Annotated in this window: 200 protein-coding genes, 1 tRNA gene and 3 pseudogenes; 118 read left to right on the top strand and 86 right to left on the bottom strand. The window is 61.3% G+C overall.

Annotation, left to right across the window (positions count from 1 at the left end; all coding sequences use genetic code 11):
• Positions 1-281: pseudogene (locus ACIPIJ_RS20190) on the top strand (hypothetical protein); the annotation flags it as partial.
• 90 nt (positions 282-371) lie between these two features.
• Complete coding sequence (locus tag ACIPIJ_RS20195) at positions 372-1,268, top strand: formate/nitrite transporter family protein (RefSeq protein ID WP_401079870.1); 897 nt, start codon at positions 372-374, stop codon at positions 1,266-1,268.
• A gap of 3 nt (positions 1,269-1,271) precedes the next feature.
• Here the strand turns inward: ACIPIJ_RS20195 and ACIPIJ_RS20200 are convergent, their stop codons facing one another.
• A complete protein-coding gene (locus tag ACIPIJ_RS20200) occupies positions 1,272-2,366 on the bottom strand; it encodes an MBL fold metallo-hydrolase (protein ID WP_401079871.1) in 1,095 nt (364 codons plus the stop codon).
• 130 nt (positions 2,367-2,496) lie between these two features.
• Here ACIPIJ_RS20200 and ACIPIJ_RS20205 point away from each other — a divergent pair, with 130 nt between their 5' ends.
• Positions 2,497-3,570 (top strand): diguanylate cyclase, encoded by a 1,074-nt coding sequence (locus ACIPIJ_RS20205; protein ID WP_401080652.1) that lies wholly within the window; start codon positions 2,497-2,499, stop codon positions 3,568-3,570.
• Between the two features lie 56 nt (positions 3,571-3,626).
• Positions 3,627-6,212, top strand: a complete 2,586-nt coding sequence (locus ACIPIJ_RS20210; RefSeq protein ID WP_401079873.1) for an EAL domain-containing protein — start codon at positions 3,627-3,629, stop codon at positions 6,210-6,212.
• A gap of 126 nt (positions 6,213-6,338) precedes the next feature.
• On the opposite strand, the gene ACIPIJ_RS20215 is transcribed toward ACIPIJ_RS20210, so the two are convergent.
• Positions 6,339-6,659, bottom strand: a complete 321-nt coding sequence (locus ACIPIJ_RS20215) for a DUF2025 family protein (RefSeq protein WP_401079875.1) — start codon at positions 6,657-6,659, stop codon at positions 6,339-6,341.
• Between the two features lie 185 nt (positions 6,660-6,844).
• Here ACIPIJ_RS20215 and ACIPIJ_RS20220 point away from each other — a divergent pair, with 185 nt between their 5' ends.
• A complete protein-coding gene (locus ACIPIJ_RS20220) occupies positions 6,845-8,059 on the top strand; it encodes an ATP-binding protein (RefSeq protein ID WP_401079876.1) in 1,215 nt (404 codons plus the stop codon).
• Here ACIPIJ_RS20220 and ACIPIJ_RS20225 read toward each other — a convergent pair.
• Positions 7,998-8,915, bottom strand: coding sequence for a LysR family transcriptional regulator (locus ACIPIJ_RS20225; RefSeq protein ID WP_401079878.1), 918 nt, complete (start codon positions 8,913-8,915; stop codon positions 7,998-8,000). The genes ACIPIJ_RS20220 and ACIPIJ_RS20225 overlap by 62 nt on opposite strands.
• Positions 8,916-9,028: 113 nt before the next feature.
• Here ACIPIJ_RS20225 and ACIPIJ_RS20230 point away from each other — a divergent pair, with 113 nt between their 5' ends.
• Entirely contained in the window at positions 9,029-9,787 is a 759-nt protein-coding gene (locus ACIPIJ_RS20230) for an SDR family NAD(P)-dependent oxidoreductase (RefSeq protein ID WP_401079879.1), read from the top strand.
• Between the two features lie 37 nt (positions 9,788-9,824).
• Here ACIPIJ_RS20230 and ACIPIJ_RS20235 read toward each other — a convergent pair whose 3' ends face one another.
• From ACIPIJ_RS20235 to ACIPIJ_RS20265, 7 genes are all read right to left on the bottom strand, one after another.
• The gene (locus ACIPIJ_RS20235) at positions 9,825-10,694 is read right to left on the bottom strand and encodes an efflux RND transporter periplasmic adaptor subunit (protein WP_401079880.1); all 870 of its coding nucleotides are present in this window, start codon (positions 10,692-10,694) and stop codon (positions 9,825-9,827) included.
• Between the two features lie 11 nt (positions 10,695-10,705).
• Complete coding sequence (locus ACIPIJ_RS20240) at positions 10,706-10,912, bottom strand: DUF1656 domain-containing protein (RefSeq protein WP_401079881.1); 207 nt, start codon at positions 10,910-10,912, stop codon at positions 10,706-10,708.
• On the bottom strand, positions 10,899-12,887 hold the full coding sequence (locus tag ACIPIJ_RS20245) for an FUSC family protein (RefSeq protein ID WP_401079883.1): 1,989 nt from the start codon (positions 12,885-12,887) through the stop codon (positions 10,899-10,901). Before ACIPIJ_RS20245 ends, ACIPIJ_RS20240 begins: the two co-directional genes overlap by 14 nt.
• A gap of 181 nt (positions 12,888-13,068) precedes the next feature.
• Positions 13,069-13,185, bottom strand: a complete 117-nt coding sequence (gene ccoM / locus ACIPIJ_RS20250) for a cytochrome c oxidase subunit CcoM (RefSeq protein WP_003254862.1) — start codon at positions 13,183-13,185, stop codon at positions 13,069-13,071.
• Between the two features lie 133 nt (positions 13,186-13,318).
• Complete coding sequence (locus ACIPIJ_RS20255; protein ID WP_012313081.1) at positions 13,319-13,480, bottom strand: hypothetical protein; 162 nt, start codon at positions 13,478-13,480, stop codon at positions 13,319-13,321.
• A gap of 80 nt (positions 13,481-13,560) precedes the next feature.
• On the bottom strand, positions 13,561-13,893 hold the full coding sequence (locus ACIPIJ_RS20260; protein WP_401079885.1) for an aspartate-semialdehyde dehydrogenase: 333 nt from the start codon (positions 13,891-13,893) through the stop codon (positions 13,561-13,563).
• Between the two features lie 108 nt (positions 13,894-14,001).
• Positions 14,002-14,694, bottom strand: coding sequence for a M949_RS01915 family surface polysaccharide biosynthesis protein (locus ACIPIJ_RS20265; RefSeq protein WP_401079886.1), 693 nt, complete (start codon positions 14,692-14,694; stop codon positions 14,002-14,004).
• A 130-nt stretch (positions 14,695-14,824) separates the two neighbouring features.
• Here ACIPIJ_RS20265 and rapA point away from each other — a divergent pair, with 130 nt between their 5' ends.
• Complete coding sequence (gene rapA / locus ACIPIJ_RS20270) at positions 14,825-17,671, top strand: RNA polymerase-associated protein RapA (RefSeq protein ID WP_401079888.1); 2,847 nt, start codon at positions 14,825-14,827, stop codon at positions 17,669-17,671.
• 200 nt (positions 17,672-17,871) lie between these two features.
• Positions 17,872-20,136, top strand: a complete 2,265-nt coding sequence (locus ACIPIJ_RS20275; protein WP_401079889.1) for a putative bifunctional diguanylate cyclase/phosphodiesterase — start codon at positions 17,872-17,874, stop codon at positions 20,134-20,136.
• Here the strand turns inward: ACIPIJ_RS20275 and ACIPIJ_RS20280 are convergent.
• Together ACIPIJ_RS20280 and ACIPIJ_RS20285 are read right to left on the bottom strand one after the other, a co-directional pair.
• Complete coding sequence (locus tag ACIPIJ_RS20280) at positions 20,036-20,923, bottom strand: NAD(P)-dependent oxidoreductase (RefSeq protein ID WP_401079891.1); 888 nt, start codon at positions 20,921-20,923, stop codon at positions 20,036-20,038. The genes ACIPIJ_RS20275 and ACIPIJ_RS20280 overlap by 101 nt on opposite strands.
• 167 nt (positions 20,924-21,090) lie before the next feature.
• A complete protein-coding gene (locus ACIPIJ_RS20285; RefSeq protein WP_401079893.1) occupies positions 21,091-21,402 on the bottom strand; it encodes a DUF2288 domain-containing protein in 312 nt (103 codons plus the stop codon).
• A gap of 359 nt (positions 21,403-21,761) precedes the next feature.
• On the opposite strand from ACIPIJ_RS20285, the gene ACIPIJ_RS20290 reads away from it, so the two are divergent.
• The 7 genes from ACIPIJ_RS20290 to ACIPIJ_RS20320 all read left to right on the top strand — a co-directional run bounded on the left by ACIPIJ_RS20290 (position 21,762) and on the right by ACIPIJ_RS20320 (position 29,222).
• A complete protein-coding gene (locus ACIPIJ_RS20290) occupies positions 21,762-22,877 on the top strand; it encodes a branched-chain amino acid ABC transporter substrate-binding protein (protein WP_103449448.1) in 1,116 nt (371 codons plus the stop codon).
• A 186-nt stretch (positions 22,878-23,063) separates the two neighbouring features.
• Entirely contained in the window at positions 23,064-23,987 is a 924-nt protein-coding gene (gene livH / locus ACIPIJ_RS20295; protein ID WP_003254876.1) for a high-affinity branched-chain amino acid ABC transporter permease LivH, read from the top strand.
• Positions 23,984-25,240: a high-affinity branched-chain amino acid ABC transporter permease LivM gene (locus ACIPIJ_RS20300; RefSeq protein ID WP_401079894.1), complete on the top strand. Its 1,257-nt coding sequence runs from the start codon at positions 23,984-23,986 to the stop codon at positions 25,238-25,240. The genes livH and ACIPIJ_RS20300 overlap by 4 nt, the downstream gene beginning before the upstream one ends.
• A complete protein-coding gene (gene livG, locus ACIPIJ_RS20305) occupies positions 25,237-26,004 on the top strand; it encodes a high-affinity branched-chain amino acid ABC transporter ATP-binding protein LivG (protein WP_019473322.1) in 768 nt (255 codons plus the stop codon). The genes ACIPIJ_RS20300 and livG overlap by 4 nt, the downstream gene beginning before the upstream one ends.
• On the top strand, positions 26,005-26,706 hold the full coding sequence (locus ACIPIJ_RS20310; protein ID WP_043203913.1) for an ABC transporter ATP-binding protein: 702 nt from the start codon (positions 26,005-26,007) through the stop codon (positions 26,704-26,706).
• Between the two features lie 130 nt (positions 26,707-26,836).
• The gene (locus ACIPIJ_RS20315) at positions 26,837-27,511 is read left to right on the top strand and encodes a COG3650 family protein (protein ID WP_401079897.1); all 675 of its coding nucleotides are present in this window, start codon (positions 26,837-26,839) and stop codon (positions 27,509-27,511) included.
• Positions 27,512-27,614: 103 nt separating this feature from the next.
• Positions 27,615-29,222, top strand: coding sequence for an NAD(P)/FAD-dependent oxidoreductase (locus tag ACIPIJ_RS20320; RefSeq protein ID WP_401079898.1), 1,608 nt, complete (start codon positions 27,615-27,617; stop codon positions 29,220-29,222).
• Positions 29,223-29,291: 69 nt separating this feature from the next.
• On the opposite strand, the gene ACIPIJ_RS20325 is transcribed toward ACIPIJ_RS20320, so the two are convergent.
• From ACIPIJ_RS20325 to dinG, 6 genes are all read right to left on the bottom strand, one after another.
• Positions 29,292-29,756: a glycine zipper 2TM domain-containing protein gene (locus tag ACIPIJ_RS20325; RefSeq protein ID WP_401079900.1), complete on the bottom strand. Its 465-nt coding sequence runs from the start codon at positions 29,754-29,756 to the stop codon at positions 29,292-29,294.
• A gap of 199 nt (positions 29,757-29,955) precedes the next feature.
• Positions 29,956-30,603: a pyridoxamine 5'-phosphate oxidase gene (gene pdxH, locus ACIPIJ_RS20330; protein ID WP_401079902.1), complete on the bottom strand. Its 648-nt coding sequence runs from the start codon at positions 30,601-30,603 to the stop codon at positions 29,956-29,958.
• 19 nt (positions 30,604-30,622) lie between these two features.
• Positions 30,623-31,612 carry an OmpA family protein gene (locus ACIPIJ_RS20335; protein WP_401079904.1) on the bottom strand — a complete coding sequence of 330 codons (990 nt, stop codon included), beginning with the start codon at positions 31,610-31,612 and terminating at the stop codon, positions 30,623-30,625.
• Positions 31,613-31,711: 99 nt separating this feature from the next.
• Positions 31,712-32,857, bottom strand: a complete 1,146-nt coding sequence (locus tag ACIPIJ_RS20340; protein ID WP_401079905.1) for a serine hydrolase domain-containing protein — start codon at positions 32,855-32,857, stop codon at positions 31,712-31,714.
• A 106-nt stretch (positions 32,858-32,963) separates the two neighbouring features.
• Positions 32,964-35,231, bottom strand: coding sequence for a beta-galactosidase (locus ACIPIJ_RS20345; RefSeq protein WP_401079906.1), 2,268 nt, complete (start codon positions 35,229-35,231; stop codon positions 32,964-32,966).
• A gap of 81 nt (positions 35,232-35,312) precedes the next feature.
• Entirely contained in the window at positions 35,313-37,457 is a 2,145-nt protein-coding gene (dinG, locus tag ACIPIJ_RS20350) for an ATP-dependent DNA helicase DinG (protein WP_401079908.1), read from the bottom strand.
• Between the two features lie 98 nt (positions 37,458-37,555).
• Here dinG and ACIPIJ_RS20355 point away from each other — a divergent pair, with 98 nt between their 5' ends.
• Positions 37,556-38,020, top strand: coding sequence for a CopD family protein (locus tag ACIPIJ_RS20355; RefSeq protein WP_401079910.1), 465 nt, complete (start codon positions 37,556-37,558; stop codon positions 38,018-38,020).
• 54 nt (positions 38,021-38,074) lie between these two features.
• Here the strand turns inward: ACIPIJ_RS20355 and ACIPIJ_RS20360 are convergent, their stop codons facing one another.
• From ACIPIJ_RS20360 to ACIPIJ_RS20375, 4 genes are all read right to left on the bottom strand, one after another.
• Positions 38,075-38,833 carry a collagen-like protein gene (locus ACIPIJ_RS20360; protein WP_401079912.1) on the bottom strand — a complete coding sequence of 253 codons (759 nt, stop codon included), beginning with the start codon at positions 38,831-38,833 and terminating at the stop codon, positions 38,075-38,077.
• Entirely contained in the window at positions 38,826-39,101 is a 276-nt protein-coding gene (locus ACIPIJ_RS20365; protein ID WP_401079914.1) for a DUF1145 domain-containing protein, read from the bottom strand. Before ACIPIJ_RS20365 ends, ACIPIJ_RS20360 begins: the two co-directional genes overlap by 8 nt.
• A gap of 99 nt (positions 39,102-39,200) precedes the next feature.
• On the bottom strand, positions 39,201-39,914 hold the full coding sequence (locus tag ACIPIJ_RS20370; RefSeq protein WP_401079916.1) for an OmpA family protein: 714 nt from the start codon (positions 39,912-39,914) through the stop codon (positions 39,201-39,203).
• 87 nt (positions 39,915-40,001) lie between these two features.
• Positions 40,002-40,694: an OmpA family protein gene (locus ACIPIJ_RS20375; RefSeq protein WP_401079918.1), complete on the bottom strand. Its 693-nt coding sequence runs from the start codon at positions 40,692-40,694 to the stop codon at positions 40,002-40,004.
• Between the two features lie 159 nt (positions 40,695-40,853).
• On the opposite strand from ACIPIJ_RS20375, the gene ACIPIJ_RS20380 reads away from it, so the two are divergent.
• The 10 genes from ACIPIJ_RS20380 to pdeM all read left to right on the top strand — a co-directional run bounded on the left by ACIPIJ_RS20380 (position 40,854) and on the right by pdeM (position 52,374).
• Complete coding sequence (locus ACIPIJ_RS20380) at positions 40,854-41,348, top strand: DUF6231 family protein (RefSeq protein ID WP_401079920.1); 495 nt, start codon at positions 40,854-40,856, stop codon at positions 41,346-41,348.
• A gap of 2 nt (positions 41,349-41,350) precedes the next feature.
• Positions 41,351-41,827, top strand: a complete 477-nt coding sequence (locus ACIPIJ_RS20385; protein WP_401079922.1) for a YchJ family protein — start codon at positions 41,351-41,353, stop codon at positions 41,825-41,827.
• Between the two features lie 2 nt (positions 41,828-41,829).
• The gene (locus ACIPIJ_RS20390; RefSeq protein ID WP_401079924.1) at positions 41,830-42,306 is read left to right on the top strand and encodes an LEA type 2 family protein; all 477 of its coding nucleotides are present in this window, start codon (positions 41,830-41,832) and stop codon (positions 42,304-42,306) included.
• A gap of 7 nt (positions 42,307-42,313) precedes the next feature.
• The gene (locus ACIPIJ_RS20395; RefSeq protein WP_033694179.1) at positions 42,314-42,517 is read left to right on the top strand and encodes an SEC-C metal-binding domain-containing protein; all 204 of its coding nucleotides are present in this window, start codon (positions 42,314-42,316) and stop codon (positions 42,515-42,517) included.
• 178 nt (positions 42,518-42,695) lie between these two features.
• The gene (locus tag ACIPIJ_RS20400) at positions 42,696-45,137 is read left to right on the top strand and encodes a penicillin acylase family protein (protein ID WP_401079926.1); all 2,442 of its coding nucleotides are present in this window, start codon (positions 42,696-42,698) and stop codon (positions 45,135-45,137) included.
• 177 nt (positions 45,138-45,314) lie between these two features.
• The gene (locus tag ACIPIJ_RS20405; RefSeq protein ID WP_401079927.1) at positions 45,315-46,331 is read left to right on the top strand and encodes a ligase-associated DNA damage response exonuclease; all 1,017 of its coding nucleotides are present in this window, start codon (positions 45,315-45,317) and stop codon (positions 46,329-46,331) included.
• Positions 46,328-47,986: an ATP-dependent DNA ligase gene (locus tag ACIPIJ_RS20410; protein WP_401079929.1), complete on the top strand. Its 1,659-nt coding sequence runs from the start codon at positions 46,328-46,330 to the stop codon at positions 47,984-47,986. Before ACIPIJ_RS20405 ends, ACIPIJ_RS20410 begins: the two co-directional genes overlap by 4 nt.
• A 94-nt stretch (positions 47,987-48,080) precedes the next feature.
• The gene (locus ACIPIJ_RS20415) at positions 48,081-49,196 is read left to right on the top strand and encodes a succinylglutamate desuccinylase/aspartoacylase family protein (RefSeq protein ID WP_401079931.1); all 1,116 of its coding nucleotides are present in this window, start codon (positions 48,081-48,083) and stop codon (positions 49,194-49,196) included.
• Positions 49,197-49,264: 68 nt separating this feature from the next.
• Positions 49,265-51,718, top strand: a complete 2,454-nt coding sequence (locus tag ACIPIJ_RS20420) for a ligase-associated DNA damage response DEXH box helicase (protein WP_401079933.1) — start codon at positions 49,265-49,267, stop codon at positions 51,716-51,718.
• On the top strand, positions 51,715-52,374 hold the full coding sequence (gene pdeM, locus ACIPIJ_RS20425) for a ligase-associated DNA damage response endonuclease PdeM (protein ID WP_401079935.1): 660 nt from the start codon (positions 51,715-51,717) through the stop codon (positions 52,372-52,374). The genes ACIPIJ_RS20420 and pdeM overlap by 4 nt, the downstream gene beginning before the upstream one ends.
• Here pdeM and ACIPIJ_RS20430 read toward each other — a convergent pair whose 3' ends face one another.
• The gene (locus tag ACIPIJ_RS20430; RefSeq protein ID WP_401079937.1) at positions 52,375-52,602 is read right to left on the bottom strand and encodes a hypothetical protein; all 228 of its coding nucleotides are present in this window, start codon (positions 52,600-52,602) and stop codon (positions 52,375-52,377) included.
• Between the two features lie 98 nt (positions 52,603-52,700).
• Entirely contained in the window at positions 52,701-53,267 is a 567-nt protein-coding gene (gene dcd, locus ACIPIJ_RS20435; RefSeq protein ID WP_401079938.1) for a dCTP deaminase, read from the bottom strand.
• Between the two features lie 330 nt (positions 53,268-53,597).
• Between dcd and ACIPIJ_RS20440 the strand changes: the two genes are divergently transcribed.
• A complete protein-coding gene (locus ACIPIJ_RS20440) occupies positions 53,598-53,807 on the top strand; it encodes a cold-shock protein (protein ID WP_003254922.1) in 210 nt (69 codons plus the stop codon).
• Between the two features lie 119 nt (positions 53,808-53,926).
• On the opposite strand, the gene apbC is transcribed toward ACIPIJ_RS20440, so the two are convergent.
• Entirely contained in the window at positions 53,927-55,021 is a 1,095-nt protein-coding gene (gene apbC, locus ACIPIJ_RS20445) for an iron-sulfur cluster carrier protein ApbC (protein WP_401079940.1), read from the bottom strand.
• Between the two features lie 157 nt (positions 55,022-55,178).
• On the opposite strand from apbC, the gene metG reads away from it, so the two are divergent.
• From metG to ACIPIJ_RS20480, 7 genes are all read left to right on the top strand, one after another.
• The gene (gene metG / locus ACIPIJ_RS20450; protein ID WP_401079942.1) at positions 55,179-57,224 is read left to right on the top strand and encodes a methionine--tRNA ligase; all 2,046 of its coding nucleotides are present in this window, start codon (positions 55,179-55,181) and stop codon (positions 57,222-57,224) included.
• A gap of 88 nt (positions 57,225-57,312) precedes the next feature.
• Complete coding sequence (locus ACIPIJ_RS20455) at positions 57,313-57,861, top strand: Rnf-Nqr domain containing protein (protein WP_401079944.1); 549 nt, start codon at positions 57,313-57,315, stop codon at positions 57,859-57,861.
• A 9-nt stretch (positions 57,862-57,870) separates the two neighbouring features.
• Entirely contained in the window at positions 57,871-58,842 is a 972-nt protein-coding gene (locus tag ACIPIJ_RS20460) for an RnfABCDGE type electron transport complex subunit D (protein WP_401079946.1), read from the top strand.
• Positions 58,839-59,441 carry an RnfABCDGE type electron transport complex subunit G gene (locus ACIPIJ_RS20465; RefSeq protein ID WP_401079948.1) on the top strand — a complete coding sequence of 201 codons (603 nt, stop codon included), beginning with the start codon at positions 58,839-58,841 and terminating at the stop codon, positions 59,439-59,441. Before ACIPIJ_RS20460 ends, ACIPIJ_RS20465 begins: the two co-directional genes overlap by 4 nt.
• Positions 59,434-59,958, top strand: coding sequence for an Rnf-Nqr domain containing protein (locus ACIPIJ_RS20470; protein WP_401079950.1), 525 nt, complete (start codon positions 59,434-59,436; stop codon positions 59,956-59,958). The genes ACIPIJ_RS20465 and ACIPIJ_RS20470 overlap by 8 nt, the downstream gene beginning before the upstream one ends.
• A gap of 4 nt (positions 59,959-59,962) precedes the next feature.
• Positions 59,963-60,601: an endonuclease III gene (gene nth / locus ACIPIJ_RS20475; RefSeq protein WP_401079951.1), complete on the top strand. Its 639-nt coding sequence runs from the start codon at positions 59,963-59,965 to the stop codon at positions 60,599-60,601.
• A gap of 104 nt (positions 60,602-60,705) precedes the next feature.
• Positions 60,706-60,882 carry a PA3496 family putative envelope integrity protein gene (locus tag ACIPIJ_RS20480; RefSeq protein ID WP_401079953.1) on the top strand — a complete coding sequence of 59 codons (177 nt, stop codon included), beginning with the start codon at positions 60,706-60,708 and terminating at the stop codon, positions 60,880-60,882.
• A gap of 45 nt (positions 60,883-60,927) precedes the next feature.
• Here the strand turns inward: ACIPIJ_RS20480 and ACIPIJ_RS20485 are convergent, their stop codons facing one another.
• Positions 60,928-61,554 (bottom strand): response regulator, encoded by a 627-nt coding sequence (locus ACIPIJ_RS20485; protein ID WP_401079955.1) that lies wholly within the window; start codon positions 61,552-61,554, stop codon positions 60,928-60,930.
• A 263-nt stretch (positions 61,555-61,817) separates the two neighbouring features.
• Between ACIPIJ_RS20485 and ACIPIJ_RS20490 the strand changes: the two are divergent.
• Positions 61,818-62,015, top strand: a pseudogene (locus ACIPIJ_RS20490) (hypothetical protein); the annotation flags it as partial.
• A gap of 174 nt (positions 62,016-62,189) precedes the next feature.
• Here the strand turns inward: ACIPIJ_RS20490 and ACIPIJ_RS20495 are convergent.
• Together ACIPIJ_RS20495 and ACIPIJ_RS20500 are read right to left on the bottom strand one after the other, a co-directional pair.
• Positions 62,190-63,407 (bottom strand): argininosuccinate synthase, encoded by a 1,218-nt coding sequence (locus ACIPIJ_RS20495; RefSeq protein WP_401079957.1) that lies wholly within the window; start codon positions 63,405-63,407, stop codon positions 62,190-62,192.
• A 127-nt stretch (positions 63,408-63,534) separates the two neighbouring features.
• Positions 63,535-64,506 (bottom strand): OmpA family protein, encoded by a 972-nt coding sequence (locus ACIPIJ_RS20500; protein WP_401079959.1) that lies wholly within the window; start codon positions 64,504-64,506, stop codon positions 63,535-63,537.
• A 130-nt stretch (positions 64,507-64,636) separates the two neighbouring features.
• On the opposite strand from ACIPIJ_RS20500, the gene pyrC reads away from it, so the two are divergent.
• Both pyrC and rnt read left to right on the top strand, forming a co-directional pair.
• Positions 64,637-65,683 (top strand): dihydroorotase, encoded by a 1,047-nt coding sequence (gene pyrC / locus ACIPIJ_RS20505; RefSeq protein ID WP_401079961.1) that lies wholly within the window; start codon positions 64,637-64,639, stop codon positions 65,681-65,683.
• Between the two features lie 59 nt (positions 65,684-65,742).
• Entirely contained in the window at positions 65,743-66,354 is a 612-nt protein-coding gene (gene rnt / locus ACIPIJ_RS20510; protein WP_401080655.1) for a ribonuclease T, read from the top strand.
• Positions 66,355-66,411: 57 nt separating this feature from the next.
• Here rnt and ACIPIJ_RS20515 read toward each other — a convergent pair whose 3' ends face one another.
• Positions 66,412-67,014: a peroxiredoxin gene (locus tag ACIPIJ_RS20515; protein WP_401079963.1), complete on the bottom strand. Its 603-nt coding sequence runs from the start codon at positions 67,012-67,014 to the stop codon at positions 66,412-66,414.
• Between the two features lie 213 nt (positions 67,015-67,227).
• Here ACIPIJ_RS20515 and ACIPIJ_RS20520 point away from each other — a divergent pair, with 213 nt between their 5' ends.
• Positions 67,228-67,449 carry a bacterioferritin-associated ferredoxin gene (locus tag ACIPIJ_RS20520; protein ID WP_401079964.1) on the top strand — a complete coding sequence of 74 codons (222 nt, stop codon included), beginning with the start codon at positions 67,228-67,230 and terminating at the stop codon, positions 67,447-67,449.
• 201 nt (positions 67,450-67,650) lie between these two features.
• Positions 67,651-68,124 carry a bacterioferritin gene (bfr, locus tag ACIPIJ_RS20525; RefSeq protein ID WP_401079966.1) on the top strand — a complete coding sequence of 158 codons (474 nt, stop codon included), beginning with the start codon at positions 67,651-67,653 and terminating at the stop codon, positions 68,122-68,124.
• A gap of 57 nt (positions 68,125-68,181) precedes the next feature.
• Here bfr and grxD read toward each other — a convergent pair whose 3' ends face one another.
• Together grxD and ACIPIJ_RS20535 are read right to left on the bottom strand one after the other, a co-directional pair.
• Positions 68,182-68,517: a Grx4 family monothiol glutaredoxin gene (gene grxD, locus ACIPIJ_RS20530; RefSeq protein ID WP_401079968.1), complete on the bottom strand. Its 336-nt coding sequence runs from the start codon at positions 68,515-68,517 to the stop codon at positions 68,182-68,184.
• 91 nt (positions 68,518-68,608) lie between these two features.
• The gene (locus ACIPIJ_RS20535; RefSeq protein WP_401079970.1) at positions 68,609-70,717 is read right to left on the bottom strand and encodes a molybdopterin oxidoreductase family protein; all 2,109 of its coding nucleotides are present in this window, start codon (positions 70,715-70,717) and stop codon (positions 68,609-68,611) included.
• 364 nt (positions 70,718-71,081) lie between these two features.
• Here ACIPIJ_RS20535 and argF point away from each other — a divergent pair, with 364 nt between their 5' ends.
• Both argF and ACIPIJ_RS20545 read left to right on the top strand, forming a co-directional pair.
• Positions 71,082-72,002, top strand: a complete 921-nt coding sequence (argF, locus tag ACIPIJ_RS20540) for an ornithine carbamoyltransferase (RefSeq protein WP_401079972.1) — start codon at positions 71,082-71,084, stop codon at positions 72,000-72,002.
• On the top strand, positions 71,999-73,108 hold the full coding sequence (locus tag ACIPIJ_RS20545; RefSeq protein ID WP_401079974.1) for an ABC transporter ATP-binding protein: 1,110 nt from the start codon (positions 71,999-72,001) through the stop codon (positions 73,106-73,108). Before argF ends, ACIPIJ_RS20545 begins: the two co-directional genes overlap by 4 nt.
• Before the next feature lie 37 nt (positions 73,109-73,145).
• Here ACIPIJ_RS20545 and ybaK read toward each other — a convergent pair whose 3' ends face one another.
• Positions 73,146-73,616 (bottom strand): Cys-tRNA(Pro) deacylase, encoded by a 471-nt coding sequence (gene ybaK / locus ACIPIJ_RS20550; RefSeq protein ID WP_401079976.1) that lies wholly within the window; start codon positions 73,614-73,616, stop codon positions 73,146-73,148.
• A gap of 301 nt (positions 73,617-73,917) precedes the next feature.
• Between ybaK and ACIPIJ_RS20555 the strand changes: the two genes are divergently transcribed.
• From ACIPIJ_RS20555 to glpD, 4 genes are all read left to right on the top strand, one after another.
• On the top strand, positions 73,918-74,769 hold the full coding sequence (locus tag ACIPIJ_RS20555; protein WP_401079978.1) for an MIP/aquaporin family protein: 852 nt from the start codon (positions 73,918-73,920) through the stop codon (positions 74,767-74,769).
• A gap of 41 nt (positions 74,770-74,810) precedes the next feature.
• On the top strand, positions 74,811-76,310 hold the full coding sequence (glpK, locus tag ACIPIJ_RS20560; protein WP_401079980.1) for a glycerol kinase GlpK: 1,500 nt from the start codon (positions 74,811-74,813) through the stop codon (positions 76,308-76,310).
• 112 nt (positions 76,311-76,422) lie between these two features.
• Positions 76,423-77,178, top strand: coding sequence for a DNA-binding transcriptional repressor GlpR (gene glpR / locus ACIPIJ_RS20565; RefSeq protein ID WP_401079982.1), 756 nt, complete (start codon positions 76,423-76,425; stop codon positions 77,176-77,178).
• 175 nt (positions 77,179-77,353) lie between these two features.
• On the top strand, positions 77,354-78,892 hold the full coding sequence (gene glpD, locus ACIPIJ_RS20570) for a glycerol-3-phosphate dehydrogenase (protein WP_401079984.1): 1,539 nt from the start codon (positions 77,354-77,356) through the stop codon (positions 78,890-78,892).
• 64 nt (positions 78,893-78,956) lie between these two features.
• Here the strand turns inward: glpD and ACIPIJ_RS20575 are convergent, their stop codons facing one another.
• Positions 78,957-83,306, bottom strand: a complete 4,350-nt coding sequence (locus tag ACIPIJ_RS20575) for an NEL-type E3 ubiquitin ligase domain-containing protein (RefSeq protein WP_401079986.1) — start codon at positions 83,304-83,306, stop codon at positions 78,957-78,959.
• Between the two features lie 327 nt (positions 83,307-83,633).
• On the opposite strand from ACIPIJ_RS20575, the gene ACIPIJ_RS20580 reads away from it, so the two are divergent.
• The 6 genes from ACIPIJ_RS20580 (at position 83,634) to ACIPIJ_RS20605 (ending at position 90,145) form a co-directional block, all read left to right on the top strand.
• A complete protein-coding gene (locus tag ACIPIJ_RS20580) occupies positions 83,634-84,551 on the top strand; it encodes a glutamate/aspartate ABC transporter substrate-binding protein (protein ID WP_401079988.1) in 918 nt (305 codons plus the stop codon).
• 145 nt (positions 84,552-84,696) lie between these two features.
• Positions 84,697-85,443 carry an amino acid ABC transporter permease gene (locus tag ACIPIJ_RS20585; RefSeq protein WP_401079990.1) on the top strand — a complete coding sequence of 249 codons (747 nt, stop codon included), beginning with the start codon at positions 84,697-84,699 and terminating at the stop codon, positions 85,441-85,443.
• Positions 85,444-86,115: an amino acid ABC transporter permease gene (locus ACIPIJ_RS20590; RefSeq protein ID WP_401079992.1), complete on the top strand. Its 672-nt coding sequence runs from the start codon at positions 85,444-85,446 to the stop codon at positions 86,113-86,115.
• Complete coding sequence (locus ACIPIJ_RS20595) at positions 86,112-86,846, top strand: amino acid ABC transporter ATP-binding protein (RefSeq protein ID WP_020190711.1); 735 nt, start codon at positions 86,112-86,114, stop codon at positions 86,844-86,846. Before ACIPIJ_RS20590 ends, ACIPIJ_RS20595 begins: the two co-directional genes overlap by 4 nt.
• Positions 86,847-86,915: 69 nt before the next feature.
• Complete coding sequence (locus tag ACIPIJ_RS20600) at positions 86,916-88,820, top strand: ATP-binding protein (RefSeq protein ID WP_401079994.1); 1,905 nt, start codon at positions 86,916-86,918, stop codon at positions 88,818-88,820.
• The gene (locus ACIPIJ_RS20605) at positions 88,817-90,145 is read left to right on the top strand and encodes a sigma-54-dependent transcriptional regulator (protein ID WP_401079996.1); all 1,329 of its coding nucleotides are present in this window, start codon (positions 88,817-88,819) and stop codon (positions 90,143-90,145) included. The genes ACIPIJ_RS20600 and ACIPIJ_RS20605 overlap by 4 nt, the downstream gene beginning before the upstream one ends.
• Before the next feature lie 55 nt (positions 90,146-90,200).
• On the opposite strand, the gene ACIPIJ_RS20610 is transcribed toward ACIPIJ_RS20605, so the two are convergent.
• Positions 90,201-91,199 (bottom strand): alpha/beta fold hydrolase, encoded by a 999-nt coding sequence (locus tag ACIPIJ_RS20610; protein ID WP_401079998.1) that lies wholly within the window; start codon positions 91,197-91,199, stop codon positions 90,201-90,203.
• Between the two features lie 196 nt (positions 91,200-91,395).
• On the opposite strand from ACIPIJ_RS20610, the gene metR reads away from it, so the two are divergent.
• Complete coding sequence (gene metR / locus ACIPIJ_RS20615) at positions 91,396-92,313, top strand: transcriptional regulator MetR (protein WP_401080000.1); 918 nt, start codon at positions 91,396-91,398, stop codon at positions 92,311-92,313.
• On the opposite strand, the gene ACIPIJ_RS20620 is transcribed toward metR, so the two are convergent.
• Positions 92,297-92,710 carry an NUDIX domain-containing protein gene (locus tag ACIPIJ_RS20620; protein WP_401080002.1) on the bottom strand — a complete coding sequence of 138 codons (414 nt, stop codon included), beginning with the start codon at positions 92,708-92,710 and terminating at the stop codon, positions 92,297-92,299. The two genes, metR and ACIPIJ_RS20620, sit on opposite strands and share 17 nt — an antisense overlap.
• 103 nt (positions 92,711-92,813) lie before the next feature.
• Between ACIPIJ_RS20620 and ACIPIJ_RS20625 the strand changes: the two genes are divergently transcribed.
• Both ACIPIJ_RS20625 and ACIPIJ_RS20630 read left to right on the top strand, forming a co-directional pair.
• The gene (locus ACIPIJ_RS20625) at positions 92,814-97,094 is read left to right on the top strand and encodes a DEAD/DEAH box helicase (RefSeq protein ID WP_401080004.1); all 4,281 of its coding nucleotides are present in this window, start codon (positions 92,814-92,816) and stop codon (positions 97,092-97,094) included.
• 164 nt (positions 97,095-97,258) lie between these two features.
• A complete protein-coding gene (locus tag ACIPIJ_RS20630; RefSeq protein ID WP_401080006.1) occupies positions 97,259-98,878 on the top strand; it encodes an FMN-binding glutamate synthase family protein in 1,620 nt (539 codons plus the stop codon).
• 40 nt (positions 98,879-98,918) lie between these two features.
• Here the strand turns inward: ACIPIJ_RS20630 and ACIPIJ_RS20635 are convergent, their stop codons facing one another.
• On the bottom strand, positions 98,919-100,337 hold the full coding sequence (locus tag ACIPIJ_RS20635) for an amino acid permease (protein WP_401080008.1): 1,419 nt from the start codon (positions 100,335-100,337) through the stop codon (positions 98,919-98,921).
• 392 nt (positions 100,338-100,729) lie between these two features.
• On the opposite strand from ACIPIJ_RS20635, the gene ACIPIJ_RS20640 reads away from it, so the two are divergent.
• The 3 genes from ACIPIJ_RS20640 to ACIPIJ_RS20650 all read left to right on the top strand — a co-directional run bounded on the left by ACIPIJ_RS20640 (position 100,730) and on the right by ACIPIJ_RS20650 (position 105,253).
• Complete coding sequence (locus ACIPIJ_RS20640) at positions 100,730-103,867, top strand: transglycosylase domain-containing protein (protein WP_401080010.1); 3,138 nt, start codon at positions 100,730-100,732, stop codon at positions 103,865-103,867.
• Positions 103,868-103,956: 89 nt separating this feature from the next.
• Positions 103,957-104,502, top strand: coding sequence for a PadR family transcriptional regulator (locus ACIPIJ_RS20645; protein ID WP_401080011.1), 546 nt, complete (start codon positions 103,957-103,959; stop codon positions 104,500-104,502).
• A complete protein-coding gene (locus tag ACIPIJ_RS20650; protein ID WP_401080013.1) occupies positions 104,495-105,253 on the top strand; it encodes a siderophore-interacting protein in 759 nt (252 codons plus the stop codon). The genes ACIPIJ_RS20645 and ACIPIJ_RS20650 overlap by 8 nt, the downstream gene beginning before the upstream one ends.
• Positions 105,254-105,311: 58 nt before the next feature.
• On the opposite strand, the gene ACIPIJ_RS20655 is transcribed toward ACIPIJ_RS20650, so the two are convergent.
• Together ACIPIJ_RS20655 and ACIPIJ_RS20660 are read right to left on the bottom strand one after the other, a co-directional pair.
• Positions 105,312-105,944, bottom strand: a complete 633-nt coding sequence (locus ACIPIJ_RS20655) for a Pr6Pr family membrane protein (protein WP_401080015.1) — start codon at positions 105,942-105,944, stop codon at positions 105,312-105,314.
• A gap of 1 nt (position 105,945) precedes the next feature.
• The gene (locus ACIPIJ_RS20660; RefSeq protein ID WP_095064225.1) at positions 105,946-106,167 is read right to left on the bottom strand and encodes a VF530 family DNA-binding protein; all 222 of its coding nucleotides are present in this window, start codon (positions 106,165-106,167) and stop codon (positions 105,946-105,948) included.
• Between the two features lie 169 nt (positions 106,168-106,336).
• Here ACIPIJ_RS20660 and ACIPIJ_RS20665 point away from each other — a divergent pair, with 169 nt between their 5' ends.
• From ACIPIJ_RS20665 to cmoB, 7 genes are all read left to right on the top strand, one after another.
• Entirely contained in the window at positions 106,337-108,382 is a 2,046-nt protein-coding gene (locus tag ACIPIJ_RS20665) for a TonB-dependent receptor (RefSeq protein WP_401080017.1), read from the top strand.
• 295 nt (positions 108,383-108,677) lie between these two features.
• Positions 108,678-110,015, top strand: coding sequence for a carbohydrate porin (locus tag ACIPIJ_RS20670; protein ID WP_401080019.1), 1,338 nt, complete (start codon positions 108,678-108,680; stop codon positions 110,013-110,015).
• Between the two features lie 28 nt (positions 110,016-110,043).
• On the top strand, positions 110,044-112,455 hold the full coding sequence (locus ACIPIJ_RS20675; RefSeq protein ID WP_401080021.1) for a glucose/quinate/shikimate family membrane-bound PQQ-dependent dehydrogenase: 2,412 nt from the start codon (positions 110,044-110,046) through the stop codon (positions 112,453-112,455).
• A gap of 227 nt (positions 112,456-112,682) precedes the next feature.
• Positions 112,683-115,109 carry an endopeptidase La gene (gene lon / locus ACIPIJ_RS20680; RefSeq protein ID WP_401080023.1) on the top strand — a complete coding sequence of 809 codons (2,427 nt, stop codon included), beginning with the start codon at positions 112,683-112,685 and terminating at the stop codon, positions 115,107-115,109.
• Between the two features lie 109 nt (positions 115,110-115,218).
• Positions 115,219-115,611 (top strand): protease inhibitor I42 family protein, encoded by a 393-nt coding sequence (locus tag ACIPIJ_RS20685; protein ID WP_401080025.1) that lies wholly within the window; start codon positions 115,219-115,221, stop codon positions 115,609-115,611.
• Between the two features lie 89 nt (positions 115,612-115,700).
• Positions 115,701-116,444, top strand: a complete 744-nt coding sequence (gene cmoA, locus ACIPIJ_RS20690) for a carboxy-S-adenosyl-L-methionine synthase CmoA (protein WP_401080027.1) — start codon at positions 115,701-115,703, stop codon at positions 116,442-116,444.
• Positions 116,441-117,397 carry a tRNA 5-methoxyuridine(34)/uridine 5-oxyacetic acid(34) synthase CmoB gene (cmoB, locus tag ACIPIJ_RS20695; RefSeq protein ID WP_401080029.1) on the top strand — a complete coding sequence of 319 codons (957 nt, stop codon included), beginning with the start codon at positions 116,441-116,443 and terminating at the stop codon, positions 117,395-117,397. The genes cmoA and cmoB overlap by 4 nt, the downstream gene beginning before the upstream one ends.
• A 70-nt stretch (positions 117,398-117,467) precedes the next feature.
• Here cmoB and ACIPIJ_RS20700 read toward each other — a convergent pair whose 3' ends face one another.
• Complete coding sequence (locus ACIPIJ_RS20700; RefSeq protein ID WP_401080031.1) at positions 117,468-117,671, bottom strand: hypothetical protein; 204 nt, start codon at positions 117,669-117,671, stop codon at positions 117,468-117,470.
• Positions 117,672-117,932: 261 nt separating this feature from the next.
• Between ACIPIJ_RS20700 and ACIPIJ_RS20705 the strand changes: the two genes are divergently transcribed.
• The gene (locus tag ACIPIJ_RS20705) at positions 117,933-118,607 is read left to right on the top strand and encodes a heavy metal response regulator transcription factor (RefSeq protein ID WP_401080033.1); all 675 of its coding nucleotides are present in this window, start codon (positions 117,933-117,935) and stop codon (positions 118,605-118,607) included.
• Positions 118,604-119,986 carry a heavy metal sensor histidine kinase gene (locus tag ACIPIJ_RS20710; RefSeq protein WP_401080035.1) on the top strand — a complete coding sequence of 461 codons (1,383 nt, stop codon included), beginning with the start codon at positions 118,604-118,606 and terminating at the stop codon, positions 119,984-119,986. The genes ACIPIJ_RS20705 and ACIPIJ_RS20710 overlap by 4 nt, the downstream gene beginning before the upstream one ends.
• Before the next feature lie 65 nt (positions 119,987-120,051).
• Here ACIPIJ_RS20710 and pdxJ read toward each other — a convergent pair whose 3' ends face one another.
• From pdxJ to rpoE, 10 genes are all read right to left on the bottom strand, one after another.
• Complete coding sequence (pdxJ, locus tag ACIPIJ_RS20715; RefSeq protein ID WP_401080658.1) at positions 120,052-120,774, bottom strand: pyridoxine 5'-phosphate synthase; 723 nt, start codon at positions 120,772-120,774, stop codon at positions 120,052-120,054.
• Positions 120,775-120,834: 60 nt separating this feature from the next.
• Positions 120,835-121,518 (bottom strand): DNA repair protein RecO, encoded by a 684-nt coding sequence (recO, locus tag ACIPIJ_RS20720; RefSeq protein ID WP_401080037.1) that lies wholly within the window; start codon positions 121,516-121,518, stop codon positions 120,835-120,837.
• 51 nt (positions 121,519-121,569) lie between these two features.
• Positions 121,570-122,472, bottom strand: a complete 903-nt coding sequence (era, locus tag ACIPIJ_RS20725; RefSeq protein WP_346614471.1) for a GTPase Era — start codon at positions 122,470-122,472, stop codon at positions 121,570-121,572.
• A complete protein-coding gene (rnc, locus tag ACIPIJ_RS20730; protein WP_401080039.1) occupies positions 122,465-123,154 on the bottom strand; it encodes a ribonuclease III in 690 nt (229 codons plus the stop codon). Before rnc ends, era begins: the two co-directional genes overlap by 8 nt.
• Before the next feature lie 161 nt (positions 123,155-123,315).
• Positions 123,316-124,170: a signal peptidase I gene (gene lepB / locus ACIPIJ_RS20735; protein ID WP_401080041.1), complete on the bottom strand. Its 855-nt coding sequence runs from the start codon at positions 124,168-124,170 to the stop codon at positions 123,316-123,318.
• 5 nt (positions 124,171-124,175) lie between these two features.
• Positions 124,176-125,975 (bottom strand): translation elongation factor 4, encoded by a 1,800-nt coding sequence (lepA, locus tag ACIPIJ_RS20740; protein WP_401080042.1) that lies wholly within the window; start codon positions 125,973-125,975, stop codon positions 124,176-124,178.
• 183 nt (positions 125,976-126,158) lie between these two features.
• Positions 126,159-127,565: a DegQ family serine endoprotease gene (locus ACIPIJ_RS20745; protein WP_401080661.1), complete on the bottom strand. Its 1,407-nt coding sequence runs from the start codon at positions 127,563-127,565 to the stop codon at positions 126,159-126,161.
• 209 nt (positions 127,566-127,774) lie between these two features.
• Positions 127,775-128,740, bottom strand: a complete 966-nt coding sequence (locus ACIPIJ_RS20750; RefSeq protein WP_401080044.1) for a MucB/RseB C-terminal domain-containing protein — start codon at positions 128,738-128,740, stop codon at positions 127,775-127,777.
• Between the two features lie 12 nt (positions 128,741-128,752).
• The gene (locus tag ACIPIJ_RS20755; protein ID WP_401080046.1) at positions 128,753-129,343 is read right to left on the bottom strand and encodes a sigma-E factor negative regulatory protein; all 591 of its coding nucleotides are present in this window, start codon (positions 129,341-129,343) and stop codon (positions 128,753-128,755) included.
• Between the two features lie 31 nt (positions 129,344-129,374).
• Complete coding sequence (gene rpoE / locus ACIPIJ_RS20760) at positions 129,375-129,956, bottom strand: RNA polymerase sigma factor RpoE (protein WP_003252049.1); 582 nt, start codon at positions 129,954-129,956, stop codon at positions 129,375-129,377.
• Positions 129,957-130,391: 435 nt separating this feature from the next.
• On the opposite strand from rpoE, the gene nadB reads away from it, so the two are divergent.
• Positions 130,392-131,996 carry an L-aspartate oxidase gene (gene nadB / locus ACIPIJ_RS20765; RefSeq protein ID WP_401080048.1) on the top strand — a complete coding sequence of 535 codons (1,605 nt, stop codon included), beginning with the start codon at positions 130,392-130,394 and terminating at the stop codon, positions 131,994-131,996.
• A gap of 18 nt (positions 131,997-132,014) precedes the next feature.
• Here the strand turns inward: nadB and ACIPIJ_RS20770 are convergent, their stop codons facing one another.
• Entirely contained in the window at positions 132,015-132,473 is a 459-nt protein-coding gene (locus ACIPIJ_RS20770) for a protein YgfX (RefSeq protein WP_401080050.1), read from the bottom strand.
• Complete coding sequence (locus ACIPIJ_RS20775) at positions 132,457-132,711, bottom strand: succinate dehydrogenase assembly factor 2 (RefSeq protein WP_401080052.1); 255 nt, start codon at positions 132,709-132,711, stop codon at positions 132,457-132,459. Before ACIPIJ_RS20775 ends, ACIPIJ_RS20770 begins: the two co-directional genes overlap by 17 nt.
• Positions 132,712-132,844: 133 nt before the next feature.
• Between ACIPIJ_RS20775 and ACIPIJ_RS20780 the strand changes: the two genes are divergently transcribed.
• The gene (locus tag ACIPIJ_RS20780) at positions 132,845-133,786 is read left to right on the top strand and encodes a YgfZ/GcvT domain-containing protein (RefSeq protein WP_401080054.1); all 942 of its coding nucleotides are present in this window, start codon (positions 132,845-132,847) and stop codon (positions 133,784-133,786) included.
• Between the two features lie 31 nt (positions 133,787-133,817).
• Positions 133,818-134,624, top strand: coding sequence for an HDOD domain-containing protein (locus tag ACIPIJ_RS20785; protein WP_401080055.1), 807 nt, complete (start codon positions 133,818-133,820; stop codon positions 134,622-134,624).
• Positions 134,625-134,650: 26 nt separating this feature from the next.
• On the opposite strand, the gene ACIPIJ_RS20790 is transcribed toward ACIPIJ_RS20785, so the two are convergent.
• Both ACIPIJ_RS20790 and ACIPIJ_RS20795 read right to left on the bottom strand, forming a co-directional pair.
• On the bottom strand, positions 134,651-136,030 hold the full coding sequence (locus ACIPIJ_RS20790) for a sensor histidine kinase (protein ID WP_401080057.1): 1,380 nt from the start codon (positions 136,028-136,030) through the stop codon (positions 134,651-134,653).
• A complete protein-coding gene (locus tag ACIPIJ_RS20795; protein WP_401080059.1) occupies positions 136,023-136,694 on the bottom strand; it encodes a response regulator in 672 nt (223 codons plus the stop codon). The genes ACIPIJ_RS20790 and ACIPIJ_RS20795 overlap by 8 nt, the downstream gene beginning before the upstream one ends.
• Before the next feature lie 200 nt (positions 136,695-136,894).
• Here ACIPIJ_RS20795 and ACIPIJ_RS20800 point away from each other — a divergent pair, with 200 nt between their 5' ends.
• From ACIPIJ_RS20800 to ACIPIJ_RS20820, 5 genes are all read left to right on the top strand, one after another.
• Positions 136,895-138,184 (top strand): OprD family porin, encoded by a 1,290-nt coding sequence (locus ACIPIJ_RS20800; protein WP_401080061.1) that lies wholly within the window; start codon positions 136,895-136,897, stop codon positions 138,182-138,184.
• A gap of 32 nt (positions 138,185-138,216) precedes the next feature.
• Positions 138,217-139,197: a Bug family tripartite tricarboxylate transporter substrate binding protein gene (locus ACIPIJ_RS20805; RefSeq protein ID WP_401080063.1), complete on the top strand. Its 981-nt coding sequence runs from the start codon at positions 138,217-138,219 to the stop codon at positions 139,195-139,197.
• 136 nt (positions 139,198-139,333) lie between these two features.
• A complete protein-coding gene (locus tag ACIPIJ_RS20810) occupies positions 139,334-139,792 on the top strand; it encodes a tripartite tricarboxylate transporter TctB family protein (RefSeq protein WP_401080065.1) in 459 nt (152 codons plus the stop codon).
• 3 nt (positions 139,793-139,795) lie between these two features.
• Positions 139,796-141,310: a tripartite tricarboxylate transporter permease gene (locus ACIPIJ_RS20815; protein WP_401080067.1), complete on the top strand. Its 1,515-nt coding sequence runs from the start codon at positions 139,796-139,798 to the stop codon at positions 141,308-141,310.
• Positions 141,303-142,349: an AbrB family transcriptional regulator gene (locus ACIPIJ_RS20820; protein ID WP_401080068.1), complete on the top strand. Its 1,047-nt coding sequence runs from the start codon at positions 141,303-141,305 to the stop codon at positions 142,347-142,349. Before ACIPIJ_RS20815 ends, ACIPIJ_RS20820 begins: the two co-directional genes overlap by 8 nt.
• Before the next feature lie 2 nt (positions 142,350-142,351).
• On the opposite strand, the gene ung is transcribed toward ACIPIJ_RS20820, so the two are convergent.
• A complete protein-coding gene (gene ung, locus ACIPIJ_RS20825) occupies positions 142,352-143,044 on the bottom strand; it encodes a uracil-DNA glycosylase (protein ID WP_401080070.1) in 693 nt (230 codons plus the stop codon).
• Positions 143,045-143,170: 126 nt separating this feature from the next.
• Here ung and ACIPIJ_RS20830 point away from each other — a divergent pair, with 126 nt between their 5' ends.
• Entirely contained in the window at positions 143,171-144,277 is a 1,107-nt protein-coding gene (locus ACIPIJ_RS20830) for an enoyl-CoA hydratase/isomerase family protein (RefSeq protein ID WP_401080071.1), read from the top strand.
• A gap of 27 nt (positions 144,278-144,304) precedes the next feature.
• Here the strand turns inward: ACIPIJ_RS20830 and ACIPIJ_RS20835 are convergent, their stop codons facing one another.
• Positions 144,305-144,745, bottom strand: coding sequence for a hypothetical protein (locus tag ACIPIJ_RS20835; protein WP_401080073.1), 441 nt, complete (start codon positions 144,743-144,745; stop codon positions 144,305-144,307).
• 212 nt (positions 144,746-144,957) lie between these two features.
• Between ACIPIJ_RS20835 and ACIPIJ_RS20840 the strand changes: the two genes are divergently transcribed.
• The 5 genes from ACIPIJ_RS20840 (at position 144,958) to ACIPIJ_RS20860 (ending at position 148,925) form a co-directional block, all read left to right on the top strand.
• On the top strand, positions 144,958-146,448 hold the full coding sequence (locus tag ACIPIJ_RS20840; RefSeq protein ID WP_401080075.1) for a diguanylate cyclase: 1,491 nt from the start codon (positions 144,958-144,960) through the stop codon (positions 146,446-146,448).
• A complete protein-coding gene (locus ACIPIJ_RS20845; protein ID WP_401080077.1) occupies positions 146,441-146,671 on the top strand; it encodes a cysteine-rich CWC family protein in 231 nt (76 codons plus the stop codon). The genes ACIPIJ_RS20840 and ACIPIJ_RS20845 overlap by 8 nt, the downstream gene beginning before the upstream one ends.
• Positions 146,672-146,702: 31 nt before the next feature.
• Positions 146,703-147,395 (top strand): pseudouridine synthase, encoded by a 693-nt coding sequence (locus tag ACIPIJ_RS20850; RefSeq protein ID WP_401080079.1) that lies wholly within the window; start codon positions 146,703-146,705, stop codon positions 147,393-147,395.
• Positions 147,396-147,743: 348 nt separating this feature from the next.
• The gene (locus ACIPIJ_RS20855) at positions 147,744-148,634 is read left to right on the top strand and encodes an alpha/beta fold hydrolase (RefSeq protein WP_401080081.1); all 891 of its coding nucleotides are present in this window, start codon (positions 147,744-147,746) and stop codon (positions 148,632-148,634) included.
• Positions 148,635-148,851: 217 nt separating this feature from the next.
• Positions 148,852-148,925 (top strand) — tRNA-Gly (locus ACIPIJ_RS20860).
• 746 nt (positions 148,926-149,671) lie between these two features.
• Here the strand turns inward: ACIPIJ_RS20860 and ACIPIJ_RS20865 are convergent.
• A complete protein-coding gene (locus ACIPIJ_RS20865) occupies positions 149,672-150,592 on the bottom strand; it encodes a hypothetical protein (RefSeq protein WP_401080083.1) in 921 nt (306 codons plus the stop codon).
• Positions 150,593-150,636: 44 nt separating this feature from the next.
• Complete coding sequence (locus tag ACIPIJ_RS20870; RefSeq protein ID WP_401080085.1) at positions 150,637-151,878, bottom strand: hypothetical protein; 1,242 nt, start codon at positions 151,876-151,878, stop codon at positions 150,637-150,639.
• Between the two features lie 350 nt (positions 151,879-152,228).
• Here ACIPIJ_RS20870 and ACIPIJ_RS20875 point away from each other — a divergent pair, with 350 nt between their 5' ends.
• From ACIPIJ_RS20875 to ACIPIJ_RS20900, 6 genes are all read left to right on the top strand, one after another.
• Positions 152,229-153,689 (top strand): tyrosine-type recombinase/integrase, encoded by a 1,461-nt coding sequence (locus ACIPIJ_RS20875; RefSeq protein WP_401080086.1) that lies wholly within the window; start codon positions 152,229-152,231, stop codon positions 153,687-153,689.
• Positions 153,686-157,105: a site-specific integrase gene (locus ACIPIJ_RS20880; RefSeq protein ID WP_401080088.1), complete on the top strand. Its 3,420-nt coding sequence runs from the start codon at positions 153,686-153,688 to the stop codon at positions 157,103-157,105. The genes ACIPIJ_RS20875 and ACIPIJ_RS20880 overlap by 4 nt, the downstream gene beginning before the upstream one ends.
• Positions 157,098-157,775: a hypothetical protein gene (locus ACIPIJ_RS20885; protein WP_401080090.1), complete on the top strand. Its 678-nt coding sequence runs from the start codon at positions 157,098-157,100 to the stop codon at positions 157,773-157,775. Before ACIPIJ_RS20880 ends, ACIPIJ_RS20885 begins: the two co-directional genes overlap by 8 nt.
• 115 nt (positions 157,776-157,890) lie before the next feature.
• Positions 157,891-158,100, top strand: coding sequence for a hypothetical protein (locus tag ACIPIJ_RS20890; RefSeq protein WP_401080092.1), 210 nt, complete (start codon positions 157,891-157,893; stop codon positions 158,098-158,100).
• Positions 158,097-159,998: a hypothetical protein gene (locus tag ACIPIJ_RS20895; protein ID WP_401080094.1), complete on the top strand. Its 1,902-nt coding sequence runs from the start codon at positions 158,097-158,099 to the stop codon at positions 159,996-159,998. Before ACIPIJ_RS20890 ends, ACIPIJ_RS20895 begins: the two co-directional genes overlap by 4 nt.
• Before the next feature lie 289 nt (positions 159,999-160,287).
• A complete protein-coding gene (locus tag ACIPIJ_RS20900) occupies positions 160,288-160,932 on the top strand; it encodes an HAD family hydrolase (RefSeq protein ID WP_401080096.1) in 645 nt (214 codons plus the stop codon).
• 91 nt (positions 160,933-161,023) lie between these two features.
• On the opposite strand, the gene ACIPIJ_RS20905 is transcribed toward ACIPIJ_RS20900, so the two are convergent.
• Entirely contained in the window at positions 161,024-161,338 is a 315-nt protein-coding gene (locus ACIPIJ_RS20905; RefSeq protein WP_401080098.1) for a hypothetical protein, read from the bottom strand.
• 392 nt (positions 161,339-161,730) lie between these two features.
• Between ACIPIJ_RS20905 and ACIPIJ_RS20910 the strand changes: the two genes are divergently transcribed.
• Both ACIPIJ_RS20910 and ACIPIJ_RS20915 read left to right on the top strand, forming a co-directional pair.
• Positions 161,731-161,922: an AAA family ATPase gene (locus ACIPIJ_RS20910; protein WP_401080100.1), complete on the top strand. Its 192-nt coding sequence runs from the start codon at positions 161,731-161,733 to the stop codon at positions 161,920-161,922.
• Positions 161,897-162,133: a hypothetical protein gene (locus tag ACIPIJ_RS20915; protein ID WP_401080102.1), complete on the top strand. Its 237-nt coding sequence runs from the start codon at positions 161,897-161,899 to the stop codon at positions 162,131-162,133. The genes ACIPIJ_RS20910 and ACIPIJ_RS20915 overlap by 26 nt, the downstream gene beginning before the upstream one ends.
• Positions 162,134-162,496: 363 nt before the next feature.
• On the opposite strand, the gene ACIPIJ_RS20920 is transcribed toward ACIPIJ_RS20915, so the two are convergent.
• The 7 genes and pseudogenes from ACIPIJ_RS20920 to pyk form a co-directional block, all read right to left on the bottom strand.
• Complete coding sequence (locus ACIPIJ_RS20920; RefSeq protein ID WP_401080664.1) at positions 162,497-163,630, bottom strand: methyl-accepting chemotaxis protein; 1,134 nt, start codon at positions 163,628-163,630, stop codon at positions 162,497-162,499.
• Positions 163,607-164,479: pseudogene (locus ACIPIJ_RS20925) on the bottom strand (cache domain-containing protein); the annotation flags it as partial. The pseudogene ACIPIJ_RS20925 and the gene ACIPIJ_RS20920, both read right to left, overlap by 24 nt.
• Before the next feature lie 240 nt (positions 164,480-164,719).
• Positions 164,720-166,243 (bottom strand): 2,3-bisphosphoglycerate-independent phosphoglycerate mutase, encoded by a 1,524-nt coding sequence (gpmI, locus tag ACIPIJ_RS20930; RefSeq protein WP_401080104.1) that lies wholly within the window; start codon positions 166,241-166,243, stop codon positions 164,720-164,722.
• Between the two features lie 13 nt (positions 166,244-166,256).
• Positions 166,257-167,879 (bottom strand): NADP-dependent glyceraldehyde-3-phosphate dehydrogenase, encoded by a 1,623-nt coding sequence (locus ACIPIJ_RS20935; protein ID WP_401080106.1) that lies wholly within the window; start codon positions 167,877-167,879, stop codon positions 166,257-166,259.
• 70 nt (positions 167,880-167,949) lie between these two features.
• The gene (gene tpiA / locus ACIPIJ_RS20940; protein WP_401080108.1) at positions 167,950-168,705 is read right to left on the bottom strand and encodes a triose-phosphate isomerase; all 756 of its coding nucleotides are present in this window, start codon (positions 168,703-168,705) and stop codon (positions 167,950-167,952) included.
• Between the two features lie 14 nt (positions 168,706-168,719).
• On the bottom strand, positions 168,720-170,189 hold the full coding sequence (gene eno, locus ACIPIJ_RS20945; RefSeq protein ID WP_401080110.1) for a phosphopyruvate hydratase: 1,470 nt from the start codon (positions 170,187-170,189) through the stop codon (positions 168,720-168,722).
• A gap of 12 nt (positions 170,190-170,201) precedes the next feature.
• Positions 170,202-171,650: a pyruvate kinase gene (gene pyk, locus ACIPIJ_RS20950; protein ID WP_401080112.1), complete on the bottom strand. Its 1,449-nt coding sequence runs from the start codon at positions 171,648-171,650 to the stop codon at positions 170,202-170,204.
• 612 nt (positions 171,651-172,262) lie between these two features.
• Here pyk and ACIPIJ_RS20955 point away from each other — a divergent pair.
• The 4 genes from ACIPIJ_RS20955 (at position 172,263) to ACIPIJ_RS20970 (ending at position 178,027) form a co-directional block, all read left to right on the top strand.
• Entirely contained in the window at positions 172,263-173,666 is a 1,404-nt protein-coding gene (locus ACIPIJ_RS20955; protein WP_401080114.1) for an NAD(P)/FAD-dependent oxidoreductase, read from the top strand.
• Positions 173,653-174,891 carry an NAD(P)/FAD-dependent oxidoreductase gene (locus ACIPIJ_RS20960; RefSeq protein WP_401080116.1) on the top strand — a complete coding sequence of 413 codons (1,239 nt, stop codon included), beginning with the start codon at positions 173,653-173,655 and terminating at the stop codon, positions 174,889-174,891. Before ACIPIJ_RS20955 ends, ACIPIJ_RS20960 begins: the two co-directional genes overlap by 14 nt.
• Positions 174,892-174,918: 27 nt before the next feature.
• Positions 174,919-176,334 (top strand): FGGY family carbohydrate kinase, encoded by a 1,416-nt coding sequence (locus ACIPIJ_RS20965; RefSeq protein ID WP_401080118.1) that lies wholly within the window; start codon positions 174,919-174,921, stop codon positions 176,332-176,334.
• A gap of 229 nt (positions 176,335-176,563) precedes the next feature.
• Complete coding sequence (locus ACIPIJ_RS20970) at positions 176,564-178,027, top strand: amino acid permease (protein WP_401080120.1); 1,464 nt, start codon at positions 176,564-176,566, stop codon at positions 178,025-178,027.
• Between the two features lie 70 nt (positions 178,028-178,097).
• Here the strand turns inward: ACIPIJ_RS20970 and ACIPIJ_RS20975 are convergent, their stop codons facing one another.
• Both ACIPIJ_RS20975 and ACIPIJ_RS20980 read right to left on the bottom strand, forming a co-directional pair.
• On the bottom strand, positions 178,098-179,402 hold the full coding sequence (locus ACIPIJ_RS20975; RefSeq protein ID WP_401080122.1) for an RES family NAD+ phosphorylase: 1,305 nt from the start codon (positions 179,400-179,402) through the stop codon (positions 178,098-178,100).
• A gap of 6 nt (positions 179,403-179,408) precedes the next feature.
• Positions 179,409-180,185: a DeoR/GlpR family DNA-binding transcription regulator gene (locus tag ACIPIJ_RS20980; protein ID WP_401080124.1), complete on the bottom strand. Its 777-nt coding sequence runs from the start codon at positions 180,183-180,185 to the stop codon at positions 179,409-179,411.
• 431 nt (positions 180,186-180,616) lie between these two features.
• Between ACIPIJ_RS20980 and eutH the strand changes: the two genes are divergently transcribed.
• Both eutH and ACIPIJ_RS20990 read left to right on the top strand, forming a co-directional pair.
• Positions 180,617-181,861: an ethanolamine utilization protein EutH gene (gene eutH / locus ACIPIJ_RS20985; RefSeq protein ID WP_401080126.1), complete on the top strand. Its 1,245-nt coding sequence runs from the start codon at positions 180,617-180,619 to the stop codon at positions 181,859-181,861.
• A 48-nt stretch (positions 181,862-181,909) separates the two neighbouring features.
• The gene (locus ACIPIJ_RS20990) at positions 181,910-182,266 is read left to right on the top strand and encodes a DUF1937 family protein (protein ID WP_401080127.1); all 357 of its coding nucleotides are present in this window, start codon (positions 181,910-181,912) and stop codon (positions 182,264-182,266) included.
• Positions 182,267-182,464: 198 nt separating this feature from the next.
• Here ACIPIJ_RS20990 and ACIPIJ_RS20995 read toward each other — a convergent pair whose 3' ends face one another.
• The 4 genes from ACIPIJ_RS20995 to ACIPIJ_RS21010 all read right to left on the bottom strand — a co-directional run bounded on the left by ACIPIJ_RS20995 (position 182,465) and on the right by ACIPIJ_RS21010 (position 184,384).
• Positions 182,465-182,731, bottom strand: coding sequence for an antitoxin Xre/MbcA/ParS toxin-binding domain-containing protein (locus tag ACIPIJ_RS20995; protein ID WP_401080129.1), 267 nt, complete (start codon positions 182,729-182,731; stop codon positions 182,465-182,467).
• A 23-nt stretch (positions 182,732-182,754) separates the two neighbouring features.
• Positions 182,755-183,144, bottom strand: coding sequence for a DUF6957 family protein (locus tag ACIPIJ_RS21000; RefSeq protein ID WP_401080131.1), 390 nt, complete (start codon positions 183,142-183,144; stop codon positions 182,755-182,757).
• A 170-nt stretch (positions 183,145-183,314) separates the two neighbouring features.
• A complete protein-coding gene (locus ACIPIJ_RS21005) occupies positions 183,315-183,545 on the bottom strand; it encodes a hypothetical protein (RefSeq protein ID WP_401080133.1) in 231 nt (76 codons plus the stop codon).
• Between the two features lie 101 nt (positions 183,546-183,646).
• The gene (locus tag ACIPIJ_RS21010) at positions 183,647-184,384 is read right to left on the bottom strand and encodes a metallophosphoesterase (RefSeq protein ID WP_401080135.1); all 738 of its coding nucleotides are present in this window, start codon (positions 184,382-184,384) and stop codon (positions 183,647-183,649) included.
• 206 nt (positions 184,385-184,590) lie between these two features.
• On the opposite strand from ACIPIJ_RS21010, the gene ACIPIJ_RS21015 reads away from it, so the two are divergent.
• Positions 184,591-185,064 carry a helix-turn-helix domain-containing protein gene (locus tag ACIPIJ_RS21015; RefSeq protein ID WP_401080136.1) on the top strand — a complete coding sequence of 158 codons (474 nt, stop codon included), beginning with the start codon at positions 184,591-184,593 and terminating at the stop codon, positions 185,062-185,064.
• Between the two features lie 125 nt (positions 185,065-185,189).
• Here the strand turns inward: ACIPIJ_RS21015 and ACIPIJ_RS21020 are convergent, their stop codons facing one another.
• Together ACIPIJ_RS21020 and ACIPIJ_RS21025 are read right to left on the bottom strand one after the other, a co-directional pair.
• Entirely contained in the window at positions 185,190-185,882 is a 693-nt protein-coding gene (locus tag ACIPIJ_RS21020; RefSeq protein WP_401080138.1) for a hypothetical protein, read from the bottom strand.
• A 342-nt stretch (positions 185,883-186,224) separates the two neighbouring features.
• Positions 186,225-186,503 carry a DUF3892 domain-containing protein gene (locus tag ACIPIJ_RS21025; protein WP_401080140.1) on the bottom strand — a complete coding sequence of 93 codons (279 nt, stop codon included), beginning with the start codon at positions 186,501-186,503 and terminating at the stop codon, positions 186,225-186,227.
• Positions 186,504-186,868: 365 nt separating this feature from the next.
• Between ACIPIJ_RS21025 and ACIPIJ_RS21030 the strand changes: the two genes are divergently transcribed.
• From ACIPIJ_RS21030 to ACIPIJ_RS21060, 7 genes are all read left to right on the top strand, one after another.
• A complete protein-coding gene (locus tag ACIPIJ_RS21030; protein ID WP_401080142.1) occupies positions 186,869-188,440 on the top strand; it encodes a hypothetical protein in 1,572 nt (523 codons plus the stop codon).
• 192 nt (positions 188,441-188,632) lie between these two features.
• Positions 188,633-189,196 carry an SLATT domain-containing protein gene (locus ACIPIJ_RS21035; protein WP_401080144.1) on the top strand — a complete coding sequence of 188 codons (564 nt, stop codon included), beginning with the start codon at positions 188,633-188,635 and terminating at the stop codon, positions 189,194-189,196.
• Positions 189,193-190,557 carry a reverse transcriptase domain-containing protein gene (locus tag ACIPIJ_RS21040; protein WP_401080146.1) on the top strand — a complete coding sequence of 455 codons (1,365 nt, stop codon included), beginning with the start codon at positions 189,193-189,195 and terminating at the stop codon, positions 190,555-190,557. Before ACIPIJ_RS21035 ends, ACIPIJ_RS21040 begins: the two co-directional genes overlap by 4 nt.
• A 274-nt stretch (positions 190,558-190,831) precedes the next feature.
• On the top strand, positions 190,832-191,746 hold the full coding sequence (locus ACIPIJ_RS21045) for a hypothetical protein (RefSeq protein ID WP_401080148.1): 915 nt from the start codon (positions 190,832-190,834) through the stop codon (positions 191,744-191,746).
• A complete protein-coding gene (locus ACIPIJ_RS21050) occupies positions 191,746-192,189 on the top strand; it encodes a hypothetical protein (RefSeq protein ID WP_401080150.1) in 444 nt (147 codons plus the stop codon). The genes ACIPIJ_RS21045 and ACIPIJ_RS21050 overlap by 1 nt, the downstream gene beginning before the upstream one ends.
• A 2-nt stretch (positions 192,190-192,191) precedes the next feature.
• The gene (locus ACIPIJ_RS21055; protein WP_401080152.1) at positions 192,192-194,330 is read left to right on the top strand and encodes a hypothetical protein; all 2,139 of its coding nucleotides are present in this window, start codon (positions 192,192-192,194) and stop codon (positions 194,328-194,330) included.
• A gap of 67 nt (positions 194,331-194,397) precedes the next feature.
• A complete protein-coding gene (locus ACIPIJ_RS21060; RefSeq protein WP_401080154.1) occupies positions 194,398-194,616 on the top strand; it encodes a hypothetical protein in 219 nt (72 codons plus the stop codon).
• 21 nt (positions 194,617-194,637) lie between these two features.
• Here the strand turns inward: ACIPIJ_RS21060 and ACIPIJ_RS21065 are convergent, their stop codons facing one another.
• The 3 genes from ACIPIJ_RS21065 to ACIPIJ_RS21075 are packed head-to-tail and all read right to left on the bottom strand — an operon-like array spanning position 194,638 to position 196,970.
• Complete coding sequence (locus ACIPIJ_RS21065) at positions 194,638-195,363, bottom strand: hypothetical protein (RefSeq protein WP_401080155.1); 726 nt, start codon at positions 195,361-195,363, stop codon at positions 194,638-194,640.
• A complete protein-coding gene (locus ACIPIJ_RS21070; protein WP_401080157.1) occupies positions 195,356-196,708 on the bottom strand; it encodes an AAA family ATPase in 1,353 nt (450 codons plus the stop codon). Before ACIPIJ_RS21070 ends, ACIPIJ_RS21065 begins: the two co-directional genes overlap by 8 nt.
• Positions 196,709-196,733: 25 nt before the next feature.
• Positions 196,734-196,970: a hypothetical protein gene (locus ACIPIJ_RS21075; RefSeq protein ID WP_401080159.1), complete on the bottom strand. Its 237-nt coding sequence runs from the start codon at positions 196,968-196,970 to the stop codon at positions 196,734-196,736.
• 489 nt (positions 196,971-197,459) lie between these two features.
• Here ACIPIJ_RS21075 and ACIPIJ_RS21080 point away from each other — a divergent pair, with 489 nt between their 5' ends.
• On the top strand, positions 197,460-199,175 hold the full coding sequence (locus ACIPIJ_RS21080; RefSeq protein WP_401080161.1) for a SulP family inorganic anion transporter: 1,716 nt from the start codon (positions 197,460-197,462) through the stop codon (positions 199,173-199,175).
• On the opposite strand, the gene ACIPIJ_RS21085 is transcribed toward ACIPIJ_RS21080, so the two are convergent.
• Complete coding sequence (locus ACIPIJ_RS21085) at positions 199,164-200,231, bottom strand: glycerophosphodiester phosphodiesterase (RefSeq protein ID WP_401080163.1); 1,068 nt, start codon at positions 200,229-200,231, stop codon at positions 199,164-199,166. The two genes, ACIPIJ_RS21080 and ACIPIJ_RS21085, sit on opposite strands and share 12 nt — an antisense overlap.
• Before the next feature lie 114 nt (positions 200,232-200,345).
• On the opposite strand from ACIPIJ_RS21085, the gene ACIPIJ_RS21090 reads away from it, so the two are divergent.
• Entirely contained in the window at positions 200,346-201,356 is a 1,011-nt protein-coding gene (locus tag ACIPIJ_RS21090; RefSeq protein WP_401080165.1) for a DUF4917 family protein, read from the top strand.
• Between the two features lie 463 nt (positions 201,357-201,819).
• On the opposite strand, the gene ACIPIJ_RS21095 is transcribed toward ACIPIJ_RS21090, so the two are convergent.
• Positions 201,820-203,040 carry a class I SAM-dependent methyltransferase gene (locus ACIPIJ_RS21095; protein ID WP_401080167.1) on the bottom strand — a complete coding sequence of 407 codons (1,221 nt, stop codon included), beginning with the start codon at positions 203,038-203,040 and terminating at the stop codon, positions 201,820-201,822.
• A gap of 98 nt (positions 203,041-203,138) precedes the next feature.
• Positions 203,139-203,756, bottom strand: a complete 618-nt coding sequence (locus tag ACIPIJ_RS21100) for a TPM domain-containing protein (RefSeq protein WP_401080169.1) — start codon at positions 203,754-203,756, stop codon at positions 203,139-203,141.
• Positions 203,757-203,943: 187 nt separating this feature from the next.
• On the opposite strand from ACIPIJ_RS21100, the gene bglX reads away from it, so the two are divergent.
• The 6 genes from bglX (at position 203,944) to ACIPIJ_RS21130 (ending at position 212,405) form a co-directional block, all read left to right on the top strand.
• Positions 203,944-206,238, top strand: a complete 2,295-nt coding sequence (bglX, locus tag ACIPIJ_RS21105) for a beta-glucosidase BglX (protein ID WP_401080171.1) — start codon at positions 203,944-203,946, stop codon at positions 206,236-206,238.
• A gap of 72 nt (positions 206,239-206,310) precedes the next feature.
• Complete coding sequence (locus tag ACIPIJ_RS21110) at positions 206,311-208,068, top strand: ATP-binding protein (RefSeq protein WP_401080173.1); 1,758 nt, start codon at positions 206,311-206,313, stop codon at positions 208,066-208,068.
• Positions 208,062-209,390, top strand: coding sequence for a sigma-54-dependent transcriptional regulator (locus tag ACIPIJ_RS21115; protein ID WP_401080175.1), 1,329 nt, complete (start codon positions 208,062-208,064; stop codon positions 209,388-209,390). Before ACIPIJ_RS21110 ends, ACIPIJ_RS21115 begins: the two co-directional genes overlap by 7 nt.
• 222 nt (positions 209,391-209,612) lie before the next feature.
• The gene (locus tag ACIPIJ_RS21120) at positions 209,613-210,932 is read left to right on the top strand and encodes an MFS transporter (RefSeq protein ID WP_401080177.1); all 1,320 of its coding nucleotides are present in this window, start codon (positions 209,613-209,615) and stop codon (positions 210,930-210,932) included.
• Between the two features lie 461 nt (positions 210,933-211,393).
• Positions 211,394-211,681 carry a hypothetical protein gene (locus ACIPIJ_RS21125; RefSeq protein ID WP_401080179.1) on the top strand — a complete coding sequence of 96 codons (288 nt, stop codon included), beginning with the start codon at positions 211,394-211,396 and terminating at the stop codon, positions 211,679-211,681.
• A gap of 118 nt (positions 211,682-211,799) precedes the next feature.
• Positions 211,800-212,405: a flavin reductase family protein gene (locus tag ACIPIJ_RS21130; protein ID WP_401080181.1), complete on the top strand. Its 606-nt coding sequence runs from the start codon at positions 211,800-211,802 to the stop codon at positions 212,403-212,405.
• A 13-nt stretch (positions 212,406-212,418) separates the two neighbouring features.
• Here the strand turns inward: ACIPIJ_RS21130 and ACIPIJ_RS21135 are convergent, their stop codons facing one another.
• Positions 212,419-212,652 carry a hypothetical protein gene (locus ACIPIJ_RS21135; protein ID WP_401080182.1) on the bottom strand — a complete coding sequence of 78 codons (234 nt, stop codon included), beginning with the start codon at positions 212,650-212,652 and terminating at the stop codon, positions 212,419-212,421.
• A 56-nt stretch (positions 212,653-212,708) separates the two neighbouring features.
• The gene (locus ACIPIJ_RS21140; protein ID WP_401080184.1) at positions 212,709-213,002 is read right to left on the bottom strand and encodes a putative quinol monooxygenase; all 294 of its coding nucleotides are present in this window, start codon (positions 213,000-213,002) and stop codon (positions 212,709-212,711) included.
• 202 nt (positions 213,003-213,204) lie between these two features.
• Here ACIPIJ_RS21140 and ACIPIJ_RS21145 point away from each other — a divergent pair, with 202 nt between their 5' ends.
• Complete coding sequence (locus ACIPIJ_RS21145) at positions 213,205-214,125, top strand: AraC family transcriptional regulator N-terminal domain-containing protein (RefSeq protein WP_401080186.1); 921 nt, start codon at positions 213,205-213,207, stop codon at positions 214,123-214,125.
• A 71-nt stretch (positions 214,126-214,196) separates the two neighbouring features.
• On the opposite strand, the gene ACIPIJ_RS21150 is transcribed toward ACIPIJ_RS21145, so the two are convergent.
• A complete protein-coding gene (locus tag ACIPIJ_RS21150) occupies positions 214,197-215,834 on the bottom strand; it encodes a 5-guanidino-2-oxopentanoate decarboxylase (protein ID WP_401080187.1) in 1,638 nt (545 codons plus the stop codon).
• A gap of 114 nt (positions 215,835-215,948) precedes the next feature.
• Between ACIPIJ_RS21150 and ACIPIJ_RS21155 the strand changes: the two genes are divergently transcribed.
• Entirely contained in the window at positions 215,949-216,827 is an 879-nt protein-coding gene (locus ACIPIJ_RS21155; protein WP_401080189.1) for a LysR substrate-binding domain-containing protein, read from the top strand.
• Here the strand turns inward: ACIPIJ_RS21155 and ACIPIJ_RS21160 are convergent.
• On the bottom strand, positions 216,821-217,435 hold the full coding sequence (locus tag ACIPIJ_RS21160; protein WP_401080191.1) for an NAD(P)-dependent oxidoreductase: 615 nt from the start codon (positions 217,433-217,435) through the stop codon (positions 216,821-216,823). The genes ACIPIJ_RS21155 and ACIPIJ_RS21160 overlap by 7 nt on opposite strands.
• A 27-nt stretch (positions 217,436-217,462) precedes the next feature.
• A complete protein-coding gene (locus ACIPIJ_RS21165) occupies positions 217,463-218,338 on the bottom strand; it encodes an MBL fold metallo-hydrolase (RefSeq protein ID WP_401080193.1) in 876 nt (291 codons plus the stop codon).
• A 104-nt stretch (positions 218,339-218,442) separates the two neighbouring features.
• Here ACIPIJ_RS21165 and ACIPIJ_RS21170 point away from each other — a divergent pair, with 104 nt between their 5' ends.
• Both ACIPIJ_RS21170 and ACIPIJ_RS21175 read left to right on the top strand, forming a co-directional pair.
• On the top strand, positions 218,443-219,351 hold the full coding sequence (locus tag ACIPIJ_RS21170; RefSeq protein WP_401080195.1) for a LysR family transcriptional regulator: 909 nt from the start codon (positions 218,443-218,445) through the stop codon (positions 219,349-219,351).
• A 93-nt stretch (positions 219,352-219,444) separates the two neighbouring features.
• Positions 219,445-219,618, top strand: coding sequence for a hypothetical protein (locus ACIPIJ_RS21175; protein WP_401080197.1), 174 nt, complete (start codon positions 219,445-219,447; stop codon positions 219,616-219,618).
• A 20-nt stretch (positions 219,619-219,638) separates the two neighbouring features.
• Here the strand turns inward: ACIPIJ_RS21175 and ACIPIJ_RS21180 are convergent, their stop codons facing one another.
• A complete protein-coding gene (locus ACIPIJ_RS21180; RefSeq protein WP_401080199.1) occupies positions 219,639-220,508 on the bottom strand; it encodes an oxaloacetate decarboxylase in 870 nt (289 codons plus the stop codon).
• A 357-nt stretch (positions 220,509-220,865) separates the two neighbouring features.
• Here ACIPIJ_RS21180 and ACIPIJ_RS21185 point away from each other — a divergent pair, with 357 nt between their 5' ends.
• A complete protein-coding gene (locus tag ACIPIJ_RS21185) occupies positions 220,866-222,317 on the top strand; it encodes an MDR family MFS transporter (RefSeq protein WP_401080201.1) in 1,452 nt (483 codons plus the stop codon).
• A 72-nt stretch (positions 222,318-222,389) separates the two neighbouring features.
• Here ACIPIJ_RS21185 and ttgR read toward each other — a convergent pair whose 3' ends face one another.
• Positions 222,390-223,022 (bottom strand): efflux transport transcriptional regulator TtgR, encoded by a 633-nt coding sequence (ttgR, locus tag ACIPIJ_RS21190; protein WP_401080203.1) that lies wholly within the window; start codon positions 223,020-223,022, stop codon positions 222,390-222,392.
• 257 nt (positions 223,023-223,279) lie between these two features.
• Here ttgR and ttgA point away from each other — a divergent pair, with 257 nt between their 5' ends.
• Genes ttgA through ACIPIJ_RS21205 form a run of 3 tightly spaced genes read left to right on the top strand, consistent with a single transcriptional unit; the run spans position 223,280 to position 229,041 of the window.
• Positions 223,280-224,434 carry a toluene efflux RND transporter periplasmic adaptor subunit TtgA gene (gene ttgA, locus ACIPIJ_RS21195; protein WP_401080205.1) on the top strand — a complete coding sequence of 385 codons (1,155 nt, stop codon included), beginning with the start codon at positions 223,280-223,282 and terminating at the stop codon, positions 224,432-224,434.
• A 3-nt stretch (positions 224,435-224,437) separates the two neighbouring features.
• On the top strand, positions 224,438-227,590 hold the full coding sequence (gene ttgB / locus ACIPIJ_RS21200) for a multidrug efflux RND transporter permease subunit TtgB (protein WP_401080207.1): 3,153 nt from the start codon (positions 224,438-224,440) through the stop codon (positions 227,588-227,590).
• A complete protein-coding gene (locus ACIPIJ_RS21205; RefSeq protein WP_401080209.1) occupies positions 227,587-229,041 on the top strand; it encodes an AdeC/AdeK/OprM family multidrug efflux complex outer membrane factor in 1,455 nt (484 codons plus the stop codon). Before ttgB ends, ACIPIJ_RS21205 begins: the two co-directional genes overlap by 4 nt.
• Positions 229,042-229,186 lie beyond the last annotated feature (145 nt).

Here is a 229,186-nt window from a genome sequence, read left to right on the forward strand (position 1 = left end):
CTGATAATCTTTTTGACTATCAGTCCATACTCACAAGCACCCACACGAATTGCTTGATTCAATTTGTTAAAGAGCGTTTGGTTAAGAGCTTTTCGCCTCAACCGAGGCGCGCATTCTACGCTTTCCTCATTTGCTGTCAAGCGTTTATTTTGAAGTTTTTTGAATCTGCTTTCTTTCAAAAGCCTTTAACCTCAAACACTTACCGCTTGCCTCGTTGCGTTCAACGCTGCGAGGAGGCGAATAATACGCGCTTTGAAATTAGAGTCAACACCTTGTTCTGAAAAAACTTTCAGTCTTCATTTGGCAGCGGCTCGGCAACTAAAAGCATGAATCGCCGCTCTGTAGAGAAACACCCCGTGGAGGCAACGGTCATGAGCGAGGCGCAGAGCGAGAAGACCCCCGGCTTGTCGGCGGATGAAGAGAAGGAAGTCAGCCATAACCAGCCTCCGCGGGCAGCAGTACTCCATGAGATCATTCGCTACCAGGGTGATCAGGAGCTCGAACGCACCCTTGCAGCGCTGTGGTGGTCGGCACTGGCCGCTGGCCTGACAATGGGCCTTTCATTGATGGCGATGGGGCTCTTCTATGCCCGGCTGCCGGAAGGCGACAGCGCTCAAGTGGTCGCCAGCATCGGCTACAGCGCCGGTTTCCTTGCCGTGATCCTGGCGCGCCAGCAGCTCTTTACCGAGAACACGCTGACGGCGGTGCTTCCAATAATGACCACACCGACCCTGGCCAACCTCGGGCGCCTGCTGCGCCTGTGGAGCGTCGTGTTGCTCGGCAATCTGGCAGGCACCTTGCTGGTGGCCTGGGTCATGCTCGAATTGCCGATCTTCGACAGCAAGACCGATGTGGCATTCCTGGAGATCGGCCGCAAGGTCATGAAGAACGACATCAGCCAGATGTTCGCCAAAGGCATCGTCTCGGGTTGGATGATCGCTACCATGGTGTGGATGATCCCGTCCATGGAGCACGCCAAGATCTGGATCATTCTGATGATCACCTACCTGATGGCCCTCGGTGACTTCACCCATATCGTCGTCGGCTCGGTGGAGGTTTCCTATCTGGTCTGGGCCGGCGACGAAACCTGGCGCAGCTTCTGGCTGGAGTTCGCCTTGCCGACCTTGGCTGGCAACATCATCGGCGGCAGCTTCATCTTCGCCTTGATCAGCCATGCCCAGGTACGCAGCGACAGCGGCAAACCGCCTTCGCAGCTATTAAAGGAGGACAAGCGCCCTTCCCAGCGCGAGCGACAGCCTAAAGAGTGACACTCAGCGCCCGGCTACTGCACGTTCGGCCGCCCTGCCCCGCCCGCGCACCGGCCGCGGCTGCCACCAGTTCTGCCCTTCATGAGGCGAGTCGAGGCTCACCCGCTCGCCCATCTGCGGCGTGCTCAGGCGCACTTGCGCCGCTGCCGCCAAGGCGACGATGCGCTCGAACGGTTCCTGCCAGCCATGCATGGACAAGTCGAAGGTGCCGTTATGAATCGGCAGCATCCAGCGCCCCCGCAGGTCGAGGTGCGCCTGCAGGCTCTGCTCTGGCTGCATGTGCACGTTGGGCCAGGCCAGGTTGTAGGCACCGGTTTCGATCAACGTCAGATCGAACGGCCCGAATCGCTCACCGATCTGACGAAAACCATCGAAGTAACCAGTATCACCGCTGAAGAAGACGCGCACCCCCTCATCTATGATCACCCATGAGGCCCACAGGGTGCGGTTGCTGTCGAACAACCCACGCCCGGAAAAATGCTGCGCCGGGGTGGCGACAAAACGCACACCCACCACCTCGCACTCCTGCCACCAGTCCAGTTGGCTGACCTTGGCTGCCGGCACTCCCCATTCGATCAGCCGGTCGCCCACCCCAAGCGGTGCGAGAAAACGCTCGGTTCGCGACGACAAGAAACGGATGGCCTGTTCGTCCAGGTGATCAAAGTGATCGTGGGAAAGAATGACCGCTGCCAGCGGCGGCAACTCATCCAGCGCCAGCGGCGGTGCATGGAAGCGCTGCGGCCCGGCCCATTGCACCGGCGAGGCGCGCTCGGAAAACACCGGGTCGGTAATGAAGAAGCGCCCGCGCAATTTGAGCAATACCGTGGAGTGGCCCAGGCGCCAGAGGCTGTGGTCAGGGGCATCGAGCACCTGCTGGCGGGTCATCGACTGCACATTGATCGCCGCGGTGGGCCGTGTTTCTGGCGGTTTGCGCAGGAGCAGGTACTTCAGGCCGATGCGCAGCTTCTTCAGCACACCATCCTGCGGCAGGCTGGCCTGATTGTGAAAACGCCCATCGTGCTGGGGCGCCGGCTCACCGGCGGGGTTAGCCATGGGCATCATGAGCAGCAGCACTCCAAGCAACAGGAAAGCCTTCATGTTACCCCACAGTGATCGCACCAACCGTGAATTGGCTTGTAAGGTCATTTTTCGTTCATGACAGACTGTTCAACAATATTCATGTGAGTTATGCGATAAACGGCGCAACAGCAGAAGAACGACGACCATGATGGACAACCGCAGCGGCAAGGGACTTTCTTTCGTCAAACGCATCTACCTGCCGCGCATCATCGGCCTGGGGATCGGCCTTCTGAGCGTGGCCGCCGCCGTTGCACCGCTGTCTGCGCCCACCTGGGCATGGGCGCTGCTGCTGTTCAACGGCCTGCTCTGGCCGCATGTGGCCTATCAGTGGGCGCTGCGTTCGGCGGCGCCGTATCGGGCGGAGCAGCGCAATCTACTGCTGGATTCATTGATGGGCGGTTTCTGGACTGCTGCCATGCATTTCAATCCGCTGCCCACCGTCACCGTGCTGTCGATGATGACCATGAACAACGTGGCCGCCGGCGGCAAGCGCATGGTCGTCCAAGGGCTGGTGGCGCAGCTCGCGGGCATGCTGCTGGCCAACCTGTTGTTGGGCACCGGCTTGCAATTGCAGGCCACGCCACTGCAGATCTACGCCTGCCTGCCGATGCTGACGCTGTACCCCCTGGCCCTGGGCTGGGTGTGTTACCGCCTGGCGATCAAGCTTGCCGAGCACAAGCGCCGCCTCAGCGCACTGAGCCGGACCGACAGCCTCACCGGGTTGCTCAACCACGGTGCCTGGAAGGACCTGCTGCTGCTGAAGTTCCAGGCCTGCCAGCAACAACAGGCGCCGGCGGTGATTGCCCTGATCGATATCGACCACTTCAAGACCATCAACGATACCTTTGGCCATGTGGTCGGCGACTGTGTGCTGCGCCAGATGAGCGACGAACTCAAGCGCAACCTGCGCGAAGTCGACCTGGCCGGGCGCTATGGTGGCGACGAGTTCTGCGTCATCTTGCCGGGCACCAGCGAGGACCAGGCCTGCCAGGCCATGGAGCGCCTGCGCGAGCGTGTCTCCAGCTACCGCAATCCGCAACTGCCGCATCTGCGGATCAGCCTGAGTATCGGCTTGTCGGCATTCCAGGCCGACCTTGAATCCCCCGAACACTGGCTGGACCAGGCCGACAAAGCACTGTACAGCGCCAAGCGGCGCGGTCGCGACCAGGTCAATTTCGCCCATGGCGAGGCCACCGCGCTCAAGCTGGCCTATCCTGACTGAATCTCCTCGCTGATTGACCGGCGGGGGGCGGCAGCTCATGAAGGAGTCGCTTGTGTATGGCCAGGAACGCCAACCTAACGCCCGCCAGCCCTAACCCTCGATTACCCGTCCGCCCTTTGATCAGCGGTTTTTGCGCCGTGTTCGGCCTGGCTTGCCTGGTCACCTTGGGCGCACTGTTCAACATCGCCGCTTCGCTGGATCAGCAAGAACAGGAGCGCAGCGCCTTCCATGCCACCCAGGCGCTGGAGCAGCGCCTGCTGGCCTCACGGCAGTTTCTGTCCAGCTACGCGGTGTGGGACGCTGCCTATGAGCACCTGGCTGGCAAGGTCGACTGGCAGTGGGCCTACCAGCAAAAAAATGTCGGCGAGTCGCTGTACAGCGCCAGCGGCTACGAAGGCGTGTTCGTCGTCGAGGACCAGCGCACCACCTATGCCCTGTTCAAGGGCAACCCCACCGAAGCCGCCGCCAGCAGTTTTATCGACGCCCCCTTGCCGGCGATCATCGCCGAGGCCCGCGGCGCCGCCAGCGCGCGCGAGCAGGTCACGCGCTACGTACTGTTCAACGGCTGGCCGGCTGTACTCAGTGCCGCCGCCGTGCGCCCCGACCGGGAGGTGACGGCTGAAGAAGTGAGCCAGGCGCCGGTCATGCTGTTCGTCGATCAGCTCACCGACGACAAGCTCGCCCGCCTGGGCGCAGGGGCTGGCCTTGCGCAGATGCACATCGAAAAGAGCCCGGTTGGTGAGCACGGCCATCAGCAGATCGCCCTGGGCGACACCGGTTACCACCTGGCCTGGGCCAGCCCGTTGCCGGGGCAACAGCTGCTTTGGGCAGTGCTGCCGCCGTTGCTCTGTGCATTACTGGTGCTGGGCCTGGTGATGCTGTACCTGTTTCGCCATGCCCTGCGAAGCTCCCGCGCCATCGACCTCAGCCTGCTGCACCTGCAGCAGAGCAACCACGCCCTGGAGGCCAGCGAGCAACGTTTTCGCGCCGTGGCCGAGGCGGCGTCCGACTGGATCTGGGAAACCGATCGCCAGCAGCGGCTGACCTACCTTTCCCAGCGTTTCGTCCGTGTCACCGGTGACCGGGTCGAGGATTGGCTGGGGCAACCGATCAACCAACTGCTCAGTTGCGATACCACGCCCCTCTCGCCCTGGCTGGATGCCCAGGCCGAAGCCGACACGGAACAGCCGGCCAACCTGCGTTGCGCCTATCGCGACCACAACGGCCAAAATCGCTTTTGCCGGGTTTCGGCCCGGGCGATCGTTTACGACGGCAAGCTCGCCGGTTTTCGCGGCACGGCCAGCGACATCACCGATGAGGTCGCTGCCCATGCCCGTATCCAGCACCTGTCGTTGCACGACCCGCTGACCGGCCTGGCCAACCGCAACAAGCTCGCCCGCCATCTGGAGCAGGCCCTGCTACGCGGCAGCGACTCACCGCCGTTGACCTTGTTGCTGCTGGACCTGGACAACTTCAAGCCGATCAACGACTCCCTTGGCCATGCCGCCGGCGATGCCGTGCTGCAGGAAGTGGCCGCGCGCCTGCGCGACACCACCCGCGACGGCGACCTGGTCGCGCGCCTGGGCGGCGATGAGTTCGTCCTGGTGCTCGAAGGCATGGACAACCGCAGCGAAATCGACCGGCTGAGCAAGCGGCTGATCGAACTGCTGCAGCAGCCCATCCCTTTCGAGGATCAGTCGCTGCATGTGGGCGCCAGCCTTGGTATCGCCCAGACCCGCACCCAGGGCTTCGATGCCGGCGAGCTGATCCGCTGCGCCGATATCGCCTTGTACCAGGCCAAGGCCGACGGTAAGAACACTTGGCGTTACTTTGCCGCCGAGATGAACCAGCAGATCCAGTACCGCCGTCAGCTGGAAAACGACCTGCGCCGAGCACTGAAAAATGAAGAATTCGTGTTGTATTACCAGCCGCGTTATCGCCTGGACGACTTGCGCATCGTCTCGGTCGAGGCCTTGCTGCGCTGGCAGCACCCACAAGAGGGCTTGCTCGGCCCCGACACGTTCATACCACTGGTCGAGCAGAGCGACCTGATCGTCACCCTGGGCCGCTGGGTGTTGCGCGAAGTCTGCCGCGCCGCACTGGGCTGGCCCGAGCATCTGTTGGTCTCGGTGAACCTTTCACCCGCACAGTTCCTGCGCAGCGACGTGGTTGCCGATGTACGCGAGATCCTGCTGGAAAGCAGCTTCCCTGCACAGCGCCTGGAGCTTGAGATCACCGAGAACGTCATGCTCAACGATATCGAAGGCGCCCTGGGCACCATGCAGGCATTGAAGGAACTGGGTGTGCGGCTGAACATGGACGATTTCGGCACCGGCTATTCGTCGCTGGGCTATCTGCGCACCTACCCGTTCGACAGCATCAAGATCGACAAACGCTTCATCGCCGGGCTGGGCAACCCCGGCAGCAGCGACCGCGCGGTGGTGCAGGCGATCATCAACTTGGGCCAGGCCATGGGGCTGACAGTGACGGCGGAAGGGGTCGAAACCGAGCAGCAGCTGAAGACCCTGGAAGTAGACAATTGCCACGAGGTACAGGGCTATTACCTGAGCCGGCCGCTGGACAAGGCAGCGTTCGAGCAGTTGTTGCATTACACGCCGGGGCGGTCTGTCGATGCTTCCTGAGCCTGTGCCGGCCCCTTCGCGGGCCCCACACGGGGTGCACCGCCCCTCAGAGCAGCACTGTACCTGTGGGGCGGCTACACCGGGACGCCGGACCGCCGCAAAGAGGCCGGCACGGGTATGCAGGGTTCAACGTAAAGAACGCTCCGCCACGATTTCCGGCAGATCGCCACGCCGTAGGTAGATGCGCAACGCCTCGGCAATATTCAGCCGATCATCCACATGCTGCTCCAGCAACAGCGCCAGCCGCTCACGGCACAACGCCATGCGCGGACCCTGTTCGGGCCGCCAGACGAACTCGCTGCAGGGGGTAATGCTCTCGTCAGCCACGTCCATGCCGAACGCGTCCTCGGAAAACCGCACGATATGGACCCCGCGCTTGCCATGAAAACCGACAAACCCCTTGAGCTGGTCGGCGGCGCTGCAGATGTCCTGGGATGTGATGGCCATGACGTAACCTCGTAAATGAACGGAAGTGACGCACGCCAGGCGGGCAACGGTCGCCTCTGTCGGGCAACGCGTCGCGCCAGCCTAGCGCAAGTACCAGCCGTTTCGCCAAGGTTTTTCGTCATCGGCCAGCAGCCCCGCTAGACTCTCTCCTCAACCCTTCCTCGTCGCCAGCATTGGGACCGTTCATGACCGACGCCATCAACGCCGATATCGCCACCATCGGCCGCATCAACGCCGTGCCCGCCATCCTCCAGGTCATCTGCGAAACCACCGGCATGCGTTTCGCTGCCGTGGCGCGGGTGACCGAAAGCAACTGGACCGCCTGCGCCGTGCTCGACACCCTGGGTTTTGGCCTGAAGGTGGGCGGTGAGCTCGAAGTGGCGACCACCCTGTGCCACGAGATTCGCAGCACACACCAGACCATCGTGATCGACAGGGCCAGCGAAGATGAGCAGTACTGCCGGCACCACACGCCACAGCTCTACCGCTTCGAAAGCTACATTTCGGTCCCGGTATTCCGTACCGACGGGCGCTTCTTCGGCACCATCTGTGCGCTGGACCCCTCCCCGGCTTCGCTCAGAGGCACCGCGATCCAACCGATGATGGAATCGTTTTCCCGCCTGCTGGCCATCCAGATCGAGAGCGAGGAAGATGCCCAGCGCACTGAGCGGGCCCTGATCGAGGAGCGCGCGATGGCCGAAGTGCGCGAACAGTTCATCGCCGTGCTCGGCCACGACCTGCGCAACCCGCTGTTCGCCATTACGGCAGGCGCCGAGCTGCTGACTCAGCGCCTGGACGACGACAAGCACCGCGCGATCGCCCGCCACATCCTCACCTGCGGCCAACGCGCCTCACAGTTGGTGCGCGATGTGCTGGACTTTGCCCGCGGGCGCCTGGGCAGCGGCATCCCCTTGAACCTGCAGCCCTGCCCGGACCTGGGTGAGGGCCTCAGGCACGTCGCCTCGGAACTGCAACATGCGCACCCGCAGCGCCAGATTGTGCTGGACATCGGCGAGATCGGCGGCCTGCGCTGCGACCGCGAACGGGTGACCCAGCTACTGTCCAACCTGATCGCCAATGCCCTGACGCATGGCGCGCCCGAAGGGCCGGTCACCGTGAAGGCGGCCATCGCTGATGGTGAGTTCGTCCTGGGCGTGCATAACGGCGGGCAACCGATCGCGGCACACACCCTGAGCCAACTGTTCCAGCCCTTTACCCAACCACTGTCCGACGCGCCGCAACAAGGGCTAGGCCTTGGCCTGTATATCGCTAACCAGATCGCCCTGGCCCATGGCGGGCGCATGCAGGTGATCTCCGACGCGCAACGCGGCACCCTGTTCAGCTTTCACTTGCCGGTGGGTCGACCTGCGGCACCAGCACCCCTGCCAGCCAGTTCATGAATGCCTGCACCCGGCGCGGCACATGCCGTTGCCGGGCATACAGCAAGGACACCGGCATGGCCTGGGCCTGCCAGCTTTCCAGTACTGCCACCAACTCGCCCCGCTCCAGGTGCTCGGCCACGCCAACTGCCGGCACCTGAATCAGCCCCAGGCCCGCCAGGCAGGCCGCCGAATAGGCCTCGGCATTATTCACCGTCACCACACCGTCCATGGCCTGGAAGCACACCTGCCCGTCGCGCAGATACTCAAACCCGGCACGGCGTGCGCCCAGGTTGCGCACATAGTGGACCAGCCGGTGCCCGGCCAGGTCCTCAAGCGTGTGCGGCATGCCATGCCGGGCCAGGTAGGCGGGGCTGGCGCAATTGCGCATGCTCAACTGCCCGACCGGCCTCGCCACCACGTCTAGGTCGCTGAGCACGCCGATACGCATAACGCAGTCGAAGCCCTCACGCAGCAAGTCGACCTGGCGGTCAGTGCAACTGATCTCGACCTCAAGCCTTGGGAAGCGCTCAAGAAACTGCGGTAAAGCCGGGATGATCACGCGGCGGGCCATCATCGTCGGCATGTCGACGCGCAGGCACCCGGCCAGCTCGGCATCGTCGGCGCGGAACAAGCTCTCGATTTCGTCCATCCCCGACAGCAAGTCCTTGCTGCGTTCGTACAGTAGCGCCCCGTCCTGGGTTGCCTGGACGCGCCGGGTGGTGCGGTTGAACAGGCGCGTGCCGAGCAATTGCTCCAGCGCCCTGACCTGCTCCGATACGGTCGAGCGCGGCAAGCCGAGGCTGTCGGCCGCCAAGGTAAAGCTGCTCACCTCACTGACGCGAACAAACGTTCGCAACAATTCCAGCTTGTTCATATCCAGCCCCTGACTGTTCGGCTCAAGCGAACAGTATTTCCATATTTGCTGGATTTAACAGCTCTACAACGATCAATAACCTGTCCCCATCAGCCAACCACGAGGGAATCGACATGACCCGCAAGATCGCTCTGATCACCGGCGCCAGCCGCGGCTTGGGCCGCAACGCCGCCGAACACCTGGCCGCCCGCGGCATCGACGTCATCGGCACCTACCACAGCAAGGCTGACGAAGCCCGAGCCGTGGCCCAAAGCCTGGAACGGGCTGGCGTGAAAGCCGCCATGCTGCAGCTCGACGTCAGCGACAGCAGCAGCTTTGCAGGTTTTGCCGAACGCCTCGGCGCCACCCTACAGCAACATTTCGGCCGTGAGCGCTTCGATTTCCTGGTCAACAATGCCGGTATCGGCCTCAACGTACCCTTCAGCGAAACCAGCGAAGCGCAGTTCGACCAGTTGCTGGACATTCAGCTCAAGGGGCCGTTCTTCCTGACCCAGCGCATGTTGCCACTCCTGGTCGACGGTGGGCGTATCGTCAACATCTCTTCGGGGCTCGCGCGCTTTTCGTTGCCCGGTTATGCCGCCTATGCCGCCATGAAAGGCGCGATGGAGGTGCTGACCCGCTATCAGGCCAAGGAACTCGGCGCACGCGGCATCCGGGTGAATATCCTGGCGCCGGGGGCGATCGAAACGGATTTTGGTGGCGGTGTGGTGCGCGACAACCCGCAGGTCAATGACTTCATTGCCGGTAATACGGCGTTGGGGCGGGTGGGTATACCGGATGACATCGGCGCGGCGATTGCCCTGTTGCTCGAAGACGGCAACGGCTGGATTAACGGGCAGCGGCTGGAAGTGTCTGGCGGGATGTTTCTCTGACTTCAAGGTATTGGGGCTGCTTTGCAGCCCCGTGGCATCATTGAGCGGGCGCGTCCTCATGCACTTGCACGCTGGCGGTCATCCCCGCACTCAGGATCATGCCTTCCGGAACCTGGTCCAGGCGGATGCGCACCGGTATCCGCTGCGCCAACCGTACCCAGTTGAACGTGGGTTCGACCACCGGCAACAGCTGGCTGTCCGGGTTGCTGTTACTGTCGGTGATGCCCCGGCTGATGCTTTCCACATGCCCTTGCATCGCCTCCCCCGCCCCCATCAGCCAGACCTTCACCGAGTCGCCAACGCGAATGCGCGGTAGCTTGGTTTCCTCGAAGTAGGCCTGGATATAAAAGGTCGAGTCATCCACCAGGGCCATTACCGACTCCCCGGCATTCACGTAGTTGCCTTGGGCCAGGCGCAAGTTGGTGATGTGCCCGCTGCGCGGCGCGCGCACTTCGCTGCGGGCCAGGTTGATTTTCGCCACCTGTAGCTGGGCCTGCGCCTCCTGCAGTTCACCGCGGGCAACAGCGGCATTGATCTGCGCGTTTTCGCGCAGTTCGGCACTGATCGCCTCGGGCCCCAATGCCGTGCGCCGCGCCGCTTCGCGCTCGCGCAAATGCAGCTGCTGGGCACGCGTTTGCGCTACCGCGCTGGCTTGATCGAACGCGGCCTGGAAGCGTTCGCGGTCGATGCTCATCAGCAAGTCGCCAGCCTTGACCTGCTGGTTGTCCTGCACCTTCAGCTCACGCACCCAGCCGGCCACGTCCGGGGCGATCACCACCACATCGGCACGCACCCGCGCATCGCGCGTCCATGGCGTGAGCATGTAGTACTGCCAGAGTTTGTAGCCGGCCAGAACGGCAACAGCGACCACGCACAGGGTCACCAGGGTACGGACGACAGCACGCATTCAATCACTCCTTACAAATGCCCCAGCAGCCGGACTACCAGGTACAGCACACAAACGAACAACGCCGTGTCGAACAGCGCTTCATGCCAGATCCAGCGCCCCAGCGGCGTAGCTTGCACCAACAGGCGCAACAGGCCGGTGAGCACCAGTGCCATCAGCACGTAAATCAAGAAAGGGCTGAGCAGCACGCCGCCCAATGCCCATTCACGCAACCCCATGGGCTTCCTCCTGCCAGCGGCACCATTTGCCCCAACTCTTCTGCAACTGCAGCACCGCACCTTCGGCCAGGCGCAGCGGGTCGCTGGACGGCTGGCGCTGCAGGGCGTCGATAAATTGCTCGCTGGCGGCGTCCAGGCGTTGCCCACGCCCGGCTGCCGGCCCCTGGGCCAGTACCGTTTCGACTTGCTGCAGGTAATCACGCTCGGCAGCGCCCAACGGCGCCTGGGCCACCGCCAGGCACATGCGCAGGTGTACCAGCTCGTCTCCGATATCCAGGCCGTGCAGGCCATCGTCCCAGCGCTTGCGCTCGGCCTCGGGCAACTCGCTGGCGTGCCGCGCCAGCTGCATCAAGCGGTCGGCCATGCGCCCGCCGAACCAACTGTCGGCGCCGCGCAGGTCCCGTCGGGTCAAGCGCACCAGGTCGCTCTGGGTCGCCGCCCGCAAGCGCCGGCCAAGCCAGGCTGGGTGGCGGAACAGCAGCAAACGGAACGCCATTACCGCGGCGCCGACGCCCACCAGCATGGCCAGGGCACTGTTGAGCATTGTTGCCACGCCGAACTGCATGGCGTTGAGCGGCGACACCAGGACGATGAAATGCAGGCAATAGGACGTGGCCGTGGCCCCGGTACGCGGGTGGGCCATGCCCAGTGCGCCAAACAACAGCGGCACGCCCATGCCCAGGCAGAGCAAGGCGAAACTGCTCCACTGCGGCAGGATGATCTGCCCGACCAGCAAGGCCGCCGGGATCGCCAAGAGGATGCCACGCAAGAAACTGAGGCCGATCTGCGCACCGTTTTCACGGCTGGCGAACAGGCTGCAGACCACACAAGTCAGTACCAGGCCACCGGGTGCGGACGGCCAGGCAGTGGCCAGCCAGAAACCACTCATCACCAGAAAGGCCAAGGCGCTGCGCGAACCGAACAGCAACGCCAGCGACCAGTCGCGGTGGGCAGCCAGGCCCTGCGCCACATCCTTGGGCGCCTTGCCCGCTTCGACAGCGTCCAGCGCCTGGGTGGCGGCCATGGCGTAGTCCAGCAGCAAGGCCATGCGGGCCAGGCAGAAATGCTCGACGGAACTGATCTGCTCGCCATGCGCTGCGTCCCAGATGCGCTGGCGCAACAGCAACAGGCTCGGCTGGTCAGGCTTGGCCAGCAGGCCGCGAACGTCTTCCAGCCAAGGTGCAAGGCGCAAGGCCTGGCGCTCATCGAGCTGGCGCCACTGGCGACGCACCGAGCGCGAGATACGTAACAGCACCATCAGCTTCTGGCTTAGCCCACGAATGGCCCTGGCCCGCTGGCGCCCACGCGGGCCTTCGAACCAGGCATGTTCGCGCTGGGTGTCGATGGCGACGATGCGCCCAAGGATCTCCAGCAGGCCTTTGCGCGCTTCGTCCTCACCACCGAGCATGGCACTGGCGGCCTGCAGGCCGTTCTGCCAGGCCTGGCGCGCCTGCCCGGCAAGTTGCTGCTCGACGCGCATCGGCCAGAGCAAGGCGCTGGCGGCCGTCGCGCAGAAGATCCCCAGGCAGATTTCAGTGCAGCGTGCCACCGCCTGGTCGAACACCTGCAAAGGGTTGGAGATGGCGGGCAAGGCAATGATGGCCGCCGTGTAACCGGCCAGCACGAAGGCGTAGGCCCAGGCGCTGCGCAGTTGCGTGGACGCGGCCGTGCACAGCGCCAGCCATAGCGCCAGGGTGATAAGAAACAGCCAAGGGGTCTGGGCGAACAGCCCAATGAACAGCACTGACATGCACGTGCCGACCAAGGTCCCGGCCAACCGCGCAAGGCCCTTCTGCACCACCATGCCCGACAGCGGCTGGGCGACGATGAACGCGGTCATCAAAGCCCAGGATGGCTGCTCCAGCCCCCAACGCATCGCCAGCCACAACGCCAGGCCGCCACCGAGCAGGGTCTTGATGGCGAATTTCAGGGCGAGGCTGCTGGGTGCAAACAGGGCCTGGAGGGTGATGGGCACGAATCGGACCTTGCGGGGGGATGGTGAGGTAAACGATAGACAATGGAGAGGAGGATAATGCTGAAACGAATAATTAGCTAGCTAATCATCTTTTTATGAATGATGAGCGCTTTTCTTGCAGGCAAAAAAATAGGCGACCGAAGTCGCCCTAAATGCCTTGCGTGCTCGTGTACCTGGAAAGTCAGCGCGGCTTGCGCTTGTTCGAGTCCTTCCAGATGAAAATGCCCAGACCGGCAAAGAATGCGACCATCAACCCGACCGTTACCACACCCGCGATAACCACATTGTCGAAGAACATGTTGGCCTCCGTTTCGCTGCCGTTGTCCGATGGGTGCAAGGTAACGAAAAGGGGGGCGGAGGAAATTGATCGAGGTCAATGGTGCCCGGGGCCGGGCACGCGAGGCGGGTGCAGGGTTGACCTGCGTCAAGTTTCAGCGCTTCTTGGGCTTGCTCTTGGGCTTCTTTTTCTTCGCCTTGCCCAATGGCATGGCTTGCTCGAACGCCTGACGCACTTCGTTCAGGCGCTTTTCCTTGAGGTCGTGGACGCGCTTGGCACGTTCGGCATCGAAGTCGATGAGGTTGTCTTGGCTCATGGGTGGGCTCGGCGGTCAACAGAGACTTGCATGATGCAGCCAGCTGCCGGTTGTGACCAGCCCCTGCCGGTATGCCGCGGCTAGACTTCGATGTCGACCAGCAGGCCTTGGCGCGGGTGTTCGCCCATCAGTGGCGCCACCGGCACGGTGTTGTCGGCGTTCACTTCGTCACCCGGCAAGGCGCTGTAGCGCTCCTCGTCGCCCTTGTTGTTGCGCCGCTGCTGCTGGCGGCGCTGCTCGTCACGCAGTAGCAAAGCCTGCTCCTGCGGGTCGCGCTGGTGCTTGAGGTCGATGGCACTCTCACCTGAGGCAGGCTGTGCTGGGACCACCGGCTTGATGTCCGGCGTCGGTTTGACCGGGTCCTGTTGCGAGGTCACGGGGGCGGCACTGAGCGGAATGATCGGCGGCAGCATGGGGATTCTCCTGTGCCCACTGTATCGGCCGGTTATCAGCCACCTTGAGCGTCGGCGAACTTGCGTATGCAGCCGTTGCCGGCTGCGTCATGCCAGTTTGGACAGCGGCTACTCGGCTTCGTCGTCAGGGTCGTCGTCACTGGGCTGGCTGGCCTCGCTCCAGGGGCGCTTGTAGACCTGCTGCCACACCGCATCCATATGTTCGCGCAGCAGCGGCGGCGCATTCTTCAGCGAGGCGCTGTCTTCACGCTCGCCGCCGATCGGCTCTTCGCCGGCCGGGGTGATCAGCGACTGGCCGGTAATGGTGTAGCTGGCCTGGCCTTCACGCATTTCGATGGCAATGTCATGCGGGTCGATGCCACCGCCACAGAAGGCATGGCTGGCCACCGTCACTTCGGCGATACCGTCCTTGTTCAGGTCGGCGACATCGCTGGCATCAGTATAGAAGTCGACATCCAGGTCCAGCCCAGGGCAAGTGGTTTCCTGTTCGATCTGCCAGCGCGGCTTGAAGCCGTCGCCTTCATTCACGCGCCCGTACAGCGTGGCCTTGAGCACCACCTTGTCGACTTCTTGCTCGGATTCGGCATCGACCGCCTGACCATCGCTGCGGCTGAGCACCAGCAGGCCCTCGCCGTCGCGGTCACGAAAGTGCACGCTCTTGATCGGCGTCTGCACCCCCAGGACCTCGAGTTGCTCGACTGGGATGGCCGGAAGGTTTTCGAAATTGTTCTGTTCGCACGCCGCCAGCAGCAGGCTGCTCACGGCCAGGGAGGCATTCAACCAGCGGTGCTTGAGCGGCATGGCGTCCGTAGCCCTCGTCGGCAAGACGGTAATCTGCGATGAAACAGCTAGACTCTTGGACTTCTACTCTATGGTCTGACCGGCCTATCCGTTAACATAGCCGGCTTTTCATCGCGGGAGTTCAGGCAGTATGGCGCAGCAGTATCAACCGGGGCAACGCTGGATCAGTGACAGCGAAGCGGAGCTCGGCCTGGGGACCATCCTGGCCCAGGATGGCCGCTTGCTGACCGTGCTCTACCCGGCCACTGGCGACACCCGCCAGTATTCCCTGCGCAATGCGCCGCTGACCCGCGTGCGCTTCTCGCCAGGCGACCAGATCACCCATTTCGAGGGGTGGAAGCTGACCGTGCGCGAGGTCGATGACATCGACGGTCTGATGGTCTACCACGGCCTGGATGGCCAGAACCAGCCACGCACCCTGCCGGAAACCCAGCTGTCGAACTTCATCCAGTTCCGCCTGGCCAGCGACCGCCTGTTCGCCGGGCAGATCGACCCGCTGTCCTGGTTCAGCCTGCGCTACAACACCCTGCACCACACCAGCAAGCAGGTCCAGTCGTCGCTGTGGGGCCTGGGGGGTTGCCGCGCGCAACCTATCGCCCACCAGCTGCACATCGCCCGCGAAGTGGCTGACCGCAGCGCGCCGCGGGTACTGCTGGCCGACGAAGTGGGCCTGGGCAAGACCATCGAGGCCGGCCTGGTGATTCACCGCCAGTTGCTGACCGGGCGCGCCAGCCGCGTGCTGATCCTGGTGCCGGAAAACCTCCAGCACCAGTGGCTGGTGGAAATGCGCCGGCGCTTCAATCTGCAGGTGGCGCTGTTCGACGCCGAGCGCTTCATCGAAAGCGATGCCAGCAACCCGTTCGAGGATGCCCAGCTGGCGCTGGTCGCCCTGGAATGGCTGGTCGATGACGAGAAGGCCCAGGACGCGCTGTTCGCCGCGGGTTGGGACCTGATGGTGGTCGACGAAGCCCACCACCTGGTCTGGCACGAAGACCAGGTGAGCGCCGAATACGGCCTGGTCGAGCAACTGGCCCAGGTTATCCCAGGCGTGCTGCTGCTCACCGCCACCCCCGAGCAGCTCGGCCAGGACAGCCACTTCGCCCGCCTGCGCCTGCTCGACCCCAACCGCTTCCACGACCTGGCCGCCTTCCGCGCCGAGAGCGAGAACTATCGCCCGGTGGCCGAAGCGGTGCAGGAACTGCTCGACGAAGGCCGCCTGTCACCCGCAGCCCACGCCACCATTCAGGGTTTCCTGGGTGCCGAAGGCGAAGCGCTGCTGGCAGCGGTCAGCGACGGCGACACCCAGGCCAGCGCGCGCCTGATTCGTGAGCTGCTCGACCGCCATGGCACCGGCCGCGTGCTGTTCCGTAACACCCGCGCGGCGATCCAGGGCTTCCCCGAGCGCCAGCTGCACCCCTACCCGCTGGCCCTGCCAGAGCAGTACCGCAACCTGCCGGCCGGCGAGCACGCCGAGCTGTACCCGGAAGTTGCCTTCCAGGCACAAGGCGAGGTCAGCGACGACGAGCGCTGGTGGCGTTTCGACCCGCGGGTCGACTGGCTGATCGACACCCTGAAGATGCTCAAGCGCACCAAGGTCCTGGTGATCTGCGCCCACGCCGAAACCGCCATGGACCTGGAAGACGCCCTGCGCGTGCGCTCGGGCATCCCGGCCTCGGTATTCCATGAGGGCATGAGCATCCTCGAGCGCGACCGCGCCGCGGCCTACTTCGCCGACGAGGAGTTCGGCGCCCAGGTGCTGATCTGCTCCGAGATCGGCAGCGAAGGCCGCAACTTCCAGTTCGCCCATCACCTGGTGATGTTCGACCTGCCAGCCCACCCCGACCTGCTCGAGCAGCGCATCGGCCGCCTCGACCGGATCGGCCAGAAGCACATCATCCAGCTGCACATCCCGTACTTGCAGGACGGCCCGCAAGAGCGCCTGTTCCAGTGGTACCACGAAGGCCTCAACGCCTTCCTCAATACCTGCCCGACCGGCAACGCCCTGCAGCACCAGTTCGGCCCACGCCTGCTGCCGATGCTCGAAGGCGGTGACAGCAAGGCCTGGGATGCCCTGGTAGACGAAGCCAAAGGCGAGCGCGAGCGCCTCGAAGCCGAGCTGCACAGCGGCCGCGACCGCCTGCTGGAGCTCAACTCCGGCGGTGCCGGCGAGGGTCAGGCGCTGGTCGAGGACATCCTCGAGCAAGACGACCAGTTCGCCCTGCCGATCTACATGGAAACCCTGTTCGACGCCTTTGGCATCGACAGTGAAGACCATTCGGAAAACGCCCTGATCCTCAAGCCGAGCGAGAAGATGCTCGACGCCAGCTTCCCGCTGGGCGATGACGAAGGCGTGACCATCACCTACGACCGTGCCCAGGCGCTGTCGCGCGAGGACATGCAGTTCCTCACCTGGGAACACCCGATGGTACAGGGCGGCATGGACCTGGTGCTGTCCGGTTCGATGGGCAACACCGCCGTCGCGCTGATCAAGAACAAGGCCCTAAAGCCCGGCACTGTGCTGCTCGAACTGCTGTTCGTCAGCGAGGTGGTGGCGCCACGCAGCCTGCAACTGGGCCGCTACCTGCCGCCGGCGGCGCTGCGCTGCCTGCTCGACACCAACGGCAACGACCTGGCCTCGCGGGTGGCCTTCGAAACGCTCAACGACCAGCTCGAAAGCGTGCCACGGGCCAGCGCCAACAAGTTCGTCCAGGCCCAGCGCGACGTGCTGGCCCAGCGCATCAGCGGCGGTGAGGCGAAGATCATGCCTACTCACGTCGAGCGTGTGGCCGAAGCGCAACGCCGCCTGGCCGCCGAGGCCGATGAAGAACTCGCGCGCCTGACCGCCCTCAAGGCCGTCAACCCAAGCGTGCGTGACAGCGAAATCGATGCCCTGCGCAAGCAGCGTGAAGATGGCCTGGCAATGCTGGACAAAGCAGCCCTGCGCCTGGAAGCGATCCGCGTTCTGGTCGCTGGCTAAGCGGCAAAAGCAGCACTCAAGGGAGGCCTCAGGGCCTCCCTTTTCATTTATACCCCGCCGCTATCACCCCGATAACCAAATCGTTGCAATCAAAGCGCCATTAGTCAGGAAGGTTTAAACACCCGTTTCTATACTGCTTTCTGAACAGTCTCCTCGGGGCTAGATCGGAGACGAGTGCGAACTCGACCATGGGGCAAGCAATGGAATGGCTGGGACTGCAACTGTTCTCTGAATTGCCGGCAAACGGGCGGATTGTCATCGACTGCCGTCATGAACCGCTGTTGATCCTGATCGCCTTCGCTGTGGCCAGCGCCGCCTGCTTCGCCACCCTCGACATGGCCGAGCGTCAGTCCCACAGCGAACACCCCGCCGCACAACGGCAATGGCGCATGCTCGGTGCCTGCTGCCTGGCGGGTGGCATCTGGGCCATGCACTTTATCAGCATGCTGGCGTTCCAGGCCCCGGTGGAGATGCACTACGACGTCTCGCTGACCGGCCTGTCGCTGCTGATTGCCCTGGTCGTGGCCTGGATGGCGATGACCAGCCTCGATCGCGAGCGGATGGCCCCGCAGCATTACCTGCAAAGCGCCCTGCTGATCGGTGTGGGCATCGTACTCATGCATTTTGTCGGCATGGCAGCGCTGCAGACCGGTGCTCAGCAGTACTACCAGACCGGCTTGTTGCTGGCCAGCGCAGCCATCGCCCTGCTGACCAGCCTGGCCGCCCTGCTGTTGGCCCGCTACTTCCGCAACGGCAGTGGCACCTTGCATCAAGCCATGAAGTACGGCGCCAGCCTGCTGATGGCCAGCGGAATCGTCGCCACCCACTTCACCGCCATGGCGGCCATGACCCTGGTGATCCCAGCCGACACGGCACTGCGCCTACCGTCGGGCGACAACAGCCTGCAACTGGGCCTGACCGTCGCCTTCATCACGCTGCTGATCAGCGGCAGCAGCATCAGTGCCGCCCTGGCCGACAAGAAACTGCAGAGCAAAGAAGACGACCTGCGCCGCTATGGCGTACTGCTGAGCCAACTCGACCAGGCCCGCGCTTCGCTGCAGCAGGCAGCCCACTACGACGCCCTGACCAACCTGGTCAACCGCCGCGGTTTCAATCAGGTATTCGCCGAACGCCTTGCCGAGCAGGATGCCGGCGAACACCGGCTGGCCGTGATGTTCCTCGACATCGACCACTTCAAGCGCATCAACGACAGCCTGGGCCATGACGCCGGGGACGAACTGCTCAAGGTGATCGCCAGCCATATCAAGGCCGCCACCCGCAGCCAGGACCTGGTGGCGCGCTTTGGCGGCGACGAATTCTGCGTGGTCACCAGCCTCAACGGCCCCGACGAAGCGCGCCACCTGGCCCAGCGCATCATGCAGCGGATGAAAGACCCGATCGACCTGGGCGGCCGGCGCATGGTCATGACCACCAGCATCGGCATCAGCATCTACCCCGACGACGGCCTTACCGCTGAAGAATTACTCAAGCACGCCGACCTGGCCCTGTACCAGTCCAAGGGCAGCGGGCGCAACAGCCTGCATTTTTTCAATAGCAGCCTGAAAAGCCGCGCCACGCTCGAACTGCAACTGGAAGAAGAACTGCGCATCGCCCTGCTGGAGGAGCGCGGGCTGCGTGTGCATTACCAGCCGATCTTCGACCTGCACAGTGGCCAGGTGGCCAAGCTCGAGGCGCTGGTACGCTGGCAGCACCCGCAACATGGCCTGCTGAGCCCCGACCGCTTCATCGGCATCGCCGAAGCCAATGGCCTGATCGTCGACCTCGACCTGTGGGTGCTGCGCCATGCCTGCGAAGACATGGCGCAGTTGCATCGCAACGGCTTTGCCAGCCTTATGCTCACGGTCAATTGCTCAGCGGTGACGCTGGGCCATGAGGAGCTGCCCAACGAGGTGGAAATGGCCTTGCTGCAGGCTGGCCTGGCGCCCCGGCACCTGGAACTGGAAGTCACCGAGAACGCCCTGATGGGTGACATCCAGCGTACCGTCAGCCTGCTCAAGCGCATTCGCAGCCAGGGGGTCAGCCTGTCGATCGACGACTTCGGCACCGGTTATTCGTCGCTGGCCTACCTCAAGCGCCTGCCGCTGGATGTGCTGAAAATCGACCGCAGTTTCCTGCAGGACGTGCCGGCCAGCCTGAAAGACCGCGAAATCGTTCAGGCGATTATCGCCATGGCCCACACCCTGCACCTGCAGGTGGTCAGCGAAGGGGTCGAAACCGTCGAGCAGCACGAGTTCCTGGCCGCCAACGGCTGTGACTACCTGCAGGGCTACCTGCTCAGCCGCCCGGTACCGCTGACGGAACTGCGGCCGATCCTCGACCGTCTCGACCGCCAGGAAGCCGCGTTCAGCGCTTGTTGCGATACAGCTCTACCAGGGTCGCCGGATCTTTTTGCAGATAGCCCTGGCTACCGTGCAGGCGCATCAGTTGCGCGGCGAGGCCACTGAGCGGCGTCGCGGTGCCCTGCTCGCGGGAGAACTTGACCGCCCCGTCGAGGTCCTTGAGCAGCGTGCGAACATGCCATTTGATCGGTTCAAAACGGCTTTCAGCCATCTGTGGAGCGAGGATTTGCAACGGCTTGGAATCGGCAAAGCCGCCAGCCAAGGCTTCGGCAATCAGTGTCGCGTCGACCCCTGACTGCTCGGCCAATGCCACCACTTCGGCAATCACCAGGGCATTGCAGGCGACGATCATCTGGTTGCAGGCCTTGGTCACCTGCCCCGCCCCCACACCGCCCATGTGCGTCACACGCTGGCCCAGGGTGAGCAACACCGGGCGCGCACGCTGCAAGTCGGCAGCCTCACCGCCGACCATGATCGCCAGGGTGCCAGCCTCGGCACCCGGCGTGCCACCGGACACGGGCGCATCCAGCCAGGCCATGCCACACAGGGCAGCCAATTCGGCGGCCATCTCGCGGGTGGCGGGCGGCTCCAGGCTGGAGAAGTCGATCAGCAACTGGCCGCTGCGGCCACCCAAGGCGATGCCTTGCTCACCGAACACGACTTCGCGCACGACCGCCGTATCGGCCAGGCACAGCAACACCAGGTCGCTGTCGCGGCACAACTCGGCCGGGCTTGCCGCCAGCCGCGCCCCGGCGGCGACCAGCTCGGCGCACTTTTCCGGGCTGCGGTTCCACACCGTCAGTGGGTAACCCGCCGCCAGCAGGCGGCGACACATCGGCAGCCCCATCAGGCCGATCCCGGCGAACCCAAGCGAAGGTAGTGCAGTGCTCATCAACGACTCCTGGCTAATTCGATATCTATCCGGGCCCTGCCTCAGGCCCCATTACGCATCCCGTAAATTGTTACCGCCACGCCGAATTGTTACCGACCTCTACCCCACCCTGAGCGCCACCAAGCACCATAATGGGGCAGCTGCGCATTTTTGCGCACCAAAAGCAATCAAGCCGGTTGCTCGCCTTTTACCTGAATGACGATGAACGGCGAAACCACCACTGCCCAGATCTCTGGAGCGCGGGTTTGCATGTCGAGCGCCTGCTCGGCGGAGACCGCGCCAACAGTGCCATCACTACGCCACTTGGCGAAGATCTCGCTGCGATTCTCGGCCATAGCCGCGGCAACCTCGATCAGATCAAGGCCAGGGTCGACCCAAATCAGGTCACCCTTGGCCCAGAAACGCTCCAACGCCTTCCACTCGATAATTGCCGTCTCGCCAAGCAATTTGGCATAGAGGGTGCTTGTTTGATCAGTCATGGGTTTGTACCCGTAAAAATCGGCCAATAAAAAGGCCGGCATTTTTGCAGAAAAACCCGGTTTCAAATACGTAATTTGGTCGATTGGCCCAGAACTTGTGGGGTAGGGCCGAAGGTGCAGGCAATTTGATGGCGCTATTCTGTATCTTTATGTCGATCATGCGACAACCCTCGAAATAGGCGCTTTTAGCCCGCTTTTCAAGCGCTCGGGCAGCGCTCTACACTGTACCGGTACAGTTCCGGGACATGTTCCGGGGGAAGGTGGGCATGCAGTATGGCGTGGCCATACCGCAAATCCCGCCCGGTCTGTAGCCCTGGCCGCCAGGACTATAAGAATTACAACAGAATGAGTGGAGCACTATGATCAAGATTTCCAAGCTGTTCGCCGCAATGGTTCTGGCCGGGGTAGCCAGCCATTCGTTTGCCGCCGATACCATCAAGATCGGCATCGCCGGTCCGAAGACGGGCCCTGTGACCCAGTACGGCGACATGCAGTTCATCGGCGCCAAACAAGCCATCAAGGACATCAACGCCAAGGGCGGCGTCGATGGCAAGATGCTTGAAGCCAAGGAATACGACGACGCGTGCGACCCTAAACAGGCCGTGGCAGTCGCCAACAAAGTGGTCAACGACGGCGTCAAGTTCGTCATCGGCCACCTGTGCTCCAGCTCCACCCAGCCTGCGTCCGACATCTACGAAGACGAAGGCGTGATCATGATCACCCCCGCCGCCACCAGCCCGGAAATCACCGCCCGTGGCTACAAGCTGATCTTCCGCACCATTGGCCTGGACAGCGCCCAGGGCCCGGCGGCCGGCAACTACATCGCCGACCACGTCAAGCCGAAGGTCGTCGCGGTGCTGCACGACAAGCAGCAGTATGGTGAAGGCATCGCCACTGCGGTCAAGCAGACCCTCGAGAAGAAAGGCACCAAGGTCGCCGTCTTCGAAGGCCTGAACGCCGGTGACAAAGACTTCTCCTCGATCATCCAGAAGCTCAAGCAGAACAACGTCGACTTCGTCTATTACGGCGGCTACCACCCAGAGCTGGGCCTGATCCTGCGTCAGGCTCAGGAAAAAGGCCTGAAAGCCAAGTTCATGGGCCCGGAAGGCGTCGGCAACGACTCCATCTCGCAGATCGCCCAGAACGCCTCCGAAGGCCTGCTGGTCACCCTGCCGAAGTCGTTCGACGCCGACCCGGAAAACAAGGCCATCGTCGACGCCATCAAGGCTGACGGCAAAGACCCGAGCGGCCCGTTCGTGTTCCCGGCCTACTCGGCTGTCGAACTGATCGCCAAAGGCATCGAAGCCGCCAAGTCCGAAGACACCGACAAGGTGGCAGCCGCCATCCACGCCGGTTCCTTCAAGACCCCGACCGGCACCCTGTCGTATGACGAAAAAGGCGACCTGAAAGACTTCAAGTTCGTGGTCTACGAATGGCACTTCGGCAAGCCGAAGACCGAAGTCTCCCCTCAGTAACTGCGTGACTAAATAGCTGACCGTAAAAGCCCACTGTGCGAGCAGTGGGCTTTGTTTTACGAGGTTCATGGGCCTGATCCCCGCGATCCGGGGGCCGGTCCACCTGAAAATCTTAAAACCGTCACCCGCGGTTTCCTGGCCTACCCCCGCCAGCGAAATGCAAATCAGGTTTTTAGGAGCGCTGTAATGCCTGAGATCTACCATTTCTTCCAACAACTGGTTAATGGATTGACCATCGGCAGCACCTACGCCTTGATCGCCATCGGCTACACCATGGTGTACGGCATCATTGGCATGATCAACTTCGCCCACGGCGAGGTGTACATGATCGGTTCCTACGTGGCCTTCATCGCCCTCGCGGGCCTGGCCATGATGGGTATTCATTCGCTGCCGATCCTGATGACCGTTGCCTTCGTCGCGACGATCTTCGTCACCAGTGCCTATGGCTACAGCATCGAACGGGTTGCCTACCGCCCCTTGCGCAACAGCAACCGCCTGATCCCGCTGATTTCCGCCATTGGCATGTCGATTTTCCTGCAGAACACTGTGCTGCTGTCGCAGGACTCCAAGGACAAATCCATCCCCAACCTGATCCCCGGGAGCTTCTCCTTCGGGCCAGGCGGTGCCGAGGAGGTACTGATCAGCTACATGCAGGTCCTGGTCTTCGTGGTCACCCTGGTGGCCATGACCCTGCTCACCCTGTTCATCTCCCGTTCCCGTCTGGGGCGCGCCTGCCGCGCCTGCGCCGAGGACATCAAGATGGCCAACCTGCTGGGCATCAACACCAACAACATCATCGCCCTGACCTTCGTCATCGGCGCCGCCTTGGCGGCCGTGGCGGCCGTGCTGCTGAGCATGCAGTACGGCGTGATCAACCCCAACGCCGGTTTCCTGGTGGGCCTGAAGGCCTTCACCGCGGCGGTACTGGGCGGCATCGGCAGCATCCCGGGCGCCATGCTCGGCGGGCTGGTGCTGGGCGTAGCCGAAGCCTTTGGCGCCGACATCTTCGGCGACCAGTACAAGGACGTGGTGGCATTCGGCTTGTTGGTTCTTGTCCTGCTATTCCGGCCGACCGGCATCCTGGGCCGCCCGGAGGTTGAAAAAGTATGAACAAAAATCTCAAACAGGCGTTCTTCAGCGCCTTGCTGGTCTGGGCCGTGGCCTTCCCGGTGCTGGGCCTGAAACTGAGCATCGACGGCATCAGCCTGGCGGTGCACAGCCAGGGTTCGTTCACCCTCAGCATCATCGCCGTGTGCTCGGTACTGATGTTCCTGCGCGTGCTGTTCGACAAGCAGTGGAGTTCGGTGATGGGCCGCCGCTCGGACCGCAAGCTGATCCCGCCGGCGGTCAGCAACTACCTGACCCTGCCCAAGACCCAGCGCTACGTGATCATCGGCCTGATCGTCGCCGCCCTGGTATGGCCGTTCTTCGGTTCACGCGGTGCGGTCGACATCGCCACGCTGATCCTGATCTACGTGCTGCTGGGCCTGGGCCTGAACATCGTGGTGGGCCTGGCGGGCCTGCTCGACCTGGGTTATGTCGGTTTCTACGCCGTCGGCGCCTACAGCTACGCCATGCTCTCGCACTACCTGGGCTGGAGCTTCTGGGTGTGCCTGCCGATTGCCGGCCTGATGGCCGCCACCTTCGGCTTCCTGCTCGGCTTCCCGGTGCTGCGCCTGCGCGGTGACTACCTGGCGATCGTGACCCTCGGTTTCGGCGAGATCATCCGCCTGTTCCTGCGTAACCTCACCGACTGGACCGGCGGCCCCAACGGCATTAGCAACATCCCCAAGCCTGAGTTCTTCGGCCTGACCTTCGAGCGCCGCGCGGCCGAGGGGATGCAGACCTTCCATGAGTTCTTCGGGCTGCAATACAACTCGATCAACAAGGTCATCTTCCTCTACCTGGTAGCCCTGTTGCTGGCCCTGCTGGCGCTGTTCGTCATCAACCGCCTGCTACGCATGCCGATCGGCCGTGCCTGGGAAGCGTTGCGCGAAGACGAGATCGCCTGCCGTGCGCTGGGCTTGAACCCGACCATCATCAAACTCTCGGCCTTCACCCTCGGTGCCTGCTTCGCCGGTTTCGCCGGCAGCTTCTTCGCCGCGCGCCAGGGCCTGGTCACACCGGAGTCGTTCACCTTCATCGAGTCGGCGATCATCCTCGCCATCGTCGTGCTGGGCGGCATGGGCTCACAACTGGGCGTGATTCTCGCGGCCATCGTGATGATCCTGCTGCCCGAGCTGATGCGTGAGTTCAGCGAATACCGGATGCTGATGTTCGGTGCGCTGATGGTGTTGATGATGATCTGGCGTCCGCAAGGCTTGCTGCCTATGCAACGTCCACACATGGAGCTGCATCGATGAGCCGTGAAATTCTGCAAGTCAGCGGCCTGAGCATGCGCTTCGGCGGCTTGTTGGCGGTCAACGGCGTGGCCCTGACCGTCAAGGAAAAACAGGTAGTCGCGCTGATCGGCCCGAACGGCGCCGGCAAGACCACCGTGTTCAATTGCCTGACCGGCTTCTACAAGCCCAGCGGTGGCACCATCCTGCTCGACGGCCAGCCGATCCAGGGCCTGGCCGGCCACCAGATCGCCCGCAAGGGCGTGGTGCGGACCTTCCAGAACGTGCGCCTGTTCAAGGAAATGACCGCGCTGGAAAACCTGCTGATCGCCCAGCACCGCCACCTCAACACCAACTTCTTCGCCGGCCTGTTCAAGACCCCGAGCTTCCGCCGCAGCGAGAAGGAGGCCATGGAGCGTGCCCAGTACTGGCTGGAGAAGGTCAACCTGACCGAGTTCGCCAACCGCACCGCCGGCACCCTCGCCTACGGCCAGCAACGCCGCCTGGAAATCGCCCGCTGCATGATGACCCAGCCACGGATCATCATGCTCGACGAACCGGCCGCGGGCCTGAACCCTAAGGAAACCGAGGACCTCAAGGCACTGATCGCCTACCTGCGCGAGTCGCACAACGTCACCGTGCTGCTGATCGAGCATGACATGAAGCTGGTGATGAGCATTTCCGACCACATCGTCGTCATCAACCAGGGCACGCCCCTGGCCAATGGCACGCCGGAGGAGATCCGCGACAACCCTGATGTGATCAAAGCCTACCTGGGGGAAGCGTAAATGCTGAAGTTCGAAAACGTTTCCACCTTCTACGGCAAGATCCAGGCGCTGCACAGCGTCAACGTCGAGATCAACCAGGGCGAGATCGTCACCCTGATTGGGGCCAACGGTGCTGGCAAGTCGACCTTGCTGATGACCCTGTGCGGCTCGCCGCAGGCGCACAGCGGCAGCATCAAGTACCTGGGTGAAGAACTGGTCGGCCAGCCGTCCTCGCACATCATGCGCAAGAGCATCGCGGTGGTCCCGGAAGGGCGCCGCGTGTTCGCCCGCCTGACCGTGGAGGAAAACCTCGCCATGGGTGGTTTCTTCACCGACAAGGGCGATTACCAGGAGCAGTTGGACAAGGTTCTGCAACTGTTCCCGCGCCTGAAGGAACGCTACATCCAGCGCGGCGGCACCATGTCCGGCGGCGAACAGCAGATGCTGGCCATCGGCCGGGCGCTAATGAGCAAACCCAAGCTGCTGCTGCTCGATGAGCCGTCGCTGGGCTTGGCGCCGATCATCATCCAGCAGATCTTCGACATCATCGAACAGCTGCGCCGCGATGGCGTGACGGTGTTCCTGGTGGAGCAGAACGCCAACCAGGCGCTGAAAGTCGCCGACCGGGCTTACGTGCTGGAAAACGGCCGGGTGGTGATGCAGGGCACCGGTGAAGCACTGCTGACCGATCCGAAAGTGCGTGACGCCTACTTGGGCGGGTGATTGGGAAAGGGCCTTCGGGCCCTTTTTTCTGCCTGTCACAAAGAGGCCGGCATGGGCAATCGAGGGCTTGTGATCCCCACCCAGCCTGAGTACCGTGGCCAGTTCTTTCGCACGTTTCGGAGCCCGCCCCATGCGCCTCACCCCTTCCCTGCTGCTCACCGCCCTGCTGCCCCTGTTCGCCGGTTGCCAGCTCATGGCAGATAAGCCAAGCGACCCGAACATCGGCACCACGCGCATGCAGGGCGAACTGAGCGCGGCCGGCGGCCAATTGTTGTTCAAGCCGTGCAGCGAACCCCGTCGCTTCGTGATCAAGGACGTCGCCGCCACCGGCATCCTGCAGGAAGCCGCCAACCTGGCCGACGACGCCAACGACAAGCTGTTCGCCGACGTGCGCGGCCGCCTCACCGGTAGCAAACAGGCGAACAACGACGGTCAGCTGGATGTGAGCCGCCTGTACCGCCTGGAGCCGTCCACCCGTGCCTGCGAAGATCCCAACTTCAAACAACTGACGTTGCGCGCCGGTGGCCATGAGCCAGAGTGGGACATCAAGGCCAGCGGCAAGGGTATGGTGCTCAACCGTGTTGGCAAGGACCCGCTGCCGCTGCCCTTTCTTGAGGAGGAAGTACCCGGCGGCGGCCTGACCCTCACCAGCGAAGCCAACGGCCAGCACGTGGAGCTGTGGGTCGCCCCGCAACGTTGCATCGACGGCGCCAGCGGCGCCGTGCGCCACCTGCGCGCCGAGCTGCGCATCGATGGCCAGACCCTGCAGGGCTGCGGCTACTACGGCGGTGCACGCGACAACTGATCACCGGGCGCTTTTCTCCTGCCAGTCAGGGCAGCGAACAGCTTATACTTGGCGGTTTGAGTAAAGCCGCCGGCCGCCCAAGGCCGGGATACTGGACCCTGCCATGCTACGAATCACCGAACTGAAGCTGCCCCTGGACCATCCCGACGAAGCGCTGCGCGAGGCCATCGTGCAGCGCTTGGGCATCCGCGACGAGCAACTGCTCAGTTTCAATCTGTTCAAGCGCAGCTACGATGCGCGCAAGAAGAACAGCGAGCTGCTGTTCATCTACACCATCGACCTCGAAGCCAGCAACGAAGCCGAGCTGTTCGACAAATTCGCTGACGATCACAACATCACCGTCGCGCCGGATGTTACCTACAAGTATGTCGGGCAAGCCCCGGCCGACCTGCAGGCGCGCCCGATCGTGGTCGGATTCGGCCCTTGCGGCATTTTTGCCGGCCTGTTGCTGGCACAGATGGGCTTCAAACCGATCATCCTCGAGCGTGGCAAGGAAGTCCGCCAGCGCACCAAGGATACCTGGGGCCTGTGGCGCAAGAGCGTGCTCAACCCCGAGTCCAACGTGCAGTTCGGCGAAGGCGGCGCCGGCACGTTCTCCGATGGCAAGCTGTACAGCCAGATCAAGGACCCTCTTCACCATGGCCGCAAGGTGCTGGAAGAGTTCGTCAAGGCCGGCGCGCCGGACGAAATCCTGTACATCAACAAGCCGCACATCGGTACCTTCCGCCTGACCGGCATGGTCGAGCAGATGCGCCAGGAGATCATCGCCCTGGGTGGCGAAGTGCGCTTCGAGCAGAAGGTCACCGACCTGTTGCTAGACGATGGCCAACTGAGTGGTGTGGTGCTGGAGAGCGGCGAGCAGCTGCAGTCGCGCCACGTGGTACTGGCGCTCGGTCACAGTGCCCGTGACACCTTCCGCATGCTGCACGCCAAGGGCGTGTTCATGGAAGCCAAGCCGTTTTCGGTCGGCTTCCGTATCGAGCACCCGCAAACCTTGATCGACAAGGCGCGCCTGGGCAAGTACGCCGGCCACCCGAAGCTCGGCGCCGCCGACTACAAGCTGGTGTATCACGCCAAAAACGGCCGCTCGGTGTACAGCTTCTGCATGTGCCCGGGCGGCACCGTGGTGGCCGCTACCAGCGAGCCTGGCCGCGTGGTGACCAACGGCATGAGCCAGTATTCGCGTAACGAGCGCAATGCCAACTCCGGCATCGTCGTCGGCATCGACCCTGAGCGCGACTACCCAGGCGGCCCACTGGCGGGCATCGCGCTGCAGGAGCGCCTGGAAGCGCACGCCTATGTGATGGGTGGCAGCAACTACCAGGCACCTGCGCAGCTGGTAGGTGATTTTGTGGCCGGTAAACCCTCTACCGCCTTGGGCAGCGTAGAGCCGTCGTACAAGCCGGGCGTCACCCTGGGTGACCTGGCGCCGAGCCTACCGGACTTCGCCATCGAGGCGATCCGCGAAGCGTTGCCAGCCTTCGATCGGCAGATCAAGGGCTACAACCTGCATGATGCAGTGCTGACCGGAATCGAGACGCGCACCTCTTCGCCGCTGCGCATCACCCGTGGCGCCGATTACCAGAGCCTGAACGTGAAGGGCCTGTTCCCTGCCGGCGAAGGCGCAGGCTATGCCGGTGGCATTCTTTCGGCGGGCGTGGATGGCATTCGCATCGCCGAAGCGGTCGCGCGGGATATGCTCGGGCTGTAAGCCGGCTCAGAATTAACAAAACCCCGAACTGGCGAGGCCGGTTCGGGGTTTTGTTTTATTGCGCCACGATCAGTGTGTGACGCGGCTGGTGCCATCGACGGTCATGATGCGCACGCGCTCACCGACGCGGAAGATTTCGTTCTCTTGCACAGCCTGCACATAGGCGCGCATGCTGCCATCGTCCTCACGCACGGTGATCTCGACACCCTGGGTGCGGGTGATCCCTTCCTCGGCAGCAGAGCCTGCCAGGCCGCCGGCCACAGCGCCGATCACGGCTGCCACGATGCTCCCACGGCCGCCACCAATGGCACTGCCGGCAACACCACCGACAATCGCGCCCGCACCACCGCCGATAGGCGTCTTGGTGCCTTCGATCTTGACCGGGCGCAGGGATTCGATAGTACCCATGCGCACGGTCTGCACGCGACGGGCTTCATCACGGGAGTAGCTGTCGCCGGTCAGGCTTGAAGCACAGCCGCCCAACAACAACGACACGGTGGTAAAGGTCGCCACCAGCAAAGCGGATTTACGCATGGGTAATGTCTCCATAGGTCAGGTGTCCATTAGACGCTGCACCTCGACGGCTGTCACGGTACCGGGCAATAAATAATAGTTACGTTCAGCGACGGTACAGTCTCCGAGCCAGGCTTGGAGACTTAGACAGAGGATAGTCAGGGATTACTGCATTGGCGTGCAGACAGCCGTCATGGGGCTGCGGGGCAGCCCCTGAAGTTCAGGGCGCCAGCCGTTCGCGTGCCCATTGCCCATCGACCAGCCGATAGTTGAGACGGTCATGCAGCCGGCTTGCCCGCCCCTGCCAGAACTCGATGCGTTCAGGCAGCAGGCGGTAACCGCCCCAATGGTCCGGGCAGTGCGGCTGGCTGTCGGAGAAGCGTGCCTCGGTGGCCTTGACCAGGCCTTCCAGCTCTTCGCGGCCGGCAATCACTCGGCTCTGCGGTGACGCCCAGGCGCCCAGGCGACTGCCCAGCGGACGCACCTGGTAGTAGTCATCAGACTCCTTGGCCGTGACCTTTTCCACCCGCCCTTCGATCCGCACCTGGCGCTCCAGCGCCGGCCAGAAGAAGGTCATGGCAGCGTAAGGGTTCAGCTGAAGTTGCTGGCCCTTGGCGCTGTCGTAGTTGGTGAAGAAGGTGAAACCACGGTCGTCGAGCCCCTTGAGCAGCAACACACGGCAATGCGGGCGGCCCTCGCCATCGACCGTGGCGAGAGTCAAGGCGTTGGCCTCCACCGGTGGCTGCTCGGTCTTCACCGCATCGGCGAACCACTGGTGAAACAGGGCGAACGGCTCACCCGGTGCCTGCGCTTCAGCCAGGCCATCACGGGTATAGTCGCGGCGCATATCGGCCAGGGATTGGGTCATGGCTGCGTTTCCTTGACGATCAGTTGGTCTTCGCAGGGCTGTTGGCGGCTACTTTCTTGTCTGCGGTAGCCTTTTTGGCGGCGGGCTTGGCCGGCGCGGCTTTCTTCTTGGCAGCGGTCTTGGCCGGTGCCTTGGCCTTGGCGGCTGGTTTTTTCGCAGCCGGTTTGGCGGCGGCCTTAGCCACTGGCTTGCTTTCGGCAGCCTTGGCGGCAGCGGCCTTGGCGTCCTGCACGGCGACCATCGACGCCGCGGTCGGCGCCGGGGCAGCCTTCTGGTACTTGGCCATCAGCGCCAACATGGTGTTCTGCGGGGTCAGCAGCATTTCCACGCGACGGTTCAGGGAGCGGCCCTCGGCGCTGTCGTTGGCAGCACGCGGCATTTCCGAGCCCATGCCCTTGAGCGACAGGCGGTCACGCTGCAGGCCACTCAGGCGGAAGATCGCCGATACCGAGGCAGCGCGCTCCAGGCTGAGCTTCTGGTTGGCGGCGGCAGCACCGCTGGTGTCGGCATGGCCCAGTACCAGCACGGCAGTCTTGGTGTCGCCCTCGACCGCCTTGGCCACGCGGGTGATCGGGCCGAGCGTCATCGGCAGCAGCATGTTCGGGCGGTCCGGGTTGTAGGAGCTGTCAGCCGGAATGGTCACCACCAGCACGTTGTCACGGCGCTCGAGCTCCAGCTTGCTGTCCTTGATCGCTTCACGCAGCTTCGGCTCGTACTGGTCCAGCCAGGCCTGGGTGGCTTTTTCGTCGATTTTTGGCACCACCGGGCCCTTGGCCTGCTTGTCGTCACCGCCGAATGGCCACCACCAGCGACTGGCGCTTTCGGACTTGGCGTCGGCCTTGGCGACTTTTTCGGTGACGGCCTGCTTCACTTCCTGCTCGGCAACCTTGTCCGAACCAAACGGCCACCAGCTGCTGCTGCCGCCCTTCGCAGCGTCTTGAGAATGGCTGGCGCAACCGGTCACGGCGGTCAGGCACAGGGCCAGAGCTAAGGTTTTATGTGAAGACATCAGCGATACACCATGAAATTGAAAGAAATTTTGCCAACACACGTGAGGCGTTGGCATTGAGGATAGTCAAAGGGGTTGCGCAATACCCGCATTACCCGATCAAAGGCAAGTGCCAAGCACACGCACCAACTGTTGGGCCCTTGGGTCCATGAGCACGTAGGGGCCGAGGGTATTGACCACGAAACCGAAGGCCACGTCGTGCTCAGGGTCGGCAAAACCGACTGAACCGCCCGCCCCGGGGTGGCCGAAGGCCCGTGCGCCGAGGCCAAAGGTGGCGTTGGCCACGCTGGGCTGGTCAAGCATGCAGCCCAGGCCGAAACGGGTTTGGGTCAACAGGGTGCGATCCTGGCCAAGGCTGTGCTCGCGCGTCAATTCGTCGAGCAGTTCGGATTCGAGCAGGCTGCCATCGAGCAGGCCGGCGTAGAACCCCGCCAGGCTGCGGGCATTGCCGTGGCCGTTGGCTGCCGGCTGCTGCATGCGACGCCACTCGGGCTTGTTGGTGCTGGTGAGGATCGCCGGCGGGTTGGTGAATGCACGGGTCGACAATGCCTGCGGTTCACGCAGGGTCACCTGAAGCAGGCGCTGGGCTGCAGCATCGCCGGTGTTGCCTTTGCCGCGGGCAATATGCGCCACGCGATCAAACTCTTCGTCAGCCAGGCCGACATGAAAGTCCAGCCCCAATGGCCGTGCAGTGCGCGCGACGATCGACTCGCCCGGGCCACGGCCATCGACGCGGCGGATCAGTTCGCCAATCAGCCAGCCATAGGTGATGGCGGCATAGCCATGCTCGGCGCCGGGTGTCCACCAGGGCGTCTCGGCGGCCAGGGCATCGACCATGGTTTGCCAGTCATACAGGGCTTCTGCGGGCAGCAGTTCGCGGATGGCAGGCAGCCCGGCACGGTGGCTGAGCAGTTGGCGCAAGGTGATGCTGTCTTTACCCGCCTGGGCAAACTCGGGCCAGTAGCGCGCCACCGGGGCATCCAGTGCCAACTTGCCCTCGCCCACCAGTTGCAGCGCGGTAACCGCAGTGAAGGTCTTGGTGCAGGAAAACAGGTTGGCGATGGTGTCACTGTGCCAGGCCTGCTTGCCGTCCTTGTCGGCACTGCCTGCCCACAGGTCGATCACGGTCTCGCCACCGACCTGGATGCACAGCGCCCCGCCACGCTCCTGGGGATCATCGAACAATGCCGCGAACGCTTCGCGCACCGCCTCGAACTTCAGCTCATAGTGACCCTGGATCTGCACCCGCTGTACTCCGTACGACCTTGTCGAAAAAGGCGTGCATTGTTTCAGTAGTTGGCGGTTTTGCCTACTGGGCAAGGCCGGATGGTCGTAGGGAAACAGTCCTGTTTCACGGTGCTTCTTTCCCTGTGGGGCCCGGTTTAGACAACACCTTCTGCATCGGGGCATTCAACTGACCAACGGCCTGCAGGTTGCTCTTGCGCACTGCGTCGACAAACCCCGGGTACGGCCTATCGGTGATCGCCACCAGGCCCAGGTGCCCGTTCTCGCCATCCAGCAGGCGCCCACTGGCCGGTTGGTCGAGGTACTGGAACCAATGCGCACCCACGATCATCGGTTGCGCCAGGGCGGCCTTGAGGAAGTTGCCGTAGGCAGGCCCGCGTTCTTCTTCACGCGCCACCTCCACAGGCCCTGGCCAGAACGGCCCGCGGTCCCGCGAGCCAAACTGGAATTCGGACACCAGCACCGGTTTGTCCAACTCCGCCAGTCGGGCGAAGTCGTAACCGTCTTCGGGCTTGAGGGTATAGAAGTTGAAGCTCAGCACATCGCAGAACTCGGCGCAGGCCTTGACCGCTTCTGGGGTGCTCACGGCAAAGCGACCGCCCAGCAGCAGATGATTGGGCGCATGCCATTTCAGCGAATCGGCGATGGTCTTGAAGTAGGTTTCGGCGAACACTTGCTGGAAGTACTGGTAATCGCGCTCGATCTCCGGGTGCTCGGGGCTCGGCAACGGCGCCTCGAAGCCTGGGTCTTCCATCAACTCCCAGGCCTGCAGGTCGATACCCCAGGCCTTGGACAGCCCCTCCTGGTTACGGTACTTGTCGCGCAGTTGCTTGAGGAAGGCGCGCTTGGCCGGCACATCGGTGGTCAGGCGCAGGGTGCCGTAGGCCAGCCCGTAACGGGCCTTGGGGTCATTGCCGGGGGCCGCCCAGGCCAGCTCGTTGTCGGCGAAATAGCCGATCAGCCAGGGGTCGTCCCGGTGATCGCGCGCGGCGATGGCCACGGCGCGTTCGGTGGCCATTGCGAAACGGGGGTCGAACGGATCGGGCATACGCCCCCACCAGTCCATGCCGGTGCTGATGCTTGCATAGTCGCCGACGATCGACAGCGGTAGCGTGTACGGCATGCGTTTGGCTTGTGCCAGGTCAGGGTCGCTCCAGTTGCCGAGGGTGTTGAATCCCCAGGCCTGCAGACGGTCGAGTGTATGGGCCTGCCAACGGTCGGCATCCAGCACCTGCGGCGGGCAGCCAGGAGCAGGCTGGCCCTCCACGGTGGCCGGGCACGGCTTGCCGTAAGTGCGCTGGATGTTGGCCGCGTAGAAGTCGAACCAACGTCCTTTCTTGAAGCTTCGCCCTTGCGAGGAAGCATTACCGTCGTCGTTGTTGCCCTCGCCGTAGAAGGCAGTGAGCGCGTCCCCCTCCCCCGGCAGCGCACTGAACATGCCTTCGCGACCGGCGATGTAGGTACGCCCCCCATCGGCAGCCACGGCATTGACGCCCAGGGAATAGAACGGGTGGCCCTCGGGTGTCACCAGATACCAACGGCCATCGCGCTTTTCTGTGCGGAAGAAGCCCTTGGCCTCGAACGCCGGGCCCGCCAGCAGGCCTCCATAGCTGTCCAGCTGCTGCTTCCCGCGCTCCGCGAGCCAAGCCTTGAGTTGTTGCTGTTCGCGGTTGTCGCCAGCCTTGAGCTGTTCATCGTTGACGATCTTTTCTGGCCAGCGGCCACGGCTGGACTGGCCGTAGCCGTCAATCAGCTGGTAATAGGCCGCCTTGTAGGCGAGGTCGTCGTCCTGGATACCGACCTTTTCGATCAGTACGTTCTGCGCCACCTTGGGGCTCGGAATGCTCAGGCTTACCGAAACCACCTGCTTGAGGTCGATCTCACCTGCGCTACTGGTCAACAGCACGCGCTGCCCTTCGTACACCCACGGCATCGGTGGGCCAGCACGCATGCCCTGGCTCAGCGGCGAGCTGGCCTTGAGCGGCACCATGACCGTCTGCGCAGGCCCTGCTGGCAAGTCGATGCGGCTGGTCAGGGTGCGCCCATCACTGCCTTGCACCGTGACATCGACGGTCAATGCCCAGTCCATGGCGCTTTGCAGGCGCAAGGTCAGGAACTGCCCGGCGGACCAGTCCCAGGCGCCAGTTTGCGGGCTCAGGCGCAGGGTCGGCCGCTCGACCGGGTTGAACACCACCCGCCTCAATACCTCGCCTTCGGTGGTCTGTTCGGCGTTGTACTGCGGCATGCCGGTGCCTTCGGTCGCGACATTGACGACCGAGGCGGGGCGCACGAAGCTGAACAGCGTCTGTTGCCCGGCAAGCAACGGCGTGCTGAGCAACAAGGTAAGAACAGTGGGCAAGGTGCGGCGGATCATAGGGCTCAGGCTCTCCTTCCAGGCCCTCATGAGCCCGCGACAGAGTGATGGACAACGGGCCGACGCGTCATGCTCCGGCCGTCAGGAAATCTCCCGCCGGAAGGGCGGCAGCGCATTGAGAATAGCCTTGCCGTAGCGCTGGGTAACCAGGCGCCGGTCAAGCAAGGTGATTACACCGCGGTCCTGCTCGGTCCGCAGCAGCCGACCGCAGGCCTGGATCAGCTTCAGCGAAGCATCGGGCACGGCAATTTCCATGAACGGGTTACCACCCCGGGCTTCGATCCACTCGGCCAGGGCCGCCTCGACCGGGTCGTCCGGCACCGAGAAGGGGATCTTGGCGATCACCACATGCTCACAATAGGCGCCCGGCAAGTCGACACCCTCGGCGAAACTGGCCAGGCCGAACAGCACGCTGTGCTGGCCATCGTCGACCCGCGCCTTGTGCTTGTTCAAGGTCTCCTGCTTGGACAGGTTGCCCTGGATCAGCACCAGCTTGCGCCAGTCACGGTCCAGGCCGTCGAACACTTCCTGCATTTGTTTGCGCGAGGAGAACAGCACCAGCGCACCGCGGGCGTCTTCAACGATGTTCGGCAATTCGCGGATGATCGCCGCGGTATGCGCGGCGGCATCGCGCGGGTCGGCCTTGAGGTCGGGCACCCGAAGCAGGCCAGCATCGCCGTGCACGAACGGGCTGGGCACCACGCAGGTGACCGCATCGCGGGGCAACCCCGAGCGCATGCGGAAGCGGTCGAACTTGCCCAGTGCAGTGAGCGTCGCCGACGTCACCAGGGCGCCATGGGCCACGCTCCACAGGCTGCGGCGCAACATCTCGGCCGCCAGGATCGGGCTGGCGTTGACCTCGATGTCGAACAGCGCGCCGCTTTCAGCGAGGGTCAGCCAGCGGGCCATGGGCGGGCTGTCTTGCGGGTCTTCGGCGGTGAAGGCGGTCCACAGCTCCCAGTTGCCCTGGGCACGGGTCACCAGGCTGCCGAACAAGGGGTACCACTCTTCGGCCTGATGGCTGGCAATACCGATATTGACCTCGCCGTCCATGCCTTCTTTAAGCAGGTCGGCCAGGCGGGTGAACAGGTCATTGAGGCGGGCGAAGCCTTTTTTCAACTCGATACCGACTTCGCGGATCTGCTCGGGTACCACGCCCCCTTCGAAGCGATAGCGCGGGCGCTCGCGGCCTTCGACGTCTTCACTGGGGCGGAAGTCGGCGACCTGCTCGCACAAGGTGAACATGAACTGCTGCTGGGTGCGGATTTCCCGTGCCAGCTCCGGCACCTGCTCGATCAGCTTGCCCAGGTCGCCCGGCAACGGGTGTTGGGCCAGCAGCTTGGTCAGGTTCTTGGCGGTCTGCTCCAGCCAGTCGGCCGTGGAGCGCAAACGCGAATAATGGGCGAAGTGGCCGATGGCCTTGTCCGGCAGGTGGTGGCCTTCGTCGAATACGTACAGGGTGTCGCGTGGGTCAGGCAAAACTGCACCGCCGCCCAGGGCCAGGTCGGCCAGCACCATGTCGTGGTTGGTGACGATCACATCGACCTTGCCCATGCCTTCGCGGGCCTTGTAGAACACGCACTGCTGGAAGTTCGGGCAGTGCCGGCCCGTGCACTGGCTGTGGTCGGTGGTCAGGCGCGCCCAATCCTGGTCTTCCAGGGTGTCGGGCCAGCTGTCGCGGTCGCCGTCCCAACGGTTGCCGGCGAGCTTCTCGATCATGCTGTTGAACAGCTTCTGGCTGCGCTCGTCGACCTCGATATGGAAGCCCTCTTCCTCGAACAGCTGGGCAGTGGCCGATTGCGCATGGCCTTCCTGCAGCAGGACATCGAGCTTGGACAGGCACAGGTAGCGGCCGCGCCCCTTGGCCAGGGCGAAGCTGAAGTTCAGGCCGCTGTTGCGCATGAGGTCGGGCAGGTCCTTGAAGACAATCTGCTCCTGCAGGGCCACGGTAGCGGTGGCGATTACCAGGCGCTTGCCGGCGGCCTTCGCAGCCGGTATCGCGGCCAGGCTGTAGGCCACCGTCTTGCCGGTACCGGTACCTGCCTCCACCGCCACCACGGCAGGCTCGCCGGCACGGCGGCCTTCATCGTCGCAGGCGATGTCGCCAAGTACTTTGGCCACTTCGGCGATCATCAGGCGCTGGCCATAGCGCGGCTTGAGGCTCTTGGCTTCGAGAAAACGCGAGTAGGCGCCCTGGATGGTGGCTTTGAGTTCGTTGCTGATCATGGTCTGCAGGCGCCCTAAGGGCTGGATATATTTTCAGTGTTTCGCATGGGGCGGCTATCATACCCCGCTATTGCCCTTTGTGCCGCATGGAGATCCCGATGCTTGCCTTTGCCCTGCCCTACACTTTGCATGTCCTGGCTGCCCTGGTATGGGTTGGCGGCATGTTCTTCGCCTGGCTGGTGCTGCGCCCGGCAACGGTTGCAGCCCTTGAGGGGCCTGCCCGGCTGCGCCTGTGGGTGGAAGTTTTCCGACGCTTTTTCGTCTGGGTCTGGCTGGCGGTGGCCGTTTTGGCGATAAGTGGTATCGGCATGTTGCACATGCACTTCAATGGTTTCGAGACAGCGCCCAAGTATGTGCAGGTGATGATGGGCGGCGGGATTGCCATGTTCGCGCTCTTCATGCGTATTCAGGCGCTGTTGCTGCCAGAGCTCAAAAGCGCGGTACAGGCCGAGGACTGGCCGGCAGGGGCCGCGGTGCTGGGCCGGATCCGGCGCATGGTGGGGGTCAATCTGCTACTGGGACTGGCAGTGGTGGCGGTGGCCAGTTCGCGCCTACTCACCTGAGATTGCCTGCAGCGCGCCCATTGCCGTTGACCGGCAACAGGCGCGCAGCACGGGTTACAAACGCTGCAGGATCAACTCACCCGCCGCACCTGCCAAGCCAGGTTGGCCTGGCTGCCCCGGCCGCCCACTGGCACCGGCATCGGTGCGATAGACCAGGCAACCCTTGCTCGCCCCACCCTTGCCGGCCTTGCCGGCAGCCCCTGGTTTGCCGGCCACGCCGCCATCCAGGCGTACGACGATGCGTTCCTGCGGGAAGTCCTGTGGCACGCTCAGGCGAATTCGCCCGCCCGGTGCGCCATCGTGCCCATTCCCCCCATCATCGCCATTGGCACCGCGGCTGGCCTGGCCCCAGGTACAACCGCCCGCCTGGCCGTTAGCACCATCGAGCCCTACGTAGCCGGGAGCACCCGCACCACCCCGGGCATCGATCGCCAGGCGCCCGGCATCCACGGCATCCAGCTTGAGGTCCAGGCTACGACCGGAACGGGCCGGCCTTTGGTAGCTACCGGGAGCGCCGGGCGCGCTGATCTCGCTGCCCTCGCCCAGGCGCGCGCTGCGCGCCTCGATGCGCAACGCGTTATCGGATGGCGCAATGGCGATTCGCGCATCGCGCCCCAACTCCAGTTGATCGATCTTCAGATCGGTGAGCGTGGCCGGCAGCAGCAAGGTTGCCGAGTCGGCCACGCGCAAATGCTCCAGATGCACGCTGGCTGACTTGTTCGGCAGGCGCAGCATGGATTGGGGGGCAACTTCCAGGCTCTGCGCCTGGACAAACGGAGCGGCCATGGCCACCAGCAACATCAATTTACGCACGGCGAGGCGCCTCCTGCGGACGGGGGATGGACATGACGTGAAAAATACCGGTCAGCAGGATCTGCAGCCGATCGAACCAACGGTGGCTGCGCCCACGCAGGCTGGCGTTGAAAAAAAGCACCTCCAGAAAATGCAGGCTCAGCAGGACAATGCCGGTGGCATTGATCAACAGATTGAATGGCAGCGGCTGCGGCATCAGCCAATTGAACAGTGCCACACCCCAGAAAACGACCGTCAGGACCTTGCCCAGGCCCAGGATGAACTTCATACCCCGCCCCTATCTATTTATTGTTATGGCCACGTGGTTCGAGCAGGCGAACCCCGTACCCAACAGTACCTCGCATGCCCCGGCGCACGCCAGCGCCGTTCAGTTAAGGTGCAGGTCCACCCGTCGATTGTGCGCGCGGCCTTCCTCGGTGTCGTTTTCAGCCACCGGTTCGCTTGCCCCACGGCCCTCGCTGGTCACCTTCTGCGGTGCCAGGCCCTGGCTGATCAGGTACTCGGCAACACTGGCGGCACGCCGTTCGGAGAGCGTCTGGTTGTAGCTGGCTGAGCCCACGCCGTCGGTATGGCCAACCACCTTGATCCGCGACACACCCAGCTCATTGAGCCTGGGCAGCAGGCTCTGCAGCCTTTGCTGGCTGGCTGCGGTCAGGTCTGCGGAGTTGAACGCGAACATCACCTGGCCCTGGTCGTCGAGGGAAATCACCTCAGGCTGGGGCTCGGGCGCAGGTTGGCTGGGCGGGTATTGCGGCAACGGGCAGCCCATGTGATCGACCGCCGTGCCGGTTGGGGTGTCGGGACATCGATCGCGGCGGTCGAAGACGCCGTCTTCATCCTCATCACCATCCTGGGCATAACAGACCAGGCCGCCTGCGATCACACCCAGGGCGCCCCCTCCGGCAGCCCAACTCGAGCTTTCGATAGCCCCCAGGCCACCGCCTGCCAGGCCGCCGAGCAGGCTGCAAATCGGCCAGGTCCTTTGATTGAGGGGCGCACTGCCGTCACTGTGGGTGGCGCAGCCTGCAAGCAGGCTGGTAACCACCAGCAGCGGCAGCGCCGCCTTTGACATAACACTCATGATGAATGCTCCTGTGTCGTTGGCCGCAACCGGCCTACAGGAGTAAAGACGCGCCCGCGCCACTTCTCAAGGCGCGGGCGCCAGCCGTCAGCGCTGGATCTTGATCTCGGTGCGACGGTTCATCGAGCGTCCATCGGCTGTGGCGTTGTCCGCCACTGGTTGGGTTTCGCCCGCACCGGCCACGGAAATGAAGCTGGCGCGTGGCACACCGCTTTCAACCAGGTAATCGGTCACCGAATGGGCTCGGCGCTCGGACAACTTCTGGTTATAGCTGTCGGAGCCAACGCTATCGGTATGGCCGCTGACGCTCAGGCGGGCGCTTGGCGCTTCCTGCTTCAGGCGCGTGGCGATGGTGTTCAGGCGTTCCTTGTCCGCTGCGGTCAGGCGCGCAGAGTCGAACTCGAAGTGCACGTCGCGGATGACGATGACTTCTTCCTTCTGTACGACCACTTCCTCCACCACCGGCGCCGGCTCAGGCGGGCAGCCGTTGGCATCGACCTGCACACCGCGCGGTGTACCCGGACACTTGTCGCGGCTGTCCGGCACACCATCGCCGTCCTCGTCACCATCGCCGTGGGCCCAGCAATAGCCGGCCGCCAGGCCACCGCCGAGCAGCGCGCCCCAGCCAGCCCAGCTGGAACTTTCGATGGCGCCCAGAGCGGCACCGCCCACACCCCCGACGGCAGCACACTTCGGCCAGTCGGTTTTTTGCAAACCTGCACAACCAGTCAACACACCGGTGAGCAGTACCAGGGGTATCGCTGTGCGTACTATGCTCATTTCGTAGCTTCTCCTAGGGGGAATCGGCATAACGCCGATCAATGGCAGTAAAGACTGCGCCATTGATCCCTGCCAGCAATAAGCCACGACGTGTGCACGTGCCTCTTTGCCCCCGGCCGACAGCCCGTTAGTCTTGCAAGACCTGAACGAGGATTGGCAATGACCGACGGTTTTTCCCAACGTACACCGCAGCAGGCCCTAGCGGCTTTGCTAGAGCGCTTCACCCCGCAACGCCTGCTGTTGGTGGGTACCCGCTTCCCGGCCCTGGATGCTTTCGCCCAGGCCCATCCGCACGTCACCATCGAAGCGTGCGCACCGGGCGCGTTGCCGGCACATGTTGCCGCCCAGCGCTTCGACCTGGCCGTGCTGGTGGACTGCCTGGAACACTTGCCCAAGCGCACGGGCCTGGAACTGCTGGGCGGCATTCGCAACCTCAACGCCAGCCGCGTCGCCGTGCTGGCCGACCTGCGCGCCTGTGGCTGGCAGGACACCGACTTCTTTGCCCTGGCCCTGTCGGCCAGCGAGAAATTCCGTCGCGATGAGCAGGTATTGAACTTGTTCACCTATGATCTACATGACTACAAGCAGGTCCCGGACTGGCTCAACGCACGGTTCTGGGCCAACCCTGAAAACTTCGGCAAGTACTGGTGGTGATGATGAGTGTCTCGGTTTGCCCCTGTGGCAGCGGCATCCTGCTGGATGCCTGCTGCGGGCACTACCACGGCGGAACCCCGGCGCCGGATGCGCAGGCGCTGATGCGTTCGCGCTACAGCGCCTACGTACTGGGCCTGATCGACTACCTGGTCGCAACCACCCTTCCAGCCCAGCAGTCCGGGCTGGACCGTGCCGCCATGGGCTCCTGGAGCGCGCAGAGCACCTGGCTGGGCCTGGAGGTGGAGAACGCCGAGGTGCTCGGCGGCCAGCCCGAGCATGCCTTCGTCACCTTCACCGCGCGCTGGCATGACCAGCAGGGCGACCATCAGCACCGCGAGCGTTCCGCCTTCGTGCAGCACGACCGGCGCTGGTACTTCATCGACCCGACCGTCGAGCTGAAGGCCGGCCGCAACGACCCCTGCCCCTGCGCCAGCGGGCAGAAGTTCAAGAAATGCTGCGCCAGTTACCTCGGTAGCTGAACATGATCGCCCTGGCCCGCCTGTCCCTGCTCAGCGCGCTGCTGGCGCTGCTGGGGGGCTGCGCGATCTGGGGTGACGACGACTGGCAGGAACCCGAAGTGCACCTGGTCCAGGTCGAAACGGTCAAGGCGCGCCTGCTGGAACAGGAGTTCGTGCTGCACCTGCGCATCGACAACCCCAATGACAGCCGGCTGTTCATTCGCAGCGTCGGCTATTCGATCTGGCTCAACGACCTGCTGCTGGTGGAGGATGAAGCCAGTGTCTGGCGCAGTGTCGGCGGCCACGCCCGGCGCACCTTCAAGATCACCGCACGGACCAACCTGTGGAAACAGCTCAAGCCGTTGGCCAAGTTGCTCAAAAGCGAGCAAACGCTGCACTACCGCTTGCAGGGCGAGCTGGCGACCGGGTTGCTCATCCACCGGGACCTGCACTTATCGCGCAGTGGTGAGATAATCCCCGGCGATTTCATACCGGAGTAACGCTGCAATGACCCAACAACCCCATGTTCATGGCCCTGACTGCAACCACGATCACGATCATCACCACGATCACGACCACGGCCATGTGCACGGCCCGCACTGCAACCACGGCCACCAGGAGCCGGTTCGCAACGCCCTGAAAGACGTCGGCCGCAACGACCCTTGCCCGTGCGGCAGCGAGAAGAAATTCAAGAAGTGCCACGGCGCTTGATTAGGCTTGAGTTCTGCGGTGCCACGTAGACCGAGCGCCGCCCACGCGGCGCTCGATCTCGAGAGCAAGAAAGTCCTCAAGACAAGCACCCGGCGCTCGTTCTCCCAGGCGCCGAAAGCCTGCCGGCATGCTACCTTAGCGCCTTCCAAACCCGCCACGCCTTGCAGGAGCCCTTGTCATGGCCGCCCCCGTCCTTCCTCCCTTCCGTCCGCGGTTCGCCACCGCTGCCACGCTGCTCGGCATGCTCGGGCTCGCCGGTTGCCAGATGGGCGGCTATAAGGACAGCGTGCCACCGACCACCGGCGTACAGCCGCTCAAAGGGCTGGCGCAGAATGTCTCGATTCGCCGCAACGCCATGGGCGCGCCGCTGATCGAAAGCAGCAGCTTCCATGACGCCCTGTTCAGCCTGGGCTATGTCCACGCCGGTGACCGCATCGAGCAGATGCTCGCCATGCGTCTGCTCGCCCAGGGCCGCCTGGCGGAACTGGCCGGTAGCGACGCGCTGGACATCGACCGCCTGATGCGCGCCGCCAACCTCAAGCAGAATGCCACCCAGCTGTATGCTGACGCCTCGCCAAGGCTCAAGCGTTTCTTCGAGGTATACGCCCGCGGGGTCAACGCCTACCTGTTCCGCTACCGCGACAAGCTGCCCGCCAACCTCGCCAGCAGCGGCTACCGCCCGGAATACTGGAAGCCCGAGGACTCGGCACTGATCTTCAGCCTGTACGCCTTCAGCCAGTCGGTGAACCTGCAGGAAGAACTCAGCGCCCTGACCCTGGCGCAGCACGTCGGCAGCGACAAGCTGCCCTGGCTGCTGCCCGGCGCGCCGGATGAACCGCTGGCCGACGCCGAAGTGGAAAAACTCAAGGGCCTGAACCTGAACAGCCAGCTGCCAGGCCTCCCTGCCCTGGCAGCCGCCAGCCAGAAACTCGCCGACCTCGGCCTGCTCGGCAGCCCGGGCTCGGCCAACCTGGCGCTGGGCCCGCAACGCAGCCGTAGCGGCAAGAGCCTGCTGGCCAGCGACAGCCGCGCAGCCTGGGCCCTGAGCCCGGTGCAGATCCTCACCGGCAAGTACCAGGTCGCTGGCCTTTCACTGCCGGGCCTGCCCATCGTCCTGGCCGGCTACAACGGCAAAGTGGCCTGGAGCAGCAGCGCGGTGATGGCCGACAACCAGGACCTGTACCTCGAACAACTGCGCCACCAGGGCAGCCAGGTCAGCTACCTGGCCGACGGCAAATGGCTGCCCGCCCGCACACGCAGCGAAACCTTTTTCGTCCGTGGCCAACGCCCGCAGCGCGAAGTGATGTACGACACCCGCCACGGCACCCTGCTGGCCCAGCCGGGCAATGCCAGCCTGGGCTTGGCCCTGAACCTGCCGCAGCTCAAGGGCGACCGCAGCCTCGATGCGCTGTTCGACCTGACCCGGGCGAAAAACGTCGAACGCGCCTTCGACAGCACCCGCGAAATCGGTGCTGCCGCGCTGAACTTCGTGTTCGCAGAACCTGAACACATCGGCTGGCAGGTCAGCGGCCGCTATCCGAACCGCCGCGAAGGCCAGGGCCTGCTGCCGTCACCGGGCTGGGACGGCCGCTATGACTGGGATGGCTACGCCGACCCGATGCTGCACCCCTACGACCAGGACCCGCCTGCCGGCTGGATCGGCCACGCCAACCAGCGCAGCCTGCCACGCGGTTACGGCATGCAGTTGTCCAACACCTGGTACTACCCCGAACGCGCCGAACGCCTGGCCCAGCTGGCCGGCAACGGCCGCCATGACAGCCGCAGCCTGATTGCCTTGCAGAATGACCAGGTGACGCTGCTGGCCGACAAGCTCAAGCAGATGTTCGATGCGCCCGGCATGGCGCAACCGCTCAAGCAAGCCATCGACGCCCTGCCTGCCGGCCAGCGCGAAAAGGCCCGCGACGCCCTGGCCCGGCTGAGGGCATTCGATGGCCGACTGAGCCCGGTGTCGGCGGATGCGGCCCTGTATGAACTGTTCCTGCAGGAAGTGACGCGCCAGACCTTCCTCGACGACCTCGGCCCCGAGTCCAGCCCGGCCTGGCAAGCCTTTGTCAGCAACGCGCGCCTGTCCTACTCAGCTCAGGCTGACCACCTGCTCGGCCGTGAGGACAGCCCGTTCTGGGATGACCGCAACACACCGCAAAAAGAAGACAAACCGGCCATCCTCGCCCGCAGCCTGGTTGGCGCCGTGGATGCTGGCACGGCACAACTGGGTGCCGACCGCGGCGCCTGGCAATGGGGCAAGCTGCACCAGTATCGCTGGCCAGCCCCGGCCTACCATGGCCTGGGCGATGCACTCAGCCGTTCGCCGCTGGCAGCAGGTGGTGATTTCAGCACCCTGGCCCTGACGCCTTACGCCTGGGGCAGCGATTTCGACACCCGCCTGCCGGCCTCGGCACGCATGATCGTCGACTTCGGACAAGCCGAACCGTTGCAGCTGCTGACCAGCAACGGCCAGTCCGGCAACCCGGCCAGCGGTCACTACAGCGACGGGCTGGATGCCTGGTTCAAGGGGCGCTTCATGAGCCTGCCGTTGCAACCGCAGAACTTTGGCCGGGCCTATGGCAGCCAGCGGTTGACGTTGGTGCCGGGGAAATAAACAGGTGCCGGCCTTGCAGGGCCCCTCGATCGAGCACCGCCCACGCGGCGCTCGATCTTGAGAACACCCTTCCACTCGCGACTGGCACCACTGCCCTCTACACGGTCCAATCCTAAGCGAACTTCCCCACCCTGGCAGCGCTCCTAACTGGTAACCGCAACCACCCGTGCCCACGCCATGGACCTCGTCATCGCCCGCCCCGAAGGCCTTTACTGCCCGCCCGGCGATTTCTACATCGACCCCTGGCGGCCAGTGGCGCGCGCCGTCATTACCCACGGCCATGGCGACCATGCGCGGCGGGGCAACGCGCATTACCTGACTGCCGCCCCCGGTGCCGGCATACTGCGCAGCCGCCTGGGCCAGGACATCGACCTGCAGACCCTGGCCTACGGCGAACGCATCCGCCATCACGGCGTCACCCTCAGCCTGCACCCAGCCGGGCATGTGCTGGGCTCGGCACAGGTGCGCCTGGAGCATGAGGGCGAAGTCTGGGTAGCTTCTGGCGACTACAAGGTCGAGCCAGACGGCACCTGCGCACCGTTCGAGCCGGTGCGCTGCCACACCTTCATCACCGAGTCGACCTTCGGCCTGCCCATCTACCGCTGGCCGAGCCAGGCCGAGGTGTTTGCCGGGGTGAACACCTGGTGGCGGGCCAATCACGATCAGGGCAAGGCCAGCGTGCTGTTCTGCTACGCCTTCGGCAAGGCGCAGCGCCTTCTGCACGGCCTGGACAGCAGCATCGGGCCAATCCTGGTGCATGGTGCAGTCGAGCCACTCAACCAGGTGTACCGCGAAGCCGGTGTACACCTGCCGCAAACGCTCTATGCCGGTGATATCCCGCGCAACGACCCACTCATGCGCCAGGCCATCGTTCTGGCGCCACCCTCTGCCGCCGGCAGCAGCTGGATGCGTCGCTTCGGCGATTACAGCGATGCCTTCGCCAGTGGCTGGATGCTGCTGCGCGGCACACGGCGGCGGCGCGGTGTGGACCGCGGCTTCGTGCTGTCCGACCACGCCGACTGGCCGGGCCTGCTGTGGGCCATCGAGCAGACCGGCGCCGAGCGGGTGATGGTCACCCATGGCTCGGTCAACGTGCTGGTGCGTTATCTCAATGAACGAGGTCTCGATGCCCGCGCGTTCGTCACCGAATACGGCGAAGAAGATGACGCCCCGGCGGCGGAGCCCGAGGCATGAAAGCCTTCGCCCAGCTTTATCTGCGCCTGGATGCCACGACGTCCAGCAACGCCAAGCTCGAAGCGCTGCGCGACTACTTTGCCGCTGCCCCTGCCGAAGATGCCGCCTGGGCGGTGTACTTCCTGTCCGGGGGCCGGCCACGTCAATTGGTGCCCACCCGCGTGCTGCGCGAACTGGCAATGGCGCTGGCCGGGCTGCCCGAGTGGCTGTTCGAGGAGAGCTACCAGGCGGTGGGCGACCTGGCAGAGGCCATCTCCCTGCTGCTGCCTGAAAACCAGCATGGCAGCGAGGACGGCCTGGCCCATTGGGTCGAAGCCCATCTGCTACCCCTTCGCGGGCTGCCCGCCGATGAAGTCCAGCAGCGCCTGCCGCCTCTCTGGGCTCAGCTGGACCGGCCCAGCCTGATGCTGTGCCTGAAGCTGATCACCGGCAGCTTTCGCGTCGGCGTGTCCAAGCTACTGGTCACCCGGGCACTGGCACAGCTGGCCGGGCTGGATGCCAAGCGCGTGGCCCAACGCCTGGTTGGCTACACCGACATCAGCCATCGCCCTACGGCCAGCAGCTACCACACGCTGGTGGCTGCCGAATCGGCCGATGAGCACAGCCAGCGCGGCGGCCAGCCTTACCCGTTCTTCCTGGCGCATGCGCTGCAGGCCCCCACCGAGCAGTTCGACGACCTACTCGGCCCGCCCAGTGCCTGGCAAGTCGAATGGAAGTGGGATGGCATTCGCGCCCAGGTGGTCAAGCGCGATGGCCAGGTGTGGGTATGGTCGCGCGGCGAAGAACTGATTACCGACCGCTTTCCGGAACTGCACAGCCTGGCGCAAAGCCTGCCCGACGGTGTCGTGCTCGATGGCGAAATCCTGGTGTGGAAACCTGGCGCCAGCGGCGAGGCGCCAGCCGTGCAACCGTTCGCCCTGCTGCAGCAACGCATTGGCCGCAAGACCTTGGGCAAGAAGCTGCTGGCCGATGCCCCTGTGGTACTTCAGGCCTACGACCTGCTGGAATGGCAGGGCGAGGACTGGCGTAACCGCCCACAACATGAACGGCGCCAGCAGTTGCAGCGCCTGATCGACGACTATCCCTTGGCCCCGGTACTGCTCTCGCCGCGGCTCGAAGGGCAGGATTGGCAAGCGCTCGCCGTACTGCGCGAACAGTCGCGCAGCCTGGGCGTCGAAGGGCTGATGCTCAAGCAGCGCGACGCCTCGTACGGCGTGGGCCGGACCAAAGACATGGGGGTGTGGTGGAAATGGAAGATCGACCCGTTCAGCGTCGATGCCGTGCTGATCTATGCCCAGCGCGGCCACGGCCGGCGCGCCAGCCTCTATAGCGACTACACCTTCGCCGTCTGGAACGCACCACACGGCAGCCCCGAGCGCGCGCTGGTGCCTTTCGCCAAGGCCTATTCAGGCCTCAGCGATGAAGAGATGCGCAAGGTGGATGCCATCATCCGCAAGACCACGGTAGAAACGTTCGGCCCGGTGCGCAGCGTTACCCCGACACTGGTGTTCGAGTTGGGCTTCGAGGGCATTGCCCTGTCCAAGCGGCATAAGAGCGGGATTGCCGTGCGCTTTCCGCGCATGTTGCGCTGGCGCCTGGACAAACCGGTCGAAGAAGCCGATGACCTGGCGACCTTGCAGGCTCTGTTGGCCTGAACAAGACGACGGGTGAGGCATGGCAGGCAAAATTATGCTTAGCTTTGTGCCGACCCGTGTCGCAGACCGTTTTCGCTACGCAGCCAGGACCACCATGCACCATTCGACCCACGACCTGCTCTCCCCCGTACCCGGCATTACCCGGCAACTGCACAGCTTCCACTTTGGCCCGCGCGGTGGCGCCAAGGTGTACATCCAGGCCTCGCTGCATGCAGACGAGCTGCCAGGCATGCTGGTGGCCTGGCACCTCAAGCGCCGCCTGGGCGAGCTTGAGCAGCAAGGGCGCCTGCGCCGCGAGATCATCCTGGTGCCGGTCGCCAACCCGGTCGGCCTGGAGCAGGTGCTGCTGGATGCCCCGCTTGGCCGTTTCGAGCTGCAGAGCGGTGAGAATTTCAACCGCAACTTCGTCGACCTTTCCGACAGCATCGGCGACCAGATCGAAGCCCACCTGACCCAGGACCCCGAACACAACACTGCGCTGATCCGCGAATACCTGCGTCGCGGCCTGGATGCCCATCCGGCAAAGACCCCGCTGCAGTCCCAGCGCCTGATCCTCCAGCGGCTAGCCTGTGATGCCGACCTGGTGCTTGATCTGCACTGCGACTTCGAGGCTGTCGAACACCTCTACACCACCCCGGAAGCCTGGCCGCAGGTCGAACCATTGGCCCGCTACCTGGGCGCCCAGGCGAGCCTGCTGGCCACCGACTCAGGCGGGCAATCATTCGACGAATGCTTCAGCCTGGTCTGGTGGCAGCTGCAGCAACGCTTCGGCAAGCGTTTCCCGATCCCGCTGGGCAGCGTGGCGGTGACCGTCGAGTTGCGTGGCCAGGCCGATGTCAGCCATGACCTGGCCAGCAAGGACTGCCAGGCAATCCTCGATTACCTGGCCCACGTTGGCGTCATCGCCGGCACAGCAGCGCCCATGCCCGCGCTGCCCCACCCTGCCACACCGCTGGCCGCGGTCGAGCCAGTATCGGCGCCTCTGGGTGGCTTGCTGGTGTACCACGCCCGCCCGGGCCAGTACCTGGAGGCCGGCCAACTGATCGCCGAAGTGATCGACCCGCTCAGCGACCGAGTCACCGCGGTGCGCAACAGCCAGCCCGGCCTGCTGTATGCCCGCAGCGTGCGGCGCATGGCCACGACCGGCATGGTCATCGCCCATGTGGCCGGTGAACAGGTGTGCCGCAGCGGTTACCTGCTGGCCAACTGACCCGGTAAAACCAATGCGCATTGCGCAGGGTCTGTAGAAGCACAGCCTTCGAAGGACACCACGCCCGCATGCCTGCCCCCAAAGACCTTGCCAATGCCTGGTTTGCCGCACGCGGCTGGAAGCCCTTCGCATTCCAGCGGCAAGTCTGGGCGGCCGTCGGGCGCGGCGAGTCCGGGTTGCTGCATGCCAGCACCGGCGCCGGCAAGACCTATGCGGTATGGCTCGCCGCGCTGCGCGCCTTCGCCGGGCCTGCCGCAGGGCGCCAGCCCGCGCCGCTGCAGGTGTTGTGGATCACCCCGATGCGCGCGTTGGCAGCTGACACCGCACGTGCGTTGCAAGCGCCGCTGGACGACCTTGGCCTTGACTGGAGCATCGGCGTGCGCAGCGGTGACACCGGCAGTGCCGAGCGTGCCCGCCAGGCCAGGCGCCTGCCCAGCACGCTGATCACCACCCCCGAAAGCCTGACCCTGTTGCTGACCCGCGCACACGCCTGCGAGGACTTTGCCCACCTGCGCCTGGTGGTGGTGGATGAATGGCACGAACTGCTCGGCAACAAGCGCGGCGTGCAACTGCAACTGGCGCTCGCGCGCCTGCGCCGCTGGCAGCCGCACCTGGTCACCTGGGGCCTTTCAGCTACCCTGGGTAACCTGCCGCATGCGCTCGACGTGTTACTACCTCAAGGCGGCCACTTGGTAAGGGGCCGCCAGGACAAGCGCCTGCTGGTCGATACCCTGCTGCCCGAAGCCATCGAACGGTTCCCCTGGGCGGGGCACATGGGCCTGAAGATGCTCGAGCCGGTGGCCCGGGAACTCGACGGCAGTGCCAGCAGCCTGGTGTTTACCAACACCCGTGCCCAGGCCGAACTGTGGTACCAGGCCTTGCTCGACGCTCGCCCGCACTGGGCCGGGCAGATTGCCCTGCATCACGCCTCGCTGGCCCGCGCGACCCGTGACTGGGTGGAACTCAGCCTCAAGCAGGGCGCGCTCAAGGCAGTCATCTGTACCTCCAGCCTGGACCTGGGTGTGGACTTCCTGCCAGTCGAGCGGGTGTTGCAGATCGGCTCTGCCAAGGGCATCGCGCGCCTCATGCAGCGTGCCGGGCGTTCCGGTCACGCGCCGGGGCGTCAGTCACGGGTGACCCTGGTGCCGACCCACAGCCTGGAATTGGTGGAGGCGGCGGCGGCTCGCAGCGCGCTGGCCGCTGGGCATATCGAAGCGCGCCGCTCGCCACGCTTGTGCATGGATGTACTGGTCCAGCACGTGGTCTCCATGGCCTTGGGCGATGGTTTTCACCCCGCCGAGTTGCTCGACGAAGTGCGCAGCACCTGGGCGTTCCGCGAGTTGCGCGACAGCCAGTGGCAATGGGCGCTGGATTTCGTCTGCCATGGCGGCGGCTCGCTCAGTGCCTACCCCGACTACCAACGCGTCCAGGCCCACCCCGACGGCCTCTGGCGGGTGGTCAGCGAGCGCCTGGCACGGCGCCACCGCATGGGTATCGGCACCATCGTCAGCGACGCCAGCCTGCAGCTCAAGTACTGGAGCAAAGGCGGCGGTGGCAAGCACCTGGGCAGTGTTGAAGAAGCGTTCATCGCCCGTCTGCGCCCCGGCGACACCTTGGTATTCGCTGGGCGGATACTGGAGCTGGTACGGGTCGAAAACATGACCGCCTACGTGCGCCGCAGCAGCGCCCGCAAGGCCGCCATCGCCCGCTGGAATGGCGGGCGCATGCCGCTATCCAGCGAACTGGCCGATGCGCTGGTGGAAAAGCTCGACGCTGCAGCCCACGGGCATTTCGATGAGCCGGAGATGCGCGCGGTGCGCCCGTTGCTCAGCCTGCAGGAGCAATGGTCGGCGTTGCCCACCACGCACACACTGCTGGCTGAAACCCTGACCACGCGCCAGGGCTCGCACCTGTTCCTTTACCCGTTCGCCGGGCGCATGGCCAACCTTGGCCTGGCCAACCTGATTGCCTGGCGGGTCAGCCGCCATCAACCGCTGTCGGTGTCCATCGCGGTCAGCGACTACGGTTTCGAGTTGCTCAGCCCCAGCCCCGTGGACTGGGCAATGCACCTGCCGGCAGCGCTTTCCGCCGAGCACTTGCTGGACGATGTATTGGCCAGCCTCAACGCCAGTGAAATGGCCCTGCGCCGCTTTCGCGAAATCGCGCAGATTTCCGGGCTGGTGTTTGGCGGCTACCCCGCAGCGCAAAAAAGCACCCGGCAGATCCAGGCGTCCAGCGGGCTGTTCTTCGAAGTTTTTCGCAAGCACGACGCCGATAACCTGCTGCTGGGCCAGGCACGGGATGAGGTTTTACGGGAGGAACTGGAAATCGAACGGCTGCAGCGCCAATTGGCCAGAATGCAACAGCTGCGCCTTGATTTGCGTTACCTAGAGCGGCCGGGGCCACTGGCATTCACCCTGCTGATCGAAGGCATGCGCGAGACCCTGAGCACAGAGAAACTGGCCGACCGTATCGCCCGCATGGTCGCGGACCTCGAAAAAGCAGCGAGCAGAACAACATGAGCAGCCACCTGGCCATCGAGCATTGCGGGCAGACATTATGGTTGATGCCGGACCGTGCGCTGTACTGGCCGGCCCGCCGCGCACTGCTGGTAGCCGATGTGCACATCGGCAAGGCCGCGAGTTATCGCGCGCTTCACCAACCCGTACCACGGGGCACCACCGACGCCACGCTGCAGCGCCTGGATGCGCTGCTGGCTGCCTGTGATTGCGAACAACTGATCATCTTGGGTGATTTTCTGCATGCCCGCACCGCCCGCGCGCCCGCCACGATGGCGCGACTGCAGGCCTGGAGGGCACGCCATGCCGGTTTACGCATCGTGCTGATACGCGGCAACCACGACCGCCACGCAGGTGATCCGCCCCCGCAAATGGGCATCGAAATCAAGGATGAACCGTGGATAGTGCTGCCATTCGCCTTGCAACACGAACCTGGCATCCACCCTGACTACCCGGTGCTGGCGGGGCACGTACACCCCACATTCATCTTGCGTGGCCGCGCTCGCCAACGGTTGAGGCTGCCCTGCTTCGCGATGGGGCCGCAGGTCAGCCTGCTACCGGCGTTCGGCGAATTTACCGGTGGGTGGAATGTGGAGCCCAGCGACGGCAGCCGCCTCTTCCTCGCTGGCGCCGATCAGGTCTGGGCTCTGCAGCATTGATCAGGCTACAGGGGCCGGTGGCGGTTCGTCAGGCAACGTTGGCTCACCCGGTTCCATGGGTGGCGTGTCGCCAGGCTGGGCCGGCTGCGGGGTATCCGGGTCAGGCTGGCCGGGCACGCCGCCAGCGCGCATCGGCGCAGGGTGGGCCAGCAGGGACCACGCCAGCAGGCCGATCTGATTGGGCTGCAAAACAGCCAGCTTTGCACTGATTGCGGGATCGAGCTTCATGGGCAACTCCTGACTAGGGCCACCCCGCATCATGCGGAGTGGCGCTGTTCACTAGGTTGGAGTACCCGTGCGAGAAGGAATTCCCCGCGCTCGTCGGCTCAGGTGCGTGGCAGAGTGACGCCGCGCTGGCCCTGGTACTTGCCACCACGGTCCTTATAGGACACTTCACATTCTTCATCGGACTCGAGGAAGAGCATCTGTGCCACGCCTTCGTTGGCGTAGATCTTCGCCGGTAGCGTGGTGGTGTTGGAGAACTCCAACGTGACGTGGCCTTCCCACTCCGGTTCCAGCGGGGTGACGTTGACGATGATGCCGCAGCGCGCATAGGTGCTCTTGCCCAGGCAGATGGTCAGCACATTGCGCGGGATACGGAAGTATTCGACGGTGCGGGCCAGGGCAAAGGAGTTGGGCGGGATGATGCAGACATCGCTCTTGACGTCGACGAAGCTGCCGGCATCGAAGTTCTTGGGGTCGACGGTGGCCGAGTTGATGTTGGTGAACACCTTGAATTCGTCGGCGCAACGCACGTCGTAACCATAGCTGGAGACGCCGAACGAGATCACCCGGCTGTCGTGATCGCCACGCACCTGGCGCTCGACGAACGGTTCGATCATGCCGTGTTCCTGCGCCATGCGGCGAATCCACTTGTCCGATTTGATGCTCATGGCGGGGGGTGTCCTGAGAGTTGCGAGGTGAATAAACGAAAGGCGCATCTTACCGGTCCCGGCGCTCAGGTTAAAGTTCCATACCGCATCCCGCGCCAGACGGGGCTTGCGGCCGCCGTCGATCCGAATTTCATCAAAGGCCATCTTGGTGATTGGCAGGTTGTGGAAAGTGGGTTAAGGTGACGCCACTGTGCTGCACGTGACACCGAGAATCTCTAGTTTGATGCACGATCCTGATCGCACCATCGCTGAATTTTCTGCTCTCTTTGCACTCAGTTCTGGCCAGGGTTTTTCCTGACCGTTATTTACTTTGTCCAAGGAGACAGAAAAATGTCCAACCGTCAATCCGGTGTTGTTAAGTGGTTCAACGATGAGAAAGGCTACGGCTTCATCACCCCTCAGTCGGGCGACGACCTGTTCGTGCACTTCAAAGCCATCCAAGCTGACGGCTTCAAAACCCTGAAAGAAGGCCAGGCTGTTACTTTCGTCGCTACCCGCGGCCAGAAAGGCATGCAGGCTGAAGAAGTTCAAATCGCCTAAGTCGATTTAGCTTCCTAGCTTTCAAAAAAACCCGCCTCTGGCGGGTTTTTTTATGCCTGGCTAAAACCAAGCTGCCTCATTCGCGGGTAACCCCGCGAATGAGACGAAGTAGTTCCAGCTCAATCCTCGCTGATGGTAATGCTAGGCATCGCCGGGGCTGCCGCCTCCTGCAGGACGATCCGCGCACCGACCTGGCGCGCCAACTCCTGATAGACCATGGCAATCTGGCTTTCCGGCTCGGCGATCGCGGTGGGCTTGCCGCTGTCGGCCTGCTCGCGGATCAGCATCGACAACGGCAGCGACGCCAACAGCTCGACACCGTACTGCGCCGCCAGCTTCTCGCCGCCGCCTTCGCCGAACAGGTGCTCGGCATGGCCGCAGTTCGAGCAGATGTGCACCGCCATGTTCTCGACCACGCCCAGCACTGGGATGTTGACCTTGCGAAACATCTCCACGCCTTTTTTGGCGTCCAGCAGGGCCAGGTCCTGCGGGGTGGTGACGATCACCGAACCTGCCACCGGCACTTTCTGCGCCAGGGTCAGCTGGATATCACCGGTGCCCGGCGGCATGTCGATGACCAGGTAATCGAGGTCGTCCCAGGCAGTTTGGGTAACCAGCTGCAGCAGCGCACCGGAAACCATCGGGCCACGCCAGACCATCGGCGTGTTGTCGTCGGTGAGGAACGCCATCGACATGACTTCAACACCGTGCGCCTTGATTGGCACAAACCACTTCTGCTCGCGAATTTGCGGGCGGGTACCTTCGGCAATGCCAAACATCACACCCTGGCTGGGGCCGTAGATATCGGCGTCGAGAATACCCACCCGAGCCCCTTCGCGGGCCAGGGCCAAGGCCAGGTTGGCGGCAGTGGTCGACTTGCCGACACCGCCCTTGCCCGAGGCCACGGCGACGATGTTCTTGACGTTGGCCATGGCCGGCACCTGCGCCTGGGCCTTGTGCGCGGCGACCACGCAGTCGATCGATACCTGCGCCGAGCTGACCCCGTCGAGGTTCTCGATCGCGGTCTGCAACACCTGGGCCCAGCCGTTCTTGAACAAACCGGCGGCGTAGCCCAATTGCAACTGCACAGCGACCTGCCCACCCTGAATGTCGATGGCGCGCACACAGCCGGCGCTGACCGGGTCCTGGTTCAGGTAAGGGTCGGTGTACTGGCGAAGCACGCTTTCGACGGCGGCACGGATGACGGCACTCATGGAGGCTCCCATTGGCAAACGGATAGTCAAACAGGCGCCTATCCTAACCCGTCAATCGTCAGCAGTTGCGCCCATGGGGTGAAATATATTCGCCAGCCCTTTATAGTGGCCGATCACCCTGATTTTTTACCCGAGCCAGATAAGTAGCCGAGCCACCATGTCCGAGCCACGCCAGATTCTCGTCACCAGCGCCCTGCCCTATGCCAATGGATCCATCCACCTTGGCCATATGCTTGAGTACATCCAGACGGACATGTGGGTTCGCTTCCAGAAAATGCGCGGCAACCAGTGCATCTATGTCTGCGCCGACGACGCCCACGGTTCGGCCATCATGCTGCGCGCCGAAAAGGAAGGCATCACCCCCGAGCAGCTGATCGCCAACGTACAGGCCGAGCACAGCAGCGACTTCGCTGACTTCCTGGTGGACTTCGACAACTTCCACTCTACCCACAGCGACGAAAACCGCGAACTGTCGGGCATGATCTACTCGCGCCTGCGCGACGCCGGGCACATTGCCACCCGTTCGGTCACCCAGTACTTCGACCCTGAGAAGGGCATGTTCCTGGCCGACCGTTTCATCAAGGGCACCTGCCCCAAGTGCGCGGCTGAAGACCAGTACGGCGACAACTGCGAAAAATGCGGTGCCACCTACGCCCCGACCGAACTGAAGAACCCGAAGTCGGCGATCTCCGGCGCCACTCCGGTGCTGCGCGACTCGCAGCACTTCTTCTTCAAGCTGCCGGACTTCCAGGCCATGCTGCAGCAGTGGACCCGCAGTGGCACCCTGCAGGACGCCGTGGCCAACAAGCTCGCCGAATGGCTGGACGCCGGCCTGCAGGAATGGGACATCTCGCGTGACGCGCCGTACTTCGGCTTCGAGATCCCGGGCGAACCAGGCAAGTACTTCTACGTGTGGCTGGATGCACCGATCGGCTACATGGCCAGTTTCAAGAACCTGTGTGCACGCCGCCCGGAGCTGGACTTCGATGCGTTCTGGAACGAAGGCTCCAAGGCCGAGTTGTACCACTTCATCGGCAAGGACATCGTCAACTTCCACGCCCTGTTCTGGCCAGCCATGCTCGAAGGCGCGGGTTTGCGCAAGCCGACCGCAGTCAACGTGCATGGTTACCTGACCGTCAACGGCGCCAAGATGTCCAAGTCGCGCGGCACCTTCATCAAGGCCCGCACCTACCTCGATCACCTGCAGCCGGAATACCTGCGCTACTACTACGCCGCCAAGCTCGGCCGCGGCGTCGATGACCTCGACCTGAACCTCGAGGACTTCGTGCAGAAGGTCAACTCCGACCTGGTGGGCAAAGTGGTCAACATCGCCAGCCGCTGCGCCGGCTTCATCCACAAAGGCAATGACGGTGTGATGGTTGCCGGCGACGCGGCACCGGAGCTGACCGAGGCCTTCCTGGCTGCCGCCCCGTCCATTGCCGAAGCCTATGAAGCCCGCGACTTCAGCCGCGCCATGCGCGAAATCATGGCCCTGGCCGACCGTGCCAACGCCTGGATCGCCGACAAGGCGCCCTGGTCGCTGGCCAAGCAGGAAGGCAAGCAGGACGAAGTGCAGGCGATCTGCGCCCAGGGTATCAACCTGTTCCGCCAGCTGGTGATCTTCCTCAAGCCGGTGCTGCCGGTGCTGGCTGCCGACGCCGAGGCGTTCCTCAATGTCGCGCCTCTGAGCTGGAGCGACCACACCTCGCGCCTGGAAAACCACACGCTCAACCCGTTCAAGGCACTGATGAGCCGCATCGAACCGGCCAAGGTCGAAGCCATGGTTGCCGCCAGCAAGGAAGACCTGCTGGCAGCCGCCGGCCAAGCCCCGGCACCGGCCGGCAACGGTGAGCTGGCCAAGGACCCACTGTCGGCGGAAATCGAATTCGACACCTTCGCTGCCGTCGACCTGCGTGTGGCGCTGATCGTCAAGGCCGAAGCGGTACCCGGTGCAGACAAGCTGCTGCAACTGACCCTGGACATCGGTGACGAGCAGCGCAACGTGTTCTCGGGCATCAAGTCGGCCTACCCCGACCCGTCCCGGCTGGAGGGCCGCCTGACCATGATGGTTGCCAACCTCAAGCCCCGCAAGATGCGCTTTGGCGTCTCCGAAGGCATGGTCATGGCAGCGGGCCCTGGCGGCGAAGAGATCTACCTGCTCAGCCCGGACAGCGGCGCCAAACCAGGCCAGCGTATCAAGTAACCCCCAGCCCCGGCCTCAGCGCCGGGGCTTTTTCATTCCCTGCCGCGTTGCCGGACAGCGCAGCCGATTCCCGGCTATCGTCATTGGCATGAATGACTACGTCCTCGTGCTGACCAGCGCCGCGCTGGTCAGCCACCTGTATTTACAGCAACAGCCCACGTCAAGGCTGCGCCTGCAGGTGTGCGGCCTGGCATGCGCGGTGGCGATCATGCTTGGCGTGGCCGGCGGGCAATTGCTCGAACGCCTGATCGTGGCGCCCTGGCAATTGCAGGATCTACGCTTGTTCCTGCTGCTGCCCTGGCTGGCATTGCTTGCCTGGAGCATACCCCGGGTGCTGGCCAGGCTAAGGCGCGACTGGCCAACGGCGGAGCTCACTTGGCCGATACTGTTCAACGCCCTGCCGCTGGGCCTTACGCTGAACGTCATCGACGAACAGGCACAGTGGTTCACCACGCTCGGCTGGGCTCTGTTGGCAGGGCTGGGCTTCTGGCTGGCGCTGGCGCTGTTCGACGACCTGAAGCAGCGCAGCGAACATGCGGACCTGCCGAGGGCACTGCGTGGCCTGCCTATTACGCTGCTCGGCGCCTGTGTCATGACCATGGCATTCTCCGGCCTCAATGGGTTGTTCACGCAATGAGGCTGAGCCATGACAACGCCTGACCCACGGCTACGCAACACCATGGGCCTGGTCCTGTTGGCCTGTATCCCTGGCGTGCTGGCATCGTTTTGGCTGCAGGGTTGGGGCCTGCTGTTCAGCCTGATGCTATGCGTGATTGCCGCAGCCAGCTGTGAAGCTGCAGCCCTGGCGCTGCGTGGCCAACCTGTCACAGCAACGCTGAGCGACGCCAGCGCGCTGGTAACCGCCGTGCTGTTGGCCCTCGCCCTGCCAACCCAGGCGCCCTGGTGGTTGCCGATGCTTGCAACAGCCACCGCCATTGGCCTGGGCAAGCAAGCCTTCGGAGGGGTGGGCCGAAATGCGTTCAACCCGGCGATGGTCGGCTACGCATTCGCACTGTTGAGCTTCCCGCTGCAGATGAACCACTGGCCCGGCCACCCGCCAGGCTTCATCGACAGCCTGCAGCGGGTCTTTGGCGGCGGCGAACAGATCGATGCATGGGCCGGTCCCACCGTGCTCGACGGCCTTCGCCACAACCGCAGCCTGACTGTCGACGAGCTGTTTGCCAGCCACCCGGGGTTCGGAAATTTCGGCGGCCATGGCAGCGAGTGGGTCAACCTGGCGTTCCTGCTGGGCGGGCTGTTCCTGTTGCAGCGCAAGGTCTACAGCTGGCATGCACCCGTGGGCTTGCTGGCTGCCCTGGTGCTGTTCAGCCTGCTGGCCTGGAATGGATCAGGCTCGGACTCCAATGGCTCGCCACTGCTGCACCTGTTCTCCGGCTCGACCATGCTGGCGGCCTTTTTCATTGCCACCGAACCGGTATCCGGCCCAAAGGCAGGCTTGGCCAAACTGCTGTTCGGCCTGGGTGCAGGGGCGTTGATCTACCTGATCCGAACCTGGGGGAGTTACCCGGACGGCACCGCATTCGCCATTCTGCTGATGAACCTTGCGGCCCCAACCCTTGACCGGTTTGCCTCACGACACCCGCAGGTCGCAGCATGAACGGTACGCTGCGCAGCTCGTTGCTGATCGTGATGGTGGGCAGCCTGGCATTGACGGCGACCTTGGCCTGGCGGCAGTGGACCCGCACTGCCATCGCCGACGCCGAGCAACAGCTGCAGGCACAACAGTTTCTTGCTGTGCTACCGGCCCAGAGCTATGACAACCTGCCCTTGAATAGCCCCCTCTCGCTGCCCGCTGATCAACCCCCGCACAGCCGGATAATAGCCGCTTACCGCGCGACCCGCGGCACGACCCCAACGGCCGTGTTGCTGGTGAGCCAGGTACAGGGCTACGCCGCGCCGATCCGCCTGACCATTGCCATCAGTGCGCAGGGCCGCCTGATCGGCACGCGCGTGATCGAACACCAGGAAAGCCCAGGCCTGGGGGCTCGCATCAGCGACCCGCAGGTGAACTGGCTGGCGCAGTTCGCCCATCACCGCCTGGATGATCGCTGGGCGCTCAAGCGCGATCAGGGCGACTTCGACCAACTGGCCGGTGCAACGGTCACGTCACGTGCGGTGATCGAGGCTCATCAGGACGCACTGGTCTACTTTGATCAGCATCGCACGCTGCTGCTCGGAGTCCCCGCTCATGAATAACCATGGCGTGCTGCTGGCAGGCCTGGCGCCTCTGCTCGGCGCCACCCGGACATTCTCCCAGGCCGCCGCCATCGGCATCTGCATCATTGTGTTGACAGTACTTCACCAGGCGCTGCTGTATCCTTTGCGGCCGAGATTGAGCGGGATGCTGTACGGGTTGGCCAGCCTGCTGCTGCTCGCGGCCTTGGCCAGTTGCCTGCAACTTGCCCTGCGCGCCTGGGCGTTGCCGCTTGCCTTGGCGCTCGGCTACTTCCCGGCGCTGATCAGCGTGCAGTGCCTTGCCACAGACTGGCTGTTACCGAACCAAGGCCGCTGGCGCCAGCTTTTCCTGCAACTTGCTGGCTGGCTCAGCCTGTGCCTGCTGCTCGGTGCCAGCCGCCAATGGCTGGCCGACGGGCTGGGCATGCACATGGCCAGCCTTGCCCCGGGTGCACTGCTAGTGCTCGGCGTGCTGCTGGCCTTGTACAATCGCCTGCGCCAGGGCCCCGCCCACACACGTCGTCAAGGAAAGCGTTGACCCCATGAATGCCGCCAAACGCCTGGAAATTTTTCGCAGGCTGCACGAAGACAATCCCGATCCCAAGACCGAGCTTGCCTATTCAACCCCATTTGAATTACTGGTCGCTGTGACCCTTTCTGCACAGTCCACGGACGTTGGCGTCAACAAGGCTACTGCGCGCCTGTTTCCGGTCGCCAATACCCCGCAAGCCATTTACGCACTGGGTGTCGAAGGGCTTAGCGAGTACATCAAGACGATCGGGTTGTACAACAGCAAGGCCAAGAATGTCATCGAGGCCTGCCGTTTGCTCATCGAACGCCACGACGGTGAAGTACCACAAACGCGTGAGGCGCTCGAAGCATTGCCGGGTGTGGGCCGCAAGACCGCCAACGTGGTCCTTAACACCGCCTTTCGCCAGCCGACCATGGCCGTGGACACGCACATCTTCAGGGTCAGCAATCGCACCGGCATCGCGCCCGGGAAGACGGTGCTCGACGTCGAGAAGAAACTGCTCAAGTTTGTACCCAAGGATTATCTGCTCGATGCACATCACTGGCTGATCCTGCATGGACGCTACGTGTGCCAGGCACGCAAGCCACGCTGCGGCAGTTGCCGTATCGAGGACTTGTGCGAGTACAAGCAGAAGACTTCGGACGATTGATCCGATAGTGAAGACCTACTCGCTTCGATTGAAAAAATCTTTTTTACCAAACTTCGCTTTCTCGTTATAAGGACGGCCAACGGCCCTTTGGCTTGGAGCGACTCATGAGTACCGATAAAGACGAACTGTCGATCGAAGATGACTTTGCAACCCCTGACGACGAGGCGGAGCCTCAGGTAGAAACCGCAAAGACCAACCTGAGCAAGCGTCGTACCATTGACAACCTTCTGGAAGAACGCCGCCTGCAACGGCAACTCGCCGATTTCGATTACGACCTGTAGCCCTGACAGAAAGCCTCCCGCGCGGAGGCTTTGCGCATCCAGGCGTCAGGTAAGGCCGTGGCGCTGGGCCAACTCGATCAGGTCGACCAGCGAATGGGCATTGAGCTTGAGCAGCAAGCGGGTCTTGTAGGTACTCACGGTCTTGTTGCTGAGGAACATGCTGTCGGCGATTTCCTTGTTGGACCTGCCGCGCGCCAACTGCTGCAAGACCATCATTTCCCGCGCCGAAAGGCGATCGACCATCTCCGTCTCACTGGCCCCACCTACCCGACCACGTGACTTGTGCAACGCCTGGTTGGGGAAATAGCTGTAGCCTGACAACACGGCCTTGATCGCACTGAGCAGTTCAGTCAGCTCCTGTTGCTTGCACACATAACCTGAAGCCCCCGCCTGCATGCAACGCATCGAAAAATGCCCCGGCGCCTGCGAGGTCAGTACCAGCACCCGACTGCCCGGGCTGGCCGACGCCATGCGGGTAATGACTTCCAACCCGTCGAGTTTGGGAATACCGATATCCAGCACCACGATGTCGGGGTGGTGCTCCCGGGTGAGCTGCAAGGCTGCCACGCCGTTGTCGGTTTCCGCGACCACATCGTAGCCATGCCGCTCCATCAGCATGCGCACTGCCAAGCGTATGACCGGATGGTCATCCACGATAAGGACTTTATTCATGCGATATCCATTCATTATTAAGCTTTGACGACGCAACACCATAACCGAGCAGCACGTTCAATGGCGTGTCATTTTCCCGCGTAACTACATGAATAGATGGGCCTTACATCGCTTTCAGAAGCTTCCTACAACAAATCATTTACAATATTCACATTTAGATGCTTGAGGTTGAGATCAGGATTAACTTCCCACTCCGGAACATCACAGAACTCATAAGGGGCTGGCGTTGGGATATTCATAGAAAATCCCAGGAGGCGGCCACAATGTCCACCAACCCAGCAGTAGCCCCACTGACGACCATCGCCATCTTTGCCGGCATCATCGAATCTTCGGCACTGGCAATACTCCCTTTCCTCAATGAAACGCGTCAGAGTCTCTACACTTGGTTCCTGGTGGGCTTTCCGTTTTTTCTGACAGCGCTGTTTTTCCTGACATTGAACTTCAACTACAAATCACTCTACAAACTCGAAGGGGAATCCCTTACATTCTGCAACCTGGACAAAGAGCAGTGCTAACGCCCGTCGATAACTGAATGACCGCAAAACACTGCCGAATGCATGCAGTGAGCGTGTGATGATGGCGAGCAAAAAAAAAACCCCGGCCGGAGCCGGGGTTGATACTGCGACCTTGCGGGTTTAAAGCAACCCACGGCCTTTGTTCGCAGCAATACGCATGCGCAGCGCATTAAGCTTGATGAAGCCAGCGGCATCGGCCTGGTTGTAGGCGCCGCCATCTTCCTCGAAGGTCGCGATGTTGGCATCGAACAGCGAATCGTCCGACTTGCGGCCCACAACAGTGACATTGCCTTTGTACAACTTGAGGCGCACAACGCCGTTCACGTTGACCTGCGAAGCGTCGATCATCTTCTGCAGCATCAGACGTTCCGGGCTCCACCAGTAGCCGGTGTAGATCAGGCTGGCGTACTTCGGCATCAGCTCATCTTTCAAGTGAGCGACTTCGCGGTCCAGGGTGATCGACTCGATGGCACGGTGAGCCTTGAGCATGATGGTGCCGCCCGGCGTCTCGTAGCAGCCACGCGACTTCATGCCGACGTAACGGTTCTCGACGATGTCCAGGCGGCCGATGCCGTTGGCACCGCCAATGCGGTTCAGGTCGGCGAGGACGGTGGCCGGGCTCTTCTCGACGCCATCGATGGCGACGATGTCACCATTGCGGTAGGTCAGTTCGATGTAAGTCGCCTGGTCCGGAGCGTTCTCCGGCGAGACGCTCCAGCGCCACATGTCTTCTTCGTGCTCGGTCCAGGTATCTTCCAGGACACCGCCTTCGTAGGAGATGTGCAGCAGGTTGGCGTCCATCGAGTACGGCGATTTTTTCTTGCCGTGACGCTCGATCGGGATGCCGTGCTTCTCGGCGTAGTCCATCAGCTTCTCGCGGGACAGCAGGTCCCACTCGCGCCATGGGGCGATGACCTTGACGCCTGGCTTGAGCGCGTAGGCACCCAGTTCGAAACGCACTTGGTCGTTGCCTTTGCCGGTGGCGCCATGGGAGATGGCGTCAGCGCCGGTTTCGTTGGCGATTTCGATCAGACGTTTGGCGATCAGCGGGCGGGCAATGGAAGTACCCAGCAGGTACTCGCCTTCGTAGACGGTGTTGGCGCGGAACATCGGGAAGACGAAATCACGCACGAATTCCTCGCGCAGGTCGTCGATGTAGATCTCTTTGACGCCCATTGCCTGGGCTTTGGCGCGAGCCGGCTCGACTTCTTCGCCCTGACCCAGGTCAGCGGTGAAGGTCACCACTTCGCAGTCGTAGGTATCTTGCAGCCACTTGAGAATCACCGAAGTATCAAGGCCGCCGGAATACGCCAGTACGACCTTTTTTACGTCCGCCATGCCATCACTCCACGGGGTTGTACGGAAAGGCATCGATTCTACCGGCGTTAAGGAAAAATTTACAGTGGGGCGACAGCTTCTGACGACAAAGCGACAAGAATTGTCGACAGCGCGACGCCCTCACGCATCACGACGATTTAGCGGCCGGGGCGGCCGGGGCGGCGGGAGCAGTAGCCGCCGGCTCCGCAGCCGGCGCGGTAGAGGGAGACGATGGTTGAACGGGTTGAGCTGCTGGCTGCTCGATCGGCGCAACACGATCCAGTTCGATATTCACGCGCCGGTTACGCGCACGGTTGGCGGCACTGTTGTTCTTCACCAACGGATAGCGCTCGCCATGGAAGCGCACGGTAATTTGATCTTCAGGCACACCATGGGCCTTGAAGTACTCTGCCACCGCCAGCGCACGGCGCCGCGAGGTATCACGGTTAGTCAGGCGATTACCACTGTTGTCGGAGTGGCCATTGAGCTCGATGTGATTGACCGTCGGATCAGCCTTCAGATATTCGAGGATTACATCCAGCCGCGCCCGCGCCGCCGCATCCAGGTCGATACCACCGCCCGGGAAACCGACCTGGGTCTGGCGAACCTGATCGTAATTCATCGCCAGCATCTTGCCGGCACAGGCCTGGTAGTCGTTGTACGCCTTGGCAAAGCTCACCGGCAACACGCGCACTTCCATCGGCCGCCCCGCTTCGCCGGCGTAGCTGCGCACCACCGTGCTGCGCCCCTCCAGCAGGCCATTGATCAGCCGGCTGGCCTGGCCTTGGGACGAGCTGAACAACACCCCGCTGCGCGCCAGGCGCACCGCACCCAGGCTGATATCGCCGCGCCCCGGTTGCCAAGGGGCGGCAGCGGCCAGCAACGTGGCGGAACCTGCGCCCAGCAGATTGCTGTTCGAACGCAGCTGGAAGACTGGCTGCTCTCCCGCCCGACGCACGAACTCGCCACTGCCAAAGCCGTCGATCGGCTGGATGAGGCGGCATTCGAACTGATCACCCTCGACGGTCCAGGCGATGTTCTCCATGCGGGTCTGGAAGGTCAATGCACCGGCCGGCAGGCTGGCGAACAGGGTCAACAGGGCTAGATAACGCTGGCGCACGGGCGGCTCCACTAATTCTGACGGCTTACAGGCAGGCTATCGGACGCATGCCGGAAAACTTGATAGCCGTGCTCGGCACGGGGTTTTCCGGTAGCATTGGGGCTTGAGTTCGACCCGCCTGGAATCCCCAATGTCCGATCGCCTGACCCTCCTGCGTCCCGACGACTGGCACATCCATCTGCGCGATGGTGCCGTCCTGCCCCATACCGTTGGCGATGTGGCGCGTACCTTCGCCCGTGCCATCATCATGCCCAACCTGGTTCCACCGGTACGCAATGCCGACGAAGCCGCAGCCTACCGCGAGCGCATCCTCGCCGCCCGCCCGGCCGCCAGTCGTTTCGAGCCGCTGATGGTGCTGTACCTCACCGACCGCACCAGCCCCGAGGACATCCGCGCGGCCAAGGCCAGCGGCATCGTGTACGCCGCCAAGCTGTACCCGGCCGGCGCCACCACCAACTCCGATTCCGGCGTGACCAGCATCGACAACATCTTCCCGGCCATCGAGGCACTGGCGGAAGTTGGCATGCCACTGCTGGTACATGGCGAGGTGACCCGCAGCGAGATCGACGTGTTCGACCGCGAAAAGCGCTTCATCGACGAGCACATGCGCCGCCTGGTCGAACGCTTCCCGGCACTGAAAGTGGTGTTCGAACACATCACCACGGCCGATGCCGCGCAGTTCGTCACCGAGGCCTCGGCCAACGTCGGTGCGACCATCACCGCCCAGCACCTGCTGTACAACCGCAACCACATGCTGGTTGGCGGTATTCGGCCGCACTTCTATTGCCTGCCGATTCTCAAGCGCAACACCCACCAGGTGGCACTGCTGGACGCGGCCACCAGTGGCAACCCGAAATTCTTCCTCGGCACCGACTCGGCACCGCATGCCCGCCACGCCAAGGAAGCTGCCTGCGGTTGCGCCGGTTGCTATACCGCTTATGCGGCCATCGAGATGTACGCCGAAGCCTTCGAACAGCGCAATGCGCTGGACAAGCTGGAAGGGTTCGCCAGCCTGCACGGCCCGGCCTTCTACGGCCTGCCGGTGAACACCGACACCATCACCCTGGTCCGTGAAGACTGGACCGCCCCGGCCAGCCTGCCGTTTGGCGAGCAGACCGTGATCCCCCTGCGTGCCGGTGAGACACTGCGCTGGCGCCTGCTGGAGGACAACGCGTGAGCGAAGACCTCTACGAAGACGACCAGGACGGTCAGGCAGGCGGCGGTTCGCGCCACCCGATGGCTGAACGCTTCCGCGGATACCTGCCGGTAGTGGTGGATGTCGAGACCGGCGGCTTCAACAGCGCCACCGACGCCCTGCTGGAAATCGCCGCCGTAACCATCGGCATGGACGAGAAGGGTTTCCTGTTCCCGGAACACACCTACTTCTACCGTGTCGAGCCTTTCGAAGGCGCCAACATCGAGGCGGCTGCGCTGGAGTTCACCGGCATCAAGCTGGACCACCCGCTGCGCATGGCGGTCAGCGAAGAAAGCGCACTGACCGACATCTTCCGCGGCGTGCGCAAGGCACTCAAAGCCAATGGCTGCAAGCGGGCGATCCTGGTCGGCCACAACAGCAGCTTCGACCTCGGCTTCCTCAACGCTGCGGCGGCGCGCAGCGATCTCAAGCGCAACCCGTTCCACCCGTTCTCCAGCTTCGACACCGCCACCCTGGCCGGCCTGGCGTATGGCCAGACCGTACTGGCGCGGGCCTGCCAGAGCGCCGACATCGACTTCGATGGCCGTGAAGCGCACTCGGCGCGTTACGACACCGAGAAGACCGCCGAGCTGTTCTGCGGCATCGTCAACCGCTGGAAAGAGATGGGCGGCTGGCGCGACTTCAACGACTGAGTTGCCCAAAAACAAAAAAACCGGCCACGAAGGCCGGTTTTTTTATGCGCTTGGCAATTACAGCTTGCCAGCGTTCTCGCTCAGGTAAGCGGCAACGCCTTCTGGCGAAGCGTTCATGCCCTTGTCGCCTTTTTTCCAGTTGGCCGGGCAGACTTCGCCGTGCTCTTCGTGGAATTGCAGGGCATCGACCAGACGCAGCAGCTCGTCCATGTTACGGCCCAGTGGCAGGTCGTTGACGATCTGCGAACGAACAACACCGTTGATGTCGATCAGGAAGGCGCCACGGAAGGCCACGCCACCTTCGGACTCGACGTCGTAGGCTTTGCAGATTTCGTGGGTGATGTCGGCCGCCAGGGTGTACTTGACCTGGCCGATACCGCCGTTGTTGACCGGGGTGTTACGCCAGGCGTTGTGGGTGAAGTGCGAGTCGATCGATACGCCGATCACTTCAACGTTGCGCGCCTGGAAGTCAGGGATGCGGTTGTCCAGGGCGATCAGCTCGGACGGGCAGACGAAGGTGAAGTCCAGTGGGTAGAAGAACACCAGGCCGTACTTGCCCTTGATGGCCGAGGCCAGGTTGAAGCTGTCGACGATTTCGCCGTTGCCCAGCACAGCCGGTACGGTGAAGTCGGGGGCTTGTTTGCCAACGAGTACGCTCATTGTAATCTCCTGATGAGGGTGAAAAACCATTTGCCGGGCCAAGCAGGCTTGCCCGACATCCAACAAAGGCCGACCATCATACACGGCTTCTGATGACAGGCCGAATCCAGCCGCCGGTCGCTCAAGCGCGGGCTGTCCGACGAAGTGTTTTGACAAGCATTCTCATTACCATTACTCTCCAACCATCGACTCAACCAGCGATGGTCAGCCCTTATGTATGTGTGTCTTTGTGTCGGCGTCACCGACGGACAGATCCGCGATGCGATCTATGAAGGATGCTGCAGTTACAAGGAAGTCCGTGCCGCGACCAATGTCGCCAGCCAATGTGGCAAATGCGCCTGCCTCGCCAAGGAGGTAGTCCGCGAAACCCTCACCTCGCTTCAGGTGAGCCAGCAAGCCGCCCTGCCCTATCCGGTAGAATTTACTGCCGCTTGATAGTGCCGAATTTGAAGAACCGGACCTCGTGTCCGGTTTTTTTATGCCTAGAATTCAATAAGTTAGCGTACCAACGCGGTTCACAAACATTCTTATTCCTATTAATTTTCACTTATTATTCAAGAACTTAGGTTTGACAGCCCTAAGTATCAGGCTCAAACTTCTCTGTATTGGCACACTTCTACAGGGCAGGAACCCGCAATGAAAGGCGACGTAAGCGTCATCCAGCATCTCAACAAGATCCTCGGAAACGAGCTGGTCGCGATCAACCAGTACTTCCTGCACGCACGCATGTACGAAGATTGGGGCCTGAATAAGCTCGGCAAGCACGAGTACAAGGAATCCATCGACGAGATGAAGCACGCTGACAAACTGATCAAGCGTATTCTCTTCCTCGAAGGCATCCCTAACGTGCAGGACCTGGGCAAGCTGCTGATCGGCGAGCACACCAAAGAGATGCTCGAATGCGACCTGAAGCTTGAACAGAAGGGCCTGGTCGACCTGAAAGCGGCCATCGCCCACTGTGAAACCGTCGGCGACTTCGGCTCGCGTGAAATGCTCGAAGACATCCTCGAATCCGAGGAAGAGCACATCGACTGGCTGGAAACCCAATTGAGCCTGATCGACAAGATCAGCATCGAGAATTACCTGCAGTCGCAGATGGGCGAAGAGTAATTTCCCGCCCCATGAAAAAACCCGCATCGAGCGGGTTTTTTTATGCCTGCCTGTGGGTCAGGCCTGGGAAGCGCTGGCCTTGGCGGCGGCTTCCTTGATCAGGGCTTGCAGCTCACCCTTTTCGAACATTTCCAGCATGATGTCGCTGCCACCGACCAGCTCGCCTGCAACCCACAGTTGCGGGAAGGTAGGCCAGTTGGCGTACTTGGGCAGGTTGGCGCGGATTTCCGGGTTCTGCAGGATGTCGACGTAGGCGAACTTTTCGCCACAACCCATCACAGCTTGCGATGCCTTGGCCGAGAACCCGCACTGCGGGGCATTCGGCGAGCCTTTCATGTAAAGCAGAATGGTGTTGTTGGCAATCTGCTCTTTGATCGTTTCGATGATATCCATGTAGCACCTCGGCTGAACTTTGCGACGCGGTCGTCGCCACGGTGACGCATTGTATCGGAAACCCAAGCGCCGTGCTCGGCCTTGCCGCAGGTCACGCGGCGTCCACCTGCACGGGTACGCCATTGAGCGCTGCGTTGCCCGAAACGGCATCACGCAAGCGCTCATCGGTCAGGTCATTGGCACTGATGCCAGGTTGTGCCTGGGCGATCAGCAGCTGTACGCCCGGGCGGCCATGGCCGAAGCCATGGGGCAGGCTGACCACGCCGGGCATCATGTCTTCGCAGGCCTGCACCTCGACTTCGAGGCTACCGGTACGCGAACGGATCCGTACCCGCTGGCCATCCTGCAATTGTCGCTGGAGCAAATCCTGCGGATGCATCAGCAACTGATGGCGCGGCTTGCCTTTGACCAGCCGATGAAAGTTGTGCATCCAGGAATTGTTGCTGCGCACATGCCGTCGGCCGATCAACAGCAATTCGCCTGGCGCTGGCGGGGCTTGTTGCGCCAGTCGGTGCAGGTCATCCAGCACGGCCTTCGGGGCCACTTCGACGGCCTTGCTCGCCGTGGCCAAGCGCGCACCCAGGCTGGCGCGCAGCGGGCCGAGGTCAAGGCCATGGGGATGCTCATCAAGCGTGCCGAGCGAGAGCGTCCAGGCACTCTCTTCGCCATACCGGCCTTTACGTAGCGCCAGGTCGATCATCTGCGCAGGCGCAATGGTCGGCTTGAGTTCCAGCCCTGCACGCTGGGCGAAGGCTTGTGCCAGGCCGACGAAGATTTCCCAGTCATGCAAGGCGCCTTGCGGCTTGGCCAGGATGGCCCGGTTGAAGCGGGTGACATTGCGCACGGCCAGCAGGTTGAAGGTGCTGTCGTAATGGTCGTGTTCCAGTGCCGAGGTGGATGGCAGGATCAGGTCGGCGTGGCGAGTCGTCTCGTTGATGTACAGGTCGATGCTGAGCATGAACTCCAGCCCCTGCAACGCCGCGTCCAGTTGCCGGCCGTTGGGGGTGGACAGCACCGGGTTACCGGCAACGGTCACCAGGGCCCGGACCTGTCCTTCGCCGGGGGTCAGCATCTCTTCGGCCAAGGCTGCCACCGGCAGTTCCCCCCCGTACTCAGGCAAACCGGATACCCGGCTCTGCCAGGCATTGAAATGACCACCCGAGGTAGTAGCAACGAGGTCGACGGCGGGCTCGGTACACAACGCCCCACCCACACGATCAAGGTTGCCGGTGACCAGGTTGATCACTTGCACCAGCCAGTGGCACAGGGTACCGAAGGCCTGCGTCGACACGCCCATGCGGCCATAGCAGACAGCCTTGTCGGCTGCAGCGAAGTCACGCGCAAGCTGGCGAATGCAGGCCGCGTCGATCCCGCACAGTGCACTCATGGCTTCGGCGTTGAATGGCGCGATAGCCTCGCGAACCTGCTGCAGCCCATTGACCGGCAAGTGCGAGCCGCGCGCCAGGCCTTCGTCGAACAGGGTGTTGAGCAGGCCGCACAGCAAGGCGGCATCGCCACCGGGGCGAATGAACAGGTGCCGATCGGCCATGGCGGCCGTTTCGCTGCGCCGCGGGTCCACCACGACCAGTTGCCCGCCCCGTGCTTTCAGGGCCTTGAGGCGTTTTTCCACATCCGGCACGGTCATGATGCTGCCATTGGAAGCCAACGGGTTGCCACCCAGGATCAGCATGAAATCGGTGTGGTCGATGTCCGGGATCGGCAATAAAAGGCCATGGCCATACATCAGATAGCTGGTCAGGTGCTGGGGAAGTTGGTCCACCGAGGTGGCGGAGTAGCGATTGCGCGTTTTCAGCAGGCCGAGGAAGTAGTTGCTGTGGGTCATCAAGCCGTAGTTGTGCACGCTCGGGTTGCCCTGATAAACGGCTACGGCGTTACGCCCATGCGCCTGCTGGATCGCCCACAGCTTGTCGGCGGCCAGGGCAAAGGCCTCATCCCAACTGATGGCCTGCCACTGCGTGCCGACCCTTCGATGCGGTTGGCGCAAGCGGTCCGGGTCTTCCTGGATATCCTGCAGCGCCACCGCCTTGGGGCAGATGTGGCCACGGCTGAACGGGTCCTGCGGGTCGCCCTTGATCGAGCTGATGCGCGCCCGCCCATCGTCTTCATGGCTGACTTCGATGTTCAGGCCACAGATCGCTTCACACAGGTGACAGGCACGGTGATGCAGGGTCTTGGTCATGGCCGCCTCTGCGTTGTTGTTGTCGAACAGCGACTATGCGCCCTGCCCGAGCCCCCTGCCAGCGCGCTTCGTGGCGTGAATCCTCCGACATCAGGCGTACGATTTGCGACAGCCATTTGCCAAATTGCCAGCAAGCCGTGTACAACCCCCTGTAGCAAATAAAAAACAGTGCAGGCTCAAGGGGTAATGACACCCCTTGCAACAGAGCCGCTGTTTCCCCTCTTGGTTTTAGGCGACATTTAATTATAGTATTGCGCCTTTCCCTATTTCGTCCGCCCCGTGCGGCTTACGCCGCGGGTCACTCCCGTTGTCAAAAAAAACCATACGGTAGACCTGCATACTGTTGCAGATAAGGTAGTCAATCATGAGCGCTAGGCACTTTCTCTCCCTGCTGGATTTCACCACCGACGAATTGCTCGGTGTGATCCGCCGAGGCATCGAGCTGAAGGACCTGCGCAAGCGCGGCGTGCTGTTCGAGCCCCTGAAAAACCGCGTACTGGGGATGATCTTCGAAAAATCCTCGACCCGTACCCGCGTGTCGTTCGAGGCCGGCATGATCCAGCTTGGTGGCCAGGCGATCTTCCTGTCACCGCGCGACACCCAACTGGGCCGCGGCGAGCCGATCAGCGACAGCGCCATCGTGCTGTCGAGCATGGTCGATGCGGTGATGATCCGCACCCACGCCCACAGCACCCTCACCGAATTCGCCGCCAACTCGCGCGTGCCGCTGATCAACGGCCTGTCCGACGAGTCGCACCCGTGCCAGCTGCTGGCCGACATGCAGACCTTCCACGAGCACCGTGGCGCCATCCAGGGCAAGACCGTGGCCTGGATCGGCGATGGTTTCAATATGTGCAACTCGTATATCGAAGCTGCCCGGCAGTTCGACTTCCAGCTGCGCATCGCCTGCCCGGAAGGCTACGACCCCGATCCACGCTTCATGGCACTGGGTGGCGACCGCGTGCAGATCATCCGTGACCCGCGTGAAGCCGTGCGCGGCGCACACCTGGTGACCACCGATGTCTGGACTTCGATGGGCCAAGAGGAGGAAACTGCACGGCGCCTGGCGCATTTCGCGCCTTACCAGGTCACCCGCGAACTGCTCGACCTGGCGGCACCCGACGCCCTGTTCATGCATTGCCTGCCCGCCCATCGCGGCGAGGAAATCAGCCATGACCTGCTCGACGACCCTCGTTCGGTCGCCTGGGACCAGGCTGAAAACCGCCTGCATGCACAGAAGGCCCTCCTCGAATTCCTTGTCGAACCGGCTTACCACCACGCATGAGTCAACCCCTACTGCTCAACCTGCGCGACCTCGCCTGCGGCTACGGCGACCAGCGCATCGTCCAGAACCTCAACCTGCACCTGAACGCAGGCGACATCGGTTGCCTGCTGGGTTCCTCGGGTTGCGGCAAGACCACCACACTGCGTGCCATCGCCGGCTTCGAGCCGGTGCACGAGGGTGAGATCCAGCTGGCCGGCGAGGTCATTTCCCGCGCCGGCTTCACCCTGTCACCGGAAAAACGCCGGATCGGCATGGTGTTCCAGGACTACGCCCTGTTCCCGCACCTGACCGTGGCACAGAACATCGCCTTCGGCATTGCCAAGCACCCGAAACAGGCGCAGGTGGTCGAAGAGATGCTTGAACTGGTCAAGCTTGGCGGCCTGGGCGGGCGTTACCCGCACGAGCTGTCCGGCGGCCAGCAGCAGCGCGTAGCACTGGCGCGGGCACTGGCCCCCGAACCACAGCTGCTGCTGCTGGACGAGCCGTTCTCCAACCTGGATGTGGAATTGCGTCGGCGCCTCAGCCATGAGGTCCGCGATATCCTCAAGAGCCGTGGCACCAGCGCGATCCTGGTCACCCATGACCAGGAAGAAGCCTTCGCGGTCAGCGACCATGTGGGCGTGTTCAAGGAAGGCCGCCTGGAGCAGTGGGATACGCCCTACAACCTCTACCATGAGCCGCAAACGCCGTTCGTTGCCAGCTTCATCGGCCAGGGCTATTTCATCCGTGGCCAGATGAGCAGCCACGAGGCGGTCAACACCGAGCTCGGCGAGCTGCGCGGTAACCGAGCCTACATCATGGCGCCGGGTAGCTCGGTGGATGTGCTGCTGCGCCCTGACGATATCGTGCATGCCGCAGACAGCGCGCTGCGCGCGAGTATCGTCGGCAAAAGCTTCCTTGGCGCATCGACCCTGTATCGCCTGCAGTTGCCAACCGGCAGCCAGCTCGAAGCGATCTTCCCGAGCCATATCGATCATCAGGTGGGCGAGGATGTGGGCATTGCGGTGAAGGCTGACCACCTGGTGCTGTTCCCGGTACCCGGCAGTGTCGCGGCGCAGTTGCCGCGCCAGGAGAATGGGGTTCGTCGCTTCAGCTCGGCGACCTGATGCAGCAACGTGGGGCTGCCGCGCAGCCCCAATGGCCTTAGCCCCGGCCGATTCCGGCAAATGAGCCTTGGGTATGTTCGGCCAGCACCGCCGCCGCCAACTCCACTTCCAAGCCTCGCCGCCCGGCGCTGACATGGATGGTTGCAAAATTCTGCGCCGAATCATCAATGAAGGTCCGCAGGCGTTTCTTCTGCCCCAATGGGCTGATCCCCCCCACCAGATACCCCGTGGCCCGCTGCGCAGCCGCAGGGTCGGCCATCTCGCACTTCTTTACACCGGCAGCCTGCGCCAGGGCTTTGAGGTCCAGCGTCCCCACCACGGGCACCACGGCCACCAGCAATTCCCCCTTCTCACTGCTGGCCAGCAAGGTCTTGAATACCTGCTGCGGGTCGAGCCCAAGCTTTTCCGCTGCCTCCAGCCCATACGACGCCGATTTGGGGTCATGCTCATAACTGTGCACGCGGTGCTCGGCACGGGCTTTTTTCAACAAGTCGAGGGCGGGGGTCATGCAGTGCTCCGGTCTGGTACAGATCGGCGGCTACTTTAGGACAATTCCCACATCCCAGCCAGTTCGCCTCCCTCGCGCCCGTCTAACTCGCGGATTCAAGCGTGCAAAGCCCGTCCAGATCGTGACTGACCGTTCACTTTCGACCTTTGACATAAGCGTTTCTTGTCTATATTTTTTCGTTTCTGAATAAACGGTGCACTTTTAAGGTGCATTCCTATAGATGTCCGGGGTCAATGGGGATAGACACCGGGCTTTGCTGTCGAGCGCCAAGCGCCTCACAACAAAAAAAACGAGGTCATACATGACGACTGCTCTACGCGAACCCACATTGTCCAGCCAATGCCTGGCCGAATTCCTCGGCACGGCGCTGCTGATCTTCTTCGGCACCGGCTGTGTCGCCGCCCTCAAGGTCGCAGGCGCCAGCTTCGGCTTGTGGGAAATCAGCATCATCTGGGGCGTGGGCGTGAGCATGGCGATCTACCTCACCGCCGGCATTTCCGGCGCGCACCTGAACCCGGCCGTGAGCATCGCGCTGACCCTGTTCGCCGGTTTCGACAAGCGCAAACTGCCGTTCTACATGCTGGCCCAGGTTTGCGGTGCATTCTGCGGCGCGGCGTTGGTCTACACCCTGTACAGCAACCTGTTCTTCGATTTCGAACAAGCCCACGCCATGCTGCGCGGCAGCACCGAGAGCCTCGAACTGGCGTCGGTGTTCTCCACCTATCCGCACCCTGCTCTTTCCACTGGCCAGGCCTTCCTGGTCGAAGTGGTGATCACCGCGATCCTGATGGCCGTGATCATGGCCCTGACCGACGACAACAACGGCTTGCCGCGAGGCGCCATGGCACCGCTGCTGATCGGCCTGCTGATCGCCGTGATCGGCAGCGCCATGGGCCCGCTGACCGGCTTCGCGATGAACCCAGCCCGCGATTTCGGGCCAAAACTGATGACGTTCCTGGCCGGCTGGGGCGAAGTCGCCTTCACGGGCGGCCGGGACATTCCTTACTTCCTGGTTCCGGTGTTCGCACCGATACTCGGCGCTTGCCTGGGTGCCGCGACCTATCGCGGCCTGATCGCCCGCAACCTGCCGGCGGCGCAAAGCGCGAACCCTGAGACAAATGACAATCGCCAGGGCGATACTCAAGCCAACTGATGCTTGCGTCCTGACCCCCTCTTTTTGCAAGGCCTACGACCATGACAGACACCCAGGATAAGAACTACATCATCGCCCTGGACCAGGGCACCACCAGTTCGCGGGCCATCATCTTCGACCGCGACGCCAATGTGGTCGGCACCTCCCAGCGCGAGTTCGCCCAGCACTATCCGCAAGCTGGCTGGGTCGAACACGACCCGATGGAAATCTTCGCCACGCAGAGCGCGACCATGGTCGAGGCCCTGGCCCAGGCCGGCATCAGCCACGCCCAGGTGGCCGCCATCGGCATCACCAACCAGCGCGAAACCACCGTGGTGTGGGATAGGGAAACCGGCCGCCCGGTTTACAACGCAGTGGTCTGGCAGTGCCGTCGCAGCACCGAAATCTGTGCACAGCTCAAACGCGACGGGCATGAAGAATACATCCGTGAAACCACCGGCCTGGTCACCGACCCGTACTTCTCCGGCACCAAGCTCAAGTGGATCCTCGACAACGTCGAAGGCGCCCGTGAGCGCGCCGAGCGCGGCGAACTGCTGTTCGGCACCGTCGATACCTGGCTGATCTGGAAGTTCTCCGGCGGCAAGGTGCATGTCACCGACTACACCAACGCCTCGCGCACGCTGATGTTCAACATCCACAGCCTGCAGTGGGACGACAAGCTGCTGGAGATCCTTGGCATCCCGCGGCAAATGCTGCCCGAGGTGCGTCCATCGTCCGAAGTCTACGGCCACACCAAGAGCGGCATCGCCATCGCCGGTATCGCCGGTGACCAGCAGTCCGCGCTGTTCGGCCAGATGTGCGTGGAGCCCGGCCAGGCCAAGAACACCTATGGCACCGGCTGCTTCCTGCTGATGAACACCGGCGACCAGGCAGTGAAGTCGTCCCACGGCCTGCTCACCACCATCGCCTGCGGCCCGCGTGGCGAGGTGGCCTACGCGCTGGAAGGCGCGGTATTCAATGGTGGTTCCACCGTGCAATGGCTGCGCGACGAACTGAAGATCGTCAACGACGCCCTCGACACCGAATACTTTGCCAGCAAGGTCAAGGACAGCAACGGCGTTTATCTGGTACCCGCCTTCACCGGCCTCGGCGCCCCCTACTGGGACCCCTACGCCCGTGGCGCGCTGTTTGGCCTGACCCGCGGTGTGAAGGTTGACCACATCATCCGCGCCGCGCTGGAGTCGATCGCCTACCAGACCCGCGACGTACTCGACGCCATGCAACAGGACTGCGGCCAACGCCTGTCCGAATTGCGCGTCGACGGCGGTGCGGTGGCCAACAATTTCCTCATGCAGTTCCAGGCCGATATCCTCGGCACCTGCGTCGAGCGCCCGAAAATGCGCGAAACCACGGCCCTGGGTGCCGCTTACCTGGCGGGCCTGGCCTGTGGCTTCTGGAGTGGCCTGGAGGAGCTGCGGGACAAAGCGATCATCGAGCGCGAATTCAGCCCGCAGCTGGACGAAACGCAAAAAGAGAAGCTGTACGCCGGCTGGCGCAAAGCGGTCGACCGTACCCGTGACTGGGAAGACCACGACGCCTGATCCCGCTGCATGGGGCTGCTTCGCGGCCCCTATCAGCCTATGGCCTACTGGCCGTCATCCGCTTCCTGCGGCATCATTGCAGAATTTGTCCGGCAGCCCATAAGGACCGCCCATGAATCTGCCCCCACGCCAACAACAAATCCTCGAGCTGGTGCGCGAACGCGGCTACGTCAGCATCGAAGAAATGGCGCAGTTGTTCATCGTCACCCCGCAAACCATCCGCCGCGACATCAACCAGCTCGCCGAACTCAACCTGCTACGCCGCTACCACGGTGGGGCGGCCTACGATTCGAGCATCGAGAACACCGCCTACGCCATGCGCGCCGACCAGATGCGCGACGAAAAGCAGCGTATCGCCGACGCCGTGGCCCGGCAGATTCCCGACCATGCCTCGCTGTTCATCAACATTGGTACGACCACCGAATCCATTGCCCGGGCGTTGCTCAACCACAGCCACCTGAAGGTGATTACCAACAACCTGCACGTGGCCGCAATACTCGCCGCCAAGGATGATTTCGAAGTGTTGGTGGCCGGTGGCACGGTGCGCCGCGATGGGGGGGTGGTCGGCCAGGCCAGCGTCGACTTCATCAGCCAGTTCAAGGTCGACTTCGCCCTGGTGGGCATCAGCGGCATCGATGAAGATGGCAGCCTGCTCGATTTCGATTACCAGGAAGTGCGGGTTTCCCAGGCGATCATCGCCAATGCACGCCAGGTCATTCTGGCGGCCGACTCCAGCAAGTTCGGCCGGAATGCCATGGTGCGTCTGGGCTCGATCAGCCTGGTCGACTGCCTGGTGACCGACCAGTCGCCTACGCCCGCCCTGAGCGAATTGCTCAACCAGTACAAGATTCGCCTGGACGTGGTTTGAGCTGCAAGCGGGCCAGCAAAACGGCCCGCCATTTTCGTAAATGTTCACTTATTTGTCATCTGATCAGTTTTTTCTATAAAGACTGACTGGCGACCGGCTTTCTGTTGCGCTAGTATTTTCGGAAACGAACATCAATGTTCATATTCGATGTGAACAGCCCCAGGAGGCCTTGCCCGTGTCCCAGCCCGTTTCGTCCCAGCCACCACTCGCCGACTGCTATGACCTCGCCGTGATCGGCGGCGGCATCAATGGCGTGGGCATCGCTGCCGACGCCGCCGGGCGCGGCCTGAAAGTCTTCCTCTGCGAAAAGGACGACTTGGCCCAGCACACCTCCTCGGCCAGCAGCAAATTGATCCACGGCGGCCTGCGCTACCTGGAGCATTACGAGTTCCGCCTGGTGCGCGAGGCGCTTGCCGAACGCGAAGTACTGCTGGCCAAGGCACCGCATATCGTCAAACCGATGCGTTTCGTACTGCCTCACCGCCCGCACCTGCGCCCGGCCTGGATGATCCGCGCCGGCTTGTTCCTCTACGATCACCTGGGCAAGCGCAAGCGCCTGGGCGCCTCGCGCAGCCTGAAGTTCGGCCCCGGCTACCCGCTCAAGCCGGCCATTACCCGTGGTTTCGAATACGCTGACTGCGCCGTGGACGACGCTCGTCTGGTGGTGCTCAACGCCATGGCCGCCCGTGAAAACGGTGCAGATATCGTCACCCGTACCCGCTGCCTGCGCGCCGAACGTGTCGACGGTGTGTGGCAGGTCGAACTGCAGCATGCCGACGGCCGCCTGCAGACGATCCGTGCCCGCGCCCTGGTCAACGCCGCCGGCCCTTGGGTGGCCAGCTTCATCAAGGATGACCTCAAGCTGGATGCGCCCTATGGCATCCGCCTGATCCAGGGCAGCCACCTCATCGTTCCGCGCCTGTACGACGGCGAGCATGCCTACATCCTGCAGAATGAGGACCAACGCATCGTCTTCTGCATCCCGTACCTGGAGCGCTTCACCCTGATCGGCACCACCGACCGCGAATACAGTGGCGATCCGGCGCAGGTGAAAATCACCGACACCGAAACCGACTACCTGCTCAAGGTGGTCAACGAGCACTTCAACCATCAGCTCAGCCGTGCCGACATCCTGCATACCTACTCGGGCGTGCGCCCACTGTGCAATGACGAATCGGACAACCCTTCGGCCGTGACCCGCGACTACACCCTGGCGCTATCTGCCAGCGAAGGTCAGGCGCCACTGCTGTCGGTGTTTGGCGGCAAACTGACGACTTACCGCAAGCTGGCCGAATCCGCCATGGGCGAGCTCAAGGCGTTTTTCCCGCAGATGGGTGCCAGTTGGACCGCCACTGCCCCGCTGCCGGGTGGTGAAGACATGACCACGGCGCAGGCGCTGACCGATGCCATCCTCGCCCGCCATGGCTGGCTACCGGTCGACATCGCCAAACGCTGGGCCGTGACCTACGGCAGCCGAGTGTGGCAGCTGCTCGAAGGGATACAAGGCCCTGAAGGCCTGGGCGATGCCATTGGCGGCGGCCTGTTTGCCCGCGAAGTGGATTACCTGCGCGGCCAGGAATGGGCAATCGGTACCGACGATATCCTGTGGCGCCGGACCAAACTGGGCCTGTTCACTACCGAAGCCGAACAGCGTGCGCTGGCTGCGTACCTGCAGGCTAACGAGCCTGTCAGGGCAGGTACGCGGGCAGCCTGATTTCACGCCCGGCAAGGGCGTCGTCCGCACGACGCCCACGATCACCTAGGGTTGCCACACCCTGTCATATCGGCCAACGCTGGTAAGCCTCACTCGACAACTGCTCGATCAATGCGCGCTCCTGGGCAAGGTAAGCATCCCTCTGCTGCCTGCACAATGCCTCATAGGCCTGCTCCGTCATCGCACCGCTTTGCACGCTTCTTTCAGCCTCATCCAGTGGCGCATAACAGCTTTCGGCCAAAGCGCCGAAGCGCTGCGCATGGGTGTGATGCAGGTACTCCTGCCAGAACTCCTGATCGGCCAACGCCCGTGACAGCCGCTCATTGCTTTCGGCCCGCAGTACATCCACCCTGGCGATGTTGAAATCGGTCGCTGTCAGACCACTGTAGTCCTCGTAATGCATGCTTGCTGGTTGCCCGGGCAAACGCAGCGATGTGGCCAGCCGGAAGCGGTAGGCCAGGTACACCTCGATTTCATCCACCTCTCGGCCGTTCACCCGCAGCGATTCGATGCGTTGCGCCGCTATGCGGTCGACTTCACCAAGGCGGAACAGCGAACGCCCCACCTGCATCAGCGGCCTCTCTCTTTGTGCGGTACTCAGGCCCACCGTCAGCTCATGGATCAGTGCCCTCACCTCCATCTGGCTGAGCACCAGCAACAGACGGTCCTCGCAGGTGCGCCTGCCTCCGGCGAGTGTGAACAGCTGATCCCGTATTTCGCTGTTCTGCTCGCAGGCTTCGATGATTTTCCATACGCGCGCCCGGTAATAGGCCGGATGTCCTGCGTAATCCGTGGTATGGGCGAAATCGCGCAGGAAGCGAAAGAAGTTGGCCGAACCGGGTTCGGCCACCAGGGTGAGCCACTGGCCCTCAAGCCGTGAACGCAACGCAGCCGAAGCGCCCACCAGCCAGCGCTCACGCTCAGCCTCCTGGACCAGTTGATGGCGGAAGGAGGAGAACTCGCCGTGCACTTCACTGGCCTGGCTGAGGTACGTGGAACTCGCCTCGTCCAATGGGTTGTCATGCAGGGAAACGCGCGATAGGGCACGCTGCAAGGCATGGTTTTGCTGGTTAAGCGCGCGAATCTGATTGTCCCGCAGGTCGGTAAGCCCCTGCCAAGGCACTTGCTGTGGCCGCTCTGGCCACTGCGTAATACCTGTAGAGCGCAGGTCCAGATCACGCAGGTGTACCAGCGACCGGATGTCGGGTGCGTCCCCCAGCAAGTTACCGCTCAGGTCCAGCCGGCGCAATTGGGTCAACGCCTGCAACCGGCGGTTGTCCGTGACGGTCATGTAGATACGGTTATCGGCCAGCGACAGTTGCCGCAGCCCGGTGAGCTGGGCAATACCGGGCGAGATGGTCGAAAGGCGGTTGCCCCGCAAATCAAGTTCAACCACACGCGGGAAACGGGCCAGGAAGTCGTCCTCGATGTCCTCGAGCGCCATGTTGCGCAGGGTCAGGTGCGTCACATGGCCAAAACTCACACCCGCCGGCAACCTGGGCAGCGCACCGATGCGCTCGCCACTGATTTCCAGGGCAAAGCTGCCATCCTCGCGCGCACCCACCTTGCGCCGCCAGCAACGGCGCAGCGCATTGGCCACGCGATTACGCCTGAGCTGCACGAGGAAGTTCGCCCCCGTACTACGCCAGGCCAACAACGCCCCGCGCAGGTCTTCCAGCAGGCCATGCAGATGGCTGTAATGTTCCCAAGGGTCGATCCGATTACTGATAAGTTCGAGCATGTAATTGTGCAACTGCTCATCGGTCAGGGTCGGGTAGATTTGCCGGATGCCCCTGCGGCTTGCCTGCCCCATGCTCTCGCCGCGGCCACTGAGCGGGTAGCCAAGGCGCCCATCGGCGAAACGCACCGGGGGGCGCACGCCCCTGCCCACCGGTGCCTGGCCAATCAGGCGCGACACCCGCTCGCGCTGATCACTGGCCGCCTTGGCCAACAGGTCTGCCAGGCCTTGGGCATCAAGCGGCACATCGCTCAACAGCGCCTTCTGAGCGTCATCCAGGCTGAGCAGCAGTGCCTGCTGAAGCGAATCGGCCTGCGCCGAACCGGTCAACAGTGCGCCGTCCTCTGCGAACACGCGGTAGCCCTCGTGCCCACGGACTATGCGCACGGCCTGCCCGGCGAGGGCGTTACCAACCTGTGTCTGCAGCGGCCCATCAGCCGCTCCCAGACGCAGTTCGATGCGCACCGACTGGCCCCAGGGTGCCAACGTATCGATCAGCCCCAATGCCAGTTTCTCGCTGTCTTCATTCAGCGCCTGGGCCTGGCGCAAACCGGCACAAGCGCGGTCGATACGGCTGTCACGCAGAAACCAGCGTGCGCGCTCGGCGATGGCCAGCGGTACCCGGCCGCTGGCCACCATCTGTTCGACCTGCTCACTGTCGCACTGGCCGACCACCTCCTGTGCTCCGTTGAGCGATAGCCCCGGGAAATCGCGCAGCAGTGCGGTGACCGTGGTATCTGCCTGCGCCTGCGCGGATGCGAGCAAGGTTTCGAAGGCCTCCCCACGCACGGCGGGGTGCTGCTGATGCAGCCGATAACGTTCAACAGCATTCATCAGGCGCGCTGGCGCCGGGGCATTCTGCGCGTGCAGAAGGCGCAGCCGGGCCTCATCGAACCCTGTGCACGCGAGTACGGCGTCAGCTTGCGTGTCGGTTAGGTCGGCCAAGCTGGACGCCAAACGACGCAGCAGCTGCCTGGCACCTGTCCACTCCTGGGGGCGCACCAACGCATGGCGCCAGTCACCGCGCCCGTTGTGCTCCAGCACTGGCCGGTACGCCTGGTCCCGCAGCGGATGCTGGATACGCAGACGCTCGTCACCTTCAACGCTGGCCAGGCGAAAGCTGCCCTCATGCAGCCGGATCTGCCAGCGGTCGTCGTGCAGCGTTCTACGGCCAACGTGCGCCGACTTGCCTGCCACGCGGTAAGCGCTGAGGCGATGATCGATCAGTTTCACGTGCCCGCTGTCGGCCTTTACCGGCAGCAAGTCATCCACAAAAGGTACACGCTCGAGCACACACCGCACCCCAACGGTTCCGGCCGCCACCGCAGCGCCCAGCAGCACGTTTCCCGCCACGGCAAAAAGGTGCTGCAACGCCGCTTGCCGATCACCCAGTTGCCAGTCTTCATAGCCCTCGTACACTTCACTGGCGAGTTGCACGGCTGCAACCGCCAGCATGGCCTGGCCCAACACCGGTACGAAAAACCCGGCCAGATTCAGCAACGTCAGGCCGAGGTTTTCATACCCTTGCAGACGGTTGGCACGGGCCTCGGCATCTTCATCGCCGGTGGGCACCGCGAGCACGCGTGCATCGTCGACAATCTTCTCTACCTGGAGCGTTCGCAAGTAGCTGAAAAGCGAAGTGTTGACGGGCATAAGGCGACCATCGAGCGGTAACGCCACACCAAGGTCGGTGCTCGCCTGCAGCACACTCAATGCGCCGTAGAATGAGACCCGGTCACGCTCGCGGACGTATCGCTGGAAAAACCTCGCATAGATGGGTTCGCGAAGGCGCTGCCCCATCAATTCATGGAACAGCGCCCACGAGCGGTACTCCTGAACCGGCCGCACCGGGTCACCCGGTATCCACACGATCAACTTCTGCAAGCCGGCATCGGCCATTGGCTGCCGAGCTTCGATCACCAGAATGCCGTGCATGCGCTTGCCCAGCAGGTAAAGCTGTTTGACGCTCAGCGTCGCGGGGTCACTGGGGACAATCGGAACGCCCGAAATGATCGGCAGCACCTGGCGCAGCGTGCCTTCATCGATTTCCCCTTTCATCGCCCCTCGGCGCACATCGACATCCAACTGCGCACGCTGCGCCTCTTCCAGCATCGCTTCGATACGCTGGCGGGCGGGGCTGCCGGCAGCCTCATCGAGGGCGAAGTGCCGACGTAGCAGCGCCTGATAGTTGCCCCCCAGATCGAGCTCACGGCACATCAACACATAGTGTTCATAAGTGATGGGCAACACGTGGTTCGCAGCGTCACGCAACGCGACCTCGGTAAAGGGCTCGGCGCGGCCCTCCTCGGGCATGAAATTGTGCAGCGCAGCCTCGAGCAGTGAACGCGAAGACACTTCTGGGAAGCGTTCAGCAGGGGTGGTTCTGACCGGTGGCGGGTACCGGACCCACTTCACCGTCCGCAGCCGGGCGGAGCGCACATCGACCTCAATGCCATGGCGCTGGCGCAATGCCGCCTGCAGTAATGCAATGGCATGGTCATCCAGCGAGGGCACAGCCGCCATGAACACCTGGAGCGCGTGGGCGCTGTGCTGCTGCCTGCGCATGGCCTCATGCAGCGCGTTCAGATGATCGGGGGTGGTTGTGGAAAGCCAACTGGGAAGCCGCTTGGCGATCAGTTGGTCGATGGAATGGACGGGGGTCGATTCGTGGGTCATGGGAAGCGCCTGCTGAGTAAACCCAGAGCACATCATTGGGCCCCCGGCTACCTGCGGTAATTAATGCTGCGCGCCTGCCCCATTCATTCGGGTTTCCGAACGCCACACGCCCATGCATTCGGTTAGCCGGATACCTGAATCCGTTACACATTCGTCAAAAAATGTTGATCCCCAGCAAATACGTGCCGTTATGATCAACTGCAGAGCTTGGCACGAGTCATGCTCTACACTTGGAAGCCGAATGCACAGCGCTTCATGCTGTATTCGTTGAACGAAAGAGTCCGCCAACGGCTCCATAAAAAAAACAAACACGTCGAGGAAAATTTGATGCGTATCGTTCGTCAATTGCTGGGCGCCGCCATCGCGGCTGCAGTCATCGCTTCGCCCGCCATGGCCGAGGAGCTGACCGGCACCCTGAAGAAGATCAAGGACTCGGGCACCATCACCCTGGGGCACCGCGACTCCTCCATTCCGTTTTCCTATCTGGCAGGCAAGCCGGAGCCCGTGGGCTATTCCCACGACATCCAGCTGGCCGTGGTCGACGCCCTGAAAAAGCAACTGGGCACCGACATCAAGGTCAAGTACAACCTCGTCACTTCGCAAACCCGCATCCCGCTGGTGCAGAACGGCACCGTGGACCTGGAGTGCGGATCCACCACCAACAACGTCGAGCGCCAGCAGCAAGTCGGCTTCTCGGTGGGCATCTTCGAAGTCGGCACGCGCCTGCTGACCAAGGTGAAAGACGGTCAGCCCTCCTATAAAGATTTCCCGGACCTGGCCGGCAAGAACGTGGTGACCACCGCCGGTACCACCTCCGAGCGCATCCTCAAGGCGATGAACGCCGACAAGCAGATGAAGATGAACGTGATTTCCGCCAAGGACCACGGTGAAGCCTTCAACATGCTCGAAAGCGGCCGCGCCGTAGCCTTCATGATGGACGACGCCCTGCTGGCCGGTGAAATGGCCAAGGCGCGCAAGCCGTCCGACTGGGTCATCACCGGTACCCCACAGTCGTACGAAATCTACGGCTGCATGGTGCGTAAAGAAGACGCTGCGTTCAAGAAAGCGGTAGACGACGCCATCGTCGGCTACTTCAAGTCGGGCGAAGTCAACAAGAGCTACGACAAGTGGTTCATGCAGCCAATCCCGCCAAAAGGCCTGAACCTGCAATTCCAGATGAGCGACGAGCTGAAAAAACTGATCGCCGAGCCGACCGACAAGGCCGCGGACGAGAAGAAGTCCTGATCCTCAGCAAATAGTGGCCTGGTGCTCACGAGCACGAATCAATTCTGCAGGCCACTCATTAGTGTCTAACCTTTCATCCGAGGGCGCATGCCGCCCTTGGATGCTCGAAGGTGCCCGTGAAACAACCGTCTGAGGGGAAATCCCGATGAATTACAACTGGGACTGGGGCGTGTTCTTCAAGTCCACCGGCGTGGGCAGCGAAACCTATCTGGACTGGTACATCACCGGTTTGGGCTGGACCATCGCCATCGCCATCACCGCCTGGATCATCGCGCTGCTGCTGGGCTCTGTCCTCGGCGTCATGCGTACCGTGCCCAACCGCGTGGTATCGGGCATCGCTACCGCCTATGTGGAGCTGTTCCGCAACGTGCCGCTGCTGGTGCAGCTGTTCATCTGGTACTTCCTGGTACCGGACCTGCTGCCAGAAGGCCTGCAGGAATGGTTCAAGCAGGACCTCAACCCGACCACCTCGGCGCTGATCAGCGTGGTCATCTGCCTCGGCCTGTTCACCGCCGCCCGCGTCTGCGAACAGGTACGCACCGGTATTCAGGCGCTGCCCAAGGGCCAGGAAGCCGCAGCCCGCGCCATGGGCTTCAGCTTGCCGCAGATCTACAACAACGTGCTGCTGCCGCAGGCCTACCGGATCATCATTCCGCCGCTTACCTCCGAGTTTCTCAACGTCTTCAAGAACTCCTCGGTGGCGTCGCTGATCGGCCTGATGGAGTTGCTGGCACAGACCAAGCAGACCGCAGAGTTTTCCGCCAACCTGTTCGAGGCGTTCACCCTGGCCACGCTGATCTACTTCACCTTGAACATGGGCCTGATGCTGCTGATGCGCATGGTCGAGAAGAAAGTCGCCGTACCTGGCCTGATTTCCGTGGGGGGCAAGTAAATGGAGATGGATTTCAGCGAAATCATCCCGGCCCTGCCTGCCCTGTGGGACGGCATGGTCATGACCCTGCAACTGATGGTCATGGGCGTAGTCGGTGGTATCGCGCTGGGCACCGTGCTCGCGTTGATGCGCCTGTCGTCGAGCAAGCTGCTGTCGCGTGTGGCCGGTGCCTACGTCAACTACTTCCGCTCGATCCCGCTGCTGCTGGTGATCACGTGGTTCTACCTGGCGGTGCCGTTCGTGCTGCGCTGGATCACCGGCGAGGACACCCCGGTAGGTGCCTTCACCTCCTGCGTGGTCGCCTTCATGATGTTCGAGGCCGCGTACTTCTGCGAAATCGTCCGCGCCGGCGTGCAGTCGATCTCCAAAGGGCAGATGGGCGCCGCGCAAGCGCTGGGCATGAACTACGCGCAGACCATGCGCCTGATCATCCTGCCCCAGGCCTTCCGCAAGATGACCCCACTGCTGCTGCAGCAGAGCATCATCCTGTTCCAGGACACCTCGCTGGTGTACACCGTGGGCCTGGTCGACTTCCTCAACTCGGCACGCTCCAACGGCGACATCATCGGCCGCTCGCATGAGTTCCTGATCTTCGCCGGGGTCGTCTACTTCCTCATCAGCTTCTCCGCTTCGTGGCTGGTCAAGCGCCTGCAAAAAAGGATCACCGTATGATTTCCATCAAGAACGTCAACAAGTGGTACGGCGACTTCCAGGTACTGACCGACTGCAGCACCGAAGTCAAGAAGGGTGAAGTGGTGGTGGTATGCGGCCCTTCGGGCTCGGGCAAATCCACCCTGATCAAGTGCGTCAACGCGTTGGAGCCGTTCCAGAAGGGCGACATCGTGGTCGATGGCACTTCGATTGCCGACCCGAAGACCAACCTGCCCAAACTGCGTTCGCGGGTGGGCATGGTGTTCCAGCATTTCGAGCTGTTTCCGCACCTGACCATCACCGAGAACCTGACCATCGCCCAGCGCAAGGTACTCGGCCGCAGCGAGGCGGAAGCCACCAAGAAAGGCCTGGCCCTGCTCGAGCGTGTGGGCCTGAGCGCTCACGCCAAAAAGCACCCTGGCCAGCTCTCTGGCGGCCAGCAGCAGCGTGTGGCGATCGCCCGCGCTCTGGCGATGGACCCGATCGTCATGCTGTTCGACGAACCCACCTCGGCACTGGACCCGGAAATGGTCAGTGAGGTACTGGACGTGATGGTGCAACTGGCCCACGAAGGCATGACCATGATGTGCGTGACCCACGAAATGGGCTTTGCGCGCAAGGTCGCCAATCGGGTCATCTTCATGGACAAGGGCAGCATCATTGAAGACTGCACCAAGGAAGAGTTCTTCGGTGACCAGAGTGCCCGCGATCAACGCACTCAGCACTTCCTCAGCAAGATCCTGCAACACTAAGTCGGCCACCGTTTCCGCTGCCCCAGGCCCCACAGGGCAGCGGATGCTGGTCGTGACAGGGCCACTGTGATGAAATGCGACCCCTCGCTACTGCTCCCTGCCAAGCCTGCCGTGAAATCCCGCCTGATCCGCCAATTGCTGCTGCCCCCTTTGGTCATCCTGCTCATGGTCGGCTTAGGCCTGGCCGGCTACCTGGTCAGCGAAAGCAACGGCATCCGCACCCTCAGCGAAAATGGCGAGCGCCAGCTGGAGCTGCACGCGCGCACGGTTGAAAGCGAAATCAGCAAGTACACCTACCTGCCAAGCCTGCTGGAGCTGGAAGACAGCGTGTCGCTGTTGCTCACCGACCCCGACGGCGCCAACCGGCAAACCGTCAACGAGTACCTCGAAGGCCTCAACCGCCGCAGCCGCAGCCGGGCGATCTTTGTCCTCGATACCAACGGGCGGGTCCAGGCTACCAGCAACTGGCGCGATGCCGACTCGTTCCTCGGCGAAGACCTGTCATTTCGCGCCTATTTCCAGACCGCCGTGCGCGGCGAGCCGGGCCGTTTCTACGGCATCGGCAGCACCACCGGCGAGGCGGGCTACTACCTGGCCCATGGCCTGGAAGAACACGGCAAGATCATTGGCGTGGCCGTTATCAAGGTGCGCCTCGACACGCTCGAGGAGCGCTGGCAGCGCGCCCGCCTGGAAGCCTTCGTCAGCGACGAAAATGGCATCATCATCCTTTCCAGCGACCCGGCTCGGCGGCTGAAATCGGTGCGGCCGCTGACGCCGCAGATCAAGGAGCGCCTTGCGCGCAGCCTGCAATATTACTGGTGGCCGCTGAACGAGCTGCAACCGCTGGCCCGCGAGACGCTGGCCGATGGCGTGGAAAAACTGACCTTCCCCGCCAACAGCGAAACCGCCCACGGCAAACCCCATGAAGTGGCCTACCTGGCACAGACCCGGCGCCTGGTCGATACCCCCTGGCATTTCACCCTGCTCACACCCCTGCAGGACCTGCGCCGCGAATCGATGGTGCAAGGTATTCTGGTCGGCGTGGCCTTCGCCTTGCTGGCAATCCTCGGCATCGCCTGGAACGAGCGACGCAAGGTGATCGCCACCCGCCTGGCCGCCCGCGAAGCGCTGGAGGAAGCCAACAGCCAGCTGGAGCGGCGCATCGCCGACCGCACCGCCGACCTGCGTGCCAGCAACGAACGGCTCAAGGGCCAGATCCGCGAGCGCCGCCACGCCGAACAGACATTACGCCATGCGCAGGACGAGCTGGTACAGGCTGGCAAGCTGGCAGCCATCGGGCAGATGTCCACCAGCATCGCCCATGAACTCAACCAGCCGTTGGCTGCGCTGCGCACGCTGTCTGGCAACACCGTACGTTTCCTCGAACGCGGCGCGCTGGAAACCGCCAGTACCAACCTGCGGACCATGAACGACCTGATCGACCGCATGGGCCGCATCACCGCCAGCCTGCGCTCGTTCGCCCGGCGTGGCGACGACCGTGGCCAGGCCTCGCTGGCCAAGGCCGTGGAGGCCACCTTGCAGGTACTGGCCAATCGCATCAGCGGTTGCCACCTGAAGCTGCACAGCCAGTTCGACGACCAGCAACTGGCCATCGACCAGACCCGCCTGGAGCAGATTCTGGTCAACCTGATCGGCAACGCCCTCGATGCCATGGCCACACAGCCGCTGCCTCAACTGTGGCTGGAAGGTGAACTGCTGGGCGACAAGTACCGCCTGCGGGTACGCGACAATGGCCACGGCATCGATGCCGAGGCGCGCAAGCACCTGTTCGAACCTTTCTTCACCACCAAGCCGGGCGAGCACGGCCTGGGCCTGGGCCTGACTCTGTCGGCGAGCCTTGCCGCCGCAGCCAAAGGCAGCCTCAACGTCGAGCATCCTGTCAGCGGCGGTACGGCCTTCGTCCTCGCCCTGCCGCTGGTCTCCCCCCCTAACGAATCGGCAGAGCTCACATGAACCAAGCGCCTCTTACCGTCCTGATCGTCGAAGACGACCCGCATGTGCTGCTCGGCTGCCAGCAGGCGCTGGCCCTGGAAGACATCGCTTGCGAGGGTGTCGGCAGCGCCGAACAGGCCCTGGAACGTATCGGCGATGACTTCGCCGGTATCGTCGTCAGCGACATCCGCCTGCCGGGCATCGATGGCCTGGAACTGCTCAACCGCCTCAAGGCGCGCGACCGCAGCCTGCCGGTGGTACTGATCACCGGCCATGGTGATATCGACATGGCAGTCGGTGCCATGCGCAATGGCGCCTACGACTTCATGGAGAAACCCTTCTCGCCGGAGCGCCTGGTCGACGTGGTGCGCCGCGCCCTGGAACAGCGCGGGCTGTCGCGCGAAGTGGTGGCCCTGCGTCGCCAGCTGACCGAACAAAGCAGCCTGGAAGGCCGCATCATTGGCCGCTCGCCGGCCATGGAACACCTGCGTGAACTGATCGCCAACGTCGCCGATACTTCGGCCAACGTGCTGATCGAAGGCGAAACCGGTACCGGCAAGGAGCTGGTCGCCCGTTGCCTGCACGATTTCAGCCGCCGCCAAGGCCAACCGTTTGTCGCGCTGAACTGCGGCGGCTTACCGGAAAACCTGTTCGAAAGCGAGATTTTCGGCCACGAGGCCAACGCCTTCACCGGCGCAGGCAAGCGCCGCATCGGCAAGATCGAGCATGCCAATGGCGGCACGCTGTTCCTCGATGAAGTCGAGAGCATGCCGATCAACCTGCAGATCAAACTGCTGCGGGTGCTGCAGGAGCGCACCCTGGAGCGCCTGGGCTCGAACCAGAGCATTGCCGTGGATTGCCGGGTGATCGCGGCAACCAAGGCCGACCTGGACGCCCTCGGGCAAAGCGGGCAGTTCCGCAGCGACCTGTACTACCGCCTGAACGTGGTGACCCTGGAGCTACCGCCGCTGCGCGAGCGTCGTGAAGACATCCTGCAGCTGTTCGAGCATTTCCTGCAGCAGTCGGCGCTGCGCTTCGACCGTGAAACGCCGACGCTGGACAGCCAGACCCTGTCGCGCCTGATGGCCCATGACTGGCCGGGCAACGTGCGTGAACTGCGCAACGTTGCCGAGCGTTATGCCCTGGGCCTGCCGGCCTTCAAGAAAGGCCCAAGTGGCGGCGCCAGCCAGGGGCTGGGCTTTGCCGAGGCGGTCGAGGCCTTCGAGCGCAACCTGCTCAGCGACGCGCTGCAACGCACCGGCGGCAACCTCAGCCAGGCCAGCCAGGAGCTGGGCATGGCCAAGACCACGCTGTTCGACAAGGTGAAGAAGTACGGGCTGGGCTGAGAACAGCGCTCACCCTGTGGAAGCGGGCTACCCCGCGCAAAGGGCGACGCGTATCTCACAGACCTGCAATATGCGTCACGTCCTGGCGATGTGACTGCAGGTAAGGCAACACTGCCCCGAGCAACGGCGCCTTGAACGGCTCCTGGAAGCGATGCGCCAACCCCGGTATCAACCGCAGCTGACTGCCCTGGATATGCGCCGCCAGGTGCACCCCATGCATCACCGGCAACAACGGATCGGCCGTGCCATGCACCACCAGGGTCGGCACGCGCAGCTGGTTCAGCAGCGCCACCCGGCTGGGTTCGGCGAGGATCGCCATGATCTGGCGTTTGGCGCCATCGGGATTGAACGCCCGGTCATAGGCCACCGCGGCCTGCTGCAACAAAACGGCGCGATCGTCACGCACCTGGGGACTGCCCAGTGCCGCCAGCAGGTCAGCCTGCTGTTCGATGGCCACTTCCCGATTCGGCGCGCTGCGCCGGGCCAACAGCTGCACCAGTGCAGGGGCCGGCGCCGGCAAGCCTGCCGCACCCGAGCTGGACATCACCAGCGTCAGGCTGCGTACCCGCTCCGGCGCCATCGCCGCCAGGTGTTGGGCGATCATTCCGCCCATGCTCACACCCAGCACATGGAATTGGCGTATGCCCAATGCATCCATCAGGTGCAGCCCATCACCCGCCATGTCGGTCAACGTATAAGGCGGGGCAACTGGCAAACCCAACTTGTAGCGCAGCAGCTCGACCGTCAGGTTGGCCGAAGGTGGCAGCTGGTTCCAGCGCGACAGGCCGACATCGCGATTGTCATAGCGAATCACCCGAAAACCCTGGCGACACAATGCCTCGACGACGTCATCCGGCCAGTGGATCAGTTGCCCTCCCAGGCCCATCACCAGCAGCAACGCCGGGTCGCGGGGCGCGCCGACGCTCTGGTAAACCAGGCTCAGATCACCCAGTTCGGCCCGTTGAACCGCCACGTGAGTATCACAACGCTGATCGGCGAAGCTCGCCGGTACGCTGAAAACAACGAAGAAGAAAAACAGCAGTAAAGCCCGCATGAAAGAAACACCAGAATGCAGATCCCCAGTAGAGCGCGAGTCTGATGAATTTAATTCGGGCGCGCTGCCATAGTTCAGTGACAGTTTGATGAACCCTGCCGAGCGGTGCGGCGCAAGGTCCAGTCGACAGCGGGTTCAACATGAGAGAAACTCAACTAATTCCCCATTTACTCAAATTTTGCTCTCGGAGTCGCCCGTGCTGGAGATCCGCCACCTGAAAACCCTTCATGCCCTGCGCGAGGCCGACAGCCTGGTGGAGGCCGCCGAGCGCCTGCACCTGACCCAATCGGCCTTGTCGCACCAGTTCAAGGAGCTTGAAGAACGCCTGGGCCTGCCGCTGTTCGTGCGCAAGAGCAAACCGATCCGCTTCACCAGCGCCGGCCTGCGCCTGCTGCAACTGGCCGACGCCACCCTGCCGCTGCTGCGCGGCGCCGAGCGTGACATCGCACGCCTGGCCGGCGGTACCGCCGGGCGCCTGCACATGGCCATTGAATGCCACAGCTGTTTCCAGTGGCTGATGCCGACCATCGACCAGTTCCGTGATGCCTGGCCGGAAGTGGAGCTGGACCTGGCCTCCGGTTTCGCCTTTGCCCCGCTGCCTGCCCTGGCCCGTGGCGACCTGGACCTGGTGGTGACCTCCGACCCTCTGGACCTGCCCAGCATCACCTACGTGCCACTGTTCACCTATGAAGCCATGCTCGCCGTAGCCAACCAGCACCCGCTGGCCGGCAAGCCCTACATCGTGCCACAGGACCTGCTCGACCAGACCCTCATCACCTACCCGGTGGAACGCGATCGCCTGGACATCTTCACCCGCTTCCTGGAGCCGGCCGACATCGAGCCGGCTGCCGTGCGCACGTCGGAGCTGACGGTGATGATGATGCAACTGGTGGCCAGCGGGCGTGGCGTGTGCGGCATGCCGCACTGGGCGCTGCACGAATACAGCTCGCGGGGTTATGTGAAGGGCAAGCGCCTGGGCGAGAAAGGCCTGTTCGCCACGCTCTATGCCGCCGTGCGCACCGACATGCTCGATGCGCCGTACATGCGCGACTTCCTGCTGACCGCCAAGGACACCTCGTTCGCCACCCTCGACGGAGTCAGCGCGGTACGCTGACGGCCTGGCGATACAGCGGCAGGATCAGGTCTCGGGTCAGTGGCGCCAGCGCCAGTGCGGGCGCCTCGTCGGCCGCCAGCCACACCACCTCTTCGATTTCCGCCGCCGGAAGCACGGCCTCGGCGCTGTCGACACGGTACAACTCGGCCTGCACCTCAAAGCCCGGCTCATTGGCCGCCGGTGCGCTGAAGCGGCCCAGGTGGACGGCCTGCGCCGGGTCGATGCGCAGGCCAAGCTCTTCGTGCAACTCACGCACCAGCGCCTCTACGGGCGACTCACCCGCATCGAACTTGCCGCCCGGCTGCATGAAGGCCTGGGTGCCACGTTTGCGCACCAGCAGGGTGCGGCCCTGGGGGTCGATCAACAGGGCGGCGGCGATGCGAATGGTGTTGGGCATTGGCTGATCTCGGTGAAAAGGTTGGGAGGATCCCATCAAGCGTGTGCCCTGACAAGACGAACGGCCCCTTGCCAACCCGCCGCCTACCCGCCATAACCAACACATGAACCTGCCCGCCCAACAGCACCCGGTGCTGGAGCTGTTCCACCCCGCCGTCGGCACCTGGTTCCGTCGCCACTTCGCCACGGTCACCGACGCCCAGGCGCGTGCCTGGCCCTTGATTCACGCCCGCCAGTCGATGCTGCTGGCGGCGCCAACCGGCTCGGGCAAGACGCTGAGCGCCTTTCTCGCGGTGCTCGACGAATTGTTCCGACAGGGCCTCGAACACGGCGGCGAACTGCCCGCACAGACCCAGGTAGTGTACGTATCGCCGCTCAAGGCGCTGTCCAACGACATTCGCCTGAACCTGCAGGCGCCGCTCGAAGGCATTAGCCAGGCACTCGAAGACCAAGGCCTCAAGGCACCGCGTATCAGCACGGCCGTGCGCACCGGCGATACCCCCCAGAAAGAACGCGCAGCCATGCGCAAACGGGCGCCGCATATCCTGGTGACCACGCCCGAATCACTCTACGTGCTAATGGGCTCTGCCTCTGGTCGTGCCGGCCTTGCCAATGTGCACACGGTGATTGTCGACGAGATTCACGCCCTGGCCGGCAACAAGCGCGGTGCCCACCTGGCGCTGACGCTGGAGCGCCTGCAGGCGCTGTGCGGGCAGCCGCTGCGGCGCATCGGCCTGTCCGCCACCCAGCGGCCGGTGGAGCGCGTGGCGCAATTCCTGGTCGGCCACCAGCGCCCTTGCGCAATCGTCGACATCGGCCACGCACGCCAGCGCGACCTGGCCCTCGAAGTACCGCCCGTGCCCTTGGGTGCAGTCATGGCCACGGACGTGTGGCACCTGGTCTACGACCGCCTGGCCACGCTTGCCCGCGAACACCGCACGACCCTGGTGTTCGTCGACACCCGGCGCCTGGCCGAACGCCTCACCCGCCACCTCAGCGACCGCCTGGGCAAGGAGGCGGTGGCCGCGCACCACGGCAGCCTGGCCAAGGAGCTGCGCCTGGATGCCGAACAGCGCTTGAAGACTGGCCAGCTCCAGGTGCTGGTGGCCACTGCGTCCCTGGAGCTGGGCATCGATATCGGTGATGTCGACCTGGTCTGCCAGATCGCCTCACCAGGGTCGATCGCCGGCTTCCTGCAGCGGGTCGGGCGCTCCGGGCACCAGGTCGAGGGCATCCCCAAAGGGCGTCTGTTCCCGACTTCGCGCGATGACCTGATCGAATGCACCGCCCTGCTCGATGGCGTGCGCCAGGGCGAACTCGACCTGTTGCACATCGCCAAGGCACCGCTGGACGTGCTGGCCCAGCAGATCGTTGCCGAGACCAGCAACCAGCCGTGGCACGAACAGGCACTGTTCCACTGCCTGCGCCAGGCAACGCCCTACGCTGAACTCGACGTGAACCACTACCAGGCGCTGCTGCGCATGCTCGCCGAAGGCTACAACGGCCGCCAGGGCATTCGCAGCGCCTATCTGCACCGCGACGCAGTCAGCGGCACCCTGCGCGGGCGCCGCGGGAGCCAGCTGACGGCGCTGACCAGCGGCGGCACCATTCCGGAAACGGCCGACTATGCGGTGCTGCTGGAACCGCAGGCGCTGAACATCGGCAGCGTGAACGAAGACTTTGCCGTGGAGAGCATCGCCGGCGACATCTTCCAGTTGGGCAACGCCTCCTATCGCATCGTGCGGGTAGAGCCCGGCCGGGTGCGGGTGGAGGACGCCCATGGCCTGCCGCCAACCATACCCTTCTGGCTTGGCGAGGCACCGGGGCGCAGTGATGAGTTATCCGCCGCCGTGGCACGCCTGCAGGCACGCATCGATGAACGATTGGCGCTGAGCGACGGCGCTTTCGCCCCCGTGCTGGCGTGGTTGCAAAGCGCCTTCGCACTGGACGAGGCCTGCGCCAGCCAGCTGCTCGATTACCTGGGGCGCACCCGCGAGGTGCTGGGCGCGCTGCCCTCGCAACAAACGCTGATCATGGAGCGTTTTTTCGACGAGTCTGGCGGCACCCAGCTGATCATCCATTCGCCCTACGGCAGCCGCATCAACCGCGCGTGGGGCCTGGCCCTGCGCAAGCGCTTCTGCCGCACGTTCAATTTCGAGCTGCAGGCCGCCGCCAGCGAGGACGCCATCGTGCTGTCGCTGTCCACCAGCCACAGCTTCGTGCTGGACGAGGTCTGGCATTACCTGCCCAGCCGCAGTGCCGAGCAGGTGTTGATCCAGGCGCTGCTCGACGCGCCGTTGTTTGGCGTGCGTTGGCGCTGGAACGCGGCAGTCGCGATGGCGTTGCCGCGCTTCGTGGGGGGACGCAAGGTTGCCCCGCAGATCCAGCGCCTGAAAAGCGAAGACCTGATCGCCGCCGTGTTCCCCGACCAGATCGCCTGCCTGGAGAACATCGTCGGCGAACGGCAGATCCCGGACCATCCGCTGGTCGAGCAAACGCTCGACGACTGCCTGCACGAAGCCATGGACAGCGAGGGCTGGCTGGCCCTGCTACGGCGCATGGAAAACGGTGAAGTGCGATTGCTCTGCCGCGACCTGCCCGCGCCCTCACCGCTGGCTTCGGCCATTCTCAATGCCAGGCCCTACGCCTTCCTCGACGATGCCCCGCTGGAAGAACGCCGCACCCAGGCGGTGCTCAACCGGCGCTGGAACGACGTGCACAGCGGCGATGACCTGGGCGCGCTGGACGTCGATGCCATCAGCGCTGTAGAAGGCGAAGCCTGGCCGCAACCCGGTAACACCGATGAGATGCACGAAGCCTTGATGAGCCTCGGCGCCATCAGTCAACAGGAAGTGCAGGCCAACGCCACCTGGGACCTGCTGCTCAGGCAACTGGCCAAAGCCGGCCGGGCCTTGCACCTGCCGGCTGAGCATTTGTGGCTGGCCCGCGAGCGCTTGTGCCTGCTGCAAGCGCTGTATCCTCATGCACGCCTGGAGCCTGCCCTCGGCGTGCTCCCAGGGTTCGACCAGGCCTTCGACCCTGACAGCGCGCTGATCGAACTGCTGCGCAACCGCCTGAGCGGCCATGGCCCGCTGACCTTGGCGCAGATTGCTGGGCCCCTTGGCAAGCCCGATTCGGCGATCGAACAGGCCCTGGCCCACCTGGAGGCCGAAGGCTATGTGCTGCGCGGCCATTTCCGCCCTGGCGAAGGCCAGCAACAGTGGTGCGAGCGCCACCTGCTGGCGCGGATTCACCGTTATACGGTGAAACGTCTGCGCCGGGAGATCGAGCCGATCAGCCTGCAGGACTTCATGCGTTTTCTGTTCGACTGGCAACGTTTGGCCAGCGAGGAACGCCTGCGCGGGCCTCAGGCTGTAGCCGAGGTATTGGAGCAATTGCAGGGTTTCCCTGGCGCGGCCGGCGCCTGGGAGGCGGAACTGCTTCCAGCACGCATTCAGGACTACAGCCCGCACTGGCTCGACGATGCTTGCCGCAGCGGGCAATTTGCCTGGAGCCGACTGGCGGCAACGGTGTCGAGCAATACCTTGGCGAGTACCCCACTGGTGCTGCTGCCCCGCGAACATCTGGCACTTTGGCGCAGCCTCGCCCCAATACCTGCGCTGGACGAACTCGGCCCGCGTGCGCAGCGCGTGCACGAGGTACTGCAAACGCATGGCGCACTGTTTTTCGACGAACTGGCTCAGGAAGCCCACTTGCTGCCCAGCGAACTGGAAACGGCCCTGCAAGCGTTGGTGGGCGCAGGTCTGGTTGGCGCCGACAGCTTCACCGGACTGCGCAGCCTGATCAGCCCCGCGGCGAAACGCGCCTCGCGCAACAACAGGCGCGGCCACCCGCCGATGTCCACCAGCATGGCCCACGCAGGGCGCTGGGCGCTGTTGCGCAGGGGCAGTGCCGCAGTGGACGACAGCCAGCGCCTGGAACACATCGCCCGCAGCCTGTTGCGACGTTACGGGGTGATTTGCTGGCGGCTGCTGGAGCGGGAAAGCGATGTGCTGCCGCCGTGGCGCGACCTGCTGCGCTGCTATCACCGCTTGGAGGCACGTGGTGAGATTCGGGGCGGGCGCTTCATCGCCGGACTGGCCGGGGAACAGTTTGCCCTGCCGGAAGCGGTCGGGTTATTGCGGCAAGTGCGGCGGCGGGCGCTGGACGGCGCACTGGTAGTGGTGAGTGCCAGCGACCCGCTGAACCTGCTCGGGTCACTGCTGCCCGGGGCGAAAGTGCCCGCCGTCAGCGGCAACCGCTTGCTGTACCGCGATGGCATACCGGTGGCGGTGCGGGTGGCCGGGCGGTATCAGTTCCTGAGCGAGGCGCCCGCTGAAGTACAGGCGTCATGGCGGCAGAAGTTGCTGCGCGACACGCGCTGAACCGAGGCGTTCTCTTCGCGGGTGAACCCGCTCTCACAGGGCAGGCTGCGCCTATGAGAATGATTTTCGCTTCCCCGAATTTCATTTTCAGCGCCGTGCAACCGGGCTATGGTCGGGGTTTGCCCCAGGCCCTGAGCCTGACCGCGCCATCGTAAGGACCCCGTATGAGCCTGTCACTTCTCAGTCGCTATGCCGTGTTTGCCGCGTGTGTGCTGTTCACCCTCGCGAGCTTGCCGTTCCTCCACCACGAATGGCTGTGGCCGTTCACTCTGACCACTGCGGTGCTCAGCCTGATCGGCCTGTTCGACCTGCTGCAGCAGCGCCACGCGGTGCGCCGCAACTACCCGATCCTCGGCAACATCCGCTACTTGGTCGAGGGCATCCGCCCAGAGATTCGCCAGTACCTGCTGGAAGCCGACAGCGACGCCCTGCCCTTCTCCCGCGCCCAGCGTTCGCTGGTGTATGCACGGGCCAAGAACGAAGCCTCGGACAAACCCTTCGGTACCCTGATCGACGTCTACGAGTCCGGGTTCGAGTTCATCGGCCACTCCATGCGCCCGGCACCGCTGGCCGACCCGGCAAGCTTTCGCATCATCGTCGGCGGGCCGCAGTGCACCCAGCCCTATTCGGCATCGATCTTCAACATTTCCGCCATGAGCTTCGGCTCGCTCAGCGCCAACGCCATCCGTGCGCTCAACCAGGGCGCCAAGCTGGGTAACTTCCACCATGACACCGGCGAGGGCAGCATCAGCCCCTATCACCGTGAACACGGTGGTGACCTGGTGTGGGAGCTGGGCAGTGGTTACTTCGGCTGCCGCACGGCAGACGGGCGTTTCGACCCCGAGCGCTTCGCCACCCAGGCACGCAGCCCGCAGGTGCGGATGATCGAAATCAAGATGAGCCAGGGCGCCAAACCCGGCCACGGCGGCATCCTGCCCAAGCATAAAGTCACCCAGGAAATTGCCGAAACCCGCGGCATCCTCATGGGTGAGGACTGCATCTCGCCTTCGCGCCACAGCGCCTTCGCCACGCCCATCGAGATGATGCAGTTCATCGCCCAACTGCGCGAACTGTCGGGCGGCAAACCGGTAGGCTTCAAGTTCTGCCTGGGCCACCCGTGGGAATTCATGGGCATCGCCAAGGCCATGCTGGAAACCGGCATCCTGCCCGACTTCATCGTCGTCGACGGCAAGGAAGGCGGCACCGGCGCGGCGCCCGTTGAGTTCACCGACCATATAGGCGTACCGCTGCGCGAAGGCCTGCTGTTCGTGCACAACACCCTGGTCGGCCTGAACCTGCGCGACAAGATCAAGCTTGGCGCCAGCGGTAAGATCGTCAGCGCCTTCGACATCGCCAGCGTGCTGGCCATAGGCGCCGACTGGGCCAACTCGGCACGTGGCTTCATGTTCGCCATCGGCTGCATCCAGTCGCAGAGTTGCCATACCAACAAGTGCCCGACCGGCGTCGCCACCCAGGACCCGTTGCGCCAGCGAGCGCTGGTGGTGCCGGACAAAGCCCAGCGCGTGCTGAACTTCCACCACAACACCCTGCGCGCGCTGGCTGAGATGCTCGCCGCGGCGGGCCTGGAGCACCCCGCGCAGCTGGAGGCCAAGCACTTGGTGCGGCGCGTCTCGGCCACCGAGATCAAGCTGTTCTCGCAGATGCACGTGTTCCTCCAGCCGGGCGAGTTGCTGACTGGCGAGGTGGATGGGCAGTTCTATTCGCGGATGTGGCAGCTGGCCCGGGCGGACAGCTTCGAGCCCAACAGCGAAGTGGCAGCCTGAAACCATTGGGGCCGCTTTTGCGGCCCCAATGGTTTTCAGGTCAGGAGACGGTGCTGGCTACCACGCGCGGGTCCTTCGGCGCCAGGCGGAACGTGTAATACAAGGCAGTCAACAACACCAGGAACGCCGGCCCGATGTACAGCGCCACACGCGTGTCCTCGAAGTACGCCATCAGCCCCACCACCAGCACCAGGAAGGCCAGTGCCAGGTAAGAGCTCAGCGGCCACAGCCACATGCGGTACTTCAAGGCCTTGCGCTCGGAGGTCGAAAGCCCGGCGCGGAACTTGAGCTGCGCCAGCAGGATCATCACCCAGGTCCAGATCGCGCCGAAGGTGGCGATCGACGTCACCCAGACGAATACCTTCTCCGGCACCAGGTAGTTGGCCAGTACGCCCAACAGGAGGGCGCCGATCGACAGCAGCAGCGCGTTGCGCGGCACGCCGCTTTTCGAGGTGCGGGCAAACATGGCAGGCGCCTGGCCATTCTGCGCCAGGCTGTAAAGCATGCGCCCGGTGCTGAAGATGCCGCCGTTGCAGGACGACAATGCCGCCGTGATGACCACGAAGTTGATGATGCCGGCAGCGGTCTTGATGCCCAGGCGCTCGAAGGTCATGACGAAGGGGCTGCCCTGGCTGCCGATTTCATTCCAGGGGTAGATGGACAGGATCACGAACAACGCGCCGACGTAGAACAGCAGGATGCGCCAGAATACCGAGCCGATGGCCTGCGGGATGGTTTTCTGCGGGTTGCGTGCTTCGCCGGCGGTGAGGCCGATCATTTCAACGCCCAAGTAGGCGAACATCACCATCTGCATCGACATCAGCACGCCGGTCACGCCGTTGGGCATGAAGCCGCCGTTGCTCCACAGGTTGGAGATACCGACTGCAACACCGTCGTTGCCGAAGCCGAAGGCGATGACGCCGATGCCGCCCAGGACCATGGCGATGATGGTGACGATCTTGATCAGGGCAAACCAGAACTCGAACTCGCCGAACGCCTTGACCGCGATCAGGTTGACCGCACCCATGCTGCCCAGCGCCGCCAGCGCCCAGATCCAGCGCGGCACATCAGGGAACCAGATGCCCATGTAGATGGCCACGGCGGTGATTTCCGCGACGCAGGTCACCAGCCACAGGAACCAGTAGTTCCAACCGGTCAGAAAGCCCGCCAACGGGCCAAGGTAGTCCTGGGCGTAACGGCTGAACGAACCGGCGACCGGGTTATGCACGGCCATTTCGCCGAGGGCGCGCATGATCACCAGAATCGCCAGCCCACCGATGATGTAGGAAAGCATGATCGCGGGGCCGGCCATTTCAATGGCTTTGGCCGAACCGAGGAAAAGACCGACGCCGATACAGGCGCCCAGCGCCATCAGGCGAATGTGCCGTTCGCCCAGTTCACGCTTGAGCGGGCCGCCTTGTGCGGTCTCGCCATGGGCAGGATGGTTGCCGACTGGCATAGCAATACAACCTCATTTTGTTATTGGATTTGACCTTCGTGCAGCACCGGCCATGTCGATAGGCGTGGCGTTGGCTTGCCAGGCTGGCCTTGTGGGCCGGCCCGTATGCCGGACTAGAGCGCCCGGCAGGGCGAAGGGGCCGAGCAGTATAGGAAGCCCGCAGCAGGGCATTTCACTGTAAATACGTAAAAATTTGGCGAGAAGCCCGGAGCAACTTGCCGCCCTCGGATAAGGCCCAACCACCCTAGCAACATCGCCGTACGAAGAAACCCACACCAAAGGCGCATATCGGACTCTGCATTTCTGCAGTTCCTACAAATTTTTCACCTCCTGCCGTCAACGTCTAAGCTTCAGACAAGCAAGACGAAAAGTACCTGGCCGGATTGAAGACTATGGGCGCACTGTGGCAATCGGAACCAACCAGAACGGAAGCAGCCGAACCCCCTCTGGACCAGACGCCACAGCCGAAGTCCCCCCGTCAGCGTCGGCTCTGGTGGCGGCTGATCCTGCTGATCCTGCTGGTGGCGATCATCGCCGTCGGTTTCGCCGCCTATGACGAATTCCGCACCTCCGACCTGCAGTCGCGGGAATTCAGCAAGCTGGCCACCACCCTCACCTACTCGCTGCAGCCCGGCCCCAGCGATGCCATCGTCTACCCCGGCGAAGGGCCGTTCGACAAACGGCTGGGCTACAGTGCGCTGGGCGAGTTCCTGCCGCGGCTGCTCAAGCGCGACTACCTGATCAGCGAGCAGGTGCAGTTCTCGCCAGCCTTGATGAATTACGTCGACCACGGCCTGTTCGCGCCCTACATCGAAAAAATTCAGGCTGGCCTGTCGATTACCGATTGCCGTGGCGACACGCTGTACCAGTACAACTACCCGCAACACTTGTACCCGGACTTCGCCGCCATACCGCCGGTGATGGTCAACAGCCTGTTGTTCATCGAAAACCGCGACCTGCTCGACACGAAAGACCCGAAAAACAACCCGGCAGTCGATTGGCCGCGCTTCGCCAAGGCCGCCTACAGCCAGATCGCCAAGTACCTGGCCCTGCCCGGCCAGTCGGCCGGCGGCAGTACCCTCGCCACGCAACTGGAAAAGTATCGTCATTCACCGGACGGCCTGACGGTCTCCGGCGCCGAGAAGATTCGCCAGATGATTTCCGCCAGCGTGCGCGCTTATCAGGGCGGCCCTGATACCACCGAGGCCCGCCAGCGCATCGTGCGTGACTACCTCAACAGCGTGCCGCTGTCGGCGGTGCCTGGCCACGGCGAAGTGCATGGCATGGCTGAAGGCCTGCGCGTGTGGTACGGCGCCGATTTTGACCAGGTCAACGAGGCCCTCACCTCGACCGCGACTGACGCCGACAGCATGGCCGCACGCGGCCTGGCCCTGCGCCAGGTGCTGTCGCTGATGATCGCCCAGCGTCGCCCCTCGCATTACCTGTCCAAGGGCCGGGTCGAGTTGGCCGAGCTCACCGATTCACATATCCGCGTGCTCGCCGCCAACCACATCATCGAAGGCCCGTTGGCGGACGCGGCGCTGGCCAGCAAGGCGGTTTACCGTGACTGGGTGGCCCAGCCGACCATCGTGCCGATCATCACCAACAAGGGCATCAGCCTGGCGCGCAACCGCCTGGCGGCCATGCTCAACCGCCCGCTGTACGACCTGGACCGCCTTGATGTCTCGGCCACCAGCACCCTGCAGGCCGACCTGCAATTGCAGGCCAGCCAGTACCTGAAGAACCTTTCCGACCCTGTATTCGCCGCGCAGATGGGCCTGATCGGCGAGCGCCTGCTGACCAGCAAGACCACCGACCAGGTGCGTTACAGCTTCACCCTGTTCGAGCGCACCGCCGATGGGTCACGGGTACGGGTGCAGACCGACAGCACCGACCAGCCCTTCGACATCAACGAAGGCAGCAAGCTGGAACTGGGCTCGACGGCCAAGCTGCGGGTGCTCACCACTTACCTGGAGATCATCGCCGAGCTGCACGACAAGTACGCCGGCAAGCCCGCCGCCGAGCTGAAAAAGGTCGAAGTCGCAGAACTCGACCGCATTACCCAGTGGTCGCTGGAATGGCTGGCGCAGAACAGCAAGAACCAGAGCCTGGACGCCATGCTCGACGCCGCCCTGGAACGCAAGTATTCGGCCAACACCGGCGAGGCCTTCTTCACGGGCGGCGGTATGCACGTGTTCAATAACTTCCGCAAGGAAGACAACAGCCGCAACCCGACCCTGAAGGATGCCCTGCGCGAGTCCATCAACCTGCCGTTCATCCGCCTGATGCGCGACCTGGTGCGCTACGTAACCTACCAGCAGCCGTTCAATCGGGTGCCGCTGCTCAAGGACGACGCCGACCCGCGCCGCCAGGAATACCTCGCGCGCTTTGCTGACAAGGAAGGCACCAACTACCTGATGCGCTTCTGGAAGAAGTACCAGCGCAAGACCTCGCAGCAGCGCCTGGATACCTTCCTGGACAGTATGCGCGTGACCCCGCAGCGCCTGGCGGCGGTGCACCGCTATCTGTTCCCCGAAGCCGGCCAGGAGACCTTCAACGCCTTTGTCCGCGCGCATAGCAAGGAGGACAAGATCGCCTTGGGCAAACTCACCGACGGCCGCCTGGCGGAGATGTACGAGGCCTATGGCCCCGGCAGGTACGACCTGCCTGACCAGGGTTACATCGCCAAGGTCCACCCGCTGGACCTGTGGCTGCTCGGTTACCTGCTGAAGCACCCGAGCGCCTCGCTGACGGAGATGGTCAATGCCAGCCGCTTCGAGCGCCAGGAAGTCTATGGCTGGCTGTTCAAGAGCCGCCACCAGGGCGCCCGTGACAGCCGTATTCGCACCATGGTCGAGATAGAGGCCTTCCTCGATATCCATCAGCGCTGGAAGCGCGTGGGCTACCCATTCGACCACCTGGTCCCGTCGCTGGCCACCGCCATCGGCAGCTCTGGGGACCGCCCGGCAGCGCTTTCCGAACTGGTCGGCATCATCCAGAACGATGGCATTCGCCTGCCGACCCTGCGCATCGACACCCTGCACTTCGCCGCCGATACGCCTTACGAAACCAAGCTGAACAGCGACCCTGACCGTGGCGTGCGAATTCTGCCGGTGGAGGTGGCACGGGCACTCAAGGGGGCCATGTCGCAAGTGGTCGATGCCGGTACGGCGCGGCGTATATCCGGCAGCTTCAAGCTGCATGACGGCACCCCGCTGGTGATGGGCGGCAAGACCGGCACCGGCGACAACCGCATCGAAAGCTTCGGCGCCGGCGGCCGGCTGATCGGCTCACGCTCGCTGAACCGGACCGCGACATTCGTGTTCTTCCTCGGCGACAACCACTTCGGCACCTTGACAGCCTTTGTGCCGGGGCGCTCGGCGGAGGCGTTCACATTCACTTCGGCGCTGCCGGTGCAAGTGCTCAAGGGCATGGCGCCGATCCTTATGCCGTACCTGGAGCCAGGCAACCCCAACGCGTGCAAACCACCCCAAGTGGCGATGCATTCAACCAACCCATCAAACATTTAGATGATAATCATCTGCATTTGAAGGCTTGTGTTTAGATATATCTTGAGTAATATCTTGCGATATATCGGAACACATGGAGCCTCACTTTCATGCGCGAACATTCCGCCCATGACCCGTTCGAACGCCGCCCTGGCCGCGGTGAACGCGGCCCACGGGTATTCGCCCCCGGCGATCTCAAATTACTGATGCTGTCGCTGCTGGCCGAGCAACCTGGCCACGGCTACGACCTGATCCGCCAGATCGAAAACCTGTTCGACGGCAGCTACACGCCCAGCCCCGGGGTCATCTACCCCACCCTCAATTTTCTTGAAGAAGCCGAGCTGATCAGCGGCCAGGTGCAAGGCAGCAAGCGCCTCTACGCCATTACCGCCGCCGGCCGCACGGCCCTTGCCGAGCAGGCCGTCGCCCTTGATGGCGTGCGCATGCGCATCGAAGTGAGCAAGCGCGCCCTGCGCGGCCACGACCGCCCGCCCGAGATCCATGAAGCGGTCGGCAACCTGCGCCATGCCCTGCACATGCACAGTGGCCGCTGGACCCCGGACGAAATCGAACGGGTCCGCACCCTGCTCAACGACACCGCCAAGGCCATCGCCTCCGGCCCGGCCGACCCTGTCATGGAGAACGCCCATGAGTGACACCATTCACCGCGTCAACCACGAAATCCGCCAGCGCCGCCTGCAGGTGCTGCGGGTCACCGACCTCACCCCGCGCATGCGCCGCATCACCCTCGGCGGCCCGGAGCTGCAGGGCTTCATCAGCCTGGGCAGCGACGACCACATCAAGCTGCTGTTCGCCGAAACCGCCGAGCAACAGCAGGCCATCGACGCCCGCAACCTGGGCCGCGACGGTGGTGCCCGGCCGACCATGCGCGAGTACACGCCGCGGCGTGTCGACCTGGTCGCCAACGAACTGGACATCGACTTCGTGCTGCACGGCGACGGCCCCGCGTCGACCTGGGCGGCGCAGGCTGCCCCCGGGCAAACGCTGAACATCGCCGGGCCACGGGCTTCGATGGTGGTACCGGATATCTTCGACAGCTACCTGCTGATTGGCGACGAGACAGCCATTCCGGCGATTGGGCGGCGCCTTGAAGAACTGCCGGCAGGCCGACAGGTGCTGGCGGTAATTCAGGTCGAAGATGAGCAGGAACGTCAGCCGTTGCCGAGCGCGGCTGAGGTGCAAATCATCTGGATCACGCGAAATGAGGATCTGCTGGCGTTGCTGCAAGGGCTGAGCCTGCCTGAAGGCAAGCTGTACAGCTGGGTGGCATTGGAGAAGTCGCTGACCCGGCAAGCCAAGGCGTTGCTGCTGGAACGGGGCGCTTCGGAAGCTGCGCTCAAGGCTGCGGCCTATTGGCGAGCTGATGGGACGGCGGACGACGAGTAACTGACTAGGTCTTCACGGGCCCTTTAGCGGGACAAGCCCGCTAAAGGGCCCGCGCGGGCTAAGCACGCTGCCGCGCCCGCCAGCGATCCAGCCCCAGCAACACCAGCGCAATCCCCCAGAACCCCACCAGCACGCCCAGCGCATTGAGCATCACCTGCCCATACCCCAGGCTCGCCACATCGATGAACGGGTAGGCATACACCCCGATCTCGCTCCCCCGCCACAAGGCATAAGCGAAATACACCGCCGGATAAATCGCCCACAGCGCCAGATGCCAAAGCCGCAAATGCCCCTTGGGCACTTCGAACCACCAGTACAGAACGTACAGCGCTGGCATCACATCGTGCAGCAACTCATCCGCCAGCCACTGCCAGCCCTCCGGCTGCCACAGGTGGCGCAACAGCACGCTGTAGGCCAGCGCCACCAGCACGATGCTGGCGGCCACTGCGCCACTCACCGACGGCGACAGGAAGAAACGCTTTGCGCCAGACTCACGCCCGAACGCCGCATAGCTCAGCACCGTCGCCACCAGCGTGTTGGTCAGCACTGTGAAGTAACCGAACACATTGACCAACCCGCCGATCAGGCTGGCCTGCTCCTGCCAGCGCCCCAGCAGCACCAGGTACACCTGCACCGTCAGGCCCAGCCAGCCGAGCACGGCGGCCAAGGCCAGCCACGGATGGCGCGGCATCTCAGGCGTTGCGCTGCAGCTTTACGTACAGCTGCTCGACCTTCTCTCGCGCCCAGGGCGTCTTGCGCAGGAAGGTCAGGCTCGACTTGATGGTCGGGTTGCTCTTGAAGCAACGCACATCAACGCGCTCGGCCAGGCCCTGCCATTGGTAGTGCGCCACCAGCTCGGTGAGGATCTGTTCGAGGGTCTTGCCGTGCAGCGCGTTGTGTTGGGCCGTGCTCATGCCAGTGCTCCAGCGTTGGAAAGATGCGCACCTTACACGAGTGTAGTGACGAAGGGGACGCACCACCGCCTTTACAAAAACTGCTGGCAAACGGCCAAACCTCTGTGCTGAAATAGTGATGTTATATTGTAACAATACAAAAGCCTCTGCCAAGGACCGTCACTTTCCCATGTTGTGCTCTCCCCTACGCCTCTCACCCCTCGCCGTCGCCCTCTGGCTCGCCTCGTCACCCAGCCAGGCCGTGGAACTCGAACCCCAGGTCATCACCGCCAACCCGCTGGGCAATCGCCAGCTGGCCGCCCCGAGCACCGTGCTCGAAGGTGATGACCTGCTGCAGCAACAGCACGGCAGCCTCGGCGAAACCCTCAACAAGCAGCCGGGTGTCGCTTCCACCTGGTTTGGCCCCGGTGCCAGCCGCCCGGTGATCCGTGGCCTGGACGGCGACCGCATCCGCATTCTGCGTAACGGCGTCGGCGCCCTCGATGCCTCGGCGCTGTCCTACGACCACGCCGTACCGCTGGACCCGGTCACCGTCGAACGCGTCGAAATCGTCCGTGGCCCGGCCGCCCTGCTGTACGGTGGCAACGCCATCGGTGGCGTGGTCAACACCTTCGACAACCGCATCCCCGACGCGCCGATCGAAGGCATCCACGGGGCCGGCGAGCTGCGTTACGGCGGCGCCGACACCACGCGCAGCAGCGCTGGCAAACTGGAAGCTGGCGACGGCACCTTTGCCCTGCACCTGGATGCCAACAGCCGGCAGTTCAACGACCTGCGCATCCCCGGCTACGCCCGCAGCGCGAAAGTCCGCGATGCCGACGAGCCCGGCAGCAAGCACCGCCTTGAGAACAGCGACGGGCGCCAGGACGGCGGCGCAATCGGTGGTTCCTACCACTGGGACCATGGCTATGCGGGCCTGTCCTACAGCCGTTACGACAGCAACTACGGCTCGGTGGCCGAATCCGGCGTGCGCCTGGACATGCAGCAGGATCACTACGCCTTCGCCTCCGAATTGCGTGACCTTGATGGCCCATTCAGCTCGGTCAAGGTCGACGCCGGCTACACCGACTACGAACACAGCGAGATCGAAGAAGGCGAGGTGCACACCACGTTCAAGAACAAGGGCTACGAGGCACGTATCGAGGCCCGTCACCAACCGATCGGGCCGCTGGAAGGCGTGATCGGTGCACAGGTCAGCCGCAACGAGTTCTCGGCGCTGGGTGAAGAAGCGTTCGTGCCGCACACCGATACCGACAGCCTGGCGTTGTTCATGCTTGAGCAGTGGCAGGCCACCGAGCGCCTCAACCTGAGCCTTGGCGCGCGCCTGGAACACACCCGCGTTGACCCGGACGCGAAGGGCAACGAGAACTTCGTCGCCGCAGACAGCGCTAGCAGCTTCAACGCCTTCAGCCTGTCATCGGGGGCCGTCTACCAGCTCGACCCGGTCTGGGCGCTGGCCGCCAACCTCGGCTACACCGAGCGTGCGCCAACCTTCTACGAGCTGTACGCCAACGGTGCGCACGTGGCCACCGGCGCCTACGAAGTCGGTGATGCCAGCCTGAACAAGGAAAAGGCCCTTTCCGCCGACCTGGCCCTGCGCTTCGACAACGGTACCCACAAGGGCAGTGTCGGGGTGTTCTACAGCCACTTTCGCAACTACATCGGCCTGATCGGCACGGGTAACCTGCGCGAAGGGCATGACCACGACCATGGTGACGAGGATCATGACCACGATCACGACGATGCTGGGTTCCCGGAGTACCAGTACCAGGGCGTGCGGGCACGCTTCTACGGTATCGAGGCACAGGACCGCTGGCAGTTGGCCGAGAACCGCTACGGCAGCTTCGCGCTGGAGCTGTCCGGCGACTACACCCGCGCCAAGAACCTCGACAGTGGCGAGCCGTTGCCGCGCATTGCGCCACTGCGGCTGAACAGCGGCCTGGTCTGGGAACTGGACCGCTGGCAGGCACGGGTGGATGTGCAGCATGCAACGTCGCAGCACCGCAAGCCGGCCAACGAAACCAGCACCGATGGCTATACCACCCTGGGGGCGAGCGTCGGTTATCGTTTCGATATCGGCCAGAGCCAGTGGCTGGCGTTCGTGCGCGGGGAAAACCTGACGGATCAGACGGTACGGTATGCCAGCTCGATCCTGCGGGACATCGCGCCAGCGCCGGGGCGTAGTGTGGAGGTAGGCCTGCGTACGACCTTCTGATCGTGCGCGGCCCCTGTGGGAGCCGGTTGACCCGCGAATACGATGGTGAATCCACTGCTGTATTCGCGGGCAAACCCACCCCGCAGGTCTTTCACGGGCATGCAAAAGCCGCACTGTTACTTGATCAGCAACAATCAACTGCGACAATTTGTCTTTTTTTCTCGTTATTTCCCCTATATCCTCCCGCCGCACGCTGAATCGCTTCACTCATCTTTCCCTGTCGCCATTTCCATCGAAGCGCCCGCTCATCGGTGCGCTTGCCGTTTTTTCTACAATCAAAAGATAGCGCTATCTCATGCCTAACACCCGCTACACCTGCCCCGTTCTGATTGCCCTCGCCGCCGGCTTGTCGCCCAGCGTCAGCGCCAGCGAAATGTTCGCCGGCGACTCCCCGTGGATGCTTGGCGACTGGGGTGGCACCCGCAGCGAGCTGCTGGATAAAGGCTACGACTTCACCCTCGGCTACACCGGCGAGATGGGCAGCAACCTGCACGGCGGCTACGACCACGACCGCACCGCGCGCTACAGCGACCAATTCACGTTCGGTAGCCACCTGGACCTCGAGAAGATTCTCGGCTGGCAGGACACCGAGCTGCAGCTGACCATCACCGAGCGCCACGGCGACAACATCAGCAACGACCGCATCAACGACCCGCGTGTGGGCGGCTTCACCTCAGCCCAGGAAGTCTGGGGCCGTGGCGAAACCTGGCGGTTGACCCAGATGTGGATCAAGCAGAAGTACTTCGACGGTGCCCTGGACGTGAAGTTCGGCCGTTTCGGTGAGGGCGAGGACTTCAACAGCTTCCCCTGCGACTTCCAGAACCTGGCCTTCTGCGGCTCGCAGGTGGGCAACTGGGTGGGTGGCATCTGGTACAACTGGCCGGTCAGCCAGTGGGCCCTGCGCGTGCGCTACAACCTGAACGATGCGCTCTACGCCCAGGTCGGCGTGTTCGAGCAAAACCCCTCCAACCTCGAATCCGGCAACGGTTTCAAGCTCAGCGGCAGCGGCACCCAAGGCGCCGTGATGCCCGTCGAGCTGGTCTGGAGCCCCCGCCTGAATGGCCTGAAAGGGGAATATCGCGCCGGGTACTACTACAGTAATGCCAAGGCACAGGATGTTCTAAAGGACAGCGACGGCCAGCCGGCTGCCATCAGTGGCGCCGCCTACCGCAGCAGTTCGAGCAAGCACGGCCTGTGGATCGGTGCCCAGCAGCAAGTCACTTCGCTGGCCTCCGACCAGTCGCGCGGCCTGAGCCTGTTCGCCAACGCCACGGTGCACGACAAGAAGACCAATGCCATCGACAACTATGTGCAGGCAGGACTGGTATACAAGGGCCCCTTCGACGCCCGCGCCAAGGACGACATCGGTTTCGCCCTCGCCCGCGTGCACGTCAACCCCGCCTACCGCAAGAACGCCCGCCTGGCCAACCAGGCTGCGGGCCTCGACAACTATGACAACCCAGGTTTCCTGCCGGTGCAGGACACCGAATACAGCGCCGAGCTGTATTACGGCATTCACCTGGCCGACTGGCTCACGGTGCGCCCCAACCTGCAATACATCCGCCATCCGGGCGGGGTGTCGCAGGTCGACGACGCCCTGGTCGGCGGCCTGAAGATCCAGAGCACTTTCTGACAACCATTCACCTAACGGAGAACATACGATGAGCACTGACGGTGCCAAGAATGGAAGCCGCTGGCTACCGCGCCTGATGGGCGTATTGCTGTTGCTGATGGGCCTGGCCCTGCTGGCGGGCGGCATCAAGCTGAGCCAGCTGGGCGGGTCGCTGTACTATCTGATCGCCGGTATCGGCTTCGCCCTGTCGGGCATCCTGCTGCTGGCCCAGCGCCGCCTGGCCCTGGGCCTGTACGGCCTGGTGCTGCTGGGCAGCACGGCATGGGCGCTGCTGGAAGTGGGCCTGGACTGGTGGCAACTGGTGCCGCGCCTGGCCATCTGGTTCGCCATCGGCGTGGTCCTGCTGCTGCCCTGGGCGCGTCGCCCGCTGACCGGCCCGGCCAACAAGGCCAACGTCGCCGTGCTCAGCGTCGCGGTGCTGGCCTCCGGTGCCTGCGCACTGGGCAGCCAGTTCACCCACCCGGGTGAAGTGTTCGGCGAACTGGGCCGCGATAACAGCGAAATGGGCAGCGCCGCACCGGCCATGCCCGATGGCGACTGGCAGGCCTATGGCCGCACCGAGCACGGTGACCGCTATTCGCCGCTGCGCCAGATCACCGCGCAGAATGCCTACCGCCTGGAAGAAGCCTGGCGCATTCGCACCGGCGACCTGCCCACCGACAACGACCCGGTCGAACTGACCAATGAAAACACCCCGCTGAAGGCCAACGGCATGCTCTACGCCTGCACCGCCCACAGCAAGGTGCTGGCCCTGGACCCGGACACCGGTGCCGAAATCTGGCGCTACGATCCGCAGATCAAGACCCCGGTGGGTACCTTCAAGGGCTTTGCCCACATGACCTGCCGCGGCGTCTCGTACTATGACGAGAACAGCTACGTCAGCCGCGACGGCAGCCCCGCGCCAAAAGTTTCGGACGCTGGCCAGGCCGTCGCCCAGGCCTGCCCGCGCCGCCTCTACCTGCCGACCGCCGATGCCCGCCTGATCGCCATCAACGCCGACAACGGCAAGGTCTGCGAAGGGTTCGCCAACCAGGGCGCGATCGACCTGACCACCGGTATCGGCCCGTTCACCGCTGGCGGTTATTACTCCACCTCGCCGGTGGCGGTCACCCGCAGCCTGGTGATCATCGGTGGCCATGTCACCGACAACGAGTCGACCAACGAGCCGTCCGGCGTGATTCGCGCCTATGACGTGCACGACGGCCGCCTGGTCTGGAACTGGGACAGCAACAACCCGGACGACACCAAGCCACTGGCCCCGGGCAAGACCTACAGCCGCAACTCGGCCAACATGTGGTCGCTGGCCAGCGTCGATGAAGACCTGGGCATGGTCTACCTGCCGCTGGGCAACCAGACCCCCGACCAGTACGGCGCCAACCGTACCCCGGGCGCCGAGAAGTACAGCGCTGGTGTAGTCGCCCTGGACCTTGCCACCGGCAAGGCGCGCTGGAACTACCAGTTCACCCACCACGACCTGTGGGACATGGACGTGGGCAGCCAGCCGACCCTGGTTCACCTGAAGACCAAGGACGACGTAAAACCCGCGATCATCGTACCGACCAAGCAGGGCAGCCTGTACGTGCTCGACCGCCGCGACGGCACGCCGATCGTGCCGATCCGCGAGATCCCTGTGCCGCAAGGCGCAGTCGAAGGCGACCACACCGCACCGACCCAGGCCCGCTCCGACCTCAACCTGCTCGGCCCGGACCTGACCGAACAGGCCATGTGGGGCGCCACGCCGTTCGACCAGATGCTGTGCCGTATCCAGTTCCGCGAACTGCGCTACGAAGGCCAGTACACCCCGCCCTCCGAGCAAGGCTCGCTGGTCTACCCGGGCAACGTTGGCGTGTTCAACTGGGGCGGCGTCTCGGTCGACCCGGTGCGCCAGCTGCTGTTCACCTCGCCCAACTACATGGCCTTCGTGTCGAAGATGGTGCCGCGCGAACAAGTCGCCGCCGGCAGCAAGCGCGAAAGCGAGACCAGCGGCGTGCAGCCGAACACCGGCGCGCCTTACGCGGTGATCATGCACCCGTTCATGTCGCCGCTGGGCGTACCGTGCCAGGCCCCGGCCTGGGGCTACGTGGCAGCCATCGACCTGTTCACCAACAAGGTGGTGTGGAAGCGCAAGAACCGCACCACGCGTGACAGCACGCCGGTGCCGATCGGCATGCCGGTGGGCGTGCCGAGCATGGGCGGCTCGATCGTGACCGCCGGTGGCGTCGGCTTCCTCAGCGGCACCCTCGACCAGTACCTGCGCGCCTATGACGTGAACAACGGCAAGGAACTGTGGAAGGCCCGCCTGCCCGCAGGTGGCCAGGCCACGCCGATGACCTACACCGGCAAGGACGGCAAGCAGTACGTGCTGATCGTCGCCGGTGGCCACGGCTCGCTGGGCACCAAAATGGGCGATTACATCATCGCTTACAAACTCGCTGAGTAACCTTCAACTGCGGCGGTGACCTTACCGCCGCATTCGCCGGCAAGCCGGCTCCCACAGGTACGGCGCTGTACTCAAGCGCTGCGCCGTACTTGTGGGAGCCGGCTTGCCGGCGATGAGGCCAGTGCAGGCAAGCGAAGATGAAACCCTCCCCTCCTCCCTTCGTCTACCATTGAAACCCATTCCCCCGCGCCCCATCTAAGCACCATAGCCATTCACGCAGGTGCCCCATGAGCGACCAGCAGGATTTCCCGGAACAACCCGACGAACACGGCGAAGTCGAACACCTCGATGCCCAGGCCGAAGCCAGCCATGGCCACGCCCTCGCCCTGCCCGGCCAACAGTTGCCGGACAAGGTCTATGTGATTCCGATCCACAACCGCCCATTCTTCCCGGCGCAGGTACTGCCGGTCATCGTCAACGAAGAACCCTGGGCCGAAACCCTCGACCTGGTGGCCAAGACCCCGGATCAGTGCCTGGCGCTGTTCTTCATGGACACCCCGCCCGAAGACCACCGCCACTTCGACACCTCGGCCTTACCGGAGTACGGCACCCTGGTCAAGGTGCACCACGCCAGCCGCGAAAACGGCAAGCTGCAGTTCGTCGCCCAGGGCCTGACGCGGGTGCGCATCCGCACCTGGCTCAAGCACCATCGCCCGCCGTACCTGGTCGAAGTCGAGTATCCACGCCAGCTGACCGAGCCGACCGACGAGGTCAAGGCCTACGGCATGGCCCTGATCAACGCGATCAAGGAGCTGCTGCCGCTCAACCCGCTGTATAGCGAAGAGCTGAAGAACTACCTCAACCGTTTCAGCCCCAACGACCCGTCACCGCTTACCGACTTTGCCGCAGCGCTCACCTCGGCCACCGGCAACCAGTTGCAGGAAGTGCTCGACTGCGTGCCCATGCTCAAACGCATGGAAAAAGTCCTGCCGATGCTGCGCAAAGAGGTCGAGGTCGCGCGCCTGCAGAACGAGATCTCCGCCGAGGTCAACAAACAGATTGGCGAACACCAGCGCGAGTTCTTTCTCAAGGAGCAGCTCAAGGTCATCCAGCAGGAGCTGGGCCTGACCAAGGACGACCGCAGCGCCGACCTCGAACAGTTCGAGCAGCGCCTGCAAGGCAAGACCCTGCCCGAGCAGGCCAAGAAACGCATCGATGAAGAAATGGCCAAGCTGGCCATCCTCGAAACTGGCTCGCCCGAATACGCCGTCACCCGCAACTACCTGGAATGGGCCAGCGCCCTGCCCTGGGGCGTGTATGGCAAGGACAAGCTCGACCTGAAACATGCGCGCAAGGTGCTCGACCAACACCACGCTGGCTTGGATGACATCAAGGAGCGCATCCTCGAATTCCTTGCCGTAGGTGCCTGGAAGGGCGAGATCAGTGGCTCCATCGTGCTGCTGGTGGGCCCGCCCGGCGTGGGCAAGACCAGCATCGGCAAGTCCATTGCCGAATCCCTCGGCCGGCCGTTCTACCGTTTCAGCGTCGGCGGCATGCGCGACGAAGCGGAAATCAAGGGCCACCGCCGCACCTACATCGGTGCCCAGCCGGGCAAGCTGGTACAGGCGCTGAAGGACGTCGAGGTGATGAACCCGGTGATCATGCTCGACGAGATCGACAAGATGGGCCAGAGCTACCAGGGCGATCCAGCCTCTGCACTGCTGGAAACCCTCGACCCCGAGCAGAACGTCGACTTCCTCGACCATTACCTGGACCTGCGCCTGGACCTGTCCAAGGTGCTGTTCGTGTGTACCGCCAACACCCTGGATTCGATCCCCGGCCCGTTGCTCGACCGCATGGAAGTGATACGCCTGTCCGGCTACATCACCGAGGAAAAGCTGGCCATCGCCAAACGCCACCTGTGGCCCAAACAACTGGAAAAGGCCGGTGTGTCCAAAAACACCCTGAGCATCAGCGACAGTGCCCTGCGCCTGGTGATCGAGGGTTACGCCCGCGAAGCTGGCGTGCGACAGCTGGAAAAACAGCTGGGCAAGCTGGTGCGCAAAGCGGTGGTCAAGCTGCTGGAAAACCCGGATGCCAAGCTCAAGATCGGCACCAAGGACCTGGAAGCGGCGCTCGGCATGCCGGTGTTCCGCAGTGAACAGGTGCTGGCTGGCAAAGGTGTGATCACAGGCTTGGCCTGGACCAGCATGGGCGGAGCGACACTGCCGATCGAGGCAACCCGCATTCACACCCTCACCCGCGGCTTCAAGCTCACCGGCAAGCTGGGGGATGTAATGAAGGAATCCGCCGAAATCGCCTACAGCTACGTCAGTTCGAACCTCAAACAGTTTGGCGGGGACCCGAGCTTCTTCAACGAGGCATTCATCCACCTGCATGTGCCCGAAGGCGCCACCCCCAAGGATGGGCCGAGCGCCGGCATCACCATGGCCAGCGCGCTGCTTTCGCTGGCCCGTGACCAGGCGCCGAAAAAAGGCGTGGCCATGACCGGCGAGCTGACCCTCACTGGCCAGGTGCTGCCGATTGGCGGGGTGCGCGAGAAGGTAATTGCGGCGCGTCGGCAGAAGATCTTCGAGTTGATTCTGCCGGAACCGAACCGCGGGGACTTCGAAGAGTTGCCGGAGTACCTGCGTGAAGGGTTGACCGTGCACTTTGCCAGGCGCTTTGCCGACGTGGCCAAAGTGCTGTTCTAACCTGCACCGGCCCCTTCGCGGCACACGCCCGCGAAAGGGCCGGCACGGGCAACACAAAACCTCATCTGCTTCGGTTATCCTCAGGCCATCGCCAGCCTTCGGAGCCACCATGACTGCCCCTCGTCTGCTCGTTCCCCTTAGCCTCGCCCTGCTCACCGCCTGTGCCCAGCAACCCAGGCAAACCGTCGAACTGGACGCCGAAAGCGAATGCCCGAAGCGTTTGCAGGTCGGCCAGCCACTCACCCTGACGCTGCCCAGCAACCCCACCACCGGCTACCGCTGGCTGGTGCAGAACCCCGCGTCCAACGTCCTGCGCAGCCTCGGGCCCGAGGTGTACAGCGGCTCGGAGGAAGCCGGTATCGTCGGCAGTGCGGGCATCTCCACCTGGCGCTTCGAGGCGCGAGCCGTCGGCGAAGGCCACCTGGTGCTGGTCTATCAGCAGCCCTGGGCCCCAGAAGTTCGCCCCGTGCAGACCTTCGATTGCGCCGTGCGGGTCGACTGATCGCACAGCGCTGGTCAGCCAACCATGCATCCTTGCCGCGGTTTGGCTAGAATGCCGGCCCTGCCTCTTGTCAGCCGCCTGGATTCACCGTGAGCAAACAACCCGACCGCCTTTTCGCCCAGCCTCTGGAGCAAGTCCCCGACTTCGTGTTCAACGAAGACGTGGTGCGCGTGTTCCCGGACATGATCAAGCGCTCGGTGCCCGGTTACCCGACCATCGTCGAGAACCTCGGCGTGCTGGCGGCGCGTTTTGCCCAGCCGAACACCGCGCTGTACGACCTCGGTGCGTCCTTGGGCGCAGTCACCCAGTCGTTGCGCCGCCATGTGCGCAGTGATGGCTGCCGGGTCATTGCCGTGGACAACTCCGCAGCGATGGTCGAGCGCTGCCGACAGTACCTCACCGCCCAGGACTCGATGTTCCAGGAACTGCTGCCGGTGCAGGTGCTGGAGGCCGACATTCTTGCCCTGCCCTTCGAGCCGGCCTCGGTGGTGGCGATGAACTTCACCCTGCAATTCATCGCCCCCGAGCAACGCCTGGCGTTGCTCGGCCGTATCCGCCAGGCCCTGCTGCCGGGCGGTGCGCTGATCCTCTCGGAAAAACTGCGTTTCGCCGATGACGAGGAGCAGACCCTGCTCAACGAACTGCACCTGGACTTCAAACGGGCCAATGGCTACAGCGAACTGGAAATTGCCCAGAAGCGCAGCGCCATCGAGCACGTGATGAAGCCCGACACCCTGCAAGCCCACACCGAGCGCCTACGCGCCGCGGGTTTCAGCAAGGTGGTGCCGTGGTTCCAATGCCTTAACTTCGCCTCGCTGATAGCCCTGCCATGATCGATCTGTCCCCCCTCGTCCGCCGCCTGGCGGGCACGCCACTGGCTAGCTGGTCGCAAGGCCTGCAAGCACAACTTGAAACCAAGCTGGAAAAAGGCCACGGCGACCTCGATCGCTGGCGGGGGGCACTGGATGCGCTGCCTGACGTTTTGCCCAGCGAAATCGACCTGGTCGACGGCCTGCGCCTGGACTGTGAGTGCGACGACGCCACCCGCGGGCAAATGCGCGAGGCCTTGATGGGCTTGTCGCCGTGGCGCAAGGGGCCGTTCGACCTGTTTGGTGTGCACGTGGACACCGAATGGCGCTCGGACTGGAAATGGTCGCGGGTCGCCCCGCACCTGGACCTCAAGGGCAAGCGTGTGCTCGATGTCGGTTGTGGCAACGGCTACTACCAGTGGCGCATGCTCGGTGCAGGCGCCGACATGGTCATCGGCGTCGACCCCAACTGGCTGTTCTTCTGCCAGTTCCAGGCCGTGCAGCAGTACCTGCCCGACCTGCCCGCCTGGCACCTGCCGTTTGCGCTGGAAGAACTGCCGGCCAACCTAGAAGGGTTCGACACGGTGTTTTCCATGGGTGTGTTCTACCACCGCCGTTCGCCCATCGAGCACCTGCTGGCGCTCAAGGACTGCCTGGTCAAAGGTGGCGAGTTGGTACTGGAAACGCTGGTGATCGAGGGCGACGAGCAGCAGGTGCTGGTGCCCGAAGACCGTTACGCGCAAATGCGCAACGTCTGGTACCTGCCCTCGGTACCTGCGCTGGAGCGCTGGTTGCGCCGCGCGGGCTTCAGCGATGTGCGTTGCGTGGATGTCAGCGTGACCAGCGTCGAGGAGCAGCGCAGCACCGAATGGATGCGCTACCAGTCGTTGGGGGATTTCCTCGACCCGAACGACCACAGCAAGACCATCGAAGGCCTCCCGGCCCCGCGCCGTGCCACACTGGTGGCGCGCAAATAAAAAAGGCGCCCGTCCGGGCGCCTGAATACACCTGCGGCGAGGAGCAGACGCGGCGCAGGTGGTGAAGCCCTTAGTCCTTGGCCACCTCGCGGGCCTTATCCTGTGCCTTTCGCTCGCGCTCGGCGATCGCCTGCTGCTTGTCCCCGTACAAGCGTTGCTGGTCCTGGCGGAATGCTTCCCAGAACTGCCGGGAACGTTCGGCGCCACCTTCGGCGTAGGCGCTGGCGCTGCCCAGGGCGAGGATTGCCAGCAGCAGGTATTGGCTCAGGTTCATCGTGCTTGCCTCTTGATAACCGATCAGATGGGGTCATCCTAACGAGGCGTAGCTAACGCCAAGGTGAGTCGGGCATTACAGTCTTGCAATGTAGTTTTGCATCGCCCGCGAAGAGGCCGGCCGGAACAACCAGATAACACCAGGATTACAAATCCGTTATCTGCGCCGCTCACGCTTTCTCATGCCGTAACATCCTGCCGCTTGACCCTGATCCTGCTACAGGGTCGAGAATCGCTCCCCTTTCACCACCCCGAGCCCACCATGCGCCTATTGATCATCGAGGATGAACTGCGTACCGCCGACTACCTGCAGCAAGGCCTGCGAGAGAACGGCTACGTGGTCGACTGCGCCCACACTGGCACCGATGGCCTGCACCTGGCACGCCAGCAGCCCTACGACCTGGTCATCCTCGACGTCAACCTGCCCGAGCTCGACGGCTGGACCGTGCTGCAACGGCTACGCGCCGAGTCGGCCACGCGGATCATGATGCTCACCGCCCACGGCCGCCTGGCCGACCGGGTCAAGGGCCTGGACCTGGGCGCTGACGACTACCTGCTCAAGCCTTTCGAGTTTCCCGAGCTGCTGGCGCGCATCCGCAGCCTGCTGCGCCGTAACGATCAGCAACTGCAGCCCAGCACCCTGCGGGTCGCGGACCTGGAACTGGACCCCGGCCGCCACCGCGCCTACCGGGCCGGGCAACGCATCGACCTGACGGCCAAGGAATTCGCCCTGCTGCACCTGTTGATGCGCCAGAGCGGTGAGGTGCTGTCGCGCACCCAGATCATCTCGCTGGTGTGGGACATGAACTTCGATTGCGACACCAACGTGGTGGAAGTGTCGATCCGCCGCCTGCGAGCGAAGATCGACGATCCGTTCGAGGACAAGCTGATCCACACCCTGCGCGGCGTCGGCTACGTGCTGGAAGCGCGCGCGTGAAACAGGCTAGCCTGTCCCTACGCCTTGGCCTGAGCGTGACGCTGATGGGCGCCGCGCTGGTGCTGCTGCTGGCCTGTCTGGCGGTGTTCGCGCTCGACCATGAGCTGGACAGCCGTGCGCGCAAGGACCTGGCGCGCAAGATGCTGCAGGTGGAACACAACCTGCGGGTCGACCTGCGCAGCGAAGACCTCGGCACCCGTGCCCATCCGCTGCTCGACTTGGTGATGGGCCACGACAACCTGAGCCTCACCGTGCTGGCACTCGATGGCCGCCACCCGCACCTGCTAAGCCTTGGCCCACCGCTGGAATCACAGGTGGGCGAATTGCACACCGAAGCGCGCCTGAACTTCCACGAATGGCGCGACAGCGCTGGCAAACAGATCCTCACTGCTACGCGCCTGATGCGCCTGCGCGACGAAACCCCAGTGCGGGTGATGATGTCGCTGGACCGTGCCGACGACAGTGCGCTGCTGCAGGCCTACCTGAATTCGACCTTGCTCGCCTTGCCGCTGTTGCTGCTGCTGATTGGCGCAGCGGCGTGGCGCCTGATGCAGCGCGGCCTGAAGCCACTGCGCCATTTCCGCCGCGTCGCCGGGCAAGTCTCGGCACAGCACCTGCAGCACCGCCTGCCCGACACCGGGCTGCCATTGGAACTGGCCGAGCTGGCTTGCAGCATCAACGTGATGCTCGACCGCCTGGACCAAGGCGTTCGCCAGCTGTCGCAGTTCTCCGACGACCTCGCCCATGAACTGCGTACGCCCTTGAGTAACTTGATGGGCAAGGCCCAGGTGACGCTGGCACGCGAACGGGACAGCGAAAACTACCGGGAGGTACTGGAAGACAGCATCGAGGAACTGACCCGGCTCAACCGCATCATCAACGACATGCTGTTCCTCGCCCAGGTCAGCCAGCCGCAGGCGCAGGTGGTGCTCAAGCCGCTGATGCTGGCGAATGAGGCCGAACACGTGCTGGAGCTGTTTGCCTTCAACGCCGAGCACAAAGGGTTGACGCTTCGGCTACACGGCTGGGGCACGGCGCAAGCGGACAGGCTGATGTTCCAGCGGGCGCTGTCGAACCTGCTGAGCAATGCGATTCGACACAGCCCGGGTGATCGTGAGGTAAGCCTGGGCATCGAGCGCCATGGCAATGAAGTCTGGCTATGGGTCGCAAACCAAGGGCCGGGTATTGCTGATGAACATCTGCCACAACTGTTCGAACGGTTTTACCGGGCGGGGTCGGGGCGCTCACGGCTGGAGGGCGGGACGGGGCTGGGGTTGGCGATCGTCAAATCGATCATGCAGCTGCATGGCGGGCGGGTCGAGGTAAGCAGCAGCCTTACAGGGCCTACCCGGTTTTCGCTGGTATTTCTGGCTGAATAAAATGCTGTCTGTACCGGCCTCTTCGCGCACAAGCCCGCGAAAGGGCCGGTACTGGCGCTTTGAAATTAGCGCGAAGCTGCCACGATCAGCGCCTTCATTTCCGCCACCGCTGCCTTGAAACCGACGAACAGTGCATGCGCCACCAGTGCGTGGCCAATGTTCAGCTCATTGATGCCCTTGATCGCCGCCACCGCCTCGACGTTGTGGTAATGAAGGCCATGGCCGGCATTGACGATCAGCCCCTGGCCAACGCCAAAGGCGACGCCGTCGACAATGCGCTTGAGTTCTTCAGCCACTTCAGTGGGGGTTTCGGCGTCGGCATAGCGGCCGGTGTGCAGCTCGATGGCCGGCGCACCGACACGGCGCGAGGCTTCGATCTGCCGCTCGTCAGCGTCGATGAACAGTGACACTTCGGCCCCCGTACGCGCCAGGCGCTCGACCGCAGCTTTAATCCGAGCTTCCTGGCCAGCGACGTCCAGGCCGCCTTCGGTGGTCAGCTCCTGACGGGTCTCGGGCACCAGGCAGATATGCGCCGGGCGGATTTTCTCAGCGAACAGCATCATCTCTTCGGTGACGCCCATTTCGAAGTTCATGCGCGTCTGCAGCACATCCTTGAGCACCCTTACATCGCGTTCCTGGATGTGCCGGCGGTCTTCGCGCAGGTGCACGGTGATGCCGTCGGCACCTGCTTCCTCGGCGTCCAGTGCGGCTTTGACCGGGTCGGGGTAGCGGGTGCCGCGGGCCTGGCGCAGGGTCGCCACGTGGTCGATGTTGACGCCGAGAAGCATGCGGTTGCTGTGAGTCACGAAAGCTCTCCTGAAGATTTAGCCCCACAGCATACGACGTGCTCAGCGCTTGCGAAACAGTTCCCGGCTGACCAGGGGTTTTGGCCCCAGGTGCACCGCCAGCGCCTGGCGCATCAGGCGTTTGGCCGCGAGCAAGGCGCCGGGTGCTTCCCAGTCGGCCTGGGCCAGGGCCAACAGCTCGGTGCCGTTGAACAGGCCTGGCTGTACCAGGTAGACGCGTTCAAGGCCGGCATCGACCCGCAAGCGGTACAGGCCGTCGGCGTCGATGGGCTCATCGTTGATGTCATGATCAAGCGCAAAGGCGTAACCCAGGTCTTCCAGCAGCCGCCACTCGAAGGAACGCAGCAGCGGCTCGAGCGGGCGCCCGGCGGCCAAGGCCTGCAAGGTCAGGGCGTAATGCTCGAACAGTTCGGGTTGTGGTGCTTCGGCAGGCAGCAGGCGCATCAGCAATTCGTTGAGGTACAAGCCACTGAACAGCGCATCGCCGTGCAGCCAGGCCGCAATGCCCACACTGTCCAGGCGCCCGACGTTCTTCAGCTCACCGCGCCCGCGCAGCTCCACTTCCAGCGGCACGAACGGCCGCACCAGGCTGCCACCCTTGCCCCGTGCACGGCGCAGCACCGCGCGCAGGCGGCCCTGCGGCGTGAAGAAGTCCACCAGCGCGCTGGTTTCCTTGTAGGCACGGCTGTGCAGCACGTAGGCCGGCTGGCCGACAGGTTGTTCCATGGGATTGGCCTGAAAGCAGAAGCCCGGAGAAATCCGGGCCGCTGATGGGGGTTACAGGTCGCCGTAGCCCAGCGAGCGCAGGGCGCGCTCGTCATCGGACCAACCGCCTTTGACCTTGACCCAGAGGTTGAGCATGACCTTGGCGTCGAACAGGGTTTCCATGTCCTTGCGCGCGTCGGAGCCGATGCGTTTGATGCGCTCGCCCTTGTCGCCGATGATGATTTTCTTCTGGCCGTCACGCTCGACCAGGATCAGCGCATGGATGTGCAGCACATGGCCCTGCTGCTTGAACTCTTCGATTTCCACGGTGATCTGGTACGGAAGCTCGGCACCCAGCTGACGCATGATCTTCTCGCGCACCAGTTCGGCGGCCAGGAAGCGGCTGCTGCGGTCGGTAATCTGGTCTTCCGGGAAGAAGTGGTCGTTTTCCGGCAGGTGCTTGGCGATCAACCCCTCGAGCGATTCGAGGTTGTGCCCCTGCTGGGCGGAAATCGGCACGACCTCGGCATTCGGCAGTTGCTCCTGCAGCCACTGAAGGTGCGGGATAAGATCGGCCTTCTCGTCCATGCGGTCGGTCTTGTTGACTGCAATGATCAGCGGGCCGGTCACGTACTGGACGCGTTCGAGCACCAACTGGTCCTCGTCGGTCCAGCGCGTGCGGTCGACCACGAAGATCACCACGTCGACGTCCTTCAGGGCCGCCGAGGCATTGCGGTTCATGTAGCGGTTCAAGGCCTTGTCGTTGGCCTTGTGCATGCCTGGGGTGTCGACGTAGATCGCCTGCACATCACCCTCGGTCTTGATGCCGAGCATGTTGTGGCGGGTGGTCTGCGGTTTGCGCGAGGTGATCGCCAGCTTCTGCCCGAGGATGTGGTTGAGCAAGGTCGATTTGCCCACGTTTGGGCGGCCGACGATGGCCACGTAACCGCAGCGGGTCGGATTGTTCTCAGTCATTGCCATTCTCCACGCCCAGGGCGATCAATGCAGCGGCGGCGGCGACTTGCTCGGCAATACGCCGGCTCACGCCCTGGCCACGGCTCTTGTTGTTCAGCAGCACCACTTCGCATTCGACGAAGAAGGTACGGCAGTGCGGTTCGCCCTGGATGTCCACCACCTCGTAACGAGGCAGCTCACAGCTACGCGATTGCAGGAACTCCTGCAGGCGGGTTTTCGGGTCTTTGTTGGTGTCTACCAGGGTCAGGCTTTCGAACTCGTCGGTCAGCCAGGCCAGCACGCGCTCGCGGGCGGTCTGCATGTCGGCGTCCAGGTAGATGGCACCGATCAGCGCTTCGAGGGCATCGGCGAGGATCGACTCGCGGCGGAAACCACCGCTTTTGAGCTCACCAGAGCCCAGGCGAAGGTATTCACCCAGGTCGAAACCCCGGGCCAGGCGCGCCAGGGTCTCACCCTTGACCAGGCGCGCGCGCAGGCGCGACAGCTGGCCTTCACGGGCCTGCGGGAAGCGCTCGAACAGCGCCTCGCCGGCGACGAAGTTGAGAATGGCATCGCCCAGAAACTCCAGGCGCTCGTTGTTGCGCCCGGCGTAGCTGCGATGGGTCAGGGCCAGCAACATCTGGTCCTGGTCTTTGAAGGTGTAACCGAGCTTGCGCTCGAGACGGGCAAGGGAAGCACTCATGCAGCCACCCGTTGGTTGTTCAACGCGTTGTTCAAATCAACTTCCTGAAAGACTGTTTGGCTGTGGCCCGTCGCAGCAAGCGACGAATCTCTCGATCCCTGAGAACACAGCCTATGTCAGAAATGCATTCGGCGCTGTCTGGTGGACAGCGCCGAAGGGTATCAATGGATCAAGCCGACCCGCGACAGGTTGGGCAAGTGGCTGAGCTTTGGCTCTGGCCAGCTCATCCAGACCGCGAAGGCCTTGCCGACGATGTTGCGGTCCGGAACCATGCCATGCAGTTCCTTGGGAATGTTCGGGTCATCCCAGTAACGGCTGTCGTTGGAGTTGTCGCGGTTGTCGCCCATCATGAAGTAATGCCCGGCCGGCACGGTCCATTGCTGGTCCGGCGGCATGCGGTAACGGGTCATTTCCTTGCGGATCAGGTGTTCGGCCTCGCCCAGTTTTTCCTTGTACAGCTCGGCGCTGCCCAGGGTGCCTGGTTCGGCGCCGACCAGTTGCTCGGCGATCGGCTGGCCATTCACATACAGCCGCTTGTCGCTGGTGTAGCGGATCTGGTCGCCCGGCAGGCCAACCACACGCTTGATGTAGTTGACGTTCGGGTCGCTCGGGTAGCGGAACACCATCACGTCCCCGCGCTGCGGGTCACCCACCTCGATGACCTTTTTATCGATCACCGGCAGGCGAATGCCGTAAGAGAACTTGTTCACCAGGATGAAATCGCCCACTTCCAGGGTCGGTTTCATCGACCCCGAAGGGATCTGGAACGGCTCCACCAGGAACGAGCGCAGCACCAGCACGATGAACAGCACCGGGAAGAACGACTTGCCGTATTCGACCAGCAGCGGTTCCTTGTTCAGGCGTTCGACCACGGCCATTTCTGGCTGGGTAACGCTGCCCTGGTAGTTGGCGATCGCCGCCCGCCGGCGCGGGGCCAGGAACAGCAGGTCGATCAGGCCCAACAAACCGCAAACGGCTACGGCGATGACGAGCAACAGCGGGAAATTTAGCGACATAGGACCTAGCTATCCAACCTGAGCACGGCGAGGAAGGCTTCTTGTGGAATTTCCACGTTGCCCACCTGTTTCATGCGTTTCTTACCGGCCTTCTGCTTCTCCAGCAGCTTTTTCTTACGGCTGACGTCACCGCCGTAGCACTTGGCCAGTACGTTCTTTCTGAGCGCCTTGACGGTTGTCCGCGCAATGATCTGGCCGCCAATAGCTGCCTGGATCGCTACATCGAACATCTGCCGAGGGATCAGTTCCTTCATCTTCTCGGTCAACGCACGGCCTTTGTATGCCGCGTTGTCGCGGTGCACGATCAATGCCAGGGCATCGACCTTGTCGCCGTTGATCAGTACATCCAGCTTGACCAGGTTGGCCGACTGGTAGCGATCGAAATGATAGTCCAGCGAAGCATAGCCGCGGCTGGTGGACTTGAGGCGGTCGAAGAAGTCCAGCACCACCTCGTTCATCGGCATGTCGTAACGCACCTGCACCTGGCTGCCGAGGAACTGCATGTCGCGCTGCACGCCACGCTTCTCGATGCACAGGGTGATGACGTTGCCCAGGTGCTCCTGCGGCACCAGGATCGTCGCGGTGACGATCGGCTCGCGGAAGTCGGTGACCGACGAAACATCCGGCAGCTTCGACGGGTTGTCGACGATGATGGTCTCGCCGGTCTTGAGTTCGAGCTCGTAGATCACGCTTGGCGCGGTGGTGATCAGGTCCAGGTCGTACTCACGCTCCAGGCGCTCCTGGATGATCTCCATGTGCAGCATGCCCAGGAAGCCGCAACGGAAGCCGAAGCCCAGTGCGTCGGAGCTTTCCGGCATGTACTGCAGCGACGAGTCGTTCAGGGTCAGCTTCTGCAGTGCGTCGCGGAAGTCCTCGAAGTCGTCGGAACTGACCGGGAACAGGCCGGCGTAGACCTGTGGCTGGATCTTCTTGAAGCCCGACAGCACTTCGACCTCGGGGGTCGAGGACAGCGTCAGGGTGTCACCCACCGGTGCACCGTGGATGTCCTTGATGCTGGCGATGATGAAGCCTACTTCACCGGCTTTCAGATCAGCGGTCTGGGTGTGTTTCGGGGTGAATACACCGACGCTGTCGACCAGGTGCACCTTGCCGGTGGACTTGACCAGGATCTTGTCGCCCTTCTTGACGCGGCCCTGGCGCACGCGCACCAGCGAGACCACGCCCAGGTAGTTGTCGAACCAGGAGTCGATGATCAGCGCCTGCAGAGGGGCATCGATCTCGCCTTCGGGCGCGGGAATGGTGTGCACCAGGCGCTCGAGCACCTCGTCGACACCCATGCCGCTCTTGGCGCTGCACGCCACGGCGTCGGTGGCGTCGATGCCGATGATCTTCTCGATCTCGTCCTTGACGCGGTCCGGGTCGGCCTGGGGCAGGTCCATCTTGTTCAGGACCGGCATCACCTCGAGGCCCTGCTCGATGGCGGTATAGCAGTTGGCCACAGACTGGGCTTCTACGCCTTGGCCGGCGTCCACCACCAGCAACGCGCCTTCACAGGCGGCCAGCGAACGCGAGACTTCATAGGTGAAGTCGACGTGGCCGGGGGTATCGATGAAGTTCAGCTGGTAGGTCTTGCCGTCCTGCGCCTTGTAGTGAAGCGTGACGCTGTGGGCTTTGATGGTGATCCCGCGCTCGCGCTCCAGGTCCATGGAATCGAGGACCTGCGCTTCCATTTCGCGCGCCGACAGGCCACCGCACATCTGAATGAAACGGTCGGCCAGCGTCGACTTGCCATGGTCGATGTGGGCGATGATGGAGAAATTGCGGATATGACTCAAATCACTCACGGGTCAACACTCGGAAAAGGCTGCGAGCCGGACGCCCGCCGAAAAATAGCCGGGAATTGTACCTCAACCAGCCGGGATTTGGGAGATTCCTCTGACGCACGATACAGGCCGGTACCGGTAAATAATTGTGAACACTCATGAAAAAGGGCAGCCCAAGCTGCCCTTTCCTACGTTCCAGCCAGCTTATTCAGCTAGCTTGAAGGTAATGAAGCTTGCACGCCCCTGGCGCAGCACGCGCATGGACACCGAACGGTTCTTCGGCAGGTCCTTGGCGATTTCGGTGAACTGCTTGGCCGAAGCGATCGCCTGATTGTTCAGGTGGCTGATGACATCCCCCGGGCGCAGGCCGATCAAGGCTGCCGGGCCATCCTGAACTTCTTTGATGACCACGCCGCCCTTGAGCTCCAGCGCTTTCTTCTGCTCGGCAGAGAGGTCGGACACCGACACGCCCAGGCGGTTGCTGCTGCGCTCGGCGCTGCCGTCGGCGCCGGTGCCGGTACCGATATCGGCATCGTCATCGGGCATTGCGCCAATGGTCACATCCAGGTTCTGGCGCTTGCCGTTGCGGATGATCTCGAGCTTGGCCTTGGCGCCATCCTTGAGGGTGCCGACCAGATGCGGCAGGTCGGCCGACATGATGATCGGCTGGCCATTCATGCTCAGAATCACGTCACCGACCTGCAGGCCGCTCTTGGCTGCCGGGCCGTCTTCCAGGACCTGAGCGACCAACGCACCGGCCGGTTTGTCGAGGCCGAAGGATTCGGCCAGGTCTTTGTTGACCTCCTGGATCACTACACCCAGCCAGCCGCGGCTGACCTTGCCGTCCTTCTTCAGCTGGTCGGAAACATCGATCGCCACGTCGATCGGGATAGCGAACGACAGGCCCATGAAACCGCCGGAACGGGTGAAGATCTGCGAGTTGATACCCACCACCTCACCATTCATGTTGAACAGCGGGCCGCCGGAGTTGCCCGGGTTGATCGCCACATCTGTCTGAATGAAAGGCACGTAGGTGTCGTTGGGCAAGGTACGCCCCTTGGCACTGACGATACCTTTGGTTACCGAATGGTCGAAGCCGAACGGTGAACCGATGGCCAGCACCCACTCACCTACCTTGAGCTTCTCGGAGTCGCCCAGTTTGACGGTCGGCAGGTTCTTGCCCTCGACCTTGAGCAGCGCCACGTCGGTGCGCGGATCGGTGCCGACCAGCTTGGCCTGCAACTCGCTGCGGTCCGACAGGCGGACGATGATTTCGTCGGCATCGGCGACCACATGGTTGTTGGTCAGCACGTAGCCATCAGGGGAGATGATGAAGCCCGAGCCCAGCGACTGGGCCTCACGCTGGCGGTCACCGCGCGGCGAGCGCGGCTGCTGCGGGATATTGCGCTCGAAGAACTCGCGGAACATCGGCGGCAGGCCTTCCAGGTCAGGCATCTGCCCGGCAGCAACGCGGCGGTCAGGCAGCTTTTGCTTGGTACTGATGTTGACCACCGCCGGCGAGGCCTGCTCGACCAGGGTGGTGAAGTCCGGCAGGGCTTCTGCGGCCTGGGCGGTGAGCACCTGACCGAGCATGAGCACGGCGGCGAACATCGATAGGTAGGGTTTCAAGCGTGGTATTGACATACGGCTCCCGTCACAACGAGCGTAATTAGCGTAAGACCCCTGCAGAAGCAGGAAAGGCCAGACTCCAACGAAGCCTGACCTATAGAAAATTTAGAGATAGATTGCAAATGACAATGCTTTAATTTCATTTCAGCCGCATGTCCATGCGCCTTGATAGGGGCCGGAAAAACGCGCCATCACTGGCGCGCCTGGGCATCCTGAGGCCGCATCGACAATGCAATGCGCTCTGCAGTGCCCAGCGGAATTTCGCCGACCACGGTGACCATCACCTTACCCTTGGGCGTATTCAGGCGACGCGATACCGCAGAGGTGGGGCCCAGCTGGGTGCGGACATCGGCGCTGGCATCTTCCTTCACCGGCTCTAGAAAAACCGAGAAGCGTGCCAGGCCATCGTCGTACATCAGGCTGCTGACGGCACTGTCACGAGAGGGATCACGGCGCACCGTGCTGTTGATCAATTCGAAACCTGGCGGTAGCCAGTCGGATCGCCATCCTGCGACGGGCTCGGCCTTGGTGCTGACCACCTTTTCCACCGGCTTGCACGCCGCGCTGGCATGCAGATCGGCATCGGAAGGCAGTTTGTCAGTATCGAGCCGAGTCATCTGGAAGCGTTCGAGCAACTGCCCTTTGTCGTTGAGCATCAACGAGCGCAGTGGCAGGCCGGTCTTGCGGTCCAGATGCAGTTCGAACGCGTAGCGGTGCTGGTCGCGGGGGGTGAGCGTAACGATCACGGCGTCGCGCCCGGCGACCCGCGCCTTGCCCGCAACACCCAGGTCATACCAGCCCATCAATTTGAGTGGATCGAGCAGGCGCGGCGAAGCGTCAGGCAGGTTGCTCACTCCACTGGCCAGGGCACCGCTGATGCACTGCACCTTGCCATCCACACGCACGATTTCCTGGGCGGCGCCATCGAGCTGCAGAAGCCGCTCGCTGACCTTGCCGTCCTGAACGCGATGCCAGATATCGTGGGAAGAGAAGCTGCCATTTCGTTCGTAAACGAAGGAGCCCTGATAACTCTGCTTTTGCTCAGCCTGTGCCAGCTTGTTCAGCCATTCGCTCGCTTCGGGCGATGAGTTGGCTGCCAACGCTGGCACCGTCATGCAGCTGCCTATCAGCAGCGACAAGAGAGGTAGCGCGCGCATGATCCTCCTTATTTAGCGGTTTTCCAGGCTGGCGGCACGGGCATACGGCAGGGCAGTTTCAGTGCCCTTGAGCGCGGATTCCTGTGCATGCTGGCGCAGATAACCCGGCAGACGCTGATCCCAGCCGGCCTGGTTCTGCAGCACGCCGTTGGCCATCGGCCCGGTCGGTTGCTCACTGCTCTCACTATAGCCTGCCAACACAGCAGGGCCTTGAGTTTGTGGCATGCTCAGGCCTTGTTGGGCAGGTTGCTGCGACGCCAGCTCGGCACCGGTGATGTCGTCCTGGTTGTACATGCGTACGCCAGCCAGTACCGCAACCGTGACCGAAGCAGCAACGGCCAGACGACCAATGCTGCGCCATGGGCCTTGCTTGACCTTGGCCGGTACGGCTTCATCAGCCAGTGCGGCAGACACCGCAGATGCGATATCCAGTTTCGGCAGCAGCAGCTCCTTGTGCATCGCTGCGCGGGCAACCTGGTAACGCGACCAGGTGGCACGGGTTTCGGCATCATCGACGGCATTCAACACCCGTCGCAATTCCAGTTCGTCCGCTTCGTTATCCATTACCGCGGACAGCGATTCCTGCAAAGCTTCACGACTCATGGCGGTTCCTCTCTTGGCTGTAGCCGCTGTCTCAGGTTTCCTGCAACAACGGCTGCAGGGCTTTGTCTATGGCCTCCCGAGCGCGGAAGATTCGAGAGCGCACGGTACCCACCGGACATTGCATGACACTCGCAATGTCTTCGTAACTCAACCCATCGAACTCGCGCAGGGTCAGGGCCGTGCGCAGGTCTTCGGGCAGTTGCTGGATGGTGCGATGGACAGTGCCTTCGATTTCATCCCGCAACAGGGAGCGTTCTGGGGACTCGAGATCCTTGAGACCATGATCGCCGTCGTAAAACTCCGCATCCTCGGAGCTGACATCGCTGTCTGGTGGCCGTCTTCCACGGGACACCAGGTAGTTCTTCGCCGTGTTGATGGCGATGCGGTACAGCCAGGTATAAAACGCACTGTCTCCGCGGAAATTGCCAAGCGCACGGTAGGCCTTGATAAAGGCTTCCTGCGCCACATCCTGGGCCTCGTGGGTATCGTGGACGAACCGCACGATCAACCCGAGAATCTTGTGCTGATACTTCAGCACCAACAGATCGAACGCTCGCCTGTCGCCGCGCTGCACGCGCTCGACAAGCTGCTGATCCTCTTCCTGGGTTAGCATGAACACTCCTCAGTGAACTTGAAGGAGCGTTGCAAAAGCCATCGTTCAGGCTTGCAAACATAGACTCGGGCTTTTCGCAAAAGTTCTCTCCTCCAAGCAAGTTTCCTGCGGCCCTTGGTCGGCTCGCACGAAAGACGCAGCGCGGGCACGGCCGGCTGCGTCGATAATCAGGTTTCGGATACGCAGGTGTCAGCCCGGATAGAGCTGCCGCCACGCGTCGCCGCGCGAAATTATGGCGCACGGGCAGCCTTCATAGGATTTCCTGCTGCGTAGGAAAGTTCCCATGAAGTTCGCCCTAACGTCGCAGGTGGCATGGAAATTGGCCACCGCAGGCTGCTATAAAGGCAGCCCGGCCTGCATTCACGATAGTTTCACAATGCCATCTGCGCGTGACTATTGTGCCGTGCCCCTTCCAAAGATTACTAGTGTCCCGACATGAGCCAACAATTCCAACATGATGTCCTGGTGATCGGCAGCGGCGCCGCCGGTCTCAGCCTGGCACTTAACCTTCCCCGCCACCTTCGCATTGCCGTGCTGAGCAAGGGCGACCTGGCCAATGGCTCTACCTTCTGGGCCCAGGGCGGCGTCGCCGCGGTGCTGGACGACACCGATACCGTGCAGTCGCATGTCGAGGACACGCTCAATGCCGGTGGCGGCCTGTGCCATGAAGACGCCGTACGATTCACCGTTGAGCACAGCCGGGAAGCCATCCAGTGGCTGATCGAACAGGGTGTACCCTTTACCCGCGACGAGCACTCCAGCGTTGACGACGGCGGTTTCGAGTTCCACCTCACCCGCGAAGGCGGGCACAGTCACCGGCGCATCATCCATGCTGCCGATGCTACCGGCGCAGCCATTTTCACCACCTTGCTGGAACAAGCCCGCAAGCGCCCGAACATAGAACTGCTCGAGCAGCGCGTAGCGGTCGATCTACTGACCGAACGACGCCTAGGCCTGCCCGGTGACCGCTGCCTGGGCGCTTATGTACTGAACCGCAACAGCGGTGAGGTGGATACCTTTGGGGCGCGCTTCACCGTGCTGGCCACCGGTGGCGCAGCCAAGGTCTACCTGTACACCAGCAACCCCGATGGTGCCTGCGGCGATGGCATCGCCATGGCCTGGCGCGCGGGTTGTCGCGTAGCCAACCTTGAGTTCAATCAGTTCCACCCGACCTGCCTGTATCACCCGCAGGCCAAGAGTTTCCTGGTGACTGAGGCGTTGCGGGGTGAAGGCGCCCTGCTGCGCCTGCCCAATGGCGAACGCTTCATGCCTCGCTTCGACCCACGCGAAGAGCTGGCCCCACGTGACATCGTGGCCCGCGCCATCGACCATGAGATGAAGCGCCTGGGCGTGGACTGCGTTTACCTCGACATCACCCACAAGCCAGCCGACTTCATCAAGAGCCACTTCCCAACCGTCTACGAGCGCTGCCTGACTTTCGGCATCGACATCACCCGCCAGCCGATCCCGGTAGTCCCGGCCGCCCACTACACTTGTGGCGGCGTGGTGGTCGACGATCGCGGCCACACCGATGTGCCGGGCCTGTACGCGATCGGCGAGACCAGCTTCACCGGCCTGCACGGCGCCAACCGCATGGCCAGCAACTCGCTGCTTGAGTGTTTTGTCTACGGCCGCGCCGCCGCTGCGGACATCCAGGCGCACCTGGATCAGGTCGCCATGCCCAAGGCCCTGCCCTGCTGGGACGCCAGCCAGGTCACCGACTCGGACGAGGATGTGATCATTGCGCACAACTGGGACGAACTGCGGCGCTTCATGTGGGACTACGTGGGCATCGTGCGCACCAGCAAGCGCCTGCAGCGCGCCGAACACCGCGTTCGCCTGCTGCTCGACGAGATCGACGAGTTCTACAGCAACTACAAAGTCAGCCGCGACCTGATCGAATTGCGCAACCTGGCACAGGTGGCGGAGCTGATGATTCGCTCGGCGATGCAGCGCAAGGAAAGCCGCGGGCTGCATTACACCCTGGATTACCCGGGGATGCTGCCTGAGGCCAAGGACACCATCCTCAGCCCGGTCTGAAAGCGATGCGGTGCCCGCTCAGGGCACCGCTACCTTAGCCCACCTGCGCCGGCTGAACTTCAACCTCACCCGCAAACGCCGGTGCTGATCAGCATCCAGGGCATCCTTGGCGATACACTGGCTCTCGGCAAACCAACGCCCGGGCCTTGCAAACCGCAACACCACCAACCCCGGCAGCGCGACGCTATCCCGACACAAGCGCACCGCCTGCCAGCCCTCGGCATGGCTGAACAGCCGCCAACCAAGCGCATCGCGGCGCAGGGCGATGACAGCGTGAGCATGGGTCAGCAAGATACGTCGGGGGATCACCCAGCAAGCATGGGCCAGGCAAGCGACTGCGACAGGAAGGCAAACCCACCCAGGCAACGCACTCAGCCACATGGCAACTTGCGCCAGCCCCTGGCAGGCCAGGTAGGCCGTCAGCAACAGGCGTGAGCCCTGCCAACGGCACTCGAAACACTCACTTGGGCTGGACACGGTCCAGGATGATACGGACCATGCGCTGCAGCTCCGGGTCTTCGGACTCGGTGCGCTCCATGAACCAGCCGAACATGTCCTGATCCTCACAGCTCAACAGGCGTACATAGAGTTCGCGGTCGGCCTCGCTCAGGGTCGCATAGACCTCCTGGGTGAAAGGCACCAGCAGCACGTCGAGTTCCAGCATGCCGCGGCGGCTGTGCCAGAAAAGCCGGTTGAGTTCAGTTTGTTCGACCATGGGGCCCTCCTCAAATGGGCCGCCAGTATACAGCCAGGCGCACGCTGCGGCACGAGGCGTTGGTCTAGTCACCTACCTATTTTGTTACTGGCGTTCTATGATGGCCGCCAGTCTTTAGCCACCGCGATCCCCCATGGCCGATTCCGCTTTCTTCACCCCCCTGTCCCACGAGAGCATCCTCGCCGTCCGCGGCTCCGACGCCGGCAAGTTCCTGCAGGGCCAGCTGACGTGCAACATCAATTACCTCAGCCTCGAGCACGCCAGCCTTGGCGCTCGCTGCATGGTCAAGGGGCGCATGCAGTCGAGCTTCCGTATCCTGCCCGAAGGCAACGGCTACCTGCTGGCCATGGCCAGCGAACTGCTCGACGCGCAGTTGGCCGACCTGAAGAAGTACGCGGTGTTTTCCAAAGCCACGCTCAGTGACGAAAGCGCCGCCTGGGCACGTTTCGGCCTGCAGAGCGCAGACGCTGCGCTGCAGGCGTTGGGTTTGAACGTGCCAGCCAGCACGGGCGCCACCGTGCGCCATGAAGGCCTGATCGCCGTGGCCGTATCCGAGGGCCGCGTTGAGCTCTGGGTGCCTGCAGATCCCGCCGCCACCGTGCGCGAAAAACTGGCCGCCGCGCTGCCCGAGGGCAGCCTCAACGACTGGCTGCTGGGGCAGATCCGCGCCGGTATCGGCCAAGTCATGGGCCCGACCCGCGAGCTGTTCATCCCGCAGATGATCAACCTGCAGGCAGTGGATGGCGTGAGTTTCAAGAAAGGCTGCTATACCGGCCAGGAAATCGTCGCCCGCATGCAGTACCTGGGCAAGCTCAAGCGCCGCCAGTACCGCCTGCTGCTCGATCAGCAGGACATCCCTGCCCCCGGCGCCGAAATTTTCTCGCCGACCCACGGTTCGTCGGTCGGTGAGGTGGTCCTTGCGGCCAGCACGGGCCAGGGCTGCGAGCTGCTGGCGGTGCTGACTGCCGAAGCAGTGGAAGACGACAACCTGCACTTGGGCAGCCTGCAAGGCCCGCGTCTGCAGGTGTCGAGCCTGCCTTACGAACTGGACCGCGATCGGGAAATCCAGCGCTGACCAACCCGCCACTCCTGCGCTAGAGAAGTACATGAACAAGCTGGCCGAGACGGTTCAAGCACAGTTGCTCGCGGCCATCGCCAATGATGACCTGGTCTTGCCGACCCTCCCGGAAGTCGCCTTGAGCATCCGCGAAGCCGCCGAGAACACCGAGATCAGCGTTGCTGCCCTGAGTAAAGTGATCGGCCGCGATGCCGCACTCTCCGCACGCCTGATCAAGGTGGTCAACAGCCCGCTACTGCGCGCGGCGGTCGAGGTGACCGACCTGCACACGGCCATCACGCGCCTGGGCATCAATTACAGTTGCAACCTGGCCATTGGCCTGGTGATCGAGCAGATCTTCCATGCCCGATCATCGGCGGTTGAGCAAAAACTCAGGGATATCTGGGCAAACAGCCTCGAAGTAGCAGGCATCAGCTATGAACTGTGCCGGCGCTACACCCAACTGAAACCCGACCAGGCAACCCTCGGCGGGCTGGTCAACCAGATCGGCGCGCTGCCGGTACTGATCTATGCCGAGGAGCACAACGAACTGCTCTCCGACCCGGTCTGCCTGCACTATGTGATCGAGCAGATCCAGCCGGTGCTGGGCGACAAGATTCTTTCGTCGTGGGAGTTCCCCGAGCAACTGGTCAACCTGCCCAGCCAGGTGCAGGACCTGGACAGGCAAACCGACAAGGTCGACTACATCGACGTGGTGCAGATTGCCCGCTGCATCAGCCAGCGCGGGCGCAGCCGGCCACTGGCGGCGCTGCCGGCGTATCGGCACCTGGGGTTGCCATTTGGCACCGAACTGGAAATGGGTGAGCTGCTGGAAGCGCGGAGCATGCTGCGCTGATCTGGGCTGCCTGGACTGGCCGCCCATCAATCCGCGATAAAGCTCACCCGCACTTTCAGCCCGCCGTTTTCACCGTCATGCAAGCTGACCTGTGCCAGGTGCGCGCGACAGATCTCGCCGACAATCGCCAGGCCCAGCCCCGTGCCTTGGGCACTGCGCCGGTAGAAGCGCTCGAACACTCGCTCGCGCTCATCCTCGGGGATCCCCGGCCCATCGTCCTCGACCTCCAGCACTGCCGGCGCCAGCACACGCAAGATCACATTGCCGCCCGCCGGGGTATGCGCCAGCGCGTTGTCCACCAGGTTGCTCAGCAGTTCGTTGAGCAAGGTCGGCTCGCCTTTGAGCCACACCGGCGCCTCGGCCTCCAGGGCCAGGGCCACGCCCCGGTTGTGCGCCAGCGGCGCCATGGCCATTCCTAGCTCGCGGGTCAGCTGGCTCAGGTCCAGGCGCTGGGCGCCGCCTTCGGCGATTGCCCGGGCGCCGTTTTCCACCCGCGCCAACGACAGCAGCTGGTTGGCCAGGTGAGTCAGCCGATCGGTGCCCTGGACCGCAGACTCCAGGGTCTGGCGCCATTCCTCGGGCTGCTGCGAACGCAAGCCGAGCTCGACCCGCGCCTTGAGCGCTGCCAGCGGTGTGCGCAACTCGTGGGCGGCCTCGGCAATGAACTGCGCCTGGCGCTCGAACTGCCCACGCAACCGCTCGGTGAAGTGGTTCAAGGCTCGCACTAGCGGGCTTAGCTCGCGCTGCACTTGCACCAGCGGCAGCGCGCGCAAGTCATCCGGTTGGCGCTCTTCGACAGCGGTGCGCAGGCGCTCAAGCGGGCGTAGCGCCGCGCTGACTGCGAACCCGACCATCACCAGTGCGCCCAGCGCCAGCATCCCCAGGCGCAGCAGGGTGTCAGCCATCAGCCCGCGGGCCATGCTCACCCTCGCTTCCTCCGTTTCGGCCACGCGGATTTCGGCCATGCCGTTCATGTTCGGTTCGCTGACGGCCTTGAGCAGGCTGACCACACGCACATCCTGGCCGAGGTAGGTGGCGTTGTAGAAGCGCGCCAACGCTGGGTAATCGTCAGTGCGCGGCGTGCCGGGCGGTGGCGGCGGCAATTTTTCGTAACCCGAGATCAATTTCTGGTTGATGTCCAACACCTGGTAGTAGATGCGCCCGGCGCTGTCGTAGGCGAACGTGTCCAGCGCCACGTAGGGCACGTCCGCGCTCAGGGTGCCATCGCGCTGGGACAGGCCGGCGGCAATCGTCCGCGCCGAGGCCAGCAGCGTGCGGTCGTAGGCGGTGTCGGCGGCTTCGCGGCCATTCCAGTAAGCGCTCAGGCCGCTGGCCAGCATCAGCACCACCAGCAACAGTGCCAGGTTGCCCAGCAAGCGCCCGCGCAGGCTGCCGTTATCACGCATCGCGGTGCTCAAGCAGGTAACCCAGGCCACGGAACGTCACGATAGCCACCGGCTGGCCATCGAGCTTCTTGCGCAGGCGGTGAATGTAGATTTCGATGGCGTCGGGGCTGGCCTCTTCGTCCAGGCCAAATACCTGGGCAGCCAGCTGCTCCTTGCTCATCACCCGGCCCGGGCGAGCGATAAGCGCTTCGAGCACGCTCTGCTCACGGGAGGTCAGGGTCAGGTTGTCCTCGCCTAGGCTGAAGCGCCGGGTATCAAGGTCATACACCAGCGGCCCGCAGCGCTGCTGGCGTTCGCCACCGAGCACACTGCGCCGCAGCAAGGCCTTGACCCGTGCTTCCAGTTCGGTCAGCTCGAAAGGCTTGGCCAGGTAATCGTCGGCACCGAGGTTCAGGCCATGCACCCGGTCCTTCACGTCGCTGCGCGCAGTCAGCATCAGCACCGGAAGGGTCTTGCCGCGGCCACGCAAGCGCGCCAGCACTTCAAAGCCGTCCATGCGCGGCAGGCCCACGTCGAGCACGGCAACGGCGTACTCCTCACTGGCCAGGGCCAGGTCGGCGGCGACGCCATCGTGCAATACATCCACGGTCAAGCCATGGCTCTTGAGGGCCTGGGCCACGCTTTCGGCCAATTGCAGATGGTCTTCGACCAGCAGCACACGCATCGGATTCTCCCTGCTCGGGTGGGGCGGTGGCGCGGAGTGTACCGCCCTCGCCCTGCCTGTGAAGCCCCTTGTAACAAACCTTTCAGGCTGAAAGGTTAGCGAAAGGTTCGTTACCTAGCATCGCACCACGGTCGCCCCGCGCGCCGAAAAAAGCACCAGCAAGGTGCAACGAATAAGAACAATAAATGGAGCCATCCTCGATGCTGTCATCGCAGCCGCAGGCGTACGCGCCTACCCGTTCCCTGTCCGCACGCCCATCCGCCATTGCCAGCGCACTCGCGCTTGCCGGCGTCGCCCCGATGAGTCAGGCCGCCTTCTTCGAAGACAGCACGGCCACCCTCGAAACCCGTAACATGTACTTCAACCGCGACTTTCGCGACGGCACGAGCGCGCAGCAATCCAAGCGCGACGAATGGGCCCAGGGTTTTATCCTCAACTTCGAGTCCGGCTATACCGACGGCACCGTGGGGTTTGGCCTGGACGCATTGGGCATGCTCGGCATCAAGCTCGACTCCAGCCCCGACCGCACCGATACCGGCCTGCTGCCGACCCACGATGACGGCAAGGCCGCCGACGAATACGCCAAGCTCGGCCTGACCGGCAAGGTCAAGGTGTCGAAGACCGAACTGAAGGTCGGCACCCTGATCCCCGAACTGCCGACCCTGCAGCCCAACGACGGGCGCATCCTGCCGCAAACCTTCGAAGGTGGCCTGCTCACGTCGCAGGAGATCAAGGGCCTGACCTTCACCGGCGCGCGCCTGGACAAGGCCAAGGACCGCAACGACACCAACTGGGAAGACCTGGCCCTGAACAACAAGAACGGCCGCTTTGGTGGCACGTTCAGCGCCGACAACCTCGACCTGGCCGGCCTTGACTACAAATTTACCGACCGCATCACTGGCAGCTACCACTTCGCCCAGCTCGACGACATCTACCGCCAACACTTCATTGGCATGCTCGCCACCCATCCCTGGGGCCCGGGCACCTTCGGCGCCGACCTGCGCCTGGCAATCAGCGACGATGCAGGTGCCGCCAAGGCCGGGCGCATCGACAACACCACCTTCAACGGCATGTTCAGCTACAGCCTGGACGGGCACAAGGTCAGCGCCGCCTGGCAGCAGCTGTCCGGCGACAGCGCCTTCCCCTACATCGATGGCGCCGACCCGTACCTGGTCAACTTCGTCCAGATCAACGACTTCGCCGGCGCCGACGAGCGCTCCTGGCAGGCGCGCTACGACTACAACTTCGCAGCCTTGGGCATCCCCGGCCTGACCTTCATGACCCGCTACATCAACGGCGACAACGTCAGCCGCGCCGCCGGTGGCGAGGGCAAGGAGTGGGAACGCAACACCGAATTCAAGTACGTGGTACAAAGCGGCCCGTTGAAGAACGTCGCCGTGCGCCTGCGCAACGCCACCTTCCGCTCCAACTTCGCCCGCGATGCCGACGAAGTGCGGCTGCTGGTGAGCTACAGCGTGGCCCTGTGGTAACCCAATAACAACAATGCTCACGGAGATAGACGATGACCTTTTCACTGCGCCGCCTCGTCCTGGCTACCGGTTGCCTGCTGCTGGCCGGCAATGCCCTGGCCGCCGAACCGAAACGCCCTGAATGTATCGCCCCGGCCTCGCCAGGCGGCGGTTTCGACCTGACCTGCAAGCTGGTGCAAAGCGCCCTGGTGCAGGAGAAGATCCTCAGCAAACCGATGCGCGTCACCTACATGCCCGGCGGTGTCGGCGCGGTGGCCTACAACGCGGTAGTCGCCCAGCGCCCGGGGGATGCCGGCACGCTGGTGGCGTGGTCCAGCGGATCCTTGCTGAACCTGGCCCAAGGCAAGTTCGGCCGCTTTGACGAAAACGCCGTGAAATGGCTCGCGGCGGTCGGTACCAGCTATGGCGCCATCGCGGTGAAAAGCGATTCGCCCTACAAGACCCTCGACGATCTGGTCGCGGCGCTGAAGAAAGACCCGAGCAAGGTGGTGATTGGTTCTGGCGGCACCGTCGGCAGCCAAGACTGGATGCAGACCGCGCTGATCGCCAAGGCGGCCGGCATCAATCCGCGTGACCTGCGTTATGTGGCGCTGGAAGGCGGCGGCGAAATCGCCACAGCGCTGCTGGGTGGCCACATCCAGGTCGGTTCCACCGACATCTCCGACTCCATGCCGCACATTCAGAGCGGCAACATGCGCATCCTCGCGGTGTTCTCGGAAAACCGCCTGGACGAGCCGGAAATGAAGGACATCCCGACCGCCAAGGAGCAGGGCTACGACATCGTCTGGCCAGTGGTGCGTGGCTTCTACCTCGGGCCGAAGGTCAGCGACGAAGACTACGCCTGGTGGAAACAGTCGTTCGACAAGATGCTCGCTTCCGACGACTTCGCCAAGCTGCGTGACCAGCGTGAGCTGTTCCCGTTTGCCATGACCGGTGAGGAGCTGGACGGCTACGTGAAGAAACAAGTGGCGGACTACAAGGCATTGGCCAAGGAATTTGGCTTGATTCAGTAAATCGCCGATTACCTGAACCGATCCCTGTGGGAGCGGGCTTGCCCCGTGAAACTGACACCGCGTTGCATGGCACCGGCTTTGCCGGTGTTCGCGGGGCAAGCCCCCCACAAAGTCCGCGCCCAATGAGGATTCACTCATGATCCTGCAACGTATATTCGCCCTGCTCCTGCTGGCGGTGTGCGCCACCCTGGCCGTGATGGCCTGGCCCTACCAGGCGGCCTTTTCCTACGAACCGGTCGGCCCCCGCGCCTACCCGCTGCTGATGCTTGGCCTGATGGGCCTGGGCCTGCTGTACCTCGCCATCCGCCCTACGCCCATCGTGCACAAGGATGACGAGCCTGCCCTGGACCGCGAAACCTTGACCAAGATCGCCGCTTGCGTCGGCCTGCTGATTGTCTTCGCCAGCACCTTCGAAGCCCTGGGCTTCATCCTCAGCGCCATCCTGATCGGCATCCCCATGGCCCGTCTGTATGGCGGCCGCTGGCTGTACAGCGCGATCGTGGTGGTAGGCATGAGCCTGTTCCTCTACTGGCTGTTCGACCGCGTGATGGATGTCCCCCTGCCCCTTGGCCTGCTGAGCGTACTGGAGAACTGACACATGGATACCTTGAGCTACCTGGGCCAGGGCTTCGGCGTCGCCCTGAGCCCGTACAACCTGGTCACCGCCCTCTCGGGCACCCTGATCGGCACCGTGGTCGGCCTGCTGCCGGGGCTGGGCCCGATCAACGGCGTGGCCCTGCTGATCCCCATCGCCTTCGCCCTTGGCCTACCACCGGAATCGGCGCTGATCCTGCTGGCGGCGGTGTACCTGGGCTGCGAATACGGCGGGCGAATCAGCTCGATCCTGCTGAACATCCCCGGCGAAGCCTCGACCGTGATGACCACCCTCGACGGCTACCCGATGGCTCGCCAGGGCCTGGCTGGCGTGGCATTGTCGCTGTCGGCATGGAGTTCGTTCATCGGCGCCTTCATCGCCACCTGCGGCATGGTGCTGTTCGCCCCGTTGCTGGCGAAATGGGCGATAGCCTTCGGCCCGGCGGAATATTTCGTGCTGATGGTGTTCGCCATTGTCTGCCTGGGCGGCATGGCCGGCGACAAGCCACTGAAAACCTTCATTGCAGCACTGATCGGCCTGTTCCTGTCGGCAGTCGGCATCGACGCCAACAGCGGCGTGTACCGCTTCACCGGTGACAGCGTGCACCTGGCCGACGGCATCCAGTTCGTGGTGCTGGTGCTGGGCCTGTTCTCGGTCAGCGAAATCCTGCTGTTGCTGGAGAAGACTCACCATGGCCACCAGGCGGTCAAGGCCACCGGGCGCATGCTGTTCAATTTCAAGGAAGCGGCATCGGTATTCGCGGTCAACATCCGCTGCGGCCTGCTTGGCTTCATCATGGGCGTGCTGCCAGGTGCCGGCGCAACCTTGGCCAGCGCCGTGGCCTACATGACCGAAAAACGCATCGCTGGTACCAAGGGCAATTTCGGCAAGGGTGACGCACGTGGCCTGGCCGCCCCGGAAACCGCCATCGGCGCTTCCTGCTGCGGCGCGCTGGTGCCGATGCTGACCCTGGGTGTGCCGGGTTCGGGCACCACCGCGGTGATGATCGGTGCGCTGACCCTGTACAACATCACCCCGGGCCCGCTGCTGTTCGAACAGCAACCGGACATCGTCTGGGGCCTGATCGCTTCGCTGTTCATCGCCAACATCATGCTGGTGATCCTGAACATCCCGATGATCCGCATCTTCACCCGCATCCTCGCCGTGCCGAACTGGGCATTGGTGCCGGTGATCGCGATCATCACCGCGATCGGGGTGTACGCCGTGCATGCCACCACATTCGACCTGTTCCTGATGGTCGGCATCGGCATCATGGGCTACATCCTGCGCAAGCTGGACTTCCCGCTGTCGCCGATCCTGCTGGGGTTCATTCTCGGTGGCCTGATGGAGCAGAACCTGCGCCGCGCGCTGTCGATTTCCAATGGTGAGCTGGGCATCCTCTGGTCGAGCCCGATCAGCATGTCGGTGTGGGTACTGACCATTTGCATGCTGACCCTGCCGCTGCTGCGCATCTGGCGCAAGCGCAGCCTGCAACGCCGGGCGATGGCCGATGCCTGATCGGTCGTTGCCGCTGTTCTGGGCGACGGGGCTGGTCGGCCTGGCGGGCGGGTATCTCGCAAGCCTGGTCGGCTGGCCTTTGCCCTGGATGGTAGGCTCGTTGCTGGCGATCATCCTGGTGCGCTGCCTGACGCCCTGGCAGCTGTCGGAAATCCCCAATGGCCGCAAATGCGGGCAATGCATCATCGGCCTGGGGATTGGCCTGCACTTCACCCCGGCGGTGATCGAACAGGTGGCCAGCCACTTTGTGCTGATCTTCTTTGCTGCGCTGTTCACTACCGTTTCCAGCGTGGTCGGTGTGTGGCTGCTGCGGCGCACCGGTGAGGACCGTGCCACGGCGTTTTTCGCCAGCATGCCTGGCGGCTCCGGGGAAATGGTCAACCTGGGCGCGCGCAACGGCGCGGTGCTCAGCCAGGTGGCTGCAGCGCAGAGCCTGCGCGTACTGGCGGTGGTGCTGTGTGTACCGGCACTGTTCAAGTTCCTGATCGGTGACGGTGTGCCGCTCAACCACACCGGCAGCGTGAACTGGGCCTGGCTGGCGTTGATCACCCCGCTGGGCGTGGCGGTCGGTTTCATCTGGCAGCGGTTGCGTCAGCCCAACCCCTGGCTGTTCGGGCCATTGCTGGTGGCGGCGACAGCTAGCCTGGCGGGCAACCTGCAGATCGCCTTGCCCAATGGCGCCAGCCAGATCGGCCAATGGCTGATCGGCAGCGGCCTGGCCTGCCACTTCAACCGCGCGTTCTTTCGCCGCGCCCCGTCATTCTTGGGCCGTACGTTGCTGGCCACGGCGTTGTGCATGCTGATTGCCGGCAGCGCGGCGTGGGGGTTGAGCGTGATGACTGCGCTGGACCTGCGCTCGCTGACGCTGGGGATGATGCCCGGCGGCATTGCCGAGATGAGCCTGACGGCGGAGACCTTGCAACTGTCGGTACCGCTGGTCACGGCGTTGCAGGTGATGCGGTTGTTGTTCGTGCTGTTTCTGGCGGAGCCGCTGTTCAGGGTGTGGAACGCTGATCAACGGCAATCGCCAAGCCGCTGATGTCAAAGGGGCGGCAACGCCCAGTTGATCGGCGCCAACCCACGCTGTTCGAGGAAGCCGTTGGTCCGACTGAAATGCCCGCAGCCGAGGAACCCACGGTACGCCGACAACGGCGACGGGTGCACCGATTTCAGTACCAGGTGCTTGGTGCCATCGATCAGCTTCTGCTTGCTCTGGGCGTGCGCGCCCCACAGCAGGAACACCACGTTCGGGCACTGCTCGCTGACCACCTGGATGATACGGTCCGTGAAGAACTCCCACCCTTTCTTGGCATGCGAAGCGGCGTTGGCGCGCTCGACGGTCATGGTCGTGTTGAGCAGCAGCACGCCCTGCTCGGCCCAGCTTTGCAGGTAACCATGGCCGGCGATCGGGATGTTCAGGTCGCGCTGCAGTTCCTTGTAGATATTCACCAGCGACGGCGGCGTCGGTACCCCAGGCTGTACCGAGAAGCACAGGCCGTGGGCCTGGCCCGGGCCGTGATAGGGGTCCTGGCCGAGGATCACCACCTTCACCTGCTGCAGCGGGGTGGAGTTGAGCGCATTGAAAATCAGCGGCCCCGGGGGATAGATCTCCTTGCCGGCGGCGTGCTCCTGGCGCAGGAATTCACGCAGCTGGTGCATGTAGGGCTGGTCGAACTCGGCACGCAGTGCGTCTTTCCAGCTGGGTTCGAGTTTGATGCGATCGTCGTCAGTCATGGGGCCATCCGTAAACAATGGCGCGACACTAGGTAAGCCATCCCCCCTTGTCAATCGGTCCGACCGACGACCGGCGTGATCGGCCAGGCAGGCCATACTAGGGTGATGACTTGAGCGAGGTAGTCCATGGCCATTCACTGCGAGGTACTCACCGGCGCCCACGGCGCCCGAATCGGCATCGCCACCTTGGATGCACCCAAGGCGCTCAATGCCCTGAACCTGCCGATGATCGAAGTGCTTGGCGAACAGCTGCACGCGTGGGCCCACGACCCGGGCGTGGTGTGTGTGATACTGCGCGGCAATGGCGCCAAGGCGTTCTGCGCCGGCGGCGACGTGCGCGCGCTGGCCCAGGCCTGCCGCGATCACCCCGGCAGCGTGCCACCGCTGGCGGCCACGTTCTTCGCCGCCGAATACCGCCTTGACTACCTCATCCACACCTATCCCAAGCCGCTGCTGTGCTGGGGCCATGGCCATGTGCTGGGGGGTGGCATGGGGCTGTTGCAGGGTGCTGGGGTGCGGATTGTCACCCCCAGCAGCCGGCTGGCGATGCCAGAGATCAGCATCGGCCTGTACCCCGACGTTGGCGCCAGCTGGTTCCTCGCCCGCCTGCCGGGCAAGTTGGGGCTGTTCCTGGGGCTGACCGGCGCCCCCATCAATGCCCGCGACGCGCTGGACCTGGGCCTGGCCGACCGTTTTTTTGGCGAGCACCAGCAAGAAGGCCTGATTGACGAGTTGCTGCAGATGAACTGGCAGGAGCAGACCGAGTTGCAGCTCAACAGCCTGCTTAGGGCAGAGCAGCACCGCGCCTTCGCCGAGTTGCCCCAGGCGCAATGGCTACCGCGGCGCCAAGCGATCGACGCACTGCTCGACGTTGCGGACCCGGCGGCCGCTTGGCGTGCACTGGAGGGGCTGAAGCACCATATCGACCCGCTGTTGGCCGAGGCAGGCCAGCGTCTGCATGAGGGCTGCCCGCTGACGGCACACCTGGTCTGGGAGCAGATCCGCCGGGCGCGACACCTGTCCCTAGCCCAGGTGTTCCAGATGGAATACGGCATGAGCCTCAATTGCTGCCGTCATCCCGAATTCAGCGAAGGCGTGCGCGCCCGCTTGCTGGACAAGGACAACCAACCGCGCTGGCACTGGCCAGATGTAGCGCAGGTGCCGGCGGCGGTGGTGGATGCACATTTCGTGAAGGTGTGGGAGGGACGCCACCCCTTGGCCGATCTGACTTGAGGGGCCGCTTTGCGCCCCCTTCAACCCTTACCGTTGCCAGTTTCGATCACCGCCGCGCCCGCCATCAGGTCGGCGGTCACGGTCACCGCGGCCATTGGAATGCCAGCGATCGTTCTGGTACCGCCGGCTGTCGTTGCGGTAATCATGGCGGTCGCGATCGCGCCCGTAGTCATAGCGCTGGCGATTGCCGTAGTCGTACCGTGGGTTGCCATGCCACTGGTTCACCCTCGGCTGCGGATGCCCGCGGTATTGCGGTACCGGCGCCGGGCGGTAATAACGCGGTGCGGGCTGGTAGTAGTAACGCGGCTGAGGCGCTACATAATAGCGGTCATGGCGGTAGTAACCCGGCGAGACATAGCGATCGGTGGTGTAGTAATCCGAACGGTAGTAACTGCCACCTTCGTAATACGGTACGCAGGCGGTTGTCATCAGACCCAACAGGGCGATCAACAGGATTCGATAGGACATGGCGGCCTCCTGGACCGCTGGGGTGCCCGCTCAGCGGCGCTGGCGAGCGTCGACGGCAATGGCGTTCATCGACAATGAATAAGACATTGCCGCCATCGTGCAGTGCCATTTCAGCAACAATTTGAAACAGCTCGAATACCCCTAAAAAACCTGCAGTCTTTTTCCGGTCATATCACTAGAATGAGCGCCTCGGCACACATCACGGGACGATCATGCCTTCACGCTCCGCCGTCTTTTCGCAGCGCTCGTTGATCATCACCCTGCTGATGCTGCTGGCCTGCGGCTTTCTCGCCACCTCGCTGCTCAGCTACTTCGCCTCGCGTAGCGCGATCCGCGATGGCATCGTCAATACCGAGCTGCCGCTGACTTCCGACACGGTCTATTCGGAAATCCAGAAAGACCTCATCCGCCCCGTGCTCATCGCCTCGATGATGGCCCAGGACACCTTCCTGCGTGACTGGGTGCTCGCCGGTGAACAGGACACCCAGCGCATCACCCGCTTCCTGGGTGAGGTGATGGGTAAACAGGACACCTTCACCTCGTTCTTCGTTTCCGACCGCAGCCTTACCTACTACCAGGCCAAGGGCGTGCTCAAGCATGTCGAACCTGGCACCTGGCGTGACGCCTGGTATTTCCGCCTGCGCGAACTCAAGGTGCCGTACGAAATCAACGTCGACCTGGACATGGCCAACCAGGACAGCCTCACGGTGTTCATCAACTACCAAGTGCTGGATTACCAGCAGCGGTTCATTGGCGCTGCCGGGGTAGGCCTGAGCGTGGACGCGGTGGTCAAGCTGATCGACACCTACCAGCGGCGTTACCAGCGCTCGGTCTTCTTCACCGATGCCCAGGGCAAGGTCCTGTTGACCGGCTCCGACGGCGGCCCGCACGGCTTGCGGGTTGGCCAGCCACTGCGCGACAACCCCGAGCTGGACGAATGGCTGGGGCTGCACCCGGTACCCGCCGAAGGTAGCCACGAATACAAGGACAGCGACGGCCACAGCCATTTCCTCAATGTGCGGCACCTGCCCGAACTGGACTGGTACCTGCTGGTGGACAAGCGCGAAACTGGCGCCCTCGACCGCGCTCGCCACTCGCTGTACCTGAACCTGGCCATCTGCGCGATGATCACCCTGGTGGTGCTGTCGCTGCTGCATGCGATGCTCAAGCGCCATCAAGCCAGCATCGAGGCTCTGGCTACCCTCGACAGCCTCACCGGCCTGCCCAACCGGCGCAGCTTCGACCTGCTGGCTGCGCAGGCGCTGCAGGAAGCCCAACGCGACGGTGCCCCGCTGGTGGCGTTGCTGATCGACCTCGACCACTTCAAGGCGCTCAACGATACCCACGGCCACCTGGCCGGCGACGAAGTGCTGCGCCAGTTCGCCAACGTGCTGCAGAGCAGCCTGCGCCAGTCGGATATACTGTGCCGCTGGGGCGGCGAGGAATTCATCGTGCTGTTGCGTGAGACCGAAGGTCGCCAAGCCATCGACGTGGCAGAAAAAATCCGTCGGCGCACCGAACAACTGACCTTCAGCTACGACGAGCAACCGCTGCGCCTGACCACTAGCATCGGCCTCAGTGGCTTGCAGCCAGGCGACACGCTGCATGCCCTGCTGACCCGCGCCGACCGCGCGCTCTATCGTGCCAAACTGGCCGGCCGCAACCGCGTCTGCAGTGAAACACCCGGATTGATCTATGAATGACAACCAGCGCTGCCCCGCCTGCGGCGCCCTCAACCAGTGCACCCTGGCCGACCCACGTACCGCCGCCGAGGCTTGCTGGTGCTTTGCCGTGGCAATCGACCCGGCGGTGCTGCAGGCACTGCCAGCGGAACTGCGTGACCAGTCCTGCCTGTGCCCGCGCTGCGCAGCAGGCGCCAGCCTGCCCGCGAACGCTCCCACCCCGATCGACAGTGAAAAGCGCTAGACTGCGCGCCCCCTTACCTACCTTTTGCCCCATGCGCCTCGACCGCTTCCTCGCCAACCTGCCCTGTTACAACCGCCAGCAAGTGCGCCTGCTGCTGGTGCAGCGCCGCGTGCGCGTGGATGGCCAGGCGGTGGCCGACCCGCGCACCGAAGTGCGTGAATTCAGCCGTATCGAAGTGGATGATCAACTGCTCCAGGCTGGCCGTCCGGCGCGCTACCTGATGCTGCACAAACCGGCTGGCTGCGTCAGCGCCACCCAAGACCCTCAGCACCGCACCGTGCTTGACCTGCTGCCCGCCGAACTGCGCGACGATCTGCACATCGCCGGAAGGCTGGACTACAACACCACCGGCCTGATGATCCTGACCAACGACGGCCAATGGTCGCGCCGCCTTACGCAGCCAGCGACCAAATTGCCCAAGCACTATCTGGTGCAAACCGAAGACGAGATCGGCGGGCATTACGTCGACAAATTTCGCGCAGGTTTCTACTTCGCCTTCGAGGACCTGACCACCCTGCCCGCGCAGCTGGACATCCTCGGCCCGCGCACGGCCAGGCTGGCGATCGTCGAAGGGCGCTACCACCAGGTCAAGCGCATGTTCGGCCATTTCGACAATAAAGTGGTGGGTTTGCATCGGGAAAGCATGGGCTCGATACGCCTCGACCCAGGCTTGGCGTCAGGGGAGTTCCGGGCGCTGACGGCCGAAGAAATCGCTGCGGTCTAGAGCGCTTCAGGTACTGTGCAAAGGCCACACGACCGCCCAGCGGCAAAAGTCACAATTTCCTCCAAGCGGCACTTGCGCGATCCCCGACCCACTGCTTGACTCCTAACTTGTCGGTCTGCACGTGACTCACGAGTCACAAACGTGGACCAAGACACCTTTTTGCCGGCTACCCAAGGCCTAGATGCCCTGGGGCACGGCAAATTGCCCGCCAAAAACAATACCGTCGACACGTGTGCCAAGGATCGACACAGGGCCCCGGTAAGTTTCCTACAGGCAAATGCCTACCTGTCATATAGAACGTGCACCCTAGGTGACGCGAATACCCTTTTTGCGCCAGGAGTCGATGACATGAGGCCAGAAATCGCTGTACTTGATATCCAAGGTCAGTATCGGGTTTACACGGAGTTCCATCGCGCCGATGCCGCCGAGAAGACGATCATCCTGATCAATGGCTCGCTGGCTACCACGGCCTCGTTCGCCCAGACGGTGCGTAACCTGCACCCGCAATTCAACGTCGTGCTGTACGACCAGCCCTACTCGGGCAAGTCCAAGCCGCACAACCGCCAGGAACGCCTGATCAGCAAGGAAGACGAGGCGCATATCCTGCTGGAGTTGATCGAGCACTTCCAGGCCGACCACGTGATGTCGTTCTCCTGGGGCGGTGCCTGCACCCTGCTGGCGCTTGCGCACCAGCCGCGATTGGTGAAAAAGGCCGTGGTCAGTTCGTTCTCGCCGGTGATCAACGAGCCGATGCGCGACTACCTCGACCGTGGGTGCCAGTACCTGGCCGCCTGCGATCGCTACCAGGTCGGCAACCTGGTCAACGACACCATCGGCAAGCACCTGCCGTCGCTGTTCAAGCGTTTCAACTATCGGCATGTCAGCAGCCTTGACAGCCACGAGTACGCGCAGATGCACTTCCACATCAACCAGGTGCTGCAGCATGACCTGGACCGGGCGCTGAAAGGTGCGCGCAACATCGATATCCCGGTGCTGTTCATCAACGGCGACCGCGACGAGTACACTACCGCCGAAGACGCTCGGCAGTTCGGCAACCATGTCGGCAAGAGCCACTTCACGGTGATCCGCGACGCCGGCCACTTCCTCGACATGGAAAACAAGACGGCCTGTGAGGCCACTCGCAGCGCCTTGCTCGGCTTCCTCAAGCCGACTGTACGCGAGCCGCGGGCACGTAACCCGTATAGCAACAGCCAAGGGCAGCATGCATGGGCGATCTGAGGGCATCGGCGTCCTGTAGCCACACCCGCAGGCTTCGGGCGCCGACAATTTTTTAGGCCTGGTTTATAACTAGGGCTTCTAATTCGAGGAGGGTTCTGGTAAAAAGTCGATCGCAGACGCGGGTATAGTTTAGTGGCAAAACGAAAGCTTCCCAAGCTTTAGTTGAGGGTTCTTACTGGACAACCGCTTTTGTGAGCGAGCTTTACTAGCAAGACATGCGGGTATAGTTGAATGGTACAACTATTGCTTCCCAAGCAATCGGTGAGGGTTCGATTCCCTCTACCCGCTCCACATTCCGTGATCTAGGGTACGTTCGGGCTTTCTGCCTCGTGCCCTGAATCCCTCGAAAGCCCTCCTACCCCCAACCACAAATCCCGAAACGACCTCACTCACAAACGTGATGACTCGTTACCCATGCCCATTCGATACCGCACAACGCTACGAGCCGCAGCCTGAAGCTCTGAGTTAGCTCAACCTGCAGGTAGCGATAAGCCCAGCTCCCCCCATGAGAAGTCGACTTTCCAGACAATTGGAAGGTGTTGAATCGAAAAGGCCCGCCAGAAATTGCTTAAGGCCAGTTGAACTCTGCGCTGATGACCCGAAAGCCGATTGACATTCCGCCGCCCCTCCCGTGGGACACGCACTTGGCCAGATCGCTACGCCCGATGATCTGCAAGCCGAAAATTCCTGCCTCCGCCAGGAAGGCGCTGGCACTACGAGCAAGACGTCACCCACAAAGCCGTCAATCCACGACAGAGTTTCGCCAGTGACAATGACATAGCCGTTGTTGCAGCTGCATAGAAAGGCCTGGGCGCCATCCAGGTGCCGAGCTACTACGATCAGTAGGCGTTGGAAAGCGGCGCACCGGTCACAAGTCTTGAAGACTACCCCCACCGAAAGCTTCGAGTTCTACCTAGTCTTTCCCTCAGCGAAGTACCTGCCACAGCGTGTCAGGGCCTTGGCCTACCACCTGAAGCATCAGCTGAGCCAGCAGTCGTAGCTATAGCTAATCAGCGCCTGAATGAGAGTCAGCTGGATCATCTGAGTGAACGTTGAGAACCGATGGAAAATGCTACCAAGCGCCGATTTTTGACGGTTTCATTGTGGTAGTGCCGTAGCCAGAAGTATTTTCTGAGAATTCCCCGATTGACCCTCCTGAGGTCTTTATCGGCATAATTCTCACGGTAAGCAGCCCAATATTCCCGAATTGACTCGACAACGAAGATTTGCTGAGCCTTGAGGTATTGTGCGCATTGCATACGCGTCGCCAGGACAGATGGGCGGGTCGCAGGGTGAAACATCGCCCTGCTAACAGCGGGTGACCTTAGATCTTGACCTGCCAGCATCAAATCAAGTGAATTCACCCAGGTGATACCGTTTTCCGTCACCAAGAACTCTGAATCACCATACATTCGGCTGAAGAGCTGCCGAACTCTACCCATTAGCGCCTCGTTTTGGACTACATCGTCTGCCAAGGCAACGCGAGCAAACTTAGCCCTGCCTTCAGTCTCACTCGCGGCGCTAAGGCCTGCGCCCACAGCAAAGCTGTCGCGAATGTCGCAAAATTGAGTAGAGATGCCGCCTCGGAAGGTAACTTTTTGTTCCAGCAGAGATTTGTGCATCAGCATGCACAACCGAAAGATGAGTAGCATCAGGGCGTTGGCAGAGTGCGTTAGCACCTGATCAGCATCCGTCTCTTCCTCCATTTCTTTCGGCTTGAACGTCACGACCACCGAGTCAGAGATGCAGGTACTTTTGACGTCATACCAATCGTAAGGGTTGTGTCCGCCAGTCTTCTTGTACCCCTCAGCGAGCACCTGTTCATGACCAGTCAAAACATCCCGATTGCTGATCATAAACTCCAATAGGTCTTGCGCCTGCTGGTCGGTGGTGACCACCGTGTTTAGCTTCTTGAAGCCCAGCATGTCGATAAACACTGTCCACTGCACTGCTTTCATTGCGTCGAAATCGCTTCTCAGAGAGGGTTGGTCAAGGTGGCTGGTCAGGATGGTACGTGAAATACCAGCACGGTGATGATCAGCTCACGATTCGAGTCACCCGGCTGGTGGAAGACATAGCGGAAGCCACTTTCGTGCCGGTAAGCCTCCTTGCGCTTGAAGTTCGCATGCGCCTGGGCAGTAGCCTCGATGCCAGCCAGCACCTTGCTGGTATCAACTCCCTTGTTGAACACCAAAATAGCCGTCTTGCTATCCCGCCAGGTCGTGTAGCCGAGCAACTGGTCGATGGCCTCCCCGAAGGCCTTGGGCCCCTTCCAGAACTTGCATTCGGCAATGAAAACGTTGCGTTCACCCTCGCGGAGCAGGATGTCGGTCTTCCCGCTCATGTTGAAGGTCTCGCCTGAGGCTTTGCCTTCAAACTGAGCGTTGAGCTGAACCAGGAAATGTTGCCGTAGCGCCTCTTCGTCCATGGACTTGAAGGCAGCTGGACTGCGCTCCATGACCAACGCCATGTCCTGCAGGATTTTCAGCGCGTGTTCGTACTGATCCATCGCCCAGGTAGGTTCCGGCTCGAAGGGCTTGGAAGTAGCCGGTGGCAGCGTGGGGGACGCCTTCCGGCGAGCAGTGGGTACGGCATAGGTCTTCGGTGCATCCGAGCGCTGTCGAACAGGGATACCCAGGGCTGCGGTGCGCTGCGACTTGGCCAGCAAGCGCTCCCTGCGATCATTCACCACCTGTGCGGCCAGCTGATGGAGGGACGCATTGTGGGCGTTGATCTGACTTCCCTGCCACTCCAGATACTGCTCGATATTCGCCAGCACTCGGTCGACCTCCGAACGCACCTCACGAGGAGAGTCCGAGGGGTACTGGAATTCAAGAATCAGCTCACCACCAGCCACCTTGCCGCGCGGCGGGTTGGTCGACCATTGGTTCGACTGGGAGAAGAAGAAAAGCTCATTGCCATCGAACGGTACATGAACCGTCACTCGCTCCCCAGGCACGAGCGCAGGTCGGCTCATGTCACGGATGAATCGGCTGGAATCACCCCGGACATCGATCTGGACTTCTTCGGTCTCGACGTACCACTCTTCTCGTCGTAGCGTGATCGGCTCGACCGTGGCGATTTGCATCAAGTAGGCGATCAGATCCTCAGGCGCAGTGTTGAGCAGGCGATTCGCATCCAGCCGCTCTACCTCGGTGGGAATTTTCCCCCGCTTCTCCTGAAGCAGGTAATCGAGGTTATTGCTTGAAAACAGGTAACCGTCAGCCTTTGGCGAAATGAACATCCTGGACACCTCGAAGAAGAGCGAGCCCGGATAATACTGGTTTTTTGCCCAGTAAAACCAATCATCAGGCGAAGGAAGGCCCCTCGGACTGAACTATGGGAATTTGCCCTGATGAGCAACTCGAACGCGACCAGGATGAAAGAGGTCGAGTCGACGAACCACACAGCTAAGTAACCACCCATAGTCCGCTCCGCTCAGATGAAGTCATCTGCGGCGTCATCGAAGGTAAGAGTCAAAATATAAATTAATTATTAAAAATCAATAGTAATTATCTATTGAAAAAAATATAAAAAGACCAAGAAAAGATCTATACCTATATCCATAGCACGGACTCTACAAGGAGTCAATATATGGATAAGTCGACTTTACCTGCTCACGTCCAACCGACAAGAGACGTACAGAATTCAGCCGATTGGAGCGCCCAAAAGCTCCCCCTAAAAGGCAATTTGAAAAATGTTCGCCTCGTGCGCACTGACCCGCCGCGTCTCTATGAAACGGCAACCGGGCAACCAGTACCCTCATTCAACGCATACTCCCGAGGCATCCATCGACAGCTGGGTACGAAACGATCACGTGCGGGCATTGAGCAATACACCTATCGCAATGCAGGCTTCATAGACTACCTGTACGAGTCCAGAGCCCTCGGCGCGGGCCAGATCGATCCGGAAGCCCTCAACGAAACGATCAACTCCTACTTCATCTTTTTGACCCAGGGGGTTAACAGCACCGACTTCGTGATCAGGACGGTGGCAAAACGGCTGGGACGGAAGCCAATCAGTATCGTCTCGGGCCTAGCCTATAAAGCAGCTGCCAACGATTTTCTGCGGCTTCACGCAGCTCTTCTGAGGGACTCCTTGGCCATGGCCAGCTTCCTCAACCCTGGAACCGTGATTGAGGCGCCTAACGAACTCGATGCTTTGGCAGATCGTCGTCGGAGCAAAACCGAGGTCGAACAGATGCGTTCGAAGCTCATGGAGTTCAAGGAAAAACCTGCTGAGGTCTATCAGACCGCGCCGGGAGGCCTAGAGGGCGGAAAGGCTCCCAAAAGCAAGCCCCCAAAAGAGTTTCCATCACGTCGAATTTTGAGGCTGATAGAGAACCTACCGCCCCTAGAGAAGGTAGTTGCCCTACTCCAAGCTGGCGGTGGCCTTCGGCAGTCCGAAGCCTGGGCCATGCAGAACGATGAGATCAACGTGAAGGAACGTTCCCTTCGCATAGAAGACCCTAACCACTTGCGCGACCCGTCCGCTAAAGACTTACCCTTCAAAGGACGAACGACCGCCAGAATCTACATGTTCGAACCCTTTGAAACCCTCTTCTATGATGCACTGGCTGAATATAAGGCGATACGCCCCACCTCAGATAGCGAGTTCCTTTTCGTATCAGACAATCCCGACAGCTATGGTGAGGCGTTAGTTGACGCTATCAAACCGAACTCGCTTAACCGCAGGCTTAATCGAGCGCTCGCCAAAGCTCAACAAGAGGCCGGCTTCACTGAATGCACAGACACCAAGGTTTACACTTCCCATAGCCTTCGTCACTTCTACGGCTATTGGGCCAGGAATTTTGTTTACATCCCTGGGCGCCGTACAGTTGGGTTAACCCTGGGTGAAATTCAAGTGCTGATGGGGCACGCAAAAATCACATCCACCATTATTTACGCCAAGCTCGACCAAGAGGTGCTCATGGCCGAAATTCACGCCTCGCAGCAGATGGCGGCAATCTGGAATAAAACCGGTAGCATCGATAGTCTGCGTGCGGCTGCATATGAAAGTCTCGCCCAAGACCTGCGTGAGCGCTTGGCAGCATGATAAACGTATCGACGGAAATTCAGTTAATCGCGCCCGAGAGGTTGCACGCTGCGTCAAATATTATTCTCAGCAAAATGACTGAGCCATTGACGTCCAAGCAGGTGAACCTAAACGAATTCTCAAGCGACAGGCAGTATCACAAGCGTCACGCCATCGTAAAATTCTGTCGTTTGAGATCCACTCGCCGGATGTCCGAGAGCGATCTGAACACTATTTTCAAAATTACTCTACTGGACGGAGATGCTGGCCCTGCAGGATCAACGCTGTACCATCGACTGACGGGCCAGCCTCCCGACCGACCCGAAGATGTGACGGGACTGGCAGTTCCATTCAAGGCTTGGCTCTGTCTTCTCTGGGCAGAGAAAATAGTGACTTTGCCATTCACATTTGAGTTGAGCTCCGTTTGGAAAAAGAATCCAGAGCTTGAAAAGTACACCTATGGATTTATTTTCGAGGTAGCGAGGGGCTCAAACAACATTGAAAGAGCCTCCAGAAGCTGGCAGTACCGAACTTCATGGCAATCTAAGGAGGATGTCAATTTTGACGAAATCTGGGCAGCCATACCTGAGATAGTTAGTCTAAAGCTGGATAAGGGAAATAGAAATTTCTCTTTAATACCCTGGCTAAAGAAATTCTCGGCTACGTTCAGCGAAATTATTTCTCCCGAGCAATGCTTCTACCTTGAACGATATCAAATGTACCTGATATCCAAGCGTGCTCACAACGAGGATATTACTCAAAACATTAAAAGCTATGAGAACTACATAAAATATTACGTAATGACACCTGAAGAAGCGCAGAACATCCCCACACACGATCGGAAACTTCGCCGTTTCAAAATCAGAAACATCAACAAACAGTATGCTCGCTCCCCTCCAAAAACCAAGCTTAAAAGAAAAGATCGAACAATTATAGAAAGACAGAAGGCTCGAATAGAAAAGGCACAGCGCATTGCAGAAGAAAGCGAGGCCTTGTATAACGAGCTTCATTCTTCGATAGCCGCCGAGGACTACCTTCTTTTACTAACTCTACCTCCGCGAAAACCCGACTTCAATTGGGTGACGAACGATTTTTACCCAGGGCGAGCGCACATCGAGATCGAAAAGACCTATAGCCAGTGGTTAACAATGGCAGGCATATTTGTTGCCAAAGCTAACAAATCTAATAACTCCCGAGGCCATATCGACAGCCAGATCAATCACATCAAATTCTTATTTGACTACATCTTCTTTTACCTCCCTGTATGGAAAGAACTGCATCCGAACTCAACAGTTCGATTACCGGAAACCATCATCGACTTCGAGCGAATAGTGTTTTGGTGCGACGACCTCATTGACCATGAGACTGTACAATCGATTTATCGAGACCATGACATTTCTGGCAACATTGAAATGCCTCTGACCGCACTAAAACTTCGGACATTGATGTTTACAGAGAAATCTACCAAGCCCTTTGTTAATTCAGTGCATCTCTTCTTTGAACTGGTCAGAACCTATGGCGCACCTCATGGTTTCGTAGATGGTGGGTATGCCAACCCCGTCAACCGCTCCATGGATTCGACTGGAAGTGGTGGACGATCCAAGTCGGACAAGAAGCCGTTCCCTCGGGACATTTCAATCATCGCAAAATCCTACATGAGCGCGCTCGATTCCATTGGTATCAATATCAGGAACGCGATATTAGATGGCCGCCTTGACCGTGAAACCGTTGCAGAAATCAAATCCAGCGACTGGATTGACCTCACAAAAATCAACCTCAACACCACCGTAATTATACGCAGCTCGAAACGTCCGCTGGAAACCTTTGAGATACCCATTACTACCATACCCAACATCTACAATTGGTGGCATGGCGATTACCACTCAACTAACGCAGCCACCATTGTAACGACATACATTCCCTGGCTTTCAACACTCAGGATGCTGGCTATTGGCCTATTCGCTGGCCAAAGAATTCAAAGTGGCCAGTGGCTGGATCTTAGAACGTTCGACAGTCTTTATCACGAAAAATATGTAGATGCTTTCAATCTCTGCAATCTGCATGTCAACACAAACAAGTCCGGGAAATCTGGGGATGTTGTGATTGATGGCGATGTAATGAAAAGCCTTATTGACGAGCGGCATTTTCAGACGCAGATTTACACTAAAGCCCCCGGCCTTGTTTATTACGAGAACGACCCAAGGGATCCCAATAAATACGGCAAAATTTGCCCACTATTCAGAAGCCCTTGGAAAGACAACGATCTTCCTTTTTCGGATGGGACATACTCAGACGAATGGATACATTTTTGCCGTGGACTAGAGCAAGTCTATAACTCCATTGTGAGCCCCGACTCCTATCACAGTTTCATTACCATAAGTGCTTCCGGCAACGAACTAGCGGTGCATGTCCCCCATTCTCTTCGCGTGGCGTGGATCTCTCACATGCGGTTGTATGGGCACCTCGATGTCACCTACACCGCCCAACAGGCAGGCCATAGGATCAACGATAAGATTGCTGTGTCGACTGACCACTATACCGTAGTTACGCCCGAAGACATGTTGGAGAACATCGGTCGTGCTAATAGCTTGGTCACAGATAGTGCCTATGAAGCGCTGATGGGAAAAATTCCACAGCCGAGTTCACCGAACAGCGCCATCGTGAAAGGGTGGAACGAGAATAAAGCGCAGCTCGTCCAAGATCAAAAACTCAGAAGCCAACAGTTCTATCTTATCGATAGTCAAGAATCAGGCATAGACTTGATCGCTACTACCAAGGCCCTGCCGGGATTTTACACCCATTGTATCTGCATGCGTGATGGGGACTGCCCTCCGAAGCTTGTGGAATTCACAGGACGTTCGAGAGTTTGTAGCCTTTGCGATGCAGCAGTATGGGGCGTTGATCATTTGCCAGGCATGAACGTAAAGATGCGACAGGCTCAAATCAAAGGTCTTCATCTCGTGGATAAAATCAGTCAGCTGGCTGACGCAGACATTTCACAAGCAGAGATGGCGCCATACCACCAGAAACTGACAATCGTTCGCTACGAACTCGCATCATATAAACATCTGGCCGATCAACTTAATGAGGTATTGGATTCGGACAGTAAAAATCCGGGATATATTTCCCGCTACCGTGACCTTGTTGGTGCTAAGCGACATGCTGTAGACATGTCAAACCCTCTCCACCGGGTTATTGCGGGAATTCTTGATTCTGAAGCCTACCCACACCTGACCTCAGCCAACTACCCCTACATGGTTGAGCGGCTAGCCAAGAACCCAGACCTACTCAAGTTGGAGCTCAGCGATCCTACGACCAAGCAGCTTATAGCCCGCCAGATAGCCACCATTCTCAAAAGCACAGATCTTACTTTTGACGAGGCGATTGCATATGTGTCAAATCCTAGCCTGCCACTGGAGCGTGAAGAAATTGAATAATTATCGCCCGAGCAAACTGGCGACTCAAAGCAAAGAAAAGCATGACTGGAAGCAAGAACAACTTAACAAAACATTAACAAAAACCAAGACCACTCTAGAATCACTGATTAAAAAAAATGTGCCACCCTACGAAAATTTTTCAAAACTGGCCAGAGACGTGGCCCTAATTGTCGGAGTAGATCCATCACTTTACAGAAAGACAGGCACACCTCAAAAAAAACTTTTTGATAGCTTCGCAGTGAAACTCTGCACAAAAATCCCCCGATCAGTTGCAGAAGCCTTAATCCCAGAGGAAACGCTGCAGATTCAGCTGAGTGAAGCAAGGCATCGTATCCATGTTCTAGAAAACATATTGGCCGACCTTACAACCAGATCAAAGCCCAAACCAACCCTTATTAAAACTGACAGTTTCCTGCATGCATTTGAAACAACCTGTCAACTAATTGAAATCATATTGAAAGAGGAGCAGTATCTATACTTCGAAAAAGGCCGCCTGATGACACGCGCAACAATGACAGGAGTTTCCGCCCCGCTCTCTGATGCGAAAACTTGCAAACCTTTCTTGGACTGGCGCCATGCAAAAAACACTAATCCTGGATCGCTTAGCACAGCTGAACTTGAAGAATCGCTTCGCTCTTCTATTGAAAGAGGAACTAGCGAAACTGATTGAGTCAGAGGCCTTTATTCCCATGAGGAAAGGCAGTATTGATCTTACCTGGTTGGCAGCCAAAATTGGGGCCACTCGACAAATATTTTATCCGGGCCGAGGGAGCCCTGAGGTACATATGCTTCTGGCGATGCTGAACGAGCATCTGGAAAATTCGATCAGCACTCTTCCAGGAGGCGCGCCGCCCAATATTGAAAATTCTAGATTGCAAACAGAATTAACCCTGATCAAACAGGAAAACTTGACGCTGAAGCAAAAACTGCGATCGGCACATCATGAGCTAAACATGATCCACGCAGGTGGCATCGTATTAAGCGATCACTCATGAAGAAGTACCTCATCAAGCGGGTCATCCATCGACTAAATGGCATCAGTCAGATCACCTGCGTCGACTCAGGGAACGGTAGAATCGCCTCATTGCGCTTTCGCACTGATGCACTCGATTTTCCGCTGCTTGCCGGGCGTATGTATATGCTGCGAACCGCTGCACGTAGCCATGGAGTCAACCTGGTAGCCGCCCTGGAATGTGGCCTGGACATCTCGGCCTGGGCCACGCTCATTGAGCACAACTTTTTCCTCGCCGATATAGAGCTCAAACCCACTGCAAAACGACTGCTCACCTCTCTAGACGCAGCTCAACGCGAGAGGCTCTTAGACAGCCTCGTCCAAAATTACCTGAAACCCTGGCAAGGAGTACTCCCAGAACCGCAATGCACCCTGCTAGGGGTGGCGTTCCAAGAGGCTCAGCAACGGTACCAGCACGTTAAGCGTCTCATGGCTTGGGGGCTTCCTCAAACGCGCGCAGAAGTCTGCTATGACACGTTTGGTTCCGATGCATGTGCCCTTCCGCTTGCCAGGCTCAGGGCCCTCTTGTCGTTCGGCTCATCACAGTTGATTCAATCAGCCCTGTCCTCGCAAACGAGTCTGGAAGTCAGCCAACGTGTGGCGCTTGAGCTACTGACCTGGTTCATAGATCAAGGCTCGAAGGGACGCACGATCTTTCACAAGACGGAGCTGCCCAAGTCCTCCGGAAAGGCCCTCGAACTCTGCACCGACCGGGGCTGGACAATTATTGATGGGGAGTACTGCCAACTCAAATCCCACGCCATGCTTCAGGTCGCGGTGCGCAGACAGCTCGAACGCCTATCGAGCAGTTTTTTCCCCACCTATACGCCTCAGGAAGTCCAATACGGTTATTCCAGATACAGCCAAGTCATCGCGTCCTATGACCATCAAAATTACCAGGACGAAATCATCGTAGCCATCAACTCAAGGCTGTCGGTGGTCATTGCCCGTGCCCTATCAAGCGTTTGTGAGTTCACGAGCCAGCTGTCCAGCACCTTGCAGATCTTGTACGCGCCGGCTCCTCAGCTCGTCGTGTATTCAAGTTCCATGCTGCCTATCTATGATGCCTGTTCTGAGAACATTGCAGTTCCATTCCACGAGCTCCCGCCTGACCTCGCTGAGTACGGCACCGTCATCATCACCGACTGCCATCTACTTACGCTCAGTGACTTCTTGGTGGCCCTCAAGGGAGTCCCTGCCTCCACGCGGGTGGTGCTATTCGATGCCCGGCCAGCTATGGCTGAGCATCCAGCACATTTCCTGGACGCTCTCAAAGCCTACTACCCCATCATCGCCCTACATGCTGCGAATCACGCTGTATCAGCGATCCCAGCGCCGAGTCTTGAGCCCAGTGGCGAAGACCAGGTGTTCAACGTTCACTGGGCCGAGCAATGGCATCAAGCGTCTAAGGGTGAAATTTTTGTCAGTGACTCTCCTTCGCTAATCGCAACGATCAATCAGCGTCTGAGTCGAGTACGAGCACCGGTAGTCCTTCAAACCCAGGAGACAAGTTTCAGAAAGCATGATCGGATCAGAGTGCGCCCGGCCCATGCCAACAAGTGGGATCCTTTCATCTGCCGACTTCATTCGGTCAGTGGGAAGGGGCTGTTTGTGGAAGCGGAAGGCCGGTACTCCACCTTGCCACCTGAACTCATTGACGAGGCAAAGGTGTCACTCGGCTTCGCCATGTCTCCAGAGGCAGCCGTCCAGGCAGGCGCGCGATCGGTCGTGCTGATCGCGGCGAAGGCATCCAGGCATGCTTGGATTGAATACCTGAAGGCCTATCGCATTGAGGTCAGCCAGGTGTATGTGCATGATCAACCCATGGCGGCGAAGACAGTACCGATCTCTCACCAACGGCTGACCCCACTGGTCGAGTAGGGCCATGAGCCCCCTCCCCGGCTTGTCCTGTGGATCATCCAAAAATCCATTACTAGCTCTGCCGAGATCTTTACTACATTCAACGCCAGGACAAAGCGTTGATGTGATAGTCATCATGAATGCCCCGGATGACTTTCTACTTTTGAGGATGCTGCAAAGCATCAAGCTCACTTGAGGGCCGACCAGCCACATACGGCTGGTCGCGTCGAATGCCTGCCCTGTTGATCCACTGTATCCTGCCAGACCAGATGAAGCGGGCTTGAATCCGCAGTTGTTAAAGGCAATCCAGATGTCCGTCAGATTCATACTTTTCGACGCCTTCGGCACCTTGCTTCGAATCCCGCAGGGCAGACACCCCTATCGCATGATTTTGAAAGAAGGCATCCGACAAGGTCGTCGCCCGCAGCCGAACGATCTGCATCAGGTCATGACCCGAAGTCTGAGCCTGGCAGAGGCGGCTGAGCTTTTCGGAATCAGCATCCGACCCGATCTCATGGCCGAAATCCAAGATGCACTGGACGCTGATCTAAATAGCATCGAACCGTTTGATGATGGGTTGCGAGCAGTGGAAATGCTGCAGTCCGAAGGCATCAAGATCGCCGTTGCCTCCAATCTCGCGGCGCCGTATGGAGAGCCCGTATGCCGACTGTATCCAACGCTTGATGGCTACGGCTTCAGCTACGCAATCGGCGCGATGAAACCTGAGCCATTCATGTACAGGGCGAGCTGTGAGCTACTCGGTGCTGATACCAGCGAATACTTCAGCGACAATCAGGTGATGATGATTGGTGACTCGATCCAGCGCGATTGCTACGCGCCTCGCGAGGTGGGTATTCAAGGCTTCTTCTTAAATCGCAGAGGTGGTGAGGGCTTCAAGAGCCTGACCGACTTCGCTGACCACGTGTTAGCCACCAACAGCGGGTTGGCATCTTAAACTCTCTACGATATAGCGAGATCGGGGAAGGCAACATCCATTGCGACATGCTGTTTGGCAAATACCATGCTTCACACCGGCATCAAACCCATCAGACCGGGACGACAGAAACCAGCTCGATGTACTTGAACCGTTTTTTCCTGGCTGCGTTTCTAGCCTCTTGTTCTGCTAGCAGGGTGCTCAAGGTACTCGCGTCGTAGCTGAAGAGCTCCTCATCGCCTTCGAAGACCTTGCTGACCTTCAGCGTTACTCGAAGCTTGGGTGACGAGAGTTTACGAGCTGCCGGTTTGACGGCGATCGGTTTGATAGCTTCAGAAGAAAGAGGTTTTTCAGATGCAGTGGGGGCAGAGCTGGATGTGCCGAACAGCGCCCGGCGCATTTCCTCTTCACTCAAATCGACGGTCATCACAGGTGTCTCGCGGGGGGCTAGAGGCATGCGGCGGCATAATCTAGAAATGCCAGCATCGAGAATTGCCCCTGCATTATGACTGAACAAGGATCTGAGCGCCCCTGTGATCTTCAGACATAGAGCTCATTTTGCATGCCATTCGGCGACCGAAGATAACGGGCACGATTAGGGTCATGAACGCTGGCAAACATCGACTGTAAACCACTTTTTTGCACTGTAAACCTTAGTAGTTAACAGTACAAAAAAATGGTTTACAGCAAACGTTAATCCCCAGGCTGAACCTTCACCGGCATGCTGCGAGCCATGCAGTCACACTGCAGCCACTCAAAATCTGGCTATGATTCAGAGCGGAGCGGCATCGGACTGCTCAGCATCCAGGGACGCAGTGCATGGCAAGGATTCGTCGGATTCAGATCGAAAATTTCCGTTCAATTCAAAGCCTGGACTGGACTCCTCCTCCGGGAATCAACCGCCTGGTTGGCTCTGGCGACAGCGGGAAGTCCAGCATTCTCGATGCTATTGATCTCTGCCTGAGTGCCCGGCGCAACGCATCGTTTGGCGCCACTGATTTCTACCGGTGATGTCACCTACCCGATCCTGATCATGGCGCCTCTGGGCGATCTGCCCAATGACCTGATCAACCTGGACAGCTACGGAGATTTCCTACGAGGCTTCGACCTCGCCAATCAAACACTGGAAGACAAACCACGTTTTGGTATTGAGACCGTTCTCACATTACAGCTGAGGGTAGAGAGCGACCTAGAGTCCATCTGCACGGCAACAGGAGATTGAACGTAACCTTGCTCGGAAAGACCGTGCTCGCATCTCTCCAGCTCGCATAGGCAGCTATACCAACGTCAATTTGTCATGGAATCGCAACTCCATCCTCAACCGCCTCACTGAAGATCGGCCCGCTCTGGGTGGTGCATTGGCAGCCGCATGCAGGACGCCCTCCTCTGCTTCGGCGTACAAGCCGGCGCACAGCTCCAGCAGCCACTCCAAATCGTAACGCAAACTGCCACGAATCTCGGAGTTCCGGTGGGCGCATTCGCGCAGGCTTTGCTCGATGCACATGCTGTTTCGATCGGTGGTGGCGCCATCGCCTTGCACAACGAGCAGGGAATGCCTCTACGATCCCTGGGCATCCCTACAGCCTTACTGCTTGCTCACGTTAGCTAGACGCCGAGCGAGCTCTTGCATCGTATGGCTTAAATTACGCAACGTTGCTGCATCATGAGCACCTTTTTCACTGGATGAATGAATACGCACGGCCAGCTCGTTAATTTCCTGTGTAACATGACTCTGCTCTTGTGCCGCAACTGCGATTTGCTGGGCTCGATCGACAATTTCAACGAATCCTGAAATTGTGACATCAATCGATTGATTAACATTCTCGGACTGATCACATGCCTGCCTGGTACTGAGTTCGCCTGCCACCATCGTCGCCACAGAATTTGAGGAAGCATGCCTAAGCTCTCCAATCATATCTTGAATTTTATTCGCTGACGATTGTGTACGACCTGCCAGCGTTCGAACCTCGTCTGCAACAACCGCGAAACCACGCCCTTGTTCACCTGCTCTGGCTGCCTCTATTGCCGCATTCAGCGCCAACAGGTTAGTTTGGTCAGATATAGATTTAATCACAGCCAGAACCCCGCTGACGTTTTCGATATCGTTCCCCAGTTGGGAGATAGCAGCCGCAACGTGGGAAACATTCGAACTCAACGAAAGAATAGTTTCACCATTCTGCTGCACCTGGAATTGGCTGGTACGGGCACGATCTAGGGAGTTCTGAGCTGTCTCTGAGCAGTCACTTGTATTTTTAGCAACCTCACAGGCACTCGCAGCCATCTCGGTTACTGCAGTCGCAAGGAGTGCATTATCTTGTCGTTGTTTATCAGCTCTTTCGGCCATGACTGCCGCTAATTCTGCAACGGCATTAGCATGATGCTCTAGCGCTGTTGACTCGTGCCCAATGGTATTAAGCATTCCTTGCAAGCGCCCGGCGTACTCGTTGACGGCTTTGCGTAAGAGTCCGATCTCATCATCGCGGTTAACTTGGAGACAGGCTGCATCGCTCTGCGCGCCCAACCTATTGATCTGCTCGGTGGTCTCGCCAATCAATTTGAATAGTGCACGGCCCGACATCCAGATAACACCAAACAGCACTATGAGCAATGGGATCAAAATCACCAGCATCTCGTTTTTGAGCTGTCTCGCAATAGCTGTCATTGTGCTCGAAGGCGTGACCAAGCCGACAATCCAGCCCGTGCCGGGGACTCTTTCCATGCTCACGTATGCTGGAGAGTCAAACGAGGTGTCATGATCAATCTTGAGCGTTTTGGAAGAGTTCCCGTTGTCTTCGCTCCAACGGATAAAGTCGGCGAACCAAGGATATAACTGTAAAACGGCGGAGGCCTTGGCTGCTTGCACGCCTGGCTCTACCCTGGGGAAGAACAGTACATTACCAGACCTATCGATTGCGAAAGCATAACCGCCAGTGACACTACCATTAGCCTTCAGAAAGTCCGCTATTCCACTGAGCGTCATATCGATCGTAGCGACACCTGAGAAACGCCCCTCTCTCACGTACTGCACGGAGCAAGTCGTCATCAGAACTTTGCTGACGGGATCAAGGTAGGCGTCTGACCACGCACATTTTCCAGGCTGTCCACTCTGCCCCTGCTTGTACCAATCAGCCGCTTGATAGGGAGGCGCTCCTGGAAGATTATTGTCAGCGGAGAACTCAAGCGATCCTTGTTTCGTCCTTGACCAGTACAAGCTATCGAGCTCCGTGCCCGGAGTGAATGCTCCGGGCTCTGGCCATAATCCTCCTCCAGCTATCGCCTGATTACCTTCACTATCAATAATTTTGGCTAGCGTAGGCTTCACTAGCTCATGCCTCAAGGGGAGTGTTGCACCGACGTTTGCTAACGCGACAGTGCGCCCCTCGACCTCTCCAAGTCTGGCGCTAAGTTGTCGTGACAAGGCAAGTACTGATTGCTGAGAAGCGTGGATTTGAGAAGCGATAAGCTTCGGCTCCCCGCGAAAGACGATCACCGCATAGATGACTAGCGCAATAAGCGTAACAATAAGAATCAAGGCAAGCGAGAATCGCGCAACTATTGTTTTAGGCACAACAAGCCCGTCCTAGTCTAAATATTTAAATGCCACAACCGCATGCATCGACATGCCCAAATAATTTTGAAACGCAGGTCATACGCAAACTTACTTTTTATGGTTTGTAATTCTGGGCGTAGCGAATTGGTTAGTCACTGCGATGCATTTCGTTTCAGCCGGAGCTATGCCCTGCAGTTAGGTTTACTTCCACGGCAGCGCATGGATGCTGAGCCCCCATGCGCATTTTCCGGGCAAGTTTCACCTTGAAATCAAATTATTCCCACTCATCTCTGCTGGCACAGAAACTTCTAAAATCCCCAATATAGTAGGTGCTAAGTCACACAAGCGTCCCTGATTTAATGTCACACCGGTAGTCTCGTTCGCCACATAGATCAAAGGCACCGGGTTTGTAGTATGAGCGGTGTGGGCTTGCTCAGATTCAGGATCGACCATCTGTTCCACGTTGCCGTGGTCAGCGGTGATCAGGCAATAGCCCCCACTTTTCAAAGTAGCCTCGACCACCCTGGCCAAGCACAGATCCAGCGCCTCAACAGCTTTCACCGCCGCATCGAACGATCCGGTGTGCCCCACCATGTCGCCATTGGCATAGTTACAGACAATCAGATCGTTCTGTGCACTGAGGATCTCTTCCTCCAATCTATCGGTGAGCTCGAAAGCGCTCATCTCGGGCTGGAGGTCATACGAAGCAACCAACGGCGACTGAATCAGTATCCGTCGCTCACCATCAAACGGCTCTTCTCGACCGCCATTGAAGAAGAACGTCACGTGAGCGTATTTTTCAGTTTCCGCGATCCGCAGTTGGGTCTTTCCCAGATTTGCCAGGTACTCACCCAAGCTGTTCGAGATAGCTTCGGGCGGGAAAGCGCATGGCCCATTCAGATCATCGGAGTATCGGGTCAGCGTCAGCAGGCGCTCTTTGGCTATTACGCCGCTTCGAGAGAACGCGTCGAAGGCAGGGGAAATCAACGCCTCACACAACTGCCGCGCACGATCAGGACGGAAGTTCATGAAGATGATCGAGTCATCCGCACCGATTGGCTCAGCCGCTCCGATCACCGTGGCCTGGACGAACTCATCGGACTCCCCTCGTTCATAAGCGGCCTGGAGAGCGTCACTGGCGGATTGAGCATGGTGTTCTGCTTCACCTTGCACGATCAGGCGGTACGCCGACTCAACTCGGTTCCAACGCTTGTCTCGATCCAGTGCGAAGTAGCGACCAATGACGGTTGCGATTCGACCGCACTGCTGCTGAGCAAGTGCATCCTCCAATGCAGATATCGACTCAGCTGCGCTCTTCGGAGGCGTGTCGCGACCGTCAAGGAATGCGTGCACGTAGACCCGCTCGACTCCCTCCCCGGCCAGAATCTGACAGCAAGCAATGATCTGGTCGATGTGGCTGTGAACGCCACCAGACGAAAGCAGGCCCATCACATGCATGGCGCCACCACGGGTCTTGGTGCCGTTCACCAGCTCCATCAGCGCTGGGTTGCTTGCAAAGGAGCCATCCTCGATGGCTTTGTTGATGCGGGTGAAGTTCTGATAAACGATCCGGCCCGCGCCGAGGTTCATGTGCCCGACCTCAGAGTTGCCCATCTGGCCATCAGGCAAGCCCACCGCTAAGCCCGAGGTAGCAATGAGACTATGAGGGTATCGCTCGAACAACCCGTCCAGCGTGGGCGTGCGGGCAGCGGCAAAGGCATTCGCTTCTACCTCCGCCCGCACACCGATCCCATCGAGGATGATCAGTGTGCAGGTAGCCATCTCAGGTACTCACTCAGAAGATGTAATCAGTGGTGAGGAAGCTCGACTCGCGGTTGCGAATGATCTCACTCACCAGCTCTTTGTTTTGCTCGTTGAACTTGGTGGCCACCAAGGTACGGATCGAGAACACCCGAAGCGCGTCGTGCACAGAGAGTGTGCCTTCGGCGGAGTTCTTGCGCCCGTTGAAGGGGTACGAATCCGGGCCACGCTGGCACTGGGTATTCAGGTTGATGCGTCCTACCTGGTTGGCGAAGACATCGACGAGGCGACCGACCTGGTTGCGGTTGGTACCGAAAATGCTCAACTGCTGCCCGAAATCGGAATCCAGTACGTAGTCGATGACCGTCTGCAGATCCCGATACGGCACAACCGGTACCAACGGGCCGAACTGCTCTTCCTGGTAGATGCGCATATCAGCTGCGACCGGGTACAGGACTGCTGGGAAGAAGAACGAACCACGGGCTTCACCCCCACCTTGGTTGACGACCCGAGCCCCCTTCTCCAGGGCATCAGCGACCAAGTCATTGAGAAAATCGACCTTCCCCGGCTCTGGCAGCGGCGTCAGGGCAACACCTGGCTCCCAAGGCATACCAGGCTTGAGCGAGGCCAGCTTGTGGTTGAACTTCTCCAGGAACTGATCGACGACGTCTTCGTGCACGAACAGGATTTTCAGCGCGGTACAGCGCTGACCGTTGAACGACAGGGAGCCTGTAACGGCTTCGTTGACGGCGTTGTCGAGATCAACCTCAGGCAAGACGATACCTGGGTTCTTGGCATCCAGACCGAGCGCAGCACGCAACCGGTGCGGGCGAGGGTGCAGCTTCTTCAGCGCACTGGCGCCCTTGTTGGTACCGATGAACGCGAAGATATCCACTTTGCCGCTGGCCATCAGGGCGCTCACGGTCTCGCGGCCACTGCCGTAGATCACGTTGATGACGCCGGCAGGGAAGCTGTCGCGGAATGCCTCCAGCAACGGACGAATCAGCAAGACGCCGAACTTGGCAGGCTTGAAGACCACGGTGTTACCCATGATCAGCGCAGGGATCAGCGTGGTGAAGGTTTCGTTCAGTGGGTAGTTATACGGCCCCATGCAGAGGGTCACGCCTAGCGGTACACGGCGAATCTGGCCCAGGGTGTCCTGCTCCAGTTCGAAACGGCTTGAACGACGATCGAGGTCTTTCAGGGCGTTGATGGTATCAACGATGTAGTCGCAAGTGCGGTCGAACTCCTTCTCGGAATCCTTGAGGTTTTTGCCGATCTCCCACATCAGCAGTTTCACCACGGCTGTGCGCTGCTCTCGCATACGAGACAAGAACGCTTCAACGTGGCGAATTCGCTCTGCCACCCGCATGGTAGGCCATTCACCTTGGCCATTGTCGTAGGCTTTGACCGCTGCATCCAACGCGACCAGTGCAGCATCAGCATCCATCTCCGGGAAGCTTCCCAGCACAACCTGTTGATCACCGTCAGGGGTGGAGAGATAAACTGGGCTGGTGACCTTGAGCAGGCTACCGTCCCAGCGCCGAAGCTGGCCGCCTACCAGGTACTCGCGCTGCTCGACGGGTTCTCCGAGTCGATACGCTTCAGGGATCTCATTTGCGGTAGGGAAGAGGTTGGCTAAGCGGTTACTGGTCATTTCGAGTTCTCTTGGAATAGTCTGAATGTTGGCGGGCCGGCACGCAGCCCGCTTCATGCGATAAAAGTTGTCAGGACTGGCCCGCCTTGCAGATGGACAGGAACGACAGGGCGTCCAGCGACGCGCCTCCTACCAGGCCACCATCGATATCGGGTTGGCTGAACAACTCAGCGGCGTTGTCGCCTTTGACGCTGCCGCCGTAGAGGATGCGAGTTGTCCGCGCGACTTCTGGACTGATCTCCGCGATGTAGCGGCGAATGTGCTGATGTACCTCTTGCGCCTGCAGAGGGGTCGCGGTCTCCCCCGTCCCGATAGCCCAGACAGGCTCATAGGCGATGACACCCTTGCCCAGATCCTCCACGCCCACGGCATCCAGCACTGCCAGGAGCTGGTCATTTACGACGTTCAGGGTCTCCCCATCACGACGCTGATCCAGCGTCTCGCCGACACACAAGACGGGAGTCAGCCCGGCGCTCAGGGCGGCCTTGTATTTGGCTGCCACCAACTCATTGGTTTCGCCGTTCAGGCTGCGGCGCTCAGAGTGGCCGACCAGGACGTAGTGACACCCAACGTCCCGTAGCATTGGGCCCGAGATCTCACCGGTGAAAGCCCCTTGCTCTGACTCACTCAGGTTCTGTGCGCCCAAATGGATCGGTGAATGGATGACCAAACCCGCCAATTGCTCCAGATAGATGGCTGGTGGGCAGATGGCGATGTCAACGTTCTCCAGCTGATCCAGAGGTGCTAGAAATTTGGACAAGAACTCGGCATTGCTCCTTCGGGAGCCATTCATTTTCCAGTTGCCGATAACGAGCTTGTTTGCCATGTTCATCCGCCCCTTCACGATCTGCGGGAAAGAAGCGCTTCGGCGCTGTAAGGCGCACGCGCCTCAAGTGCTTCCTCGATGCGCAGCAGGCGGTTGTACTTGCCAACCCGGTCAGAGCGGCAAAGCGAACCTGTTTTGATCTGGCCTGCACCGGTAGCAACAGCAAGGTCGGCGATAGTGGTGTCTTCGGTTTCGCCGGAACGGTGAGAAATCACCGCTGTGTAACCTGCTTTCTGCGCCATGCGAATGGCGTCGAAGGTTTCGCTCAGGCTGCCGATCTGGTTGAACTTGATCAGGATCGAGTTGGCGATGCCTTGTTGAATACCTTCGTGCAGGATCTGGGTATTGGTCACGAACAGGTCATCGCCGACCAGCTGAACTTTCTGGCCCAGTCGCTTGGTGAGATGCGCCCACCCTTCCCAATCACTTTCGTCCATACCATCTTCGATGGAGATGATGGGATACGCGTCGCACAGGCCAGCCAGGTATTCAGCAAACTCAATCGACGAGAACGACTTACCTTCGCCGGCCAACACGTACCGTCCGTCCTTGAAGAACTCCGATGCCGCACAATCCAAGGCGAGAGTGATGTCTTTACCCAGCTCATAGCCAGATCGGGATACGGCTTCCTTGATCACCACGAGGGCTTCTTCGTTAGACCCAAGGGACGGTGCAAAACCACCTTCATCACCTACGGCGGTGCTCAGGCCGCGCTCGCTCAGCACCTTCTTCAAGCTGTGGAACACTTCAGCCCCCATGCGCAAGGCTTCGCGGAAGCTTGTCGCACTCACTGGCTGAATCATGAACTCCTGGATGTCGATGTTGTTGTCAGCGTGCTCGCCGCCATTGATGATATTCATCATTGGAACAGGCATGGCCAAACGCGGTTCAGCGCTGTACAACGAAGCCAGGTGCTCGTAGAGAGGGACGTTGAGAGATGCCGCAGCAGCTTTCGCCGTTGCCAGGGAGACCGCCAAAATCGAATTGGCACCCAGGATCGATTTCGCATCAGTGCCGTCCAGGGTGATCATTGCCTGATCGATCACCCGTTGGTTCAAAGCGTCGAGCCCCACAATCCGTTCGCGAATTGGATTGTTCACGTTCTCCACGGCACGCATCACGCCCTTACCCTGGTAGCGCCAGGAGCCATCACGTAGCTCCAGGGCCTCACGGGATCCTGTGGACGCGCCGGAAGGAACACTCGCCTCCCCCACCACGCCACACTCCAAGGTGACGACGGCTTCCACGGTAGGGTTACCACGAGAGTCCAGGATTTCGCGGGCGAATACATTTTGGATCAGGGTGTTCTTTTTCACAGGCGGTACCAACGAAGCGTTGTAAGTTGCGGTTTCAGAATCCAGGGTTAGCAGTTCCTGCTGCTCTGCCACTTGCGTACGAAAGTCAAAATCACGCGGCCACTCACCGGCGCCGTGTAAATTCTGCTCACGCTGGTGCCCAACGGCACTGCTAATCAGGTCGGTCATGGGGCACTCCTCTCAGTTGATGCGATCACCGACACGCACGATGCGCAGGGTGTTGGTACCCCCTTGCGCATTGAGGTAGCTACCTTTAGTGATGAGCACGTGATCGCCTTCAGTGACTACACCTCGGCTCACCAGCTCATCGATGGCACGCTGGTTCACTTCATCGGTGGGAATGGTGTCTGCATCAAACGGGACAGTGCTGACGCCACGGAAAAGAGCTACTCGATTCTGAGTGCGCGCATTCCGCGAGAAAGCGAAGATGGGCAGGTGAGAGCGAATTCTCGACATGAGTCGCGGAGTGTCACCGCTCTCGGTCATGCAGATGATCGCCTTCACGCCATCCAGGTGGTTGGCGGCATACATGGCCGACATCGCGATCGACTCATCAATGCGATGGAAGACCTCGTTCATCCGATGCTTGGAGCGGTGAGCCAGAGGATGCTTTTCCGCACCCAGGATGACTCGGCACATGGCCTCGATGGTTTCGATGGGATAGGCGCCCGCTGCAGTTTCGGCTGAAAGCATCACTGCATCGGTGCCATCGAGAACGGCGTTCGCGACGTCGAACACTTCCGCACGCGTGGGCAGAGACTGGGTGATCATCGTCTCCATCATCTGAGTTGCCGTGATCACCACCCGATTCAGCGTCCTGGCACGATCGATGATCAGCTTCTGGACAGCGACCAGCTCAGCGTCCCCGATCTCGACCCCAAGGTCACCACGCGCGACCATGACGCCATCGGAAGCCTCGATGATTGCATCCAGAATGGCAGTGTCTTGCACGGTTTCAGCGCGCTCGATTTTTGCTACCAAACCCGCTTGACCTCCCGCCTCCAGCATCAGCTTGCGGGCCAGGTGCATGTCATCGGCGTCACGTGGGAACGACACAGCCAGGTAGTCAGCTTGCATGAGCGCTGCTGTCTTGATGTCCTCGCGGTCTTTTTCGGTGAGGGCAGCAGCGGAGAGGCCACCGCCTTTGCGGTTGATCCCCTTGTTGTTCGACAGAGGGCCGCCGACCACTACGGTGCAGATCAACGAGCTCTCTAGTACTTCCTGCACCTCCAGCTCAATTCGGCCATCATCCAGAAGCAAGATGTCGTGAGGGCGGCTATCGGTGATCAGCGCCTTGTAGTCGATACCCACCTGGGTCGCATCACCTTCGTCCCGAGCCAATCGGGCATTGAGCGTAAAGGTCTGCCCTTTGGTGAGGACAACCTTGGTGTCGGCGAACCGGGCGATTCGGATCTTGGGGCCCTGAAGGTCAGCCAGAACGGCGACGAAGCGACCATGTTTCGCCGCCAGCGAGCGCACCAGTGAGGCGCGACTCATGTGGTCTTCCGCAGACCCGTGAGAAAAATTGAGGCGAACAACGTCGACACCGGCCTTGATCAGGCCTTCGATCATTTCGGGCGTGTTAGTGGCAGGGCCGAGTGTGGCGACTATTTTAGTTCTGCGTTGCATAGTAGTGACATCTCGCTCAATGGGCACAGCCCAGGCTGGTGGGTGATGAAATGCCGCACCATTTGTGCCGATGTCACTTTTCTTTGTGAGAATTACAATAAAAACCACTATTTCAGTCACTAATCAAGCAAATTTATGACTGAACGCTTGTTTTAACGCGCCCACCGAATGTGGGCTAACTATTCGGACTTCCACAACTTCAGCGCCTTGAAAAGCGAGGCTGGGTTGTAAATTCTCCGGGTTATCAAGGGTAAAAGGTGTGCATCCGTAACACACCCATTCAGAACGTGTAGCACGGTATCAACACGAGCACGAATGACTGAAGTCACATTTTAATGACCGTTTCCAAGGAATGACTGATTAGGCTGCTCACTCCTTGAATCGGGCGCTTATCTCATCAGCGCTTAGTACACCGCCTGTCGTTCCTCATCCCCCCGTAAAGCTTGATAAAGAAGCCACTTCAATGATTGAGCGAGAACTCGCCCCATAACAAAGAGCAGAGGGTCGACGACCGAATTTCTGGAAATATCGGTCAAAAAACCAACCGTTCAGTCACTGGCATGTGGGATGCACCTCCTTTGGCATAGCTGATTTATCCCAACAGGCAATAACATGACGAAACCATTACCTAATCACACCGATGTCTTCGACGTCGTCGTTGTCGGCGGCGGCGTTGTGGGATGCGCGATGGTGAGACGTTTCACCTTGGAAGGTGCCAAGGTGCTTCTGCTGGAGAAGAGTTCTGACATTCTGTCGGGCGCCAGTAAGGGCAACAGTGCAATCCTACATACCGGCTTCGACGCTCCTCGCGACAGCCTCGAACTGCGCTGCATGCAGGATGGTTACCAGGAGTACCTGGACATCCACTCCAAGATGAACCTTCCACTGCTCAAGTCGGGCGCGATGGTCGTTGCCTGGAGTGAAGAGGATCTGGCGAAACTGCAGGGCATCGTTCAGCAGGCGCATGACAATGGCGTAGCAGACGTTCGGCTCATTGACCGAGCACGAGTGCGCGCTCTCGAACCTCACCTTGCAAACCATGCACTCGGCGCCGCTGAGGTGCCAGGCGAGTTCTTGATCGATCCTTGGTCTGCCCCTTTGGGCTACCTGCAGCAGGCCATGATGCTGGGTGCCAAAACCCAGTTCAATGCCGAAGTCCTCGGCGGTCACTTCGATGGCGACCTGTGGCGCCTGGAGACATCGCAAGGGACATTCCAAACCCGCACCGTGATCAACTGTGCCGGATTGTTCGGGGACATCCTTGAGCAGAATCTGCTGGGTGAATCCAGCTTCTCGATTCATCCCCGCAAGGGCCAGTTCGTAGTATTCGACAAAGCAGCGTCGCGCTACCTCACGAACATCGTGCTACCCGTTCCCAACGAACGTACCAAGGGCATCGTGCTTACCAAGACCGTCTACGGCAACCTACTGGTAGGCCCTACCGCCGAAGAGCAGGAAGACCGTATTCATGCTCGCCTGGACAGCGAAATTCTCGGCCAACTGGTAGAAGCCGCAGTAGAACGTATTCCATCACTGGAAGGCATGCCAGTAACCGCGACGTATGCAGCCTTACGCCCTGCTTCTGAGAAAAAGGAGTACCGAGTACGCAAGGTGGAAGGCAAGAACTGGATCACCGTAGGTGGTATCCGCTCGACCGGTCTGACGGCAGCGCTCGGTATCGCCAAGCACGTCTTTAGCCTTTACGACTTCAAGCACGACGCGCCCGCTAACCTCGTGTGGCCCTCAATGCCAAACTTGGCTGAGCACCTCCCTCGTGACTACCAAAAGCCTGGTTACGAAGAGATTGTGTGCCACTGCGAAATGGTCACGCTGCGAGAAATCAAAGCAGCCTTGAGCAGCCCTCTCCCACCCGGAGATATCGGCGGCCTCAAACGCCGAACCCGTGCGTGCATGGGACGCTGCCAGGGTTTCTATTGTGGAGCGAGGGTCGCTGAGCTAAGTGCTGGTCACCTCGCCATTCCTCTTGCTACAGGTGTTTGCCATGAGTCCCACTAACATCGAAAACGTCGACGTCGCCATCATCGGTGGTGGCCCGTCGGGACTTTCTGCAGCCATCGAACTGCGCAAGCAGGGCATCGGTAAGATTGTAGTGATCGAACGCGAGCCGGAAGCTGGTGGCATTCCTCGTCATTGTGGTCACCCACCGTTCGGGTTCTGGGAGTACGGACGTATCTACAGTGGGCCTGACTACGCCAAGCGCAACGTCAGCGAGGCCAAGAAAGCTGGCGTGGATATTCGAGTGCTGCACTCCGTGACCCGTCTCGGAGCAAATGGCCAACTGGACATTGTGAGCCCTGCAGGGGCTCTGCAGATCCAGGCAAAACGAGTGCTCATCGCAACCGGTGCACGTGAGACGCCACGCTCCGCGCGTCTGGTTGGGGGTGACCGGCCACTGGGCGTCATCAATACCGGAGCCTTCCAGTCATACGTGTATCTTGAGCACTTGAAGCCGTTCGAGCGCCCGCTGATTGTGGGTACCGAGTTGGTCAGCTTGTCCTCGGTGCTCAGTTGCCGGAAAGCAGGTATCAAACCTGTGGCCATGATCGAAGCGAACCGCCGCGCAACAGCGCGCTGGCCACTCTCACTGTTCCCGCGACTCTGCGGCGTGCCTATGCACTTTGGTGCGCAGCTTCAGGAGATTCATGGGACTGGCCGCGTCGAAGGCGCAAGCGTGAAGTTGGCAGATGGCTCGATCCGCGAGTTTGAATGCGACGGCGTGCTGCTGACCGGGCGCTTTGTCCCCGAGTCCAGCCTGGTAAGGCTGAGCGATCTCAAGCTTGACCTGAAAAGCGGTGGCCCCGCCATTGATCAGTATGGCAGGTGCTCAGACCCGGCCTACTTCGCTGCTGGCAACCTCTTGCGCCCCATTGAAACCGCAGGATGGTCATACCGGGAAGGTCGCAAGATCGCCTCCCTGATCGTACGCGACCTCAGTGGGCAGTTGCCGGCCACAGGCCAGGACGTCGAGATCCTTTGCAAAGGCCAGCTCAAACTCTGTGTCCCACAGCGCCTCACCCTGTCACCGGTGGAAGGCATGAAGAACCTGCAGATGCGAGTAAACCGCGCAACGCGTGGCCGCCTGCTGATCACCGCCGATGGTAAAGAGCTTTGGTCGCGTACCACGTCTGCTCTACCGGAACGCCGAATTCTCGTCCCGATTGCATCGTTGAATGTACCGAAGGGCGTGCAGCAGATTGAAGTCGACTTTGTCGGCGAGTAAGTAGATAGCCGAGGAGACAACAAAAAAATGCGTATCGCCGCGCTCGATCAAGGTACCACCAGCACACGTGTCCTGGTCGTCACTCAAAATGGCTCCGCCGACATTCAGCAATCGCTTCGGCACCAACAACATCACCCGCATCCAGGCTGGGTAGAGCACGATCCTATCGAGCTCCTGAACAACCTCCAGAGTTGCCTTGAAGCAACGGGCAAGGTCGACGCCATCGGGATCGCGAACCAAGGCGAAAGCTGCCTGGCATGGGATGCGAAAACCGGTGAGCCGCTCTCGCCTGTGATCGTGTGGCAGGACAACCGCACCGCACCTGAAATCAGCCGACTGCGCGCAACAGGCGCTCAGGCGCTGACCTTGGAGCGAGCTGGCCTCGCCCTCGACCCGTACTTCTCGGCAAGCAAGTTGGCCTGGATTGTTCAGAACCTGCCCGCAGCCCAGAGCGCGCTGAAGGCTGGACGACTGCGCCTGGGCACCACCGACGCCTACTTCCTGGATAGGCTCACCGGTGTGTTCGCCACTGACGTCACAACGGCATCGCGCACCTCGCTGATGAACCTGGCCACCGGGCAGTGGGACACCGAACTGTGCGAACTGTTCGGCGTGCCGATGGAGGCACTCCCCGAGATCCGCGACACCGTTGGGTTCTTCGGTGAAATCGGTGTTACTCCAGTCACCGCATCGATCGTCGATCAGCAGGCCTCTTTGTACGGCCACGGTTGCCGTGCTGGAGGAGATGCAAAGATCACCTACGGTACCGGCGCCTTCGCCCTAACCGTCACGGGTGATCAGATCATCCGGGCTCCCGAAAAAGGCCTGCTTGCCACAATCGCTTGGCAAATTGCGGGCAAACCTACCTATGCCATGGACGGGGGTGTTTATGACGCCAGCGCCGCTGTGGAATGGGCGGGTCGTCTCGGCCTCTTCAGTGATTTCTCCGAGCTGGCCGCCTTCAGTGAGCCCCCTGCTATTTCGCGCAGGCTTGCCTTCGTCCCAGCCCTATCGGGCCTCGCTTGTCCGCATTGGGATCGCAGCGCTGCAGCATTGTGGGTCGGCATGAGCGGTGGCACTACCCGCCAGGACATGTGCCAGGCACTTCTCGAAGGCGTCGCACTGCGCAGCGTCGAAGTGATTTCGGCGATGGACGGATTCCTCAACGTAACCGACCAACTGTCCATCGATGGTGGCCTTGCACGCAGCCCATATTTCGCTCAGTTCCTGGCCGATGCGTTGCAACGCTGCATCGTTACCCAACGCTTCGACGAACTGACTTCGTTCGGCTGCGCGGCCCTGGCCGCCAAGGGCATCGGTATCGAGCTCAAGCCTCCACGCAACACCAGCACAAAGTTCCGGCCACGCATCAGCGCGACCGAAGCACAACAGTGGCGCGAAACCTTCTCCGATGCCGTGAAACGGTGCAGAAGCTGGAGGTAAATCAGTCCGGTAAATCAGTGGTCACCCAGGGCAGAGTTTCAAACTTTGCCCTGTGGCCAACATCACCCCGGGATCATGCATTTTTTGCCCACTCCAGAAGAGGGAAAAACACAAAACCACATCATTAAAGTCCATGGCATACCGCGTGCGTCGATAACAATAACTCACCCTGACGATCATGATCGGGACGAGTCTGCTTGAGAGTGAACACACTTCAGGAGACATCCATATGTCTGAAATTACTCGGGCTCAACTGAACGACGGCCCACCCGCCGAAGAGCAATACACAGCTCAGTTCGAAAGAACGTTGGGCAAGTTCGAATCCTTCGCTGTCGCCTTCTCCTTCATCTCCATCACCACAGGTCTGTTCTCGACCTATGGCAGCATGCTGACTTCCAGCGGGCCCATTGGCATATGGACATGGCCGGTCGTTACCTTGGGCACCATTCTCGTTGCACTCGTATTTGGGTTGCTGGCGAGCAAAATTCCGCTTTCCGGATTCAGCTACCAGTGGGCCAGCCGCTTGGTGAATCCGGTGCTGGGTTGGTGGTTTGGCTGGGCAAGCTTCGCCTTCCTCTCCATCGTCACCGTGGCAGTAGATTACGGCCTGGCCCAGGTCGCACTGTTCCCCCTACTCGGATGGGAGTACAGCGCCCCTGCCGGCGCACTGACGACCCTCATCCTGATTCTGGTGCAGACAGCTCTCATCATCTGGTCGACACCGATCCTGACCAAAATAAACAATCTCGCCGTCGGCGCCGAAGTCGTCGCGGTGTTCGGACTCATCGTTGCGATTGGCGCCGCCGTAGCGTTCTTCGGCAAAGGAAACACGTCCAACTTGCTGTCCACGGGGATTGTCCACAGTGACAACTACTACGGCTGGCTTGGCCCGTTCATGCTCTCGGGTCTTCTCGGTGCATTTACTCTGGTGGGCTGGGAGTCCGCTGCCAACCTGGCTGAAGAAACGCACAACCCCAAGCAGGTGGTACCCAAGGCGATGGTCAACGCCGTTGTCGTCAGTGGCGTACTCGGGACACTGTTCCTGATCGTTGTCAGCCTGGGCCTTGGCGACAACGTAGCCGAACTCACTCGAAGCTCAGCACCTGTAGCAGACGTCATTCGGATGACACTGGGTGAAACCTTCAGCAAGGTGGTGTTGGTGGTAGTTTGCGTGGCCATCTTCGCCTGCGGCCTCGTGATCATGACGAGCAACAGCCGGCTCATTCATGCCATGGCCCGAGATGGCCGTCTGCCCTTTTCAGAAAAACTATCGATCGTGCCGAGACCATCGGGTGGGCCACTGTGGGCAACGCTCCTGGCATGCGTCGTGTCGGTCGGCATCGTGCTCAGCTTCTACAGCTCCCCTGACGCACTGACCCAGTTGCTGGGTGCCGCGACACTGTTCCCGGCGCTGCTCTACAGCGGTACCGTGATGCTATACATTTTCACCCGTCACAAGCATATCCATCACCCCGACGACTTCACACTCGGCAAGTGGGAATGGCCTGTGGTTGTCGGCGCAAGCGTGTGGCTTTTCGTGGAGATGTGCGTCTTCATCATCCCGAACGATTTCCGTGTAGCGCAGATGTATGTACTGGCGTCCATGCTGGTGGGAGTCGTCGTGTTCGCGGCAGTATGGATGCGCCGTAGAAAACAGCTGGAGCGCATGCCCCCACTGGGCACATACCTCTAGCACCACAACGTACTAAAAATGGGCTGCTGCCATATAAGCGACAGCCCTTCCCCTCTACGCAGCCGTTACCTCAAAACTTGAGCTCATCCGAGACCGTCGAAGTAGTGTACTGAACTCCCGAGATCTTATATACCGCAACAGCCTGCTCAGTTATGGCCATACTGAATTCTGGCCGCCTCCCTGGATTGAGCAAGTCTCCAGCAGACCCCTGATCAAACAATACGAAATTGATACCACCGCCGCTACGCTGCACAGACTTGAATGCCACACCGTCAAATTCATAATGGCAATATCGGATATATTCAGCTAGTGCTTGAGTCATCACGTAGTCGGTGTCATGAATCCTGACCGGCCTAGCAATCAGATCATGCAAGTAGCGGAGAAGCATTCGACGGCTGCTTCGAACATCATAGCTAGGACTAAACCAACTTATAGGCTCATGATCTAGGCTTTCAAGCACCGAGAAATCAAAGAACTTTAAATTTTTGGTCGATGTAAACTCACCTACCACCACTTCGTCACCTATCGATGGACGAACTTCCGCGATACAAGTCTCAAAATCTCCAGCCGCGTAAAAAAGTGAAACGCCAGCGGCACTCATTCTATTATTTGCAGCCCGACCTGGTGGCGGAGCACCAAGCTCTTTCAGAGGGTCAGCTTTAAACTTTGAACTGTCCTCCTGGTTACTCGAAACTCGCGCTCGAAAAAATTTAGAGCCCTCCGGAAGCTCACGCACGGCAGCAGGCGCTTCGCGTCGTTTCTCCGCCCCCCACATAGCTTCAAAAATGAGCGATTCAAAGAATTTTTTGGCATTCTCATTAAAAAATCGCTGACCATGCGTCAGCTGTGATGAGACTTCCTGCCAATCTCCCTCAACCCACCAGCGCTGATGCTCTTCCGAGTCAAACTTGTTAGGTGCCAAGAGATATTCCTGGCCAAAAAAATAAAAATCTTCCTCAGTAGCATCAGCGCTAACTAATAACTCTGAGATCTTGTCGCACGCCACTTTCGATTTACATCTAATCGCCCGCCCAACAATTTCACTCAAGGTCATCGTGTGATTCGGGAATGCTGAACAATCTATGGTGAAAAAATTGTGCAGAGCTTTCTTTATTATTTCAGCGACTTTTTCAGGCCTTTGAGCCCTATCGACAAGCGCCCCACACACGAAACACTCACGTGATTTTATCAAGTGATCAGCCCTTGAGCGCAGCCAATCGTCCTTAATACAATTCAAGCACACATAGAATTTTTCTCTATCCTCTGCCTCTAACAGGAATCGTTGAAAACTCTCTTTACCACGACGAGATATCATATCCATCATCTCAAATATCAGTGCACGTGCATTAAGCAAACAAACACTTAGGCGCGACACCTAGTTTCATTCAAGTCGGTTACCAGCAGGCACTTCATGTACCTCGACATGGGCCTCAGCCAGAGCCTTCGCCAACTCGCCTACCGGCTTACGGTCGATAATCAGCCGGTCAATCCGGTCAAGCGGGAAAACCTGGAACAAGGCGCGCTTGCCCATTTTAGAGGAGTCGGCGATGACGGTTAGATAGCGGGTGCGCGCAATCATCGCCCGAGTGATCTCCGCTTCCTCGATCGAGAAGTCGAACGCACCGTCCGCACTGAGTGCTCCGATGGTCACCACGGCGTGTTCTGCGTTGAAGCGGGCAATCTGCTCCATGGCCAACGCCCCAGTATTCTGAGCTGACTCTGGGCGATACTCCCCACCAATCATGAAGACACGGTTACCACTTGCCCCAATGCTTTCGGCAATCATCAGCGAGTTCGTGATGACAGTGATCCGACTCATCTTCGCAAGCTCACGTGCAAAAAAGAGCGTCGTCGTGCCGGTATCGATGAGGATGCTATCTCCTGGGGAGTAGAGCCCTGCAGCGTAGCGCGCGACCATCCGCTTCTCTACCGAGAACTCGTTCATGCGGGTTTGGAACGCATTCTCGTGTTCTCCGCGAGGGGGTAGTGATGCCCCTCCATGGTACTTGGTGACCTGCCCGTCTTCCGAAAGAACTGTCAGATCGCGTCGGATCGTTTCTTGAGAGGTACTAAGAGAGCGAGCCAGCTCCTCTACTGATATCCGCTCGCGTTGCCGCAGCAACTCCAGGATGTGCTGTCGCCTTTCACTCGGACGCATTTCTACTCCTTGGTCAGGTGCTGATGCCTCTAAAAGAAGCGATAGGTGTTACCGACGCACACACTTGAGGCATCGGTAACGCGCAACGGCAAACGCCTGCTGACATCGCGCACCATTACTCTTGTGATTTCAGAAACTTACCCACGGCCCTTCCAGCCCGCACTTTTGATGCTTCCAGTCACAATACGCTGCAAACTTGACCGAATCCAGCTCAAATGACCCTCAAAACCACACTAAAACAACGAATGGCACGTGATGTGGTTAGTAAATGGTCAGAAACGTCTCGGAAGCCGCCCAGCCGACTTGCTGAAGATTCCGGCGATTCGCATTCACGTTGACGGCGCTCCTGATCTAGATCGGGAGCTAAACAAGAAAAAAGTTCCAGGCCAGCGGATCAGACGCTAGGCAATCGGGGACATGAAGGTGAAGCCATGGCTGAGTTTGGAAATTTTGTGATCTATCTGATCATGATGGGTGCGGTGATCGGTGCTTGCGCATCCGTTCTCAAGCCTGAGAGTGGTCTGGGTAAAGAGTTCGTGAACGGAATTCACTCAATCGGGCCCGTCTTCCTCGCTCAGGCGGGGATCATGATCTCCATCCCGTTCCTGTCGAAATTCATTGAAATGGCCCTCGGCCCATACTTCAGCCTCATGGGGTCGGACGTCTCGATCGCGGCGCTCTCGATCATCGCGGTGGACATGGGTGGCTATCAGCTCGCGGACGCGATCGCAGCAAACCGAGATGTCTGGATCACTGCCATGATTGTCGGCTACACATCCGGCGCCACCATCGTCTACCTGATCCCGGTAGGCCTGATGATGCTGGAACGCAAGGATCATAAATATCTCGCCCTGGGCGCGATGGCCGGATTGATCAGCATTCCCTTCGCGGTACTCGCTTCGCTGGTGATGATCACCTCGTTCAACCTGCCAGTGCGTGAAATCGTATCGACGAACTCACCGGCTCTCCACTACCTGACGCTGGATTTCGTGGCCTGTCTCAAGCTGCTGACTCCGCTGTTTATCTTCTGCTTCGTCCTCGCGGCAGGTCTGCGCTACAGAGCCAATCTCATGGTTGCCGGCTTCCTGGTATTCGGCAAGGTCATGGACGCTTTCATCAAGATCATCCTGGCTCTCGCCATCGTGGAGCACTTCACCGGCTTCTTCATGAAGAACTTCGGGGTATGGGGCTTCGATCCAATGTTTGCAGATCAGAAGGAGCTGTTCCGCGCGATCGAGATCGCAGGCTACATTGGCATCATGCTCGCCGGCACCTTCCCCATCTGCTTCCTGTTCAACAAATACTGCCGTCGCCCGATGGAAGTCCTTGGCAAGCAGTTCGGCCTCTCTGGCCCAGGTGCAGCCGCCTTCGTGATGGTGTTCGCCAACATTATCGCGGTCTATCACATGTTCAAAAACCTGAATGCTCGCGACAAGGTGCTGTGCGTTGCGCTGGGCGTATGTGCTCAAGCAACCATCGGCGACCACCTGGCATTCACCGCCAACTTCCAGCCCACGCTGATCATGCCTGTACTGCTGGCCAAGCTCTTCGGTGGCCTGCTGGCAGTCGGCATCGCAATCAAGATTTCCGTGCCTGCAGCTCTGCGTTATGAAGCTCAGGAAAACGCTCAGCAGGACGAACTCGATTGCCCGCAAACCGCACTCCGCTCTGCCTGACCGGTAATCCCAAGAGGCGAACACTCGCCGCAACTAATAGAGGTATACATGCGTAAAATTTTCCTGGCCTGCCCATACAGCCATGCCGACGCCAAAGTCACCCAGGAACGCTTCCTGGCATGCAACAAGGTAGCCGCAACCATCGTCGAGTCTGGCAATGCCGTTTTCAGCCAAGTGTCGATGTCCCACCCGATCAACCTGGCCTTTGAAGGCAAAGACAACGCTGCCATTGGAAAGCTCTGGGCTCCCGTTGACGCGGTGTTCATGGATGTCATGGAGGAACTGATCATCCTCGACCTGCCAGGCTGGGATCTGAGCTCGGGCATCAAGCGTGAGATCGAGTTCTTCAAAGGCCGCGATCAAAAGGTGAGTTTGTGGTCTGAAGTCAGCCACGAGTTCCAATAAGAGAAGGAGGCTAAAAGCCTCCTTCTTCGTTTCTCCCCCGCCGCTCAACCCTCTCGCTGCGATCTTGGTTCGTGCTCAGTGCCGTATCCGCTCCGGGTTCTCTCGATGCATCGGGGCTCGAAGCTGCACGCTTCGACGCCAAGGGTGTCTGCATGGGGTTAGAGAGCCAAGCTTTCACCACTGAGAAGGCTGCAGGAATCAAAAGCAGATGCCGTGCTCGATTCGCATGAGCAAATCAAGAACATCCGAGTATCCCGTGGGGGTATACAGCAGTGTGCAAGGGGTTCGGTGGCCCAGTCCAACCACCGGCCTTCCGAGCCAGCGTTGCGCTTTGTCACGATCTCCGAACACTCCTCCCGCGACCGAAAGAATCTGCTCGTATCGGCCCACGAAGCAACGATGCTCAGCACTCCAGCATGCGATTGGGGAGCATGTGCATGGCGCGATAGTTCTCGCATCACTCATGGTTCAGCCTCATATGGCCTGAATCAAAACACCCTTAGCACTGTCGACAGCTGCATTCGCCGACGCTGTCCGTCCCCAATGAGGACGTAGACGGTGTGCGCCGTAACAAAAAACTTCGAGTCACTGAACTCAACCATGGGCTGAGTGCGTACCCAGCTCCCGGTGATATCTTGATCAAGGCTGTCGTAGAACACGTTGAATGCCAGGATCATCACCGGCTGCTGACCTTGCGCGCGAGTCCCCTTCAGTACCTCCTCTGGTGCAGCGAGATCGAGCCAAACCCAATCACTGACAACGCAGTGGCTACGGTCTGGGTAACGCTCCTTCACCTGCTCAATCGCATCCTCAACGTCGAGCTGAACACCTGGCATATGCAGCGCTGGCCCGGCCAACCTTGCTTTCACCTCATCCATCCTGAAGCTCCGAATTGGCTTGATTCTGAAATTGTCGAACCGGGATTCTTTCAGCCTCGGCTCGTGCTGGTGTGGGACTTCCTACACCAAGGAAGCAAATTGCCCCGAGACGACATTGATATCAAATAGACACCATATTCATCTAATCGAATCCAGCCGATGCTTCTCCTTCAGGCGTCCAGGGCTTCTGTTGCTTTAACTGAGAATGCCGTCACGACAACGTAATGGTCGGCGCCTGACAGGCTGCGAAGAAGCGTCATGCCTTGCTTCTGCGTTACGCGAATAACGCTTGGTGTTACTACAGTCATACCGTCCGCCGACGCCCTGGAGCGATCACAATAAACGGAACCTGTGTACTGAGAGCCCACAGGGGCGGCGTGCATCAGATAGGCATCGATCATTACCCCCCAGTCGAGGCTCCTCGCTGCCTCGACCTCCGGAGGCAGATGAGATGACGCCGGTGTGTTCATTGAGCCGTACAACACAGCGCGCTCCATAATCTTCAAAATTCCACGATCTTCCGGGGATCGAAACCACAATCTTCTCCCGGGTATCCTTTCTGGTTGCTGATCAGTCGGCAGCCCGACAGCTCAACATCAATCGAAAGGTGGGTATGGCCAAAAATCCATGCATCGGCTCGGTCGACTAGCGTGTGCCATGCGTTGCAGTAAGCCGCGTTTAGGTGCCCCTCATGCTCGCTGTCACTCACTTCGAGGATCGGCGCATGATGGGTGATGACAACAGTCTTGCCGGCGAATGGCTTTTCTATCTCGCCAGTTAGCCATTGCTTCGCTTGGTGATTCCTGAAGGCGACATCATCCGGGCGCAGCCTTCGATAATTTTGATCGGCGCGTATCGCACGGTAGTCAGTCATCATCGACCGCGCTATGTTCGTTGCAGCGGTCACATCGCCGGTCGAGCTGAAATCTGTCCAGCCGCTTGTTCCCAAGAATCGAATCCCGCCAGCTATGTAGCACTCGTTTTCGAGCACATGGACATGACTCTGCGCTGCGTCGCGGGCTTTCTGATGCGTCCGATCAAAATGGCCAGCGTAAAACTCGTGATTGCCCATCACATAGAGGACGTCGCAGTTGAAGGTCTCATTGGCCCATCGCACGCCTTTATCCAGCTTGTGAATGTCCCCGGCAAGCACCACCAGATCCACGGTTTTTGGGGCGAATGATGGAAGCTGGAAGTCGGTGAACTCCAGGTGCAAGTCGGAGAGTATGTACACCTTCATGAGGTCTCTCTAAGTTCGATTTGAGCGTAAATTGACAGTCGCTCTCCTCTCGAACCGAGAGGCTGGAATGTATGGCGATCGTCATATATCTCCACACGAGCTCGCCGCCAGCTTGATCATCATAAACCATAGGTTCTCATAAGCACAACCTGCGCTATTTATCAGAACCAATGGCATGTGGCTCTATCCTGCTATTTCGGACGATCATGACGCTGAAGAACGAGATAGGCGCGGTGCTTAGGGCAATTCGGCAGCAGCGCGGTTTGAGCTATGAAGACCTCAACGAGTCGACCTTTCGCACGACGCTAAGCCTGATCGAGCGCGGCAAATCCAAACTCACGGTCGAAACGCTTTCCTCTCTAGCGAAGGCACTGGACTTCGATGTCCTAGCTTTCATGGCTTTGTGTATTGCGCTTGAGCGCGGCCAGACCCCGGATGATGCCCTTGCCAAAGCCCTGCATGAACTGGATCAGTTCAAGGCAACAGGTGGCCTGGCGCTGCTGGAAGAGCAGATGAAGGACGGCGAGCTCGTCGCTCGATCACAGGGCAAGCCAACGAACCTGGAAAACAAGAGTGCTGTGCTGCGGCTGAAGGCTGAGGGCAAGACCCAGGCCGACATCAGACGACTGCTGGGTCTCGCGAAATCAACGGTGAGTCAGTACTGGCATTCAGAGTCGTGAAATATGCTTCACGGAAAGTTGAGATGGTCTTACGGGTGGCTTTTACATCATCTAACTCCGCCCATGCAGCGCAGTACCTCGTACTTGAGACTGCCAGTAGCAGCCAATTAGGTGCGTGGGCAGCATCACCAGCCCGAGTAATGAGTTACGAGCAGTGCCCATTCCCGTAGTGCAGTTCCATTTGCTCGCAAAACTGCGAGCGCTTCAGCCGCAGAAATCTTGGTCGGGCAGCCACCTATCAAGTAGAAGTCGTCCTTTCCAGGGGAGTAGAGGTGAAGCAGCGTAAGTACCATCACACGCTGTAAGTCAGTCATTTTTCTAAACGCACGGCGCATCGCCTTCAACCCCTCAGGGTCAGGCTCTGACCGATCATGATCGAAGCCACAAGGACGCATGGTGTAGTGGCGCCCCTCTTGGATCCCCCACGGCCTACTTTCAGTGAAGCAGGCATCCAGCTCGTATTTCTTAACGATATGCCAAGCTAAATCTCCGAACTTTCTCCCTCGCTCTTCGGATGACCCGTCTATCGGCGGAGGTATCTGACAGACCATCGCCATGGCGGCGTCCTCAGTGCTGTCCATGCAGCGCACTTTTTCAACCAGCTCGATCAGCGTGTATCCGGGAAAGCGACCCGCTGCAAACGTCGGATTGATGGCGACATAAGCAGCAAGAGCAACCGGCTGCTGCGAGTGATGAACATGGCCGTGGCTCGCGACCTCCACGTCCGTGAACGCCCAGAGACCTGAAGACACTTCATGGACACCCAGTCGGTGTAGCAAAGCCGTCGCTTTTTCCGATGTGTCGTCGAGGATATCCATCTTGAGAGTGCTCCTGATAGAGGTATGAGATACTGATCTGCCCTCTTCATATTACGCTGAGATCAAGCGCCCGTACCGCAGACCGTGCGACGCGTCGCTAAGGCTATTGCAGCTCTCATTCGTGGGAAAGCTTCCGTTTTCCATCTGTCCAAGATGAAGTCCATGGTAAGCGGCGTTCCTTCCGTCAACTCTGGAGATAGTCGAGTGGTGCTCTCCTTCAATGGGGAAGCTGATCTACCAGCATGCACCTTTGACTGACCGCAGGATTAGGCGCGAAAAAATAGAGGACTTGCAGACCAATGGCTGAGTCGAGTGCGAGGGATGGGCTGCGCTTTCCAGGTGTTAGAAAGTAGGCAGGCTTTCGAGGTTGTCCTCTTTGCGAGCGTTGCGATCAGTCGCCAGGAACTCACCATCCACCACGTGGACATGAGCACCATAACGCCACCCGCCGTTCTCCCAGAAAATCGTCTGGAACGTTGTCTTACCTAGAGTGATGAGATCTGCAACAAACGCACGATCGGTGGTCATCTGCAAGGCTTTGCCATTCTTGATGACTTTGACTTGCTGGATGTGGCCGCTTGGCTTTTCGCGGCGGACTGCATAAATATAAAAATCGGCCATGCTCATTTCCTTGTGTGTTTAATGTGGATCCCTCGCTAGGACATGATGATGGTAATGGCACTTTAAAATCAACGTAGAGTCTGTGATAGGTACCACTGCGAGACTCCAGCCTTATTGGGTGATCAGTGATTCCTAACTGCATGCAGGGAGTGCTATTTTTAACCCTATCCAAGCAATGCTTGTGACACCGCTGCTCATCACCTCCTTAGGGCGCCGCTGCAGGGCCCGATTTTACTGGCGTGCCGCGCGGTGCTTTGATGTGACCGTTAGCAGCCTGTAGTTCAGGCTTATAAATAGCGCAGTGTGACAACGGGCAACGGAACTGCTGATCATCACGCGAGGGGACTGCTTTGAGCACAGGACGTGTGGAGTTCATACTGGAAAGCCGGGGCCCATGCCTGAGTAATGAGTTAGCTCAGGAGCTGGTCAGAAAATTCGGCGTTAGCGCTCCGAACGCCAGGCAGTTGATCAAGCGCTCTACAGCCAAGAAGCTGAAGGGGATCAGCTTTCCCCATCGCGCCGCTTTCGTGTACCTCACCAGCCAGTATGGATCGATGATTTTCTTCGACAGGCTTGTTGAAGCACTCAAAAGCACACATCACGCGTGTGGATATGGCTTAGCTGCTATCGCGGATAGAGGTGGCGTGCTGCCTATCGATCATTTCAAAATTGCCTGCGGCGCTCCGAAGCTTCAGTCCAAACAACTGAGCGCGGAGAGAGTTGCGGAGCAACTGATCGCCGCGAACCTGATCAAGCAAGTCGACCTTGCAGGCATCGGGGAATGTCTCACGTTAGCCAGCTTTACCGAAGAGGATGAACAGACCGCCTATCTGGATCTCAATGCCCGAATCAAAATCGAGGCAATGGCGTTGAATGCGGTTCGTGATTGGGTCAGGCGCCTAGGCATCGGAAGCTGGAACCAGGTTCGTGTGCGGGGTGAAGGCCCGATCCCAACCGCCGGGCCAAATTACTGGGATCTGTCAGCCCCCTCCTACCTTTATCCGTTGCTGAGTCTTGCAGCCAGTAATGCGGGCTCAAGAGCAGATGCAAAACCAAAGCCTGGCTCATTCGTATGTGACGTGTACTTGGGGGAAAGGCTCACCGCTGACGCTGCACGGGCGTTTATCAAAAAATGCGTGAACGTTCGTGGGTTCAGCAAGGTAGCCCCCGTACTACAGATGTTCCTGGCCGAGTCTTATGACAAAGAAGCCGTGCGTGCTATCAAGGCCAATGGTGCGATTGCCGCCACGCTCGACTCGTTACTGGGCAGCGACGTGGCGCAAGCCCTTCATGAATTGTCTTCGGTACTCAAGGCCACCGCCCTCAACCTGGGAAGTCCCGAAAAGATCGATGGGCTGTTCAGCGCGCTGAGCAAGATCGAGGGCGCGGAAGGCACTCTACGTGGTTGTCTGTTCGAATATCTGTGCGCCGAGCTGGCAAATGAGTCGTACCTGAAGCCCTACATCTCCATTAATAAGCTGGTGCGCGGCTCTGATGGCGCCCGCGCCGAAGTTGATGTGCTTGTGGAGGCTCGAACCGGGACTGTGTTCATCGAGTGCAAAGGCCACCTGCCTACTGGCCAGGTGGATGACTCAGAGGTCGAGAAGTGGCTGAAAAAGCGGCTACCCGTGCTGCGCGATTTTGCCAAACATAATGAAGATCTTCGCCATTTGAAACAGACCTATGAGCTCTGGACGAATGCGACCATCAGTGCAGCGTCCAAAGCACTGATCGAAGCTGAGAACGCCAAGACAACTCGTTACTCAATCGCCTATCGAGAAGGCTCCGAGCTTCTCAGCATGATCAAGGAATCTGGGAACAGATCGCTGCTCAAGACCTACCAGCAGCACTTTTCAAATCATCCACTCGCCTTAGCAGCCAGGCGAAAAACCAGCCAGGCCACTGACGACGGCGAAACTCAACGAAAGAGTGACTGAAGCGCCTTCCGCGCCTCATGCTGGCATCGTAGAATCAGCCGCGAAGGGGCGGGTTCTTCCTCTCGTACCAACGAGGGCGGTTCTGATAATTAACAGCTTCGGCTGTTGGGTTTCGGCCCACTGATCCCTACGGGATGTTCAACGGTACTCAAATCCCCCTGCCCCTTCACCAATTTCTATGGAGAGGTGTGCGTGAAAAAGGACAGCGTCTGGTTCACCTACAAGGCACGCATTCAGGCTCACAAGCGCCTGGAGTGGCTGGACTTTCACTCGCAACTCTTGTTGGTATGGTACGCAATCCTCAGCACAGCGCTGGGGGTGCTGACCATAAGACACAGCATTATCCTTGGCCCCGACACTGACATCATGGCGACGATTCTTTCGGTTGCCTTGCTCGGCATTTCGCTGGCAGTTGCCAACCGCGACTTCCGGGGCCGAGCCATGCTGATGCGCACCAACTACCTGGAGCTACAAAAGCTTCATCGGGGAATACCTGACGGCCCGCCCAATACTCCCCCACCTGCACCGACCTCAGAACAAATCAACAGGTATGACGAACTGCTGGCTGAGTCAGAGAATCATCGAGAGATTGATGATCGGATCGCCCGCATTTTTGCAGGCGCAACCACTAGGCCGCCAACAGGCTTCGAGTATTTTTCCGCAGTATTTTGGCTGACGATGCGGTTTGTGATTACGGCGATGTTGTATGCCTTACCGGTACTGGTAGGTCTATATGCTTTCTGGAACAAGCCATGAGTGCAGCGAAAAGCTTCAAAAAGATCTTTACCCGAAAGCGTCTCCAAGAGATCTACACCGACAGAATCAAAAACTCCGGCGCCATCGGCCTCGATCGCATGCGCCCGGCTAACCTGGATAAACAGCTGACTGCAGAGCTCGACTACATAGTCGACAAGGTGCACCGGGGGGAGTATCGGTTCACTGCCTACAAAGAAAAACTGATCCTTAAGGGGGCATCGTCGCCGCCTCGTCAGATATCCATTCCGACGGCCAGGGACAGAATCGTCCTACGCGCACTGTGTAACTGCCTATCGGACGTTTTCCCCGATGCCAAACTCACCCTCCCCCAGATAGTCATCGACTCTCTAAAATCGGCGCTCGACTCTGGCGCGTATGCCGAATATGCAAAGATCGATCTTCAAAAATTCTACCCAACCATACCTCATGAATTGGTAGCAGCCGCGACGCGGAAGAAAATTCAGAAACCTGAGTTCAGGCAGCTAATCACCGCCGCACTCACAACGCCCACGGTGCCTGAATCAAGAGGCAGTAAGGGTGCCGATCGCCCCACCGTAGGAGTGCCGCAAGGTCTCGCGATTTCAAACGTGCTCGCAGAGATTGCTCTGCAGGGCATTGATAGCCTTTTCGAGGCCCGGACAGGAATTTGGTACAAGCGCTACGTTGACGACATCCTGATCCTGGGGCCAGCAGGAGTGGCACGCTCTACCGCTCATGAGCTCATCGCCGAATTGAAAGCCCTGAAGCTCAATCCGCATGACTTCGAACCAGGGTCGAAATCCAAGGTGGAGAGCCTGACCGACCCTTTCAGCTTCCTTGGATATCAAATCGAAGGCAACCAGGTGCTCATTCGCCATGAGAGCATCCTCAGGTTCGAGTCTTCGATCGCCAAAATCTTCACGGCATACCGGCACAAACTGGTAACAGCTCGACGACCTGCCGATAAGGAGCGCGCCCTGGCCTACTGCCAGTGGAAGCTGAACCTGAGGATTACTGGCTGCATATTCAAAGGCAAGCGCCTCGGCTGGGCTGCCTATTTCTGCCAGATCACCACGACGTCCCAGTTGCGAGCCATCAATCACACGATCAGAAAGCTTACAGACCGATTCTGCCCAAGCGGTGAGATCCATCCGAAATCGCTGATCAAGACCTTCTACGAACTGCAGAGAGGCATGAAGGCCGATAATGGCTACATCCCAAACCTCGATGCTCTTACGATCAATCAGAAACGCGAGAAACTCGCCATGTGGCTAGGCGATGATGCGTTTAAGCTGAGCGACGCAGAGGTAGAACGCAGGTTTGAAATCAAAGCCAGTAAGGCTGTGCGCGAACTGGAAGAGGATATAGCGCAGACGTCCTAAACGCTGACCTCCACACCGCGTGTTCCGTTGGAGCGTCATCCTTCTGCCATGATCATTTGTGTAGGAGTGGAAAAACTGGATAGTGGTTATAAAAACAGTGCTGTATTTATAGCCAGTTAAATTGATTGTCAATTCAACGATAAATCGTAGACCTACCACTGGCCATTTGATAGCGTCGCCTAACGCGGTGCCTAGCACCCTATGCGATATCCGAGGTCGACATTCGCTCCCTCGGAAATGGACTAATCGATACGCGTGATAAGGCAGGCGAGCTTTGATTATCACTCCAATGGGGCCTTTCAACGGAACGACCTGGGAGGCGACACTTCAGCTCGTCCTGAAGGCAAAATTCGGCGCTGCTGGATACCAGCACGTTCCTGCAACGCCGGGCGATTTCGGCATCGAGGGGTTTACCAAACATACCGGGCTTGCTTTCCAGTGCTATTGCCCAGACACGCACTATGAGCGCAAAGAGCTCAATAAGAAGCAGCAGGACAAGATCACAAAAGATCTCAAGAAGCTGAAGGACAACCAGACCAGCCTTCTGGGCATTCTCGGAGATACCAAAATTAAAGACTGGTATTTCATCACCCCCGAAATTGCGCACAATGCCTTGCTGACCCATGCTCAGAAAAAACAGGATGAGGTAAGAGCGTGGGGCCTTCCCCACTTGGACGATAATTTCACCGTGCTCGTCCAGGACATCGGGTTCTACACCCACGAAATAAACCAGCACCGGATAGCTGCCGGGATACCGATCTCTATCGGCCATGACAAGCAGTCCATTCCCAAGGTGAACAGCAGCACAACGGCCTACGACGAAAACTTGCAGCGAAAGACTCAACTGCGTATGTCAGACAAGGGGGAGCGCGCGACCGCCGCCCTGTTCGGCAAAACCAAGGACTCTTTCCTGGATCACGACAGCTTTTTCCAGACGCTGTACGAAAAAGCCCCACAGACATATTTTCAGGTCGCGAAAACCCTCAACGGCTTTGAGCAAGACGTGGACGAATGGAGCCTGACAGCCTCGGGTCACCCTAACGATCTGGTGAAAATGGTCAAGGATCGGCTCTCTGATCGGCTGTTGGGCGATGAGCAGCTGCTGATTGATGGAACACTTACGGACGACATAGTGCGCAGAACAGTCGCCCGTTGGCTCGCGGTCTGCCAACTGGACTTCTACAGCTGATGGCAACAATCAACTTCACCGTAAGGCCGATGCCGGTTCTGACCGAACTCAGACCGATGTACAAGATCAGCCAAGCGGTGCTGATCCTATCGATCTGTGGGCACGGCAGCAAATGCAGCCTGGTCAAACTGCATCTGATGCACTGGGCGATGAAAACGCCTCGACGCATGGAAACGTTGATCCTTGCTGCACAACTCGGTCAAATCACCCTTCCCGTCTGGGGATTCGACCCTGCGCTGTCCATTGCCCTGCAGCTCGCTTACAGGGACGGTTTGATTGAGCCTACAGCAAATGGCTTCAAGCTTTTGTCCAAAGGGGCGCTGCTGGTGAAAGACATCATGAGCGATGACACCGTCATGCTCGAAGAGAAGGCCGCACTTTTGAAGATCGGCAGGAAGATCACTGAAACTATGGTCAAGACCATATCCAAGGAATGGGAATAGCCTTGTTTATAAAACGTATCAAAATCGCAATCGAAACCACCGGCGGCCCGTTTGGCTTTATGGCGAAGTTCGATCGTAATCTGAACATCATCCGTGGTCGGAACTCGTCGGGCAAAAGCAGCATCGTCCACAGCATACTTTACGCTCTGGGAATGGAAGAGCTGCTGGGCGCACAGAACGCCGCAGCACTGACCTATGTTCTGAAGAATCATGTCGAGTTTGAGGACACTCAGTACCCGATCCTGAGCTCCAAGGTCATGATGGAGCTGGAATCGCTTGGCAAGACGATCACTGTCACTCGCAAAATCAAAGATGACAGCGTCAACCCCAAACTGGTCGAGATTCAGGAGTGCGCTGTTCTCAGCGAAGGGCAGTCCGGGCAAGTCATCTATCGGTTCCTCCATGACGGTGGCAGCGCCCAGATCCGGGAAGGATTCTACACTTATCTGGAAAATTTCCTTGGGCTAAGGCTGCCCATGGTGCCTCATACGAACGGCAAGCAGGTGAAGCTGTACCTACAATATATTTTCGCAGCGATGGTCATTGAGCAAAAGCGGGGCTGGACGGACTACATTGCCAACCTTCCCTACTTCGGCGTTAAGGAAGCCCGGATCAAGATCGTCGATTTCCTGGTTGGCACCAATGTGTTTGAGATGGAAGCCAATCGCGCACGGCTAGACCATGAATCGCAGGAGCTGAGCACCACTTGGCAAGATACTTATCGGGCAATTAACAACGATGCCCTGAAAAACTCAATGAAGGTTCTGGGGCTACCCAAGAACCCTGTGTTGGAGTTCCAGCCAGAGAGCGTGGCTTACCAGAAGTCCACCCTTCAAGGCTTGATAGGGCTGGATCAGTTCAAAAGTAATCAGATCCTGGCTCTTCAGAAGTTGACTCAGGATGAGGCAAAGTGGAAAGACACTTTGCCTGACGAAACCCTGAAACTCATTGAAAATGAGAATTCTGCGCTTCAAGGGCTGACTGTCGCATACGAGACCAGCATTGGGGAGTTGACTCTTCAAAGGGCAGCGCGGAACGCCAACGCCATCCACCTTCGGCAAGCTGAAGAAGAACTGTCGAAGAATCAGGCAGCTCAGAAGCTGATCAAGTATGGCGCTTCACTCAAACTTGATGTGGCCAGCGACGTCTGCCCCGCATGCCACCAGAATATCGGCAACTCCCTGACCGACCTCCATGAAAGCACCCCGCACATGGATATCGACACCAACATCGATTATCTGAAGTCTCAGATTAAAATGTTGGAACGAGATACTGCCGGTATCGAGCAATCGATCAAAGAAACCACTGTGGTCGGTGAAGAACTGGCCAAGCGGATCAATATTTCCAAGTCCAAACTTCGAGCACTCAAGTCTGACCTAACCACCAATGCCGTAGTATCGAGGGCCAACTTGCGTCAGCAACTTCAAATTGAGATGAGCATAGAAGAAGTCTCGCAGTTTGTACAGCGCAACGAAGCTCAACTTGAGACCCTTGTTCAACTGTCGGCCCAGTTCAAGCTGAACCAGGAAGCCAGGGCTGCTTTACCGAAAGAGCATTACTCCGATGTAGACCTTGCCAAGTACGAGTATTTCGCGAAGGTATTCAGGTCTTATGTGAGTTCTTTCGACTATCAAAGTGCCTCTGTGAACGGCATCAGGTTCAACGTGGAAAACCTGCTGCCAGAACTGGATAAAATTGAACTCAGGGAGATATACAAAAAAGACTTCGCCGAAGAGAAAAGCGCCTCAACGACCAGCACTTCGAAGAGCAGCTCTAACATCGCACGAGAGTCCAGCGCTAGTGATTTCGTTCGCCTGATCTGGAGTTACATCCTGACCTTGTACGTAACGTCAGCGAATTTCACGGTGAAGGGCAATCACCCAGGCTTCATCTTGATGGATGAGCCAGGACAGCACTCCATGGCGACGAAAAGCCAGCTGGCACTGCTTCAGCAATTGTCTGCTCAAAAGGGCCTTCAGAGCATCGTTGCCGCGTCGTTCGACGATAGTGAGGCGGCATACCTTGAGGCCACCCATAACGTTGAATTCAACCTGATTCGTTTGGGCGACAAGGCTATTGTGCCGAATGGGGATACGGTGCTTCTGGGGGCTAGAGTAGTTCGGGGTGCTGGCGAGTCTTGATCTTGGTGAGTCCTCATCATGGCAGGTTCTGGCGTCGGCGGGTCATGCCGTTGGTAACTCCTGATGCATGCGGCTGTTGATGGCGGCGAAATATGACATGACCGCCAGACATCACGCTCAGCGTTATCCTATAGACCCAACGGCGTTACTTACCTTCATTGGTTTAACTCACACTAAACATACCTACCTGAATTTTCCGCGCCAATTTTACGGCCTCCTGCTCTGCCAGCAGCGGTTGGAGATCACCGTGGAACTGATGTGGCCGATCACCACCGCTAGTGGGTGATCGACACATGGTACTGTCCTCTCACACGTCGGAGGCTTCTCGGCGCTTCCAAAGCTGCTTTGTCACCAATTTGAAGAGGTGCCCAGCCCTGTGTTTATCCAGTTCTGCTGTCGCCCCCAAAAGCTTCGATAGCCGACCGGGCCGTGCTTCCAATCGCTCCGCGAGAGCTCTTCGCTCAATTTGTGCCAAGGCATTAAGTTTCACAGAACGAATTGTCCTTTGCCCTTTTCTAGATTTGCCCGTGAATATCCATCCTTTCTGGATCTCAATGTTGTCTGAATATCGATCGAAATAAGGATGAATCCAGCGATAGCTGGCAGGAGAAACGGGCATTGGAGCATTGGCGGAAATTTTCACCGCGAGTACTGGGCAGTACTTGCTGGCTTTCTGCCCTTTACGCTTTGCACGCTTCTTGATGAGGCTATTGAGTGTACGGTTAAATCCATTTTTCTTTATATTGCACGTTCCACAGGACAAAGACAAATTCATAATTTCGTATGTAAAGTCACGATGTATACCCTTCTCGATAAAATGCTCCAAGTGAGTAGCGTAATCATCATAAAGAAACCGCCGACACAGACTACATCTTCCTTGTTGTATCTTACGCAGCATGGGCTTGAGTGTGTCCTTGAACGCAATCACCGCGCTCACGCCACTACTCCAGCTGAGGCCTTTCAGATGCGCGACATCAATATCGGCGGGAAGGACAGGGATCGGCTGAATTTGCTCGAATCCTATTTTAATCATCGTCTGACTCTCCAAGGATCGCATCAATCACCTCAACTAAAGGATCCTCCTTCCTCAAAGCTGACTTTATTGAAACCAGCTGATCCGTCAATGCGAGTAGATCAGGGTGTGCAAATCCGTCTCTTTCTATGATAGAAACCGCGCGCTGAACGACATCCACTACGATTCGATTTCGACTGGAAGTCAAGCCAAATTGCTCCAGCAAAATATCATCAGATGAAGCACCATAAGATGCCACGCTAATGACTGGTTCATCACTGGAAAGATCAACGATTGTACTTCCTTCTAATGAGGCGCTGACAATCAATGGAGAGTGAGTGCATACAACCAGATGCCCAGATTTCATTCCTATCTGGCAGATCCCATGCACTGCCGCCATAAAGTCTCGCTGCCATTGTGGATGGAGGCTATTATCAGGCTCATCCAAGAGCATCAGCGAATCCTCCTCGACCCCAAACCCTAGCCCCATCAGGTTTGTATACATATGATACTCGCCCGAACTCAACTCAAAAATTGAAAACTCAAGATCACTTCCGTCCCGCTTAACTGTAACATCTCGAAGCGAAAAAATGTCGAGCATGAAACCCAAGCGGACTACTTCGTTAGAGGCAGTTCTGCAATGAATCCCTTCCCCCCCCATACTCAAGGTCAGTCGAGCCTTGGTGGAAGCCATGAACTCAATAAACTCATTGAAGATGTTTTCACTGAATTCTTCCAGTAGATGCCGAGCCACTTCATCAGAGACAGGCCCAGGAAGATCAGCATCATCCATGTTCAACAATCGCTTCAGTTTGCTCACTGAGTGCCCGCTTTGCTCCGAGCTCCGCCTGCTGGATCTCTTAAGCCCATCCTTACGCACCAAGACCGACACGTTTAGATCCGGCATGATATTGGCAAATTCATGGGCCTGCTTATAGAAAGGCCATGTGAAACGTTCGCTCTTGCTTCTATCTAAAGCAAATACAATTGCGGTTTCAAAAGGTCGTTTCTTGCTAAGGAGGTTCGCCCCAACCCTCTGCCCGATATAAGCATATCTTTCTGTCGCAAACTCGGTACTACCACCACCTGATTTTTCCTTAGAAGGAAATCTGTCAGCAACAGAACCGGATGCGCAAATAACGTGATTCATGACTGAGCCATCGCTGACATCAAGCTTCGTCTCAGTGGATTCTGGAGCAATCAGGCCAGCCACCAACTCTCTAAGCATTGTGCTTTTATACGAGCCGTTCTGCCCAGTGACTACAGTGCACCTAAATCCATGTTTTTCACTGCCCCCCTCGGATGCTACGAAGGGAATGCTCCTCCAATCACCACCCCACGCTTGAAAATTTATTGCATTAATCATCTAGCCAAACTCCTTTTTGCGATGTTCATTCACACATGCTGATGGAAATAACTTTTTCATTTCCATTAAATAAGTTGGATTGCGGCAGATATAAAGTAACAATGGCAGTTTGTACACCAGATGGAAAGACTTTCAGGGACGACCAGATTTTCACAAACAATGACTTGAGATATGGCTGATCAACGGCTGCATTTTGATTGTTTCGCCGATCCATGCGGGCTCCTACGCGCCACCCCTGCCCTGGGTGATGCTCGCTGGGCATCCGACTGCCCTTGGGTGATGGCTCAATACTATCTCTTTGACAATGCTGCGGGGAACCGGCTGGCCCGTATCTGAAGGCACCAGGATCCATTTACCAAGGAGTACGAATTCACTCCTGGCTCACATGTGAGTAAAGAGAGGATCAACGGACGTTTGGCGTCGCTTGCGATGCGACCCAAAGCTGTATGCTTCGAGGAGTACACACCTACACGCTTTTCACGGATTTTCGAGAGGTAGGACACATACACATCTACACGTTTCTGGTTTTTTTTGTCCTATAAGAGTTCGATTCCCTCTACCCGCTCCACACCGCATTCCCGCATGGCGTTCCAGCAACGTCATCGCTGTCAAAAGGAGCCTTGGCTCCTTTTTTCGTTTCTGCCCTTTCGTTGACCTCGCACAGCGCCAGCCGCATGAATCCCCTTGCAAGTGAAACCGCTTGGGGCGCATATGCTCTCTGGATTCGCGAAACATTTCGAAAGGACTGCGTATGTTTCTTTCCCGCTGGCTTCCGGGCCTTGCCAACCTGCTGCAGTACCGACGCGAGTGGTTCCACGCCGACCTGCAGGCCGGTTTGTCGGTGGCCGCCATCCAGATCCCCATCGCCATCGCCTACGCACAGATCGTCGGCCTGCCGCCGCAGTACGGCCTGTATGCCTGCGTGCTGCCGATGATCGTCTACTCCCTGATCGGCAGCTCACGCCAACTAATGGTTGGCCCGGACGCCGCGACCTGCGCGATGATCGCCGGTGCAGTGGCGCCATTGGCCATGGGCGACCCCCACCGAATCGCCGAACTGTCGGTGATCGTCACGGTGCTGGTCGGTGTCATGCTGATTGCCGCCGGCCTGGCACGGGCGGGGTTCATCGCCAGCTTCTTCTCGCGGCCGATCCTCATCGGCTACCTCAACGGGATCGGCCTGAGCCTGATCGCCGGGCAGCTGTCCAAGGTGGTGGGCTTCAACGTCGAAGGGGACGGCTTCGTCCTCAGCCTGATCAACTTCCTGCAGCGCCTGGGTGAGATCCACTGGCTGACCCTGGCCATCGGCCTGGCCGGGCTGACCTTGCTGATCTGGCTGCCACAGCGCTTCCCGCGTTTGCCGGCGGCGCTAGTGACGGTGGCGGTATTCACCCTGGTGGTTGGCGTGTTCGGCCTTGACCACTCAGGCGTGGCCATCCTCGGTTCAGTGCCAGCCGGCATCCCGCAACTGGCCTGGCCACAGAGCAACCTGGCAGAAACCAAGAGCCTGTTGCGCGACGCGCTGGGCATCGCCACCGTCAGTTTTTGCAGCGCCATGCTCACGGCGCGCAGCTTCGCCGCGCGCCACGGCTATGCGATCAATGCCAACCATGAGTTCGTCGCCCTCGGCGTGAGCAACCTGGCGGCCGGCATCTCCCAGGGCTTTGCCATCAGCGGCGCCGACTCGCGCACTGCGGTCAACGACATGGCCGGCGGCAAGAGCCAGTTGGTCGGCATCATCGCCGCGCTGGTGATTGCCCTGATCCTGCTGTTCTTCACCGCGCCGATGGCCTGGATCCCCCAGGCGGCGCTGGGTGCCGTGCTGTTGATGGCCGGCTGGGGGCTGATCGACATCAAATCACTGGGGCGCATCCGCCGCCTGAGCCGTTTCGAGTTCTGGTTGTGCCTGTTGACCACGGTTGGCGTGCTGGGCCTAGGCGTTCTTCCGGGGATCGTGTTTGCCGTGACTCTGGCGATCCTGCGCTTGCTGTACAGCATCTACCAACCCACCGATGCGGTGCTCGGCTGGCTGCCGGGTACCGAGGGCCAGGTCGACATCCGCAAACACCCGGACGCCCGTACCGTGCCAGGGCTGGTGGTGTACCGCTTCGACGACGCGATCCTGTTCTTCAACGCCGACTACTTCAAGATGCGCCTGCTCGAAGCCGTTCAAAGCCAGGCCCAGCCCCGCGCCGTGCTGTTCGATGCCGAAGCGGTAAGCAGCATCGATGTGAGCGGCATTGCCGCCCTGCGCGAGGTACGCGACACCCTCGCGGCGCAAGGCATCTTCTTCGCCATCGCCCGCGCCCGCGGCACCTTCCTGCGCATGCTGGTGCGCTCTGGGATGGCGCGGGAAATGGAGGACAAGCTGCTGTTTGGCTCGGTGCGGGCGGGGATACGGGCGTATCGGTTGTGGCGGAACAGAAGTCGAAATCAGGGCGACAGCCCAGCCCGCTCAGTAACCTAACCTGTCCAGCAATACCGATTCGATTTCGGTGGGGCGTTTGTAGAAGCGCAGCAAATGCCCTGCTCGGTTGGTAAAGATCCCATCGACTCCTGCCTTCATTGCTGCGTCGAAGTCTTGCGCATCGTCGAGGGTATAGACGTGCACCAGCAGCCCGCGCTCATGGCTGGCATGGTTCATCCACGGCTGAATCAGGTCGGCATAGCTCTGTTCACCCAGCTTGCTGCGCTTGGCCGATGGACCGGTACCCATCGCCCCCCCTTGCTTGGCAATGTCCAGCCAGCGCAGGAACTCCGCCCGATCCTTCGGTTGCTGTCGCGCGTAAAACACGGCCTTGTCGTTTTCGCCTGAATCAGCGAAATCTTGGCCCGAGGCTGGTGCGATGGCCTTCGTACCCACCCACAGCAGCAGAATTTTCGGCACTTGCGGCATGGCCTTGTGCAGCAGTGCCAGGCTACTGCGATCGAATGTCTGCAACACTACGCGCCCAGGGTGGCCGAGCCAGCCTCGGGCCTCAAGGCGCGCCTTGAGCTCCATTTCAATGCCTGGGAACTGGCTGGGCACCTTGGTCTCGATATACAAGCCGGGCTGCCGCTCGGGGTTGCCTTCGGCGATATCGATGACTTCGTCCAGGGTAAGGATCGACAATTTGCTGAATGATGCCCGAGCACGCTCTGGGTAGGCCTTGTTGAACCAGCTGCCGGCGTCCAGGGATTTGAGCTCGGCGAGGGTGAAGGCGCTGACCGGGCTGCGGGTACGCTCGGGGAAGTGCTCGGCGACATCGCTGGTGCGTGACAGCTCATCGTCGTGGACCACCACCAGCACGCCATCGCGGGTGCGTTGCAGGTCGAGTTCCAGGTAGTCGGCGCCCAGGTCACGGGCCAGCAGGTAGGCGGGAGTGGTGGATTCCGGAGCGTCGTAGGAAGCGCCGCGGTGAGCAATCACCGCGGGGTACGGGATATCCTGGACGGCGGCGAGGCCCTTGCCGTCGGTTACCGAGGCCGCTGAGGCCGAATCCAGGGCCGCCAAGGCCAGAATCCCGATCAGACATTTGCGCATGGTGAAGTCCTCTTTCGTCGTGCGAGCCGTGCTGCGGCTAAACCACAACCCTCGCACACCTTGCATGACATGCTAAAGTCGCCCCCGTTTCCCGCTCCAGCGAATGGACCCATCATGCCCGCACTAGACGCCCACCTCGCCTCCTGGCAGGAACTCGCCAAACGCCACCCCTGCGATGCCCTGCTGCTGGGCAACGGCGCCAGCCGCGCGCTGTGGAAGCCGTTCGGCTACTTCTCGCTGTTCGAGGAAGCCCAACGTGCCGGGCGTAAAAAAGGTTTGGCAATCAGCGACCAGGCCTTGTTCAAGTCGCTTGGCACAGAGCTGTTCGAACCCGTGCTGAGCACCCTCAACCACACCGTGCGCGCCAACGCCGCCCTGGCGATCAACTCAACTGCACCGCTTAACCGCTACTACTCGATCAAGGAAGCGTTGATCCACGCCGTGCGCACCGTGCACCTGCCCTGGCCGCTGATGCCGGCAGCCACGCTGGCGTCGATCAACCAAGCCCTGCGCAGCTACCGCAGCGTCTACACCAGCAACTATGACCTGATCCTGCCATGGGCCGTACAGCACGACCCTCAAGGTTTCGCCGCGCTGTTCGACGAACAGGGCTTCTTCGACGTACGCCGCACACAGAGTGCCGGTACTCGCCTGCTGCACCTGCACGGCGGCCTGCACCTGCTCAAGCTGCCCGACGGCGCCACCCGCCAGCGCAGCGCCGAAAGCGCTGAATTGCTCGACGGCTTTGCCGTGAACATTCCGGGTGAAGTACCGCTGTTCGTCAACGAAGACCGTAGCGACGAAAAACTGCGTGCGATCCGCAACTCGGATTACCTGGCTTGGTGCCTGGGGCAGCTGGCGCAGGAAAGCCAGGGGCTATGCCTGTTCGGGCAGCACCTGGACAGTAGCGACCAGCACCTGCTCGACGCCATTCGCCAGGCGCGGCCGGCGCAGCTTTCGATTGCCATCCGGCCGTTGAGCGAGGCTTCGGTGATGAATCAGAAGCAGCATTTTGTAGAGCGATTGGGTGATCTGGCGGGGACTGCGCTGCATTTCTTCGATGCAAGTACGCATCCGCTGGGGCTGGGGGAGTTGGCGATCGAGGTGCCTACAGGGCGCCGCTGAGGCGGCCCCAGCGGCACACCTTCATCAGGCACAAGCAAGGGAACCCCTGGATAGGCGTGCATGTGCGCTTGTTACATTGACAGCCATGGCAACCCGAGCCAAGTCCAGTGTCTCTTGGCCTATGGCGTAACTTCCCCTGGCCTGCAACCAGGCCAGTACTTCTGCGAGATGCCAAAGCGAAGTGCTGCCTTCATGTATGGGCGCTGGGAAGCTGTGCATGCCAATGGGTACTTGAGGGTAAATTCGTATTCCATCGCTACTGCTCCTTACCAGCCTTCGCTGCGGTATCCGCCTCACTGCTGCCCGTACAATTGTCCACCACACGCTGAAGCTGGCGCGCAAAAATGCCAGGGTTCTTCGGGTACTCCAGACGCTCGTAATGCAACGTTCCCCACATCGGCAATCAGGGGAGTGCTTGGGAATTGTCCTACGCGCCTTCAGGAATCGAGCTCAACAGCCTTGCTTACCCGCCAATCAACCCATCCCCCTGCAACAACGTCTCCAGGCAATGCTCCTGCACCCCATAAAACGCTTTCAGCTGCGCAATCTTCTCCAGCAACGCACCCGCCTCAACCGGCTGCTTGCGCTTCACCGCCAGAATCATCTTGTTCTTGTTGGTGTGCTCCAGCGAGATGAACTCGAACACCTTGGTCTCGTATCCACACGCTTCCAGGTACAGCGCGCGCAAGCTGTCGGTCAGCATCTCGGCCTGCTGGCCCAGGTGCAGGCCGTACTGCAGCATCGGCTGCAGCAACCCCGGGCTGTGCAGTTGCGGGCGGATCTGCTTGTGGCAGCACGGCGAGCACATGATGATCGCAGCGTTGCAGCGGATGCCGGTGTGGATCGCGTAATCGGTGGCGATGTCGCAGGCATGCAGGGCGATCATCACCTCGATGGCCTCGGGCACCACGCTGCGCACGTCGCCGCACTGGAACTCAAGGCCCGGGTGGTCCAGGCGCGATGCGGCGGCGTTGCACAGGTCGACCATGTCCTGGCGCAGCTCAACCCCCGTCACCTGCGCCTCGCGGCCCAGCGTGTTGCGCAGGTAGTCGTGCATGGCGAAGGTCAGGTAGCCCTTGCCCGAGCCGAAGTCGGCCACCCGCAGCGCCTGCTGTGCAGGCACCGGCGCATTGGCCAGGGCGTGTTCGAACACCTCGATGAACTTGTTGATCTGCTTCCACTTGCGCGACATGGAGGGGATCAGCGCACCTTGCGCATCGGTCACGCCCAGGTCGCGCAGGAACGGCCGCGACAGTGCCAGGTAACGTTTCTTCTCGCGGTCATGGCCCGCGCTGGCGGCAGCTTCGCGGGGCGGCTGAGCACCGTGGCGCTGGAGCATCGGCTTGCCCTTCTTGCTGAAAGTCAGTTGCAGTTCGCCGTCGGCATCGAACAGGTGGGCGTTACGGAAGCTGTCCGGCAACAACTCGGCGACCAGCGCCAAGGCTTGGTCCAACGGCACGTTACGGGTGATGTCCCGGGTCTGGTGACGGTACACCAGCGACAGGTTCGGCTGCCCTTTCACCTGCACCGGTTTGGCGATGATCCGCTGCAAGGTCTGGTCGGCACCGACGTGGCGTGCCAGCACCAGCTTGACCAGGGTGTTGCCCTGCAAAGCAGCGCTCAGCAGGTCGAGGAACTGGGCGCGCGCCTCTGGCGCGGACGAAGCGGAAGTACTGGCGGACATGGAAAGCAGGTGCCTCGGATAGCGTGAGCGCGATGCGCAATGCCGCGCATTCTACGACGATGCCCGCCGTAGTCGAAGGTTTTCGCGATGGGCGTGGCTCAGTCGAGAATCACCAGGCGGTTGGGCAACTCGTTGCGCGCGTGGGTGCGCGGCACGTGCTCGCACAGCCGCTCACCACAGGCCTCGATGCAGTCAACGAAGCCTTGCAAGGTGCGGCCCTCACGCACCTGCTCGGCAAAGCGCGCTTTGATGAGCGCACGCGCCTGAGCATCAAGATGGCGCTCGATGCCTTGATCGACAAGGATCTCCACATGCCGCTCGGCCTCGGCAACGAAGATCAGCACCCCAGTGCCCCCGGCGGTGTGCTGCAGGTTCTGTTCGCGAAACTGCTGCCGGGCCAGGCGCGATGCCCGCCAGCGGCGCAGGGCTGCTGGGATCAGCCAGGCAGCCAGGCGCGGCTTGCGCAGCAGCACACACAGGGCGCTGAACAACAGCACATTGGCTACCAGCAGGCCCCGTAAGCCGGGCCACCCCAGCAGCAGCTGCAACACCCCTGGCACCGCCAGCGCCAGCACGGCAGCCCAGAACAGCGGCAGATAGGCATAGTCATCGGCGCGCCGGGCCAGCACGGTCACAAGCTCGGCGTCGGTGCGCCGTTCCACGCGGGCGATGGCCTCGGCGATAAGGCGCTGCTCGTATTCGTTGAGGGGGGTCATGCCGTCGGTCTCTTGAGCGTTCTTATAGTTGTTGTCCCGGCATTCGGGTATTCCTCAGCAAGCGACATATTCAGGCATAATCCGCCGCTGGAAATAATGCCTGTGAATCGTACAACAATAGCCGCCTGAAAACTTCGGCCGCGCACGTATCACCGTGGATACGGCACAGGCCTCGACAACGGAATTCATGATGAAACTGTCTTTGCTGGGCCTGGCCATGATGGGCCTTGCCAGTCAGGCGGCCCTTGCCGCCCAAACCGCCCCGCCCCTGCAAGACAAGCAGGCCTTCATCGAGCACCTCATCAGCCAGATGACCGAGGCCGAAAAAATCGGCCAGCTGCGCTTGATCAGCATCGGCCCGGAGATGCCGCACGAGAAGATCCGTGAAGAAATCGCCGCCGGGCGTATCGGCGGTACCTTCAACTCGCGCACCGCCCCCGAGAACCGTCCGATGCAGGACGCCGCCATGCGCAGCCGCCTGAAAATCCCGATGTTCTTCGCCTACGACACCATCCACGGCGAGCGCACTATCTTCCCGATCGGCCTGGGGCTGGCCGCCACGTGGGACATGGACGCCATCGCCAAGGTCGGCCGCACCTCGGCCATCGAGGCCTCCGCCGATGCCCTGGACATGACCTTCGCGCCAATGGTAGACATCGCCCGCGACCCTCGCTGGGGCCGTACCAGCGAAGGCTTCGGCGAAGACACCTACCTGACCTCGACGATCGGCCAGGTGATGGTCCGCTCGTTCCAGGGCAGCAGCCCGGCCAACGCCGACAGCATCATGGCCATCGTCAAGCACTTCGCCTTGTATGGCGCAGTTGAAGGCGGGCGCGACTACAACACGGTCGATATGAGCCTGCCAAAGATGTACAACGATTACCTGCCGCCTTACCGCGCCGCGCTGGACGCCGGTGCAGGCGGTGTGATGGTGGCGCTGAACTCGATCAACGGGGTGCCGGCCACCTCCAACACCTGGTTGATGAACGACCTGCTGCGCAAGGAGTGGGGGTTCAAGGGCGTGACCATCAGCGACCACGGCGCCATTCAGGAGCTGATTCGCCATGGCGTCGCGCGCGACGGCCGCGAGGCGGCCAAGCTGGCGATCAAGGCCGGCATCGACATGAGCATGAACGACACCCTGTATGGCGAAGAGTTGCCAGGGCTGCTCAAGTCCGGCGAGGTGACCCAGGGCGAACTTGACCAGGCCGTGCGCGAAGTGCTCGGGGCCAAGTACGAAATGGGCCTGTTCAAAGACCCTTATGTGCGCATCGGCAAGGCCGAAACCGACCTCAAGGATTACTACAGCGAAGACCGCCTGCACCGTGACGCCGCCCGCGACGTGGCGCGCCGCAGCCTGGTGCTGCTGGAGAACCGCCAGCAGACCCTGCCGCTGAAGAAAGCCGGCACCATCGCCCTGGTCGGCCCACTGGCTGATGCGCCGATCGACATGATGGGCAGCTGGGCCGCCGACGGCAAGCCGATGCACTCGGTCACCGTTCGCGAAGGCCTGCGCCGCGCCGTCGAGGGCAAGGCCAAGTTGGTCTATGCCAAGGGCTCCAACGTCACTGGCGACAAGGCGATTCTCGACTATCTGAACTTCCTCAACTTCGATGCACCGGAGATCGTCGATGACCCGCGCCCGGCTGCCGTACTGATCGATGAAGCGGTCAAGGCCGCCAAACAATCCGATGTGGTGGTTGCCGTGGTGGGTGAATCGCGCGGCATGTCGCACGAATCCTCAAGCCGTACCACACTTGAAATTCCGGCGGTTCAGCGCGAGCTGATCAAAGCCCTGAAGGCCACCGGCAAGCCTCTGGTGCTGGTACTGATGAACGGCCGCCCGCTGTCGATCGCCTGGGAACGCGAGCAGGCTGATGCCATCCTCGAAACCTGGTTCGCCGGTACCGAAGGCGGCAACGCCATCGCCGATGTGCTGTTCGGCGACTACAACCCATCGGGCAAGCTGGCCATTACCTTCCCGCGTTCGGTGGGGCAGATCCCGATGTACTACAACCACACGCGCATCGGCCGGCCATTCACCCCAGGCAAGCCAGGCAACTACACCTCGCAGTATTTCGAGGAGCCAAACGGCCCGCTGTACCCATTCGGTTATGGCCTGAGCTACAGCAGCTTCGAGCTGTCGGGGCTGACCCTGTCAGGCAAGGAACTCAAGCGCGGTAACACGCTGGAGGCCAAGGTGACGGTCAAGAACACCGGCAAGCGTGACGGCGAGACCGTGGTGCAGTTGTACCTGCAGGATGTTGCGGGCTCCATGAGCCGTCCGGTCAAGGAACTGAAGAACTTCCAGAAACTGCTGCTCAAGGCTGGCGAGTCGCGAACAGTGACCTTCCGCATCAGCGAGGAAGACCTGAAGTTCTACAATGGGCAGCTGCAGCGGGTCGCCGAGCCTGGCGAGTTCAATGTTCAGGTGGGTCTGGATTCCGAAGCTGTACAGCAGCAGAGCTTCGAATTGCTGTAAGCCGCAGTGGCCCTATCGCCGGCAAGCCGGCGATAGGGCTCTACCCGCCACCCAATCATCCGGATCTGCCCCATGCCCTTTTCCTTTCGCGCCCTGCGTCTGGGGCTGATCACCCTGCTGATTCTGGCCGGCACTGCCCTGAGTGCAGGCTGGGCCATGCATCAGGCCAGGCGCCAAGCCATGGAGGACGACGCCCGCCGCGCCAGCCAGCAGCTGGGGCTGTACGCCACGGCCCTGCATACCTTGATCGACCGCTACCGCGCCCTGCCGGCCGTGCTGGCACTGGACCCGGAGCTGATTCAGGCCCTGCGTGGGCCGGTCGACGAAACCCTGCAAGACGCGCTCAACCGCAAACTCGAACGCATCAACGGCGCAGCCAACTCGTCCACCCTGGAGCTGCTCGACCACACCGGCCTGGCCGTGGCCGCCAGCAACTGGCGCCTGCCCACCACCTACGTGGGTTCCAACTACGGCTTTCGCCCCTATTTCAAGCAAACCCGCAGCCAGGGCAGCGGCCGCTTTTATGCAGTCGGAGTGACCAGTGGCGTGCCGGGCTACTTCCTCTCCAGCGCAGTCACTGATGAACAGCGGCGCTTCCTCGGCGCCATGGTGGTCAAGCTGGAGTTCCCCGAACTGGAACGCGAGTGGCGCCAGGGCAGTGACGTGCTGCTGGTCAGCGACGCGCGCGGCATCACCTTCATCGCCAACCAGGACGGCTGGCGCTACCGCGAGCTACAGCCGCTCAGCGGCGCCGACCGCGCCGAACTGGCCGCGACGCGCCAGTACGACAAGCAACCGCTGGTGCCCTTGCAGCACCAGGTACTGACCCGTTTTGCCGAGAACAGCCACCTGAGCCGTGTGCAAGGCCCTAACGGAACGGCCGAGTACCTCTGGGAGAGCCTGCCGCTGCCAGGGGAAGCCTGGACATTGCACTTGTTGCGCAAGCCACAGGTAACGGCTGCTGGCCGCAACGCCGCCCTGGGCGCTGCCGCCGTGTGGCTGAGCCTGGTGTTCGCCGCGCTGTTCGTCAGCCAGCGCCTGCGCCTGGCCCGCCTGCGCCAGCGCAGCCGCGAAGAGCTCAAGCGCCAGGTCGAGGAACGCACCCGTGAACTGCGCACTGCCCAGGAGGGCCTGGTGCAGTCGGCCAAGCTGGCCGCGCTCGGGCAGATGTCGGCGGCCATGGCCCACGAGATCAACCAGCCACTGACCACCCAGCGCATGCAGCTGGAAACCCTGCGCCTGTTGCTCGACCACGGCCGCTACGACGAAGCGCGCCAGGCGCTGGAGCCGCTGGAGCAGATGCTCACGCGCATGGCCGCGCTCACCAGCCACCTGAAGACCTTTGCCCGCAACAGCCCCGTCGGCCTGCGCGAGCGGCTGGACCTGGCGACCGTGGTCGATCAGGCCCTGCACCTGCTCGACACGCGCATCCGCAGCGACGAGGTCGACGTGGCCCTGTACCTGGCGCGCCCGGCCTGGGTGCGTGGCGATGCGATCCGGCTTGAGCAGGTGCTGATCAACCTGCTGCGCAACGCCCTCGACGCCATGGCCGACAAACGCTACAAACGCCTGGAAATCCGCATCGAACCCGACCAGGAGCAGTGGCGCCTGAGCGTCCTCGATTCGGGCGGCGGGATTGCCGACACCGACCTGGCCAAGGTCTTCGATCCATTCTTCACCACCAAACCGGTGGGTGAAGGCCTGGGCCTGGGCCTGGCGATTTCCTATGGCATCATCCTTGAGGCCGGCGGCCAACTGCAGGCCGAAAACCTGCCGGGCGGTGCGCGCCTGAGCCTTACCCTGCCCCGTGACCTGGAGCCTGTATGCTGAATTCAGTGATCGTCGTCGATGATGAAGCGAGCATTCGCAGCGCTGTCGAGCAATGGCTGAACCTGTCCGGTTTCAACGTGCAGTTGTTCGCCCGCGCCGAGGACTGCCTGGCGCACCTGCCCCAGCATTTCCCTGGGGTGGTCATCAGTGATGTGCGCATGCCGGGCATGGGTGGCATGCAGCTGCTCGAACGCCTGCAGGCGGCCGACCCGGACCTGCCGGTGATCCTGTTGACAGGCCATGGTGACGTACCGATGGCGGTCGAGGCCATGCGCAGCGGCGCCTATGATTTCCTGGAAAAACCCTTCACCCCGCAGCACCTGCTGGGCAGCCTGCGCCGCGCGCTGGAGAAACGCCAGCTGGTACTGGAAAACCGCCGCCTTCATGAACAGGCCGACCTCAAGTCACGCCTGGAAGCCTCGCTGCTGGGCGCGTCGCAAGGCTTGCAGCAGCTGCGCCGGCAAGTGCTCGACCTGGCCAGCCTGCCGGTCAATGTGCTGATCCGTGGCGAAACCGGCAGTGGTAAGGAGCGTGTGGCGCGCTGCCTTCACGACTTCGGACCGCGGGTTGACAAACCCTTCGTCGCGCTCAATTGCGCAGCAATCCCCGAAGCGCTGTTCGAGGCCGAATTGTTCGGCCATGAGAGCGGTGCGTTCACCGGCGCCCAAGGCAAGCGTATCGGCAAGCTGGAGTATGCCAACGGCGGCACGGTTTTCCTCGACGAAATCGAAAGCATGCCCTTGGCACAACAGGCCAAGCTGCTGCGGGTGATCCAGGAACAGAAGCTGGAACGGCTGGGCGCCAACCAAAGCATCAGCGTGGATCTGCGGATCATCGCCGCGACCAAGCCCGACCTGCTCGAAGAGGCCCGCGCCGGGCGTTTTCGCGAGGACCTGGCGTATCGCCTGAATGTCGCCGAACTACGCCTGGCGCCGTTGCGTGAGCGGCGGGAAGACATCCCCTTGCTCTTCGAGCATTTTGCCCATGCCGCCGCCGCGAAGCTTGGCCGTAATGCCGCGCCGCTGTCGGGCACGCAACTGGCGCAGTTGCTGTCGCACGACTGGCCGGGCAACGTGCGGGAGCTGGCCAACGCGGCTGAGCGACATGCATTGGGACTGGGCTCGTCGAATATCGAGACAGCGCCTGCGGGACCATCGCTGGGCGAACAGATGGAGGCCTTTGAAGCCCAATGCCTGCGTGCAGCGCTGCGCCAGCATGCAGGCGAAATCAAGGCAGTGATGGAAACACTCCAGCTACCCAGGCGCACATTGAACGAGAAAATGCAGCGCCACGGGCTGGTGCGCGAGGACTTTCTCCAATAAGCGGATTTCTGCCGATCACCGCCCAGTGATAAGCGGAAATCCGCTCAACCGATACCCGTTAACCGCAGGGGTTGCGGCACAGTTACTTCCGGCAAAGCGAGCGCCCACAAGCCTTACGCCCCCATTTGGATCGCCACGCACCCATTTGGCACACCTTCTGCAATTGCCCTGGCAAGCTGCGCCCCAGGCGCGCTCCACAAAAACAACGAGAAGGTATCCCTGATGGATAACGCCACCTCCCTGCCAACCGGGGCGGCAATCGCGCCCGCCGCAGAAAAAACCACCGCCAGCCGCCTCAAGTCGATTTTCAGTGGGTCCGTCGGCAACATGGTCGAATGGTACGACTGGTACGTCTACGCCGCATTCTCGCTGTATTTCGCCAAAGCCTTCTTCCCCGCCGGTGACTCCACCGCACAACTGCTCAATACCGCTGCTATCTTCGCCGTGGGCTTCCTGATGCGCCCGATCGGTGGCTGGTTGATGGGCCTGTACGCCGACCGCAAGGGGCGCAAGGCTGCGCTGATGGCCTCGGTGCTGCTGATGTGCGCAGGCTCCCTGGTCATCGCCCTGACCCCGGGCTATGAAACCATTGGCGTCGCTGCGCCGGTCCTGCTGGTCTTCGCCCGGCTGCTGCAAGGCCTGTCGGTGGGCGGCGAATACGGCACCTCGGCCACCTACCTCAGCGAAATGGCCAGCAAGGAACGCCGTGGCTTCTTCTCCAGCTTCCAGTACGTGACCCTGATCTCCGGCCAGCTCATTGCGCTGGCGGTGCTGATCGTCCTGCAGCAGACGCTGACCACCGAGCAGCTGTATGCCTGGGGCTGGCGTGTTCCCTTCGTGATCGGCGCGCTCTGCGCGGTGGTTGCCCTGTACCTGCGCCGCGGCATGGAAGAAACCGCCTCGTTCACCAAGAAGGAAAAGGCCAAGGAAAGCCTGATGCGCACCCTGTTGCGCCACCCCAAGGAACTGATGACCGTGGTCGGCCTGACCATGGGCGGTACCCTGGCCTTCTATACCTACACCACCTACATGCAGAAGTACCTGGTCAACACCGTAGGCATGAGTATCAGTGACTCGACCACCATCTCGGCGGCCACGTTGTTCCTGTTCATGTGCCTGCAGCCGATCATCGGCGGCCTGTCGGACAAGATCGGCCGTCGCCCGATCCTGATCGCCTTCGGTGTCCTCGGCACCCTGTTCACCGTGCCGATCCTGACCACCCTGCACACCATCCAGACCTGGTGGGGCGCGTTCTTCCTGATCATGGCGGCGCTGATCATCGTCAGCGGTTACACCTCGATCAACGCCGTGGTCAAAGCCGAACTGTTCCCGACCGAAATCCGCGCCCTGGGGGTTGGCCTGCCTTACGCCCTGACCGTCTCGATCTTCGGCGGCACCGCAGAATACGTGGCCCTGTGGTTCAAGAGCGCCGGCATGGAGAGCGGCTTCTATTGGTACGTTACCGCGTGCATCGCCTGCTCGCTGTTGGTGTACGCGACCATGAAGGACACCAAGCAGCATTCGCGGATTACGACTGACTGATAGTCACCCCGCAGTTTCAAGCAAGGCGCTCCAGGCATGGAGCGCCTTTTTTTTGGGTTGAGGGAGGGCAGTTGACTCACCTGAGCCGATCAAAATGTCTATTCGGCTCATTATGTAAGCGCCGCTCCGGGATGGAGTGCGGCGATGGTGATGAGCGTGGCCTCAAAAATCGGTTGGCGCGGTATGAACCGTTGATCGACCTCACCGCTGCAGATTTCTGCTCTTAACACCCCATTAATTCTGCACCTGCATCCTGCAGCGGCTGGCGAAACATTCAGGTCACGATGCGCTCGCGGCAATCCGTGGTTGCCAAATCGAGTGCTGGATAGCGGTGACCTCGCCCAAACACATCTAATAAATAGATTTATATAGGCGATTATTTGCGCTTTTTAATCAAATTAATCGGCGTAGCATTGAATCCATAGAAACCAGCAACCTCTCGAACCAACGGAGCAACGACCATGAAAAACAAACTGATCCTCACCCTGGCCCTCTCGGTATTCGCTGCTGGCGCCTTCGCCGAAGATGGCTTCGACCGTACCAACGCCCACACCTTCGCAGCGGCTCAGACTCAAGCAGCCACCTACGCTGAAGATGGTTTCGAACGCACCGGTGCTCAGCGCTTCGCCGAAGATGGCTTTGATCGCACCGGCGGCCAACGCTTCGCCGAAGATGGCTTCGACCGCACGGGCGGCCAACGCTTCGCTGAAGATGGCTTCGACCGCACCAACGCCCACCGCATCAGCTGACCCCAGATGCGTGCAACCAGCCCGGCTTCGGCCGGGCTTGATCATTTTCAGGTGGGCACAGACTTGGCACACTAGGCGCCTTGTCCACCCAGAGGTAGGGCCTGCAAGCCCAACGCAGATGTACTACTACGAACCCGCCAAAGGCCACGGCCTGCCCCACGACCCGTTCAATGCCATCGTCGGCCCGCGCCCGATTGGCTGGATCTCCTCGCAGAACGGCGAAGGCCAACTCAACCTCGCGCCCTACTCCTTCTTCAACGCCTTCAACTACATCCCCCCGATCATCGGGTTCTGCAGCGTCGGGCGCAAAGACAGCCTGAACAACATCGAGCAGACCGGTGAATTCGTCTGGAACCTGGCCACCCGCCCGCTAGCCGAGCAAATGAACCAGAGCTGCGCTGCGGTAGCGGCGGACGTGAACGAATTCCAGCTGAGCGGCCTGACTGCGACGCCGTCGAGCATCGTCCAGGTGCCGCGCGTGGGCGAAAGCCCGGTGGCCTTCGAGTGCAAGGTGAGCCAGATCGTACAGCTCAAGCGCGCCGACCAGGCGTTGGTGCCGAGCTGGCTGATCCTGGGTGAGGTGGTGGCGGTACACATTGCCGAGCATCTGCTGAAGGATGGCATCTACGATACCGCCGCCGCCGAGCCGATCTTGCGAGGCGGAGGCCCGGCGGATTATTTCGAACTGGGTAACCTGTTCCAGATGCGCAGGCCACAGGTCTGATCGACAGCGCTGATTACCAGATCAGCTCGCCGTCCTCAGCAACGCCCTGCAGGCGCTCGAGCTCGGCACAGGCGGCTTCATCGGCCGCCATGGCGCCTTTGAAAACCTGGCCCTCCAACACCTTGTGGAAGCGCGGCGCGCCGCCCATGCCCAAGGCCTTGGTGGCGATCGCGGCGTGATAGCCACCCCCTTCCACAGGGACCATCGCCGAAACCGCTTCGAAACCAGGGAATTCTCTACGTGCCATGTTGCTGTCCGCGCAGTTGATGGAGGGGCGGCATTCTAACCCGTGCGGCGGGGCATTCAATCGAAGGTGTGCAGATCCAGGCTGCTGACCACCTGGGCCTGCACCAGCTCACCAAACACCTGCAGGGTCGGCGAGGCGAAATAACCGGTCATCGCCTGCTGGTCACGCCAGCTGCCGCTGAGCAGCCACAGATCGGCATCGGCCTGCGAGCGTTGCACGGTGAAGCTCAGGCAGCCAGGCGCACGCAGCGAGGGTTCGAGCAAGTCACGCAGGCGCGCGCCGAGTTCCGCCGAACGGCCGTTGCTGGCACGGATGAAAGCCAAGTGGGTGACCGGGTGTGGAAGGGCCATTGCACAATCTCCTTGGAGCAGGCGGACGGAAAAACCAGGCTGCCAAGGTTAGGGTCGCACCCGCGCGGCGCGTTAGGCCATTACTGCACGTCGATTGCCTGATCCTGCAGTGCGGCAGGATTAGGCAATCGACATGCAGCTTTCGACTAGCGCCCGCCATTGCCCAAACCTATGCTGCGCAGGTCAGCAGAGGAAAGCCACCATGAGCACCACGCCGTCCATCGACCCCACCCTGGAAGTGCAGCGCCAGGAACTGGCCGAACTGATCCGCCGCCATGCCGGCGAGCCCTACGGCCCGGCGTCGGCCATCGATGACCTGTACCTGGTGCGCTACACCGAAAATGTCCGTTCGGTACCGACCCTCGCTCAACCGGCCTTGTGCATCCTGGCCCAGGGCAGCAAAAGCCTGTTCCTCGGCGACGAGCAATACGCCTACGACCCGCTGCACTACATGGTGGTATCGGTGACACTGCCGCTGAGCGGCGTGAAACTCGATGCCAGCCCGGAAAACCCCAGCCTTGGCATACGCATGGACCTCGACCCGGCCGAAGTCAGCCAGCTGATTGCCGAAAGCGGGCCGATGCTGGTGCCAAACCTACCGTCCGGCCGTGGCCTGTATGTGGAAAGGACCGACCCGCAGCTGCTCGACGCGCTGCTACGGTTGATCCGTCTGCTGGACTCGCCACGCGACATTGCCATGCTGGCGCCGCTGATCCGGCGGGAAATCCTTTACCGCCTGCTGCGTGGCCCCCAGGGCTATCGCCTGTACGAAATCGCCCTGGCCAACAGCCAGACCCACCGGGTGTGCCAAGCTATCACCTGGCTCAACCAGAATTTCCAGCAACCGCTGCGCATCGAGGACCTGGCGCGGGAGGTCAACCTCAGTACCTCCACCTTGCACCACCGGTTCAAGGCTGTGACGTCCATGAGCCCGCTGCAGTACCAGAAGCAGTTGCGCCTGCAGGAGGCGCGGCGGCTGATGCTCAACGATGGCCTGGAGGCCGCAGTGGCGGGCTATCGGGTGGGTTATGAAAGCCCGTCACAGTTCAGCCGCGAGTACAGCCGACTGTATGGCGCACCACCGATCCGCGATGTGGCGCGTTTGCGGGCGAGTACTGGCTGATTTTGCCCAGCCTGTACCGGCCTCTTCGCGGGCAAGGCCGCGACGAGGCCGGTGAGGACAGAGACTGATCGTTACCCCCGTACTGCCGCCTGCCACTGGGTCTGATCAACTTGGATCAAGGTCGGGCCCTTGCGCTCCACGGCCCGACCCAGCGCAGCCTGCAGTTGCGCCACATCGCCGACATCTTCGGCCTCAGCGCCCAGGGCACGGGCGACACCGATGAAATCCGGGGTATGGATATCCACTCCGACCGGTTCGATGGCGCGGTTGACCATGTACTTCTTGATCTCCTCATAGCCCTGGTTATTCCACAGCAACACGATCAGCGGCACTTGCGCCTCCACGGCGCTAGCCAACTCCGGCAGGGTGAACTGCAGCCCGCCATCGCCAATCAGGCAAACCGCCGGTGCACGCGCGGCCAGTTGCTCGGCGCTGCCCAACCAGGCGCCCATCGCCGCCGGCAGCGCGTACCCCAGGGTGCCGTAGCCGGTCGAGGCATTGAACCAACGGCGTGGCTGGGCCATGTCCAGGGTCAGGTTGCCGGTGTACACCGGCTGGGTCGAATCGCCGACCAGGATGGCATTGGGCAGGCGCTCCAGGATACTGGTCAGTAGGCGGGTCTGGCTCAGCGTCGGCTGGTCCCAGGCTGCATTAAGCACCTCACGCAAACGCTGCACACGCGCCACGCCCCAATCGGCCGCCTTGGCCGGCTGAGGCAGCATCTGCAAACGCTCGAGCAAGGCCTGCGCCGCCAGCTCGGCATCGGCAACCAGCGCCAGCTCCGGCAGGTAGTTGCGCACGGTCTGGTCCGGGTCGATGTCGATGCGCAGCAGGCTGCCAGGGATTTCGAAGCCGCCCTTGAACGTCACGTCATAGTCGGTCTCGGCCAGTTCGGTGCCGATCGCCAGCACCACATCGGCTTCGGCCACCAGCGCACGGGTGGCGACCAGCGACTGGGTCGAGCCGATTTGCAGCGGGTGGTCGGCAGGCAGCAGGCCCTTGGCATTGATGGTCAGCGCCACCGGGGCCTGCAGATGTTCGGCCAGGCGCGCCAACACGGCGCCTGCTGCCAGTGCACCGCCCCCTGCCAGGATCAGCGGTTTGCGCGCCTTGGCCAGGCGCTCGGCCATCCGTGCCACGGCCTGTGGCGCTGCGCCTGCGCGGCTGCTGCGCACTGGGCGGCCCGGCAGCAGGTGGTCGGCAGGCTCGACCAGCACGTCCAGCGGAATCTCGATATGCACCGGGCGCGGCCGCGTGCCATCGAACACGGCAAAGGCACGCGCCAGCACCTGCGGCAGGTCGTCGGCGCTCATCAACGTCTGCGAAAACGCCGCCACACCGGCCACCAGCGCGCCCTGGTTGGGCAGTTCGTGCAGCTTGCCCCGGCCGCCACCCAGTTGGTCACGCGACTGCACGCTGGAAATCACCAGCATCGGGATCGAATCGGCGTAAGCCTGGCCCATGGCGGTGGTGATGTTGGTCATCCCGGGGCCTGTGATGATGAAACATACGCCCGGTTTGCCGCGGGTACGCGCGTAGCCGTCAGCCATGAAACCTGCGCCCTGCTCGTGGCGTGGCGTGATATGGCGGATGGACGAGCCCGCCAGCCCGCGGTAGAGCTCCACGGTATGTACGCCAGGGATACCGAAGACGTGGTCCACGCCATAGCCTTCGAGGAGTTTGACCAGTACTTCGCCGCAGGTTGCCATCAGATTTCACCTTGGTTCTTGTTGGAATCAAGGCTCATTGGACCCAACCCACCGCTATCGCCACAAGGCAAAAAAACACATACTAGCCATGTCCTGTACTCATGGCTTACCGCGATGAAACGCCTCCCGCCCCTCCCCGCCTTGCACACCTTTCTGGTCACCGCGCAGCACTGTAATTTCACCCGTGCCGCGCAGCAGTTGCACATCACCCAGGGCGCTGTCAGCCGGCAGATCGCCGGGCTTGAGGAGCACCTGGGTTACGCCTTGTTCCAGCGCCAGGCCAGGGGCCTTAGCCTGACGCGTGAGGGGCAGGACTGGCTGCCACGCGTGCAGCAGGTGTTTACCCTGATCGAACAGGGCGTACGCGAGGTGGGCGGGCGCAGTGCAACGTTGCAGCTCAAAGCCCCCACCTGCGTGATGCGCTGGTTGTTGCCACGGCTGATGGAATGGCAGGCATTGCGCCCGGATGTGCCGGTGGAGTTGACCACCACGGTGCAGCACGGGGTGGATTTTCGGCGTGAAGGGTTCGATGCGGCGGTGGTGTATGGCAGCTTGCCCAATCATGGTTTGCGGGTGCGCAAGCTGTTCGACGAGCAACTCACGCCGGTCTGCGCGCCATCGTTGTTGGCAGGCCCTGTGCCCCTGAAGCAGGTCGAGGACCTGTCGCGCCATATGCGGCTGCACCCCTCGCGGGATGAGCATGACTGGCGGCTGTGGTTGCAGGCGGCCGGGGCACCGCTCGAGCTGCACGGGCCGAAGCAGCATTTCGAGACGCTGGACATGGCCATGGCGATGGCCGCTCAGGGCACGGGCGTGGCCATCGGTGATTGGGCACTGATCGGCGATGACCTGCGCGGCGGGCGCTTGTGCATGCCCTTCGGCTTGAAGGTGACCACCGGTAAAGGCTATTACCTGGTCAGCCAGTCCAAAAGCTTGCCAGCGGGGCTGGTGGAGCTGATGGACTGGCTGGAGGGCCGTGCCGAGGCTCAGTAACCGACGGTAAAGCGCTGCCGCGAATGCGCTGGTTTCTCCAGCTCATCGATCAGTGCAATGGCGTAGTCGGCGAAAGTGATCCAGCTCTTGCCATCGCTGCCGATCAGCAGGTGGTCCTTGCCCAATGTGTACTTCCCGCTGCGCTCCCCTTCGACAAACTCAGCCGACGGCGACAGGAAGGTCCAGTCCAGGTTCTGCTCCTGGCGCAGCACCTCGAGAAAACGCACGCCAGCACTGGCCTCGGCCTTGTAAGCCTCGGGGAAGTCCGGGCTGTCGATGACCCGATGCCCGGAAGGCAACAGCAGGCTGCCGGCGCCCCCGACCACCAACAGGCGTTTGACGCCCGCACGCTTCACCGGCTCGATGATCGCGTGCGGCTCGATGGTCGAGAAATGCGCCGCACTCAGCACAGCGTCCAATCCGGCGACAGCCTTTTGCAGGGCCGCGCTGTCTTTGACATCGAGCGCTTGCACCGTGACACCTGCACGCCCTTGCAGCGCTGAAGGGTCGCGGGCAATGGCCAGCACACTGTGCCCGCGCCGCAGGGCTTCTTCCAACAGTTGGCTGCCGGCCCGGCCGGTGGCACCGATGATTGCGATCTTGCTCATGAGTAACACTCCTTCAACTGAATGGAATTACCACTTCATTTCGCCCTTGGCGACCTTGGCACCGAGCTCCAGCGAGCTTTCATCGGCCAGGCCCGGGTAACGTTTTTTCATCGCGGCGATCAGCACACTGGCATCCTTGGCCTTGGCAGCTTCAGCATCAAACGCGCGGATATAGTGGGCCGTGAAGCGCACGGCATCGAGCGAATGGCCGCTCTGGCCCAGGTAGTGGCCGGCCACCACGGTACGCGGGGCCAGTTGCTCGATATGCTTGAGCGTGCCCAACCAGTCGGCATGCGACTTGGCCGACTGGGTATCGGCCATCCACACGTGAATATTTTCGGAAACCACCACGCCACCGACCACCGCCTTGATCGACGGGATCCAGACAAAACTGCGCTCAGGTTGCGGGCCGTCCAGCCCCATGACTTCGAGCGCCTGCCCCTCCAGCATCAGGCGATTGCCATCGAGCACCTGTGGCATCACCAGCCGCGCCGGTTTGTCGCTGCCCATCTGCGGGCCCCAATAGGCCAGCTTGGCGTCCATGGTCTGGCGGATATGGGCAACGGTGGCGGCCGAGGCAACCACCTTGGCCTTGGGGAAGGCCTGGGTCAGCGTGTCGAGACCAAAATAGTAGTCCGGGTCGCCATGGCTGATATAGATGGTGGTCAGGTGCTTGCCGCCAGCCCGCAGGCGCTGCACCACTTGTTCAGCCTGGGCCTTGCCGAACTGGGCGTCGACCAGGATGGCGTCTTTTTCGCCACTGACGATTACCGAGCTGACCGGGAAGATGGCTTCATGGCCTGGGTTGTAGATATCCAGGTGCAATGGCTCGGCGGCCTGGGCATGGCCGCTCAGGGTGAAACACGCGAGCACCAGGCCGCGCAAGGGGGTGAAGATCGACATGCTCTGTGACCGTCCGCAAAAAGAATGAACATCAGCTTAGTTGCTCGATCCGTGACAAAAAATGCGATGCTGCAACATAGTTTGTTTCTAAAAACGAGCAAATCATGGACCGTCTCAACGCCATGCGCGTTTTCGTCACCGTCGTCGACCTGGGCAGCCAGTCGGCGGCGGCAGATCATCTGCAGTTGTCGCGGCCGGTGGTCTCGCGCTACCTCGCAGAACTGGAAGAGTGGGTCGGCGCGCGCCTCATGCAGCGCACCACGCGCAAGCTGAGCCTGACCGCCGCTGGCCTGGAAACCCTGCCGCGCTGCCGCCAGTTGCTGGACCTGGCCGGCGACCTGCAAGCCGCCGTGCGGCAACCGGAAGACGCACCGCGCGGCGCGCTGCGCATCAGTGTCAGTACCTCGTTCGGCCAGGCGCAACTGGTGGATGCAGTGGCCGCGTACGTGCGGCGCTACCCTGGAGTGAAAGTCGAACTGCAGATGCTCGATCGCACGGTCAACCTGGTGGACGAGCGCATCGACCTGGCCATCCGCACCAGCAACGACCTGGACCCCAACCTGATCGCCCGGCGCCTGACCGTATGCCGTTCGGTGGTGTGCGCGGCGCCGGCCTACTTGCGCGAGCACGGCACCCCGCAACGGGTCGAGGAGCTGAGCCGACACAATTGCCTGACGCATGCTTACTTCGGCCACAGCCTCTGGCAATTCGAGGTAGGCGGCCAGCTGATCGCCGTGCCGGTCGAAGGGAATATCAGTGCAAACGAGGCGATGACGCTGCAGAAGGCGGCACTGGCCGGCGCCGGCATCGCCATGCTGCCGACCTACCAGGCTGCCACTGCCCTGCGTACGGGCGAACTGGTGCGCCTGCTGCCCGAAGCGCGGCCGCAACAGCTGAACCTGAACGCGGTGTACACGTCGCGCAAGCACATGCCCGCGACCCTGCGCAGCATGCTGGACTTTCTCGCGCAGCGCTTCAGCGACGAACCGGAGTGGGATGAGGACGTGTTGTGAACTGCCGCGCATGCGGGCAGTAACGGCAAGCAGCCGCCTGCGATTGGCCTATGCTTGACGTATCACCTGTTTTTGCAACAGGAGGTAAGCAACATGGGCATCAAATCCAGAAGAGTCGCCCTGTTCATGGCCTTGACCGCAGTCGCCGGGCTGTATGGCTCGGCCTGCTGGCGCGCCGAACTGCTACGCAGCCAGCCCAGCGCGGCAGCGCGTTGCGAGCAGGCGCACTGCGTGCCGCACACCGCCACCTTGAGCGCCGTTCGCTGAGCGCAACGGCGCCATGCCGGTCACTCCTCGACGCTCATGTATTCCTTGGCCCAGCGGATGTAGTCCTCAGGCTGGGTATAGGTGTGCGAGAGTTCGGTGGCACTGAGGTTTTCCGACTTGTTCTGCTGGCCGCGCTGCAAGCGCAGGCAGTCGTAGGTTGCCTTGATCGCGGCAAAGTAGGCGGCGTGGCCATCGACCACGATGCGCACGCCGAGCCGTGCCAGGCGTGCGTCGTCACGCAGGTTGGGGTTGGCGTAGGTCACCAGCATCAACGGCACGGTCAGGTGCTCGGCAATCTGTTCCAGCTGCTCGAAGTCCTTCACCCCCACCATGCAGATACCGTCGGCACCGGCCTTTTGGTAGCTCTGGGTGCGCACGATGATTTCTTCGGTGCTGAGCACGCCGGCATTGGTGCGGGCGATGATCGACAGCGACGAGTCGACCCGCGCTTCCAGGGCCGCACGGATCTTGCCGACGCCTTCGTCGACCGGGATCAGGTCGGTGGACTTGCGCCCGAACTGGGCTGGCAGCAGGGTGTCTTCGATGGTCAGCGCAGCCACGCCGGCGCGCTCCAGCTCGATGACGGTGCGCATCACATTCAGCGCGTTGCCATAACCATGGTCGGCATCGGCGAGGACCGGCAGCTGGGCCACGCGGCCGATGCGGGTGGCCTGCTCGACGAACTCGCTCAGGGTGATCAGGGCGAAGTCTGGCGCAGCCAGCACCTGCAACGAAGCGACCGAGCCGCCGAGGATACCGACTTCAAAGCCCAGGTCGGCGGCAATACGCGCCGACATCGGGTCGAACACGGACGCCGTGTGGTAGCAGGAACCTGAAGCGAGCAGCTCGCGGAAGGCAAAACGCAAATCTTGGTGGGAAGCCCTGGGCATGATCACTCCGCTAGTACGTGAAATTGAACGGTTGCTACCGACCCCTGAATCGGGTCTACCTGACCTGTTCCAACCGTCGCCATCTGGGCGGTCATGCTCGACATGCAGGCAGAGGAATAAAAGGTGTGGGATACAGCGGCACTGAAACCCTGCGACATCTTGCTGCACCAAGCTGGTGCAAGCCCCGGATTTCAGCCCCTGCGGCCCACGCACGATATCACGCGGCCATGCAGCACTGGATGAATGCGCCAATGCCGATCTTGCATAGGGGATGCAGATAGTACATAGGAAGCTACCTAAGTCGGGTTACAATTCGACGCTATTCCAGGCGCCCGACAGCCGATGAAGGTAACTCCCGTGACCGCTGCACTGCCCCCCACCGCCCTGCGCAACGTGCTTACCGCGTTGATGCTGGCCATTTTCCTCGGTGCCCTCGACCAGACCATCGTTGCCGTCTCCCTGCCGGCCATCTCCGCGCAGTTCAACGATGTCGGCCTGCTGGCCTGGGTGATCTCCGGCTACATGGTGGCGATGACCGTGGCCGTGCCGATCTACGGCAAGCTGGGTGACCTCTACGGTCGCCGGCGCATGATCCTCACCGGTATCAGCCTGTTCACCCTGGCCTCGATCGCCTGCGCGCTAGCCCAGGACATGCAGCAACTGGTGCTGGCGCGGGTGCTACAGGGGATTGGCGCGGGCGGCATGGTCTCGGTGAGCCAGGCGATCATCGGCGACTTCGTGCCACCCCGCGAGCGTGGGCGCTATCAAGGTTATTTCAGCAGCATGTACGCCGTGGCCAGCGTTGCCGGGCCGGTATTGGGCGGCTGGCTGACCGAGTACCTGTCGTGGCGCTGGGTGTTCTGGATCAACCTGCCATTGGGCCTGGTCGCACTGTGGGCGATCCACCGCGCCTTGAGCGGCATGCCCGTGCAGCGCCGCCAGGCCCAGGTGGACTACCTGGGTGCCGTGCTGTTGATTCTTGGCCTGGGTAGCCTGTTGCTGGGCATCACCTTGGTCGGCCAGGGCCAAGCCTGGAGCACTCCCGCTGTCATGGTCCTGTTTGCCTGCGCCGGGCTCGGCACGGCCCTGTTCATCGCCCACGAGCGCCGCTGCCAGGAGCCGTTGCTACCGCTCGGCCTGTTCGGCAACCGGGTCGCTGTGCTGTGCTGGGGAGTGATTTTCTTCGCCAGCTTCCAGTCGATTTCACTGACCATGCTGATGCCCTTGCGCTACCAGGGCATCACCGGTGCCGGTGCCGACAGCGCAGCGCTGCACCTGCTGCCCTTGGCCATCGGCCTGCCCATCGGTGCATTTACCGGGGGGCGCATGACCAGTATCACTGGCCGCTACAAGCCACAGATCCTGGCCGGCGCCTTGCTGATGCCAGTGGCGATCTTCGCCATGGCCATCACCCCACCCCAGTCTGGCCTGCTCAGTGCCGTGTTCATGCTGCTTACCGGGATCGCCTGCGGCCTGCAGTTCCCGACATCGCTGGTGGGCACGCAGAGCGCAGTGGACAGCAAGGACATCGGCGTGGCCACCAGCACCACCAACCTGTTCCGCTCGCTGGGCGGTGCGATGGGCGTGGCGTGCATGTCCAGCCTGTTGCTGGCGCTGCTGCACCAGGGCGGCTTCGAGTTGCTGGGTAATCCCTTGCTGGGGAGCTTGCAGGCGGGCGAGGCAGACCCTGCTACCCAGGCACGCTTGCTGGAAACGTTCAGGTATCTGCTGCTAGGCAGCGCGGCGGTGGCACTGCTGGGCCTGATGGCCGCATTGGCATTGCCGGACCGGCAACTGCGCGGGCGCTGAGGGAGTACCCGAAGGTATTAACCCTCCCTTAATACAAGGTGGGGACACTCCCTCACAATCCTTAACAAAGTGTCATTTGCGCAAGGCAGGGCTCCAGCGCAGCATATCCAGCCCGGTGTCGACCCATTTTTCGGCATCGCGCACGAGGTCGAAGCTGTCAGGCAGCAGCAACCAGCGCCCCATCAGGCCATCGACGTAGGCAAAGATGGCCACGGAGGCGCGCTCGACGTCCAGCTCGGCCGGCAGTTGCTCACGGCGCACGGCATTGGCCAACGCCAGGGTAATGCCCTCGTGGCAATCCAGCACTGCGCTCTGGCGCTGCTGGCGAATTTCACACATGTCATCGGTGAACTCGCACTTGTGATGCAGGATTTCATTGATACGCCGGGTACGGGCGTCGAGCACCAGCTCGTTGAACACTTGCAACAGCAGCTTGCGCATGCAGCCAAGCGGGTCGACTTCGTCTTCACTTTCGCTGGCGCGTGCCAAGTGGTCATGGGTTTCGTGCAGGCTGTCGAGCAGCGCCTGCACCAGCTCCGCCTTGTTATTGAAATGCCAATAGATCGCCCCCCGGGTCACGCCCGCCAGTTCGGCGATGTCTGCCAGGGTGGTTCGCGCAACTCCACGCTTGTAGAAGGCCTTTTCCGCAGCCTCGATGATTTGCGCGCGGGTTTCCTGGGCTTCTTCTTTGGTTCGACGGACCATGGCAGTACAACCTCATCTGGGCCCGCAGGCGCGTCGCGTGCGGGGAATCCGCCGGGGCCACCTCTGCAGGGTGCCTCCCGGATAGGCTAATCAAGGGGCTGGGACAGTAGCAAAGTACTACCCAACGGTATTTACAAACAACCATGAATGTAAGTATATTCGTTAGTAAGCTATTTATCCACCTGATAGCATTTTTTCTGACCAGACTCTTCCATTACTCTTGAGCGTCTCCCAGCTCTAGCGACCCGAGGATCCTCATGCAATTCAAGCCAGCCGTTACCGCTCTGGTTTCCGCCGTCGCCCTGGCCACCCTGCTCAGTGGCTGCAAGAAAGAAGAAGCCGCGCCCGCAGCACAGGCTCCTCAGGTCGGCGTCGTGACCATACAGCCGCAAGCCTTCACGCTGACCTCGGAACTGCCGGGGCGCACCAGCGCCTACCGCGTCGCCGAAGTCCGCCCGCAGGTCAATGGCATCATTCTCAAGCGCCTGTTCAAGGAAGGCAGCGAGGTCAAGGAAGGCCAACAGCTCTACCAGATCGACCCTGCCGTCTACGAGGCCAACCTGGCCAACGCCCAGGCCAACCTGCAGGCCACCCGTTCGCTGGCCGAGCGCTACAAGCAGCTTATCGACGAACAGGCGGTGTCCAAGCAGGAGTACGACGACGCCAATGCCAAACGATTGCAGGCCGATGCTTCGCTGAAGAGCGCTCAGATCGACCTGCGCTACACCAAAGTGCTGGCACCGATCAGCGGCCGTATCGGCCGTTCTTCGTTCACCGAAGGTGCGCTGGTGAGCAATGGCCAGACCAATGCCATGGCCACCATCCAGCAGCTCGACCCGATCTACGTCGATGTCACCCAGTCCACTGCCGAGCTGCTCAAGCTGCGCCGTGAGCTGGAAAGCGGCCAACTGCAGAAGGCCGGCGCCAACACAGCATCGGTCCAACTGGTGCTGGAAGACGGCAGCCTGCTCAAACAGGAAGGTCGCCTGGAGTTCTCCGAAGTCGCGGTGGACGAGACCACGGGCTCCGTGACCCTGCGCGCCATCTTCCCCAACCCGGATCACACCCTGCTGCCAGGCATGTTCGTGCATGCGCGGCTCAAGGCCGGGGTCAACAGCAGCGCCATCCTGGCCCCGCAGCAAGGCGTCACCCGTGACCTCAAGGGTGCACCGACCGCGCTGGTGGTCAACCAGGATAACAAGGTCGAACTGCGTCAGCTCAAGGCCAGCCGTACCCTGGGCAGCGACTGGCTGATCGAGGAAGGCCTGAACCCGGGCGACCGCCTGATCACCGAAGGCCTGCAGTACGTGCGCCCAGGCGTCGAGGTCAAGGTCAGCGATGCCACCAACGTCAAGAAGCCGGGTAGCCCTGATCAGGCCAACGCGGCCAAAGCAGACGCCAAAGCGGAGTAAACCATGTCGAAGTTCTTTATCGATCGCCCGATCTTCGCCTGGGTGATTGCCTTGGTGATCATGCTGGTCGGCGCCTTGTCGATCCTGAAGCTGCCGATCAACCAGTACCCGAGCATCGCACCGCCGGCCATCGCCATCGCCGTGACCTACCCGGGCGCTTCGGCGCAGACCGTGCAAGACACCGTGGTGCAGGTCATCGAACAGCAGCTCAACGGTATCGACAACCTGCGTTATGTTTCCTCGGAGAGTAACTCCGACGGCAGCATGACCATCACGGCCACCTTCGAGCAGGGGACCAACGCCGACACCGCGCAGGTCCAGGTACAGAACAAGCTGAACCTGGCCACCCCGCTGCTGCCGCAGGAAGTGCAGCAGCAAGGTATCCGTGTTACCAAGGCAGTGAAAAACTTCCTGCTGGTAATCGGCCTGGTGTCCGAAGACGGCAGCATGACCAAGGACGACTTGGCCAACTACATCGTCTCCAACATGCAGGACCCGATCTCGCGGACTGCCGGCGTGGGTGACTTCCAAGTGTTCGGTGCGCAGTACGCCATGCGTATCTGGCTCGATCCGGCCAAGCTGAACAAGTTCCAGCTGACCCCGGTCGACGTCAAGACCGCGGTGGCCGCGCAGAACGTGCAGGTGTCGTCCGGCCAGCTCGGCGGCCTGCCTGCCCTGCCGGGCACCCAGCTCAACGCCACCATCATCGGCAAGACCCGCCTGCAAACCGCCGAGCAGTTCGAGAAGATCCTGCTCAAGGTCAACAAGGACGGTTCGCAAGTGCGCCTGGGTGATGTTGCCCAGGTAGGCCTGGGTGGCGAGAACTACGCCGTCAGCGCCCAGTTCAACGGCAAGCCGGCCTCGGGCCTGGCAGTCAAGCTGGCAACCGGCGCCAATGCCCTGGATACCGCCAAGGCCCTGCGCCAGACCATCAACGACCTGGAACCGTTCTTCCCGCCGGGGGTGAAAGCGGTATTCCCGTATGACACCACGCCGGTGGTCACCGAGTCGATCAGCGGGGTCATTCACACCCTGATCGAAGCCGTGGTCCTGGTGTTCCTGGTGATGTACCTGTTCCTGCAGAACTTCCGCGCCACCATCATCACCACCATGACCGTACCGGTGGTGTTGCTGGGTACCTTCGGCATCCTTGCCGCGGCGGGCTTCAGCATCAACACCCTGACCATGTTCGCCATGGTCCTGGCCATCGGCTTGCTGGTGGACGACGCCATCGTCGTGGTGGAGAACGTCGAGCGGGTGATGTCCGAGGAAGGCTTGCCGCCCAAGGAGGCGACCAAGCGTTCGATGGAACAGATCCAGGGCGCCCTGGTGGGTATCGCCCTGGTGCTGTCGGCGGTACTGCTGCCCATGGCATTCTTCGGCGGCTCCACGGGTGTGATCTACCGGCAGTTCTCAATCACCATCGTCTCGGCCATGGGCCTGTCGGTACTGGTGGCACTGATCTTCACCCCGGCGCTGTGCGCCACCATGCTCAAGCCGTTGAAAAAGGGCGAGCACCATGTGGCCAAGGGTGGTTTCTTCGGCTGGTTCAACCGCAACTTCGACCGCAGCGTCAACGGCTACGAGCGCAGCGTCGGTACCATCCTGCGCAACAAGGTGCCGTTCCTGCTCGCCTACGCGCTGATCGTGGTTGGCATGATCTGGCTGTTCGCCCGAATTCCAACGGCGTTCCTGCCCGAGGAAGACCAGGGCGTACTGTTCGCCCAGGTACAGACCCCGGCCGGTTCCAGTGCCGAGCGCACCCAGGTGGTGGTCGACCAGATGCGTGAGTACCTGCTGAAGGAAGAGTCCGACACCGTGTCGTCGGTGTTCACCGTCAACGGCTTCAACTTCGCCGGCCGCGGTCAGAGCTCAGGCATGGCGTTCATCATGCTCAAACCGTGGGGCGAGCGCTCCAAGGAGAACAGCGTGTTCGCCCTGGCGCAGCGTGCCCAGCAGCACTTCTTCACCTTCCGCGATGCCATGGTGTTCGCCTTCGCGCCACCTGCGGTACTGGAACTGGGTAACGCCACCGGCTTCGACGTGTTCCTTCAGGACCGCGGCGGTGTCGGCCATGCCAAACTCATGGAAGCGCGCAACCAGTTCCTGGCCAAGGCGGCACAAAGCAAGGTGCTCAGCGCCGTGCGCCCGAACGGCCTGAACGATGAGCCGCAGTACCAGCTGACCATCGATGACGAACGTGCCAGCGCCCTGGGCGTGACCATTGCCGACATCAACAACACCCTGTCGATTGCCCTGGGTGCCAGCTACGTCAACGACTTCATCGACCGCGGCCGGGTCAAGAAGGTGTACATCCAGGGTGAGTCCGACGCCCGGATGAGCCCGGAAGACCTGCAGAAGTGGTACGTGCGCAACGGTGCGGGCGAGATGGTACCGTTCTCCTCCTTCGCCAAAGGCGAGTGGACCTACGGTTCGCCCAAGCTGTCGCGTTACAACGGTGTCGAGGCGATGGAAATTCTCGGTGCGCCAGCCCCTGGCTACAGTACCGGTGAGGCCATGGCCGAGGTTGAGCGCATTGCCGGTGAGTTGCCGGACGGTATCGGCTTCTCCTGGACCGGCATGTCCTACGAGGAAAAACTCTCCGGCTCGCAGATGCCGGCACTGTTCGCCCTCTCGGTACTGTTCGTGTTCCTCTGCCTGGCAGCCTTGTATGAAAGCTGGTCGATCCCGATCGCCGTCGTGCTCGTGGTACCGCTGGGTATCATCGGTGCGCTGATCGCCACCAGCCTGCGCGGGTTGTCCAACGACGTGTACTTCCTGGTCGGCCTGTTGACCACCATCGGCCTGGCGGCGAAGAACGCGATCCTGATCGTCGAATTCGCCAAAGAGCTGCACGAGCAGGGCCGCAGCCTGTACGACGCGGCGATCGAGGCATGCCGCATGCGTCTGCGCCCGATCATCATGACCTCGCTGGCGTTCATCCTCGGCGTGGTACCGTTGACCATCGCCAGCGGCGCCGGCGCGGGCAGCCAGCACGCCATCGGCACCGGCGTGATCGGCGGCATGATCAGTGCAACCATCCTGGCAATCTTCTGGGTACCGCTATTCTTCGTCGCAGTGTCGTCACTGTTCGGCAGCAAAGAGCCGGAAAAAGACGTCACCCCTGAAACTCCACGTTATGAGGCTGGGCAATGACCAAGTCTTTGTTGTCCCTGGCGGTAACCGCTTTCATTCTTGGCGGCTGCTCGCTGATCCCTGACTACCAGACCCCGGAAGCGCCGGTGGCACAGCAGTGGCCGCAAGGCCCTGCGTACTCCCCGACCCAGTCGGCGGACGTCGCTGCCGCCGAACAGGGCTGGCGCCAGTTCTTCCATGACCCGGCGCTGCAGCAGCTGATCCAGACCTCGCTGGAGAACAACCGCGACCTGCGCGTCGCGGCGCTGAACCTGGACGCCTACCGCGCCCAGTACCGCATCCAGCGTGCCGACCTGTTCCCGGCGGTTTCGGCCACCGGCAGCGGCAGCCGTCAACGCCTTCCGGCAAACCTGTCGACCACTGGCGAATCCAGCATCACCAGCCAGTACTCGGCCACCCTGGGCGTCAGCGCCTATGAGCTGGACCTGTTCGGCCGGGTACGCAGCCTCACCGACCAGGCCCTGGAAACCTACTTGTCCAGCGAGCAGGCACGCCGCTCCACGCAGATCGCCCTGGTGGCCAGCGTGGCCAACGCCTACTACACCTGGCAAGCCGACCAGGCGCTGTTCAAGCTGACCGAAGACACCCTCAAGACCTATGAGGAAAGCTACAACCTGACCCGCCGCAGCAACGAAGTCGGCGTGGCGTCGGCACTCGACCTGAGCCAGGCACGCACCGCCGTGGAAGGCGCGCGGGTCAAGTACTCGCAGTACCAGCGCCTGGTCGCCCAGGACCTCAACAGCCTGGCCGTGCTGGTCGGCACCGGTGTACCGGCCAACCTGCCGGCCTCGCTGAAGCTGGACGCCGACCAGTTGGCCGAAGTGCCCGCTGGCCTGCCGTCCGATCTGCTGACCCGGCGCCCCGACATCCAGGAAGCCGAGCACCTGCTCAAGGCCGCCAACGCCAACATCGGCGCGGCGCGTGCCGCGTTCTTCCCGAGCATCAGCCTGACCGCCAATGCCGGCACGCTGAGCCCGGACATGGACGGGCTGTTCAAGGGCGGTTCGGGCACCTGGTTGTTCCAGCCGCAGATCAACCTGCCGATCTTCAACGCCGGCAGCCTGAAGGCCAGCCTGGACTACTCGAAGATCCAGAAGGACATCAACGTCGCCAAGTACGAAAAGACCATCCAGACCGCCTTCCAGGAAGTCTCCGATGGCCTGGCAGCGCGCAAGACCTTCGAAGAGCAGTTGCAGGCGCAACGTGACCTGGTGCAGGCGAACCAGGACTACTACCGCCTGGCCGAGCGTCGCTACCGCATTGGCATCGACAGCAACCTGACCTTCCTGGATGCCCAGCGCAACCTGTTCAGCGCCCAGCAGTCGCTGATCACCGATCGCCTGTCGCAGCTGACCAGCGAGGTCAACCTGTACAAGGCCTTGGGTGGTGGCTGGTACGAGCAGACCGGGCAAGCCAATCAGCAGGCGTCGGTCGATACCGCAAAACGCTGATCCAACGGCAACAGCATCAAGCCCACCCTCGCGGTGGGCTTTTTGTTTTTCGCAGCCGACAATTAACCACCTGGAACATTCCGTTCGATTATCGCCCGCTTCCGCATGCGGCGAATTGCCTCGCCCCTTCCCTTCACCGCACCAT

This window comes from Pseudomonas sp. NPDC087185 (genome assembly GCF_044744955.1).
Classification (GTDB): domain Bacteria; phylum Pseudomonadota; class Gammaproteobacteria; order Pseudomonadales; family Pseudomonadaceae; genus Aquipseudomonas.

Bases quoted from the DNA above. Each gene is read 5' to 3' on its own strand.
- ACIPIJ_RS20195 (WP_401079870.1), top strand. From the start codon at position 372: ATGAGCGAGGCGCAGAGCGAGAAGACCCCCGGCTTGTCGGCGGATGAA.
- ACIPIJ_RS20200 (WP_401079871.1), bottom strand. From the start codon at position 2,366: ATGAAGGCTTTCCTGTTGCTTGGAGTGCTGCTGCTCATGATGCCCATG.
- ACIPIJ_RS20205 (WP_401080652.1), top strand. From the start codon at position 2,497: ATGGACAACCGCAGCGGCAAGGGACTTTCTTTCGTCAAACGCATCTAC.
- ACIPIJ_RS20210 (WP_401079873.1), top strand. From the start codon at position 3,627: ATGGCCAGGAACGCCAACCTAACGCCCGCCAGCCCTAACCCTCGATTA.
- ACIPIJ_RS20215 (WP_401079875.1), bottom strand. From the start codon at position 6,659: ATGGCCATCACATCCCAGGACATCTGCAGCGCCGCCGACCAGCTCAAG.
- ACIPIJ_RS20220 (WP_401079876.1), top strand. From the start codon at position 6,845: ATGACCGACGCCATCAACGCCGATATCGCCACCATCGGCCGCATCAAC.
- ACIPIJ_RS20225 (WP_401079878.1), bottom strand. From the start codon at position 8,915: ATGAACAAGCTGGAATTGTTGCGAACGTTTGTTCGCGTCAGTGAGGTG.
- ACIPIJ_RS20230 (WP_401079879.1), top strand. From the start codon at position 9,029: ATGACCCGCAAGATCGCTCTGATCACCGGCGCCAGCCGCGGCTTGGGC.
- ACIPIJ_RS20235 (WP_401079880.1), bottom strand. From the start codon at position 10,694: ATGCGTGCTGTCGTCCGTACCCTGGTGACCCTGTGCGTGGTCGCTGTT.
- ACIPIJ_RS20240 (WP_401079881.1), bottom strand. From the start codon at position 10,912: ATGGGGTTGCGTGAATGGGCATTGGGCGGCGTGCTGCTCAGCCCTTTC.
- ccoM (WP_003254862.1), bottom strand. From the start codon at position 13,185: ATGTTCTTCGACAATGTGGTTATCGCGGGTGTGGTAACGGTCGGGTTG.
- ACIPIJ_RS20255 (WP_012313081.1), bottom strand. From the start codon at position 13,480: ATGAGCCAAGACAACCTCATCGACTTCGATGCCGAACGTGCCAAGCGC.
- ACIPIJ_RS20260 (WP_401079885.1), bottom strand. From the start codon at position 13,893: ATGCTGCCGCCGATCATTCCGCTCAGTGCCGCCCCCGTGACCTCGCAA.
- ACIPIJ_RS20265 (WP_401079886.1), bottom strand. From the start codon at position 14,694: ATGCCGCTCAAGCACCGCTGGTTGAATGCCTCCCTGGCCGTGAGCAGC.
- rapA (WP_401079888.1), top strand. From the start codon at position 14,825: ATGGCGCAGCAGTATCAACCGGGGCAACGCTGGATCAGTGACAGCGAA.
- ACIPIJ_RS20275 (WP_401079889.1), top strand. From the start codon at position 17,872: ATGGAATGGCTGGGACTGCAACTGTTCTCTGAATTGCCGGCAAACGGG.
- ACIPIJ_RS20280 (WP_401079891.1), bottom strand. From the start codon at position 20,923: ATGAGCACTGCACTACCTTCGCTTGGGTTCGCCGGGATCGGCCTGATG.
- ACIPIJ_RS20285 (WP_401079893.1), bottom strand. From the start codon at position 21,402: ATGACTGATCAAACAAGCACCCTCTATGCCAAATTGCTTGGCGAGACG.
- ACIPIJ_RS20290 (WP_103449448.1), top strand. From the start codon at position 21,762: ATGATCAAGATTTCCAAGCTGTTCGCCGCAATGGTTCTGGCCGGGGTA.
- livH (WP_003254876.1), top strand. From the start codon at position 23,064: ATGCCTGAGATCTACCATTTCTTCCAACAACTGGTTAATGGATTGACC.
- ACIPIJ_RS20300 (WP_401079894.1), top strand. From the start codon at position 23,984: ATGAACAAAAATCTCAAACAGGCGTTCTTCAGCGCCTTGCTGGTCTGG.
- livG (WP_019473322.1), top strand. From the start codon at position 25,237: ATGAGCCGTGAAATTCTGCAAGTCAGCGGCCTGAGCATGCGCTTCGGC.
- ACIPIJ_RS20310 (WP_043203913.1), top strand. From the start codon at position 26,005: ATGCTGAAGTTCGAAAACGTTTCCACCTTCTACGGCAAGATCCAGGCG.
- ACIPIJ_RS20315 (WP_401079897.1), top strand. From the start codon at position 26,837: ATGCGCCTCACCCCTTCCCTGCTGCTCACCGCCCTGCTGCCCCTGTTC.
- ACIPIJ_RS20320 (WP_401079898.1), top strand. From the start codon at position 27,615: ATGCTACGAATCACCGAACTGAAGCTGCCCCTGGACCATCCCGACGAA.
- ACIPIJ_RS20325 (WP_401079900.1), bottom strand. From the start codon at position 29,756: ATGCGTAAATCCGCTTTGCTGGTGGCGACCTTTACCACCGTGTCGTTG.
- pdxH (WP_401079902.1), bottom strand. From the start codon at position 30,603: ATGACCCAATCCCTGGCCGATATGCGCCGCGACTATACCCGTGATGGC.
- ACIPIJ_RS20335 (WP_401079904.1), bottom strand. From the start codon at position 31,612: ATGTCTTCACATAAAACCTTAGCTCTGGCCCTGTGCCTGACCGCCGTG.
- ACIPIJ_RS20345 (WP_401079906.1), bottom strand. From the start codon at position 35,231: ATGATCCGCCGCACCTTGCCCACTGTTCTTACCTTGTTGCTCAGCACG.
- dinG (WP_401079908.1), bottom strand. From the start codon at position 37,457: ATGATCAGCAACGAACTCAAAGCCACCATCCAGGGCGCCTACTCGCGT.
- ACIPIJ_RS20355 (WP_401079910.1), top strand. From the start codon at position 37,556: ATGCTTGCCTTTGCCCTGCCCTACACTTTGCATGTCCTGGCTGCCCTG.
- ACIPIJ_RS20365 (WP_401079914.1), bottom strand. From the start codon at position 39,101: ATGAAGTTCATCCTGGGCCTGGGCAAGGTCCTGACGGTCGTTTTCTGG.
- ACIPIJ_RS20370 (WP_401079916.1), bottom strand. From the start codon at position 39,914: ATGAGTGTTATGTCAAAGGCGGCGCTGCCGCTGCTGGTGGTTACCAGC.
- ACIPIJ_RS20375 (WP_401079918.1), bottom strand. From the start codon at position 40,694: ATGAGCATAGTACGCACAGCGATACCCCTGGTACTGCTCACCGGTGTG.
- ACIPIJ_RS20380 (WP_401079920.1), top strand. From the start codon at position 40,854: ATGACCGACGGTTTTTCCCAACGTACACCGCAGCAGGCCCTAGCGGCT.
- ACIPIJ_RS20385 (WP_401079922.1), top strand. From the start codon at position 41,351: ATGAGTGTCTCGGTTTGCCCCTGTGGCAGCGGCATCCTGCTGGATGCC.
- ACIPIJ_RS20390 (WP_401079924.1), top strand. From the start codon at position 41,830: ATGATCGCCCTGGCCCGCCTGTCCCTGCTCAGCGCGCTGCTGGCGCTG.
- ACIPIJ_RS20395 (WP_033694179.1), top strand. From the start codon at position 42,314: ATGACCCAACAACCCCATGTTCATGGCCCTGACTGCAACCACGATCAC.
- ACIPIJ_RS20400 (WP_401079926.1), top strand. From the start codon at position 42,696: ATGGCCGCCCCCGTCCTTCCTCCCTTCCGTCCGCGGTTCGCCACCGCT.
- ACIPIJ_RS20405 (WP_401079927.1), top strand. From the start codon at position 45,315: ATGGACCTCGTCATCGCCCGCCCCGAAGGCCTTTACTGCCCGCCCGGC.
- ACIPIJ_RS20410 (WP_401079929.1), top strand. From the start codon at position 46,328: ATGAAAGCCTTCGCCCAGCTTTATCTGCGCCTGGATGCCACGACGTCC.
- ACIPIJ_RS20415 (WP_401079931.1), top strand. From the start codon at position 48,081: ATGCACCATTCGACCCACGACCTGCTCTCCCCCGTACCCGGCATTACC.
- ACIPIJ_RS20420 (WP_401079933.1), top strand. From the start codon at position 49,265: ATGCCTGCCCCCAAAGACCTTGCCAATGCCTGGTTTGCCGCACGCGGC.
- pdeM (WP_401079935.1), top strand. From the start codon at position 51,715: ATGAGCAGCCACCTGGCCATCGAGCATTGCGGGCAGACATTATGGTTG.
- ACIPIJ_RS20430 (WP_401079937.1), bottom strand. From the start codon at position 52,602: ATGAAGCTCGATCCCGCAATCAGTGCAAAGCTGGCTGTTTTGCAGCCC.
- dcd (WP_401079938.1), bottom strand. From the start codon at position 53,267: ATGAGCATCAAATCGGACAAGTGGATTCGCCGCATGGCGCAGGAACAC.
- ACIPIJ_RS20440 (WP_003254922.1), top strand. From the start codon at position 53,598: ATGTCCAACCGTCAATCCGGTGTTGTTAAGTGGTTCAACGATGAGAAA.
- apbC (WP_401079940.1), bottom strand. From the start codon at position 55,021: ATGAGTGCCGTCATCCGTGCCGCCGTCGAAAGCGTGCTTCGCCAGTAC.
- metG (WP_401079942.1), top strand. From the start codon at position 55,179: ATGTCCGAGCCACGCCAGATTCTCGTCACCAGCGCCCTGCCCTATGCC.
- ACIPIJ_RS20455 (WP_401079944.1), top strand. From the start codon at position 57,313: ATGAATGACTACGTCCTCGTGCTGACCAGCGCCGCGCTGGTCAGCCAC.
- ACIPIJ_RS20460 (WP_401079946.1), top strand. From the start codon at position 57,871: ATGACAACGCCTGACCCACGGCTACGCAACACCATGGGCCTGGTCCTG.
- ACIPIJ_RS20465 (WP_401079948.1), top strand. From the start codon at position 58,839: ATGAACGGTACGCTGCGCAGCTCGTTGCTGATCGTGATGGTGGGCAGC.
- ACIPIJ_RS20470 (WP_401079950.1), top strand. From the start codon at position 59,434: ATGAATAACCATGGCGTGCTGCTGGCAGGCCTGGCGCCTCTGCTCGGC.
- nth (WP_401079951.1), top strand. From the start codon at position 59,963: ATGAATGCCGCCAAACGCCTGGAAATTTTTCGCAGGCTGCACGAAGAC.
- ACIPIJ_RS20480 (WP_401079953.1), top strand. From the start codon at position 60,706: ATGAGTACCGATAAAGACGAACTGTCGATCGAAGATGACTTTGCAACC.
- ACIPIJ_RS20485 (WP_401079955.1), bottom strand. From the start codon at position 61,554: ATGAATAAAGTCCTTATCGTGGATGACCATCCGGTCATACGCTTGGCA.
- ACIPIJ_RS20495 (WP_401079957.1), bottom strand. From the start codon at position 63,407: ATGGCGGACGTAAAAAAGGTCGTACTGGCGTATTCCGGCGGCCTTGAT.
- pyrC (WP_401079961.1), top strand. From the start codon at position 64,637: ATGTCCGATCGCCTGACCCTCCTGCGTCCCGACGACTGGCACATCCAT.
- rnt (WP_401080655.1), top strand. From the start codon at position 65,743: ATGGCTGAACGCTTCCGCGGATACCTGCCGGTAGTGGTGGATGTCGAG.
- ACIPIJ_RS20515 (WP_401079963.1), bottom strand. From the start codon at position 67,014: ATGAGCGTACTCGTTGGCAAACAAGCCCCCGACTTCACCGTACCGGCT.
- ACIPIJ_RS20520 (WP_401079964.1), top strand. From the start codon at position 67,228: ATGTATGTGTGTCTTTGTGTCGGCGTCACCGACGGACAGATCCGCGAT.
- bfr (WP_401079966.1), top strand. From the start codon at position 67,651: ATGAAAGGCGACGTAAGCGTCATCCAGCATCTCAACAAGATCCTCGGA.
- grxD (WP_401079968.1), bottom strand. From the start codon at position 68,517: ATGGATATCATCGAAACGATCAAAGAGCAGATTGCCAACAACACCATT.
- ACIPIJ_RS20535 (WP_401079970.1), bottom strand. From the start codon at position 70,717: ATGACCAAGACCCTGCATCACCGTGCCTGTCACCTGTGTGAAGCGATC.
- argF (WP_401079972.1), top strand. From the start codon at position 71,082: ATGAGCGCTAGGCACTTTCTCTCCCTGCTGGATTTCACCACCGACGAA.
- ACIPIJ_RS20545 (WP_401079974.1), top strand. From the start codon at position 71,999: ATGAGTCAACCCCTACTGCTCAACCTGCGCGACCTCGCCTGCGGCTAC.
- ybaK (WP_401079976.1), bottom strand. From the start codon at position 73,616: ATGACCCCCGCCCTCGACTTGTTGAAAAAAGCCCGTGCCGAGCACCGC.
- ACIPIJ_RS20555 (WP_401079978.1), top strand. From the start codon at position 73,918: ATGACGACTGCTCTACGCGAACCCACATTGTCCAGCCAATGCCTGGCC.
- glpK (WP_401079980.1), top strand. From the start codon at position 74,811: ATGACAGACACCCAGGATAAGAACTACATCATCGCCCTGGACCAGGGC.
- glpR (WP_401079982.1), top strand. From the start codon at position 76,423: ATGAATCTGCCCCCACGCCAACAACAAATCCTCGAGCTGGTGCGCGAA.
- ACIPIJ_RS20575 (WP_401079986.1), bottom strand. From the start codon at position 83,306: ATGACCCACGAATCGACCCCCGTCCATTCCATCGACCAACTGATCGCC.
- ACIPIJ_RS20580 (WP_401079988.1), top strand. From the start codon at position 83,634: ATGCGTATCGTTCGTCAATTGCTGGGCGCCGCCATCGCGGCTGCAGTC.
- ACIPIJ_RS20585 (WP_401079990.1), top strand. From the start codon at position 84,697: ATGAATTACAACTGGGACTGGGGCGTGTTCTTCAAGTCCACCGGCGTG.
- ACIPIJ_RS20590 (WP_401079992.1), top strand. From the start codon at position 85,444: ATGGAGATGGATTTCAGCGAAATCATCCCGGCCCTGCCTGCCCTGTGG.
- ACIPIJ_RS20595 (WP_020190711.1), top strand. From the start codon at position 86,112: ATGATTTCCATCAAGAACGTCAACAAGTGGTACGGCGACTTCCAGGTA.
- ACIPIJ_RS20600 (WP_401079994.1), top strand. From the start codon at position 86,916: ATGAAATGCGACCCCTCGCTACTGCTCCCTGCCAAGCCTGCCGTGAAA.
- ACIPIJ_RS20605 (WP_401079996.1), top strand. From the start codon at position 88,817: ATGAACCAAGCGCCTCTTACCGTCCTGATCGTCGAAGACGACCCGCAT.
- ACIPIJ_RS20610 (WP_401079998.1), bottom strand. From the start codon at position 91,199: ATGCGGGCTTTACTGCTGTTTTTCTTCTTCGTTGTTTTCAGCGTACCG.
- ACIPIJ_RS20620 (WP_401080002.1), bottom strand. From the start codon at position 92,710: ATGCCCAACACCATTCGCATCGCCGCCGCCCTGTTGATCGACCCCCAG.
- ACIPIJ_RS20625 (WP_401080004.1), top strand. From the start codon at position 92,814: ATGAACCTGCCCGCCCAACAGCACCCGGTGCTGGAGCTGTTCCACCCC.
- ACIPIJ_RS20630 (WP_401080006.1), top strand. From the start codon at position 97,259: ATGAGCCTGTCACTTCTCAGTCGCTATGCCGTGTTTGCCGCGTGTGTG.
- ACIPIJ_RS20635 (WP_401080008.1), bottom strand. From the start codon at position 100,337: ATGCCAGTCGGCAACCATCCTGCCCATGGCGAGACCGCACAAGGCGGC.
- ACIPIJ_RS20640 (WP_401080010.1), top strand. From the start codon at position 100,730: ATGGGCGCACTGTGGCAATCGGAACCAACCAGAACGGAAGCAGCCGAA.
- ACIPIJ_RS20645 (WP_401080011.1), top strand. From the start codon at position 103,957: ATGCGCGAACATTCCGCCCATGACCCGTTCGAACGCCGCCCTGGCCGC.
- ACIPIJ_RS20650 (WP_401080013.1), top strand. From the start codon at position 104,495: ATGAGTGACACCATTCACCGCGTCAACCACGAAATCCGCCAGCGCCGC.
- ACIPIJ_RS20655 (WP_401080015.1), bottom strand. From the start codon at position 105,944: ATGCCGCGCCATCCGTGGCTGGCCTTGGCCGCCGTGCTCGGCTGGCTG.
- ACIPIJ_RS20660 (WP_095064225.1), bottom strand. From the start codon at position 106,167: ATGAGCACGGCCCAACACAACGCGCTGCACGGCAAGACCCTCGAACAG.
- ACIPIJ_RS20665 (WP_401080017.1), top strand. From the start codon at position 106,337: ATGTTGTGCTCTCCCCTACGCCTCTCACCCCTCGCCGTCGCCCTCTGG.
- ACIPIJ_RS20670 (WP_401080019.1), top strand. From the start codon at position 108,678: ATGCCTAACACCCGCTACACCTGCCCCGTTCTGATTGCCCTCGCCGCC.
- ACIPIJ_RS20675 (WP_401080021.1), top strand. From the start codon at position 110,044: ATGAGCACTGACGGTGCCAAGAATGGAAGCCGCTGGCTACCGCGCCTG.
- lon (WP_401080023.1), top strand. From the start codon at position 112,683: ATGAGCGACCAGCAGGATTTCCCGGAACAACCCGACGAACACGGCGAA.
- ACIPIJ_RS20685 (WP_401080025.1), top strand. From the start codon at position 115,219: ATGACTGCCCCTCGTCTGCTCGTTCCCCTTAGCCTCGCCCTGCTCACC.
- cmoB (WP_401080029.1), top strand. From the start codon at position 116,441: ATGATCGATCTGTCCCCCCTCGTCCGCCGCCTGGCGGGCACGCCACTG.
- ACIPIJ_RS20700 (WP_401080031.1), bottom strand. From the start codon at position 117,671: ATGAACCTGAGCCAATACCTGCTGCTGGCAATCCTCGCCCTGGGCAGC.
- ACIPIJ_RS20705 (WP_401080033.1), top strand. From the start codon at position 117,933: ATGCGCCTATTGATCATCGAGGATGAACTGCGTACCGCCGACTACCTG.
- pdxJ (WP_401080658.1), bottom strand. From the start codon at position 120,774: ATGCTTCTCGGCGTCAACATCGACCACGTGGCGACCCTGCGCCAGGCC.
- recO (WP_401080037.1), bottom strand. From the start codon at position 121,518: ATGGAACAACCTGTCGGCCAGCCGGCCTACGTGCTGCACAGCCGTGCC.
- era (WP_346614471.1), bottom strand. From the start codon at position 122,472: ATGACTGAGAACAATCCGACCCGCTGCGGTTACGTGGCCATCGTCGGC.
- rnc (WP_401080039.1), bottom strand. From the start codon at position 123,154: ATGAGTGCTTCCCTTGCCCGTCTCGAGCGCAAGCTCGGTTACACCTTC.
- lepB (WP_401080041.1), bottom strand. From the start codon at position 124,170: ATGTCGCTAAATTTCCCGCTGTTGCTCGTCATCGCCGTAGCCGTTTGC.
- ACIPIJ_RS20745 (WP_401080661.1), bottom strand. From the start codon at position 127,565: ATGTTCGCCGCCGTGCTCATGCTCGGTCAGGTGCTCACCGCCCAGGCC.
- ACIPIJ_RS20750 (WP_401080044.1), bottom strand. From the start codon at position 128,740: ATGCGCGCGCTACCTCTCTTGTCGCTGCTGATAGGCAGCTGCATGACG.
- ACIPIJ_RS20755 (WP_401080046.1), bottom strand. From the start codon at position 129,343: ATGAGTCGTGAAGCTTTGCAGGAATCGCTGTCCGCGGTAATGGATAAC.
- rpoE (WP_003252049.1), bottom strand. From the start codon at position 129,956: ATGCTAACCCAGGAAGAGGATCAGCAGCTTGTCGAGCGCGTGCAGCGC.
- nadB (WP_401080048.1), top strand. From the start codon at position 130,392: ATGAGCCAACAATTCCAACATGATGTCCTGGTGATCGGCAGCGGCGCC.
- ACIPIJ_RS20775 (WP_401080052.1), bottom strand. From the start codon at position 132,711: ATGGTCGAACAAACTGAACTCAACCGGCTTTTCTGGCACAGCCGCCGC.
- ACIPIJ_RS20780 (WP_401080054.1), top strand. From the start codon at position 132,845: ATGGCCGATTCCGCTTTCTTCACCCCCCTGTCCCACGAGAGCATCCTC.
- ACIPIJ_RS20785 (WP_401080055.1), top strand. From the start codon at position 133,818: ATGAACAAGCTGGCCGAGACGGTTCAAGCACAGTTGCTCGCGGCCATC.
- ACIPIJ_RS20790 (WP_401080057.1), bottom strand. From the start codon at position 136,030: ATGCGTGATAACGGCAGCCTGCGCGGGCGCTTGCTGGGCAACCTGGCA.
- ACIPIJ_RS20795 (WP_401080059.1), bottom strand. From the start codon at position 136,694: ATGCGTGTGCTGCTGGTCGAAGACCATCTGCAATTGGCCGAAAGCGTG.
- ACIPIJ_RS20800 (WP_401080061.1), top strand. From the start codon at position 136,895: ATGCTGTCATCGCAGCCGCAGGCGTACGCGCCTACCCGTTCCCTGTCC.
- ACIPIJ_RS20805 (WP_401080063.1), top strand. From the start codon at position 138,217: ATGACCTTTTCACTGCGCCGCCTCGTCCTGGCTACCGGTTGCCTGCTG.
- ACIPIJ_RS20810 (WP_401080065.1), top strand. From the start codon at position 139,334: ATGATCCTGCAACGTATATTCGCCCTGCTCCTGCTGGCGGTGTGCGCC.
- ACIPIJ_RS20815 (WP_401080067.1), top strand. From the start codon at position 139,796: ATGGATACCTTGAGCTACCTGGGCCAGGGCTTCGGCGTCGCCCTGAGC.
- ACIPIJ_RS20820 (WP_401080068.1), top strand. From the start codon at position 141,303: ATGCCTGATCGGTCGTTGCCGCTGTTCTGGGCGACGGGGCTGGTCGGC.
- ung (WP_401080070.1), bottom strand. From the start codon at position 143,044: ATGACTGACGACGATCGCATCAAACTCGAACCCAGCTGGAAAGACGCA.
- ACIPIJ_RS20830 (WP_401080071.1), top strand. From the start codon at position 143,171: ATGGCCATTCACTGCGAGGTACTCACCGGCGCCCACGGCGCCCGAATC.
- ACIPIJ_RS20835 (WP_401080073.1), bottom strand. From the start codon at position 144,745: ATGTCCTATCGAATCCTGTTGATCGCCCTGTTGGGTCTGATGACAACC.
- ACIPIJ_RS20840 (WP_401080075.1), top strand. From the start codon at position 144,958: ATGCCTTCACGCTCCGCCGTCTTTTCGCAGCGCTCGTTGATCATCACC.
- ACIPIJ_RS20845 (WP_401080077.1), top strand. From the start codon at position 146,441: ATGAATGACAACCAGCGCTGCCCCGCCTGCGGCGCCCTCAACCAGTGC.
- ACIPIJ_RS20850 (WP_401080079.1), top strand. From the start codon at position 146,703: ATGCGCCTCGACCGCTTCCTCGCCAACCTGCCCTGTTACAACCGCCAG.
- ACIPIJ_RS20855 (WP_401080081.1), top strand. From the start codon at position 147,744: ATGAGGCCAGAAATCGCTGTACTTGATATCCAAGGTCAGTATCGGGTT.
- ACIPIJ_RS20865 (WP_401080083.1), bottom strand. From the start codon at position 150,592: ATGAAAGCAGTGCAGTGGACAGTGTTTATCGACATGCTGGGCTTCAAG.
- ACIPIJ_RS20870 (WP_401080085.1), bottom strand. From the start codon at position 151,878: ATGTTCATTTCGCCAAAGGCTGACGGTTACCTGTTTTCAAGCAATAAC.
- ACIPIJ_RS20875 (WP_401080086.1), top strand. From the start codon at position 152,229: ATGGATAAGTCGACTTTACCTGCTCACGTCCAACCGACAAGAGACGTA.
- ACIPIJ_RS20880 (WP_401080088.1), top strand. From the start codon at position 153,686: ATGATAAACGTATCGACGGAAATTCAGTTAATCGCGCCCGAGAGGTTG.
- ACIPIJ_RS20890 (WP_401080092.1), top strand. From the start codon at position 157,891: ATGCTTCTGGCGATGCTGAACGAGCATCTGGAAAATTCGATCAGCACT.
- ACIPIJ_RS20895 (WP_401080094.1), top strand. From the start codon at position 158,097: ATGAAGAAGTACCTCATCAAGCGGGTCATCCATCGACTAAATGGCATC.
- ACIPIJ_RS20900 (WP_401080096.1), top strand. From the start codon at position 160,288: ATGTCCGTCAGATTCATACTTTTCGACGCCTTCGGCACCTTGCTTCGA.
- ACIPIJ_RS20905 (WP_401080098.1), bottom strand. From the start codon at position 161,338: ATGACCGTCGATTTGAGTGAAGAGGAAATGCGCCGGGCGCTGTTCGGC.
- ACIPIJ_RS20910 (WP_401080100.1), top strand. From the start codon at position 161,731: ATGGCAAGGATTCGTCGGATTCAGATCGAAAATTTCCGTTCAATTCAA.
- ACIPIJ_RS20920 (WP_401080664.1), bottom strand. From the start codon at position 163,630: ATGGAAAGAGTCCCCGGCACGGGCTGGATTGTCGGCTTGGTCACGCCT.
- gpmI (WP_401080104.1), bottom strand. From the start codon at position 166,243: ATGGCTACCTGCACACTGATCATCCTCGATGGGATCGGTGTGCGGGCG.
- ACIPIJ_RS20935 (WP_401080106.1), bottom strand. From the start codon at position 167,879: ATGACCAGTAACCGCTTAGCCAACCTCTTCCCTACCGCAAATGAGATC.
- tpiA (WP_401080108.1), bottom strand. From the start codon at position 168,705: ATGGCAAACAAGCTCGTTATCGGCAACTGGAAAATGAATGGCTCCCGA.
- eno (WP_401080110.1), bottom strand. From the start codon at position 170,189: ATGACCGACCTGATTAGCAGTGCCGTTGGGCACCAGCGTGAGCAGAAT.
- pyk (WP_401080112.1), bottom strand. From the start codon at position 171,650: ATGCAACGCAGAACTAAAATAGTCGCCACACTCGGCCCTGCCACTAAC.
- ACIPIJ_RS20955 (WP_401080114.1), top strand. From the start codon at position 172,263: ATGACGAAACCATTACCTAATCACACCGATGTCTTCGACGTCGTCGTT.
- ACIPIJ_RS20960 (WP_401080116.1), top strand. From the start codon at position 173,653: ATGAGTCCCACTAACATCGAAAACGTCGACGTCGCCATCATCGGTGGT.
- ACIPIJ_RS20965 (WP_401080118.1), top strand. From the start codon at position 174,919: ATGCGTATCGCCGCGCTCGATCAAGGTACCACCAGCACACGTGTCCTG.
- ACIPIJ_RS20970 (WP_401080120.1), top strand. From the start codon at position 176,564: ATGTCTGAAATTACTCGGGCTCAACTGAACGACGGCCCACCCGCCGAA.
- ACIPIJ_RS20980 (WP_401080124.1), bottom strand. From the start codon at position 180,185: ATGCGTCCGAGTGAAAGGCGACAGCACATCCTGGAGTTGCTGCGGCAA.
- eutH (WP_401080126.1), top strand. From the start codon at position 180,617: ATGGCTGAGTTTGGAAATTTTGTGATCTATCTGATCATGATGGGTGCG.
- ACIPIJ_RS20990 (WP_401080127.1), top strand. From the start codon at position 181,910: ATGCGTAAAATTTTCCTGGCCTGCCCATACAGCCATGCCGACGCCAAA.
- ACIPIJ_RS20995 (WP_401080129.1), bottom strand. From the start codon at position 182,731: ATGAGTGATGCGAGAACTATCGCGCCATGCACATGCTCCCCAATCGCA.
- ACIPIJ_RS21000 (WP_401080131.1), bottom strand. From the start codon at position 183,144: ATGGATGAGGTGAAAGCAAGGTTGGCCGGGCCAGCGCTGCATATGCCA.
- ACIPIJ_RS21005 (WP_401080133.1), bottom strand. From the start codon at position 183,545: ATGATCGATGCCTATCTGATGCACGCCGCCCCTGTGGGCTCTCAGTAC.
- ACIPIJ_RS21010 (WP_401080135.1), bottom strand. From the start codon at position 184,384: ATGAAGGTGTACATACTCTCCGACTTGCACCTGGAGTTCACCGACTTC.
- ACIPIJ_RS21015 (WP_401080136.1), top strand. From the start codon at position 184,591: ATGACGCTGAAGAACGAGATAGGCGCGGTGCTTAGGGCAATTCGGCAG.
- ACIPIJ_RS21020 (WP_401080138.1), bottom strand. From the start codon at position 185,882: ATGGATATCCTCGACGACACATCGGAAAAAGCGACGGCTTTGCTACAC.
- ACIPIJ_RS21025 (WP_401080140.1), bottom strand. From the start codon at position 186,503: ATGGCCGATTTTTATATTTATGCAGTCCGCCGCGAAAAGCCAAGCGGC.
- ACIPIJ_RS21040 (WP_401080146.1), top strand. From the start codon at position 189,193: ATGAGTGCAGCGAAAAGCTTCAAAAAGATCTTTACCCGAAAGCGTCTC.
- ACIPIJ_RS21050 (WP_401080150.1), top strand. From the start codon at position 191,746: ATGGCAACAATCAACTTCACCGTAAGGCCGATGCCGGTTCTGACCGAA.
- ACIPIJ_RS21060 (WP_401080154.1), top strand. From the start codon at position 194,398: ATGCGGCTGTTGATGGCGGCGAAATATGACATGACCGCCAGACATCAC.
- ACIPIJ_RS21065 (WP_401080155.1), bottom strand. From the start codon at position 195,363: ATGATTAAAATAGGATTCGAGCAAATTCAGCCGATCCCTGTCCTTCCC.
- ACIPIJ_RS21070 (WP_401080157.1), bottom strand. From the start codon at position 196,708: ATGATTAATGCAATAAATTTTCAAGCGTGGGGTGGTGATTGGAGGAGC.
- ACIPIJ_RS21075 (WP_401080159.1), bottom strand. From the start codon at position 196,970: ATGCCCAGCGAGCATCACCCAGGGCAGGGGTGGCGCGTAGGAGCCCGC.
- ACIPIJ_RS21080 (WP_401080161.1), top strand. From the start codon at position 197,460: ATGTTTCTTTCCCGCTGGCTTCCGGGCCTTGCCAACCTGCTGCAGTAC.
- ACIPIJ_RS21085 (WP_401080163.1), bottom strand. From the start codon at position 200,231: ATGCGCAAATGTCTGATCGGGATTCTGGCCTTGGCGGCCCTGGATTCG.
- ACIPIJ_RS21090 (WP_401080165.1), top strand. From the start codon at position 200,346: ATGCCCGCACTAGACGCCCACCTCGCCTCCTGGCAGGAACTCGCCAAA.
- ACIPIJ_RS21095 (WP_401080167.1), bottom strand. From the start codon at position 203,040: ATGTCCGCCAGTACTTCCGCTTCGTCCGCGCCAGAGGCGCGCGCCCAG.
- ACIPIJ_RS21100 (WP_401080169.1), bottom strand. From the start codon at position 203,756: ATGACCCCCCTCAACGAATACGAGCAGCGCCTTATCGCCGAGGCCATC.
- bglX (WP_401080171.1), top strand. From the start codon at position 203,944: ATGATGAAACTGTCTTTGCTGGGCCTGGCCATGATGGGCCTTGCCAGT.
- ACIPIJ_RS21110 (WP_401080173.1), top strand. From the start codon at position 206,311: ATGCCCTTTTCCTTTCGCGCCCTGCGTCTGGGGCTGATCACCCTGCTG.
- ACIPIJ_RS21115 (WP_401080175.1), top strand. From the start codon at position 208,062: ATGCTGAATTCAGTGATCGTCGTCGATGATGAAGCGAGCATTCGCAGC.
- ACIPIJ_RS21120 (WP_401080177.1), top strand. From the start codon at position 209,613: ATGGATAACGCCACCTCCCTGCCAACCGGGGCGGCAATCGCGCCCGCC.
- ACIPIJ_RS21125 (WP_401080179.1), top strand. From the start codon at position 211,394: ATGAAAAACAAACTGATCCTCACCCTGGCCCTCTCGGTATTCGCTGCT.
- ACIPIJ_RS21130 (WP_401080181.1), top strand. From the start codon at position 211,800: ATGTACTACTACGAACCCGCCAAAGGCCACGGCCTGCCCCACGACCCG.
- ACIPIJ_RS21135 (WP_401080182.1), bottom strand. From the start codon at position 212,652: ATGGCACGTAGAGAATTCCCTGGTTTCGAAGCGGTTTCGGCGATGGTC.
- ACIPIJ_RS21140 (WP_401080184.1), bottom strand. From the start codon at position 213,002: ATGGCCCTTCCACACCCGGTCACCCACTTGGCTTTCATCCGTGCCAGC.
- ACIPIJ_RS21145 (WP_401080186.1), top strand. From the start codon at position 213,205: ATGAGCACCACGCCGTCCATCGACCCCACCCTGGAAGTGCAGCGCCAG.
- ACIPIJ_RS21150 (WP_401080187.1), bottom strand. From the start codon at position 215,834: ATGGCAACCTGCGGCGAAGTACTGGTCAAACTCCTCGAAGGCTATGGC.
- ACIPIJ_RS21155 (WP_401080189.1), top strand. From the start codon at position 215,949: ATGAAACGCCTCCCGCCCCTCCCCGCCTTGCACACCTTTCTGGTCACC.
- ACIPIJ_RS21160 (WP_401080191.1), bottom strand. From the start codon at position 217,435: ATGAGCAAGATCGCAATCATCGGTGCCACCGGCCGGGCCGGCAGCCAA.
- ACIPIJ_RS21165 (WP_401080193.1), bottom strand. From the start codon at position 218,338: ATGTCGATCTTCACCCCCTTGCGCGGCCTGGTGCTCGCGTGTTTCACC.
- ACIPIJ_RS21170 (WP_401080195.1), top strand. From the start codon at position 218,443: ATGGACCGTCTCAACGCCATGCGCGTTTTCGTCACCGTCGTCGACCTG.
- ACIPIJ_RS21175 (WP_401080197.1), top strand. From the start codon at position 219,445: ATGGGCATCAAATCCAGAAGAGTCGCCCTGTTCATGGCCTTGACCGCA.
- ACIPIJ_RS21180 (WP_401080199.1), bottom strand. From the start codon at position 220,508: ATGCCCAGGGCTTCCCACCAAGATTTGCGTTTTGCCTTCCGCGAGCTG.
- ttgR (WP_401080203.1), bottom strand. From the start codon at position 223,022: ATGGTCCGTCGAACCAAAGAAGAAGCCCAGGAAACCCGCGCGCAAATC.
- ttgA (WP_401080205.1), top strand. From the start codon at position 223,280: ATGCAATTCAAGCCAGCCGTTACCGCTCTGGTTTCCGCCGTCGCCCTG.
- ttgB (WP_401080207.1), top strand. From the start codon at position 224,438: ATGTCGAAGTTCTTTATCGATCGCCCGATCTTCGCCTGGGTGATTGCC.
- ACIPIJ_RS21205 (WP_401080209.1), top strand. From the start codon at position 227,587: ATGACCAAGTCTTTGTTGTCCCTGGCGGTAACCGCTTTCATTCTTGGC.